Source organism: Flexithrix dorotheae DSM 6795 (assembly GCF_000379765.1).
GTDB lineage: Bacteria > Bacteroidota > Bacteroidia > Cytophagales > Flammeovirgaceae > Flexithrix > Flexithrix dorotheae.
Genome location: NZ_KB903465.1, coordinates 173,015 through 403,700 on the forward strand (window position 1 = coordinate 173,015; position 230,686 = coordinate 403,700).

Annotated in this window: 169 protein-coding genes (1 of these 169 only partly in view); 71 read left to right on the top strand and 98 right to left on the bottom strand. The window is 36.5% G+C overall.

What is annotated here, in order from left to right:
* Positions 1 to 188 carry the 3' end of a DUF2723 domain-containing protein gene (locus A3EM_RS0127620; RefSeq protein WP_020531493.1) on the top strand. It extends 2,902 nt beyond the left edge of the window, so the window shows 188 of its 3,090 coding nt (coding positions 2,903–3,090); its start codon lies off the left edge, out of view; the stop codon is at positions 186 to 188.
* A gap of 185 nt (positions 189 to 373) precedes the next feature.
* On the top strand, positions 374 to 1,426 hold the full coding sequence (locus A3EM_RS0127625) for an SMP-30/gluconolactonase/LRE family protein (RefSeq protein ID WP_211212021.1): 1,053 nt from the start codon (positions 374 to 376) through the stop codon (positions 1,424 to 1,426).
* Between the two features lie 71 nt (positions 1,427 to 1,497).
* Here A3EM_RS0127625 and A3EM_RS0127630 read toward each other — a convergent pair whose 3' ends face one another.
* On the bottom strand, positions 1,498 to 2,307 hold the full coding sequence (locus A3EM_RS0127630) for a hypothetical protein (protein WP_020531495.1): 810 nt from the start codon (positions 2,305 to 2,307) through the stop codon (positions 1,498 to 1,500).
* A 182-nt stretch (positions 2,308 to 2,489) separates the two neighbouring features.
* Between A3EM_RS0127630 and A3EM_RS0127635 the strand changes: the two genes are divergently transcribed.
* The 3 genes from A3EM_RS0127635 to A3EM_RS0127645 all read left to right on the top strand — a co-directional run bounded on the left by A3EM_RS0127635 (position 2,490) and on the right by A3EM_RS0127645 (position 4,333).
* A complete protein-coding gene (locus A3EM_RS0127635; RefSeq protein WP_020531496.1) occupies positions 2,490 to 2,834 on the top strand; it encodes a DUF2834 domain-containing protein in 345 nt (114 codons plus the stop codon).
* Positions 2,835 to 3,052: 218 nt separating this feature from the next.
* The gene (locus tag A3EM_RS0127640; protein ID WP_020531497.1) at positions 3,053 to 3,613 is read left to right on the top strand and encodes a DUF4199 domain-containing protein; all 561 of its coding nucleotides are present in this window, start codon (positions 3,053 to 3,055) and stop codon (positions 3,611 to 3,613) included.
* Positions 3,614 to 3,670: 57 nt separating this feature from the next.
* On the top strand, positions 3,671 to 4,333 hold the full coding sequence (locus A3EM_RS0127645; protein ID WP_020531498.1) for a phosphoribosylanthranilate isomerase: 663 nt from the start codon (positions 3,671 to 3,673) through the stop codon (positions 4,331 to 4,333).
* Here A3EM_RS0127645 and A3EM_RS0127650 read toward each other — a convergent pair.
* The 4 genes from A3EM_RS0127650 to A3EM_RS0127670 all read right to left on the bottom strand — a co-directional run bounded on the left by A3EM_RS0127650 (position 4,330) and on the right by A3EM_RS0127670 (position 8,844).
* Positions 4,330 to 5,316 carry an AAA family ATPase gene (locus tag A3EM_RS0127650; protein ID WP_020531499.1) on the bottom strand — a complete coding sequence of 329 codons (987 nt, stop codon included), beginning with the start codon at positions 5,314 to 5,316 and terminating at the stop codon, positions 4,330 to 4,332. The two genes, A3EM_RS0127645 and A3EM_RS0127650, sit on opposite strands and share 4 nt — an antisense overlap.
* The gene (gene pnuC, locus A3EM_RS0127655) at positions 5,309 to 5,941 is read right to left on the bottom strand and encodes a nicotinamide riboside transporter PnuC (protein ID WP_157638119.1); all 633 of its coding nucleotides are present in this window, start codon (positions 5,939 to 5,941) and stop codon (positions 5,309 to 5,311) included. The genes A3EM_RS0127650 and pnuC overlap by 8 nt, the downstream gene beginning before the upstream one ends.
* Positions 5,941 to 7,959, bottom strand: a complete 2,019-nt coding sequence (locus tag A3EM_RS0127660) for a TonB-dependent receptor (RefSeq protein WP_020531501.1) — start codon at positions 7,957 to 7,959, stop codon at positions 5,941 to 5,943. Before A3EM_RS0127660 ends, pnuC begins: the two co-directional genes overlap by 1 nt.
* A gap of 327 nt (positions 7,960 to 8,286) precedes the next feature.
* Positions 8,287 to 8,844 (bottom strand): peroxidase-related enzyme, encoded by a 558-nt coding sequence (locus tag A3EM_RS0127670; protein ID WP_020531503.1) that lies wholly within the window; start codon positions 8,842 to 8,844, stop codon positions 8,287 to 8,289.
* Positions 8,845 to 9,065: 221 nt separating this feature from the next.
* Between A3EM_RS0127670 and A3EM_RS0127680 the strand changes: the two genes are divergently transcribed.
* Positions 9,066 to 10,154, top strand: coding sequence for a DNA alkylation repair protein (locus tag A3EM_RS0127680; protein WP_020531505.1), 1,089 nt, complete (start codon positions 9,066 to 9,068; stop codon positions 10,152 to 10,154).
* 69 nt (positions 10,155 to 10,223) lie between these two features.
* On the opposite strand, the gene A3EM_RS0127685 is transcribed toward A3EM_RS0127680, so the two are convergent.
* Positions 10,224 to 10,907 (bottom strand): hypothetical protein, encoded by a 684-nt coding sequence (locus tag A3EM_RS0127685; protein WP_020531506.1) that lies wholly within the window; start codon positions 10,905 to 10,907, stop codon positions 10,224 to 10,226.
* Between the two features lie 271 nt (positions 10,908 to 11,178).
* Between A3EM_RS0127685 and atpD the strand changes: the two genes are divergently transcribed.
* The gene (atpD, locus tag A3EM_RS0127690) at positions 11,179 to 12,684 is read left to right on the top strand and encodes a F0F1 ATP synthase subunit beta (RefSeq protein WP_020531507.1); all 1,506 of its coding nucleotides are present in this window, start codon (positions 11,179 to 11,181) and stop codon (positions 12,682 to 12,684) included.
* Between the two features lie 56 nt (positions 12,685 to 12,740).
* Positions 12,741 to 12,992, top strand: coding sequence for an ATP synthase F1 subunit epsilon (gene atpC / locus A3EM_RS0127695; protein ID WP_020531508.1), 252 nt, complete (start codon positions 12,741 to 12,743; stop codon positions 12,990 to 12,992).
* Positions 12,993 to 13,061: 69 nt separating this feature from the next.
* Here atpC and A3EM_RS0127700 read toward each other — a convergent pair whose 3' ends face one another.
* Together A3EM_RS0127700 and A3EM_RS0127705 are read right to left on the bottom strand one after the other, a co-directional pair.
* On the bottom strand, positions 13,062 to 14,063 hold the full coding sequence (locus tag A3EM_RS0127700; RefSeq protein ID WP_020531509.1) for a serine hydrolase domain-containing protein: 1,002 nt from the start codon (positions 14,061 to 14,063) through the stop codon (positions 13,062 to 13,064).
* Between the two features lie 28 nt (positions 14,064 to 14,091).
* Positions 14,092 to 14,874 (bottom strand): glycosyltransferase family 2 protein, encoded by a 783-nt coding sequence (locus A3EM_RS0127705; protein ID WP_020531510.1) that lies wholly within the window; start codon positions 14,872 to 14,874, stop codon positions 14,092 to 14,094.
* A 268-nt stretch (positions 14,875 to 15,142) separates the two neighbouring features.
* On the opposite strand from A3EM_RS0127705, the gene A3EM_RS0127710 reads away from it, so the two are divergent.
* Positions 15,143 to 17,353 (top strand): cation:dicarboxylate symporter family transporter, encoded by a 2,211-nt coding sequence (locus A3EM_RS0127710; RefSeq protein WP_020531511.1) that lies wholly within the window; start codon positions 15,143 to 15,145, stop codon positions 17,351 to 17,353.
* Positions 17,354 to 17,391: 38 nt separating this feature from the next.
* Here A3EM_RS0127710 and A3EM_RS0127715 read toward each other — a convergent pair whose 3' ends face one another.
* From A3EM_RS0127715 to A3EM_RS0127735, 5 genes are all read right to left on the bottom strand, one after another.
* A complete protein-coding gene (locus A3EM_RS0127715; protein ID WP_020531512.1) occupies positions 17,392 to 18,027 on the bottom strand; it encodes an SET domain-containing protein in 636 nt (211 codons plus the stop codon).
* Positions 18,028 to 18,104: 77 nt separating this feature from the next.
* Complete coding sequence (locus A3EM_RS0127720) at positions 18,105 to 18,956, bottom strand: mechanosensitive ion channel family protein (RefSeq protein WP_020531513.1); 852 nt, start codon at positions 18,954 to 18,956, stop codon at positions 18,105 to 18,107.
* Positions 18,957 to 19,102: 146 nt separating this feature from the next.
* The gene (locus A3EM_RS0127725; RefSeq protein WP_020531514.1) at positions 19,103 to 19,519 is read right to left on the bottom strand and encodes a DUF1761 domain-containing protein; all 417 of its coding nucleotides are present in this window, start codon (positions 19,517 to 19,519) and stop codon (positions 19,103 to 19,105) included.
* Positions 19,520 to 19,664: 145 nt separating this feature from the next.
* Positions 19,665 to 20,033 (bottom strand): nuclear transport factor 2 family protein, encoded by a 369-nt coding sequence (locus tag A3EM_RS0127730; RefSeq protein WP_020531515.1) that lies wholly within the window; start codon positions 20,031 to 20,033, stop codon positions 19,665 to 19,667.
* Positions 20,034 to 20,220: 187 nt separating this feature from the next.
* Positions 20,221 to 21,003 (bottom strand): RNA polymerase sigma factor, encoded by a 783-nt coding sequence (locus A3EM_RS0127735; protein ID WP_020531516.1) that lies wholly within the window; start codon positions 21,001 to 21,003, stop codon positions 20,221 to 20,223.
* Positions 21,004 to 21,596: 593 nt separating this feature from the next.
* On the opposite strand from A3EM_RS0127735, the gene A3EM_RS0127745 reads away from it, so the two are divergent.
* The 5 genes from A3EM_RS0127745 to A3EM_RS0127765 all read left to right on the top strand — a co-directional run bounded on the left by A3EM_RS0127745 (position 21,597) and on the right by A3EM_RS0127765 (position 30,015).
* A complete protein-coding gene (locus A3EM_RS0127745) occupies positions 21,597 to 23,993 on the top strand; it encodes an ABC transporter permease (protein WP_020531518.1) in 2,397 nt (798 codons plus the stop codon).
* A 9-nt stretch (positions 23,994 to 24,002) separates the two neighbouring features.
* Positions 24,003 to 26,453 (top strand): ABC transporter permease, encoded by a 2,451-nt coding sequence (locus A3EM_RS0127750; RefSeq protein WP_020531519.1) that lies wholly within the window; start codon positions 24,003 to 24,005, stop codon positions 26,451 to 26,453.
* A gap of 93 nt (positions 26,454 to 26,546) precedes the next feature.
* Positions 26,547 to 28,913, top strand: coding sequence for an ABC transporter permease (locus tag A3EM_RS0127755; protein WP_020531520.1), 2,367 nt, complete (start codon positions 26,547 to 26,549; stop codon positions 28,911 to 28,913).
* Between the two features lie 318 nt (positions 28,914 to 29,231).
* Entirely contained in the window at positions 29,232 to 29,423 is a 192-nt protein-coding gene (locus A3EM_RS0127760) for a cold-shock protein (protein ID WP_020531521.1), read from the top strand.
* A gap of 79 nt (positions 29,424 to 29,502) precedes the next feature.
* A complete protein-coding gene (locus A3EM_RS0127765) occupies positions 29,503 to 30,015 on the top strand; it encodes a MepB family protein (protein ID WP_020531522.1) in 513 nt (170 codons plus the stop codon).
* A gap of 4 nt (positions 30,016 to 30,019) precedes the next feature.
* On the opposite strand, the gene A3EM_RS0127770 is transcribed toward A3EM_RS0127765, so the two are convergent.
* The 3 genes from A3EM_RS0127770 to A3EM_RS0127780 all read right to left on the bottom strand — a co-directional run bounded on the left by A3EM_RS0127770 (position 30,020) and on the right by A3EM_RS0127780 (position 33,456).
* Complete coding sequence (locus tag A3EM_RS0127770; protein WP_020531523.1) at positions 30,020 to 30,670, bottom strand: hypothetical protein; 651 nt, start codon at positions 30,668 to 30,670, stop codon at positions 30,020 to 30,022.
* A gap of 197 nt (positions 30,671 to 30,867) precedes the next feature.
* On the bottom strand, positions 30,868 to 31,998 hold the full coding sequence (locus A3EM_RS0127775) for a glycosyltransferase family 4 protein (RefSeq protein WP_020531524.1): 1,131 nt from the start codon (positions 31,996 to 31,998) through the stop codon (positions 30,868 to 30,870).
* A gap of 75 nt (positions 31,999 to 32,073) precedes the next feature.
* A complete protein-coding gene (locus A3EM_RS0127780; RefSeq protein ID WP_157638120.1) occupies positions 32,074 to 33,456 on the bottom strand; it encodes a hypothetical protein in 1,383 nt (460 codons plus the stop codon).
* A 295-nt stretch (positions 33,457 to 33,751) separates the two neighbouring features.
* Between A3EM_RS0127780 and A3EM_RS0127790 the strand changes: the two genes are divergently transcribed.
* From A3EM_RS0127790 to A3EM_RS0127805, 4 genes are all read left to right on the top strand, one after another.
* Entirely contained in the window at positions 33,752 to 34,339 is a 588-nt protein-coding gene (locus A3EM_RS0127790) for a hypothetical protein (protein ID WP_020531527.1), read from the top strand.
* Entirely contained in the window at positions 34,332 to 34,811 is a 480-nt protein-coding gene (locus A3EM_RS0127795) for an ASCH domain-containing protein (protein ID WP_020531528.1), read from the top strand. Before A3EM_RS0127790 ends, A3EM_RS0127795 begins: the two co-directional genes overlap by 8 nt.
* 289 nt (positions 34,812 to 35,100) lie before the next feature.
* Complete coding sequence (gene gcvP / locus A3EM_RS0127800; RefSeq protein WP_020531529.1) at positions 35,101 to 38,001, top strand: aminomethyl-transferring glycine dehydrogenase; 2,901 nt, start codon at positions 35,101 to 35,103, stop codon at positions 37,999 to 38,001.
* 204 nt (positions 38,002 to 38,205) lie between these two features.
* Complete coding sequence (locus A3EM_RS0127805) at positions 38,206 to 40,380, top strand: PP2C family protein-serine/threonine phosphatase (RefSeq protein WP_020531530.1); 2,175 nt, start codon at positions 38,206 to 38,208, stop codon at positions 40,378 to 40,380.
* A gap of 77 nt (positions 40,381 to 40,457) precedes the next feature.
* Here A3EM_RS0127805 and A3EM_RS0127810 read toward each other — a convergent pair whose 3' ends face one another.
* The gene (locus tag A3EM_RS0127810) at positions 40,458 to 41,324 is read right to left on the bottom strand and encodes a sigma-70 family RNA polymerase sigma factor (protein WP_020531531.1); all 867 of its coding nucleotides are present in this window, start codon (positions 41,322 to 41,324) and stop codon (positions 40,458 to 40,460) included.
* Between the two features lie 830 nt (positions 41,325 to 42,154).
* Between A3EM_RS0127810 and A3EM_RS0127825 the strand changes: the two genes are divergently transcribed.
* A complete protein-coding gene (locus tag A3EM_RS0127825) occupies positions 42,155 to 44,590 on the top strand; it encodes an ABC transporter permease (protein ID WP_020531534.1) in 2,436 nt (811 codons plus the stop codon).
* An 11-nt stretch (positions 44,591 to 44,601) separates the two neighbouring features.
* On the opposite strand, the gene A3EM_RS46345 is transcribed toward A3EM_RS0127825, so the two are convergent.
* Positions 44,602 to 45,306 (bottom strand): porin family protein, encoded by a 705-nt coding sequence (locus A3EM_RS46345; RefSeq protein ID WP_020531535.1) that lies wholly within the window; start codon positions 45,304 to 45,306, stop codon positions 44,602 to 44,604.
* Positions 45,307 to 45,515: 209 nt separating this feature from the next.
* Here A3EM_RS46345 and A3EM_RS0127835 point away from each other — a divergent pair, with 209 nt between their 5' ends.
* The 12 genes from A3EM_RS0127835 (at position 45,516) to ilvC (ending at position 59,986) form a co-directional block, all read left to right on the top strand.
* Positions 45,516 to 46,895, top strand: a complete 1,380-nt coding sequence (locus tag A3EM_RS0127835) for an AGE family epimerase/isomerase (protein WP_020531536.1) — start codon at positions 45,516 to 45,518, stop codon at positions 46,893 to 46,895.
* Positions 46,896 to 47,073: 178 nt separating this feature from the next.
* Entirely contained in the window at positions 47,074 to 48,555 is a 1,482-nt protein-coding gene (locus A3EM_RS0127840) for a M20 family peptidase (protein WP_020531537.1), read from the top strand.
* Positions 48,536 to 49,516, top strand: a complete 981-nt coding sequence (locus tag A3EM_RS0127845; RefSeq protein WP_020531538.1) for an NAD(P)H-quinone oxidoreductase — start codon at positions 48,536 to 48,538, stop codon at positions 49,514 to 49,516. Before A3EM_RS0127840 ends, A3EM_RS0127845 begins: the two co-directional genes overlap by 20 nt.
* 25 nt (positions 49,517 to 49,541) lie before the next feature.
* Positions 49,542 to 50,387: a sulfate/molybdate ABC transporter ATP-binding protein gene (locus tag A3EM_RS0127850; RefSeq protein WP_020531539.1), complete on the top strand. Its 846-nt coding sequence runs from the start codon at positions 49,542 to 49,544 to the stop codon at positions 50,385 to 50,387.
* Positions 50,388 to 50,490: 103 nt separating this feature from the next.
* Positions 50,491 to 51,015 (top strand): DUF4199 domain-containing protein, encoded by a 525-nt coding sequence (locus A3EM_RS0127855; RefSeq protein WP_020531540.1) that lies wholly within the window; start codon positions 50,491 to 50,493, stop codon positions 51,013 to 51,015.
* Positions 51,016 to 51,345: 330 nt separating this feature from the next.
* Positions 51,346 to 52,311 carry a glycosyltransferase family 2 protein gene (locus tag A3EM_RS0127865; protein ID WP_020531542.1) on the top strand — a complete coding sequence of 322 codons (966 nt, stop codon included), beginning with the start codon at positions 51,346 to 51,348 and terminating at the stop codon, positions 52,309 to 52,311.
* 32 nt (positions 52,312 to 52,343) lie between these two features.
* Positions 52,344 to 52,988: a flotillin-like FloA family protein gene (locus A3EM_RS0127870; protein ID WP_020531543.1), complete on the top strand. Its 645-nt coding sequence runs from the start codon at positions 52,344 to 52,346 to the stop codon at positions 52,986 to 52,988.
* Positions 52,989 to 53,594: 606 nt separating this feature from the next.
* Complete coding sequence (locus A3EM_RS0127875) at positions 53,595 to 54,485, top strand: branched-chain amino acid transaminase (RefSeq protein WP_020531544.1); 891 nt, start codon at positions 53,595 to 53,597, stop codon at positions 54,483 to 54,485.
* A gap of 85 nt (positions 54,486 to 54,570) precedes the next feature.
* On the top strand, positions 54,571 to 56,253 hold the full coding sequence (ilvD, locus tag A3EM_RS0127880) for a dihydroxy-acid dehydratase (RefSeq protein WP_020531545.1): 1,683 nt from the start codon (positions 54,571 to 54,573) through the stop codon (positions 56,251 to 56,253).
* Between the two features lie 77 nt (positions 56,254 to 56,330).
* Positions 56,331 to 58,121 (top strand): biosynthetic-type acetolactate synthase large subunit, encoded by a 1,791-nt coding sequence (ilvB, locus tag A3EM_RS0127885; protein WP_020531546.1) that lies wholly within the window; start codon positions 56,331 to 56,333, stop codon positions 58,119 to 58,121.
* Positions 58,122 to 58,174: 53 nt separating this feature from the next.
* On the top strand, positions 58,175 to 58,726 hold the full coding sequence (gene ilvN, locus A3EM_RS0127890; RefSeq protein WP_020531547.1) for an acetolactate synthase small subunit: 552 nt from the start codon (positions 58,175 to 58,177) through the stop codon (positions 58,724 to 58,726).
* 210 nt (positions 58,727 to 58,936) lie between these two features.
* Positions 58,937 to 59,986: a ketol-acid reductoisomerase gene (ilvC, locus tag A3EM_RS0127895; protein WP_020531548.1), complete on the top strand. Its 1,050-nt coding sequence runs from the start codon at positions 58,937 to 58,939 to the stop codon at positions 59,984 to 59,986.
* A 277-nt stretch (positions 59,987 to 60,263) separates the two neighbouring features.
* Here the strand turns inward: ilvC and A3EM_RS0127900 are convergent, their stop codons facing one another.
* Positions 60,264 to 60,920: an ankyrin repeat domain-containing protein gene (locus A3EM_RS0127900; protein ID WP_020531549.1), complete on the bottom strand. Its 657-nt coding sequence runs from the start codon at positions 60,918 to 60,920 to the stop codon at positions 60,264 to 60,266.
* Between the two features lie 27 nt (positions 60,921 to 60,947).
* Positions 60,948 to 61,187, bottom strand: coding sequence for a VF530 family protein (locus A3EM_RS0127905; protein ID WP_020531550.1), 240 nt, complete (start codon positions 61,185 to 61,187; stop codon positions 60,948 to 60,950).
* A gap of 128 nt (positions 61,188 to 61,315) precedes the next feature.
* Here A3EM_RS0127905 and ilvA point away from each other — a divergent pair, with 128 nt between their 5' ends.
* The 3 genes from ilvA (at position 61,316) to A3EM_RS0127920 (ending at position 65,435) form a co-directional block, all read left to right on the top strand.
* Entirely contained in the window at positions 61,316 to 62,581 is a 1,266-nt protein-coding gene (gene ilvA, locus A3EM_RS0127910) for a threonine ammonia-lyase (RefSeq protein WP_020531551.1), read from the top strand.
* 226 nt (positions 62,582 to 62,807) lie between these two features.
* Positions 62,808 to 64,709, top strand: coding sequence for a caspase family protein (locus A3EM_RS0127915; RefSeq protein ID WP_157638121.1), 1,902 nt, complete (start codon positions 62,808 to 62,810; stop codon positions 64,707 to 64,709).
* Between the two features lie 126 nt (positions 64,710 to 64,835).
* Entirely contained in the window at positions 64,836 to 65,435 is a 600-nt protein-coding gene (locus A3EM_RS0127920) for a CsgG/HfaB family protein (RefSeq protein WP_157638122.1), read from the top strand.
* A gap of 61 nt (positions 65,436 to 65,496) precedes the next feature.
* On the opposite strand, the gene folE is transcribed toward A3EM_RS0127920, so the two are convergent.
* Positions 65,497 to 66,231, bottom strand: a complete 735-nt coding sequence (folE, locus tag A3EM_RS0127925) for a GTP cyclohydrolase I FolE (RefSeq protein ID WP_044239980.1) — start codon at positions 66,229 to 66,231, stop codon at positions 65,497 to 65,499.
* Positions 66,191 to 66,601 (bottom strand): 6-pyruvoyl trahydropterin synthase family protein, encoded by a 411-nt coding sequence (locus A3EM_RS0127930; protein WP_020531555.1) that lies wholly within the window; start codon positions 66,599 to 66,601, stop codon positions 66,191 to 66,193. The genes folE and A3EM_RS0127930 overlap by 41 nt, the downstream gene beginning before the upstream one ends.
* A gap of 301 nt (positions 66,602 to 66,902) precedes the next feature.
* Between A3EM_RS0127930 and A3EM_RS0127935 the strand changes: the two genes are divergently transcribed.
* From A3EM_RS0127935 to A3EM_RS0127950, 3 genes are all read left to right on the top strand, one after another.
* Positions 66,903 to 68,363 (top strand): phytoene desaturase family protein, encoded by a 1,461-nt coding sequence (locus A3EM_RS0127935; RefSeq protein ID WP_020531556.1) that lies wholly within the window; start codon positions 66,903 to 66,905, stop codon positions 68,361 to 68,363.
* Positions 68,364 to 68,561: 198 nt separating this feature from the next.
* Complete coding sequence (locus tag A3EM_RS0127940) at positions 68,562 to 70,574, top strand: alpha-amylase family glycosyl hydrolase (protein ID WP_020531557.1); 2,013 nt, start codon at positions 68,562 to 68,564, stop codon at positions 70,572 to 70,574.
* A 228-nt stretch (positions 70,575 to 70,802) separates the two neighbouring features.
* Complete coding sequence (locus tag A3EM_RS0127950) at positions 70,803 to 71,558, top strand: hypothetical protein (protein ID WP_157638123.1); 756 nt, start codon at positions 70,803 to 70,805, stop codon at positions 71,556 to 71,558.
* A gap of 21 nt (positions 71,559 to 71,579) precedes the next feature.
* Here the strand turns inward: A3EM_RS0127950 and A3EM_RS0127955 are convergent, their stop codons facing one another.
* Positions 71,580 to 72,020, bottom strand: a complete 441-nt coding sequence (locus A3EM_RS0127955) for a GNAT family N-acetyltransferase (protein ID WP_020531560.1) — start codon at positions 72,018 to 72,020, stop codon at positions 71,580 to 71,582.
* Positions 72,021 to 72,517: 497 nt separating this feature from the next.
* Between A3EM_RS0127955 and A3EM_RS0127965 the strand changes: the two genes are divergently transcribed.
* Positions 72,518 to 74,497 (top strand): sodium:solute symporter family protein, encoded by a 1,980-nt coding sequence (locus tag A3EM_RS0127965; protein ID WP_020531562.1) that lies wholly within the window; start codon positions 72,518 to 72,520, stop codon positions 74,495 to 74,497.
* Between the two features lie 69 nt (positions 74,498 to 74,566).
* Here the strand turns inward: A3EM_RS0127965 and A3EM_RS0127970 are convergent, their stop codons facing one another.
* Positions 74,567 to 78,478, bottom strand: a complete 3,912-nt coding sequence (locus tag A3EM_RS0127970) for a carbohydrate-binding domain-containing protein (RefSeq protein ID WP_020531563.1) — start codon at positions 78,476 to 78,478, stop codon at positions 74,567 to 74,569.
* Between the two features lie 1,184 nt (positions 78,479 to 79,662).
* Between A3EM_RS0127970 and A3EM_RS0127975 the strand changes: the two genes are divergently transcribed.
* The gene (locus tag A3EM_RS0127975) at positions 79,663 to 80,037 is read left to right on the top strand and encodes a hypothetical protein (RefSeq protein ID WP_020531564.1); all 375 of its coding nucleotides are present in this window, start codon (positions 79,663 to 79,665) and stop codon (positions 80,035 to 80,037) included.
* A 51-nt stretch (positions 80,038 to 80,088) separates the two neighbouring features.
* On the opposite strand, the gene A3EM_RS43850 is transcribed toward A3EM_RS0127975, so the two are convergent.
* From A3EM_RS43850 to ychF, 6 genes are all read right to left on the bottom strand, one after another.
* Entirely contained in the window at positions 80,089 to 81,960 is a 1,872-nt protein-coding gene (locus tag A3EM_RS43850; protein ID WP_020531565.1) for a M23 family metallopeptidase, read from the bottom strand.
* A gap of 181 nt (positions 81,961 to 82,141) precedes the next feature.
* Entirely contained in the window at positions 82,142 to 82,960 is an 819-nt protein-coding gene (locus A3EM_RS0127985) for an energy transducer TonB (RefSeq protein ID WP_020531566.1), read from the bottom strand.
* A gap of 157 nt (positions 82,961 to 83,117) precedes the next feature.
* Positions 83,118 to 84,179, bottom strand: coding sequence for a M42 family metallopeptidase (locus A3EM_RS0127990; RefSeq protein ID WP_020531567.1), 1,062 nt, complete (start codon positions 84,177 to 84,179; stop codon positions 83,118 to 83,120).
* Between the two features lie 18 nt (positions 84,180 to 84,197).
* Positions 84,198 to 84,878 carry a metal-dependent transcriptional regulator gene (locus A3EM_RS0127995; RefSeq protein ID WP_026210637.1) on the bottom strand — a complete coding sequence of 227 codons (681 nt, stop codon included), beginning with the start codon at positions 84,876 to 84,878 and terminating at the stop codon, positions 84,198 to 84,200.
* Positions 84,879 to 85,151: 273 nt separating this feature from the next.
* Positions 85,152 to 86,276: a glycosyltransferase family protein gene (locus tag A3EM_RS0128000; protein WP_020531569.1), complete on the bottom strand. Its 1,125-nt coding sequence runs from the start codon at positions 86,274 to 86,276 to the stop codon at positions 85,152 to 85,154.
* 141 nt (positions 86,277 to 86,417) lie between these two features.
* On the bottom strand, positions 86,418 to 87,515 hold the full coding sequence (ychF, locus tag A3EM_RS0128005; protein WP_020531570.1) for a redox-regulated ATPase YchF: 1,098 nt from the start codon (positions 87,513 to 87,515) through the stop codon (positions 86,418 to 86,420).
* A gap of 236 nt (positions 87,516 to 87,751) precedes the next feature.
* On the opposite strand from ychF, the gene A3EM_RS0128015 reads away from it, so the two are divergent.
* The 3 genes from A3EM_RS0128015 (at position 87,752) to A3EM_RS0128030 (ending at position 90,580) form a co-directional block, all read left to right on the top strand.
* On the top strand, positions 87,752 to 88,534 hold the full coding sequence (locus A3EM_RS0128015) for an O-methyltransferase (RefSeq protein WP_020531572.1): 783 nt from the start codon (positions 87,752 to 87,754) through the stop codon (positions 88,532 to 88,534).
* 212 nt (positions 88,535 to 88,746) lie between these two features.
* Positions 88,747 to 89,124: a hypothetical protein gene (locus tag A3EM_RS0128020; RefSeq protein ID WP_020531573.1), complete on the top strand. Its 378-nt coding sequence runs from the start codon at positions 88,747 to 88,749 to the stop codon at positions 89,122 to 89,124.
* Positions 89,125 to 89,533: 409 nt separating this feature from the next.
* A complete protein-coding gene (locus A3EM_RS0128030) occupies positions 89,534 to 90,580 on the top strand; it encodes a saccharopine dehydrogenase family protein (protein ID WP_020531575.1) in 1,047 nt (348 codons plus the stop codon).
* A gap of 61 nt (positions 90,581 to 90,641) precedes the next feature.
* Here the strand turns inward: A3EM_RS0128030 and A3EM_RS0128035 are convergent, their stop codons facing one another.
* Positions 90,642 to 91,091 carry a hypothetical protein gene (locus A3EM_RS0128035; protein WP_020531576.1) on the bottom strand — a complete coding sequence of 150 codons (450 nt, stop codon included), beginning with the start codon at positions 91,089 to 91,091 and terminating at the stop codon, positions 90,642 to 90,644.
* A 205-nt stretch (positions 91,092 to 91,296) separates the two neighbouring features.
* On the opposite strand from A3EM_RS0128035, the gene A3EM_RS0128045 reads away from it, so the two are divergent.
* Positions 91,297 to 92,862 (top strand): arylsulfatase, encoded by a 1,566-nt coding sequence (locus A3EM_RS0128045; RefSeq protein WP_157638124.1) that lies wholly within the window; start codon positions 91,297 to 91,299, stop codon positions 92,860 to 92,862.
* A 384-nt stretch (positions 92,863 to 93,246) separates the two neighbouring features.
* Here the strand turns inward: A3EM_RS0128045 and A3EM_RS0128050 are convergent, their stop codons facing one another.
* The 25 genes from A3EM_RS0128050 to A3EM_RS0128175 all read right to left on the bottom strand — a co-directional run bounded on the left by A3EM_RS0128050 (position 93,247) and on the right by A3EM_RS0128175 (position 122,179).
* Positions 93,247 to 94,239, bottom strand: a complete 993-nt coding sequence (locus A3EM_RS0128050) for a UDP-GlcNAc--UDP-phosphate GlcNAc-1-phosphate transferase (protein ID WP_044239987.1) — start codon at positions 94,237 to 94,239, stop codon at positions 93,247 to 93,249.
* A 440-nt stretch (positions 94,240 to 94,679) separates the two neighbouring features.
* Positions 94,680 to 95,645 (bottom strand): Gfo/Idh/MocA family protein, encoded by a 966-nt coding sequence (locus tag A3EM_RS0128055; RefSeq protein WP_020531580.1) that lies wholly within the window; start codon positions 95,643 to 95,645, stop codon positions 94,680 to 94,682.
* Positions 95,646 to 95,671: 26 nt separating this feature from the next.
* Positions 95,672 to 96,250 carry an acyltransferase gene (locus A3EM_RS0128060; protein ID WP_020531581.1) on the bottom strand — a complete coding sequence of 193 codons (579 nt, stop codon included), beginning with the start codon at positions 96,248 to 96,250 and terminating at the stop codon, positions 95,672 to 95,674.
* A gap of 358 nt (positions 96,251 to 96,608) precedes the next feature.
* A complete protein-coding gene (locus tag A3EM_RS0128070; protein WP_020531583.1) occupies positions 96,609 to 97,733 on the bottom strand; it encodes a DegT/DnrJ/EryC1/StrS family aminotransferase in 1,125 nt (374 codons plus the stop codon).
* Between the two features lie 150 nt (positions 97,734 to 97,883).
* Positions 97,884 to 98,750, bottom strand: a complete 867-nt coding sequence (locus tag A3EM_RS0128075) for a hypothetical protein (protein WP_020531584.1) — start codon at positions 98,748 to 98,750, stop codon at positions 97,884 to 97,886.
* A 3-nt stretch (positions 98,751 to 98,753) separates the two neighbouring features.
* Complete coding sequence (locus A3EM_RS0128080; protein WP_020531585.1) at positions 98,754 to 100,190, bottom strand: MBOAT family O-acyltransferase; 1,437 nt, start codon at positions 100,188 to 100,190, stop codon at positions 98,754 to 98,756.
* A gap of 81 nt (positions 100,191 to 100,271) precedes the next feature.
* A complete protein-coding gene (locus A3EM_RS0128085; protein WP_020531586.1) occupies positions 100,272 to 101,177 on the bottom strand; it encodes an NAD-dependent epimerase/dehydratase family protein in 906 nt (301 codons plus the stop codon).
* Positions 101,174 to 102,388: a glycosyltransferase family 4 protein gene (locus tag A3EM_RS0128090; RefSeq protein ID WP_020531587.1), complete on the bottom strand. Its 1,215-nt coding sequence runs from the start codon at positions 102,386 to 102,388 to the stop codon at positions 101,174 to 101,176. The genes A3EM_RS0128085 and A3EM_RS0128090 overlap by 4 nt, the downstream gene beginning before the upstream one ends.
* Positions 102,375 to 103,229, bottom strand: coding sequence for a methyltransferase domain-containing protein (locus A3EM_RS0128095; protein ID WP_157638125.1), 855 nt, complete (start codon positions 103,227 to 103,229; stop codon positions 102,375 to 102,377). Before A3EM_RS0128095 ends, A3EM_RS0128090 begins: the two co-directional genes overlap by 14 nt.
* Positions 103,230 to 103,499: 270 nt before the next feature.
* Positions 103,500 to 104,588 (bottom strand): non-hydrolyzing UDP-N-acetylglucosamine 2-epimerase, encoded by a 1,089-nt coding sequence (wecB, locus tag A3EM_RS0128100; RefSeq protein WP_020531589.1) that lies wholly within the window; start codon positions 104,586 to 104,588, stop codon positions 103,500 to 103,502.
* A 1-nt stretch (position 104,589) separates the two neighbouring features.
* Entirely contained in the window at positions 104,590 to 105,915 is a 1,326-nt protein-coding gene (locus tag A3EM_RS0128105) for a phenylacetate--CoA ligase family protein (RefSeq protein WP_020531590.1), read from the bottom strand.
* Positions 105,916 to 105,917: 2 nt separating this feature from the next.
* The gene (locus A3EM_RS0128110; protein WP_020531591.1) at positions 105,918 to 106,958 is read right to left on the bottom strand and encodes a glycosyltransferase family 4 protein; all 1,041 of its coding nucleotides are present in this window, start codon (positions 106,956 to 106,958) and stop codon (positions 105,918 to 105,920) included.
* Between the two features lie 8 nt (positions 106,959 to 106,966).
* Entirely contained in the window at positions 106,967 to 108,328 is a 1,362-nt protein-coding gene (locus A3EM_RS0128115) for an O-antigen ligase family protein (protein WP_020531592.1), read from the bottom strand.
* Entirely contained in the window at positions 108,315 to 109,448 is a 1,134-nt protein-coding gene (locus A3EM_RS0128120; RefSeq protein WP_020531593.1) for a glycosyltransferase, read from the bottom strand. Before A3EM_RS0128120 ends, A3EM_RS0128115 begins: the two co-directional genes overlap by 14 nt.
* Positions 109,445 to 110,485 carry a glycosyltransferase family 4 protein gene (locus A3EM_RS0128125; protein ID WP_157638126.1) on the bottom strand — a complete coding sequence of 347 codons (1,041 nt, stop codon included), beginning with the start codon at positions 110,483 to 110,485 and terminating at the stop codon, positions 109,445 to 109,447. Before A3EM_RS0128125 ends, A3EM_RS0128120 begins: the two co-directional genes overlap by 4 nt.
* A gap of 83 nt (positions 110,486 to 110,568) precedes the next feature.
* Positions 110,569 to 111,711 carry a glycosyltransferase family 4 protein gene (locus tag A3EM_RS0128130; RefSeq protein WP_020531595.1) on the bottom strand — a complete coding sequence of 381 codons (1,143 nt, stop codon included), beginning with the start codon at positions 111,709 to 111,711 and terminating at the stop codon, positions 110,569 to 110,571.
* Positions 111,686 to 113,086, bottom strand: coding sequence for a hypothetical protein (locus A3EM_RS0128135; RefSeq protein WP_020531596.1), 1,401 nt, complete (start codon positions 113,084 to 113,086; stop codon positions 111,686 to 111,688). The genes A3EM_RS0128130 and A3EM_RS0128135 overlap by 26 nt, the downstream gene beginning before the upstream one ends.
* A 44-nt stretch (positions 113,087 to 113,130) precedes the next feature.
* Positions 113,131 to 114,417, bottom strand: coding sequence for a glycosyltransferase (locus A3EM_RS0128140; RefSeq protein ID WP_157638127.1), 1,287 nt, complete (start codon positions 114,415 to 114,417; stop codon positions 113,131 to 113,133).
* The gene (locus A3EM_RS46350) at positions 114,405 to 115,232 is read right to left on the bottom strand and encodes an FkbM family methyltransferase (RefSeq protein WP_020531598.1); all 828 of its coding nucleotides are present in this window, start codon (positions 115,230 to 115,232) and stop codon (positions 114,405 to 114,407) included. The genes A3EM_RS0128140 and A3EM_RS46350 overlap by 13 nt, the downstream gene beginning before the upstream one ends.
* Before the next feature lie 30 nt (positions 115,233 to 115,262).
* Positions 115,263 to 116,717, bottom strand: coding sequence for an oligosaccharide flippase family protein (locus tag A3EM_RS0128150; protein WP_020531599.1), 1,455 nt, complete (start codon positions 116,715 to 116,717; stop codon positions 115,263 to 115,265).
* Between the two features lie 3 nt (positions 116,718 to 116,720).
* Positions 116,721 to 118,445 carry an asparagine synthase (glutamine-hydrolyzing) gene (asnB, locus tag A3EM_RS0128155; protein WP_020531600.1) on the bottom strand — a complete coding sequence of 575 codons (1,725 nt, stop codon included), beginning with the start codon at positions 118,443 to 118,445 and terminating at the stop codon, positions 116,721 to 116,723.
* The gene (locus A3EM_RS0128160; protein WP_020531601.1) at positions 118,433 to 119,137 is read right to left on the bottom strand and encodes an acylneuraminate cytidylyltransferase family protein; all 705 of its coding nucleotides are present in this window, start codon (positions 119,135 to 119,137) and stop codon (positions 118,433 to 118,435) included. Before A3EM_RS0128160 ends, asnB begins: the two co-directional genes overlap by 13 nt.
* Positions 119,134 to 120,294, bottom strand: a complete 1,161-nt coding sequence (neuC, locus tag A3EM_RS0128165) for a UDP-N-acetylglucosamine 2-epimerase (RefSeq protein WP_020531602.1) — start codon at positions 120,292 to 120,294, stop codon at positions 119,134 to 119,136. The genes A3EM_RS0128160 and neuC overlap by 4 nt, the downstream gene beginning before the upstream one ends.
* A 229-nt stretch (positions 120,295 to 120,523) precedes the next feature.
* The gene (locus A3EM_RS0128170) at positions 120,524 to 120,904 is read right to left on the bottom strand and encodes an endonuclease domain-containing protein (protein WP_020531603.1); all 381 of its coding nucleotides are present in this window, start codon (positions 120,902 to 120,904) and stop codon (positions 120,524 to 120,526) included.
* A 261-nt stretch (positions 120,905 to 121,165) separates the two neighbouring features.
* Positions 121,166 to 122,179 carry an N-acetylneuraminate synthase family protein gene (locus tag A3EM_RS0128175; RefSeq protein ID WP_020531604.1) on the bottom strand — a complete coding sequence of 338 codons (1,014 nt, stop codon included), beginning with the start codon at positions 122,177 to 122,179 and terminating at the stop codon, positions 121,166 to 121,168.
* Positions 122,180 to 122,433: 254 nt separating this feature from the next.
* On the opposite strand from A3EM_RS0128175, the gene A3EM_RS0128180 reads away from it, so the two are divergent.
* Positions 122,434 to 123,129 carry an HU family DNA-binding protein gene (locus tag A3EM_RS0128180; protein ID WP_020531605.1) on the top strand — a complete coding sequence of 232 codons (696 nt, stop codon included), beginning with the start codon at positions 122,434 to 122,436 and terminating at the stop codon, positions 123,127 to 123,129.
* 271 nt (positions 123,130 to 123,400) lie between these two features.
* Here A3EM_RS0128180 and A3EM_RS0128185 read toward each other — a convergent pair whose 3' ends face one another.
* From A3EM_RS0128185 to A3EM_RS0128225, 6 genes are all read right to left on the bottom strand, one after another.
* Positions 123,401 to 123,580: a hypothetical protein gene (locus A3EM_RS0128185; RefSeq protein ID WP_020531606.1), complete on the bottom strand. Its 180-nt coding sequence runs from the start codon at positions 123,578 to 123,580 to the stop codon at positions 123,401 to 123,403.
* Positions 123,581 to 124,116: 536 nt separating this feature from the next.
* Complete coding sequence (locus A3EM_RS0128195; protein WP_020531608.1) at positions 124,117 to 125,178, bottom strand: NAD-dependent epimerase; 1,062 nt, start codon at positions 125,176 to 125,178, stop codon at positions 124,117 to 124,119.
* Positions 125,179 to 125,554: 376 nt separating this feature from the next.
* Positions 125,555 to 126,046 (bottom strand): UpxY family transcription antiterminator, encoded by a 492-nt coding sequence (locus A3EM_RS0128200; RefSeq protein WP_020531609.1) that lies wholly within the window; start codon positions 126,044 to 126,046, stop codon positions 125,555 to 125,557.
* A 644-nt stretch (positions 126,047 to 126,690) separates the two neighbouring features.
* Positions 126,691 to 129,567, bottom strand: a complete 2,877-nt coding sequence (locus A3EM_RS0128215; protein WP_020531612.1) for a CHAT domain-containing protein — start codon at positions 129,565 to 129,567, stop codon at positions 126,691 to 126,693.
* Between the two features lie 155 nt (positions 129,568 to 129,722).
* Positions 129,723 to 132,584, bottom strand: coding sequence for a CHAT domain-containing protein (locus A3EM_RS0128220; protein WP_020531613.1), 2,862 nt, complete (start codon positions 132,582 to 132,584; stop codon positions 129,723 to 129,725).
* Positions 132,585 to 132,747: 163 nt separating this feature from the next.
* On the bottom strand, positions 132,748 to 133,206 hold the full coding sequence (locus A3EM_RS0128225) for a hypothetical protein (protein ID WP_157638128.1): 459 nt from the start codon (positions 133,204 to 133,206) through the stop codon (positions 132,748 to 132,750).
* A 345-nt stretch (positions 133,207 to 133,551) separates the two neighbouring features.
* Between A3EM_RS0128225 and A3EM_RS0128230 the strand changes: the two genes are divergently transcribed.
* The 4 genes from A3EM_RS0128230 to A3EM_RS46355 all read left to right on the top strand — a co-directional run bounded on the left by A3EM_RS0128230 (position 133,552) and on the right by A3EM_RS46355 (position 137,855).
* On the top strand, positions 133,552 to 134,625 hold the full coding sequence (locus A3EM_RS0128230) for a methyltransferase (protein WP_020531615.1): 1,074 nt from the start codon (positions 133,552 to 133,554) through the stop codon (positions 134,623 to 134,625).
* A 261-nt stretch (positions 134,626 to 134,886) separates the two neighbouring features.
* Positions 134,887 to 136,020, top strand: a complete 1,134-nt coding sequence (gene hppD / locus A3EM_RS0128235; protein WP_020531616.1) for a 4-hydroxyphenylpyruvate dioxygenase — start codon at positions 134,887 to 134,889, stop codon at positions 136,018 to 136,020.
* A 171-nt stretch (positions 136,021 to 136,191) separates the two neighbouring features.
* The gene (locus tag A3EM_RS43860) at positions 136,192 to 137,223 is read left to right on the top strand and encodes a prenyltransferase (RefSeq protein ID WP_169513416.1); all 1,032 of its coding nucleotides are present in this window, start codon (positions 136,192 to 136,194) and stop codon (positions 137,221 to 137,223) included.
* 215 nt (positions 137,224 to 137,438) lie between these two features.
* Entirely contained in the window at positions 137,439 to 137,855 is a 417-nt protein-coding gene (locus tag A3EM_RS46355; protein ID WP_020531618.1) for an STAS/SEC14 domain-containing protein, read from the top strand.
* Between the two features lie 76 nt (positions 137,856 to 137,931).
* On the opposite strand, the gene htpG is transcribed toward A3EM_RS46355, so the two are convergent.
* On the bottom strand, positions 137,932 to 139,752 hold the full coding sequence (gene htpG / locus A3EM_RS0128250) for a molecular chaperone HtpG (RefSeq protein WP_020531619.1): 1,821 nt from the start codon (positions 139,750 to 139,752) through the stop codon (positions 137,932 to 137,934).
* Between the two features lie 296 nt (positions 139,753 to 140,048).
* Here htpG and A3EM_RS0128255 point away from each other — a divergent pair, with 296 nt between their 5' ends.
* Positions 140,049 to 140,450 (top strand): hypothetical protein, encoded by a 402-nt coding sequence (locus A3EM_RS0128255; RefSeq protein WP_044239992.1) that lies wholly within the window; start codon positions 140,049 to 140,051, stop codon positions 140,448 to 140,450.
* Positions 140,451 to 140,472: 22 nt separating this feature from the next.
* Here the strand turns inward: A3EM_RS0128255 and A3EM_RS0128260 are convergent, their stop codons facing one another.
* The 3 genes from A3EM_RS0128260 to A3EM_RS0128270 all read right to left on the bottom strand — a co-directional run bounded on the left by A3EM_RS0128260 (position 140,473) and on the right by A3EM_RS0128270 (position 156,110).
* Positions 140,473 to 141,489, bottom strand: coding sequence for a metal-dependent hydrolase (locus A3EM_RS0128260; RefSeq protein WP_020531621.1), 1,017 nt, complete (start codon positions 141,487 to 141,489; stop codon positions 140,473 to 140,475).
* 32 nt (positions 141,490 to 141,521) lie between these two features.
* Positions 141,522 to 142,739: a J domain-containing protein gene (locus tag A3EM_RS46360; protein ID WP_020531622.1), complete on the bottom strand. Its 1,218-nt coding sequence runs from the start codon at positions 142,737 to 142,739 to the stop codon at positions 141,522 to 141,524.
* A 498-nt stretch (positions 142,740 to 143,237) separates the two neighbouring features.
* Complete coding sequence (locus A3EM_RS0128270) at positions 143,238 to 156,110, bottom strand: T9SS type A sorting domain-containing protein (RefSeq protein WP_020531623.1); 12,873 nt, start codon at positions 156,108 to 156,110, stop codon at positions 143,238 to 143,240.
* A gap of 1,124 nt (positions 156,111 to 157,234) precedes the next feature.
* Here A3EM_RS0128270 and A3EM_RS0128280 point away from each other — a divergent pair.
* The gene (locus A3EM_RS0128280) at positions 157,235 to 158,101 is read left to right on the top strand and encodes a lysophospholipid acyltransferase family protein (RefSeq protein WP_020531625.1); all 867 of its coding nucleotides are present in this window, start codon (positions 157,235 to 157,237) and stop codon (positions 158,099 to 158,101) included.
* 3 nt (positions 158,102 to 158,104) lie between these two features.
* Here the strand turns inward: A3EM_RS0128280 and A3EM_RS48070 are convergent, their stop codons facing one another.
* Complete coding sequence (locus tag A3EM_RS48070) at positions 158,105 to 158,302, bottom strand: hypothetical protein (RefSeq protein ID WP_211212022.1); 198 nt, start codon at positions 158,300 to 158,302, stop codon at positions 158,105 to 158,107.
* A gap of 222 nt (positions 158,303 to 158,524) precedes the next feature.
* On the opposite strand from A3EM_RS48070, the gene A3EM_RS0128290 reads away from it, so the two are divergent.
* Positions 158,525 to 159,136, top strand: a complete 612-nt coding sequence (locus A3EM_RS0128290) for a fumarylacetoacetate hydrolase family protein (protein ID WP_020531627.1) — start codon at positions 158,525 to 158,527, stop codon at positions 159,134 to 159,136.
* A 16-nt stretch (positions 159,137 to 159,152) separates the two neighbouring features.
* On the opposite strand, the gene A3EM_RS0128295 is transcribed toward A3EM_RS0128290, so the two are convergent.
* Positions 159,153 to 160,109, bottom strand: coding sequence for a hypothetical protein (locus A3EM_RS0128295; RefSeq protein WP_020531628.1), 957 nt, complete (start codon positions 160,107 to 160,109; stop codon positions 159,153 to 159,155).
* A 130-nt stretch (positions 160,110 to 160,239) separates the two neighbouring features.
* Positions 160,240 to 162,042 (bottom strand): OmpA family protein, encoded by a 1,803-nt coding sequence (locus A3EM_RS0128300; RefSeq protein ID WP_157638129.1) that lies wholly within the window; start codon positions 162,040 to 162,042, stop codon positions 160,240 to 160,242.
* A 513-nt stretch (positions 162,043 to 162,555) separates the two neighbouring features.
* Here A3EM_RS0128300 and A3EM_RS0128305 point away from each other — a divergent pair.
* The 4 genes from A3EM_RS0128305 to A3EM_RS0128325 all read left to right on the top strand — a co-directional run bounded on the left by A3EM_RS0128305 (position 162,556) and on the right by A3EM_RS0128325 (position 166,878).
* On the top strand, positions 162,556 to 163,236 hold the full coding sequence (locus tag A3EM_RS0128305) for a succinate dehydrogenase cytochrome b subunit (protein ID WP_083925317.1): 681 nt from the start codon (positions 162,556 to 162,558) through the stop codon (positions 163,234 to 163,236).
* Positions 163,237 to 163,380: 144 nt separating this feature from the next.
* Positions 163,381 to 165,294 carry a fumarate reductase/succinate dehydrogenase flavoprotein subunit gene (locus tag A3EM_RS0128315; RefSeq protein WP_020531632.1) on the top strand — a complete coding sequence of 638 codons (1,914 nt, stop codon included), beginning with the start codon at positions 163,381 to 163,383 and terminating at the stop codon, positions 165,292 to 165,294.
* Positions 165,295 to 165,328: 34 nt separating this feature from the next.
* Positions 165,329 to 166,081: a succinate dehydrogenase/fumarate reductase iron-sulfur subunit gene (locus A3EM_RS0128320; RefSeq protein WP_020531633.1), complete on the top strand. Its 753-nt coding sequence runs from the start codon at positions 165,329 to 165,331 to the stop codon at positions 166,079 to 166,081.
* A 281-nt stretch (positions 166,082 to 166,362) separates the two neighbouring features.
* Complete coding sequence (locus A3EM_RS0128325) at positions 166,363 to 166,878, top strand: hypothetical protein (RefSeq protein ID WP_169513417.1); 516 nt, start codon at positions 166,363 to 166,365, stop codon at positions 166,876 to 166,878.
* 56 nt (positions 166,879 to 166,934) lie between these two features.
* Here the strand turns inward: A3EM_RS0128325 and A3EM_RS0128330 are convergent, their stop codons facing one another.
* Positions 166,935 to 167,282: an NfeD family protein gene (locus tag A3EM_RS0128330; protein WP_020531635.1), complete on the bottom strand. Its 348-nt coding sequence runs from the start codon at positions 167,280 to 167,282 to the stop codon at positions 166,935 to 166,937.
* 757 nt (positions 167,283 to 168,039) lie between these two features.
* Here A3EM_RS0128330 and bamA point away from each other — a divergent pair.
* Positions 168,040 to 170,535, top strand: coding sequence for an outer membrane protein assembly factor BamA (bamA, locus tag A3EM_RS0128335; protein ID WP_020531636.1), 2,496 nt, complete (start codon positions 168,040 to 168,042; stop codon positions 170,533 to 170,535).
* A gap of 516 nt (positions 170,536 to 171,051) precedes the next feature.
* Entirely contained in the window at positions 171,052 to 173,106 is a 2,055-nt protein-coding gene (locus tag A3EM_RS0128350) for a S9 family peptidase (RefSeq protein WP_020531639.1), read from the top strand.
* Between the two features lie 94 nt (positions 173,107 to 173,200).
* On the opposite strand, the gene glmM is transcribed toward A3EM_RS0128350, so the two are convergent.
* On the bottom strand, positions 173,201 to 174,598 hold the full coding sequence (glmM, locus tag A3EM_RS0128355; protein WP_020531640.1) for a phosphoglucosamine mutase: 1,398 nt from the start codon (positions 174,596 to 174,598) through the stop codon (positions 173,201 to 173,203).
* Positions 174,599 to 174,831: 233 nt separating this feature from the next.
* Positions 174,832 to 176,934: a ComEC/Rec2 family competence protein gene (locus A3EM_RS46365; RefSeq protein ID WP_020531642.1), complete on the bottom strand. Its 2,103-nt coding sequence runs from the start codon at positions 176,932 to 176,934 to the stop codon at positions 174,832 to 174,834.
* Between the two features lie 179 nt (positions 176,935 to 177,113).
* Between A3EM_RS46365 and A3EM_RS0128370 the strand changes: the two genes are divergently transcribed.
* A complete protein-coding gene (locus A3EM_RS0128370; RefSeq protein ID WP_020531643.1) occupies positions 177,114 to 177,794 on the top strand; it encodes a hypothetical protein in 681 nt (226 codons plus the stop codon).
* A 152-nt stretch (positions 177,795 to 177,946) separates the two neighbouring features.
* On the opposite strand, the gene A3EM_RS0128375 is transcribed toward A3EM_RS0128370, so the two are convergent.
* Both A3EM_RS0128375 and A3EM_RS43880 read right to left on the bottom strand, forming a co-directional pair.
* Positions 177,947 to 179,209, bottom strand: a complete 1,263-nt coding sequence (locus tag A3EM_RS0128375; RefSeq protein ID WP_020531644.1) for a DEAD/DEAH box helicase — start codon at positions 179,207 to 179,209, stop codon at positions 177,947 to 177,949.
* Positions 179,210 to 179,500: 291 nt separating this feature from the next.
* The gene (locus A3EM_RS43880) at positions 179,501 to 180,709 is read right to left on the bottom strand and encodes an SGNH/GDSL hydrolase family protein (protein ID WP_020531646.1); all 1,209 of its coding nucleotides are present in this window, start codon (positions 180,707 to 180,709) and stop codon (positions 179,501 to 179,503) included.
* A 245-nt stretch (positions 180,710 to 180,954) separates the two neighbouring features.
* Here A3EM_RS43880 and A3EM_RS0128395 point away from each other — a divergent pair, with 245 nt between their 5' ends.
* Complete coding sequence (locus A3EM_RS0128395) at positions 180,955 to 181,896, top strand: glycosyl transferase family 90 (RefSeq protein WP_020531648.1); 942 nt, start codon at positions 180,955 to 180,957, stop codon at positions 181,894 to 181,896.
* Positions 181,897 to 181,989: 93 nt separating this feature from the next.
* Here A3EM_RS0128395 and A3EM_RS0128400 read toward each other — a convergent pair whose 3' ends face one another.
* The 3 genes from A3EM_RS0128400 to A3EM_RS0128410 all read right to left on the bottom strand — a co-directional run bounded on the left by A3EM_RS0128400 (position 181,990) and on the right by A3EM_RS0128410 (position 184,194).
* Positions 181,990 to 182,691, bottom strand: a complete 702-nt coding sequence (locus A3EM_RS0128400; protein ID WP_020531649.1) for a hypothetical protein — start codon at positions 182,689 to 182,691, stop codon at positions 181,990 to 181,992.
* A 33-nt stretch (positions 182,692 to 182,724) separates the two neighbouring features.
* Positions 182,725 to 183,678, bottom strand: coding sequence for a polymorphic toxin type 23 domain-containing protein (locus tag A3EM_RS0128405; RefSeq protein WP_020531650.1), 954 nt, complete (start codon positions 183,676 to 183,678; stop codon positions 182,725 to 182,727).
* 108 nt (positions 183,679 to 183,786) lie between these two features.
* Complete coding sequence (locus A3EM_RS0128410; protein WP_020531651.1) at positions 183,787 to 184,194, bottom strand: hypothetical protein; 408 nt, start codon at positions 184,192 to 184,194, stop codon at positions 183,787 to 183,789.
* Between the two features lie 479 nt (positions 184,195 to 184,673).
* On the opposite strand from A3EM_RS0128410, the gene A3EM_RS0128420 reads away from it, so the two are divergent.
* The 4 genes from A3EM_RS0128420 to A3EM_RS0128435 all read left to right on the top strand — a co-directional run bounded on the left by A3EM_RS0128420 (position 184,674) and on the right by A3EM_RS0128435 (position 189,148).
* Positions 184,674 to 185,957 (top strand): sugar isomerase, encoded by a 1,284-nt coding sequence (locus A3EM_RS0128420; RefSeq protein WP_020531653.1) that lies wholly within the window; start codon positions 184,674 to 184,676, stop codon positions 185,955 to 185,957.
* Positions 185,958 to 186,033: 76 nt separating this feature from the next.
* Positions 186,034 to 187,446, top strand: a complete 1,413-nt coding sequence (locus A3EM_RS43885) for an FGGY-family carbohydrate kinase (protein WP_020531654.1) — start codon at positions 186,034 to 186,036, stop codon at positions 187,444 to 187,446.
* Between the two features lie 47 nt (positions 187,447 to 187,493).
* Positions 187,494 to 188,906, top strand: coding sequence for a purine-cytosine permease family protein (locus tag A3EM_RS0128430; RefSeq protein ID WP_020531655.1), 1,413 nt, complete (start codon positions 187,494 to 187,496; stop codon positions 188,904 to 188,906).
* A gap of 59 nt (positions 188,907 to 188,965) precedes the next feature.
* Positions 188,966 to 189,148, top strand: coding sequence for a hypothetical protein (locus tag A3EM_RS0128435; protein ID WP_020531656.1), 183 nt, complete (start codon positions 188,966 to 188,968; stop codon positions 189,146 to 189,148).
* Between the two features lie 91 nt (positions 189,149 to 189,239).
* Here A3EM_RS0128435 and manD read toward each other — a convergent pair whose 3' ends face one another.
* The gene (gene manD / locus A3EM_RS0128440) at positions 189,240 to 190,454 is read right to left on the bottom strand and encodes a D-mannonate dehydratase ManD (protein ID WP_020531657.1); all 1,215 of its coding nucleotides are present in this window, start codon (positions 190,452 to 190,454) and stop codon (positions 189,240 to 189,242) included.
* Between the two features lie 350 nt (positions 190,455 to 190,804).
* Here manD and A3EM_RS46370 point away from each other — a divergent pair, with 350 nt between their 5' ends.
* Entirely contained in the window at positions 190,805 to 193,570 is a 2,766-nt protein-coding gene (locus A3EM_RS46370) for a HAMP domain-containing hybrid sensor histidine kinase/response regulator (protein ID WP_020531658.1), read from the top strand.
* Between the two features lie 39 nt (positions 193,571 to 193,609).
* Here the strand turns inward: A3EM_RS46370 and A3EM_RS0128450 are convergent, their stop codons facing one another.
* Together A3EM_RS0128450 and A3EM_RS0128455 are read right to left on the bottom strand one after the other, a co-directional pair.
* The gene (locus tag A3EM_RS0128450; RefSeq protein WP_020531659.1) at positions 193,610 to 194,065 is read right to left on the bottom strand and encodes a hypothetical protein; all 456 of its coding nucleotides are present in this window, start codon (positions 194,063 to 194,065) and stop codon (positions 193,610 to 193,612) included.
* Positions 194,066 to 194,161: 96 nt separating this feature from the next.
* Entirely contained in the window at positions 194,162 to 194,857 is a 696-nt protein-coding gene (locus A3EM_RS0128455; protein ID WP_020531660.1) for a LytR/AlgR family response regulator transcription factor, read from the bottom strand.
* Between the two features lie 222 nt (positions 194,858 to 195,079).
* Between A3EM_RS0128455 and A3EM_RS43895 the strand changes: the two genes are divergently transcribed.
* On the top strand, positions 195,080 to 196,669 hold the full coding sequence (locus A3EM_RS43895) for a hypothetical protein (RefSeq protein WP_020531661.1): 1,590 nt from the start codon (positions 195,080 to 195,082) through the stop codon (positions 196,667 to 196,669).
* Between the two features lie 109 nt (positions 196,670 to 196,778).
* Here A3EM_RS43895 and A3EM_RS0128465 read toward each other — a convergent pair whose 3' ends face one another.
* A complete protein-coding gene (locus A3EM_RS0128465; protein WP_020531662.1) occupies positions 196,779 to 197,639 on the bottom strand; it encodes an oxidoreductase in 861 nt (286 codons plus the stop codon).
* A 133-nt stretch (positions 197,640 to 197,772) separates the two neighbouring features.
* A complete protein-coding gene (locus tag A3EM_RS0128470) occupies positions 197,773 to 198,561 on the bottom strand; it encodes a hypothetical protein (RefSeq protein ID WP_020531663.1) in 789 nt (262 codons plus the stop codon).
* 306 nt (positions 198,562 to 198,867) lie between these two features.
* Here A3EM_RS0128470 and A3EM_RS0128475 point away from each other — a divergent pair, with 306 nt between their 5' ends.
* On the top strand, positions 198,868 to 199,299 hold the full coding sequence (locus A3EM_RS0128475; protein ID WP_020531664.1) for a hypothetical protein: 432 nt from the start codon (positions 198,868 to 198,870) through the stop codon (positions 199,297 to 199,299).
* Positions 199,300 to 199,323: 24 nt separating this feature from the next.
* Here the strand turns inward: A3EM_RS0128475 and A3EM_RS0128480 are convergent, their stop codons facing one another.
* The 11 genes from A3EM_RS0128480 to hutI all read right to left on the bottom strand — a co-directional run bounded on the left by A3EM_RS0128480 (position 199,324) and on the right by hutI (position 215,600).
* A complete protein-coding gene (locus A3EM_RS0128480) occupies positions 199,324 to 201,318 on the bottom strand; it encodes a heparinase II/III domain-containing protein (protein ID WP_083925318.1) in 1,995 nt (664 codons plus the stop codon).
* A 336-nt stretch (positions 201,319 to 201,654) separates the two neighbouring features.
* Positions 201,655 to 202,308, bottom strand: coding sequence for a response regulator (locus A3EM_RS0128485; protein WP_020531666.1), 654 nt, complete (start codon positions 202,306 to 202,308; stop codon positions 201,655 to 201,657).
* A gap of 161 nt (positions 202,309 to 202,469) precedes the next feature.
* Complete coding sequence (locus A3EM_RS0128490) at positions 202,470 to 204,878, bottom strand: ABC transporter permease (protein WP_020531667.1); 2,409 nt, start codon at positions 204,876 to 204,878, stop codon at positions 202,470 to 202,472.
* 4 nt (positions 204,879 to 204,882) lie between these two features.
* Positions 204,883 to 205,575, bottom strand: coding sequence for an ABC transporter ATP-binding protein (locus A3EM_RS0128495; RefSeq protein WP_020531668.1), 693 nt, complete (start codon positions 205,573 to 205,575; stop codon positions 204,883 to 204,885).
* Between the two features lie 424 nt (positions 205,576 to 205,999).
* On the bottom strand, positions 206,000 to 207,223 hold the full coding sequence (locus tag A3EM_RS0128500; RefSeq protein WP_020531669.1) for an ABC transporter permease: 1,224 nt from the start codon (positions 207,221 to 207,223) through the stop codon (positions 206,000 to 206,002).
* A 116-nt stretch (positions 207,224 to 207,339) separates the two neighbouring features.
* On the bottom strand, positions 207,340 to 207,957 hold the full coding sequence (locus tag A3EM_RS0128505) for an NUDIX hydrolase (RefSeq protein WP_020531670.1): 618 nt from the start codon (positions 207,955 to 207,957) through the stop codon (positions 207,340 to 207,342).
* 185 nt (positions 207,958 to 208,142) lie between these two features.
* A complete protein-coding gene (locus A3EM_RS46375; protein WP_020531671.1) occupies positions 208,143 to 210,800 on the bottom strand; it encodes a PAS domain-containing sensor histidine kinase in 2,658 nt (885 codons plus the stop codon).
* 276 nt (positions 210,801 to 211,076) lie between these two features.
* Entirely contained in the window at positions 211,077 to 211,505 is a 429-nt protein-coding gene (locus A3EM_RS0128520) for a Holliday junction resolvase-like protein (RefSeq protein WP_020531672.1), read from the bottom strand.
* A 343-nt stretch (positions 211,506 to 211,848) separates the two neighbouring features.
* Positions 211,849 to 212,769, bottom strand: a complete 921-nt coding sequence (locus A3EM_RS0128525) for a sugar phosphate isomerase/epimerase family protein (RefSeq protein WP_020531673.1) — start codon at positions 212,767 to 212,769, stop codon at positions 211,849 to 211,851.
* Between the two features lie 95 nt (positions 212,770 to 212,864).
* On the bottom strand, positions 212,865 to 214,013 hold the full coding sequence (locus A3EM_RS0128530; RefSeq protein ID WP_020531674.1) for a Gfo/Idh/MocA family protein: 1,149 nt from the start codon (positions 214,011 to 214,013) through the stop codon (positions 212,865 to 212,867).
* A 336-nt stretch (positions 214,014 to 214,349) separates the two neighbouring features.
* Positions 214,350 to 215,600, bottom strand: coding sequence for an imidazolonepropionase (gene hutI / locus A3EM_RS0128535; RefSeq protein ID WP_020531675.1), 1,251 nt, complete (start codon positions 215,598 to 215,600; stop codon positions 214,350 to 214,352).
* Positions 215,601 to 216,327: 727 nt separating this feature from the next.
* Here hutI and A3EM_RS0128540 point away from each other — a divergent pair.
* Positions 216,328 to 216,927: a hypothetical protein gene (locus A3EM_RS0128540; RefSeq protein ID WP_020531676.1), complete on the top strand. Its 600-nt coding sequence runs from the start codon at positions 216,328 to 216,330 to the stop codon at positions 216,925 to 216,927.
* 105 nt (positions 216,928 to 217,032) lie between these two features.
* On the opposite strand, the gene A3EM_RS0128545 is transcribed toward A3EM_RS0128540, so the two are convergent.
* Both A3EM_RS0128545 and A3EM_RS0128550 read right to left on the bottom strand, forming a co-directional pair.
* On the bottom strand, positions 217,033 to 218,061 hold the full coding sequence (locus A3EM_RS0128545; RefSeq protein WP_020531677.1) for a TlpA disulfide reductase family protein: 1,029 nt from the start codon (positions 218,059 to 218,061) through the stop codon (positions 217,033 to 217,035).
* A gap of 244 nt (positions 218,062 to 218,305) precedes the next feature.
* Positions 218,306 to 220,681, bottom strand: a complete 2,376-nt coding sequence (locus A3EM_RS0128550; RefSeq protein WP_020531678.1) for an ABC transporter permease — start codon at positions 220,679 to 220,681, stop codon at positions 218,306 to 218,308.
* Positions 220,682 to 221,145: 464 nt separating this feature from the next.
* Here A3EM_RS0128550 and A3EM_RS0128555 point away from each other — a divergent pair, with 464 nt between their 5' ends.
* The 3 genes from A3EM_RS0128555 (at position 221,146) to A3EM_RS0128565 (ending at position 224,135) form a co-directional block, all read left to right on the top strand.
* Entirely contained in the window at positions 221,146 to 222,369 is a 1,224-nt protein-coding gene (locus A3EM_RS0128555; RefSeq protein ID WP_020531679.1) for a lipase family protein, read from the top strand.
* A 261-nt stretch (positions 222,370 to 222,630) separates the two neighbouring features.
* Entirely contained in the window at positions 222,631 to 223,413 is a 783-nt protein-coding gene (locus A3EM_RS0128560; RefSeq protein ID WP_020531680.1) for a tRNA pseudouridine synthase A, read from the top strand.
* A gap of 227 nt (positions 223,414 to 223,640) precedes the next feature.
* The gene (locus tag A3EM_RS0128565; RefSeq protein WP_020531681.1) at positions 223,641 to 224,135 is read left to right on the top strand and encodes a hypothetical protein; all 495 of its coding nucleotides are present in this window, start codon (positions 223,641 to 223,643) and stop codon (positions 224,133 to 224,135) included.
* A gap of 74 nt (positions 224,136 to 224,209) precedes the next feature.
* Here the strand turns inward: A3EM_RS0128565 and A3EM_RS0128570 are convergent, their stop codons facing one another.
* Positions 224,210 to 224,800: an O-methyltransferase gene (locus A3EM_RS0128570; protein WP_020531682.1), complete on the bottom strand. Its 591-nt coding sequence runs from the start codon at positions 224,798 to 224,800 to the stop codon at positions 224,210 to 224,212.
* Between the two features lie 197 nt (positions 224,801 to 224,997).
* Here A3EM_RS0128570 and A3EM_RS0128575 point away from each other — a divergent pair, with 197 nt between their 5' ends.
* Positions 224,998 to 226,548, top strand: coding sequence for a hypothetical protein (locus A3EM_RS0128575; RefSeq protein WP_020531683.1), 1,551 nt, complete (start codon positions 224,998 to 225,000; stop codon positions 226,546 to 226,548).
* Between the two features lie 78 nt (positions 226,549 to 226,626).
* Here the strand turns inward: A3EM_RS0128575 and A3EM_RS0128580 are convergent, their stop codons facing one another.
* Positions 226,627 to 228,990 carry an FG-GAP repeat domain-containing protein gene (locus A3EM_RS0128580; protein WP_020531684.1) on the bottom strand — a complete coding sequence of 788 codons (2,364 nt, stop codon included), beginning with the start codon at positions 228,988 to 228,990 and terminating at the stop codon, positions 226,627 to 226,629.
* A gap of 369 nt (positions 228,991 to 229,359) precedes the next feature.
* A complete protein-coding gene (locus tag A3EM_RS0128585) occupies positions 229,360 to 230,196 on the bottom strand; it encodes an alpha/beta fold hydrolase (protein ID WP_020531685.1) in 837 nt (278 codons plus the stop codon).
* Positions 230,197 to 230,686 lie beyond the last annotated feature (490 nt).

A 230,686-nucleotide genomic window follows, 5' to 3' on the forward strand; every position in this document is an offset into this window, starting at 1 on the left:
CTATCCAGGTAATGAATGAGGCTACAAACCTTCAGGGAAGTAGTGACAGTGATATTAATTTGGAAGGAGATATTTCTGCAAAACTTCAGGAAATAGAAGAAGAAAGAAAATTCTATATGGAGGAGTTTGAACGGTTTGATAAAATTTTAGAAGAAAATCAACAAAAACTCCGGTCAGGAAGAAGGTAAGAAATAGTCCTGGTGGACTAAAGTTGAAATAAAGACTGTTTTAAGTTAATCTCCCAAATTTTGAAATGATTTGGATTAGTGATAACTTGAAACAGTTTTTTTTATGGTTAGAGAATGAGCTTGCTTATTCTTTAACTTTTTCAAACTATTTCATTTAACTCACCCATTAAACTAAACTTATGAAAATGAGATTCACTTTTTTATCTTTCATAATTATTACCTCTATTATTTTAGGTTGTAAACCCAAAGAAGAACCTGTCACTGAGGTGGAAGAACCCGAAGAGAAGGAAGTTTCAAAATATGAAACAACTGGCAGCAAAGAGGTAGTAAGTCCTAAGCTACATGATCTTATACCAGAAGAAAACCAATTAGAAATTATAGCAGAAGGTTTTGACTGGTCGGAAGGGCCGCTTTGGATTCCCTCCCAAAACATGTTATTGTTTACGGATATTCCCCCCAACAAAATAATAAAGTGGACAGAAGAAAATGGTGCAGAACTATACCTTACCCCAGCCGGATATACTGGAGAAACGGAAAGAGGCGGAGAAGTTGGTGCCAATGGATTGCTTTTGGATAGTGATGAAAACCTGGTGCTTTGCCAGCACGGCAACAGGCAAATGGCAAGGATGGATGCACCTCTTGACCAGCCAGCACCAAATTTTATTACCATAGCCGATAATTATGAGGGAAAGAAATTTAATAGTCCGAATGATGCTACTTTTAAAAGCAATGGTGATCTATATTTCACCGATCCTCCTTATGGACTAGAGAAAAATATGAACGATCCCTTAAAGGAAATCCCTTTTCAGGGAGTTTATAAAGCTGACGCTGAGGGAAATGTGGTTTTGCTTACGGATGAATTAAGCAGACCTAACGGGATCGCATTCTCTCCGAATGAAAAAACTTTATATGTGGCGAATTCCGATCCTAATAGGGCTATCTGGATGGCTTATGATGTGAAAGAAGATGGAACGCTTGAAAATGGCAGAGTATTTTATGATGCTACAGACAATAGTAAAGCTGGTGAAAAAGGTTTACCTGACGGCTTAAAAGTAGATGATATGGGAAATATTTACGCTACGGGCCCAGGTGGTATATGGATTTTTACTGATGAAGGCGAACATCTTGGTACATTAAAAACCGGCCAGGCTACCTCCAATTGTGCTTTCAATGAAGATAAATCGATGCTTTATATCACTGCTGATATGTACCTGATGAGAATAAAAATGAAATCTTAAAAAATGAAAAGCACTGATTTTTGAATCAGTGCTTTTCTAATACAGGATTAATTTTTTGCCACTATATATTTCTAGTAATAGAGTGAACTATTGTAAAATGTAGGGCATGGCATACTTCCTCCACGCTTTCCATACTTTTTCTGATCACCTAATTTGAATAATAGTTTTAAGGTTAGCATTCCATATACGTCAGCTTTATTCGGGTTTCCATTTCCAAAGGAGGTCGCTCCATTAATTCCATTCGGGCGAATTGTTTCGAAATAATTAACTTCCTCAGGACTAAGGTTCGCCACATTTATTGTTCTGGCACTTACCCCATCCAATAAATCTGAATTGACTACTCTCATTCCCGCATCTACTACAAAAGCTACCTTTTTGCTCAGGTCATAGCGAAACCCAACCCCTAATGGAAATATCATACTAATATTTGGGATAGGTTCTGATTCGGTTTGAAGATCCGAGGCTTTTATTTCACCTGCTCCACCATCACTCGAGAGCAAATATTGTGGGTTATTCGTTGTGAAGCCAAGGCCTGCATAAGCAAAAGGCATCAATTTAGCCCCCGGGTTTCCTCCATACATCAAACTGGTATATAGCTCAATATTTGATGCTTTAAAGGCTCTATTTCGGGAGGGATGAACATCAGGTGCACCTATTTTATAATAGCTAGCGCCCGATTTTAAATAGAGATTTCTTGTATATTGATACCATAACTCCACATTTACGGCCGGCTCAGTGTTTTGGATCTTAAGCCCTGAAACATCACCTGAATAGCCTGTACCTCCCGCTCCAACAGCAAGACTTAACTGGGCAGTAGAGTTTTCAATAAATAATAGGGAGACCACCAATCCTAAAAGGATTCCTTTAAAAAATAACTTCATTTCTGGTTGAATTTATAGCTGATTACGAAATTGTTAGTTGAAGATTTTTACGCTGAAAGCCTAAAAAAAGTTCGAAAGTCAAAAATTCTCTTCAATTTCAGTAAATTCAAATAATATGCCACATGCTTTTTTAAGTCCTTATTCAAAATTGAATCACAATTAATCTGACCATGCACGTAAAAATGAATTTTTCCCGACCTGAACTTATATATTTATTCCTGACCATCCTTGGACTCCTGCTTCCCTGGTATTTTAATATCCAGTTCTTTTTGACTGAACCTGATACTTCCATAGGAAATTTTGTGGCACTTACCTTTCTGAGCTACCCATCGATTTCCATAAATATGGATCTCACCGTGTGTTTACTTACATATTTTGTGTGGTTTATACCCGAAGCTATCCGATTAAAAATAAAAAACTGGTGGATTTTTATTGTTTTGTGCTTTCTGATTGCTTTTGCGTTTTCTTTTCCATTGTTTATGCTTGTAAGAGAAAGGAAGCTTAGAAAAGCAGGGCTTAGAGATTAGATCTTTTGTTTGAAATTAACCTGGCAAGGATTTCCCGATTTTTTTTACCAATTGATATTTTCAATTATCATCTAATGGTTGAATGTCCTAACTTTGCCCGAATTTTCATAAAATGCCAGCTACATTTCAATCATCCAATAAAATTGAATAAATGGTTTATTTGTGGTGTGGCAAATCATGAATGATCATTCAGCAAAATTTCTATTAAAATTAAAAATATGAAAAACCCCATTTTTAAAAAGGGTATTGTCACCGGGCTTGCAGCAGGTTTAACCTGTTTTATTTATATATATGTGCTCTATTTGTTAGGTCTAAATCAATTTGGGCGATTCAAATATATGTTCATTGGAATTTATGCCATATTTTTTGTGGTAGGTTTATGGAGCTTTCGCCAACAGTTTGGTGGCCTGGAATGGTCCAGAGCCCTGGGACTTGGCTTGTTAATTAATTTTTTTGGTAGCCTTACCTATTTTATTGTGCTGTATGCATTCATGGCTGGAACTCCAAATAATGCCATCGAAAGATATGAATCCGAAATGTTGTTGTTGCAAAAAGGTAACCAGGAGTACCTGAAGCATGAAATGCAAAAATCTCTGGAACTTGATGATATTACTACCCATAATAAGCTAAAGGAGGAATTAGACAACCTTAATAAAGCGTATGAAACATTTAAAAATACAGAATGGACTCCTGGAATTATGGCAGTTGATCAAACATTTGGTTTTGCAGGAATTGGGCTTTTTCTAGCCTTTTTATTCAGTTTAATTTTCAAAAACTAGCATACAATTTTTAAATTCAAACCACCAGATTTTCCTGGCAGGCTCAATCATTCTATTATGGAACCCTCACCAAAACCTAGAGTCAAAATTTGTTGTATTAGCAGTAAGGAAGAAGCCAGCATTGCCATTTCCTTTGGTGCATCTGCATTAGGATTAGTGGGGGAAATGCCAAGCGGGCCCGGGGTAATTAATGATGAATTAATAAAGGAAATTGCAGAAACGGTGCCCCCTCCCATCAGTACATTCTTACTTACAAGTAGAATGGATGCCAAAGCAATCATCGAACATCAACAAAAGGTAAACACCAATACCATCCAAATTGTAGATGCCCTGGAATCTGGAACTTATCAGGAAATAAAAACAGCACTACCAGGAGTAAAGCTTGTTCAGGTAATTCATGTAATTGGAGAGGAATCTGTAGATGAGGCCATTAAATTATCGGAATCTGTAGATGCTATATTGCTGGACTCTGGAAACCCCAACCTCACCGTAAAAGAGCTTGGAGGAACAGGAAGAACACATAACTGGGAATTAAGCAGGAAAATAAGAGAGGCGATTAATGTCCCTATTTTCCTTGCCGGGGGACTAAAGCCTGAAAATGTGAAACAAGCAATAGAAACAGTTCAACCATTTGGACTGGACCTCTGCAGTGGAGTAAGAACCGATGGACACCTGGATTCAGTCAAACTGGAAGCCTTTTTCAAGGCAGTTAATAGTTAGTTTTTCGCAATAAATATTTCACATATTTCTTTCATTTGCTTGAAGCGTTCCTCCCAGGAACCATTTATTTCTGTCACCTGGATGCCCTGTCTCCGAATTTCTGACAGATGGAACTCATTTAATTGGTTTCTTGCCTTTTCATCCAGCCGTGTACCGTCCTGAATATAAGGAATGCCATTTGGCGTTAAAAAAAAATATAAATCAGCACGATTTAAAGTGTTGATTTCATAATTTAATTCAAGAGGTTTGTCAAACAAAAACCGACTATATGATTTTGTAATCGTGCAATCCGTATCCAGAAATAAGATTTTATTGGCAGTGGAAAGATGAATTTGGATTTGGTTTGCATGTACTCTTGCTATTTTTTGTAAATCTGAAAAAGAACAGGCTTTGGTTGAAGACAAAATTTCTCTTGCGGCTTCCGCTACATAATTGGTGTTAAAAGATGCCGCTAATGCCTGCGCTAGAGTTGACTTTCCCGTAGATTCTGTACCAAGCAGAGCTATTTTTTTTACAAAATAAGGCTTTACAGCTTTTGGCAAAAAGCTCCAGTTGACGAAAGGTTTTTTCCTAATATCGGTAGCGGAAATCCCGACTATTTCTCTTTTACAATCGAATGGCAAATGCTGAATATTCATGAATTTAGCCAGATAATCTCCATATTTTTCAGAAGTAAATACTATATTTAAATCAGGGATTAGCGTTTTAAAAACTTCACTCCAAACCCGAGATATATCCCTGGAAGACTCGGAAGTATTGGGTAATTCATCTTCTCTGTATGCAAAAGGAACAACCTTTATCCTTTGCTGTTTTTTATAGGTATTTTGAATCCAGTTTTGCCGGATTTCAACGGGAATACTCTCCTTATCAGAGGCGCAAACCAGTACATATAATAAATCGCAATGAGTTAAGGCAAAATCAATCAGGTGCTGGTGCCCCACATGAAAAGGATAAAATTTACCAAAAACAAGTCCTTTAACCACGGTTATATATTTTTATCCATTTGAATAACCCTAAAGTGGCTAATATCAGAAAAACCACATACTCCCATGCAATGAATAAAATTCCTTTTTTGAAATAAATAAAAATTGCAACCAAATCCACCAAAATCCAAAGTACCCAGGAAGCCACATTTTTCCTTGCCAGAAGAATTAATGCTAATACACTGGCCACTGTTGTAAAGGCATCGGAATATGGATAAGCAGCAGGAATACTAAAAATATCCGGCAGATAAAGGTGAATTTTAGTCATGAAAATCCCCAATAATACAGTCCCAGAAATAAGTAATAAACCATAAAAAATCCAGCCTGAAAATTTAAGTAAAAAGACATTTGTATTTCCATTGTCCTCTTCTTTCCAGAATATCCATCCATAAATGCTGATTCCAAGGAAATAAACCTGCAATAGCATATCGGAATAAAGTTGTACCTGGTAAAACAGCAGAAAAAATAAAACCTCATTAATTATGCCTGTCGGCCAGGTAAAAATATTTGCCTTGCTAGCCAGATAAACTGAAATCAACCCTGATATAGTACCCAACAGCTCAATCAGGCTTAATGGATAGTTTCCAATTTTTAAAATAATAAAATCAGTGCTAAATAAATCCATTACAACCGCCATTTCACCGATAGCATATAATTCCGTGGAGCCTGAATAAAATATTTAGATACACCATCATAATCTACATATCCATTATTGAAATATTTGATATTAAAAAGGTTATTTACCCTAACCATAAATGTAAATTTTTGTATCTGGTAAGCTAGTCTGCTATTCACTAAAAAATAACTATCGATTTTATTGTCATTGGCAAAATCGATGTAGGAATAATCCTGAAATCTTCCGTTCAATGCGGCTGAAAGGTTTTTCCAATGAAAAACTACTTCCTGAAACAGGATAAACTTCGGGGTGAGAATTGGGCTAAAGGTTATCTCAGATTCAGTAATTCTGCTATAATTAAAGGAAGCACTATTTTTATATCCTAAATGCTCATTAATTCGCCAATTAAAGTCCAGTTCAACTCCTGTTCTAAAACTCTTTTCTACATTATTGGTAAGCGCAATTCCATTCGGGCCAAATTGTCCATTGAGTACAATTTCATTTTTAAAATCCATATAGTATCCATTCAGATTCAAATAATACTTATGGTTTGAAATACGCATTCCAAATTCATGGTCAGTCACATATTCTGGTGAAGTATTGCCTAAATCCGGATTTCCCAGCGAATCCGCCTGAAGGTCATCCCATCCCTGAAAAATATCATTTCTGGTAGGTTCCCGTCCGGTATAGCCCACACTGTAATAAAATGTAGTTTTATCATTGAGCAAGTAGGACAGGCCCGCTTTAGGATTGAAAAAATTCCAGGTTAAAGCATCCATCTCCACATTTCCCTTATAAGAAAAGCTTGTATTTCTAACCTGAAGATCCACTAGCCCCAGCCATTTTTCACTTTCATAATTTAATTTCAAAAAGCCACTTATCTCATTTTTAAACCCCGTATTACTATAAAGCTGCCCTAAATTCAGCTCACTTCCTTTATGATTTCGATTGTATAAATTTCCATGAAATCCCGCTACCAGTCCTAAGTGCCTGCTATTAAATTGATAATTTGCAAACATCCCCAGAAAGTTTGACTGAAATGCATAATTGAACATTTCATCATTAGAAGGTAATCCAACAAAATTATTGGAATCAAAGTCATAATTTCCTTCAAGGTAATTGTAATACAGGCTGGAATGGAAGGCAGATTTTTCCGAGATTTTAATCTGATTTTGAAGTTGTATAAGGGTTTGGAAAAACTGATCGTTTTCGTTGGCATTACCATTTGTTCTTGGGTCATCCTCAATTTCAGCTTTTGGCACACCAATCCATGCCATTTCATTTTTCTGGTTTCCTGCAAAACCAGTTAGTTTCCAGGTAACACTTTCTCCAAAATAGCCGGCACTATAAAAAAGGGATTGCCCGATATTTCCAGACCTGTATTTATAACCATCCGAATGAAGTTGAGATGCCCTCAGGTAAATTCCCTTATTTTGCTTAACTCCGGAATTAAATTCACCATAAATCCTGTAAGTATTGTAAGAACCGTAGTCAATACCCACTTCAGCAGAAAGAGAGTCATTTAAAACCGGGCTATCAAATTGAATACTCCCTCCATAACTGGCACTGCCATTTTTAGAATTACCTATTCCCCTGATTAACTGCATGCCATCAAGGGAGTTCAAAAAATCAGGGAAGTTAGAAAAGTAAACACCCTGATCTTCAGGCTCATTTAAAGGTACTCCATCCAGTGTCATATTAATCCTGGTCTGATCAATTCCCCGCATTCGTATATAAGAATAACCATAATAACTTCCTGCATCAGAGTAAGCAGTAACCGAAGGTGTATTTTGAAGAATAAAGGAAGGTTCCTGCCCAAAATTTAAAGGTTGGAGTTCTTTTTTTTTGAGATTATGGATGGTAAATGGAGAATTGCTCTCCGCAAAATAAGCAGTGGCTATAGGCAATTCAGGCAGGATAATTAAAGAATTAATTTTGGTGGAATCACTAGTGGAAAAATCTTGACTAAATGTATTTTGAAGGATTAAAAAGGATATAAAAAAAAATAAAAAGGAAAATTGCTTCATCTGGGTAAATTAGTGTTGAACCTTTGGTTTAATTTACCCGCCAAATTCCAAATTTCTTCTTGCTTTGCCAAAACATCAATCCAATTTTTAGGAATTCTGATATCTCGAAAAAAATCCAACCTATTGATTTTGACTCCCATAACTCAGCATCCGCCACAGGAAAAACTTTCAATTCCTTTCTTCCTTTCTGCATTAAATTTTCACTAATTCCCTAATGTCAAAGCTCCAGGCAACACCTCAATAATCACCCAGAAGCCAAACGCTTTGAACCCTTCATTTTAAGCGTGATCCAAAAGATCTAAATCATCAGAAATAAATCAAGAAATTCTAATAAATATAGCCTCCTGGTTCTGCTTCCAGCTCTACCCCCAGGGTTAAAACCATCCTGTTTACAAAATTAAAATAGCTGATAACCAGGGTGGCATCTAAAATTGCCCGGTCCGACAAACCATGCAATGCCAATTGATCAATATAGTAATCATTTTGAGGTTCTCCGGGGTGTTTGGTGACATGCCAGGCCAGGTGGCCCAATAGTAAATCGGTTTGGGAAATATCCACTTTATGGTAATCTTCTCTTAACTGTTTAACCTTTTCTTCATTTTTCCAATAATGAAGTAAAGCTTCACTATGATGAATCTGGCAATACTCACAATTGTTAGCCTTAGATACAATGACCCCAATCATTTCCCGCCTAGGCCTTGAAAGAGGAGATTGTCCGAACATGATAGTGAGATATAAATCCATATGATTGACAATGGATTGAGGATTCAGACTCTGGATTTTATGAATATCAGCAACTTTGCCTCTTTTTTCCAATAATTCATCATACACTTCTTTGAGGAAACCCTCTGCATTTTCAGGTTGGATAACTTCAATTTTGGCCATAGTATTTCTTTTTGGTTAAGGTTGGAAGTACTATTAAATATAATAATTTATTTCCAAAAAATTAAGAGGGGAAGAATCTTCAATTTACTTTCTTTATTATCAAACTAAAAATAAGAGAATGTTGTTTTCTCCCCATTATTCCACTTCTATATTTAATTTTAATATCAGTAGGGCCAGAAAAACAATTGAATTATTTTCATACAAAAAACTGAAAAATTAAAATGGCCGAACTTCTGAAAAATCAAATCAATCCAGCGTTTATCCAAAATCTTTCTTCAAAAATCAAAACAAAAAACACGGAATTTAATGATAAGGAATTTCGTAATGCCCTTATTAATCCAGAATGGGAAGGTCTGGAACTCAAACAGCGGGTTAGAAAAATTTCAAATCAACTTCATCTTTTTCTAGGGAACAATTACCTGGAAAACCTTTCCCTAATCTTAGATTTAGCTCCTTCTTTTAAAGGGTTATCTCAAATGGTTTTTCCGGATTATGTGGAAGTCTACGGGCTTAGTCATTTTTCGGAATCTGTGCAAGCATTAAAGGAATTGACTCCATTTTTCTCATCTGAATTTGCCATTAGGCCATTTATCCTAAAAAACCAGTCAGAAATGATGAAAATAATGTTGGAATGGAGCCTGGATGAAAATGAGCATGTAAGGAGACTTTCAAGTGAAGGTTGTAGGCCGAGACTGCCATGGGCCATGGGCATTAAATCATTAAAACAGAATCCTTTTGAAATTCTTCCGATCCTGGAAAATCTAAAAAATGACCCATCCCTGTATGTGCGAAAAAGTGTGGCCAATAACCTGAACGACATTTCAAAAGATCATCCTGAATTAGCTTTAAAGCTATTTAAAGGCTGGTATGGAAAATCGGAAAATACAAACTGGATTATCAAACACGGATGCAGAACTTTGCTAAAACAAGGAAATAAAGAAGCGCTGAGTATTTTTGGTTTTAATAGTCAAGCCAAAATAAAGATTCAAAACTTCAAATTATCTAATCCAAAAATAAAGTTAGGAGACCGTCTGGATTTCTCGTTTGACTTAATTTTAGAAGGGGATCAAAAATCTAATATCCGATTAGAATATTTCATATATTACCTGAAGTCTAATGGAGCACATTCAAAAAAAATCTTTAAAATATCTGAAGGGATGATAGAAAACAGGAAGAAAATAAAGATCAATAAATCTCAGGTTTTCAAGAATTTCACCACCCGTAAACATTATTTTGGTGAGCACAAAATTTCCCTGGTTATCAATGGAGAGGAACAGCCTCAATTACTGCCTTTTTACCTGGAAACTTAAAATTGATTTAAAAACAAAAGAGCTATCAAAAAATTTTGATAGCTCTTTTGTTTTAGTCTGTCGGTTAGGTTAATAACTGGCCATTAATTGACCTTTTAACTTTTCAAATTCTTTCTTTTTTAAATATCGCAGCTCCTTACTTTTTTCCTCAATCCACTGTTCCATGCTATAATTACCCCTAGGATAGACAGTATTATAAAATGTATACTCTGCTCCGTGCGCTACATATTCTTCAAAAAACATATCTTCAATTATATCGAAGTTAGCATTTATGTTCCCTTTCATTTCTGTAATTTCAAGAGGCTCAGCCGTCATCATTTGTTCCAACTGTTGTAAATAAGTAACCTGCTCCACACGCAGCCTTTCTTCTTCCTCCTTCTGTTCTTGAACATACGACTGTTGTTGAGAATTTCCTCCCCAAAATTCATCGTCAAAATTTTCCTCAACAACTACCTGTTCTTCAGCCTCTTCAAGGCCCATATCAAAAATGGCCTCTTCCTGAGCAATTTGCTCAATGGCAATTTGATTCTGAAGTTTTATAATTTGTTCTTCTTCAAGACCAGATAAGTCATTCCATTTTTTATTATAATACTCTTCCCAAACTTTTTTATCATCATAACGCTCAACTACCTTTTTCCAAAGGTTGGGTTTATTTAAAGGATCTTCTAGTAATGTCTCTTGAGCCTTAGCCTGGAAAACATTTAAAGTGATCAGGAGAAGTAGGTAAAACCTGATATTGTAAAGCTCTCTCATATAGTCATTATTGAAATTGGTATAACATCATTAAAGTATTTAGTATTACCGCAAGCATTTTTCACACCAACTACCTTTTAAAAAGATCAACAATAGTTAATACGAAAAACCTGCATGCTTCTATATAATGTAGAGAAGAATGTTATAAATTACTTTGGATTAAACCATTATTAAATATACTTTTGTGCGAAAATTTAGCAGCCTTATGAGTAACTCTGAAGGCTGTGGAGTGGATTAAATAATAGTTCTTTAAAAACACCATATAGATTAAATGGCAAATATTGGTAAGATCACCCAAATAATTGGGCCGGTAGTTGATGTAAGTTTTGAAGATGATGCACACCTACCAAATATTTTGAATGCATTAGAGGTTCAGAAAGAAGATGGGGGAAAGCTTGTTCTTGAAGTACAAAATCACCTTGGAGAAGACAGAGTAAGGACTATTGCAATGGATAGTACCGAAGGATTGCAAAGAGGTCTTAAAGTTGTGGATACTGGAATGGCTATTTCTATGCCTACTGGTGATGCAATTAAAGGAAGGCTTTTTAATGTGGTAGGTGAGGCTATTGATGGAATGTCTCAACCAGAAACGAATACCAGTCTTCCAATTCACAGAAAAGCTCCTGCTTTTGATGAACTTTCAAGTTCTACTGAGGTTTTATACACTGGTATTAAGGTAATTGACTTAATTGAACCATATGTAAAAGGTGGTAAAATTGGTTTATTTGGTGGTGCCGGAGTAGGAAAAACAGTATTGATCATGGAAATGATTAATAATATTGCAAAGGCTTATTCAGGACTATCAGTATTTGCCGGAGTTGGAGAAAGAACAAGGGAAGGAAATGACCTTCTGAGAGAGATGATCGAATCTGGTGTAATTAAATATGGAGATGCTTTTGAAAAAGCAATGGAAGAAGGAGATTGGGATTTATCTAAAGTTGATAAAGATGAGTTAGCCAAATCTCAGGCGACATTAGTATTCGGACAAATGAATGAGCCTCCTGGAGCAAGAGCAAGGGTTGCCCTATCTGGTCTTACTGTAGCTGAAAACTTTAGAGATGGTGATGGTGAAGGACAAGGAAGAGATATTCTTTTCTTTATTGATAATATATTTAGATTTACCCAGGCTGGTTCTGAGGTATCAGCACTTTTAGGAAGGATGCCTTCTGCTGTAGGTTACCAACCTACTCTTGCCACTGAAATGGGTGCTATGCAGGAAAGAATTACCTCTACAAAAAGAGGATCAATTACTTCAGTTCAGGCTATTTACGTTCCTGCTGATGACTTGACTGACCCTGCTCCAGCAACTACTTTCTCTCACCTTGATGCAACTACAGTACTTTCCAGGAAAATTTCTGAGCTTGGAATTTATCCTGCTGTGGATCCTTTGGATTCTTCATCAAGAATTATGAGTGAAGAAATTTTGGGTGCTGAGCATTATAATACTGCTCAAAGGGTTATCCAAACGCTTCAGAGATATAAAGAACTTCAGGATATTATTGCGATTCTTGGTATGGACGAGCTTTCTGAAGAAGACAAATTAGTAGTTTCCAGAGCAAGAAGGGTACAAAGATTCTTATCTCAACCTTTCCACGTTGCTGAACAATTTACAGGTCTTCCAGGAGTATTCGTAGACATTAAAGATACCATTAAAGGATTTAATGAGATTATGGATGGTAAGCATGATCACTTGCCTGAAGCTGCATTTAACCTTGTTGGATCGATTGAAGAAGCAGTAGCGAAAGGTGAAAAACTATTAGCTCAAGCTGCAAAATAAATTAAAATTCATATTAGCCGGACTATTTACAGTCCGGCTTTTAATTGATAAAGTGTATGTATTTAGAAGTTATTACGCCAGATAAAAAAGCTTTTGAAGGAGAGGTAACCGGTGTTAAACTGCCTGGAACGAGTGGCTCTTTTGAGGTTTTAAATAACCACGCCCCAATTATTAGTACACTTGAAGAAGGAGATATCAGAATTAATTCTGCAAAAGGAACCACACATATAAAAATTGGAGGTGGCATTGTAGAAATGCTAAACAATAAAGTAGTTGTTCTAGCGGAGTCTATTTTGGAAAACGCCTAAAATCCTTTTCCAAATGCCAACAAAAAAGACCTTTTTCTCAAAAGGTCTTTTTTGTTTATTACCGCTTTATTAAGTTAATCCAAGCAAAATGTATTCTTCCAGGATTTCAAATGGCTCAAAAGCCTGATTAATATTGTAATAGCTTGCAGTGGTTGTAAACACCAAATCCAATTCGGGAAACAAAAAAATATGCTGACCTCCATACCCCCAGGCATATATATACCAAATTTCTTTATTCCCCAAAGTGCACTTTTTTCTCCACCAGAAAAAACCATATTCCTGCATTCCTGGCTTAATTTCAAACTGGTTACTTAATGTTTGGGCTACCCAATTGCCGGAAACCAATTGATTACCATTCCATTTGCCTTTTTGTAACATTAACCAGCCTATTTTAAGTAAGTCTTTTGGAACCAATTCGTAGTCACCTATTATTTCAGGGGAAAACACACTTCTGTGAATGGCTAGTTTATTTATATCTAAAGGCTGGAATAAATACTTTAAAGCAAAAGTTTCATTGGACAGACCTGATACTTTTTTTATAATACCTGCAAACAGAATGGGATTAGCACTACTGTAATTAAAAATAGTTCCAGGCTTAGCCTCCATTGGCTGAGAAAGGGCATAAGCTAACCAATCGGATGAAAGCACCAGCTGATTAGCCTGGTTTTCAAAACTTTGATAGGGCATTTCACTTTCATTCCATTGAATACCAGTTGTCATACAAAGTAAATGTCGGATAGTAATCTTATCCTTTCCACCACTCCAGTCTAAATACTGATACTCTTCAAAAAACTGGATAATAGGTTCATCCAGATTTTTTATTAAACCCTGATCCAGACAAATTCCTACCAAAATGGATTGAATACTTTTTGAAACTGATTGTATGGGATGAAGATGATCCGCCTTATACCCATTAAAATACCCTTCAAATACCAAGTAGCCATTCCTAAGTACCAATAAGCTATCTAATTTCCCGAAATTTCCTGAATTTATTTGTTTGATTAACCTGGGAAAAACATGGGGTTTAAATCCTGAATCCTGTGGGGTTGCCTGGGGAAAATCAAATAACATTTTCAATTACTTTAGGGAATTCAGAATTTTATTTTTCTAACGATAGTCGCTTTTGGTATTCCCTGATTTTCACATACTTAATGAAGCTGGCCTGTGCAGAAATGGCACAAACAATAAAACCATAAAACCCATCCAAAAAACCGAGTCTTATAAAATAGCTTTTTATAAACTTAAAAACCGGACTAAATAAAATCTTAAATAAGTTCGATCTTTTCCCGGCTTCGTAGTTCGTTTTTGCCATAATTTCGGTAAAATAATTAACCTGCTTAAGGTGATCAAATATAGAATAATAACTATAATGCAAAATATCCCCTTTGATGTGGCTTTTAGTGGAACCACTTTCGAGATAAAATTCATCATGAGGGTTCACTCCTCCCCATTTTCCTTTCCGGCTGTCCCACAATCTTAACTTCACATCCGGATACCAATCGGTATGCCTTATCCATTTCCCACAATAGTTGGTGAGGCGGTTCATGGAATAACCATCATAATTCCAATTCTTTTTGACCGACAAAATAGATTTTTTCAGGCTTTCATCTAAAGCTTCGTCTGCATCAAGTGATAAAATATGAGGAAAGTTTGCCACCGAAATGGCGTAATTCTTTTGTTCAATATGTCCTTCAAATTTCTTCAAAACAAACCTGACTCCTTTTTCTTCACAAATCTCCTTAGTTCTGTCAGTTGAAAAAGAATCCACCACTACAATTTCATCTGCTATTCCTATCAATGAATCGATACATCTCCCAATATTCCTTTCCTCATTGAGGGTAATGACTACCGCACTAATTTTCACCTCCTTAGCAGAATCCATTTAAAGTTTATTCTTTAGATTATTAATAAATGAGGGCAAATTTAAATTCTTCATTCCTGAAATTCGGGTTTAGAATGGTTTAATTTCATTTTGTCCTAAATTATGCCTTGAAAAACAAGCCCAATATGCCTATAACCTGAATTACAGGCAGCAAATGAGGTGAATTTTTAATGAATGACCTGTTAATTTCTTTTATTAATTTGGTTTTTCCCCTTTTCTTTTCAAATCTTTAAGCTGAATAAATCGCGCTAATAAAGAATATCAGAAAATGCCTACTGTAACTAAGGATAAATCACCAGAAATGGCTCAGCCTAAACCAAAAGAGCCTATGCCATTGTCTACAAAAATCCTGATTGGATTAATATTAGGAATTGCTACAGGATTATTCTTTGGAGAATATACTTCCCACCTTAAAATTATTGGCGATGCTTTTATCGGGTTATTACAAATGACTGTTTTACCCTACATCATTTTGTCGTTGATAGTAAACATTGGCAGGCTTTCCATGTCTGAAGGTAAAAGACTGATCATTAATTGCCTGATCACTATGTTGATTTTATTGGGAATAGGACTGATAGTAATAGCCATACTGCCTATTGCCTTTCCGGAATGGAAATCAGCGAATTTTTACAGCACCAGTTTTATAGAACCTCCACAAAATATTGATTTTCTCGAATTATTTGTGCCTTCCAATCCTTTCCACTCCATGTCTGCAAACAAGGTACCTGCAGTGGTCTTATTTTGTATACTAATTGGAGTAGGATTAATGCGGACTAAAATGACCGATAGCTTGTTAGGTAATCTTGAAGTCTTGAATAAAGCCATCAATGAAGTAAACAAATTAGTTATAAAAGTTACACCGTATGGTGTATTTGCCATTGCTGCTGATACAGCCGGAAATATGACCTGGGAGGATATTGGGAAACTACAGGCCTTTATATTGATATATACCATTGCGGTCTTAATTTTAGTATTTTGGTTTCTTCCTGTGTTAATAAGTTCCTGTACACCTTTTAGGTATAAGGATATTTTTGGTTTTACCAAAACCACCCTGATAACCATTTTTGCCACCGGGAAAATCATAATCGTTTTGCCACAGTTGGTAGAAAATATTATGGATCTTTATAAAAAGCATAATGAGGATAACCCAGACAGGGAAAGCTCAGTGGAAATCATATTTCCACTTGCCTACCCATTTCCTAATTTAGGAAGTTTAGTGATCATTATATTTGTGCCATTTGCGGCCTGGTACCTCGGTAGTTCCATGACTTTTGGAGAATATCCGGGATTCCTGGGAGCTGGTCTGTTTACCAGCTTTGTTGCTCCGGTGGTCAGTATACCTTTCTTGTTGGAAATGCAAAACCAACCCACTGACATGTTCCATTTATTTGCGGTTTCCACAGTTTACACAGACAGGATAAGGGTAATTTTAGGAGCTATGTACCTGATAACACTCACTATTTTTACAACCGGATTAACCTATGGCCCTTTCAAAATAAAATGGGCAAAACTCATTTCAGGATCAGCAGTAACTGTTTTATTATTTTTGGGCACCTTGTTTCCCTTAAAATATTATCTGGCTTATTCATTAAAAGATGCCTATAATAAGGATGAAATTATCATGAATATGCAACCGGTAACCGATACTGTCAGTACCATTGTGCTAAAAAATCCAGGCCCATGTCCCCAGCCACTTCGTTACAGACAAAGCCGACTTAGCAGAATAAAACAGCGGAAAATTATCCGGATAGGTTTTTATGAGGAACAGATTCCATTTACCTACTTCAATGCCAAAGGTGAATTGGTTGGCTTTGGGGTGGATATGGCAAGGGACCTGGCTAAGGAGCTCGATGTGACTATTGGTTTTGTGCCAATAAAACAAAAGAAACTTCTGGAACAAATGGAAAATGATCATTTCGATCTGGTAATGTCGGACATTTTCTTATCAACGAGATATTCCCAGGAAATGAGCCTCTCCAGGGCATACCTCGATGTTGTGTTAGCCTTTGTGGTAAAAAATGAAATTAATGATTATAAGGATTATGAAAAGCTCCTGGAGGTAGACACCCTAAATATTGCCTATTTCGAGAGGAGGGAAATTGCTGAAAAAATCCATTCATATTTACCAAACTCGGGTCTGGTAAGCATAGACTCAATTTCCCAGTTTTTCAATAATCAAGTAGACACCTTAAAACTGGATGCATTACTTACCAGTGCAGAAAGAGGAGCAGCCCTCACCTTACTTCACCCTGACTATCAGGTGGTTAACCCACTTCCGATAAATATTAAGGTTCCTTTGGTGTATCCTATTGCAGGAAATGATACAGAACTTCAGGAGTTTGTATCCAACTGGATTGAAGAAAAGAAAAAGGATGGCACTATAGATAAATTTTATGATCACTGGATTTTAGGAAAAGACGTAACAAAAGACACCAAACACTGGAGTGTAATTAAAGATGTGCTCCATTGGGTGGAATAAAAAAAGCTTCCCAATTAAATTTTTGGGAAGCTTTTTTTCTAATGGACTTCAAGCTCCTGATATCCGTTAGTTTGATTAAATCCGGGTAATTCTTTCAGCCTCAATGAATATACCGATTTGTATTTCGCAGGTTGCTGAAAAAACTGATTAAGTGTAGCTCTTGTTTCTATATCTATCAATGGCAAAAGCGGCTGATCTACCTTAAACAAATACTTTAAGGATTTTTTAATTTTCTTGTCCCAATCTTTATAATGTTTTTCAAAATCTGCGGGAAATATGGTTTTCCTGCAATTTTCACTTCCACATCCACATTCAAAAGGATGATCCAGGTTAAAAATACTATACTCATCTGTGAGCTGTTCTCCAGGCTGGATATCTCTTATGGCAATTTCAAATCCGTAACCTGTACTGATTGAATTACAATTGCAACTATGATTTACATACTTGGCAAAATCCCAGCTAATGATTCTAAAACCATATTCATCCTTGTAGGAATACTTTTCAATGGCTTTTTTCATTTCTACTTCGTAGAGTAGAAAATCAGTTGGGGAAACCACAATTTCAAGGCTGTCTTTTACATATGTAATTGCACCTTTAGGAATAAAACCTGTAGCAAAAACACCATACCCGATGTCTTCACTAATAAAGCGTAATTCAGTGTTCGGATGTATCATTGTTGAAATGATAAAATCAATTTAATTTTAATTGAGTTAATAATTATTTTAAATTCATCTGTTATAAAATATTCAATCTATTCTTTAAAACTTATATTGGTACTTTTTAAATGTAAATCTCTTTGTGGGAATGGAATAACCACTTTCTGATCCCTAAACTTTTTGAGTATTTTAAGTCTCATATCACTTTTAATCTGTTCAACTCTAAACATTTCCCTGGTCCAGAACATCAACTCAAAGTTTAAAGAAGAATCCCCAAAACTATTCAACCGGACAATAGGCTCCTTTTCCTGCATTACGGCCGTATGTCCTTTTGCTACCTCCTTTAATATCCGAATTACTAAATCCTCATCAGTGCCATAACTCACCCCAACAATAAATGAAAACCTGGCAATTTTTACATTATGACTCCAGTTGATCACCTTATCGGTTACAATTTTAGAGTTTGGAAGAATTATTATTATTTCCTCTCTGTTTTCCACAATGGAAGTTCTTAATCCAATTCTTTTTACCCTTACTACCTCATCATCTACCTCCAAAACATCCCCTACTTTTATTGAACCTTCTACCAATAATAAAATCCCAGAAAAAAAATCATTAAACGTTTGCTGAACACCCAACCCAATCCCCACTAATAAAGCGGCCGAGCCAGCCACTAAAATGGTCACTTTCACCCCTATCGACTCCAGGGCAAGTACAGTAATTATAACCCAAATAATATATTTTAGAATCTGATATAATGCATATTGAGAACCCTGATCAAGGTCCTTAAATTTCCAATATTTTTTCAGGCTTTGCTTCAAAATCCATAGAATCCCTTTGCCTACCAGGAAGTAGAAAAACAGCTTCAGCAAATCGTAAACTGAAAAACTATATTCTGCCACACGAATAAGATCCATTTCCAGAATCTCTCTTATTTGCTCAATCATATCATACTCACTATTGAAAAAATTTTAGAACTAACTGTAATTTAATACTAATCTTACTAAGACGAAAATATATGATTTAGTCACTCACGAAAACAAAAAACCCTGCCTTTTATAAGACAAGGTTCGAAAAATTTTGTTTGAAAAATTCAACTCCAGGCACCTATTATAATTCCCATAATACCAAGAAAAATAATTTGGTAACCCGCATCTATAAGCCAAAGAATAAAGGATTTGCGCTGATAAAGTAAGTTGATTCCCATAGAAGTACCTACAAAGAAAAAGCCTACTACAAGCCCATGAATTAATCCCCCCTGCCATCCGATTACAGGCTCTCCGTGTCCCTGCAATAACATTCCCATTCCAAAAGCCATCAGGATCATAAGCAAGAAGCTCGATCCAAAAATTTTTGCCATATTGCCTTCCTGAAGGTATTCATCGGTAAAGCCCAATTCATTTTGCCAGGCTTTTCCAAACAACACAGGACTATACCATAGTGCCCCTAAGGCAAAACTGGCAAGGGCTGCCACCCCTACCGCAAGGTAATTAATGTTCGATAATTCCATAATTTTTAAAGTTTGGTTTGTTAATAAATAAAGAAGAGGTAAAGCTTAGTTTTTAAGTTTTAATGTACTGATTTTTAATAAGATAATAAAAAAACAAATCAAAAACTAATCGACTTTACCTTTTCATTTGAAGAAAATTTAGTGATTACATTGGTGCCGGAGTAAAGAAAAACTGCTCTGTAACCACTTTTCCATTTTTCACTTCATAAACACAAACTTCTTCCATGGTCTGCCTGCCCATTCCCTTAAATGTTGCCTCCGTTTTCATGGCAATAGAGAAAAAATTTCCTGCTATCACAGGATCAGATATTACATTACTGTGAACTTCCTCCACCATACTGGACCATTGTTCGGCTTTAGCCTTTATGGCTGCTATGCCTTCGGCTCTTTCCGTTGGAGTACCTTTGGGTTCTATACTGACAATATCCTTCGAATAAAGCTCATCCTGAGCCTCGGTATACTGTCCTTTTCGACAAAAATTTACTAGTTTTTGGGCAACTTCATTAGTGTTCATAATTTTTATAAAAATTAAGTTTGAAAAAATATATATTAGTTAGACGATTGTGGACAAAAAAACGGACGAAAACCAGAATAAATCAATTATCAACTGATAATCAGACACTTATACCTTTACCTTTTTGATACAAAAAGTAAGTTTCCTTTACAGTGTCAATATTAAAGCCGGTTGTAATTTTATTTAATCAGGCAGAATGCGCTGGCAAGGTTTCCAGCATGTAGTTGTGTAAATCGAATCCTTTGGCATTTATAGGGTCAATCTTGCTTACCAATTCAAATCTCAAATCCAGGAGTTTTTCAATATCGGAATTTTCCCGCTCTTTCACCATTTTTATTTTCATGAGTTCTTCTGCTGCAGCCTGTTGCGGATTGAAGATACCATTAAGCTCTGTGCACTGATGACACACACCATTTTTATGTATAAGTGCACATCTTCCTTCAAAAATTTTTAAAAACCTTTTCCGGGCATTGGCCAGGGCATGTTTTACTTTACCTTCTGTGAGATTGACGATTTCCATAATTTCACTCACTTTAAAGGCATAAATCTCCTTCAGAATAATACAAACCTGTTCTTCCAACAGTAAAGTTTTTGACATACAAGTAAAGCAATAATCTATATGCTCCTTAAAATCGAATTTGCCATGGGGAGAATTTTGGGAAATATTGGCCATGGTTTGTTGTAATTCCTTAGAGGTGTATGTAGCAGTTCTGCAATTATCCTGATAATCTTCTTTCCACCTGGACTGACTTCTTAAATGGTCCTTAGCCCTATTGGCAGCGATAGAAAAAACCCAGGTTTTAAATGTAGAATTTCCCTTAAAAGCCTCTATATTTTTGAATGCCCTGATGTAGGTATCCTGCACAATATCTTCCATATCCTGATGATGAGCCACCAGTCGGTAAATAAAAGCTTTGAGGGCCGGCTGAAAAGAAACAAACTCATTCTGGTATTGTTGAAGTGCATTCATGGTTGAGTTAGTATTTAAATTAAACAACACTAGAGATAAAATGGATAATCCATCAGATTTTGATCTGACAAGAATTTTAGCAATCCTGAATTTAAAGATTATTAATGGTAGCTTGTGTGGAATTGAAACAAACTGATAGCCTGCAAAATCATCAGCTCGCTATATTTATTGTGGAATTCTTCAGTATTGAAGATAGATAAAGTTATTTATTTTTTTGCTGATTTTTCAGGTTTTCCCTAAAAATAATTATTCCTTTTTGGACACTTAAAGAACCTAACAGGTTTTTGTATTATGAATTGAAATATATTTAAACCTACCCCTAACCCCCTCACCGAGGGAGAAAGTCACTATGAGTCTATTTTTCACCTTGAAAAATGAGCTGAGTTTTAAAATTAAACATATTAAAACACTGAATATTAGTTAAAACCTCATATGCCAGTAAACCACAAACCTTAATCAAGCAAACTGAAGAATCTCAATAAGCGGGTCAAGCAGCATGCTTGCTGCAGAATTCTTTCACCTTACTGCAAAGTATTGGGAATTCAGGAAAAAATCCTGAATTTTTACTTTAATCCAAAAATAAAGATTCAAAGATGTGGAGCAATTACCTGAAGATAGCCATTAGAAACCTCATTAAAAACAGATTTTTTTCCCTACTCAATTTGGCCGGATTGGGGCTGGCAATGGCGGCTTCCCTCCTACTTTTTCAGTACATCAGTTTTGAAATGAGTTATGATAAATTTCATGACAGATCAGCCAACATTTACAGGACCAATATAGAATTTTACAAAAATGGAAATAAGGAAAGCGAAAGTTCATTAGTTTCCCCAATAGTAGGCTCATTATTGATAGAAAACTTCCCCGAAGTGGAAGCAATGACCAGAATGGTGGTTTTAGGGCCCGATGGCATTTTGAGTCATCAGGAAAATGCCACATCCATTCGAAATATTTATTTAGGAGATTCCTGCTTTTTCAACTTGTTTTCCTTCGAGTTAAAACAGGGAGATAGAGCCACCATGTTGTCAGATCCCTTTAAAATTCTTATCAGTGAGGCGGAAGCCAGGCAATTATTTGGAGAAACCGATCCAATTGGGAAAACAGTGGAAATAAACGCTAAAAACCTGGATGGAGGAGCAGAATTTACCGTAAGTGGAGTGTTCAAAGATTTACCAGAAAATACCCATTTAAAACCAGGCGTACTTATTTCCTATCCTACACTTTTTCAATTTGTCGGGCATCAATTCGACCGGGATTGGCTTTGGAACCAGACATATACCTACATCAGGCTAAATCCAAAATCCGATCATAAAAAATTAGAACAGGATTTTGACAAGGTGGTCAATAAAATGAAGGAAGCCGAATGGGGAGATAAAAGCTACTTCTGGCGATATAATCTCCAGCCGATCGAATCTATTCATTTAAATAAAGCATCAGGTCATGAAGCAGAAATTGGAGGAAGTGCCTACAACATTTATTTCCTTAGCCTTTTATGTGTTTTCATTTTGGTTATTGCCTACCTGAATTACATCAATTTATCAGTGGTAAAGTCATTCAATCGCTCAAAAGAAATTGGGATCAGGAAAGTTTCAGGAGCTTTTCGCTATCAAATAGTTACCCAATTTTTACTTGAAGCCATACTTTTAAACATAATTGCCATTGTTTTGGCAATAGGCATTATCTATTTAGTCAGAACTGTTTTTAGCGAAAATTTCAGTGTGGATATCCACCAATTTAACTTCCAAAACTCCGATAGGTGGTTGCTGTACCTGGGGTTTTTGATTTTGTTAATTTTAGGAAGTGCTTATTATCCGGCATTTATCATTTCCAAATTCAATCCGGTAAAAGTATTGAAGGGAATAGGAACCCCAAAAGGCAGGAGCATGGGATTGAAAAAAATGCTTACTGTTTTCCAGTTTGCCCTGTCCATCCTGTTTCTCATTGGTACTTTTGTGATCAGTTCACAACTTAACTATTTACAAAACAGATCATTAGGTTTTGAAATGGATCAGGTTTTAGTGATAAAACCGCCAAAAGTTTATAGCTACAAACACGAAAATGACATAGAAGCATTCAAACAAAAAGCCTTACAAATAGCAGGAATCCAGAGTGCCAGTGGAAGTAATGCCATACCCGGAGAAGAAATTTTCTGGTTCGACAACAACATTAGCCTAAAAGATTCAGATGCTTCGGGCGCATTCAAAATGCTGAGCGTAGACAAGGATTATTTCCAGCACTTCAACATCGAATTATTAAAAGGCAGGCAGTTTGAAAAACCCACCAGAGACAAATGGATAATCAATAAATCGGGAGCAAAATTACTTGGATTTGAAAACCCTGAAGATATTGTGGGCGAATTTCTGGCACAGGGAGAAATAATCGGACTGGTAGAAGATTTCCATCAGGAGAGTCCGAAAAGTGCCATCCAGCCAACCCTTTTTTCTTGTGGCTATGTCCTGAATTATTATTCTGTAAAAATTCAGGGAGGAAAAATAAACGAAACGCTTTCCCAATTGGAAGCTGGTTATAAAGAATTATTTCCCGGCAGTCCATTCGAATATTTTTTCCTTGATGAATTTTTCAATCGGCAATATCAATTGGAAAAGCAATTTGCCGGACTATTCACCATATTTTCTATGCTGGTTATTTTCATTTCCTGCCTGGGGCTAACGGGACTTACAGCTTACTCTGCCAGTCTGAAAACCAAGGAGATAGGGATAAGGAAGGTTTTAGGTGCAAAAGTTTCCAGTATCCTCCTCATGCTTTCAGAGGAATACTTTAAGCTGATTGTACTGGCTTTTATTATTGCCCTGCCAGTGGCCAATTATATCCTTACGGAGTGGCTAAAAAACTTTGCTTACAAAATCGATATTACTTGGTGGTTGTTTGCACTTCCGGGAATTATTGTACTTACAATTGCTCTTATTTCAGTTTTAGGCCAGAGCATGAAGGCAGCACTTACCAACCCTACAAAATCATTGAGAAACGAGTAAAAACAAAATATGTTTAAGAACTATATCAAACTTGCCTACAGAAGTCTTTTAAGGAAAAAAGCCTTTTCCTTCATCAACATTACCGGATTGGTAGTCGGATTAGTTTCAGGGTTTCTAATTCTGGAATATGTGGTTTTTGAATACAGTTTCGATTCATTTCACAAGAAAAAATCCGATATCTATAGGGTAATTAATGACAGATATGAAGGTGAACAACTCATCCAGCATGGCACAATCACCTATTCAGGAATAGGGCCCGGCCTAAAAGAGGATTTCCCGGAAGTGGTGAGCAATACCAGAGTGGCACCAATTTTTGGTTTTGCCATCACACATGAAGATAAAATTCTCACAAAAGACAACGGACTATTTGTAGACACTACTTTTCTGGAAATGTTCTCTTTTAAAATGAAAGCCGGTGATCCCAACACTGCACTTTCTGATAAAAATAATATCATTCTCACTACTAAATTAGCCCAAAAGATATTTGAAATAGAAGAGGAAGAAACACCTGAGGTTATTGGAAAAACCATAGGATTTGGAAGAGATAAAACACCATTTAAAATTACAGGGATTATAGAAAATCCACCCCAAAATTCCCACCTAAAATTCGACTGCCTGGTACCTTATGTTACCCTTATCAACTGGTGGCCGGAAGCAGACAGAAGTTATAATGCTTCAGATTTCTGGCATTATATCCAACTTAGGGAAGGTACTGACCCAACAACCCTTGAAGCCAAACTTCCGGCATTTAGCCAAAGGCATTTTAAGGGAGATGAACTCACCGGAACTTTTGAAAAGTTTTCCATTCAACCACTGGAAGAAGTACGGCTACAATCAGACTTTGAATATGAAATAGGTGAGGTGGGCAATGGCAAAACCGTCAAAATTCTTTTCTTAATTTCTATCCTGATTATGGTAATTGCCTGGATCAATTACATCAATTTATCCACCGCCAGGGCTATGGAAAGAGCCAAAGAAGTGGGTGTGCGAAAAGTAATTGGGGCCAGGAAAACCCAGTTAATATTTCAATTTTTGGGAGAAGCACTAATTGTAAATTTCATTGCACTGGCAATAGCCATTATAATAATCTATCTGATCCAGCCACTTTATAATAATTTATTAGGGTTTCCTCTCTCTATCAGTGTTTTATATGCCGGTAATTTTGCCGGATGGTTTATTCCCGTATCCCTGTTTTTGGTCTGGATAACTGGTACTTTACTTTCGGGTTTTTATCCCTCTCTTGTTTTATCCTCCTTCAAACCCGTGGCTATTTTGAAGGGCAAATTCAGGTTTTCTCCTAAGGGTAAAGTATTGAGAAAATTTTTGGTAATTGGTCAGTTCATGGTTTCCACCGGCCTTATTATGGCGACTTTGGCGGTCTTTCATCAGGTGGATTTTATGCAGAAACAAGATTTGGGTATCAACATTGAAGAAGTAGTGGTGGTAGACGGACCCTCTCTCACTTCATGGGATTCTACATTTATTGAAAGATCCAATACTTTTAAGAATGAGTTGGCAGGTTACCACAACATAAAAAATGCGGCCACTACCAATAATGTGGCAGGGGAAAGAACCGGAAGAGCATTCAATGTAAAACGCAAAGGAGCTTCCGATGATGAAACGAATATGGTCAGTTTCAAAAATGTAGATTTTAACTACTTCGACCTATTCGGTGTGGAGATTCTAGCAGGCAGAAATTTCCATGAAAATGACCCGGATCCGGACTATACCAAAGTGAATAAAGTGATCCTGAATGAGTCTGCGGTAAAGCTGTTTGGTTTTGAATCGAAAGAAGCGGCTATTGGAAAAGAATTGAATTTGTGGACCAGAGACTGGGAGATCATCGGAGTGATTGAAGACTACCACCAGCAATCCTTAAAATATGGTATTGAGCCTTTTGTTTTTGTCCCACTTTACAGTACAAGTCACTATTTTACTTTCAAAATTAATCGGGAACACAGGGCAGAAACCATGGCATTGATCGAAGATAAATTTAAAACCTATTTCCCCGGAAATGCCTTCGAATATTTCTTTTTGGAGAATCGGTTTAACCAGCTTTACAGTGAAGATGTTTTCTTTGGGAAAGTATTTATTCTGTTCAGCAGCCTGACTATTTTTATAGCCTGCCTGGGTTTAATTGGGCTCACTTCCTATATGGTGGTGCAACGAAATAAGGAAATCGGCATCAGGAAGGTTTTAGGCGCTTCGATTGCCAGCATTTTGGTTTTGCTTTCCAAAGAATTTCTAAAACTGATTCTGATCGGATTTGTAATTGCTATCCCGGTAGCCAATTATTTCATCACCGACTGGTTGGATAATTTCGCCTACAAAATTGACATAGAGTGGTGGCTATTCGCCATTCCAGGCATCATAGTATTATGCATTGCTATAGCTTCTGTCTTTGGTCAAAGTATAAAAGCTGCCATTGCCAATCCAACAGATTCTCTAAGGAGTGAATGAGGTAGTTTTAAATCTAAGTATCAGAGTTCCACTTCGGGAGGCAATTTATAAGTTAGTTATTTCTGTCCAATCACTTGTTTAAGATATAATTGCATGTTAAAAAATTTCTTCATAATCGCATACAGAAATCTTTACAGACAAAAGATTTTCAGCCTGATTAATATTTCCGGTTTGGCACTTGGTCTGGCTTGTAGTCTGGTCATCTCTCTTTGGCTAAACGATGAAATTAGCATGGATAAATTCCATAAAAACGGAGATAATATTTATAGAATAATGTTCAATATGCATTATCCGGGGGGCGGAATCAATACCTGGCAAACTGCACCCTATCCATTGCAGGAAATACTTAAAAAAGAATACCCGGAGGTGGATAAGGTATCTTTCGTTACGAATTCAGAGCCCGGATTATTCTCGGAAGGAGAAGAAAACTACAGAGAAAATGGAATTTATGCGGGTAAAGATTTTTTCAAAATATTTAGTTTCCCTCTTATTCATGGTAATAAAGAAAGTGCCCTTTCAGAAAAATATAATGTGGTCATTTCTGAAAAATTTGCCCAAAAACTATCAAAAGGCAATCCAGTAGAGGCGCTTATCGGAACAAATATCCAGTTCAATCAAAAAGATAACCTGAACATTTCAGCTATTATTAAAAATCCACCAAAAACGTCCTCCCTTCAGTTTGATTATATTTTAACAATGGACTATAATATTGAAACCAGACCATGGAACGAAGAATGGGGAAATTACAATAATCCCATGTTTATATTATTAAAGGAAGGCACTGAAAAAGAGGTGTTTAATAAAAAAATTGAAAGCATCATCAAAGAACATCGGGAAGATAATGAAATGGATAGTCATGCCTTTGTTTATCCTTTCGAAAACCTTTACCTGAAAGGAAATTTTGAGAATGGAAAAAATGTAGGCGGACGAATAGAATATATCCAAATTTTTTCTGTAGTAGCTTTAATGGTCCTTTTGTTGGCTTGTATTAATTTTATGAACCTGGCCACTGCCAGGGCAGCCCTACGAGCCAAAGAAGTAGGAATTAAAAAAGCCATTGGAGCAGGGAGAAAATCACTGGTTTTTCAATTTCTGGGAGAATCTCTTTTCCTCACCTTTCTGGCCATGCTTTTGGCAATCATACTTACCTATTTCCTTTTACCAGTTTTTAATGAACTTACCCAAAAACAACTCACACTAGAATTCCTGGACACTAAATACTGGATTGCAGGAATTGTAATTTGGGCAGTTACCGGAATTATTTCAGGTTCCTATCCTGCATTCTTCATTTCTGGTTATCAACCAGTTAAAGTATTAAAAGGTAATAGTTCCCAAAAATCAGGGGCTGGCTTTTTAAGAAAAGGCCTTGTGGTTATGCAATTCTTCTTATCCATTGTGATGATCATTGGTACTTTGGTGGTCTATCAGCAGGTGATCTTTATCATGGACAGGAACTTAGGACTCGAAAAAGAAAATCTGGTTCTTTTCCCCATTTATGGCAATGCCTACGAACATTATGAAACAATCAAAAACAATCTTATTAACCAAACGGGAGTATTGAGTGTAACCGCTGCCAATTCGAATCCTATTAGTGTTGGTAGTTCAGCCGGAGGTATAAAATGGGAAGGAAAACCCGATAACCTGGAGGTAGAGTTCAAACATATCTGGACCGACTTTGATTTTGTAGAAACCATGGGAATGGAAATGGTAGCAGGAAGAGCTTTCTCAAAAGCATTAAAAACGGATTCTTCAAATTACCTGATTAATGAGGCCTCTGTAAAAGCAATGGGACTGGAGAATCCTATAGGGAAAGAATTAGATATGTGGGGCAAGAAGGGACAGATTATTGGTGTCATTAAAGATTTTCACTCAGGATCTATTTACTCAGAAATCCAGCCGCTAATTGTTCGAATAGACCAGGCCCATTGGCAAATTATTGTTAGGCTTGCAGCTGGTCAATCACAGGAGGGTATTAGTGCATTGAAGGGAATTCAGGAAGCATATTTCCCCTCCTTCCCTTTTGAGTACAAATTCCTTGATGATGAATATAATAAACTATACCGAACAGAAACCATAATGAATAAACTGGTCAGCTACTTTGCCTTTCTGGCCGTTTTTATCTCCTGCCTTGGATTGTTGGGTTTAGCCACTTTCAATGCCCAGCAACGGGTGAAGGAAATAGGCATAAGGAAAGTACTGGGTGCAACCATTCCCAGCATTCTGGTGCTTTTATCCAAGGAATATTTAAAACTGATTCTGATTGCCTTTATCATAGCCATTCCGGTAGCCAATTACTTCCTGAGCGAATGGCTGAGTGAATTTGCTTTCAAGATTGATTTGGAATACTGGTACTTTGCCGTACCGGGAGTTTTGGTAGTTTTATTGGCAATACTGGCGGTAAGCGGACAAAGCCTAAAAGCCGCCACCACCAACCCGGCCAAGTCTTTAAAAAGTGAGTGAGGAAATATTAATTTATTTATTATTATTTCAAGTAAGGATTTTCTTCAGTGACCCAGTTTTTTCAATTTGATCCATTCTGGCTTAAATATTAGTTTCATTCGTAAATCTTTGCTCCGACTGCAGACCCAATATTGGCAAGAATATTAAAAACAAAAAAATTAAGATAATATTCTTAGATTTTGAGTCTGTTTTTAATCAAACTTTCTAAAAAATTGTAGTTTTATAAAATCTTATAGGATAAAAAGTGGAAATTTTTATTTTAGATTATTTAATGTGGTTTTTAAACCGTACCTTTAGCGCTCATTTTAATTTATAATCATGAGTAAAGGAACAGTAAAATTTTTCAACAATTCTAAAGGTTACGGATTTATCACTCCAGAAGAAGGTGGTAGAGACGTTTTTGTGCACATCAATGGTTTAACTGATGACATAGCTGAAGGCGATAAAGTAAGCTATGACGTGGAAGAGGGGAAAAAAGGATTGAACGCAGTAAATGTAAAAGTAATCTAGTAATTACAGTTATAAATTTACACCGGTAAGCCTGTCATATCCAATATGACAGGCTTTTTTATTCCCGCAATTTCTCCTCATGACCAAATCAAATATTGAAGACCTTCCAGAAACTTTTTCCCTGATCAAGGAAAGACTGTTTAAGCAATACCCACAGTCTGTACAAAATCTGATAATTGAACAGGAAAGCAGGGAATACGAAGCCCTAAATTTCGAATTAAAAGGATTTAAGATCCTTTACAGAAAAGCTAAAATTACTCCGACTAAAGCAGGACAGTTTGTAACTCTTTGGAAAAGGACAGAAAATGGCCCGATTGCCCCATATCACCTCAATGAGCATTTTGATTTTGTCATTATCGCCACCAGGAAAAATGATTCCCATGGACTTTTTCTATTCCCTAAATCTATTTTGGTAAAACAGGGTATAATATCCACACCAGCCAAAGAAGGGAAAAGAGGATTTCGGGTTTACCCACCCTGGGATATTACTACGAACAAACAAGCACAAAAAACTCAGGAATGGCAATTACAGCATTTTGTTGATTTTGGTAACCAGATTGAACAAGAAGGTTTGAAAATGCTACTTTCTTAAAATTTTACTCCCACTTCAATAATTCCCCAATCACTATAAACTTCACCAAATCAGGCATTTCCTCAATTAACAACACATTATAAACTTGCGGATGACTCGTATTTTGTACATCAAAAACCAAGTTTCCGGAACTGACTTCAATTTTTCCTTCCCCCTGCCGAATCCGGGCATTCCCAATCTCAGTTTCGTTCCTTTTCATTTTCACTTTATCACCTTCTCCCAATTTTATTTCATAAGGATTTTCATTTTCTTCATTGTCACTGATTTTTATTTTGGTTGAGGAAATCTTGATTTTCCAAAGCAAATTTCCACCCGGACCTCGAACTTTAAAACCGTCATCCCCTATTTTCACTTCTGCCAATTGCGCATTATCAGAATCATAATATTTTCTTTTTTCTCCCTTCAATTTGGAAGTATACAGATTTCCTTTCCACTCAAAACTGATTTCGTTTCCCAAAACCAATTCACAACTTTCATTTTCTTTTTTATTTTTAATGAGGATATTTTCTACCACCGGAGCTTCCGAAACTGGTACTGTAGCCGAATTTTCAGATGTCCTTTCCGTTTTGTTTTCCGACTGACAAGCCGAAAGAAGAATAAAAGCAACTATAGATATTACTGATAATTTTAAAGCCGAACAAATAAATTTTCTCATGGTTGATTATTAATAATATTCTGATTATACCGGATTGCGGTATTTGTTAATAAAAGTACTCTATTTTTCTTTCTTTGCAGGGTCTTCTCTTCAGGGAGACCCTGCAACTTGGCAGAGTGCTAAACTGAACGCAGGGTCGCCAAAATGCAGACCCTGCTGAGGCGTCCTTTAACTATTTTTAGGATCACAGCAATATGTTAAAATCGGAAAATTTCCAGATAGTTTGCAATTTCTTTTTCAAGGGTAAATTCCCTTCCTATTAAATTACTCAAAGATTTTCCACTTTCCAATAATTGTACTTTAGTTGACTGAAGGAAATTCACCAAAACCTTTGCACATCCCTGAATATCACCAGGATGAAAAAGCCAGTCAGAGAAATCTTTTTCCAAAACATCCTTCATGCCATCCACATTAGAAGCCAACACAGGAACTCCCAAGGCCCCGGCCTCCAGCAAAACATTCGGCATGCCATCGTAAAAAGAAGGGATGGCTATGGCATCACAGGCTGGATAATAGCTCAGCAATTCAAACCTGTCGAGAAAAGGCAAAATGGTGTGGCTGATTTCCTCCTCTACCAGTTTTTCCTGTATAGCCTCATCCAGTTCCCCCACTATCATCAGATGAAGGTGATCTTTTTTTCTGGAAAACTTTAAAGCCTCAATGAAAAAGGCTATCCCTTTTTTGGATTTCAAATGTCCAAATAAACCAATCACTTTTTTATCCTCTTCTACCTCCTGCAATTTCCATTGTTCTGCCTGGTAATAATCACTTTTTAAAGGTTGCCAGTCTTCCAGTGATATTCCATTTGGAGTATAAACCACATTCAGGTTTTCATAGGTTTTCCCAATTTTTTGGGCTTTATCTTTACTGACTACACAATTACAAACAGCCTTCTCCAATGCCTCTTTCAATAAAAGTTGCTTTCTTGGGGCAAATATGGCATGATCAAAATCATTCCCTCTGATCATAGTCACCAAAGGAATTCCGGACCATTTTGAAAAAACAGGACCACAGGCAATTGGCAAAAATCCTCCAAAGGCTACCAAATGGGTATAATCCTTTAAAAACCCCGGACGGGAAAAATAATTCCACAAACGATTAAAGGTATGCGAAGTGTCCTCTTCCATCGGACAGGCCAGATACAACCCGTTTTGTTGAACTTCAGGTTCGAATGGCTTTCTTCGGTTGGTAAAATGGATGATGTCTACTATAATCCCGGCATTTCTTAAACCACTGGTAATCCGATCACAGGATTGTGCCATTCCACCCCGACTTGGATAATAATTTTCGGTAATCCACAACAGACGAATTTGCTTTTTCTCTTCCAATTTTGTGTCATTAGTGTTGAAGTCTCAAAAATTCACAAAATTTTTGGAAAATACAGATTTCTACGAAAAATGCTATCAATTATCTGGATGGATATTGGAAGCAGCAATTTGATAAATGGGAATTCCCCTATCCACAAAAATTGTATCCCCGGCTTCGGCTGTACACATGATTACCTTGCCATATTTTAGTTTGTTTTTGATGGCAGCCTCATCAGGCAAGTGAGCTTCAAACCCGTTATGGTAATAGTAAAAATGATAGGGATTTTGTTCAGTTACCACTTTAAATGTATTATCCTTTAGATAAGAAAAAACAGTTCTGTCTTCCTGGAGTATAAAGAAACATCCTTCTGACACATATTTTTTCAGCACTTTTTCATCTTCCCTAAAAATTTCCGGATTTATTTTAAGCTTCATTCCCCTTTCCATTCCCAACAGATGGCTGGACATAATTAGTCCGGGAGAAGCAGGTCTGGATTTCGTCTTTAATTCAAGCACATACTGGCAAACCGTAAATTTAAAAACTTCCAGCTCTTTCCTTTCCTCTTCAGTTAATTGAATCTGATCAACAGGATATTCTGTTTCCGGATTGCCAAATCCGGTATTCAGGTAAGTATATTTTAAGGATTCACCAGACCAGGCCCGTAAATCCTTAACGGCTACTTCCTGGCTATCAGCTTTGAATGCCCTTATTAAAGCTTCATAATAAAGCGTTTTCATCAATACCAGTTTCCCGTATTTTTTAGCCATTTTCCCTCCCCCATTGTAAGCCGTAATGGCCTCACTTTTTGTGGCATTTGAATAACCTTTTTCCAAAATCAGAAAGTGGTAAATGAATTCTATCATGGCCCGCTGGTTATAAAAATGATGATTCCCTTTTTCATCGAAATAAATCAGCTTATTAAACAAAGATTTATTCGCAGAAAAACTGGTGATGAACTGAGCTGAAGGCCGATAAAGCTGGCACATCCCAATACTAAGCCCTCCATCCCCTGTAATATCTCTCATATAAGTTTCGTGGGCAAGCAAAGCCAGAATCATAGACTGAGGCGGGCAAAGTTTTGTTCCATAAGTTTCTTTCATCTGGTGGGCCACAATCATCAGTTCATAGAATAAATCGATGGATGGAATCCAGCAAATACTTTTAAAAGTATGACCAAACGGTGATGGATTAATTACGTTTACTTCATGATCTTTTTCGGTAAGCCTGAGCAACCCATGAGGCAGACGATCTTCCTTAGGCACCTTTCTAAAGTCTAATGATTCATTCTCCCAGAAATAAATTTCCTTGATAATTCGATGCTGCCTGGCCGGAAAAAATTCAGAGAAATTATTGATTTGGCAAGCTTTCAACTCGGCTTCTCCCAATGAAATTTCATTGGAAAACTCTGGGTTAAATGAGCTCATACCAGTTGAGAGCAGTATGATAAACAAGCTGGCTAATATGATGCGCTGTCGCATAATAGTAATAGTTTCAATTTATCTTAAACGAATCCCTAATGGGATTTTATAGTTATGGTAGTTGCTATTGGGGTATAATCAAATTAGTAATTGACCTGTATAAAACTGATATTGAAGGCGACTTTATGCTAGATAAGAAGGATATGAAATGTTGGTAGTCTGTTAAGATAGTAAATATCAGAAATAATTAAAAAATGATTGACTGAATTTTAAAGTGTTAACTAAATAAGGGTTAAATCTTTAAGGGTAGGGCTGATTTTATTTGACTTCTAATAAAAATCAGCAACCACACTTTATGAAGACAAATCTACTTTTATGCCTGTTTTTATTTGTTTTTGGAATTTTAACAACCTTTGGTCAGGATTTATCTCAACTGAAGCAAACCTTTGAAAAACCTTCCCTGGGCATCAGTATCAATCAATTCCAGCGGGATTTTGGAGTTGGTTTAATTTATACTTCAAAATATTTTGGCAACAAAAGTAAAAAAGCCATCAAAGCGAGCTACAATTTTCAATATCTGGAGCATGTAAATGATAATGCTCAAACGGTTTGGACAAACTATAGTAATGCAAAACTGGGGCTGGTCCTTGCCACAAATCCAATCCATAATTTTTTCAGGTATTACGGAGAACTTGGAGGTATTCTAATTTTACCTAATTCCCAATTTTCGGATGAATCGGTAATTCCGGGAGCCTATGGACTTTTTGGTTTTGAGTTTTTATTTTTAAATGAAGATAGACTTTCCAAATCTATTTTTATTGAATTAGGAGCAATGGGCACCGGTGCTACTGCTGAAAAAGTCTTAAATGAACCTATTTATTCCAATGGTTTTTCTATAAGTGTTGGATTTAGGTTATTTCCCAAAAACAGTAAAAATGAGTGATCAGGCTCCATCTTCGGTGGTTAAAATCTGGGAAGAATTTTTAAAAGATTTCCCCAATTTACAAAATAAGCATTTACCTGAATACTGGTACTTTTGCGATAATCAAAAGGATGCGGACGAATGTGCCTACCTTGTGGTAAAAGGCATTAAAAGAGCAACTTCTACTTCCTTGTGGTGGTTTCAAAAGAACAAAGCTCAATTACCTGTCCCGGGAGATTTAGCCATTATTACCGATTGGAATAAAAACGCAAAGGCCATTATTGAAACAATTTCCGTTCAGCAAATTCCTTATCATAAAATCACAGCCGAACATGCAGCAATCGAAGGAGAGGGAGACAAATCATTGGCCTATTGGAAGAAAGTGCATTGGGCTTATTATTCCAGAGAAATGGCTCCGTTTAGTGAGTCTCCTTCGGATGATATGATCATTATCTTTGAACAGTTTAAATGCATTTTCCCGGCAACAAATTAATTTCCTGAGATATTCCTCATCCCACTTTTCCTTCTAAATGTTAAACAGAAACCGGATCTGTTTTGGGAAAATACCGACCTTTTGTTTTGAAAGAATTAAATACTTCTATAAAAACTAAAAGGGGTTCACTTAAACAATTTTTTTGAGCTTATATTTGCGGCTTGAAAACGGGAAAATTCTATCCTCCTAAAAACCAAAAACAACCTAGGTAAACAAGTTGTTTTATAAAAGAAGACTTGTTTCAATATTACCTGTTAAAACACAAGCAATTAGCACAAAAAAGACACAAATGAAAGCACTCAATTTGAATTATTTTGATCAGTTTGAAAACCGGCATAACAGTCTGGAGGCAGATGAAATTCAGGAAATGCTGAATGCAGTGAAGGCGGAAAGTCTGGATGAATTAATTGAACAAACTATACCTTCTAAAATCAGGTTGAAAAAACAACTGGATTTGCCTAAGGCAAAAACAGAGCATCAGTTTTTAAATGAGTTTAGAAAAATTGCTTCAAAAAATAAAATCTTTAAAAGTTATATCGGGCTGGGTTACCACGATTGTATTACCCCTCCGGTAATTTTAAGAAATATCCTGGAAAACCCCGGGTGGTATACTGCTTATACCCCCTATCAGGCAGAAATAGCTCAGGGAAGGCTGGAAATGCTTTTAAATTTCCAAACTCTGATAACAGATCTCACTCACATGGATATTGCCAATGCCTCTCTTCTGGATGAAGGAACCGCTGCAGCTGAAGCCATGAGTATTTTTCAGGCCTTTAGCAGCAGAAAGAAAAAAGGAGCTAATAAATTCTTTGTTTCTGAAAGTTGCCATCCACAAACCATCGATGTGCTCAAAACAAGAGCCAGACATATCGGAATCACATTGGTGACTGGAAATCACCAGGAAGTAGATTTAACTAATCCTGAATTGTTTGGTGTATTGGTGCAATATCCGCTTTCAGAGGGAAATGTAGTAGACTATACCAATTTTATTGCCGCAGCTCATGAATCGAATGTATTGGTAGGCGTAGCTGCTGACTTATTGAGTCTTACTTTATTAAAAGCTCCCGGGGAAATGGGTGCCGATGTAGTAGTGGGTTCTGCTCAGCGTTTTGGCGTTCCATTGGGATATGGAGGTCCTCATGCCGGATTTATGGCGGCAAGAGAAGAGTTTAAAAGATTGTTACCTGGAAGAATCATTGGTGTTTCTAAAGATGTTGATGGAAATACAGCCTATAGAATGGCATTACAAACCAGAGAGCAACACATTAAAAGGGAAAAAGCCACCTCTAATATTTGTACTGCACAGGTACTTTTGGCAGTAATGGCTTCTGCCTATGCGGTATATCATGGAGCCAATGGGTTGAAATCAATTGGAGAAATGGTATATGGCTTAACCCGATTGCTGGCAATTTCCTTAGGCAAACTAGATGTTAAAGTCATCAATGAGCAATATTTTGACACGCTACAAATAGATTTAAATGATGGAGACAAAGTGGCTTCACTTCAATCATTGGCAGAAGAAAGGGGAATTAATCTCAGGTATTTACCAAATGGCACTGTGGGCATATCTTTAAATGAGGTAACCAGAATTGATGATGTAGCAGAACTTGTTCAGCTTTTTGCGGATACATTAGCTAAGAAAGTGGATTTCAACCTTCAGGAATTGGCCACTCAAATTACTTCCGGAATTGAAGAAAATTTACAGCGAAAAACCGAATACCTCACTCATCCGGTATTCAATACACATCATTCGGAGCATGAAATGTTGCGATACCTGAAGCAACTGGAAAATAAGGATTTATCTCTGGTTCATTCCATGATTTCTTTGGGATCATGCACTATGAAACTAAATGCCACCACTGAAATGATTCCGGTAACCTGGCCGGAAATTGGAAAAATCCATCCTTTTGTCCCCTTAAATCAGGCAGAAGGCTATCAGGAAATCATTGGTGATCTGGGCAAATGGCTGGAAGAAATCACAGGATTTGCCGGAATTTCCTTCCAACCCAATTCAGGTGCTCAGGGAGAATATGCAGGTTTATTAGTAATAAAAGCTTATCATGAAGCAAAAGGAGAAGCGCACAGAGATGTGGTGATTATTCCTTCTTCTGCCCATGGAACTAATCCGGCAAGTGCGGTAATGGCTGGAATGAAAGTGGTAATCACCAAGTGTGATGAGAATGGCAATATCGATCTGGATGACCTGATGGCAAAAGCCGAAGCCCACAAAGATGATCTTTCTGCTTTAATGGTCACTTATCCTTCTACCCACGGAGTATTCGAAGAGGAAATTATTGAAATCTGTAACATTATCCATAACCATGGAGGAAGAGTTTATATGGATGGTGCCAATATGAATGCACAGGTAGGATTGACAAACCCTGCTAATATTGGAGCAGATGTATGCCATTTAAACCTGCATAAAACATTCTGTATTCCACATGGAGGTGGTGGTCCGGGAATGGGCCCTATCGGTGTGGTAGAAGATTTGGTTCCTTTCCTTCCAGGACACGTAGAAGTTAAAACAGGCGGGGAACAAGCTATTCATGCGGTCTCTGCAGCTCCTTGGGGAAGTGCAAGTATTTTACCTATTTCCTACGCCTACATTGCCATGATGGGCACACAGGGATTGGAAAATGCCACTAAGCATGCCATTCTTAATGCCAACTATATGAAATCCAGATTGGAAAGTCATTATCCGGTTTTATTTACTGGAAAAAATGGTAGAGTAGCTCACGAGATGATCATTGATTGCCGGGCTTTTAAAGCTTTTGGAATTGAAGTAGAAGATATTGCCAAGCGGTTAATGGATTATGGTTTCCATGCACCTACAGTATCTTTCCCGGTAGCTGGAACCCTGATGATTGAACCCACAGAAAGCGAAACCAAATCAGAACTGGACCGATTCTGTGATGCTATGATTGCCATTAGAGAGGAGGTAAATGAAGTGGAAAATGGTACAGCCGATAAATTGGAGAATGTATTGAAAAATGCACCACATACGGCTAATATGGTAATGTCAGATAATTGGGAAAAACCTTATTCCAGGGAAAAAGCGGCTTTCCCACTGCCCTATCTTTCCCAAAATAAGTTTTGGCCGAGTGTAAGAAGAATTGACAATGCCTTTGGGGACAGAAATCTAATTTGCAGCTGTTTGCCGGTAGAAGATTTTATAGAAGAGCCTGCTTAATAGTTTCAAATTTTAATAAGCATTGTGCGGCCATAGGAAAAAATTATTTTCCTATGGCCTTTTTCTTTGCAAATTTCCACCGGATTTTCCTTCTATTTTATCCTTAATTTATCCCCCACCTGATGTAAGTATTTGGTAAAAACCCCGTTATACCAACATCTTCTCAAAAGGCTTTTTCCTTAAGAACCAAGTATTTACAAAAGGATGATTTTTTTTACCAAAACAATTGATGAGCAAATCAGAATATATTTCTACAGTTTCATCATTTTCCTATTTTTATTCTCCTGTACCAACCAATCACAGAAGGAGGTTCCAAAACTAAAAAAGGGAGTCATTAATCTCCAAGAGTGGGATTTATTGGAGAAGGGAAATGTAAAATTAAATGGTGAATGGGAATTTCATTGGAAAAAGCTGATTGGTCCTGAAAATAAAGATGAAGTTGCCTCCAATTCGGGATACATAAAAGTACCCGGAGAATGGGATAAAAAAGAAATAAATGGAGAAAAACTTTCGGGTGATGGATATGCAACTTACAGAGCAAAAGTAAAACTACATCCAAATAACCGATACATTGGGCTCTATATTGACATGCCAAGTACCGCATTCCAATTATATGTAAATGGGATTCATTACGGAAGTGCGGGAAAAATAGGAAAGGACAAAGCATCTACAACTCCTTTATTTAAAAAACATCTGGCTAAAATAATTTCAGAGGAGAATGAGTTGGATATTGTCCTTCAGGTTGCCAATTTTCATCATCTTTCGGGTGGGTTGCGCACAGAAGTATTGCTGGGGGAAATGGAAACGCTGGAAAACAGCATTGAGATGGAAAACACGTGGGTCATTATGATCCTTGGGAGTATTTTTATCATGGCTTTTTATCATTTGGGAATTTTCATTTTAAGGAAAAAATACCATACACCTTTATTTTTCAGCTTATTTTGCCTTTGTATTTCTATACGAATTGGGGTTATTACCGAACCTTTTCTTACTTACTTTTCTTCCTTAAACTGGCTGGTAGGTATAAAAATAGAATATACATTTTTCTATTTGTCCCTTCCGGCATTTGCATGGTTTGCCCTTGCCGTTTTTAAAAATGAAGTCAATAAAAAAATTGTCCTGATTTTAACTTATATAGGTGGAGCTGTAGCACTTACAACTGCCTTAACCAGCCCAAAGATTTTCAGACTGGTTTTAGTTCCTTACCAGATTTTGATTATTATTTCCTGCATATATTTTATCTTCTGCATTGTAAAAGCCATTAGAAATAAAAGAGAAGGATCAGTCACTTTTTTACTGGGTTGGGGGATTCTATTCTTTACAATTTTTAATGATATCCTTTATACAAACAATGTTATAGATACCGCAAACCTTGTGTCTTTTGGTTTATTTATACTCATTTTCTCTCAGGCTTTTGTCCTTTCTTCACGATTTACAAATGCCTTTGAGGAGAATGAAATACTTACAGAAGAACTGGGAAATACCAATAAAAACCTGGAGCTGAAGGTAGAAGAGCGAACCAAAACATTAAAAGAAACCAACCTTTCTTTAGGCAAAAAAAACAAACAAATTACAGAAAGTATTCAATACGCCAGTAAAATACAAAATGCCATTTTAACAGATACACAATTCAATAAGGATGATTCTGTCCCTGAGTTTTTTGTATTTTTTAAACCAAGGGATATTGTTAGCGGGGATTTTTACTGGATCAAGCAGGTTGGAGATTCTATTTTGTTTGTGGCTGCAGATTGTACCGGACACGGAGTACCCGGAGCATTTATGAGTATTTTGGGAATTGCCTATCTCAATGAAATTGTATCTGCAAGTCAGTACAAGAGGCCTGATATAATTTTAAACGAACTCAGGGATAAAATTAAAAAGTCTTTGAACCAGACTTCGGAACTTGGTTCCAATAAAGACGGGATGGACATAGCCATTTGTGAAATTGATCTTAAAAACAAAAAACTGAAATTTGCAGGAGCTTATAATCCGCTTTATCTAGTCAGAAATAAGGAATTGTTGAGATTAAGGGCAGATAAAATGCCTATTGGTGTACATAAGGTAGAAGATCCATTTACCCATAAAGAAATGGACCTTGAGCAAGATGATATGATTTATATATTCTCAGACGGATTTCAGGATCAGATTGGGGGAGCACAAGGACAGCGGCTCATGGCCAAAAAATTCAAAGAATTGCTCCTTGAAATCCATAAAGATTCAGTGGAAGAACAAAAAAACCACCTCGATCATTATTTCAATCACTGGAAGGGAGACTATAAGCAAATTGATGATGTGTTAATTCTTGGCTTAAGAATAAATGAACTCGCTACAGGGAATAAGCCGATTTCTGAAGCAATTACAAATATAGATGCAGAGTAAAAATTCACTTCTGTACTAAACCAAAAAAGCCCTTCTGTTATTGCAGAAGGGCTTTTAAATTCAAAAGTAGTAATTTTCTAGCCTAGGTATTCCGAGAGTAATCCGCTTCTTTCTCTTCCTCTTAATTTCTTGATTGCTTTCTCCTTAATTTGTCTTACACGCTCTCTAGTTAAACCAAGTTCTTCGCCAATTTGTTCCAAAGACTTAGGATGATCACCACCAATTCCAAAAGACATTCTTAAAACCTGCTGCTCTCTGCTGGTAAGCGTAGAAAGAGCTCTTTCAGTTTCAATTTGTAAAGAATTGGTATAAGCCAGATCCTTATCAGTGGTATCAATGTTTTTGTTTTCCAAAACATCAAGCAATGAATTACTTTCTCCATCCTGAAAAGGCGCATCCATTGAAAGTTGTTTTGAGCTTAAACTTAAAGTATTGGTAATATCATTTGGCTCCATTTCTAGAATATCAGCAAGTTCTTCTGCTGTTGGTTCCCTTTCATATTTTTGTTCAAGCTCTGCAAATGTCCTGTTGATTTTGCTTAATGCTCCTGTTCTGTTTAAGGGTAACCTTACAATTCTGGATTGTTCTGCCAATGCCTGCATAATGGATTGTCTGATCCACCATACTGCATAAGAAATGAACTTAAAACCTCTGGTTTCGTCAAATTTTTGAGCCGCTTTTACCAATCCCAGATTTCCTTCGTTGATGAGGTCATTTAATGACAAGTTTCTGTTTTGGTATTGCTTCGCTACTGAAACAACAAACCTTAGGTTAGCTTTTGTAAGTTTTTCAAGGGCTACTTCATCTCCTTTCTTGATCCTAACTGCTAGCTCTACTTCCTCTTCTGGAGTCAAAAGCTCCACTTTGCTAATTTCGTTAAAGTATCTTTCCAGAGATTGACTTTCCCTATTGGTAATAGTCTGTGTAATTTTAAGTTGCCGCATTATCTAAATATGAATTTTTAAGTTACAATTACCGATTGAATTAGTTAATAAAAAATTATAGGGAATCACACCACTCATTTTTGTGAGTGCAGGTATGATGCTAAATACATTGTTTTGTGAGAGAGTCTCAATCATCCAATTGATCATAGATCAAAATTTCAACAAACGGGGATAGTCGCCATAAATAATCACGAATTATTTATTGGCTTAAGAGAGTTTATCTTATGTGACGGAAAAAAGGTAGTAGTTATTATGTAATATTAGTGCTCCTTGTTGCTAGTTATTAAAGCTAAATAGTATATGGGTGATTGTTATTTCATTTTCATATTTCTCCTTCTCTTATCTGTCAACTTCCTGCCTTCTGGATATATTTATCTTTTCTCCCCAAATTCTACAATAAATACCAGGAGGCTCACAAAGGTACAAAGAAAATAGAACGCAAGTCAAGTTTAATTGTAAACTTTTTTAGAAAAAAATGATTTTTTTTAAGTTAAATTGAAAAATAATGTTATATGCAGACCAATCTTCTAATGATTCCATTACTTTCTTGAGCATTTTTCAATCGTCCTTCAGCGAACAAAATTGCCCGCTGGCGGACATTACTACCTCATCTTGCACCACATTCAAACCAACATAAATAACTGAAAAACAATCACTTAAATCAATGGTATTGATATTGTAATTGTTTATTGTCAATTATTTAGAAACGCAGTAAGGATTCCCCAAAAAATTCAATGGGTTGAAGCCTGGGATTTGAAACCCTCCAACCCTTTTTGCATCCCGAATTTTTATATTACTACTACCCTGTTTCATTTGCTTATGTAAGAATTATGCTAAAAAATTACCTAAAAGTCGCCTTAAGAAGTCTGAATAAAAATAAAATTTATGCAGTCATCAATATTCTGGGCTTATCTGTTGGTCTGGCCTGCTGCATATTAATATTGCTCCATGTGCAGGATGAATTATCCTACGATAAGTTTCACAATAATTCTGAAAACATTTACCGGGTTGCACTCGAAAGAAAATACCCTAGCCATTCCACCCACTATGCCGTTATTCCCCACTCTTTTTCAAAAGTGATAGAATCTGATTACCCGGAAGTGGAGGCGGCTGCCCGATTGTTTTATTTTCCCGGAAACACTGTTTTCAGGTATGAAGATGAAAAAGGTAATCTCAATATTTTTGAGGAGAAAAAATTTGTGCAGGCCGATTCCAATTTTTTCGACATCTTCTCCATTCCCATCATTAAAGGAAATAAGAATGAAGTACTGAAAAACCCAAATGCTGCAGTACTCACCCAGGAAACAGCTAAAAGGTATTTTGGGGATAAAGATCCCATAAACAAGGTCATCAAGACTCAAAATGCAGAATTTATTGTAACAGGGGTTTGCGAGAATGTTCCTCCAAACAGTCACCTTGATTTTGATATCCTTGCCGGTGTAGCCGGCAATCAATTCCTTCAGAATTTAAATTTCATTGGTTTTTCTGCCTACACCTATGTGGTTTTGAAAGATAAATCTTCTCCGGAAAAACTGGAAGCAAAATTTCCGGAAATGGTGCTAAAATATGCCGCCCCACAAATTGAGCAAAATACGGAAATTTCTTATCAGGCTTATCAGGAGGCTGGTAATGGTTACCGGTATTTTCTACAAAACATCCAGGACATTCACCTGAAATCCCAGCTTGAAGCAGAAATGAAGGTAAATGGTTCCATGTCTATGGTTTATATACTCATTTCCATAGCCCTTTTTATTTTAATGATCGCCTGTATCAATTTCATGAATCTGACTACTGCCCGATCCTCCGAAAGAGCCAAGGAGGTAGGGGTAAGGAAATCATTGGGTTCTTTTAAAAAGCAACTCATTTTTCAGTTCCTCACCGAATCCGTTTTAGTCAGCCTCATTAGCCTGCTCATTGCCTTTGTGATCATTAGCATGGTGCTCCCTGCATTCAACAGCCTGGTTCAAAAAGAACTGGTACTCGACCTCAATAACTGGGATTATATCCTCTTCTCCATTGTTTTTTCTTCTTTCATTGGTTTAATCGCAGGAAGTTATCCTGCTTTTGTCATTTCTTCCTTTAGCCCTGTAACCATTCTGAAAGGGAAAATTATCAATTCCGTAAAAGGCGCCTGGTTACGAAATGGATTAGTGATATTCCAATTTTCTATTTCCATTATTTTAATTGCAGGCACCTTAGTAATCAATGATCAACTGGAATATCTTTTTGATAAAGACTTAGGATTCCAGAAAGATAATATGATTGTAGTAGAAAGAGCTTTCGCACTTCAGGATAAACTCGAGACTTTCAAAGACCAGGTCAGAAACATTGCCGAAGTAGAAAACATTGGCTCCACTACATTAATGCCGGGGAACGATCAGTTTTTTGGAAGCCTGTTCACTCCGGAAGGGAAAACCGAAGCCTTTACCACCAAAACCATGGTAATTGATGAAGATTTTGAAGAAACCCTAGGATTTCAGATTGTGGAGGGCCGGGATTTTTCCAAAGCTTATAATGATTCTGCCACCATTCTCCTCAATGAAAAAGCCGTACAGGTTTTGGGAATTGAGAACCCTGTTGGGTCAAGGCTCTCTGTCAGGCAGGTCAATGTAGATGTAAACCCAACCTACACCATAGTTGGTATTGTAAAAGATTTTCACTTCCAGTCCCTGAAAGATAACATCAGTCCCCTTGCCATTTTAAGTACTGATAATCCCAATCATCCTCAAACTGGTTTTTTAGTCGTTAGAGCAGGAAATGCGGATTTGAGCAAAATTATCAATCATGTAGAAACCCTGTGGACAAAATTTCTTCCAGAAGAGCCATTTACCTATTCTATTTTCGAAGAAGATTTGATGCGGCAATACAAGCCGGAAAATACTACTTCAAAGGTTTTTGCCATTTTTTCTGCCTTGGCTATCCTAATTGGTTGTGTAGGTTTGTTCGGGTTAGCCGCTTATACCGCAAGCAAAAGAACCAAGGAAATCGGGGTACGCAAAGTTCTGGGAGCAAGCGTCTTTTCTGTGGTATTTATGCTTTCCAAAGAATTTACCAAACTCATTCTCTGGGCAATGGCCATAGCCACACCTGTGGCTTATTTCCTGATGGACTGGTGGTTACAAGAATTTCCCTACAAAATTAAACTGGGAATAGGCGTATTTGTCATTTCAGGAATCACAGCCCTGATTGTAGCCTGGTTAACCGTGAGTTACCAGTCTATAAAGGCTGCCATTAACAATCCTGTAAAATCATTGAAAGTGGAATGAAAAGAAGTGCTCTATTCTGGCACTTCCGCTTTTTCTTTTTTCAGATTGCCCAGCGGGAATAAATAGGCTACAGAAAAATTAATCACCTGATTCTGAGAGCCTAGTGGTGCTCCCTCCGATTCTCTGTCAATAATATTATTGAGCCCCATGGTGCCCCGGCCTTCAAACTGGAAAGTCCCTTTCAACATATCAATAGTTAATCCCAAGCCCACAGTTACTCCAAATTCTACCGGCTTGGCAGTACCTTCATCATAGGGATAAGTTGGTTCCAAAACTGTTGACTGGTCGGCTCTTGTATCATTCGTAGTATTAGAAGCTGAAAGCAGATAGCTCAAATGCGGTCCAAAATTCAAAAAGTATTTAACCCGTTTTTTCCCCACAAAAATATTGGTAAGGATGGGAAAATCAATGTAATTGTAGCGCATGGTAAATGAAAGATTGGGATTGATTTCACCATTAGTACTCCGAGTCAATTCTGTCCAGCCTTTTTGAGAATAATTAAGCTCCGTTTGCAATCCTACATTAGGATTTGCCGAAACTTTTAGTATTACCCCACCCAAATACCCGGTTAATGTAGTCGCTGTATTTAGATTGGGGTCAAGCACTACCTGCGAACTATTATACCCCCCTTTCAGCCCCATCCATACTTGTGCCTGCAAACTCAATGCACTGCATAAAAACATTGGAACCAATAATAGTAAACAGCTTTTTTTCATATATTTAATAATTCTAATTCTGTAAAAAAGTGAAGTATTTTCTGATCGGTTAAAACAAATTCAATTCAAAATTATCTCATCTAACTCTGCTGAAAACACATTTAATCTATAATAATTTGACTGACCTTTTATATTAATTATTTTGCAGGTAAATAAAATCCCAAATCAAAACACCTCATTTTTCACCTACTTTTTGAAATAAAATTAAGATGCACAAAAATAACTTTATTCATGGCAATCCCCTTATTTTTTTAATTTCAGTACTTTTTTTTAGTCTTATTTCACTTTTTGGTTATGCACAAAGTGAAAATTCCTTAAAAATTGCCAAAGAAATTGAAGCCTCCTTTCAATCAGAACTTCTCGAGAAATGGTACCCATTGTGTATTGATAAGCAAAAAGGGGGATATTTTTCGAATTTTACCTCCGACTGGAAAAAGGGAAATTCACAAAATAAAATGCTGGTTACCCAATCGAGACATATCTGGACTACAGCAAAAGTGGCAAGGATGTACCCCGATAAAAAGGAAACCTATACCACCTATGCCGCCCATGGAGTGAAATTTCTTAAAGAAAAAATGTGGGATGAAAAATTTGGAGGATTTTACATGATGGTAGATCGCAACGGAAAAACACTTCCTGATAATTATAAAGATGAAAAAAGAGCCTATGGAAATTCTTTTGCCATCTATGGGCTGGCCGCCTATTACGATCTGACCAAAGATGAAAGCGCGTTGGAATTGGCCAAAAAGACTTTCTTATGGATGGACAAAAACTGCCATGATGATGAATACGGAGGGTATTTTGAGCAGCTCAACCGGGACGGCTCTCCCATTGAAAAAGGGGAAAGCGAAATGTTTGATAAAGTAGCCTATCGCAAAAAAGATTACAATTCCTCCATTCATATTCTGGAGGCTTTTACAGAGCTTTACATGGTCTGGCCTGATGAACACCTAAAAAAAAGATTAGCTGAAATGCTGGAAGTCGTGAGGGATAAAATCGTAACCAACAAAGGTTACATGCTTATGCTTTTTCAACCAGACTGGGCTTATATTCCCTTTACGGAATATAAGGTATCAGAAGAAAGGAAATATGTATTTGATCACGTTACAGCCGGTCATGATGTAGAAACAGCTTTTTTAATTATTGAAGCCAGTCACGCCCTTGGTTTGAAACACGATGAGAAAACAATGAAAAAGGCTAAACTTATGGTGGAACATTCCATTCAGAATTTATGGGATAATGAGCTGGGAGGATTGTATGATGAAGGATATTATTTTGAAGGGAGTGATACCATTACCATCCTGAGTAAGGGGAAAAACTGGTGGGCACAGGCAGAAGCCATGAATGCTTTCCTTTTAATGGCCAAACTCTACCCGGAAGAAGAAGACAAATATTTCCAATTATTTGAAAAACAGTGGAATTACATCAAAAACTACCTGATCGACCATGACTATGGAGGGTGGTATGCCAGTGGAATTGACCAACATCCGGAATACCAAAAACGACCCAAAGCCTCCATTTGGAAAGGAACCTATCACAATGCCAGAGCCATGATGGGATGTATTAAAATGCTGAAGGAAGGAGATTAAAAATTAATTTCAAATTACAGCATAATAAAAGGTTCATTTCTTATTAAAATGTGATGGTAACCGTAACTTTGACCTTGAAGGAAAAAACGTCTCTTTGTTTTCAGGGAGGATGTTAGAAGATTGCGTTTGTAACGCGATTTTAAATTCACAGGCATTTCAAAACCCTTTCTCATCACCTATGGTAAAAAAATTAATACAATTATTACTTGGCATTTTGTTATTCCACATTGTAATTGTATTGTTCAATACCTTTACCTTCAAATCCAAACAAATTAAGGTGGAATCTTTGCCGCCATTTGAGGTCAATAATTCAGCCGTTCAAAACTTTGCCAGTACCTTAGCTTTTAAAACAATTTCACAGGATGAAGATGGACAATTTCATCCGGAAGCTTTCTCTGCTCTGAGAAACTTTCTAAAAAGCACCTACCCATTAATCGATCTTTATTTACAAAGGGAACTGATCAATGAATACAGTTTGCTTTACAAATGGAAAGGGAAAAATCCTGACCTCAATCCGGTCATATTTATTGCCCATCAGGATGTGGTTCCGGTAGAGTCCACAACATTGGAAAAATGGAAGGTGGCGCCATTTACCGGAGAAGTGAATCATCAATATATTTGGGGAAGAGGCTCACTCGATATGAAAGTAGTGTTGGTAAGTCTGATGGAAGCCATAGAGCAACTTTTGCAAGAAAACTACCAGCCGGAAAGAGATATCTACCTGGCTTTCGGACATGATGAGGAAATTGGCGGAGAGAATGGTGGAAAAAAAATAGCGGAAGCATTGGAAAAAAGGGGGATTATGGCAGAATTCATCATGGATGAAGGGGGAGCCATGTCCCAGGGTTTAATTCCCAATATTGATTTGCCGGTAGCTATGGTAGGCATTGCCGAAAAAGGGTATTTAACGTTGGAACTTCGGGTAGAAAATATAGAAGGCGGACATGCGGCTAAACCCACTAATGAAACTGCCATTGGTATTCTTTCCAATGCCATTGTGAAATTGGAAAATAACCAGATGCCTCTAAAAGTATCCCAACCGCTTCGGGAATTAGTAACCGCCATGGGACCGGAAATGCCCTTTCTGGAAAAAACTGTTTTTGCCAATCTCTGGCTTTTTGAGGGATTTATTCAGGACTTTTATGCAGATGATCCCGGTGGCAATGCCGTACTGAGAACTACAGTGGCACCTACAATTTTTCAAAGTGGTTTGCAGGATAATATTCTCCCTACAGAAGCCAGAGCAACCGTAAATTTTCGTATTTTGCCAGGAGAAACAGCCGAGGAAGTGCTGGAACATGCCAAAGCTGTAATTGCCGATAAAAGAGTAAAAATTATTCCCGGAAGTTTTGTAGCAGAACCATCCCCTGTTTCAAGTACCCAATCCAAAGGATTTAAAACCATTTCCAAAACCATTCGCCAGCATTTTCCTGAAACCGTAGTTGTGCCATTTTTGGTAATTGGAGGAACTGATTCCAAACATTTTTATAAAGTCACCAAAGACATTTACCGCTTTCTGCCCGTAAAATTTGGAGAAGGCGATTTACAAAGGATTCACGGAATCAATGAGCGGATAAGCATTGAAGCATACAAACAATGCATCAGGTTTTATTATCAATTAATTAAAAATATTGATGAAGATGAAAGCAATAACCCTTAAAAGTTTTGGTCCTCCTGAAAATATGGCGATAGGAGATTGGGAAAAACCAATGCCCGGTCAGGGAGAAATTTTAGTAAAAGTACATGCTACAGCTGTAAACCGGGCCGATACGCTGCAAAGACAGGGGAAATACCCACCACCCAAAGGCGCCTCGGAAATTATGGGTTTGGAATTGGCCGGTGAAGTAGAATCATTGGGTCCGGATTGCAAAAAGTGGAAAAAAGGAGATTTTGTTTGTGGGTTATTGCCCGGAGGAGGCTATGCCGAATATGCGATTATCCATGAAAATTTAGCCTTGCCCATTCCAAAAGGATTAACAATTGCGGAGGCAGCTGCCATTCCTGAAGTTTTTCTCACGGCCTTTCAGGCAATTGACTGGCTGGCCAAATTAAAACAGGGAGAAAAAATATTGATTCATGCCGGAGCAAGTGGAGTCGGTACAGCAGGTATCCAAATCGCCAGAGAGAAGGGAGCAGAAATTTTTATAACCGCTTCAGCCGGGAAACATGCAATTTGCCAGCAATTGGGCGCTAATCATACCATTGATTATAAATCAAAAGCATTTGAGGAAGAAGTACATAGGTTTACACAGGGTAGAGGGGTAAACGTAATTGTAGATTTTATTGCCGCCCCCTATTTCCAACAAAATCTGAATGCCCTTTCCTTTGATGGCAGAATGGTTATGTTGGCTCTCATGGGAAGTCCAAAGACCAATTCCATAAATCTTGGCCCAATATTGAGAAAAAGACTGAAAATTATGGGATCTACTTTGAGGGCAAGGACATTAGATTATAAAATCAGGCTCTCAGAAGATTTGAAAAATTTTGCCTGGCCATTATTTGAATCAGGAAAATTAAAACCTATTATTGATACGACCTTTAGCTGGGAGGATGCAGCTGAAGCCCATCATTATATGGAAGCTAATAAAAACACGGGAAAGATAGTATTGAGAATTACCTGATATTCAAGGAATGAACTTCACATAAATGAGTTTAAAAATTGATTTGGAAAAAGCTTTACATACTTCAGTAGGTGAGGCGGTTTTAAAAATAAATATTGAAGTTGCTGAGCATGAGAAAATTGCCCTGATGGGTAAATCCGGGGAAGGCAAAACGACTTTATTAAAAATGCTGGCAGGTTTAATTACCCCGGATAATGGCAAAATCATAGTTGGAGAGGAAACCTGGTTTGATAAGGCCAATAAAATCAACCTTCCTCCTCAAAAAAGAAGCATTGGCTTTTTATTTCAGGATTATGCACTTTTCCCCAACATGACAGTTCGGGAAAACCTTAATTTTGCCTTATCTAAATTTGAGGCTCCTACCATAATTGATGAATTATTGGAAATTGTTGACTTAAAAGGTTTGGAAAACCAGAAACCTGGAAAACTTTCCGGAGGACAACAGCAAAGAGTGGCCCTGGCCAGAGCCATGGTACGAAAACCAAAATTGATCTTACTGGATGAGCCACTTTCCGCCCTTGACAATGACATGCGGCTCAGACTTCAGGAAGACATTGTAAAACTTTTTTCAAAATATCCGGCAACTTTGGTTTTTGTAAGTCACGATCAGGCAGAAGTGATAAAACTGGCCAACAGGATGATGATTATGGAAGACAATCAAATTGTGAAGACAGGGAAACCAACCTCAGTACTTCCATCTACCCCACCAGAAAAAAATACAGGAAAGATCATCTCTATACACCAGGAAAAAAGGATTGCAAAAGTATTATTCAACGGGCAACTGCTTCAAATTCATTTAAATGAATTAGGGATAAAAAAGGAAGAATTGAAAGTTGGGAAAGAAGTAAAAATCACTTTTTATGGAGTCTGACCAAAGAAAAAATATTTTTTTTAAAATCAACTGAAATAAATTAAACACCAGGACTACTAATCAATAAGATCAAACAAAATTTAACTAAAAAACGAATTCACAAATGGAAGAAACTGTATCATCAAGATCAATAGCCATTAAATACGGGCTAATACTAGGGGTAACACTTATCATCTATTCCTTTTTTATGCAATTTGCCGGCCTGGTTGGCAACCAGCTGGCCGGGAACCTCTCCTTCCTTTTCCATATTATAGCGACCATTTTAACCTTCAGAGAGTACAAATCTGAAAATAATGGCTTTATGAGCTTTGGAAAAGGGTTTGGTATGGGAATGTTTATGCTTTTTGTAGCTGCGGTATTAAGTAATTTGTTCAGCTACGTTTATCTTAATTTTATCGATGATTCCATGATTCAAATGGTAAGGGAGATTACTCATGAACAAATGGTGACACAAAATCCGAACATGACAGATGAGCAGGTCGCTCAGGCTATGGGTTTTACCAATAAATTTATGCTTAATTCAACTATGTTACCTGTTATGGGTTTCATTATGACTATGATTTTTGGATTAATCATTAGTCTTATAGTTAGCCTCATTATGAAAAAAGATGACCCGGATGCTATATAATGTTCAATTTTCAGCAAAGGTTTTTAATTCCAATTGCTAAAAACCTTTGCTAATTTTCCTTTCTTATTTCCCTTTATCATAAAGTACTTCCACATTATTCTATCATTAATCCTTTTTTTAACATATTTGCATCAAATAAAACAGAGTTGTTTTTTGAAATAGAAAAATCATCCCCAATGAACCATAAAAATCCTTGCATCAATACTAAGGGTTACAAAATTGCAAACCCCGCAGGGAGGTTATTTTTAATTTAATTGGGATTTACTAAAAATTATAAAATTTAATCCGGAAACAACTGACATTCAAAGTTAAAAATGGGGTGTGCTTAAAATGAGCAAATTACAAATATCGGTGGTAGTACCACTATTCAATGAGGAAGAGTCTTTACCAGAGCTAAGTGCCTGGATTCATAAGGTAATGGAAGCCCACAACTTTACTTATGAGCTTTTATTTATTGATGATGGCAGTACAGACAATTCATGGAAGTGTATTGAAAACCTAAAAAAAGAGAATCCAAACATCAGAGGGATCCGCTTTTTAAGGAATTATGGTAAATCGGCTGGTTTACATACTGGTTTTTCAGCTTCCAAAGGCGAGGTAGTAATTACCATGGATGCCGATTTGCAGGACAGCCCGGATGAAATTCCCGATCTTTATAACATGATTGCTGAAGAGGGTTACGACCTGGTTTCAGGCTGGAAGAAAAAGCGGTATGATTCCGTTTTAGCCAAAAATATTCCTTCTAAATTCTTCAATTTTGTTACCCGAAAATTGTCTGGTATTCCCCTAAATGATTTCAATTGTGGACTAAAAGCCTATAAATCGCAGGTAGTTCACACGATTGAGGTTTATGGAGAAATGCACAGATATATTCCCGTAATTGCCAAATGGACCGGATTCCAAAAAATTGGAGAAAAAGTAGTTGAGCATAGAGCAAGGAAATATGGAGAAACCAAATTTGGTTTGGAAAGGTTTGTCAATGGTTTTTTGGATTTACTATCAATCACTTTTTATTCCAGATTCAGGAAAAGACCCATGCATTTTTTTGGAGCTCTAGGAACCGTATCGTTTTTATTGGGCTTTTTATTCTCCGGATATATCATTGCAGAGAAAATTTACATTTCGAATTTCCTTCATAAAGTGATGCAAAGAGATGTCACAGAACAACCGCTGTTCTTTCTGGCCTTAACCATGCTGATCATTGGGGTACAATTATTCCTGGCGGGATTCCTGGCAGAAATGATATCCAGAAGTTCCAGTGGCAGAAATGAGTACCATGTGAGTGAGGAGATTTAGGGTTATATTTTTTCGTTTATATAAAATCAAAAATGATCCCGCTAATATTAATTTTTATTTTAATCCTGATCATAGTTTTTGGTTTACCCCTCTTTATCATAAAATTGAAAGCATCTCGTAATGGAGCAAAAATCACTTTTAAGGATGCTTTTGCTTTTTATTCTAGAAGAACCGCACGAAAGACCATTTTTAAAGCAATAGCAATTAGTCAATCTGAAGGATTGAACATCCCTATAATCAAACTAGAAACTCATTTTTTAGCAGGAGGGAATCCTGAACTTATTTTGAAAGCTTTGACAAAATATCGCAACCATAAAGTGATTAATTTTCAAATGCTTGCCGCACAAGATTTAGCCAATAAGAATTTGGAGGAGATTATAGAAAAAGGCATTAATGAGCATAAAATAGTTATAGATGACTTTCCAATTCGGCATTTCCAAATTCATCTGACAGCCGTCTTTTTTTTCAGGCTGGGGGTTGGTTATAAGATTACTCAGATTGAACAGGTTGAAAATGAGATCAAACAAATACTGAAACAATTTGGATTAAACTGGGATTCTGAGGAATTGAATAAGACACAAAAGTTCATTGAATCGAATGTTTTAAATGAGGAATATTGGGAAAATACGCTTTGCTTAAATCTGGTAGAGCAAAAAATCAATCTAAAAAAAGCTTAAGACTCTGCTATTCGGAATTTAAAATTCCGAGTTAATATCGTAGGATTTACAATCCGAAACTAGCAAAGCGGAAATTTCTAACTTCCAGCGTCCAACCTCTGACTTCTAAATTCCCCTTGCAAAATTCTCAATTATTCAGCTCAAAATTAGTGAATATTCAAAATCTGAGATTTTTTCAAAAAGAATTCATAAAAAATCAGGGCTTTACTTGGGATTTAATTATTAGCCAATTTATATTTGTCTGAATTTTATAAAACAATTGTATTTCGAATAAATAAAATGCTCAAAAGAAACCTAACTATATCATTGACTTCTCTACTAGTCGTGGTTACTGTGGTCGTCCTAATTCGCAATTAGGAGAAAGGTTTCTTTGTATGTATTAATTAAAATATATTTTACGAGCCTTTCTCTTCACAGGGAAAGGCTTCTTTTTTTATGGCGAATCGCAATTGGTTTTGGAAAGAGATATATTTGTAATTACAATAAATTAAAATCGGTTTGCATGAAGATTAACCAGCAAACAATAAAGAATTAGATGTTTTTTGCCATCAGTGTTTGATAGAGCGATTTATTGACACAGGTGCTTAACTCCAAACTATTTACCCTATGTACTATGACAAAAAAACGATAGTGTTCCATAACGGGAAGTTCGTAAAAGCAATGGATGCAAAAGCAGATTTGTTTTCGCAAACACTGCATTACGGAAGTGGAGTTTTTGACGGAATTCGATCTTATCAAACTGAGTCAGGCATCTATGCTTTCAAGGCATTGGAACATTACCAGCGTGTAATTGATTCGGCAAAAAGGATTCACATTAAAGTGAAATACACAGCTGAGGAGTTGGTGAATATCACTTATCAGTTATTAGAGGAAAATAATTTGGGCAACGCCTATATCAGGCCGCTGGTTTATCTTGGTCCAAATATGCGATTGACCAAAACCGATGAAGTTAATATTTTTATTTCTGCATGGAAATGGAGCAGATACCAGATGAACGACCAGCTGGATGTAATGCTTTCTTCATTCCAGCGCCCCAACCCTAAAGCATCTTATGTAGATGCGAAAATCAGTGGGCATTATATCAATTCTATTCTGGCTACTCAGGAAGCTAAAAGGAAAGGTTTTGATGAGGCCTTGTTATTAGATTCAGGAGGATTTGTAGCCCAGGGCCCTGGTGATAATTTCTTTTTTGAAAAAGACGGACAACTTTTTACTCCTCCAAAAGGACATATTTTGCCCGGAATCACCCGGCAAACAGTTTTGGAAATAGCCAAGGAACTGGACATTAAGGTAGTGGAAACCCTTTCTACCAAAGAAGATTTGAATGAAGCCGATGGTGCGTTTTTCACCGGTACTGCCACTGAACTTGCCGGAATAAAATCACTGAATGGGAAAGCTTTTAAAAAGAAATGGGAAGATACAATTGGCTTTGAACTATTTAAAAAATATAAGCAGAAAGTCACCCATGGTGAGTATAATTCCTACTCCATTATTTAAGATAAGAAGCATTATTTATATCAATTTATTTGCACACTCAATTGTGCTTTATTGAAATTTTAAACTAAACTTTTTTACCGAAGCAATGAGCGAGAATTTGAACAAGTACAGCAAAAGAATAACCCAGGATCCTTCACAGCCTGCTTCTCAGGCAATGCTTTACGGAATCGGGTTAACTGAGGAAGACCTAAAAAAGCCACAAATAGGAATCGTCAGCACAGGATATGAAGGAAATACTTGTAATATGCACCTGAACGGACTTTCTGAAGTCGTCAAGAAAGGTGTCTATGATGCTGACCTTATTGGTTTAATTTTTCACACAATTGGGGTAAGTGATGGTATTTCCAATGGAACAAAAGGTATGAATTTTTCTCTGCCATCAAGAGATGTAATTGCCGATTCTATTGAAACAGTTACACAAGCTCAATACTACGATGGTGTTGCTGCAGTAGTAGGTTGTGATAAAAACATGCCTGGGGCGGTAATGGCTATGGGAAGACTGAACCGTCCATCTATTATGATTTATGGAGGAACCATTGCTTCAGGATGTTACAAAGACAAAAAATTAAATATAGTTTCTGCCTTTGAAGCCCTTGGGGAAAAAATGAAGGGAACTATCTCTGATGAAGATTACCTGGGAATTATCAAAAATTCTTGTCCTGGAGCCGGAGCATGTGGTGGAATGTACACTGCCAATACCATGGCTTCTGCGATTGAAGCGCTGGGCATGAGTTTACCCTACTCTTCTTCTAACCCTGCAGTTAGCCCTGAGAAAAACAAAGAATGTTTATCTGCCGGTGCAGCTTTCATGAGCCTGTTGAAACAGGATCTTAAACCGAAAGATATTGTGACCAGAGAATCATTTGAAAACGCATTGACTTTGATTACTGTGTTAGGCGGATCAACTAATGCAGTATTGCACTTAATGGCTATTGCCAAGGCATTTGATATTCCATTATCAATTGATGATTTCCAAAGAATAAGTGATAAAACGCCTTTACTTGGAGATTTAAAACCAAGTGGTAAATATTTAATGGAAGATATCCATGAGGTTGGAGGAACTCCGGCTATCATGAAAATGCTGTTGGAAGAAGGATTATTGATTGGAGATTGTATGACTGTTACCGGAAAAACCCTGAAGGAAAATCTTGACAGTCTTCCTGGATTAAAAGAAGGACAGGATGTGGTCATGCCATTGGATAAGCCAATCAAACCAACTGGTCATTTAAGAATTCTTTATGGCAATATTGCAGAAGAAGGCTCGGTGGCAAAAATCACAGGAAAAGAAGGTTTACAATTCACCGGTCCTGCAAAAGTGTTTGATGATGAATTTGAAACCATTAAAGGAATTGAAGCGGGAAAAGTAGTGGATGGAGATGTGGTTGTGATCAGGTATTCAGGCCCAAAAGGCGGACCTGGAATGCCGGAAATGCTGAAAATCACCTCTGCGATTATGGGCGCAGGATTGGGAAAATCTGTTGCACTGATCACTGACGGAAGATTTTCAGGCGGTTCTCACGGTTTCGTAATTGGTCATATTACCCCTGAAGCGCAAACCGGAGGAACAATTGCCGTACTGGAGGACGGAGATATCATTACCATTGATGCGGAGAAAAATACCATTAATGCTGACATCTCTGATGAGGAAATTGCCGCAAGAAAAGCTAAATGGGTAGAACCACCATTGAAATACACAAAAGGAGTACTTTATAAATATGCCAAATCAGTTTCTTCCGCATCAAATGGCTGCGTAACTGATGAATTTTAAGTAAGCAAGTCTCAGGACTTCATTAAGCAAATAAAATCCTTCTGGTTTCGACCGGAAGGAAATATATTTTTTCGATCATGGAAATAAAAGAAAACACAACATACGATCAGTCAGAAATGACCAATCTAATGAATGAGGAGAAAAATTTTTCAACCGCTTCTGGTGAAATTTTAGTTCAGAAAAAAGATATCACTGGTGGTGAAGCCGTAATCCTTGCGCTAATGGCGGAAGGTGTTGATACCATTTTTGGTTACCCGGGTGGGGCAATTATGCCAATTTATGACGAATTATATCACTATACCGATAAAGTCAATCACGTTCTAGTTAGACATGAGCAGGGAGCCGCTCACTCCGCTCAGGGTTATTCCAGGGTAAGTAATAAAGTTGGGGTTTGTTTTGCCACTTCAGGGCCGGGAGCTACCAACCTGATCACTGGTATTGCCGATGCCATGATTGATTCTACGCCAATGGTGTGTATCACCGGGCAGGTAGCCAAGCATTTACTCGGAACTGATGCCTTTCAGGAAACCGATGTTGTGGGTATTTCTATGCCGGTAACTAAATGGAATTTTCAGGTAACTTCTGCTGAGGAGATCCCGGAAGCCATTGCCAAGGCTTTTTATATTGCTAAAAGTGGCAGACCAGGACCAGTACTCATTGATATTACCAAAAATGCCCAGATCGAAAAATTTGATTTTGAGTACAGAAAATGCAAAAAAGTAAGCAGCTATCATCCGCTTAGGAAAATTGAGCAGAAACCCATAGAGGAAGCGGCTAAAATGATCAATGAGGCCAAAAAACCTTATTTATTAATTGGTCATGGGATTTTGATTTCTGAGGCACAGCAGGAATTATTGGAATTTATCAATAAATCGGGAATTCCCACTGCAAGTACCCTTTTAGGACTTTCTGCCTTACCGGCTGATCATCCATTGTATGTGGGTTATTTGGGTATGCATGGCAATTATGGACCAAATATCAAAACCAATGAGTGTGATCTTTTAATTGCCATCGGTATGCGTTTTGACGACCGGGTAACCGGAGATGTAAGCCGATATGCCAAACAGGCTAAAGTAATTCATGTGGAAATTGATCCTGCCGAAATTGACAAGATCATTAAGACGGATGTAGCACTGATTGGAGATGCAAAAGAGGCCTTAAACGGGCTTCTTCCTTTAATTAATAAAAAGGAATATCCTGAGTGGTTGGCAGAATTCAGAGCCTGTGATGAGGAAGAGAAAAACAAAGTCATTGTAAACGATTTGAGTGGCAAATCGGAAAAAATAAAAATGGCTGAAGTGATTAATCAACTTTCTGAAATTACAGAAGGTAAGGCCATCACGGTATCGGATGTAGGCCAACACCAAATGGTGGTTTCCAGGTATTACAAGTACATGACTTCTGATAGTAATGTGACTTCCGGAGGATTGGGAACAATGGGATTTGCCCTTCCAGCTGCTATAGGCGCTAAAGTTGCCAAGCCAGATCGGGAAGTTGTAGCCATTATCGGAGATGGAGGTTTTCAGATGACACTTCAGGAACTAGGCACCATTATGCAGGATAAAATTCCCGTGAAAATATTGATTCTGAATAATACTTTCCTTGGAATGGTAAGGCAATGGCAACAATTGTTTTTTGACAAAAGATACTCATTCGTAGATATTGAAAGTCCTGACTTTGTGAAATTGGCTAAAAGTTATTCAATTGAAGGACACAGAGTAGAGAAAAGGGAAGACCTTGAAGACGGTTTGAAAAAAATGCTAGATTCCAAAGAATCATTTTTATTGGAGGTAATTGTGGAAAAAGAAACCAACGTATTCCCCATGATTCCTTCTGGTTCGGCAGTGAATGAAGTAAGATTGGATTAATAACCTTTAGCCTTTTAATGCAACATTAGCATTGGATTAAATTTTTTTTATCGATGGAAGAAAAACAAAACAGATATACACTTTCCATATTTACGGAAAACAAAATAGGGCTGGTAAACCGCCTTACTATCATTTTCACCAGAAGGAAAATGAATATTTTGAGTTTAACCACCTCAGAATCTGAATTGAAAAACATCTACAGATTCACCATTGTGATTAAAACCACTGAGGATCAGGTAGTGAAAGTAGTGAAGCAGATTGAAAAACAGATTGGTGTTTTAAAAGCCTTCTACTACGAAGATGACCAGGTAATTTTCCAGGAAATAGCCCTCTATAAAATCCCAACTGAAGCCTTATTTGGCGGAGAGAAGATTGAACACATCATCAGAGAGCACTATGCCAGAATTCTTACGGTAGAGAAGGATTTTGTAGTGATCGAAAAAACCGGCCATGAAAGGGAAACTCAGGAATTATTTGAAGCGCTTCAGCCTTATGGTGTGCTTGGATTTGTGAGATCGGGAAGGGTGGCTATTGCTAAACCTATGAAAAAAGTAATGGCTTACTTGAAAGATTTGGAAGATTTAGCCTATTCTGTTGAAGATTAAGCAAAAATCACAAGAATTATCAATCAGATTATTAATTAATAATTGTAAACACTAAATTTGCGAAAATTTTAGCGAATTGGTGGGTATAAATTTTTGTTTTGGTTAAAAAAAGGCGTCTGTGAAGTCCCAAAATTGAAGACAGAAATCACCCCAAAGAGTGCTTATTTTTATTATTAAACATTAATTCAAAAACAAACTAATTATAATTTTATGGCAAAGATTAATTTTGGAGGTGTTGAGGAAGAAGTGGTAACCAGAGAAGAGTTTCCATTGGAAAAAGCCCAGGAAGTGCTTAAAGACGAAACAGTAGCAGTTATTGGTTATGGTGTACAGGGTCCTGGACAAGCCTTAAACCAAAAAGAAAATGGTGTTAATGTGATTGTCGGGCAAAGGAAAGGTTCAAAAACATGGGACAAAGCTGTAGCTGACGGATGGGTACCTGGTGAAACTTTATTCGAGATTGAAGAGGCTTTGGAAAAAGGTACTATTATTTGTTACCTACTTTCTGATGCTGCCCAAATTGAAGTTTGGCCAACTGTAAAAAAACACTTAACTGCCGGAAAAGCACTTTACTTTTCTCACGGTTTTGGTATTACTTATAAAGAAAGAACAGGAATTATTCCTCCAGAAGATGTTGATGTAATCCTTGTTGCGCCAAAAGGTTCAGGAACAAGTTTAAGGAGAATGTTCTTGGAAGGAAGAGGATTGAACTCTAGTTATGCTGTATTCCAGGATGCTACTGGAAAAGCAAAAGACAGAGCAGTTGCTTTAGGTATTGCTGTTGGTTCAGGATATTTATTCCCAACTACTTTCAAAAAAGAGGTATTCAGTGATTTAACTGGTGAAAGAGGTACTTTAATGGGTGCTATCCAGGGTATTTTCGCTGCTCAGTTTGAAGTATTAAGACAAAATGGTCACTCTCCATCTGAGGCTTTCAACGAAACTGTTGAGGAATTGACTCAAAGTTTGATGCCATTAGTAGCAGAAAATGGAATGGACTGGATGTATGCTAACTGTTCTACTACTGCTCAAAGAGGTGCTCTTGACTGGTGGAAGCCATTTAGAGATGCTGTTAAGCCAGTATTCGAAGACCTTTACAAAAGTGTTGCGACTGGTGAAGAAGCCCAAAAATCAATTGATGCCAACAGCAAGCCTGATTACAGAGTAAAATTAGAAGAAGAATTGAAAGAATTACACGATTCTGAAATGTGGCAGGCCGGTGCAGAAGTAAGGAAACTAAGGCCTGAAAATGACAATTAATTGTAAGCTTGATTTACAATTTTAATATAAAAAACTCCCTGACAGTTTATTTGTCAGGGAGTTTTTTTATCCTATAACCCATAGCTGTCAGGGTAATTTTCATTAGTTAGTGAAATTGTAAAATAGCACCTGGCTTAAGTATCAAGAGAAGCGTTTACATAAGCCTATTAATAAAGGGAAGTTTGTAACTTTCCTGCTTACCAGTGATACAATCTCCTTTTTCACACATCCTCGTTTCAAACGAGGATGATAAATGTTTTTTTAATCGATACCAAAACTATTCCCCTCCCTTCTCTCTTAGTAAATCTGTAATCGCCCCGAAGTTTTTATCAATAGCCATGGCGAGAGCTGTCTGCCCGGTTTCTAATTTTGCATTTACTTTAGCTCCATTTTCCAGTAACAATTTTACAATCTCCGCTTCTCCATTGTGGGCAGCAGAATGCAATGGTGTTACGCCCTGCATTTGTCTGGCATTTACATTTGCTCCATTTTCTATTAATAACTTTGCTATCTCATAGCTGGAAATGGCACAGGCCGAATGAATAGGAGCCACTTTAAATTGATTATTGGATGCCAGATTGGGATCAGCTCCTTTTGCCAAAAGCAACTTCACTAAATCAAAAAAACCGAAAAAAGCAGCCAGCCCCAGAGGAGTAAATCCATCTCCAGAATAGGAATTAATCAGGGATTTATCCGCATCAATCAGTTTACCGGCTATTTCAATTTCTCCAAGACTCACTGCCTCAAATACATTCAATTCTTTTTTAAATTCCCGAATTAACTGAATAGTAGAATTTCCTCTGCAATACGCAGCATACTGCAAAAGGGAAATTCCCTGATCGACTTTAGTATCCGCAAGTGCTGGATTTTTTTCTAAAATAACCCGCAATTTTTTGGTATCTCCATCCCTGACCATTTCTAATAAATCTTCCATAATATTTGATGTCCTTTTTATCAAAATTTATTTCCCAATCATTTTCAAATATAATCTTTCTACCTTTTCCCTTGCCCAGGGTGTTCTTCTCAAAAACTTCAGGCTTGATTTTATAGAAGGATCATAATTAAAACACCGGATATTAATCCTCCTGCCCAATTCCTCCCATCCATATTGAGCCACAAGTTTTTGCAGAATTTCAGCCAGTTTTACACCATGAAGTGGATTATTAAGCTGAGTATTGTCTGGAGTATTTTGATCTTTCATAAGTTCTTGTTTCGGTTATAAAGCTAATCATTTGTCTATCAAAATCACTGGGAATAAGATTTGACCCTAACTATTCTCTGGCTATTTTTGCCAAAACTAAAAATCATCCCCATAGCATTTGGCATTTTATGAAAAAAGATGGACATCAGCAACTCATTTCTATTGAAGCTATCGTAAAGGCTCAAATCAGGTTAAAGGATGCCGTTTCTCATACTCCTCTCCTACCCAACCTGAATTTGTCCGAAAAATATAAAGCCAATGTGTTGTTGAAAAGAGAAGATTTGCAATTGGTGAGATCCTATAAAATCAGAGGTGCACTCAACAAAATATCCTCCTTAAGCGCTCAAGAACTTCAAAATGGTGTAATCTGTGCCAGTGCCGGCAACCATGCTCAGGGTGTAGCTTTTGCCTGCCAGAAGCTTAAAATTCATGGCACAATTTATATGCCCAGCCCAACCCCAAGCCAAAAGGTAAAGCAGGTAAAAATGTTTGGCAAAGAGTTCGTGAAAATCATTCTTACAGGGGATACTTTTGATGATGCCTACCTTGAAGCCGTTAAGTATGGTGAGGAAAACAAACTGGCTTTTATTCATCCCTTTGATGATGAAAAAGTAATTGAAGGACAGGGAACGGTTGGCCTGGAAATACTGGAAGAGGCCAAGGTAGATATCGATTACCTGTTTGTGCCAATTGGCGGGGGAGGCCTTATTTCCGGAGTGGGGAGTTACTTCAAGCAAATCAGTCCAGAAACCAAAATTATTGGTGTTGAACCATCTGGAGCTCCGGCTATGAAGGAATCACTGGCAAAAGGAAAAGTGGTGAACCTGGAAAAGATCGATAAATTTATAGATGGAGCCGCAGTAAAAAAGGTAGGGGAAAAACCTTTCCAAATATGCCGGGAGGTAGTTGATGATATTGTCCTGATCCCTGAGGGAAAAGTTTGTTCTACCATTCTCAGTCTTTATAATGAGGATGCCATTGTGGTAGAGCCAGCAGGCGCCTTGTCCATCACTGCTCTGGATGATTTTAAAGAGGAAATTAAAGGAAAAAATGTAGTTTGCATAGTAAGCGGAAGTAATAATGACATTACCCGAATGGAGGAAATTAAGGAAAGGTCCTTACTATTTGAAGGACTGAAACATTATTTTATCATCAGCTTTCCCCAAAGAGCCGGGGCATTAAAAGAGTTTGTAGTGGATATTTTAGGCCCAACTGACGATATTTCTCATTTTGAATATACCAAAAAAGTGAACAGGGAAAAAGGTCCGGCCCTGGTAGGAATAGAGGTGAAAAACCAGGAAGATTATAAAAGCCTGATCCAAAGGATGAAAATGAAGGGAATCAATTATGAATTAATCAATGAAAAGGCTAATCTTTTCAATTTTCTGGTTTAAAATTCCCCATTTGATATTTAAATGTAATTTTTCTCATCTTTTTCCCAATTTACCCGTATAGAACAACAATTGATTTTTTTTGAGCTTTTAGCCATTCCATTAAACCAAATAAAATTCGTTGCTGTTAACTAAGCAAATCAGCAACTTTTTTTACAAAAACCGGCCACTATCGGCCTTTAAATTATCAACTAACTACCACCAATTGAAAATAAAAGAGTCCCAAATTATGACTTTTTCATTAGGAAAAACTGAAACCCGATCGATTACATTCATACTATTTTTGCTGTTATTATCAGGTTATCCTGAGCTGAGCCATGCCCAGGATAATTTCGAAGATTATGCCACCATCTATATTTATAAGCCAAAATCTGCCATTACCGGTGTAATGCGGCATACCGTAAACATCAATGGAAAAGAACTGTGCTGGCTCAGGAATGGAGCCCGAATGAAGTATAAGATTTATACAGAAGGCCCTGTGCCCATCCAACTGAAAAATTATATGTTTTTATTTGGCAGTCCTCAAAGGGAAGCCAGTATGGATGTGGAAACACTCATTCATGTGAAAAGTGGAGAGTCGTATTATATGCGGGTTTTAATGAATATTGATGGCTCCGGAGAAGGATTTACTTTCGTAGATGAATCCATTGGAGAAATGGAGTACTACAATCAGTCGATGTATAAGAAAAATAACCCTGAAATAATCCTGGAAGAAGATTTGGAAGCTTTTTATGCAAAGCAGGCGAACAGATCAATTCAACAATCCAACCAGGTTTTTACTCAGCCCAAACCCAATTCCAATACCCAGCTGGTCAAAAATTATGTAGAAGAAAAGATGGAAGAATGGAGGACCAGAGGCAGATACGAAAAATCTGAGGACTATAATAGCCGTGTTACAAAAAGTAATCAGGAACAAAAAATAAAAGAATTTACTGATGAGGGAATTCAAAAAGTTGGCTTACAAAAATTCAATCATGAAAACGTAACCTCCGAGTATGACCCTGACAATGAAACATTCCGATTAAAATTCCATGATTTTGAACCTATTTACCTAAATGTACCAATAGCAGAAGCCAGAGATTTTGATAATAATTTTAGGGGAATGGTTTACCAAAGTCCTACATTTTTTCTGAATAATCAGGATCAGTTTGGATTTTCCTATCTTGAAATTAAAGACGAACAAAATCAAAAAATCTATTACTATAATAATCAGGAAGAATTTGCCTTTAACCGGCCCGATTTAAACCTGGAACCAGTAGAAATTCAAATTGAGGGAACTAAAACAATACCCAACAGAAAAAAACCTACTATGTATATTGGTTCCTCTGATATTGATCTGCACATTCCCAGGTCCAATTTAATAAATGAGCATGCCATTGCAGTGGTCATTGGGAACAGAGATTATAAAAACCCTGATGTACCTCCAGTAGATTTTGCCATTCGGGATGCTAAATCAATTAAGAATTACCTGGTGCATACTTTCGGTTTTAAAGAAGGGAACATCATTTTTGTGGAAAATGCAGACCAGGCCAATTTCTATAGTTTGTTTGGCACTAAGGAGAACTACAAGGCAAGGCTTTATAATCTGGTGAAGCCTGGAAAATCTGATGTATTTGTATATTACAGTGGCCATGGTGCCCCTGATCCGGAAAGCCGGGAAGGCTTTTTTGTGCCTTCCAATTGTGATCCATCTTTAGTGGCTTTTAATGGTTATCCTATCAATACTTTTTATTCAAATCTATCCCAAATTCCTTACAAATCACTCACTGTAGTACTGGATGCCTGTTTTAGTGGAACTTCAGAAAGTGGAATGCTTTTGAAAGACATCTCCCCTATTCTGATACAACCTAAAATTAAAATTCTCAGTGATGAAAAGTCCAAAATCTTCACCTCTGCCTCGGGTGATCAGGTTTCTTCCTGGTATCGGGAAAAAGGCCATTCTTTGTTTACCTATTACTTCCTGAAGGGAATCCAGGGGGAAGCCAATACCGATTCCAACAGGGAACTGACTATGGAAGAATTGAGAATATACCTGGAAAACAATGTGCCTTATATGGCAAGAAGAATTAATAACCGGGAACAAACACCTGAAATTTTTGGGGAGGAAGGTAATATTGTAGTAAAATATTAGAGGAACAAAATAACCCACTTCCATTTTTGCTATCATAATAATCAATTTTTCACTAAATTGAAGCTTGTAACTCTTGCACAAAAAGCAATTCTGATTACTTATTTTACCTATTTATTTGAAATCGAAATGAAAAAAACTCAATCAATCATTAGTTTATTGGCACTGGTTTTAATTTCTCTTTCCTCCTGTATGCCATCAAAGGTTGCGCCCTCGGTAACCGTGAAAAAGGACTATTTTAAGGATAAACCACTAAAAATTGCAATAGTCGATTTCAATTATGAATTTGAAGGAGAAGGAACCAAAGGAGCTACCAAATATGTCAGTGCCGGGAAAGATGGCGGTCATATCATTTCAAATATTTTAGCTTCTGAACTCAACAATATGGATGGGTTTCAAATTTTGGAAAGATCCGAAATTGAAAAGCTATTGGACGAGCAAAAGCTTCAGGTATCAGGGGTAATAGATGAAAGCTCTGCAGTAGAAATAGGTAAAATGATAGGGGCAGATGCGGTAATCCTTGGCGATGTCACCGATTATTTGGAATGGACTAATACGGGCGTAGTTGGTTCTACGGTAACCTTTTCAGCAAGGCTTGTGGATATTGAAAGTAGTCAAATGATGTTAAGCACGTCTATTTCAAGAATCCGGTTTGGGGTTCAGGCTTTTCATAATGTTCAACTAAGTGTACAGGAAGTATCCAAAAAGATCAATAAAGAATTAAATTAAAAATCAAAAAGCCATGAATTCGAAAATTCATGGCTTTTAACTTTAAGGTTGTAAAAGTAAGTTATGAGATATATTTCAAAAACTCACTCTTTACCTGACTTTCCTTAAACTTTCCACTGTAATGTGAAGTTACCGTAGCACTGGTAATATCCTCCACTCCTCTCATAGAAACACACAAATGCTTCGCATCCATTACCACAGCCACATCTTCCGTTTGTAATATGTTTTTCAAATCCTCAGCAATTTGCACAGTTAACCTTTCCTGAACCTGTGGTCTTTTGGCATAATACTGCACAATTCTGTTAATTTTGGATAAACCTATTACCTTTCCATTGGAGATGTAGGCTACATGAGCTTTCCCGATAATCGGCACAAAATGATGCTCACAATTAGAATAGAAATGAATATTCTTTTCTACCAGCATTTCATTGTACTGATACTTGTTGTCGAAAAGTTTGATATCCGGTCTGTTGGCAGGATCAAGCCCACTGAATATCTCTTTTACATACATTTTAGCAACTCGTTGCGGGGTACCACTCAGACTGTCATCAGTAAGATCCAGGCCAAGTGTGTCCATAATTTCTCTAAAGTGATGGGAGATTTTTTTAATTTTCTCCGAATCACTCAAATCAAAAGCATCTTTTCGCAAGGGTGTATCATGGGAAGTTCCAATGTGCTCATCACCTATCTGATCAATTACTTCTTCAAGGTCGTAGCCATTAGTCTCCGTTACGTTTTTCGAAAAACCTTTGCCATTATGATGCTGGGTATTCCACAAAATTTCGTTCGGTCTCATAAAGGGTTACTTTTAAATCAAATTTAGGTTCTAACTTTTTCCTTAACTTCTCCCAAATCACTACAGCAATATTTTCCGCAGTTGGATTTAACGATTTGAACTCAGGGGTGTCCAGATTTAGGTTTTTATGATCAAATTTATCCAATATTTCATCCTTAATAATGGATTTTAAAATTTTCAGATCAATCACATAACCTGTTTCCGGATCAACTTCTCCTGTTACTTTTACGATCAAATCATAATTATGACCGTGGTAATTCGGGTTGTTGCAAAGTCCAAAAACTTCTGCATTTTTCTGTTCAGACCATTCCGGATTGTGCAACCTATGCGCAGCATTGAAATGTTCTTTTCTGAATACGGATAATTTCATGAGAAGTAAGTGTACTTTTTAAAATAGAGCACTTGCATGTTCGTAATCTTTCCCCTGTATGTTTTTGTGAATTATCAAATTCCTACAGCAGCAGATTCACCTCAACAAATACTCATCTCCTTTTTTAGTGAAACAAATATTAATTATTCGAAGTTGTGGTCCCGGTTAAAGAACAAACTCAAAACTAAGGATTAATTACCGGAGTTCCATTTCCCATCGAATATTCCTAAGCAAAACATTAGGCTTGCCAATTTTGTTTAATTTTTAGATAAAATAATTAAACAAAAAAATCAAGACCAGATTGAAAGAATTTGATGTTTGTGTAATTGGTAGCGGAATGGCAGGAATCACAAGTGCCTGTCTTTTAGCTCAAAAAGGAATGAGAGTCGGGCTCCTGGAACAAAACTGGATTCCGGGAGGATGTACCAGTGCCTATCCCAGAAAAGGATATATTTTCGAAACGGGTGCCACCACTCTGGTAGGATTGGACCCACACATGCCTTTAAAATATCTCATAGATCAGACAGGTGTAAAAATTAAAAGCAGGAAATTGGAAATTCCAATGTCAGTTTATCTGAAAGATGGCAGAAAAATAATCAGGCACCAAAATTTAGAAGCCTGGATAAAAGAAGCAGAGCAAATATTTGGAAATAAAAACCAGCGAAAATTTTGGGAAGACTGTTTTAAAGTAAGTCAGTTTGTCTGGGAGACCTCTCTCAAACAAAAGATGTTTCCACCTTCACGGTTTTCCGATCTCCTTCATGCCGCAAAAAATGTAAATCTACAGCAGTTTCAATTTGCCAAATATGCCTTTATTTCCATGAAGGACTTTCTTTCCAAATATGAACTTCTGGAAAACCAAACATTTGTAGATTTTATCAATGAACAACTACTCATTACAGCACAAAACCACATGGAAGAAGTAAATGTATTGTTCGGTGCAACAGCACTCTGCTATACCAATTACTCCAACTATTATGTAGATGGCGGGCTGATTAATCTTGTAAATCCCTTTATTGATTATCTGCAGGAAAAAAACGGGGAATTACAATTAAGGACGGAAGTCACCTCTATTGAAAAGAATGAGAATGGCTATCAAATTTACACTAAGAAAGAAGGGGAATACCGGTGCAAATACCTTATTTCCGCTATCCCTATCAATAATACCCTACCTTTATTTAAAAATGGAACCTTGAAAAAAGTGAAAGAAAAGATTTTGGGCAGCAAATCTCTGAATAGTGCTTTTCAAATGGGAATTGCCTTTAAAAATTCCAACCCTGCCCCTATCATTCATCACCAGATTCATTTGGAAACCCCATTAAACCAGGTTGGGGCCAAAAGTATTTTCCTCAGTCTAAACCACCCTGAAGATACGAGTAGAAGCCAGGAATCGGGCATTTCTGTAGCTTCGGTAAGTTGCCATATAGCCGACCCGGAAAATAATTATATTCATCATAAAGAAAAGGTGGAGAAGGAAATTATCCATAAACTGGAAAGCCTGGATTTTTTACAAAAAGAAAATATTGTTTATCAGCATTCCTCCACTGCAAAATCATGGCAAAAATGGACTAAAAGAGCTTTCGGATTTGTTGGTGGATATCCTCAATATATGCATATAAAGCCCTGGCAAATGAATGATGCACGGCTGGATCAGGACAAGGCTTATATTTGTGGGGATACCACCTACCCAGGACAGGGAATTCCCGGAGCCACTTTAAGTGGAATTATTGCTGTGGAAAAATTAACCAGGGATCATTTATAACCTTATGGTCTACAATTAATGATAATTAAACCATAAATAAATTGGAAAAATAAAAGGAATCATTAAACTAGCAGATAGTTTTAAAGGAATCTTTTAGGAAGTAATTTTGACTTATTTCTTAAGGCTACAATTGGCCACAACGGGTTTGCCGGTTCAAAAACCTTATCTCCCAGAAAAAAATAGCAGAAATATTTATTTATGACAAAAGCCAAAAAAATTCTAAAGATAATCAAGGATGATCCCTGGTTAGAGCCATACGAATCCGATATTGAAGAAAGACTGGAAGTCTACAAAAATCTGGTTAAAAGTCTTAAAAAATACTACGGTAGTGTTTCCAAGTTTGCCGATGGCCATCATTATCTTGGTATAAACTACGATAAGAAAAAAAAGGGGTGGTATTATAGAGAGTGGGCCCCAATGGCACATTCCCTATATTTAATTGGTGATTTCAACCTTTGGAACAGGACTTCCCATCCCATGACCCGATTGGATGGTGGGGTTTGGGAGATTTTTTTACCCGAGGAGGAATATAAATCTACCTTTACCCATGGAAGTCTGATTAAGGTATTGGTCATTTCCAAAGAAGGAAGCAAAGATCGTATCCCAGCCTATATAAAAAGAGTGGTTCAAAACCCTGATACCAATGATTTTGCAGGACAGGTCTGGATGCCGGAAAAGAAATTTAAGTGGACAGATCAGAAATTTGATGTGTTAAAAATTGGAGACCTGTTCATTTATGAATGTCACGTGGGCATGGCCCAGGAAAAAGAGGGTGTTGGGTCTTACCTGGAATTTGCCAAAAATGTATTACCCCGAATAAAGAAACTTGGGTACAATGCCATTCAGCTCATGGCAGTTCAGGAACACCCTTATTATGGTTCATTTGGTTATCATGTTTCCAATTTTTATGCTCCATCCTCCAGGTTTGGAACTCCTGAGGAACTGAAAGCCTTAATTGATAAGGCGCATAAATTGGGAATTGCAGTTATTATGGATTTGGTACATTCCCATGCAGTAAAGAATGAGAATGAAGGCCTGAATTTGTTCGATGGTACTGAATATCAATATTTCCATGCTGGGGGAAAAGGACACCATTCTGCCTGGGATTCCAAATTGTTTAATTATGGGAAATGGGAAGTCCTTCAGTTCTTGCTTTCCAATATCAAATACTGGATTGAAGAATTCCATTTCGATGGATTCAGGTTTGATGGGGTTACTTCTATGCTTTATACCCACCATGGTCATACTGCTTTCGATCATTATGATAAATATTTCAAAAATGATGTGGAGAAAGAAGCAGTAACCTATTTACAACTTGCCAATGATCTGGCGAATGAAATAAAACCAGATGTAATTACCATTGCAGAGGATGTGAGTGGCATGCCGGGGCTGGGTCTTAAGGTAAAAGATGGCGGATTAGGATTCGACTACAGGCTGGCTATGGGCGTACCGGATTATTGGATTAAAATCTTAAAACACAAATCGGATGAAGACTGGAATATCCATGAAATGTATGGGGTAATGGTGAACAGAAGATATGGAGAAAAAACCATTGGATATGCAGAATCTCACGACCAGGCACTTGTAGGAGATAAAACCCTTGCCTTCTGGCTGATGGATAAGGAAATGTACTGGCATATGCAGGTTTCCGATCAGAATTTAATTATTGACAGAGGGATTGCCCTGCACAAAATGATCAGATTTTTCACCATGGTACTGGCTGGTGAAGGATATCTAAACTTTATTGGAAACGAATTTGGTCATCCGGAATGGGTCGATTTCCCCAGAGAAGGAAATAACTGGAGTTATAAATATGCCAGAAGACAGTGGTCGCTGGTGGATAATGATTTATTGAAATATAAATTCCTTGCCGCCTTCGATCAGGCCATGATTAAACTGACTAAGGCTAATAAAATCCTGTCACAGCACGATACCCAACAATTGAATATGGATGAAACCAATAAAACCATCATATTTAAAAAGGGGAATTTAATATTTGTGTTTAATTTTCATTCTGCTAACTCAATCGCTGATTATCAGTTTTGGGTTCCGCAAAAGGGAAAATACAAAATTGTGCTGAATTCAGACAACCCTGAATTTGGAGGGCATGACAGAATTGACGAATCTGTTATATTTACTACAAATCAGGAACAGAAAATCAGTATTTACAATACCAACAGGACCGTTCTTGTACTGAAAAAGACCAGATGATTTTCAGAATAAAAGCCTCCTTGTTATAGTTGAAAATTTAAGCCCTCAATCTTTTAAATGTTGGGGGCTATTTTTTTATCTGCCCAATTTATTAATATCCCCTTAAATAAGGGTTTTCATTTTTTTCTTCAAAACTTTTCAATTTCCTAATAATAATAATATTAACTTTGCAGCAAAGAAAGATAAATTTTTAACTGAACAACACTGATGATTAAAACATACAGCATTATGAAAATGAATGTTTTATTCTTCTGCCTTATTTTTTCAATTACCTCCCAACTTCAGGCACAATCTGTTATGGTTTCCCCAAAAGAAGTGCTTAAAGGAAAGTATGAGGCCTACCTGAAAAACAACCTGGAATATCTGCACAATCTAAAGTTATTCAAGGAAGCTCAAAAGGATTTTGTAGCCACACAGCAGAAAATTGATAGCTTGAAAGATGTGGTTAAAAATTCTGATTTCACTCCCTATTTAAAAAAGGAAAGTATTGAAATTCTCGAACTTGCAGCTAATAATCATGCCGGAGATGTTTACTTAAAATTAAGGATAAATGGCCCTGATTTTACCCTTGCGCTCAACGATTTAATATGCATACGAGAAATTTACCAATATGAAAGGGAACTTGTTCAGGCTCAGAAAGATATAAAGCTGGTTAGCAAATGGAGCCAGAAGATGGCTGATATAATCGAAGAAAATTATGAATCTATGCTGGAAGCAGGCTTGTCCTGTACCGTAAGGGAATATGAAAACCTTAAAAAAGTAGAATACTCTATTGACGAAGCCTTAAAAAAATTCATTAGAAACGATTATAAAATTTCTGGTAATGAGGCCAATTACCAGAACCTGTACTATTCATGGGGACTTTTTCAGGATCAGTTAAAAAGTAATTCTGAGCGTGACAGATTCTTCAATGCCTTACAAAAGGAGTTTGGCCACCTGGTAGATCTATCTAAAATTGACAAGGCAGATATTTCCCAATTGTAATCCTCCTGTTCATTCAGCCAATTATTCCTCAAGTGTCATTAAATAATGCATTATACCACACTCATCAAATGGTTGGCCAGTGGAAATAAACCCGAACTTTTTATAAAAATCCTCTACCCTGACCTGTCCATGTAAATACCTTACCTTTCCCACCGCTTCAGGGCTTTTACGGACATCTTCCAATACTGCATTTAATAAAGCTGCCCCCACACCCTTTCCCTGTGCTTCCTCAAGCACGGCAAACCTCTCGAGTTTTATACCCTTTTCAGTAAACCTCCATCTGGCGGTCCCCACTGCTTCTTTATCTAAATATGCCAGGAAATGTGTGGCCTCTTTTTCAAATTCATCCAGCTCCTCTTCTGCGGGAACCCTCTGCCCTTCTACAAAAACTTTAAAGCGAATTTTAAATGCCTTTTCCAATTTGGATTTATCACCTGAAATTTTCTGAACTAGCAAACTCATTTTCTTCTATAAAAATTACAATCCAAAATAAAAAACCTTATACCTTAAAGGTACAAGGTTTTCAATGGTTTTCTTAACTATGAAAATAAAAAAAATGCACTCTTAAATAAGATGGAATTATTAAAAAAGCAGATTTTCTGGCTACTATTCTTCCATTTATTCTCTAAACAATTTAATTTCAAACCATTCCAATCCACATTCCTCTATAAAAAATCCTATTTTATCTATAAATGAATTGTAAATTTTTATTTCTTGAAATAATCTGAAAAATCCCAAATTAAATAGGAATTAAGAAAAGAATAAAAACGCTGTGTGCGCACACATTTTTTGTGATTTTATTTTGAAAACCAATTTCAATTGCCTACATTTGGAAAATTCAATTTATCATATTATAGAAATAATGCAATTTTATAAAGGTAATGAAAGAAATTTCCAAATAAAAAATCTATAATTAGGATCAAGCAAACTTTTAATTTTATCAACAAGCCTTAATCATTATGCTATTAGGTACTATCGACTGGGTAATCATATCCATTTTCTTTTTAATAGTCCTCTCAATTGGATGGGTAGCATCCAAAACCGCAGGGAAAAACACAGACGAATTTTTCCTGGGCGGGCGATCCATGCCCTGGTGGCTTTTAGGTATTTCTATGGTAGCCTGTACATTTTCTGCTGATACCCCCAACCTGGTTACAGGTATGGTTCGTGAAAATGGAGTAACCAGAAACTGGGCCTGGTGGGCTTTCTTAATTACCGGAATGGTAACTGTATTTATTTATGCCCGACTTTGGAGAAGATCTCAGGTGATGACAGATTTGGAATTTTATGAATTGAGGTATAGTGGAAAATTAGCCTCCTTTTTAAGAGGTTTCCGATCATTATATCTGGGCATATTTTTCAACTGCCTCATTATGGGTACAGTAACATTAGCCGCCATTAAAATAGGTGGGGTAATGTTTGGTTTGGAGCCCTGGGTGATTGTAGTGGGATCATCAATTGTTGTAGTACTTTACGCAGCTTTAGGAGGAATTAAAGGGGTAATTTGGGCGGATTTTTTCCAATATGGTATTGCCATGTTTGGAGCTGTTTATGCAGCTTATGTAGCCGTTAACCAACCTGAAATTGGTAGTTTACAGGCTTTGTTTGATGATCCGGTTATTCGGGCTAAAATGGACGTCTTGCCAGAATTTTCTGATCCAACAGTTTATATTCCCTTATTAATTATTCCTGTAGCGGTACAATGGTGGGCCGTTTGGTATCCGGGTGCAGAGCCAGGTGGTGGAGGGTACATTGCCCAAAGAATGCTTTCGGCTAAAGACGAAAAAAATGCGATTGGAGCAACTCTGCTTTTCAACTTTGCACACTATGCATTAAGACCATGGCCATGGATAATTGTAGCTTTAGCCTCATTAGTTATTTTCCCGGATTTAGACTCTATAAAAGCAGAATTTCCAAATATAGGTGAGCAGTATCTTGGTCATGATGTGGCTTATCCGGCCATGTTAACAAGATTAGGCCCTGGATGGTTAGGACTGGTGGTAGCTTCGATTATTGCTGCTTATATGTCCACTATTGGCACTCACTTAAACTGGGGATCATCTTATGTAGTCAATGACTTTTACCAAAGATTTGTAAAACCAGATGCCTCTCAAAAAGAATTAGTTGGTGTAGGACGAATCACTACAGTGATGCTCATGGTGATTACCGCCATATTTTCCCTTACATTCCTGGAAAATGCAACACAGGCATTTGACATTCTATTACTCTCAGGAGCAGGAACAGGAGCAATTTATATTCTCAGATGGTTCTGGTGGAGAATTAATGCACTTACAGAAATTGTAGCCATGATTGTCGCTACCATTATGGCTGTGCTCTTGGTTTTAGTGATCGACCAGACCACTGTAAGTTCGTTAGTATTGGACACCAAAGGCGTGACTGACGAACTTTTATTCTCAGGAACAAGCTGGGAGGATGCGAATTTTAATGATGCCGGGTTTGTAAGTGCAGGATTAACCGCAAGTGAAACCAGCCTTATGGGTCAATTTACCTCTGCCACAGAATTTAATACACTGAAAACTCAGGTTAGCAATTTAACTTTTACCCTGCGTCTTTTAATCGCTTTATTTTTTGTAACCGTTTCATGGCTTTTAGCCACTTATTTAGGTCAACCAGAAAAGAAAGAAACCCTAAGAAGCTTTTACAAGCTGACTCATCCGGGAGGACCAGGCTGGAAAAAAGTGATTGATGAAGCTAAGGCTGAAGGCATCAATATTAATGAAAAAGAGGAAGGAAAGGCCTGGGAAATGCCACTTCAGATTCTGCTGGTATTTATTGGCTGTATAACCATTTACGCTTCCTTATTCGCCATTGGAGGATTTGTCTATGGAGAAATATTAAGAGGATTTATTTTAACTGGCGTAGCTGGTCTTTCAGCATTTTTCTTATTCAAATTGTTTATGAAGTTGAGAACCACTTAAAATGAAATTTATTTCTGAATGAAAAACAGCCTGCTAATTCAATGAGTTAGTAGGCTGTTTCATATTCTTCTAAAGTTTAATGTATTTCTGAATTTCTGAAATACCATCCCTGGAGATTTCCATAGTATAAAGCCCTGGCTTATTCGATAATAGATCGATAGACTTTTTACTAAAGCTCTGAACGGGAAGGAGATTTTCCTGATAGATAGTTCTTCCGGATAAATCTCTTACTATAATCTGTCCCTTTTCTTTAATCTCTCCAATTGACAAATTCACCTTTCCATTTCCCGGGTTTGGGTAAATCATAAATGGTTCAGCTTCCCGGAGAATGCCCAGCAATGAAGCTGGATGTCTGGCATTTGATGGACTGACATTAAAATCAAAAATCATTGCAGCATTCCAGGGGATTACAGATTGACCGGGAATTATTCCTATTCCATCATGCACTCCCGGGTCAATTTTCACATTTCCAGCATTATAATAATAGGTATCTCCTTTGAAATTCAAATGGTCCACATATAGATTTCTGTCTTGTCCGTTGGCGAGCAAATCATTATCAAACTGAATCCAGATACTGTCTATCGTAGAAGGAAAACCAACGTAGGGAATGCGGTAATATAAATAAGGTTCATGAGCAAAAAATGAATCCCCTAAAACACCATTTACATAAGTTTTGAAATGCGCATAAACATCATTTGCTTTAGACCCTCTGATGTAGGCAAATGCATAATCACTGGCAGTAGGTTCATTTGTAATCAACTGGAAATCATCAAGAGCTAATCCGATACTTCCAGATACAGAAGAGGCATCATTAGCTTCAAACCTAAACCTGAAGGCGGCATTTGGCTGACCCTGAAGCTCAGAAATATTGACGAAATAAGTTTTGAACTCTCCTTCGGTTGAGCCACTAAAAAATGGCATGTTCGGAAATTGCGTGTAAACGGCTTCAGGTAATGTCGTACTCAAATCCGCATAGGAATTGTACCAGCCATCTCCCAGAAAGTTTCCAAGCAGATTCCATGAATTTCCCTTGTCTATGGAATATTCTACCACAAAACCAACAACATCGGCAAAAGTACTGTACTTAGCCTTAAACTCAAGCACATAGGAGTTACCTGCAGAAAGATCAAAATTTGGCGTATACAAAACTGTTTTGGCAAGTTCAATACTGTGCAAGTTTAATCCGGTTACCCAGGCATGGTTGCCACTACTTGTCCCATTTTTTCCTAAAATTCCTGAATTTCCTCTTTCAAATAAACCAAGGTAGTCCAAAACCAAGGAATCATCGAAAGCATCATAAGGCAAAGGCCCAAAATCATATGGATTCACCTCAAAATCTCCCCCATCTGCAAGTCCATATGGAGCTGGTTTATTGGGTAAAACCTGGATATAGGCCGATTTGCAAGCGACATCTGCTCCATTATTTACCGAAAGGGAAACAGAGTAAATACCAGGCTGTGAATAGGAAACCACAGGATGTTGTGCTGTAGCAGATTGTCCATCTCCAAAAGTCCATTCCCAGGTATTTACATTTCCTGTTGAATAATCGGTAAATGTTACCGGAACACCTGTATAAACCACTCTATCAATTGAACGAAATTCAGCCTTTACCACAGGTTGACCCTGAAAGTCAAATACCATTTTTCCTCCCCAATACATAGCCCCTTTATAAGCAATATTTTGTCCATCAGAACGGATGTAGTTTACATTATCAGCCGAAAAATGAACTTCATTTCCACAAATACCAAGATGTTCAATAAAAAGGTTCCTGTCTTCTGGATTACTATAAGCATCATTATCAAATATAATTTCTACATTTTCAATTTCAGTGCAACCTAAATCAATAGGAAATTGATAATCAAAAAATTCACTCATTGTACTGGCTTCACCCATATATTCCCCATTGACCAAAACCTGAAAATGGGCATAAACATTCTCAATTGCAGTACCTTTTGCCCGAACGGTTAAATACTGTTGAGGGAATGTATTGAAAATCAAAAAAGCATTCCATGGTAAAACCACCTGACCGGGGATTATTCCAACTCCATCTTTAGCGCCTTTGTCCAGCATAGTTTTTTCAGTAGTAAGATACACTTTCCTCCCCACTTTAATAGACGTTACAAATAAATTCCTGTCCTCAGGAGGGCTGTAGGCATCATTAAAAAATTCCACCCAAACTTCATTGATTTCATTTTCAGGGATATCTATACAAAACTTATATTCCTCATATTCACTTGTGGTAGTATCGCTTCCCACTTCTACCCCATCCACATAAAGTCGGAATCTGGCAAAAACACCATTTACTGCACTACCTTTTGCCACCACAGTAATTTGTGTAGTATTTAGCTTTCCATTCAGTTCCTGGCTTTTATTTTGGAAGCTTTCGAAATCTATGATTTGCGGATATATGCAAGTATCTGATACCTTTTCATACCATAACCAGAAGTTTTGAGGAGGTTCACAAGAAATTTTATAAGTATTAAAATCAAATTTATTTGAGCTTAAGCCAACCGTATCCAATGCAGATATACAGGCTTGTGTAATAGAATCTCTTTCACAACAACTTCCCACTTCAACTCCATTTTTACCTTGCCCCAAACCACTTTTTATTTTAATAATATTATGGTGTACATAATTATTAATTCCTTTTTCCGGAAATCTACATTCTCTTCGAATAAGTATTCCTCCAGGATTCTCATATGGAGAAAAGGTAGAATCGATATTAACCTCATTATAATATACTTTTACATCCTCTGAGCCAACAACATAAATCTGGGCACCATGGCTAAAAGCATTATTTGAAACTATATTATTTCGGATGGTAGCCTCACCACTTATTTCATGAAAAATGCCACTTGCAAAATTATCCTCTACCACATTTAATTCATAAACAGTTCCATAGTTGTCGATATCGGTCCAAAGACCAGGGCCATTATTTCCATACACATGGTTCCCCTTTACAAGGAGATTTTGAGTCCTCACAAACTTGGTCCCTCCACCCTCAAATCCCCAGTCATAACCCACATTTGGGCTTCTGTTCGCCCAAATATCATTTTCTATAACTTCACTATCTACTACAATTTTAGGCTCCCCTTCATTGGCTTCACCTATTGGATAACGGTCACTGGCTTTTATCCCAATTTGTCCATTGTGATGTACATTGTTTCCTTCCACCAGATTATGACTGGCAAAATGGATTCCTGCACCATGATTGTACCTCACCTCATTGTTTTTAATCGTCCAATGATCTCCGGGGATTCTATTTCCAATTGCCCCATAAGCAATCAAACTGGCATATTTTTCAATCACCAGATTTTCTACCGTTACATGGGATGCGGCTTTCTCATTGGAAAACCCAAAACTTCCTGGCGTTTGAGAGTGTACACCAAAGGCAAACCTGGTCAGGCTTATTTCAACTGAATCAGCAGTATTGGTGGGATCATCGAACATATATACCGTACCTGTTGTCCCATTTTTTGCTTCTGAAGAGCCATAAGGAATTCCATAATCCAAATACCATTCACCACTTTCATCCAATGCATCCAAGGTATTCGTTTGTTTAAGAAAATTATTATTTAGGAATAAATCTTCAGGGCGATTACAGGGAATTCCATTCTCACACCCATCCTCTCCTTTAAAAGGCTCAGGATTAGGGGATAAAGGCACATTTTCATACTTCCAAAGGGTTCGGCCCATATAAGAGGTATCCTCCCAGTTTCCACTTTCTAAATACATTGCTCCTCTCATGATAGCACCAACTTCACCAATAAATTTTTGTCCTTCTTTGGGAACAACAGATTGCATTCTATGGACACCAGCTTTTATTAAAAAAGTAGTGTTAGTGGGCTGATTGTCTACAAAAGATTGAAAATCATCTCCCACCTTGAGTTCTACAACATTTAAATTTTGTTCTGTATTTTGAATAGCGCTTGATAATGTTATGAGGATAAAAAATCCACATAATTTGAAGAAAAATTTCATGACGTTAGATAGGTAAAAATTAAAAATTTGCTAGTCGTATTTTGTTATGAAGTATTGAGTCCCAACCAATAATCTCCCAATGATAATTGGCCGTATCCAGGTAAAAATGACATAGGGGTACTGTTGGAAATACCCGGCTTCCATTGGGCTTTCCAAAGATTGATAGTAAAAAAGGCAATACAGCGCCACTATTGGCTAATGGCAAATTTTACAGATGATCAAAAAAGAGTTTAGAGAAGAAAATCAGGAGCCTATTTAAGAGATAAATATGCTTCAAATGACTCAAATTTTCCGAAGGTGATTATCAAATAATAATTAGCATTACAATTCATGTTATGGAAACAGTCGGCAAATATGCTCTCGAATTTAAACTGTACTGGATAAATATTGATGCAAAAACTCTCTATTATTAGCGAAGTAAAAATTGAATTTATCCGTAATTAATGTCGTCCTTCAATAGGTAAAGATGTGGCAGAGGAGACCTGCCAATTCATCCAAAAAAAATAGTATTGCCTGGGAAGCCAATTGTTCATTGGAAGTTTAGTGAAGTGAATTTACCAAATAATTTAACAACCCTCAAAATATTCATGTTAACAAAAGCAAAGCATTACAATAAAATAATCAGCTTTGTCAGGCTTTACCATATTTCTTTAAAGCAGATTCAACGTCTACCTACCTTGTACTAATCAACACAGCTTAATAAGCTCCGGGTTATTCGTGGTGAATGATGAGGTGATATTTTTGATCAGGCAATGGCTATAAACAATTAAACTAAAAAAAAGAAAGCATTATCTTTACCTGGTTTCCGGTAAAAATTCTACTTCTTTTCCAATTCATAAAAATTACAATATGGTTTGGTTACAGATAGTTAAACTTTAAAGGTCAAAAAACCGTTGGATAATACACTCAGGGGAACCACAATTTTAGTGTGGGAAATCCCCTCCTTAATTACCTTCCTAAATACTTTCTGACATTGCCAGATGGTAATTTTAGGGCCTAAAACCTGAATTTAAGCTGAAATTAAATTAATTTTATAATTAGAATAAACTTTGATTCTTAGCAAAATGGGAAGTTTATTTAAATATATCCTAACTACAAAACTAAATTCCTCCACATTTTAAGTGGACTAAAATAATAACTAAGGGTTAATCTTTGCCCAAATGCTTTAGCAAACCTTTTTAGCCATGAATAACCTAAAAAACACCTATTCCGATTCCATAGATTTTAAGTATATAATTGACACCGTAGATGGAAATGAGGTTTTTCTGATCAAACTCCTAAAAACGATTGGTAAAAGCCTGAAAAAATATCCACAACTTTTAAATCAGCATTTTCAGGAAAAAGAATGGAAAAACCTGAAGGCTACTGCCCATAAATTTAAATCTTCTGTGGTTTACCTGGAAATGGCAACCTTTGATAATATTCTTAATGAAATAGAAAAATTTGATGAAAAAGGTATTGCTGAAAACCAACTATTGGGGCTAATAGAAAAAGTTCAACAATTGGCTATTGAGGTAGGTGCCCAGGTTGACAGCAAAGTTGAAGAATTAACCCTTTGAAATTTAATTCTATTATCAGATTTCCAGTGGCTTTATACGCTTTTTTCTCCTTTATAACCTGCTTTTATAAGTTCTCATATTCCCTGCCTTGTCCCAGACTTTGAGTTCCAATGGTCCTTTTAAGGGTTTCTTTTTATCCAGTAACTCAGACCAAATTACATTTTTCCGATGATCATAATTCATCAACACCCATTCTCCATTCACCCGCAACTCATACTTATCAATCCCTGATAAACTGTCGTGTATTGTAAAGCGGAGGTAGTACGGACTTCTGTTTATTACCCGAATAGAAGGAATGACATTGTCTTCAAGGAGTCGAAACCTTCCCAATGCCATGGTTTTAAACTCAATTTCCCCATTAACCCAATTTCCACCTCTGTAATTTTTGCTGTTGCGCTCATCAATATAATATACCTTTAAGTTTTTATAATTCTTTCCAAGAGCAAGGGTATCCGGCTTATACCTGAAGGTAATTGGATGAAATAGTGGTGTATAAATATTATTGACTCTAAACTCCCCATTCTCATTCCAGGTGCTAAGGTATAAGGTATCATTAATAGCCCCATAGGGAACTGTGATATCTGCCAGTGAATCGAAAAATGTGGTAGTAGTATTGGGGTAAAAAGTGTACTTAAAATGATGATCCAGTTTTAATCCATTTTCCATAATCGAATCTGGCATCCCCAGTCGCATATCCCATAGATAAACATACTGATTTCCCTTTTTATAATCCGGCCTAAGCTGGTAATTAAAATCACCTAAATGGAATGTAAGCCAATTTTGCATGGACTCCAGATAAAGCACATTTTCATAGATTTCCCCATGCGTAGCTTCCGCATTTAAAGCCGAATACTGAGAAGTTTTGGTGAGGGGTATTAAAATAGTGGTTTTATTATTTTTACCGTCAAAAATACTCAGCTTTAATTCATGTTTATCCTGATCATGAAGTGAAATGAACCCATTTCCGGGACTATCTTCATAGAATGGAAGCATATTCCCATCTATAAAATAACACTTCTGAAACCGCTGCCTTTTAGTGGTCCACCTTTCATGATCCGTAAAAATATTGATCATTCGGCTATATTCGAATGGTACGGAATCAATTTCATGGCGGTAAATTTCCCTGCCATCCAATTCCAGAACAGCTTTATTTATGCCATAATGGTTACTCGTCTGATTGGCCCGGTCTGTACCCTGAAATTCCACACCAATTGTGCCTTCCATCACTATGGTGCTATTAGCTTTATACAGATTTCTTCCAATGCGGGAAAGGCTCACTTCCTCCCTTCCAAACTTTCCATTAATTCTGGAATTTTTTCCAAAGGTCTTCACCGCTATTCGAAAAGGAGTGGGAGCGATATTATCCTTTATTTCCAAATAATTAAATTCCAATGGATTTAAAACTGCATCATTGGCTTCTCTGATTTCAAAATGCAGGTGGGGTCCTCCGGAAGAACCAGTATTTCCTGAAAGTGCAATGATATCCCCCTTTTTAAAAGCAAACATTCCAGGCTTTGGAAATAGCTCAATTTCAAAAGTTTCCTGTGCATATTGATTCTCCAGCACATATTGGGAAATGGCTTCATCAAATTTTTGAAGGTGGGCATAAACAGTTCTCCTCCCATCCGAATGCTGCATATACAACACTCTTCCATATCCATAACTTGAAACTTTTATCCTATAAATATATCCATCTCTTGCCGCATAAATAGGAAGGCCTTCTCTTCCATCTGTTTTAATATCCAGGCCTCCATGAAAATGGTTGCTTCTCAATTCTCCCATCGATCCGGAAAGGTAATTTCTTTGCCCCGGTTTTACGGGAAACAGATAAGACTGATCATAAACTCCATTTCCATTGGACTGCCCAAAACAGTATGAAAGGTTAAAAAAAATAAAAGTCAGGTAAAAAAATGCTTTATACATACAGATATCAACAGGATAACCAATTGAAATTTATATACCCAAAAATGACATTGGATATAATATTATAGTACTTAAAATGTACCAGTATTAAAGAAATGCAAAAATAAAAAAGCCCAACATAAGTCGGGCTTTCTTTCAAAATTTTTAATCAGGCTTTATACAAACCTAAGGTTTGGACTGATTATCCTAGTTTAAAGTTGATAGGTAAAACGATTCTTTGTTTTACTGATCTACCCCTTTGCTTACCAGGTTTCCATTTTGGAGCAAGGTTCATTACTCTTGCAGCTTCTTCGTCACATCCTGCGCCAATTCCTCTAATTACGTTCACATTAGTAATTGTACCATCTTTGTCAATTACAAACTGAACATAAACTTTTCCTTCCACACCCATTCTCTTGGCCTGGTTTGGATACTTCATATTTTTCTTTACAAACTTGTAGAATGCAGCATAACCACCAACTGGTTCAGCACTTTCCTCCACAATCTCGAAAATCTCATCAACCTGCTCTTCAACTTCCGGCTCTTCATCCACTACGATTTCTTCAACCACAGTTTCCTCATCTGCTTCCATATCAAGGTCAACCTCAATTTCTTCTTCAATTTCCTCTTCATCCGGCACCTCTACAATTTCAGGCTGTTGGATTTTTGGAGGAGGAGGAGGTAATTGCTCGGTTGGAGGAATTTCCATCATTTCTTCCATTTCTGAATCAAGCACACCAAGATCTACCAAAGATTGCTCTTCGAAATCAGGATACTCAAAAGCGGCTAAAACGATGGCCAAACTTATAGCAAGTCCAATATTTCCTAAAAGACCGCTATACTTATTTACATCTACAGAATAAAATTTCTTTTCTAACAGGTCTGATTCTCTTCCTTCTGCAATTAATTCATCACTTTTCTTTTTGATTAGGTACCTGAATAATTGCACAAGTCCGATCATCAGGGCTACAAAAAACACGAGCAACCCAAATAAACCCATTGCATCTAATAATCTTAACATAGCTTTTTATTTATTTCAATAGTTGTGAATATAATTCAAAAATTCTTTCAAAAATACTTACAGAAATTTTCAGCAATTTATAACTATATATTATTAAAATCAAAAGAATGGTGTAAATAATTCCATTTTCTTAAAAAAATCAAATTTATAGCCCTATTTACTGATTAGAATGGTCCCAGTCAAACTTATTGATCACTTCCGAAGCTGCTAAAATGAGCTCAATACTTGCTGAAATATCAGCAGGATGAGCCATTTCTATCACTTGATGAACGTATCTTAACGGGATGGAAATCGCCCCGGCAATTGCCCCGTTTTTTCCCATTCTCTGAATTCCGGCAGTGTCAGTTCCACCAGCTGTTAAAATCTCTGCCTGCCATTTTATTCCGTTTTTATTGGCGGTTTGCTTAAGGAATTTTACCATCCGGTAGTCGCAAATAGTAGCAGAGTCCATTACTTTAATAGCTGTTCCTTTTCCCAGTTCTGTTACTTTTTCAAAATCGGGGATACCAGGGGTATCATTGGCAATGGTTACATCAATCGCCAACCCGAAATCAGGGTTAATGGTATGTGAGGAGACATTTGCACCTCTTATCCCCACCTCTTCCTGCACGGTAAATACGGCATAAACATCATAGGGATTTTGTTGCAATCTTTTCAAGACTTCAATAAGGATAAAAACAGAAATCCTGTTGTCCATGGACTTGCCATTCACCAGTTCACCAATTTCCAAAAACTCCTGTCTTCTGGTAATAGGAGTTCCTATCTCTACATATTTTTCAACTTCTTCCTTCGGTAAGCCAAGGTCAATATAAAAATCCTTAATTTTTGGGGCTGCATTCCGTTCATCCGGAGTCATGATATGGATGGGTTTGCTCCCCATTACCCCTACCAGATCCTTGGAGCCATGAACGGTTACCCGCATGGAAGTAAGTGTTTTGGGATCAAAACCACCAAGCGTATGGAATTTCAGGAATCCATTGTCATCGATATGCGTGACGATAAAACTTATTTCATCCATATGAGCAGCCAGCATGAACTTCTTATTATCGGGATTATCGCTGCCTTTTTTGATGGCAATTATATTTCCGATATTATCAATTTTAAGCTCATCTACATGGTTTTCAATTTCCTGAATGATCCTTCCTCTGATTTTACTCTCGTATCCGGGAGCTCCAGGAGTATTGCAAATTTCTTTAAGTAAGTCGGTATTAATTTTCATTTTTATCTGCGCTCTTTTTTAGTCTACTACTAAAATATTGTCTGCTACAATTTTTGAAACAAGTCTGGTATCTTTATCATCAATAATCAATTCTATTGAATCATCAAAGGTGATTTTTTCCACAATTTTCAATTTACTTCCAATAGCCACTCCAACCTTATCCAAATACCTCAACAGCTCCGGATTTCCATCACTTACCGAAACAACCTTCAGAATTTTAGCTATTGGAGCCTCTGATAGCGGCTTTGCAGGAATAAAATGAATTTTTCCTTCTTTATCGGGGATGGGATCACCATGGGGATCAAATTTAGGAAAGCCTAAAAAATCCTCCAATTGGTCTATCATTCTTTTTGATTTGATGTGTTCCAACTGCTCAGCTACTTCATGTACTTCATCCCAGTTGAACTTTAGTTTTTCTACCAAAAACACCTCCCAAAGCCTGTGCTTTCTTACTATCCATAAGGCAATTTTCTCCCCTTCTTCCGTAAGATTTACCCCTTTGTATTTCACATAGTTGATCACCTTTTTCTGAGCAAGTTTGCGGATCATATCACTTACAGAAGCAGGTTTTGTTTTTAGTTCTTCTGCAATGGCTGTTGTAGAAACATCTTCACCCTTCTCAGACAGATGGTAAATGGTTTTTACATAGTTTTCCTCAGCATGACTGAAGTTGGAATAATTTAACTCAAAATTGTCCAATTGGTGAATCTTTTCTAATTTATTAAAACAAAACAAGCTTATGACCTATTCCGATAAGCTTATTTTCAAATGCTGTTCATTAGGGCTTGCTCGCTAATCTCTTTTCCGCTTTAACTACCTGATAATTAACCATTTATAAAAAACCTAAAGCAACTATTTAGAGCATACAGCCCCTGCTGATTCCACTATTGCAACTAGCAAAGCGTTTGTCCTAATGAAATAACTGTGGTTCATCAGAGGGTTAACAAGCTGACTATCAATCCCAAACTCCTGCTACTTATTTAATGCATGTAGCACTAGTTCCAAAAGTAATTTTTCCTCCCTGTTATCCCAAATGCAATTTTCCGAAATCCCTTCCACATTAGTATAAAATGGTTTTTCCCTGATTGTATTTATCACGCCCTGAGCAGAAAAATTTTCAAAATCAATAAATAAAGCAGCCTCATATGGCTTACAAATATTTTCCCACAAAGCATTATTTTGAATAACCATTGGAATTTGATTTGCCAGGCATTCGTATAATTTGGTAGGAATACAATTTGAAGTACTATTATTTGGCTTATAACTCAAAAGGGCAAAATCAGCTTCCAAATAAGCCTCCATCAACTGGTAATGAGGGATAAGCGGATTGCCCAAAGTTGCGCAAATGTAATTATTTTTTTGTGATAAACCGGCTATCCTTTTTTTAACATTTTCGCTGGCTACATTTCCAATGAGATGAAGCCTGGCATCCATTCCGGCCAGTCTCAATTGCTCCACAAAATTAATCGCCTCTAAAGTGCCATAAACTTCAGAAAGTGTTCCGCCATGGATAAATACAGGGCTTTGTGTGTTCAAATTTTTCCTGGTTTTCAGGTGAGGGATTTTTCTATATTTATTTTCAAGAATGGTATTTTTCCCTCGGGCAAACCAGAACTCTTTATCATAATTTCTTTCGGCAAGTATATAATGTGTCACAAACACCCGGGAAAGGATTTCCAAAAACCGGATACCAAATGCAAGCACATATTTAAATAACCCCTTATAATTAGGTTGGTAAATTATATTCCTAAAATAATTTTCCCGAACATCATAAATCAATTTAACCTTTCGGTGGAGAGTTTTATACCACATCGCTGCGGGTAATAATTCCACCGCATGCACAATTAATACATCCGGTTTAATTTTTTGAATTTCATCCAGAAACAACTGGCTTGACCTGAGTCGTTTTTGTTTTTTTGAGGAAAAATCAAAAAGGGGATAAAAGAAGAGATTGGGAAAACCCGCTGGAACATTCGCTTTATAACCTATGATATGTACTTCAAAATCACCAGCAAGGGATTGCCCAAATTTTTCAAACATTCGGGTATCATCTATAGGTTTGAGCACTGAGGCAAGTACAATCTTTTTCCTGGTCATAAATTTTAAGTCTTGCAACGCTCAAAAATTATCATTTTAGTGGAGAAACAAAAAAAGTACTGCTAATTCAATAACAGTACTTTTTTTGAGGTTATGTGTCAGTTTCCCAATCCCTAACACCTAATCCCTAACCCCTAGTTCCTAAACATTAAATCTAAAATGCATCACATCGCCATCTTCCACCACATACTCCTTTCCTTCCACCGCCAGTTTTCCAGCCTCCCTACATCCAGCTTCAGTTTTATACTGCTGATAATCAGCTATTTTAATCACTTCTGCCCGAATAAATCCTCTTTCAAAATCGGAGTGAATGACACCCGCTGCCTGAGGAGCCTTCCAGCCTTTTTCTATGGTCCAGGCCCTTACTTCCTTTTCTCCAGCGGTGAAGTAGGTAATTAAATTCAATAAAGCATATGAAGCCCTGATCAGTTTATTCAAACCCGATTCTTCCAAACCATATTCATCTAAAAACATGGCTTTTTCTTCTTCGTCTTCCAAAACAGCAATTTGCGATTCAATTCCAGCACAAATTGTAATTACCTGAGCATCTTCTTCCCTGGCACTTTCTTTAAGGGCTTCCACATATTCATTCCCTTCCTGAATCGACCCTTCATCCACATTGGCCAGGTAAATTACCGGCTTGGCGGTAAGCAAAAACAGTTCATCAATAAATTCTTTTTCCTCCTCATTGGCATCCATAATCCGCACATTTTTTCCACTCTCCAGATGAGACTTTATTTTTTCCAGCATTTCAAGGGATTTCTTAGCATCCTTATCCCCTGTTTTAGCCACCTTGGCATTTTTCTGAATTCGCTTTTCAATGGTATCCAGGTCCTTCAATTGCAATTCTGTATCGATAATTTCCTTATCCCCTACCGGATCCACACGACCAGCCACATGCACTATATTATCATCCTGGAAGCACCTGTTTACATGAATAATTGCATCTACTTCTCTGATATTGGCCAAAAACTGATTTCCCAATCCTTCCCCTTTACTTGCACCTTCCACCAATCCGGCAATATCCACAAACTCAATAGTAGTTGGCAAAACCTTCTGTGGATTTACTAAACTCTCCAAAATTTTCAACCTCGGATCAGGAACAGTTACGATCCCTACATTGGGCTCAATCGTACAGAATGGATAATTCGCAGCTTCTGCTTTATTGCTCGATAAAGCATTGAACAAAGTGGATTTCCCAACGTTTGGCAGACCTACTATCCCACATCTTAGTGCCATATATTTCTAATAATTATTTTAAAGAATCAAATTTTTTAACTTCTCCAAAATCATCCAAACTGACAGGATAAATTTTTGAAAGTGCAAAGATAGCAAGATATCCTGAATCGGTATTCAAAAGGCCTAAGAATTAATATTTACCCGATTAAAATTGAGTGGGTATTTCATTATTATTTGAATATGAATTTTCTTTGGGAAAATCATTCTGAGGAGAAACTAAAATACAATAAGTCCAATTGGGAAAATTACATACCATCCAATCCTTTATAAAATACCTATTAAAAGCACAAAATGCCCATGGTCTTCATTCCCCTTTTGTATTCGATCTGTACACCCAGGTGATTGCTCCAGACAAAAAATATTATGCTTTTGATGTCATTGAAGATTTAAGAAATAAACTCCGAAAGGATCAAAAAACCATTAAGGTGATGGATTATGGTGCTGGTTCTAAAAATCAGCCAGCCCCAGAACGAAAAATTGCAAACATTGCCCGCTATTCCATAAGCCAGCCCAAACTTGGCCAGTTGATGTTTAAACTGGTGGATTATTTTAAGCCTGAAACCATACTGGAATTAGGAACCTGCCTGGGCATCAATACCCTCTACCTGGCCAAAGCCTACCATAAATCTACCATTTTTACCTTTGAAGGGTGCCCCGAACTGGCCAGGATTGCAGCCAAAAACTTTAAGGAATTAAAAGTAAAACCCAGAATTTGTATTGGAAACCTGGATGAAACCTTAAAGCCAGCTATAAAAAAACTAAATGAAATTGATATGGTTTTTTTTGATGCCAATCACCAATACCAACCCACCCTAAGTTATTTTGAAACCTGTCTGGAAAAAGTGCATGAAAACTCAGTCTTCATTTTTGATGATATTTATTGGTCGGAAGGAATGACCAAAGCCTGGGAAGAAATCAAAGCGCATCCTCAGGTGGCCCTGAGTGTAGATTTGTTCCAGATTGGTATAGTCTTTTTCCGAAAAAAGCAACCCAAACAGCATTTTACCCTACGCTTCTAAATCTTTTCTTCTCTCTCTATTATTCACGTAGGCTCCTTCCCGGAATTTAGTTTACTTTAACTTCATTAGAGGTGGTTTCTCTCCTTCTTACTTCCCCTTCGCTCCTTTCATTTTCTTGTTGGCTACTTTGGAATTTCAAAGCCCCTACAGCCTCTTCATATTTGTAATGTAATCAAAATCAAACATTATTTAAATCATAAAATCAGCATAAAATGAAAACTTTAAAAAAAATAGGAATTGTTGCTTTAGCTACCATGGTTTCATTTAGTGTAATGGCAGATCCGGGAACAGGAAATGATTCCAAGAACAAAAAGAATGAAACAACAGTCATGACCTATCAACAATCAAGTAGCCCTTTGGCGAATAATTATAAATTCAATAAATCATTCAGCAATGAAAAAGAATTAGCAACCCCTGTGGTTTCTGCACCAACCAGCAACAACTTTAAGGAAAACAACCATAAGTTGAATAAAAACAAAAGTAATAGTACGGAGGAGGGGAAAGCGATTGTGACACAACATGAAGAGCAGCGTAGCTTCACAGTTTATAAGGGACAAAAACATTCCAAAAGTAAAGGAAGAGTAAATTAAGATAATAAAGTAGAGTTCATGAGTAAGTTTGATTTTAGTTTTGTATTAGGTTAGTTAGGTTAAAAATCCCGGAATTTATCCGGGATTTTTTTAGTATAAGATTGACTTGCTTTTAGAATTGAAAATACCCTCAAAATTAGAGTGAGAAATCATAAGGGATTTTGGCATTTCCTTTTTGAGTTGCTTGGGGAAAATGTGCCGATACTTATCCCCCTTTCTCCTGATAACCTTTTTGAAGGCAAAGATTTTTTTACTATTTTTCCTCTACTTGAAAAATAAAGAAGTCATGGTAATCCTTCATTTTTGAAAATAGCAGATTGACGATTCCAATGGGAATTGGTACCATTAATTATCCTATTTTTTTGTAACAAGGAAACCGGGCGTCACATTGATAAAACCATTCTGACACATGAATTTCCTCATTTATGGAGCCTATGGCTATACAGGCGAACTAATCTCAAGACTGGCAAAAGAAAAAGGATATAAACCAACTTTAGCAGGAAGAAATCCAGAAAAAACTAAAAAACTGGCTGAAGCACTCAATCTTCCTTTTGAAGTATTTTCGCTAAATGAAACTCAATTGCTTGAGAAGGTACTTTCCAGGCACGATTTAGTTTTGCATATTGCCGGCCCCTATTCCCACACTGCAGAAATAATGGTAAATGCCTGCCTGAAAACCAAAACCCATTATTTGGATGTAACCGGAGAACTGGAAGTATTTGAATGGATAGCCACTCAGGATAAAAAAGCCAAAGAGGCCGGCATAGTTTTATTGCCAGGAACCGGTTTCGATGTAGTACCCTCCGATTGCCTTGCCAGGTATCTGTACGAAAAATTACCGGATGCCAACAGCCTGGAACTGGCATGGCAGGGCGTTGGTAAGTTCTCAAGAGGGACAGCATTAACCATGGCTGAAAACCTGCACAAAGGCGGATCAATCAGAGAAAATGGGGCAATTAAATTAGTTCCTCCTGCCTACCAGGTAAAGGAAATTTTCATAAATGGAAAAAACAGACTTGGTGCTACTATCCCCTGGGGTGATGTTTCTACTGCCTTTTACAGCACCGGAATACCCAATATCAAAGTTTTTATGATTGCCCCAAAGAACCTGATTAAAAACATGAAAAGAATGCGATATCTCCGCTGGTTTTTTGGGATTGGTTTTGTGAAGAAACAAATGCAGGCTAAAATAAGGAATAAAGTAACAGGGCCAGATGAACAAATGAGAAAAACCAGCAGGAGTTATTTTTGGGGACAGGTAGAAAATGCTCATGGTCAAAAAGTTGCGGCCAGATTGGAGACTCCGGAAGGTTATACCCTCACCGCCATCACTGCTCTAAAATCAGCAGAAAAACTTATGGAATCGAAGCTGGCTCCGGGATTCTATACGCCATCCAAAGCCTTTGGGAAAGATTTTATTTTGAAAGTGGATTCGGTCGTCAGGGAGGATGTCTAAAGATCACATCTCAGGAAACCTTAGGTCAGAATTCTATCCATCAGTTTCTGACTCCCACCCTTTATTCCATCCATGAACTCATTCCAAATTTAGCCAGAAAATAGGCCAGGCTTGACCAAAACAATACCATCACCGAAAGGTAAATCAAAATTTTCGGAGCGGGTGTTTTAAATCTTTGTGAAATGATTGCCCCCAGGGGAATACTGATCAAAATCGGGGAAAGTACCATCACTCCATAAAAGCCATATTTATTCCAGAAAACCAGAATTTTCCGCCACCTGGCATTATAGGGTTTTGGTTTCATTTTAAACAACCTCCTGATGAAAGCCACAATATTTGGGGCAAAATAAAGGGAGACCAAAGCACTTATTAAAGCTGCACTATAATTAAAAATCACCATTTCAAAATAGGAAAACCCAAAACCAAAACTCAAAGCAGGTCCCACATAAGTTTTCCACAAACTCAGCAAAAATACCGTTAAGGCTTTTATCAGATATTCAGAAACGTCCATATTCAATTCACACCTTGATTTAATTAGGTTTTAAGTTAGTAGAGATTTTTTTGATTTAGCTCATGCGCCATCCTGATTTTTAATCCCGGACCCATTCCACCATTCTTTTTGCTTTAAACACCATATCCTTAGCAATTGTCCTTTCAAAATTGTTTGACAGCCATTCCCTTTATAAATTACGGCAAATTCTACTAAATTACTGACAATGAAAACAACCACCTTATTGCTCATTTGTTTGGCCTTTTTAGGCTGTGCTAAAACCTCCCAAAAACCAGAAGAAACCACCCAGGAAAACCGACCTAATATTGTCCTTATTATGGGCGATGATATTGGGTTTTCTGATATATCCTGCTATGGAGGAGAAATCCCTACACCCAATCTGGATCAGTTGGCCAGTCAGGGAATCAGGTTCTCCCAGTTCTACAATATGGCCAAATGCGAAACAACCAGGACTGTGATGCATACAGGTCTTTATCAGGGAAATGACCAGGCCATAAATTTCGCCCAACTCCTGCGGGATGCCGGCTATTACACTGCCCAATCGGGCAAAGAACATTTCAAAAACTGGGTCCCGGAGCATTGTTATGCTAAAAATGTAATGGACCAGTCATTTACTTTCTGGGCTACCAATGAATTTTTCATTCCTCCGGGGGGTGAATTTGAAAGGCCTTTTATCCTAAATGGAGACACACTCAAAGCTTCAGAAATTCCTTTTAAGGGAAAGGAGTTTTATAAAACAGATGTCATTACCGACTATGCCATCAAATACCTGGAAGAAGCCAAGCAAAAGGAAAAGCCATTTTTACTCTATCTGCCCTACCATGCAGCTCATTATCCCTTGCAGGCACCCGAAGAAGAGATTGCCAAATTTAGAGGAAAGTATAAAAAAGGCTGGGATAAGATAAGGAAGGAGCGTTTTGAACGCATTAAAACATTAGGTTTGATTCCTGAACAGGCCAGACTCAGCCCGCCAGAAGGAAATATCAATAAATTCAGGGGACATAAAAAAGACAATTTAGAAATCAGGGGAAAAATTCCCCTTTACAGACCGTGGGAAACATTATCGGAAGAGGAACAGGATGAACTGGATCTGGAAATGTCTGTATTTGCAGCCATGGTGCATCGCATGGACAAAAACATTGGAAGAGTAATACAATGGCTGGAGGAAAATGACAAAAGGGAAAATACCTTAATCCTTTACTTGTCAGACAATGGTTCCTGCCCTTATGACAGCAATAAAGATTTTGATCATCCGCCAGGAACACCCGATTCCTACCGTACACTAAGCGCAGCCTGGGCCAATGCTGGCAATACCCCCTTCCGGTATTTTAAGCAATATGGCCATGAAGGCGGCAGCCATACCCACCTGATTGCCAATTGGCCATCTGTCATTAAAGAAAAAGGAGTAATCAGCGACCAGCCCGGTCATTTGGTAGATTTTTATCCTACCTTTCTGGAAGCAGCAGGAGTCCAGTATCCGGAAAATTATAAAGGGAAATCAACCCTGCCCCTGCATGGCACCTCACTTATGCCCATATTCAAAGGCGAAACCAGAACACCCCCAAAACAAATTATTTCCGGATTCACAGAAAGATTCAGAATGTACAGAAAAGGAGACTGGAAAATTGTAAACCTCAACGGAGAAGGCTGGGAACTTTACCACCTGGCCAAAGACCCCACGGAACTCAATAATTTAGCGCCAACCAATCCGGAGAAACTAAAGGAATTATTAGAAAGCTATGAAGCATGGAAGTTAGAGGTTGAGAGTTAGTTGTTAGGGACTGGGGTTAGTGATTAGGGGTTAGATATTTGTGGTTAGGGGTTAGATATTAGGGATTAGGAATTTGTGATTAGGTGGTGGACCTGTAGTTTTAAATTGGAAATCATTTCCATAAAGGAAAGTTTACTTCCCCCTCGGTGAGGGGGTTAGGGGGAGGAAATTGGATTTTCTCACTAATTACATTTTTAAAAACCCTACAAGATTAGCCCCGAGGGGGCCAGGGGGAGAAAATCGAAAGGAATCAAAAGCAACTAACGCAAGCAACCACTTGTACACTGGTTTATTTTTCAAGCAATTTATCATCCTCGTTTGCATCGAGGATAGCCGAGCCAAGCGTTTAAAACGCTTATTTCAATCAGTTTAAAAGCATCATTTTCACCCCAACACCTTCCTCATTATCCTGATTTTAAAAAAGATGTAAAGCACAGAAAGGTATAATACCATACCAATCCCCATAATATACTGAAGGAAAATTGGGGCATGTGCAGAATAATAAATCACCAATAAGTTAATGATGAATTGCACAGTCATGTACATTCCCGCCACTTGAAGATGAGGAATACCCATTTCATTGGCCAGATACTGATAAAAATGAGAACGATGGGCTTTAAAAATATTCTCCCTGCGCAACAACCTTTGGGCAATGGTGATGATGCTGTCAATTCCATAAACAGCAAAAAATAATATATAGGTAAAGTTTTCGGTAGTGACCATTAAACTGAATAGGGCAAAAATCAGGAGAAAGGCTAATGAAACACTTCCTACGTCCCCTGCAAAACATTTTGCCTTCTTTCTGAAATTAAAATAGTTGAAAACCACCAAACCTAAAAAGACATAAATCAGAAAATCCAGCTGAATAAAGTCAACTGGCTCAGCCCAGCCAAAAATATTTAATTGAATAATGAGTAGAGAAATAATGGTAACTAAGCCGTACCCTCCCGAAATGCCATTAATGCCATCCATAAAATTGAAGGCATTGACAATACCTGTGGTAAATATTAACACCAATACTAACCCCCAGATGGGTAACAAATTCATTAAATCCAACTGGAACATCAATAACAAAATCCCTGACAGATGAAACAAAATTCTAATGCGATTGGGAACAGGTCTCATGTCATCCACCATGCTGATCAGAGCAACCAGCGTCAAACCCAAAATAAACCAGGGATAACTGCCTTTAGAAAGCATAAAGAAAATCAAACCTGCAAAATAAAATATCACCCCACCCCCACGAATGATGATCCCTTTATGCGAACTCCTTTCATTCGGCTTATCAATAATACTAAACCGATCTGCCAGTCGAAAGTAAACCACTTCCAACAACACAAGCGCAACAAATACTATGAAATAAATGAGATAAGCCAATTGTTTATTTGAATGGGAAAATAATTATGTTGGTTATAGAATAGTATTTAATAACCCTCCCCTATATCCCCTCTTGAGGGGAAAACAATGTATGTATTTAAAGTTTTAATATGTTTAATTATAAAAAGTTTCCTCATTTTTCAAGGTAAAAACTAGATTCAAGCTAACCAAATTTATCATCCTCATTTTCAAAGAGGATAGTTGAGAAAGGCGATTGTATCGCCAGTCTTGTGAAAAGTTACAAACTTTCCTTTATTTAAAGGCTTAAGTAATCGCTTCGCTTTATACTTAAGCAAGGAACTATTTGAATTTTCACTAGCGAGGGAATTAACCTGACGGTTATGCCCCTACCCCTCGGAATGCCAAACCACATCAAAGGGGAAAAAGTGATATCCCCCTCACCGAGGGGGTTAGGGGGAGGTTTTGAGAAGATATTAAGATTAAACCTTAAATGGATGCTCGGCTAATGGCAATTTAGCTAATGGATGATATTCCCCTTTTAGCCCAATAGGTTGCTCATTTCTGATTTGATGGACAATTTTTATTGAATCAAGGGCCTCCTCTACCCCAAAACCATTTCCATTTAATACCTCCTGATAACTAACCGAATGCAATTCTGTAAATCCTCCACTAAATTCAATTTCTTCCCCATCAATGGTGATTGATCGGTAAGTTCTTGCCCCGGACTCTTTAATGTGGTCAGGAATTGTATCATAATTAATACTCAGGAACCATTTCACCCTGGCCTGTTCAAACTCCAGATAACCGGAAGCCCTGTCATGGGTATGTACATGAATTTTATTATCCTGCACCTTGCCAAATAAATGCCCCAGCATATCAAAAAAATGCACACCTATATTAGTGGCAATACCACCAGATTTCACTACATCCCCCTTCCAGGAAGTATAATACCAGTGTCCTCTGGAAGTGAGATAAGTTAAATCTATTTCATATTTTTTATCCTTTGGCCCTTCTTCAATTTTTTTCTTTAAGGCAATGATGCTGGGATGTACCCTTAGCTGCAAAATATTGTAAATCCGCTTGCCGGATTCCTTTTCATACTCTTGTAAACCTTCTGCATTCCAGGGATTGAGCACCAGTGGTTTTTCGCATATCACATCTGCCCCCTGTCTCAGCCCAAACCGGATGTGAGAGTCGTGCAGGTAATTTGGCGTACAGACACTCAGGTAATCAATCTGCTCCCCTTTCCTTTTCAATTTATCCAAATGCCTGTCAAATCGTTCAAATTCTATAAAGAAATCTGCTGAAGGGAAGTAGCTATCGATTACCCCAACACTATCGAAAGTATCTAAAGCAGCTACCAATTGATTATTCGTATCCTTTATAGCCTTCATGTGCCTTGGAGCGATATATCCTGCCGCTCCGGTTAATGCAAATCTCTTCATTTAACTTTTATATCTTTTTTATGTTTTTATAATTTGATTACTTTACCTCCTTCCAGCTGATACCAGTCCCCACTTTCCTCACATTTAGCCTTATGCGTATCATCAAAAATTAACCTTTGCCCGAACTCACTCATCCAGCCAATTTGCTTTGCTGGGTTACCTACCACCAGGCCATATGCCGGAACATCTTTGATAACCACCGTCCCTGCTCCAATAAAGGCATATTCGCCTAAGGTGATTCCACAAACAATAGTGGAATTGGCACCAATAGATACCCCTTTCTTTACGATGGTTTTGGCATATTGTCCTCTTCGGTTGACCCCACTCCTGGGATTAATGACATTCGTAAAAACCATGGAAGGTCCTAAAAACACATCATCCTCACAAGTGACTCCGGTATAAATAGATACATTATTCTGTACCTTTACATTATTACCCAGCACTACCTCAGGAGAAACCACCACATTCTGACCAATATTACATTTCCGGCCAATTCTACAGTTCGGCATGATATGGGAAAAATGCCAAATCTTAGTTCCTTCTCCAATACTACAGCCCTCATCAATGACAGCCGTTTCATGTGCAAAAAAATCTTGTTTATTCATTTTTAAAATAGCTAACCTTTCTATTTTTTTTTATTGAAGATAGTTATAGAGATAAAAAGCCTTCAAAATTAGTGTGGGAAAATTTTGCAGATCCCCCCTTACTTATTCTAGTCCATAGTGGAAAACTCTTGCAAGTACCTGAAAATTTTCCTCGGAAAACCTTTTTGAAGGTGAGATTTTTTTGTTCCCGTCAAGGATTGATTTTTCATCGACTGGAAAAATCCATTCCATGTCGGGATCAAAAGCAAAATTTACCTTCACTTCTAATCATTTACCATTGAAGCCATTAGTAAAAGAATTGAATAAAACATATTTTAAGTAAGCCAATGGTAAGTTAATAATAGTCACTCATTAATTTCTACTTGAAAAACTCCTTAACCTTCCTCACAATATACTCCCTCTGCTCCTCCTTCATTTCCGTATGCATAGGTAGGGAAAGCACTTCTTTACAAAGTTGCTCAGCTACGGGAAAACTTCCAACTGGAAACTCCCTTTGGGCATAAGCTTTTTGTAAATGCAATGGGAAAGGATAATAGACCATAGCCGGGATACCTGCTTCAGCCAAATAAGTTTTTAATTCATCCCTTCTCTCCTCCACTTTCAAGGTATACTGATGAAATACATGAGTCGTATCACTAAACCTTTTTGGGGTAATTAATCCATCCAGGCCTGCCAATTCTGCATCATAAAAATCGGCAAGGCTTCTTCTGGCAGCCTCATACTCCTTTAAATATTTGAGTTTCACCCTGAGCACCGCAGCCTGTAAAGTATCTAACCTGGAATTACAACCAATCACCTCATGCTGGTATTTCACTTTTTGACCGTGATTGGCCATTAACCAGGCCATTTCTCCCAAAGCCTCATGATTGGTAAATATGGCACCACCATCTCCAAAGCAACCCAGATTTTTCGATGGGAAAAAGGAGGTAGTTCCCAAATCCCCTATCGTTCCTGAGTATTGGGTGTGGCCATTCGAAAAAGTATATTGAGCCCCCAAAGACTGAGCGGCATCTTCCACTATTTTCAGGTTATTTTTTTCTGCAATAGCTAACAAAGCTTCCATCTCGGCACATTGTCCAAATAAATGTACCGGGACAATAGCCCTGGTTTTGGAAGTAACCCGGGCCTTTACCTGTTCCAGATCAAGTGTGAAGCGATCGGGACAAACATCTACAAAAACAGGTGTTAATTTTAAAAGGGCAATGACTTCTGCTGTAGCCACATAGGTAAAAACTGGAAGAATAATTTCATCACCGGGCTGGCAATCCAAAGCCATTAATGCCAATTGCAAGGCATCCGTACCATTCCCACAAGTGATTACATGATTGACCTGATTGAATTCCCCCAGCTCTTTTCGAAAAGCTTTTACCGCAGGACCATTAATAAAGGAAGTGTTGGTAATCACCTCCTGCATCTCCTCATCTACTTCTCCTTTTATTCGTTGATACTGGCCAAACAAATCAGCCATTTGGATTTTGTGCATAAGTTTAAAAAATCAGTATTACTGTAACTTATTTTCTAATGTTTAAACTTGCTATTTAGTCTTTGAATTGCAGAAGAAATTTTGGCAAAATATAGTTTCCCCCTCGGTGAGGCTTATCTAGTTGAGTTTTTAAAATTATACAAAGTGCGATTAGTGAGAAAATACTGTCTGACAAAAAACTTTAGTAAAGTATTCTGCTCCTTGCTTGTTTAGATGATAAACATCAGAAAATAAATATTTCTTTGAAACAGAATCAGAAAAATCAAAATAGTTTGGAAGGTACTTATTTAGGATATTAAAATCTGTTCTATCATCATAGATTGGAGCAGTAAAAAAGTACAAATCAATATTATTTGATTTGCATAGTTCAATCATTGATTTAAAAATAGGATTTTCACTGTCACTTAATTCTTTTAAATTAGATGTTCCATTTTTTAATACACCAAAATTGGGAGAAAAGCCCAATTCTTCAATAAAAGTAGCTTTCTTTCCAGCTAATGCCAAACTCATATTTCTAATGCCAATTTTTGGTTCAAATAATTGATATCTATAAAAAGGTATGCCTTTATAAAAATAATATTCATTATCATAAGTAATAAGCTCATGGAAAATATCCTCCTCATTGATATATGGCATCCAAACTACTCTTGCCAAATCATCTGGCTTCAAATCATTATAGGCTAGATCTACCTGGATATATACTTCATCTACTTGAAATTTATTTAATACCTTTTTGAGCATAAGTTTAATTTCCACAGGACCTGATGCCGCATAGCCTAGATTTAAACCTTTTTTTCCACATATATTTTCAATTAATTTTGGTTGTAGATGATTAATACATCTTGAAGAACCTAAAAGGACATAATCAAAACGACCATCCTTTATTGAGTTTACCCAACTAATCTTGTCTCTAGGGGCTCCTTCATAATACACTTTTGTAAAAAACAAATCAAATCCATATAGCTCAAGAACCGTAATTAGAATTAGAATTAAAACATATTTAATAAACTTCCTCATTCTTTAGAATTGAAAATAAATAAAACTTTGAATATCTGAATAGTTACCAAAAACTATTATCATAGCTAAAACTAAAGATTCTGCTATTAATGGTTTCTTAACTGATGATAATGGAAATTCAATATTCCTAGAATTCCACTCAATAATCAATAATATAAAAATAAGTGGTAATATCTCAACTGAGTATCTTTCTAATCCAATTCTTTGAATTTCAAATTGAAAATGGAAAATACCTATAATATAATTATACGCTTTATTAAGACTTTCTGATCTAAAAAAGATCCATGCAAAAACGGTAAGGAAATATGTAAATGTAATAGATAGAAAATCAGGAAATGATGGTAAATAACTATTCTGTGCAACTGTATCTGTAGTATAGCGTCTATTCCTTTTTGTCAACAATAGAGGTAAAAAATAAATTGCATTTAATGCCCCCCAAATTATAAATGTCCAATTAGCTCCATGCCAAAACCCGCTTACAATAAAAATTATGAAAACATTTTTTACTTTCATTAAAATGTCCCCTCTACTACCCCCTAGAGGTATATACAAATAATCTCTAAACCATGTAGAAAGTGAAATATGCCATCGTCTCCAAAACTCTGCTATATCTCTTGAAAAATATGGGTAAGCAAAGTTTTTCATTAGTTTAAAACCAAATAGACGCGCAGTACCAATTGCAATATCAGAATATCCGGAAAAGTCACCATAAATTTGAAAAGAGAAATATACTGCCCCTAACAATAGAGTTAAACTAGAGTAATCCTGATAATTATTAAAGATTTCATTGGCATATTGAGCACAATTATCTGCAATTACTATTTTTTTAAAAAGCCCCCAAATAATCTGCCTGAGTCCTAATAAGGAATTTGCATAGCTGAAACTTTGCCTTTTAAAGAATTGAGAAAGCAGATTGGTAGCTCTTTCAATAGGACCAGCCACTAACTGAGGGAAGAAACTTACAAAGGCAGCAAAAGCAATAAAATCCTTAGTTGGTTCAAGTTTACCTTTGTAAACATCAATGGTGTAACTAAGTGTCTGAAAAGTATAAAAGCTAATTCCTACTGGCAAAATAATATTTAAAGAAGATATTTTTAATTCAACACCAAAAAATGAAAATGCATTGGTAAAGTTTTCAAGAAAAAAATTAAAGTATTTGAAAAAACCAAGAAATCCTATATTAACTAAAACACTTACCCACAGAAGAATTTTTCTTTTTTTTTTGCTTTCTTTTTTTAAAAGCGACCATCCAATAAAATAATCAACACAAGTACTAAAAATTATAAGTGAAAGGAACCTCCAATCCCACCAGCCATAAAATACATAGCTTGCAATAACTATTAAACTATTCTGATATTTTATACTCTTTTGTAGAACAAACCAATATAGGATAAAAACTATTGGTAGGAATATAGCAAAATCTAATGAATTAAAAAGCACGAATTCTTATGTAAATGCTTATTTTATTTAAAGCTTAAATGATAAATCAATAATTAAAAAAAGGCTTAGGTCACTGATAAATTAAACCAACTCATCCAAATGAGCTAATACAGAACGAGGTTGCCACCCTAGTACTTCCTTGGCTTTTTCATCCGAAAAAGTTAAAGAGGATGTCATTTTGGAATACGCTCTTTTATTGAATGGAAACGATTTTTGAGTCATGACCTGAATCCCTGAACCTATACCTGCTAGGGTGAGGGCTATAGAGTTAGAAAGGTTTCGCACTGGTTTATGGAGCATTTTTCCTATATGTTGGGAAATTTCCGAATAGCTGGGATGACAACCATCAGTCAGGTTAAAAGTTCCCCCTGTTTGAACTAGCTTGGGAATGATTTCAGCAACATCCTCAGCCAATACCATACTCCTTCTTGCTTGCCCCTGCCCTATATTAAAATAATACCCTTTTTGAATGGCTTTTATCATAGCCCCAAGGTTACCTGGTGGATTATTCCCCACGATCAAAGGCAATCTTAATATTCCTGTTTTCACTCCATGTACTCTCCCCCATTCCCTGATCATTTCCTCAGCTTCAATCTTACTCCTTCCATAAGGATCCTGAGCCATTAAGGAGGTGTTTTCAGCAATATTTTCACCCACTTCCCTTCCATAAACGGCAACTGTGCTGATAAATATAAAGGAACCGGGTAATCCGGGAGATTGCTCCAAACTTTTCAATAGATGCTTTGTACCTGCCACATTCACCTTAAAAAAATCCTCCCTTTCTGCCTGGGTCTTAGGCACTACATGTGCCTTACCCGCATTATGAACCACCAGATCAAACTGTTGATTCAGGACAGGGATTTCTGTGGAAAGATCGCAAAAAATAGCATTGGATGAACTTCTACCGATGGTAGTACAATTGGGTTGTAGTTTTTGAAGAAGGTACTGACCCAGGAAGCCTGATGAGCCGGAGAGAAGGGTATTCATTTTTTCTTTACAACCTCCTCAATAGCTTTTATCATTTTATTTGCCAACTTATCCCGGTCAAATTTTTCCAAAGCTACTCTTTTAGCATTAAGTGCAAGGTTATTCCTTAACTCTGAGTTCTCAGCCACCAGCTGAATAGCATCAGCCATGTTTGAAGGATCATTGGGTAAAACATTTAACCCACATTCTTCCTCTTCAACTAATTCTTTTATCCAACCCTGGGTAGTTTGAATGATAGGGACTCCTGCTGCAAATGCGTCAAATAATTTATTTGGTGAGGAAGTATTTAGCACCGGGATATTTTTAAATACTAAAAATGCTGCTGTGGCTTTTTTTAACCAACTCACGACCTCCATTTTTGGAAGGAGACCTAAAAAGAATATATTAGTCAGACCTTTATTCCTAACTTTGGACTCTAGTTCCTTTTTCTCTGCTCCTTCTCCTAGAATGACAATTATATTTTTTTTATCCTTTCTATTGTTCAATTCTTCTGCAGCCTCTACAAGTTGCTCACAGTTATCCATTAACCCAATAGAACCTGTATAAATAAATATATTTTTATCTTGTGTCCATTCTGGAAGTAAAAAATGATTATCCCTTCCTCCAAATAACTGATTGTCAGAGGCATTGGGAATAGTTGTAATAATTGAAGATGGAAATCTTACCTTAATGGATTGAGCCATCCCGTTTGAACAAGGCACAATTAAATCAGAGGACTTATAACATAATCCTTCAAACCAGTAAGCCAGTTTTTGAACCCTTTTATTATTTAATAATTGAAGTTCAATAGCACCCTGAGGCCAAAGATCTCTAACTTCAAATACAAGTTTTTTTCTCCTAATGTATTTACCAACCAAACCTGGAATACCTATTGTGATTGGCCCAGAACTACTTATTACACAGTTATAATTTAAAGTTAAGGCAAAATAAATAGAAACAATTGAAAAAAGGGAAAAGGTGAAAATTCTATAAAAAAAGGAATGTTTATTGGATTGGGGAAAATTAAGTACAATTACTTTTATTCCTTCAAAAGTTAAATGTTCAATTAGTTTTTTAGCTTTTATATCCGATTTATCATAAGGAGAGGTAACAACAGTTATTTTATGTCCCTCTATAACCCATCTCTTTGTCAACTCGTAAACTCTTGTACTCCATCCCCCTTTTGGGGTACCAAAATACTGGTAGAAGTAAAGGATATTAATTTTTTTCAAGTATAAAAATTAAAGAACCTGCAGTCAATTCCTCAATTGAAAAAGATTCAAATTCATCATCTATTTTTTTGGGGAAGTTTTTTGGAATTTCACTAGGGTTATCATGAAACTTATATATGACTTTATAACCTGTTTTTTCAAATATATCTATGTATTGAGGTAATCTTAATCTATTATGATAATCAAACCTTGTTTGGATTCTATCCCATTGTCCTTGGCCATACTGTAAAAAATCCCATAACGAGAGAGTTTTATCCGAATAGGCTCTATGATCGCTCGGAGATACGAGATGAATTAATTTACCATTTGGTTTTAAAAAATCTATAGCAATCTTATGAATTGAAAAGAGATTATTTGGACTAATATGCTCAAGTACATTTCTACTATACACGAAATCCACAGAGCCTGATTTTGGAGGGTTTTTAATTATATCCGTATTAGGAAAATATCTTATTGAATCAGGTAATCCATTTATATTTTTGAACTCCTTTGGAAATTTATTTATAAATATATTATTTAATTCTTTTATCCTATTCTGTGAATAATGCTCATTAATATCATAAGTAAGTACTCTAAGTGCTTTCAAAAAATGAATAAAAATATAAGGGGTAACAGGTGCCCATCCAGACCCAATTTCTACAACTGTACTGTTTTCAAACGATATATTTAGTTTTTCAGCTACTTTTGTTACCTTTTCAAGGTCTTTTTGCTGTCTTTCTACAAATTTATTTAAATCTAAACTTCCGATTGCTTTCTGAAGAGAATGATAAAAAAAATCACCCAAGTTGATCGGTAATTTTGCTAAAATTTTAAATAAAGTTTGTCTATATATATATTTCACACTTACACTTTTTATCAGTTTGTAAATTTAAATATCTTTTCCTAAAAACATTTTTTTGTAACTAAACAGTTTGTAATAATTTATTCACCCTAGTTTATTTATTTTCTTCACGAAATACTAAAAAATAATTTTCTATTTTGCCCAAATTATTATTACTGTGGCTATTCTATTATTTGTTATTAGTAAAACATTTAGTCATACTGTAAACCAAATAGTCAAATCTAAATTTCCTTTTAATTTCCCTAAATTATAAAAGTAAAGTTTTCTGACTTACCCTAACTCAATTAAGTGTTCAATAATTCTTTTAGCAGCTTTTCCATCCCACTTTTCCGGAATACTACCTTTCTTCCAATTACCGGCAAAAAGTTTTTCGAATGCTGGTTTTAAATTTTCAGGGAGTGTACCTATTAATTCATTTGTTCCCTGTGTTATAGTTTCAGGTCGTTCTGTATTATCTCTAAGCGTCATACAGGGCACTCCCAATACAGTGGTTTCTTCAGTAATTCCTCCAGAATCAGTAATCACAACTTTAGCATTTTTAACAAGAAAATTAAAGGCTAAATAACCAAGAGGAGGAATAGAATTGAAGTTTGGAGCTTTAATACCAAGTCTGTCCAATACCTGTTGTGTTCTGGGGTGAACTGGAAAAATAATCGGCATTCCTTGACTTTGAAGCACAATAGTTTCAATCATTATTTTTAACTTCTCTTCTTCATCCACATTCCCAGGCCTATGTAAAGTCATCACAATATATTTGGCTTCCTTCAATCCAACTTCTTCCCAGACATCAGGCTTTTGAAAGTCATCCTTCTTTTTAAGTAAAGTATCAATCATGGTGTTCCCTACAAAAAATATCCGGTTTTCAGGAATACCCAACTGCAACAAATTGCGATTAGCGACTTTGGAAGTGGTAAAAAAATAATCGGTTATACTATCCGTCACCATTCTGTTAATTTCTTCAGGCATAGTAAGATCCCCTGAACGAATTCCTGCTTCCACATGAGCAACTTTAACATTAAGTTTTTTGGCGACAATAGCACATGCCATTGTAGAAGTTACATCCCCAACTACCAAGCATAAATCTGTCCCTTTTTCAAATAATAGCTTTTCATAACCTATCATAATCTTAGCAGTTTGTTCGGCTTGAGTACCACCGCCTGCTCCCAAATTCACATCTGGCTGAGGGATTCCCAACTCATCAAAAAAGTCACCACTCATTTTTTTATCATAATGCTGCCCTGTGTGTACTAACCTGAAAGAGATGGACCTCCCTTTATTTTGCTGTGCTTTAATAGCATCAATGATAGGTGCTATTTTCATGAAATTTGGGCGAGCACCTGCAATTAAATCAATTTGCATTTTAGTCTAAGGAGATTAAGTTTTGAAAATGTTTCAGTTTTCCTGCTTTTGTCCTTTTTATTACTTTTTTCTGTTCGAATGTGGCTTTAAGTCCCGGTTCTAAATATTTATCCATAGCTTTTTTTATTTGCTCCTTTTCGAAAGTGTTTAATGAACGCTCTGCCACATATTCATAATGAAAGTGATCAAGCGCCAATTGTTTAATGATAAACTCTTTCACAATACTCCCCTGTTCTAATAAAGATTTAGAGATATAATAAAATGTTAAACCTGGAGATTTTTTACCACTCGGGAGTAATGCAATATCATTTGTCCTGCCTGTCACTTTCTCCAAAACCTGATAATTACCTTTTCTATTTCTGGAAAGAATGGCTGTATCCCCAAGTTCATACCGAATAAAGGGCATAGCTTTGTTATATAAAGCAGTAACAATTACCCGCCCTTCTTCCCCAGGAGGCACAGCATGATTCTTTTCGTCCAATATCTCAACAAATAGCGATTCATAGTTTAATAGCCAGTCGCCATCTTTGTCTTCAAATGCAATAAGATCAAGTTCTGCCGCTCCATATTCATTCACCACCCTTACTCCGAAGCCTTCTTCCAATATCTTTCTGTCTAACTGACTACAAACTTCTGATGTAGTGAAAACCACTTGCAAGTTAGGGCATACAGCTTTAGCGGTTACTCCTTTATCAATTAGAAAACGTGCAAAAAGTACCAGGCTACTGGTATAGCCATTCACATAGTAGTAAGGATTATTTTTAAAAGAATGAAAAATTTGTTCTAACTTCTCATCGGATAAATCAAACACAGGAAAGCGTTTCCTTTTTGCGATTTTATCTTTTATCAGTTCCTTATAATATTTTATACCTCCCAAAGGGATCCCATAAAACCGTGCCTGCAAGCTATTACCAAACTCAACACCAAATTGCCCAAATCGATGGATATTAATGGCCCAACTCATTGCATGGCAATATTTATCTTTTGCAAAATAAAATGGGGTACCTGAGGAACCAGAAGTATTGTGCAAATGAACATTTTTGGCTGTAAACCCTTCACTCAATCTACAGGAAAGAGGCTGCTGTAAATCTTTTTTGGTTAAAACAGGAATACTTTGCCAGTCATCTTTTCTAAAGAAACCGTTTTTAACAAACTGCCTGTACACAGAATTATACTGGAAATGATGCCTGAAGATTGCCCAAGAAGCTTGTTCATTTCTTTTAATTATTTCATGAGTATTTAGCTGGTGAATTTGAAGTAGTTTCTGTTGAGCTTGTTCAATGGGAAACCCCTGAAAAGTAAGTGATTTTTGAAAAAGGTTAATCATGCTTAAGATTCTAGGATGTTATTCCATTTTAATTTAACATTCTCCCAGGCAAATTCTTCAGCCTTTTTTCTGGCATTGGAAGATAACATAATATATTTTTCAATATCCTTAGCGAGGTTTGTTATTTCATCTACCATCATATCAGAATCACCACAATTAATCATCACACCTTCTTTACCATTTTCAAATAAAAAAGGAATCCCTCCAGGGTTAGTAGTAATGACAGGGAATCCTAATGCCATCGCCTCTATAACACTAACCGGAGTATTATCTACATTTGTAGTATTAATAAAAATATTATATTTCTTTGATAAGGCAATCCAATCTCCTTTAGATAATCTTCCTGTAAATGTGACAAAATTATCGACTCCTAACATTTTTGCGTACTCCTGTGCTTTAACCATACTGCCATCTTTATCAGGTCCAACCATGCAGAGTTGAGTATTTGTAAAACCTTTAGCGGTTAACTTTTTTAATACATCAATGGCCATACAGGGATTATATATTTTATGAAATGACCTTACCCATAAAAGTTTAATTCCCTCTTCTTTGTTTATTGCCTTTTCCACTAATGGGTAGTTCTTAATATTTATATAATTAGGAATAACTTGAAAGTCCCTCTCAATAACCTTTTCCATAGCCTCTTTTAAATAATTAGAGGGACATACTACTTTAAAAGCCTTGCTCAAATACCTTTTCATTATATTTGGAGACTGTTTGGCTCTTCTTGGCAAACTTCCTCCATGAAGAATTGGAATATATTTTAAATTAAACCAGCCTGCTATTCTTGCAGATGTCCAGGCAAAAAAGAATGCAGAAGTACTATAAGTATCAATGAGCAAATAGTTGGCATTTCTATTTTTAAGAACCAACAGCCACATATGAAAGAGTCGAAAAATTGGATGTGGAATAGATGATCCTCGAATTACTTTATACACCTCCTTTAATTTAACACCCAAAGTGTCAACAGATGTCGGTGTAAAACCATGTTTGGACAATTGATTTCCAATAAAAAGTATCTTAAGTTTATACTGACTTTTCATGAAAAAATCTATAACTCCCGTCTAATATTTATTTGAGACAAACCAACTAATAATGGTGTAACAAAAGTTCGCATAGCAGCATGAAATGATGTAAAAATACCAATTAAGAATAAAGAAATTAATATAGATTTACAAAGCGGACTTATTTTTATTTTAAGTATATTGTAACTTAAACCCAAAAATATTAGAATAAAGATCAAACCCAAACTTCCATGTTCTGCTAATAATCGACTGAATTCAACATGGGCAAGATTACCATTATGAGTAGGTCTCAGATATTTAGATGCCCCTGCACCTACTCCAGTAATTGGAAACTCCAAAAGTAATTCAATATCACCTAGTAAAATATCAAAACGATTAGTTGTGTACAAATTTAATGTCTTATCTCGAGTTCCTTTTAAGGTACTTTGAGTCTCCCCTTGATACCTCAATAAAAGTTTCCCATCGGTAATTTGATTTCCCAAAGTAATTGTAATTATAATTATGAAGGTAGCTGGCAAAACATATTTTTTGAAGTTAGGCAGTCGATATTTTATTCTGTCTTTTAAAGAAAGATTTGAGACATACCAGCCAACAATAATAATTCCTAATGCACCTCCTAACATACCCCCTCTCGAAAAGGTAAGTAAACCCTGAAATAAAAATCCAAAAAGTAGAAATGCATCTAATTTTCTTAATCCACTCCATTTCCATCGGTTTAACCAAAACAAAAAGGTTAGAAAGGCACCAAGTCCTAAAGCCGTTGAAACCTGATTTGAACCAAATCCCCCTGTGGTAGAAAAATTAGCACCTAAATTAAACTCTATTTCATTGTACGCTGGAGTTTTAATGAAAGTAAATACCAAAACACAGAATAAAGGGTATAACATTAGCCCTAGTGTATTTTTAAGATGAGGAAAAACTAAACCAATATTACTAAAATATAAAATGGCTAAAGTCAAATTGACAGGTCCTAGTAAATTAAATACAATATCAGAAAATATTACCTGACTACTCAAATCAAAAAATAAAGCGGGCAATAGCAAAATAAACAACCAAAAACCTACTTTTCTTTTCACATTATTTCTTATTATCCCATATCCAAGTAATATGAACATCAAGTATTTACTTAATTCGTAAGGAACATAGGGCGAAGTTTGAGCCATCCTTGCCAATAGCTCAAAAGGAACTAAATAGGCTATTAAATAAGAAATCGCTAAATTCCTGCTAAAGTTGTGACCTGATAACACAGCAGACAATGATTTGAAAAAAACATAATAAAACCAGAATATCAATGGCCATGGACTTACTGTAGAAGAGATTCCTAATAAAGCATGAAAAACCAGCCAGTACTTTTTTTTGTGTATATTTAAAAGTTTACCTAAAAACACTTTGGGGTTTATTTAGTCCTGATTCTTCATTTAATCCAATTACTTTTAATAATTCTTTGTACCCTTTGGCAAAGGCCTCTCCACTATAATATTTTTTAACACTTTGATGCAAAAAATCGGCTTTCTTAATTGCAATATCTGGTTTGCTAATTGCCTCTAAAATAGCTTCAGCAAATTGTTCAGGGTTTGATTTAGGAATCAACCATCCTCCTTTTCCGAGATTAACCACCTTAGCGCATTGGCCTACATCTGTTACTACCACAGGTTTTCTGGCTAAACCATATTCAAGTAATGTCACAGGTAATCCTTCGGATGTAGACGAAAGCACTGCTATATCTGATTGCTGAACTAAAGACATTACATCTATTCGAGATCCCATTAATTCAATTTCATTTTCTAATACCAATTCATCAATCAGGTTGCTCAACTTAAGATGATACTCTTCATCAGGGAAAGCTCCAACCAAAAATAATTTAAGCTGTTTTGCTCCTTTTAATTTATGTTTTGCCAATGATAATGCTCTTACCAGTGTAAAATGGTCTTTTGGATACCTCAGGTTGGAAACACAAATGATATTAATAAAACTCTCTTGTTTTTTCTCCTCTAAAAACTGACAAACTGCTTCTTCAGGAAAGTTATGGAGCAACACGATTTTCTCTTGGGGAAGTTTCATATTTTTTCTGGACCAATCAAGCAAGTCTTCATTAACCGTTATAATTCCATCAATTTTAAAAGAAATTGCTTTATACAACAAGTTTTGAAAAGAAGGCTTAGCTGCTCTAGCACCATTATGGTCATGCCAAATTAACCTAACCTTTGGAAATAAAACCTTAATGCCTACACCCCAAATAACAGACGAGGAATGAGCATGTACCACCTGGATATTATACTGCTTAATTAAGTGAGTTAACTCATTAAATGATTTTAAATCAAGGATGTGCTTCTTATATAATTTGAAATAAGGGAGATCTTTATTGATAAGTTTTTCCAGTGCCCCTCCACTTCTGGTAGCGCAAAGAATTACGTTATAATTTTTTCCTTTCAATAAATGGCTTATACTCAAAGCCATTCTTTCAGCTCCTCCTGAATGAAGTGAATCGACTAACTGAAGTATATTCAAATTAATGATTTTATGTCTTTTTCAAATCTTTCCAGTGTATATTGTCTAGACCATTCCATTGCCTTTTTTGATACTTTTAGGTAGTCTCTTTTTTTACAAATATAATTTATTATACACTTGGATATAGATTCAGGATTTGGTGTAAGTAACTCTCCTCTTTTCCCAAAACCAACCATCTCTGGTACACAGGAGACTGGCGAGGTTATAGGAATACAACCCCACCACATGGCTTCTGCAACAGCTTTAGGCCAGCCCTCAGACTTAGAAATAAAAATTAAAAAATGGGATTCAATTAAAACCGCCTTAACCTTTTCTGCCGATACATTGCCTAAAAAATGTACTTGATCCTGGATTTGCAAATTTAGTACTTTTTCTCTTAATCTTTCCCTTTCCAAGCCATCGCCACAAAAAGTCATAGTTACATTTACACCTTGCTTTTGTAATAAGTAAACCACTTCAAGTCCAATCTCCGGTCTTTTATTTTTTACTAACCCACCCACAAAGACCAACTTTACCTGATTGGCTGAATGTATTGATTTTTGAATATCAAGCCTGTCCATTTCTGAATAGGATGCAGTATAAAATGGTTTAATATTTTTAGTATTATTTGACCAATTCCCATATACTAATGCCATCATATTTTTTGTAAGAAAAGCACTTTTCAATATAAACCTCTGTAAACGATAGCTCCAAGGTTGTTTACTTACAGGATCCCAATTCCCGGCATATTTAGCTGTTTTGGTTTTATGAGGAAATAATATTTGTAAGAAACAACCAATTAAACCTACATTACCTGGACATCTCAAATGAATATGATTAGCATTTTTCATTGCGATGAAGCAGTAAATAATAATTTTAATTATTTTTATTGGTGCTATAAATCTTTCTTTATTTGTGAGAATATTGAAAGCTGGAATAGGGATAAAAGATATATTTGGATGTTCATAAGGCAAATCTATAGCCCTTGGAATTGAAGCATTAGGATTTAAAACGCCTATAACCTTCACATTTTCTACATGATTTAGCCAGATATTCATTTCCCTTATATAAGGCCCATAAGCATAATATTTCCCATTGTGAAATGTGTGGTTAACATGGGTGATAATAAGAAAGGGATTTCTCAAGCTAATAATGAATTATAAAATTTAATATTTTCTTTATACAAATGCTCAATACTAAATCTTTCATAAACATCCTTACGAGCATTACTTCCTAGTTCTTGAGCTTTTAAAGGATTTTTAAATAGATAAACTACTTTTTCTGCAATATCCTCAGGATCAAATGGATCACATAAAAGGCCTGTTTTATCATCTTTCACTACTTCTGAACCTGGACCTAACTTACTTCCCACCAAGGCTTTTCCCATGCTTAACACTTCAATCCAAGCTAAAGGCATCGCCTCCATGTGTGAAGGATAAACACATACTTCAGACTCCTCAATAAACTTAGGCATCTTATTATTTTCTATTGGTCCTAAAAACTGAATACAATTCTTTACTGAAGAATCAATAAAATCATTTAAAAACTCTATATATGACTTCCCCGTTTTTGGAAATTTCCAATCACGACCAGCAATTAATAAATGCGCGTTAGAAACCTCTTTTTTTATTAATGGAAAGGCTTGAATCAATTGTCTAATACCTTTTTTTTCACATACTGTTCCTGCAAAAAAAATTCTACCTGAAACTTTCTTTAAAATGTCTGAAGGGTAAAATGAATCTAAATTTGCAGGGTTATAGATTACCTTACCTTTTTTGTCTGAAAAATCAATATACTTTGAGGTATGCTCCATTACATAGTTACTAACCCCAATAATTTTATCAGCATTTTTGAAAGAACGCTTTTCCTGAAAACCTTTCCAAAAGTTAATTTTTCTTTTTTCAGATTCAGCAAAAAAATGATGACCTCCATGTAACCGAATTACATATTTAATATCTCTGTTTTTTTTTATAAAGGCAAAACCGAACTCTGATGCCTCAATGATGTTTATTTTATCTTTTTTATGTATTTGATCTAGTTTTCGGTTAATTTTTTTTGCATGAATCAGCCAGTTAAGTCCTTTAAGTTTATTATTTCCCAATCGATAAATAGCAACTCCTTCGTCAATTTCATATTCGTCTGCAGAATTCATATTCATTCCTACAATCGATACGTTATGCCCATTTTTTATTAAGGCATGTCCTAGCGTTTTTATAAAGGTACCTACACCACCATGAGGGTAACCTTCCCTTGGGTATTCATGAGTTAGAAAGCAAATGTGCATTACTTTTTAAAATTATTTTTGAAATAAAATCTGAGGATAAGTCTAAACTAAAGCCTGTAACACGCTCTAACCAGATTAACCTTTCAGAACCAACAGTATTTGGAAATTTTATAGATTGTTGCACACAATTTAAAATATCACTTTTTTTATTTATCCAACCCACAGCATCAATTCCTTTTAATGTCTCAAAATGCTGAAAATTATAAATTGTTTTAACACTCCAGTTTTTTGCAAAAGGAAAATCATAATTAATATATAGGGCTGGACGATTAAAAACTGCAAAATCCAAAGCCATTGTAGATCCGATATTTATAACAGTATTACAATGATAAGCCAGGTTTACAAGTAATTTCACATCTTCAAATTTTGGAAAATTCATTGTCCAAAAGCTTCCATTGTTCCATCTAGGAGGAATATGTTTTATATATAAAAATTTATTTAAAACTTTCTTATACCGTTCAACAGTTTCAACTGGGACTTGCCTAAATAATAGTTCAATAGATGAATCCATACTAAGTGCTTCTGCTACATCATTTAAATAATGTGAATCATAAGGTGAAGTTGTTTTATCATCTCCTGAAAATAGTACCCAGCTTTTATCTTTATTTAGTTTATACTTTTTAGCAAATTCTTCTCTGGAAACAATCAATTCACTTTTTTTATAAAAATCAAATTGAGGAGTCCCAGTTACAAAAATTTGTTCATCCTTTACTTCCGGATAATAATATCTTAATTCTTTTCTCATATAATCAGACCAAACAAAATACATGTCAGTTCTAAAGGGGAGCCTTGCTTTTGGCAAATTATCCCAAGAAAAAATAGCTGTACTACTTTGAATCCCTAAATCTTGAGCAGCCAACATTATGGGCATACCTTCTGGAATTCGTTGATGTGTACAAAAAATAAAATCAGGTTTTATTTCCAGTAATTGTTCTCTAACAAAATTATAAGCAGTTGACGATTTAGAAAAACTAAAAAGCCTTTTCTCCTCTTTTAAAATTCTTTCCTCCGAAACCCAAAAGCTACCTAATAATTTTGCTATACTGTACAAAATCTTTCTTTTTAGATTATTATTTTTCTTATTCCAATTACTTAATATCGTTTTATTTTTAGTTTTTGCTACATTTAATATTAATCTTGCATAAGAAATCGCTTCCCTCCATAATCGTATTTTTGTTGGTTCAGTAAATTTCACAAAATCAATACTAGTTAATGGTTTTATGTTATGCAATTGCTCAATTTCCCGCAATATTGTTTTATCTAAACTATGCCAAATCACAACTTCTGCATTGTTATTTATTAAATTTGGAATTAAATCTGAATACAAATAATTTCTAACACCAACACCATCAGGTATTATTAAGCAAACCTTCATTATTAATTAAATAATTATGTATAGCTAATTGATTTCTATAAATATTAATTTTTGTTAATCTTAAACTTCGCTATAGCTTCCTTAATTAATATAGAATTTATATTTTCTTTGGAGACATAGTTAATTAAATCTAACCTATCAAAAGTAATTTTTTCTCCTGCCTGATATAATTTCCATACCTTTTTAAATATTAATATCAACCCCTCCTCATCATCCGTTTCGGTCATATATTCATATCCTTCACCTAACAGTCTCCTTACCTCAGAATGCATTGGGGTAAGGGCAATAAAAGGAGTTTTTGAATAGACATAATCTGAAAATTTCCCAGGTAAAAAGGGGCTCTGTTTGGCAATAGCTTCTATTATTAATAAAACTGTTGCACTTTGCATGAGTTCAATACTTTTTCTGTAACTAATCCTTTTTTCAATAATGACTATTCCCTCCTTATTTTCAAACTTTTTAATAGTTTCTTTCAATTCAGGCGCTACACTACCAACAAAATATAATTTAAAATAATCTTTAGCATCAGGATAACTCAGTATGAAGGAATTAAACGCATTAAAAAGATGAGTAGGGTTTCTAGGGCCTAATAAAGTACCTAAATGCAAAATATTTATTTTCTCTTCGTCAAAAACCAGACGAGAATCCTCATCTCCTTTAGTTCTTGGCAATTCTTCAGGGTTTAATAAAATTCCAGGATGAGGAATAACGATACATTTACCCTCAATTCCTTGATAAAAACCACACATCCATTCCATTAATAATTGAGAAGGAAAAGAAACCATGTTAGCTTTATCCAATACTCTCTTAAAGTTATTGGCAAGTAAATGGTTAACCAAATTCTTATCTTTTTCAGATGAATAAGGTAAAGGATAAAACTTTTTAGGAAAGGGATCATGGATATTTGCTATCCATGGTATATTCGTTTTAACTTTTGCCATTGCAAAATGGGCTGCAAAGCTCATCCCTGTGCCAAGTACTAATATCAAATCATATTGGTTTTCCTTAAGATGGTTATTTATAGACTTATACCAGTCTTTAATTTTTTTTGAAAAAGAAATCCCAAAGCCATCTAAATAAGTAAAAGCACCTCTTATTTTTGGGATTTTTAACAAGAACCTTTCAAATGAGTTTAATTTGCTATTTCTAATTTTATCCAGAGATATTCCTTCTAACCAACTATAGCTTAAATCACTTTCATCATCATGCAAACAAGAAATATCATGTTTCCCGTGTTTCAAGCACATAATAAGTTTGGATCTCCCTATTCCGGAAGATGTCTTATTTATAGATAAGTTTTCTACTAATATTAATATTTTTAATCTTTGCAAAACCATAAATTATTTTCTGGCAGATTCGAAATATTTTCATAATCCAACTCTTCCATATTCATATTTTTCAACTTATACCCTAATGACATTAAATGTTGTACAATACTATCTAATTCATTATTAACCTTTGGTCTATATTCAAGAATAATATTCTCGATTTTTAAGGATTTGTTATCCCAATCAATTCCATTAATTACTTCTTGTTCATGTCCTTCTACATCTATTTTTATTAATTTAATGTTATTCAGATTGGAAAATTCTAAAATATCTTTCAAGGCCATTGTACTTACAGTATGACCTTCTCCCACATTAATATTAGTCTTACTTAAAAAACTGGAGCTTACATTTCCAGAAGAATGATTATTTAATACTAATATTCTCTTTGCATCAGAAACAGGAATATTGAAAAGAGTCAAATTATTAAAACCATTAATTGTTTTATTAGTACTAAGACTGCTAAAAGCCTTATAATGTGCTTCAAATGAAAAAACATTTACTTTTTTATTTGCTGCTCCAGTTAATGAATGAAGTCCCATATTAGCTCCTACATCAAAAAAAAAACCTCCTTCTCTTAAAATTTTTTTTATTAATGCTAATGTTTTCGGCTCATAACTTCCTTTAGTTAATAACAGTTTATCGCCAAAGTTTGATAAATTAAGTTTTACAATAAACTCTGTGTTAGTTAAATAAACTCCTCGAAATATAATTAGTCTTCTAATAATTTTATAGAAGAGTCTAAATACTCTTTTCCTAAACAGGTTGTAAAAAAATATTAAAACTTTATCAGTGGGTGAATATCCTATAAATTTATTCAAATGTTCCTTTTGTTAAATTTTAATTATTCATTATTTCTTTAAAAAGTCTAAAATAAAGCCAACTGTCTTTAAATTAAGTAAATTAAAAACTATATAGCTGATCACTATATAGGCTATTGTTAGGCCTAAGCTCTCTAAAAGCGATTTATCAAACAAACTGAAGGTTAAAGTAAAAACAATCCCACTAATAACCTGAACTACAAAAAACTGTTTGGATAAAGATGGAAAGTCATTAATTTTTACACCTAATTTTTTAACCCCTACAATTGCTTTTATTAAATCAAAAAATAAAACAACCATACAATAAACTGTAATGTATATCTCCAGGCTTGGCAAAAGTAGCCATGTAATCACATATAAAATACTTATTAATATTATGGATTTAGAAATGACAAGTCGTGTATTGATTTTTATTTCTCCAAGTGCAGTCAAAATGGGGAAGTAAGGGAACAATATTATTTTAAAGATATTAAATAAAAGAAAAATCTTCACTGAAGTAATTGCAGGAATCCACTTTGTTCCAAAAATCATTGGGATAATATAATCGGAGTAGACAATGCCCAAAACAAAAAATGGGATTAATGAACTGGCAAATAAAAATAAATTATCAAATACATGTATTAATTTTTTAGTATCCTGTTTATAATTTGATAAATAGGACATGACCAAACTTTGCTGAGGGCCTAGCAAATAATTAACAGGCATTGCAGCAGTACTACTAGAGAAATTATAGAAACCAACTGAACTTAATGAATAATTGTTTTTCAAAAAAAACTTGTCCCCTTGTTGTGATAAATAAACAGAGATACCACTTATCCATGAATGTTTTGCAAACCACAAAGTCTTTTTGATTACATTTTTTTTAATTTTGTTAAATTTTGGTGTGAAACCACTTGTCCTAACTAAAACTCCTGTATAAACTACTTGTTTTAGTATAGCTCCATAAGCAAAGCAAAATACCCCAAAACCAGATATTGCAAGACCTACCTTTAATATAATTCCCAAAAGTTCACCTATTACGCTTGCTTTTGTTATTTTTAAAAAATCTAATCGTTTTTTTAATCTCATTTCATTTATCTTACCAAAAATTGAAATGAGATAAATTAAGGATAATAACTGTATTATTTCTATTACAGTTTCATCAAAAAAATCACCTAATAAAAAACCTGAGAAATATTGTGTTGTACATAATAAAGTATTAAACAAAACTCTTAAAAAAAAAACTGAATTTTCAATTGCATCTATTTCGTCAGAAGGAGTTTTGTTATCACCTATAAAATTAACCTCAATGATATAGTATGTTTCAAGTCCAACATCAATTACCAAAGTAAAAAAACTAGTAACTAAGGTCACCAATACCCAATAACCATAATCTTCTGGAGTTAAAATACGAGCCAGTATAACTGAAGCAATAATCGAGATTCCCCGGATAAATATATTTCCAAATAAAATTGCTTTGGAAGCCTTTTTTCCACTTTTAATCATTTTTTAGAGTTTGGAAACCAAAGTAAAATTTATCCATTGCCAAACAAAAAAACTATTTTCACTTTGTCCATCTTTATAAGCTTCCCAAAGCTCAATTAACTTTTCAGGTATTACAACATTATGTTTTGAAAATCGATTAATTTTTTCTTCAACAAAATGAAGCAATTCATTACCTAACCATTCCCTTTGTGGTGTTTGTAGAGGTCTTTTGGGAGCTAAAATAATCTCACTTTTAAGGTACTTATTAGCTAATTCTCTAAGTGCCCATTTTACTTTTCCTTCATGGATTTTCATTGATAAAGGTAAAGCAAAGGCATATTCTATCAATCGATAATCTAAAAACGGCTCACGAAGCTCCGTAGAGTGCATCATGGAAACCCGGTCATTAAAGCGCAATGCCCTCGGAATTTTAGTATAAAATAAATCTCGGTATTGTTTATTCAGCAAATCCTCTTCAAAAGGTTTAGGGTAGGCTTCAATTAAAGCATTTGATTTAAATTGTTCCGTAAGTACTTCAGGCTTAAATGGACTACTATTTACTCCCTGAACTATTGCATCAGAATTTTGATGATAATAATCGTACCCGGCCCAGGCCTCATCCATTCCTTGTCCATCTAACAATACCTTTATTCCTTTTTGTTTTGCCCTTTCAAATATTTTGGAATAGGCTATTGTTGGAATACCTCCATAGGGTTCATCCTGAAAATAGCCAACTTTTTCGGAAAGTTCAGGGACTTCTTCAGCCGTTAATAAAACTTTATTTAAATCCTTGTTTGTAGCGGCAATTAATTTCTCTACCCAGGGCAGTTCATCATAACGCTCATCATCACAATAAAAAGTAAACGCTTCGATCTCCTCATTTGGAAATAAATGATCAACTGCCCCTAATAAAGTGGAGGAATCCAATCCACCACTAATATTAAACCCTACTGTTACATCAGCCTTAAATCGTAATTGAATACTATCTTCCAATAAATACTGATACTGCTCCAGATGTTCCTCCTTCGATCTTGATAGATAGGCTTTATCGGCTTTGAGCTTATTTATACGATCAATAAAATGATACCATCTTTCAGTTTTGAATTTCCTATCACCATTTAAGCCAATATAAAAATAGTGGCCAGATTCTAACTGAAAAATATTCTTCCAAAAAGTCTTATTCTTATATTGATAGTACCCTCTTGTTAGAAATGAAGCCCAAACCCCTTCATTTCTTTTTTTAGGAATACCTGCTACATGCAAGGTTTTTATTTCACTTGCGAAATAGAAATTGCCATGAATATCATAGGCATAATAAAAAGGTTTAACTCCAAATCGATCTCTGGCCGCAAAAAGTTTTTGATTTCTTTTATCCCATAATGCAAATGCAAACATCCCATTCAATCGGTTGAGCATGTCTTCCTTCCAGCAAATATATGCTGCTATTAAAACCTCTGTATCTGATTGTGTTTTGAAAGAATATCTATTTTTGAGTTCTTTTCGTAATTCTTCATAATTATATATTTCTCCATTAAAAACAAGAATATATTGCCCACAATTGCTAATCATTGGCTGATTAGCCTCTTCATGAAGGTCAATAATACTCAACCGATTATGCCCTAAAATAAAATTTTCATCTTTCCAAACACCTCTTGCATCTGGTCCTCTATGATGCTGAACGTCTAACATAATTTGCATCTTCTCTTCCCTACTCCCTACTTCTCCTAATATTCCAGCTATTCCACACATGCTAAATCAGTTAACTTATTCTCTGCCTTTTCCCAATCTTTCATAGTATCAATATTCACATAATGGTTTTTATCCGCAAGAATATATCCTAATTTCTGCCCATACAATGAGTTTTCGTTTAAGATTACTTCAGCTTTAGTAAGATAAATTGACCCATCTCTGAAATAAGCCTTAGGGAGTTCTTGTCGTCTTGGGACCAATGTATTTTCTCCTGTCGCTATTTTTAACTTCCCCTCAGGGTCTGGCTCAAATACCCAATGTGGATTATACTCATGAGGTACCTCCAATACAGAAATCAGCGCATCCATTTCTTTCTGTTTGAACTTTGTTATAGCCTCATCTATAAATCCTTTTGGTCGAAAGGGATTAGTAGGTTGTAATAAACAAACTGCATCATACTGAATACCATTATCAAGAAACCAATTTAAAGTATACTGAATAACAGGAAGTGTTGGAGTAGCATCTTCAGCTAATCTTTTAGGCCTAAGGAAAGGCACTTCTACACCTAACTCTTTCCCTACTTCAGCAATTTTGGGATCATCTGTATTTAACATCAATTGATCAATCCCTTTAGCTTCCAAAGCCCGCTCTATGGTATAATATATAAGAGGGTGCTTTCCTAACAACTTAATATTCTTCCCAGGTACACCCTTTGAACCTCCTCTGGCTGGTATAATCCCTAATATTTTCAATACACAAGTTTTTTATCAAATGTTAATGGCAGAGTTGCCAGTAAATGGGCTGTTTTTAAACCAGCCTCCCCATCCCCATAAATTTTATCTGGAGGATAATTTCCATTTTGCCACTGCTCTTCTATACTTTTGATTAGGTTATCAACATCATAATTAATATCTTTTACATTTCTTCCTCTCTCCCGTCCTGCTTGCCTGGTTCCAATATTAATCACAGGAACACCCAAATAGGCACATTCCCGTATGCCCACACTAGAGTTCCCTATCAGGCATTTGCTGTTTTTTAATAATCGTAGAAAGTCATTGGGTTCCATATTTTTAAAGAAATGTACATGAGGCATCTCATAAATTTCTCTGTAATGCCTTATTCCTCTTGAAGTGCCATCTGCCCCTGCATCTACATTTGGCCAGAACCATAATGTGGGGTATTGCAATTGATTAATGGCTTCCAGGGTAATCTCTATATGTTTTCTGGATTCTTTATATTCAGTAGTTACCGGATGCTGCATGACGACCAGATAACCGTTCTTCAATTCCTTCAGGGCTCCTACCCCCCCATATTTTTCAAAGGGATCGAAATCCATTTCTGGTTGCATCAAAACTTCATGCGCTAAATCTATAGATGGACAGCCGGTTAAGAATACCTTTTCAGGGTCTTCCCCCATCTTTATTACTCTTTCCTTAGCCTTGGGGGAAGCTACAAAATGCAAATCAGCCAGTTTGGTGATGGCATGTCTTACTTTTTCATCTATATTCCCGGTTACCTCTCCCCCCTGTATATGCACCAGTGGAATATTCATATAAGAGGCTGCAATCGCAGTGGCCATGGTTTCAAAGCGATCTGCAATGGTTACCACTGCATCAGGTTGCAGGTTATCGAATACACTGGACAATTCTAATATGCCCAAGCCAGTAGTCTTGGCCATAGCGGCCTGGTTCTCTCCTTCAAGGACATTAAATACCTTGGCTGTAATTTCAAAGCCATCTTTCTGCATCACATTCACTGCTGTACCGTATCGATCCAATAAAGCAGAAGCCGCTACTACCAGCTGCAATTCCAAATCAGGATGGTCTTTTATGGCTTGTAAGGCAGTTTTCACCCTGCTATAACTGGGCCTGGCAGTCACTACTACACATATTTTTCTTTTATATGGCATTACTTTAATGCTTTAGTTGGATATTGGGTTTGGTAGAGGCTCTTTTTATTATCTGTTTTAACATGCTCCTGCTTATTTTAACCCCCCCCCTAACCTCGGAATGCCGAACCACACTCAAGAGGGGAGACCTTTAGTTTCCCTCCTCTTGAGAGAGGAGATTTTTATTTCCCCTCTTGAGAGGGGATAAAGGGGTGTGTTTTCCTTATTTCCATTTATGATACTGCTCAATCTACTTCCCCTCAAAATCCAGTATATAGTTTTCAATTGTGCTTAAGACATTATCTATATCATTCATCACTTCATCATCTTCAAACCTCAAAATATGAACTCCTAATGAATTTAATTTTTCTTCTTTTTGCCTGTCTTTTATGGCTGTTACTTCTTCCTGATGAGTGATGCCATCCAGTTCTATCCCCAGCATAAGTTCATGGCAAAAGAAATCGAGTATATAATTGTTAATTGGTTTTTGCCTGTGGAAATCATAGCCCATCATCTGCTTTCCTTTCAAATATCCCCACAGTTTGATTTCCGATTTTGTACTGTTATTTCTTAGTGATCTGGCTAAAGCTTTAAGCTTCGGATTATAGGGAATGATTTTCCTTTTAGCCAATTTGCATTAATTTGTTTTTTTGATAGTTAATTTTTTAGCTTGGGTCTTCTTTGTACATTTTTACACACCCCTAACCTCGGAATGCCGAACCACACTCAAGAGGGGAATTTTTAAAATTCCTATCCTTTATATGTATAGGTTTAAGAAAAATATACTCCTAGCTTTGGTATATCAAACCTCACTCACGAGAGGAAAACAGAAACCTCCCCTCTTGAGAGGGGCAGGGGGTGTGTTTTCCAAATTACCCAATAAATAAAACATTTAAGCATCCGAATCAATATCCTCCCAATTCAGGAACTCCCACTTTTTCATATCTCTTGTAATTCTTTTACCCACTACTGCCCTAAATTCTGAGGCCAGGATACCATGTCCTTTTGGTTTTTTGGTTTCCAGATCATTTACTGTAATCTTATGACCCTGGTTTAATGGTTTATTAACTGCCAGTGATTTTTCGAAAATTCCTTTTAGACTTGCAAAATCACTATTGTCAGTTTTGTCAATTGGATGGTTTAAGGTCGTTTCAATAAACCTAACCCCTTTCACTAAATCTTTTACCTGCTCAATCGTTAGGGATGATTTTGCATCCGGGCCAAACATATTTTTATCAAATACAGCATGAAACTCTAAAATTTCTGCTCCAAGTGAAGTTGCTGCTATAGCCGGATAAATTTCCCCGGAATGATCCGATAAGCCTACAGGTATACCGTATCTCTCCTTTAATTCATTAAGCACATTTAAGCCGATTTGTTCGGGAGCCGTTGGATAACTGGTGGTGCATTGTAACACCGACAATTCATTTCCATAGGGTTTCAGGAAGTTTATGGTAGCATCCAGCTCTTCAAATGAACTCATCCCGGAAGAGAGAATAATTGGCTTTCTGGTTTTAGCGATTTTTTCCAACATTAGAAAATTATTTACTTCCCCTGACCCAATTTTATATCTTTTAACCCCTACCTCTTCTAATAATTCCACAGCAGCATTTGAAAAGGGAGAAGACATAAATTCCAATCCCACCTCATCACAATGTTTTTTTATACCCAGCCATTGTTCCCTGGTGAATCCCATTCTTTGCCAGTATTCGTAGCGGGTATCGTCCTGAAACGAGAACTTCACTCTGAAGGGTTCATGAATACTACTTTCTGCCTCAGCAATATGGGTTTGAAACTTAATGGCATCAATCCCGGTTTTGGCAAGCGCATCAATATAAGAATGCAAAATGCCTAAACTTCCATCATGGGCCTGCCCAATTTCCGCTATAACCTCTACTTTTTTCAACTAATACAGTCTACAAAAACACAAAAAACCATACATTTCTTTAATTGGATTATTCTTAGCCAAATATTTAATTTTATTTACATTTAATTCATTTCGGCTAAGACAGCCTGTCCACACAGTGTTATTTCTTACGCTTCTCACTAAAACTTTCACAAAACAAAACACAAGCTTTTCCCCAAATCACAGTATAGTATTCAAATAAATTTTTAACCTATGGTTGACTTACTAAAGTTAATCACTAAAACACTAAACAAATGATCAAATTTCATTTGTCTCCCAACGCTTTGGGAAATGGAGATGGGGCCTTCAAGGCTACTGTCAAACCTATGGGCTCTCTTACGCCCGAACAATTGGTGGAGCGCATCCTGGCTAAAAGTACTACTGTCAGTAAAGCCGATGTACTTGCGGTACTTTCTCTTTATGAAGAAGTGAAGCAGGCGGCTTTGAAAGAAGGCTATAGCCTGGTTACGCCAACAGGTAACTTCCGACTTTCTATCGGGGGTACCTTTAATTCTCAAACGGATCGATTTGATCCCAGTCGTCATGAGATCCGGGTCAATATCAGTGCCCCTACGCCAATGGTCAATTTTATTCGTCAGGCTTCTGTGGAAAAGGTTGAGGGTTCTATACCAAGCCCTTCCATTCTGGAGCTTCAGGATGTCACTTCCAATACCACTAACCAGACACTTACTCCAGGTGGTTTGGTGAATATAGCGGGTAAACGTTTGAAGTTTGATCCTGCAAATCCTGATGAAGGCATTTTCTTTATTGACTCGGCTAACACCGCTACCAGAGTCGATGCTGTGGCCGACAATAAACCAGCCCGGTTGATTTTTATGGCACCAGGCGGTTTGGCCAAAGGCGATTATAAAGTGGAAGTAAGAGTTGCTTATACTCAAAATAATGTCATTAGGATTGGTCAGTTAGGTCAGGTTTTAAAAGTAGCCTGATTTCATCTTTTTATTTCAAATAATTAATTTAATAAAGGCCGTGCTTTCCGCATGGCTTTTTTTATGCCTTTATTTAATATTTTATTCCTTCCCAACTGGATCATTTTATATCCCTTACCTGTTAATACACACCACTCAATAAGCAAACGCTTCAGTTGTAGTAAGCAAAGCCTCCGTTTGCCGTAAGGAAACGGTCTGCTTCTGGTAAGCAAACGACCACGTTCCTTATAAGGAAACACCTACAACCCTTATAAGCAAATGGTCACATTGCTTATAAGGAAACGACCTCTTTGCTTATTGGGATTGTAGGACGATCCCAATAAGGGAGTGTTAAATTTCCTTCTTTTGATCCTGAAATCAGTCTTTTTTGTGCTTGTTTTTTCCTCCCACTGGCCCCCTCAGTGAGGGGGAAATCATGTTTGTCTTTGCCAGATTCTGGTTTCTGACTCAATCTTTCATTATAAATCTATAGCCGTCAGATTAACAAAATTTATTATCCTCTTTGGCAACCAGGATTACTCAGATAGGCGATTGTATCGCCAGTCTTGCGGAAAGTTACAAACTTTCTATTTATTTAATAGGCTTAAGTAAACGCTTTGCTTGATACTTAAGCCAGGTAGTGCTATTTGAATTTTCACCATAAATCTAAAGCTCTCTTCACCTTATACTTAGCCCAAATCTCCAACCGCTTATTCCTAACAACTAAATACTAACTTCTAATCACCAAATATCTTCTACCCTTGTTTTTCCTCCCCCTGACCCCCTCGGTGAGGGGGAAAAATCTCTCCCCTTCTGGAAATGCTTCGGCACCCCGAGGACTAAGGGGAAGGTTTTTAACCGCCAAATTCCCTTGAAACTTAATCCAGAAAAAAACCAAAATCACTAACCACTTATTCCTAACAACTAAAAACTAATCCCTAACCACTCATAACTAACAACTAATCACAAACATCTAATATCTCACCCCTAATCACTAGTCCCTAACCCCTACTTACCATCAACTTTAAAATACTCCACATACCACTTCACAAATTCATCTATGCCTTCCTGTAGCGGTGTATTCGGCTTATAGCCAATTTTGTCTTCCAGTTTTTGGGTGGCGGCAAAGGTTTTGGTTACATCTCCCGGTTGCATAGGTAGCATTTCCTTTTTAGCCTTTTTACCCGTAGCCTTTTCTATGGCTTCTATAAAATCCATCAGGTTCACCGGCTGGCTATTGCCTATATTATATATGGCATAAGGTGCACTGCTACTATCAGGATTGGGCAGATGATGGTTGAAATGTTTATTTCTTTGGGGAATTGCCTTAATTGTCCCACAAACTCCCTCCACTATATCTTTTACATAAGTAAAATCCCTTTGCATTTTCCCATGATTATAAACCTGGATGGACCTTTCCTCCAAAATGGCTTTGGTAAATTTAAAAGGGGCCATATCAGGTCTTCCCCAGGGGCCATATACCGTAAAAAACCTTAAACCTGTCATAGGGATATCAAACAACTGGCTATAGGTATGCGCCATGGATTCGTTCGATTTTTTAGTAGCCGCATAAACAGAAGCCGGATGATCGGCATGATCCGATTCTTTAAAGGGTATAGATTGATTCAAACCATATACCGAAGAACTGGAAGCATAAACCAAATGTTTTATTTTATTATGCCGACAGGCTTCCAATATATTGAAAAAACCTGTGATATTACTATCTATATATACCCTGGGATTGTCAATGGAATACCTCACCCCTGCCTGAGCAGCCAGATGAATGACATAATCAAATTTTTCCTGGAAGAATAAGCGCTCTAGGTTGGCCGGATCGGTGATGTCTATTTGAACAAATTTAAACTTAGCATTCCCTTCCAGCACCCTGTTATACATCACATTTTCTCTGGTGAAGGGTCCGAGCTGAGCCAACCGGTCAAACTTTAATTGTTTATCGTAGTACTCATTGATGTTATCAATACCAACCACTGCATACCCCAAATCCAATAATTTAAGGCAGGTATGCATTCCAATAAATCCTGCAGCTCCGGTGAGTAATACTTTTTCCAATTTATAATTTTTTGATGGTTTGCCGGGGTAATCTAACCTTTATTCTAAGTGAAAAACTTTAGTTTATCCTTAGGTTTAACAATTCCATTGTGAGTATTAAACTTAAATCAGTGAGGGAACTCCTTTCATTGCACTTCTTTGTCTCTCTGAAACAGCCCCCTAAATACAGCTTCGCCTCGTAAGTCACACCACAAACAATGTAACTGATTGATAACCAATACTGTATATTTTTAGTAATTCTTTAAATCAGGTTGTGATTTTAGGTAAAATATAAGTTAAAAAAAACAACCCGATACCCACATTCAAAAAATAACCTTACTAATAGAGGAGTAAGGCATTTAAAAAATTTTGCCTAAGATAGAAGGAAATAATGAACTTAAAAAGCTGCCAAAGCAATTTGATTCACAGGAATACTGGCAATCAACTGATAACCAAGATTTTCCAGTGCTAAACTTACTGATCCATTTTTGTGTTTAACTACAATTCCCGTATTTCCCTTCAATGTTCCCGCCTTTATCTCAAGCCGGCTCCCAATAGCCAGGGATTCTGCCTTTATTTCTGTATAATTATTCAATAAAAACCGGATGGCTTCTATTTCATGCTCCCTTACAATAGCAGGTTTGCCCAGGTAATTCACAAAGCGCACTACCCCATTGGTTTCCAAAACATCATACTTATGCTTGATGTCAATCCGCACAAAGAGATAGGAAGAAAACACCGGGATTTCCACTTTCTTTTTTCTGTCACTCCACTGCCTGAGGGTTTTCTGTAAGGGAAGAAATGTTTGAATATTTTTATCAACAAGACGTTGATTTACCTTTTTTTCATTTTTGGGTTTTGTGTAGATTACGTACCACTGCTTATCCATGCAATCTTTTTTATAGACTAAAGTTAAAAAAATAATTTGTTTTCAGGAGACAATTATCCTCTCCGATTTCACCTGAAATACAATTATAGTGCTAGTGTAAAAGGTATCAACAAGTAATACCAGCATTAATCTGACAGTCAATTGGTTAAGTCAATAAAACACCTCACTTCAATAATTCCCAATATCCGCTATAAACCACCTTTTCTTTGCCAGGTCTTCAGTAGAGACCTTGCTTGCACCTTGCTTTGGATGCTTAAGGGTCGCAAAAGGCAGCCCCATACCGGGACCTTTTTTTAACCACATTGGAAATTACTGACCTCTCTTGATCTATACTAATTGTACTAGTATAAAACACTTCATCTTATATCATTTAAGATCGTAAATATTCAAATTAATGGGCAAATGCGCAAGCCTAAATATTTAAAATTGCGTTTTTTTGCTCATCTAATTGGATTTCTAAATTTTACCTTTATATATATATTTCCAGCACTTATATATTGATCATTCCAGCTTTTAAAATTTGTCCCCATAATATACAAAACAGGTTACCACCATGGCTTCTTATTTCCGGATCTCTGTCCCTTATTGCAAGGCAGGTTATTGCCAGGGAAAATTCTCTCAATAAAAAAAGCTTTATTTACCTATTAGGATTTGGCTTTCCGAGGTCTTTTTCTTTTAAAAAACATAAAGGTTATTCCCATTGCTAAACCAGTACTAATTATCCAGTATTTTGGTCTATTTATTCCCTTTTCTAATATAGGATCGGTATTTCCAATAAGGATGAAATTAGCCCAATGGACAGGGGTCTTATCAATTTTATAAAATTCATCACTTTGCAAATAATCCAGCTTAGCCTGCCTCAAAGCCTCGTCCTTAGGTAATCCATCCATTAAATAGGCATACATCTTTTGCGCAATAAATGAGGTGGATTTGTCTTCAGCCCGCCATAAGGTCATCATAATATTGGGGCAACCTGCATAAGCAATGGCCCTTGCCAGACTCATAATGCCTTCTCCCCTTTGAAACTGCCCACTTCCCGTTTCACATCCACTCAACACCACCAGTTTGGTACTATCGAATTTGAGGTTATACAATTCATGTACAAATAATTTATAGGCTGAGGCAGTTTCATTCCCTGTAGGGAAAAAAGTAATATAGGAAAAAGATGGGTCCTCCTCATTTACACTGGCATGGGTTGCAAAATGTAAAACCGAATATTGTTGGTAAGTATTCAGAAACTCCTGTTTGGTTGCCTGCTCGTTCAGGTAAAAACTATTGGTGATCCCACTCACCTCCTGTCTGGAAGCTGGCAGGGGACTCAGAAAATTTTCCCTTGAGGCCAAAAGCCTTGGCTCATGGCCTTGGTCCCCGGCAAAAGGCGCCATAGCCAATATTTCATTTTTCGGATTTACGGAAGTTTGCTTTGCATCCAGCCAAAGTTTGGCAGAACTGGATTGGCTTATACTAAAGTTTTCTATTAAATACCTTTTCACCTTTAAATCGACCATAAATGCATCAAATGGCAAGTAATTCAATTTCCCATCTGGCACAATAACCAGTCTTCTACTGTCATTCAGGTTATTTTCAAAAGGATGAAAAAGCTGTTTGTAAATCTGATGACTTAAGTGGTCCACCACAAAAGGCTCTCCCGATTTATAATTTTGGCAGGTTTCCAGATATTGATCAATATTGCTCTTTAATTCTGGATTGAGGGGGAATCTTTTAATGGTCAATGCTTCAGGTGTGACTAAAAACCCAATAATTTCCTTTTCCCCCCAGAAATATTCCAGTAATGATTTTTCATCTTTAGCCAATTGGTGCTGTAAGGCTTTCAGGTTAATTTCATCCCTGGCATATTTTAATGCATAGTATTGGGGATAAGCCTCAAATGATTGAATTACTTTTGACAATTCTATTTCCAGACTGGCCAATTTAGATTTTAATTTATCTATTTTTCCCTGGCTTTTTGCATTTCCCAGTTGGTTTTTCAATCTGGAAATTTGTATTTTCAAATCCTTTTCCTGGGCTAAAAGATGATTGGGGATACCGGCAAAGCTTTTTATTTCCTGGTCATTGATGGACTCTTTTAACACTGCTGCTTTGTTTTGCTCTGAAAAATTAAAGGCCAGTTCTTTATAGCTTTCATCCTGTGTTTGGGCATACAATTGCAATGACACCCTTATTGATTCCTCAAAAACCGGGGAAACTTCATTCAGGAAAAAAAGTTTGGCTTCATCATTATGATAGCCCTTTCTAATTTTATCTCCCAATTCCATGGCCAGTCGGTAGCAATCCAGCACCTGGGGCAATTGAAAATAATCTTTTTGTAGCTTTATACTTTCCTCCATCAGTCTGGCCTTTACTAACAGAATTTGAAAGGTATACCTATCTGACAAGGTGGGAGTGGCGGGTTCTGGGTTAGTGGTGGGATCAAGGGAAGAAAAACCTGGCACCACAGAAACTAATGCCTGCTGGATTTCTTCCATAGCTTTTTGGGTTTGGCCCATTTCCATTAAAACCTCTGCACGCTTTTTATACGCCCCCGCCAACAACACATTATTAAAATCAAAATACTTTTGGTTAATTTCAATAGCCTTTTTAAAATAAACCAATGCACTTTCCAGCTTACCCAGGCCTTTGTAGGCCATCCCCATATTTTCATATAACCTAAATGCAATTGTAGCATCTATTTCAATCTGAGCATCATACTTGCTCAATGCAATTTCAAGGTATTTTATTCCTTTATCAAAATTTCCCAGCTTGTTGTGCATAACCCCCAGATTCTGGTATAAGACCAATTGGGTGATTTCTTTTACGCCTTTATTTGCCTTGGTTTCATCCAATAATTGTTGGGAAAGAGCGAGACTTTTTTTGAATTCTCCCTGCCGCTTGTAAATGGAGGCCAGATTGTTTTTGGCCCGAAATATCGCATCTGTTTTTTCGGGGAAATGGTGCTGGTATATTTCCAGAAAACGGGATGTATAATTTAAACTTTGCTTATAGTCCCCCAGGTGGTAATAATAAACTCCGATGTATCCCATCAAATCGGCTGTGGATTTACTGTTGGGAAAATTCTTTGAAACTTCTTCAGCTACACCATAATAATATTTTGCTGAATCAGATTTATTCAGTAAGGCATAAGTCTGTCCCAAAACCTTATTCAACTTTAGCGTTTTTGAAGAATTGGAACTGAATGATTTTTCAATTTCCAAGGCACTTAAATAGTGAGGAAGGGCCTTTTTATATTCACTGTACCAATAATAAACTGCTCCGCACCTGGAATGGATCTGGGAAATTTGTGGGGAATGCACATCTATGTTTTGCTGAATGGATAAAGCTTTGTAAAACTCTTGTAAAGCGAGTGTATCCAGGCTTTTTTTCTTTTGATTAAAATGTGTTTCTCCTTTTTCCAGATGCCTGGCTACAAGAATGCTGTCTGAAGTAGAGATGAAATCAAGTCCGTAGGTGTAAATGTTAAGTGAGGAAATTAGAAGTAATAGTATAGCTAGTCTGAGTTTCATATATAAGGGTAGTTGTGCAAAACCCAAATCTATTATAAAAAATGTATTATTAAAGCTATTTCTCTAAAGAGGCTTCGAATTACAGATTTATTTTACATTCATTATGGTTTGAGCAAATACTTTGTAGCCCACCGTCCCTTCAAATCAATATTTTTTTAAGCAAAGGTTTTACTCCCTTTCCTCTTCAAAAACATTAAAACAGCACCCACAATTAGCGCCAGACTAACCCAAAAATAAATCTGTTTGTAAATCGGAAGGCTGGCGATGGGGTCAGCATTTCCAATTACGATAAAATTAGCCCAATGTACTGGGGTTTTATCGATTTTAAAAAATTCATCGGAATGCAGGTAATCGAGTTTGGCCTGCCTTAAAGCTTCATCTTTAGGCTTTCCGTCTTCCAGGTATTGATACATTTTTTGGGCAATAAAAGAGGTGGATTTGTCCTCTGCCCGCCATAAGGTCATAATGATATTGGGGCATCCAGCATAGGCTATAGCCCTTGCAAGGCTCATAATCCCCTCCCCTCTTTGGAATTGTCCGCTTCCTGTTTCACATCCACTCAACACCACCAGTTTGGTACTGTCAAAATTCAGGTTGTACATTTCATGGACATATAACCGATATTCTGCATCCTCACCTTTGGGGAAAAAGGTAATATAAGAAGACGAAGGTTCCTCTTCATTTACTTCAGCATGAGTGGCAAAATGGAGGATATTATAATTCTGGTATTCATCCAAAAAACGATTTTTAGTAGCTTCTTCATTGATATAAAAATGATTACTGATCCCTTTCACCTCCTGCCGGGTGGCGGGTAATGGACTAAAATATTTATCCCTAAATGCCACATATCCCAGGGCTACATCCTTGGCAAAAGGAGCAATAGCCAGAATTTCATTATTCCCTGAATTATTAATTTTCTGTGCATCCAGCCATAACTTTCCAGAATAGGATTGGCTAATGATATATTTTTCAATTAAATAGAAATCTTTGTGGGGCTCAGTTTTCAAGGCATCAAAGGGTAGGTAATTAAGTTTGCCATCGGGGATGATTACCAGTTTTTTATATTTTGAAAGCTCCTTTTCAAATGGTTCGAAAATTTTATTATAAATTTCATAGCCGGACTGATGTCCTCCAAAAGGCTCCCCGGGGCTATAAGTTTTATAAGCAGTATAATATTGATCTATATTATTAATTAATCCACTATCCAAGGGAAATCGCCTGATCAGAAAATTTTTTCCACTTACCAGAAACCCAATAATTTCTTTTTCTCCCCAAAAATATTCTAAAAGAGCCTTATCTTCATGCTGAAGTCTTTTTTGAAATTCCTCCAGATTTACTTCATTGTTGGCATACTTTAATGCATAATAATTTGGATAAGCTTCAAATGATTTAATCACTTTCCCTAATTCTATTTCCAAATCTGCCAACTGCAAGGTGTATTTATCAATTTTTTCCTGGTCATTGGCATTAGCCAGTCTGCTTTTTACCTTGGAGAGCTGGATTTTCAAATCCCTTTCCTGTACCAATAATTCTTTGGGGATTCCTGTGTATCCCTTTATCTCATGGTTCTTAATGGATTCTTCAAGAACAGCAGCCTTACTTTGTTCTGAAAACTGGAAAGCCAAATGTTTGTACTTTTCATCCTGCGTATGTTCAAATAATTGAAGAGCTACACGAATAGACTCCTCAAATACCGGATATACATTGTTTTGAAAAAATATTTTTGCTTCATCTGAATCATAACTTTTTCTTATTTTCTCAGCGAGTTGTAAGGCTAATTGGTAAGTATCTAATACTAATTTGGAAGTTTCAGAATCGTTGTTTTCATTAAATTTTTCAATTATTTCAGCCTTGCTAACTAAGATTCTGAAAGTTTCAAGATCAGATAAAGTTTGAAAAGGATATTTTGGGTTGACTTTAAAATTTGGGTTATTAAAATTAATTATAACAGTTTTTATGGCTTCCTGAATTTCATCCTTAGCCTCCTTACCTAAATTCATTTCATTAAGGAGAAGAGCTTTTTTCATTAGAATATTAGCAAATAAAACATTTTTATAGGGAAAATATTTATTATACTCAATAATGGCTTTATCGAAATATTTCATCGCAGAATCAACTTTACCTAACCCTTGATATGAAGTCCCTAAGTTTTCGTAAAGCCTTACAGATAAACGAGAATTTGAACTCTCGTCAAAATTATGATTATCAATTCCACGTTTAATAAACTTAATTGCTTCTTCAAATTTATCCACTTCATTATATACAGTACCTAGATTCTGATAAAGGATAACAAAAGTTTCAGCAATTCTTACATCATTTTTACTTCTATCAGTTTGATCTATGATTTCTTTATATATTTCTAAACTTCTATCATATTTTTCCAGCCTTTTATAAATTGTAGCAATATTATTTTTTGCTCGGTAAATTGCCTTTTTATAACTAGGGAAATAATTTTCATATATTTCTAAATACCTTAAGGAATAATTCAATCCTTGAATGAAATTTCCCGTTTCAAAATATAAAAGCCCAATAAAACCATAAAGATCAGCTGTAGTTTTACTATGTGGATAATTATCAGACAATACTTCTGCCTCTGAATAATAAAAAAATGCAGAATCAATTTCTCCAAGATTCCAAAACACCTGACCGATTTTTTTATTGATTGACAACAAACTTTCCGTGTTGTTTGGCAGGTTTTCTTGGATTGATAAAGCTCTTTTATAGTAATCTAATGCACTATTAAAATCTTTATACCAATAAAAAACACTTGCACATCGTAAATTTACCTTTACATTTAAATCAGAAAGCTGGCTTTGATGATTCAAAATGTCTATTGCACTCAAATATTCTTTTAAAGCCAAGGAATCTAATTTTTTCTTTTTCGATTCAAAAAACTTATCTCCAGCTTTAATATAATAATTAACTTTTGTTGAATCAGAAATAGTAAACTCAGCATGAGAGTTCAATGGAGCAATGAATAAAATAAAAATTATAAATACCACTACTCTAATTAACATAATAGATAACATTTTGCTTGCCTAAATATATTAAAAATGAAAATTATATTTAGCATCTGCGGAAAATTATAAACCTCAATTTTAGTTTATTGATTAAAATCCATAAAAAAAACCGACTGAAAAAGCCGGTCATATTTTATATATAATGTTTCCTTAAAAATTATTAATTAGATCCGTCAATAATAACTGGTGGATCTTCATCTCCTTCGCCATTCTTTCTCAATTTAAATCCAGTCAAATCCAAAAGGTAATCTGGAATATCATTAGTACTTTTAAATGTATGGATATTAATAGTTTTGGTTTGGATTAATGTTCCTGCATTTACCAATTTAATTTCGAAATTAAACTTTTCCCCTTTTGCTAAATTTAGATTGTCTAAAGTGGCTTCTAAATTGATAACTCCTGTCTTTGCATCAAGCACGACTCCTTCATTTGAAGTTTCAAATTGTCCGGTTAACTGACCAGTAATAGAAGGGCTTAACAACTTATTGTCGCCTGATTCGAAAGCGGTGGTCTTATACGAAAAATCAGCAGAAGGGATTATTTCTTCCTCTGTACACGATGAAAGAAAAATCAGAAAAGAGAAGATAACTCCGTAAAAACGTAGTATTTTTTTGTTCATGATCGTAAGAGTTTGTTTAGTTTAGTTTGTTTGTCAGGTCTACGATCACAAACAATGCAAAATTATATTCCAAGCTACATTAGCCCGCCCCACACAAAGCCTATATATCCTTTCTATTTACTACTATTTTATACTTTTTTTTCATTTTTTATTAAAAAAAGTACTTAAGCATGGTTATATTTTTTTTGTTGGCTCCCACTAAATAATTGAACTCATTAATTCTTCATTGGCAGACATCAAACAAACAATTTTTATTCTTTCAAAACCAGCTATGGGTGTCTGCATTTAGAATTAATCTGAAGTTCCAATCACGTTAATCATTTTATAACTTTAATTTCTACATCTATGTCTGATAACAGAACAGGTTCCATTGAAAAAGCAATAGAATCCCCACAGCCAGCCCTTGATCCTTCTGGCATTATGCAGGTTGGAATGGGTTTTTGGGCTTCAAAAACCTTACTTACTGCTGTAAAAGCTGGTGTTTTTACTATCATTTCTGAAAGCAAAAGTCTTTCAGGAAAAGAAATCCAGGCCAAACTTGGATGGCATGACAGAGGGGTTTATGACCTTTTAGATACCCTTGTTGCTCTAAAATTTTTAACCAAAGAAGGTTTAAAAGAAACAGCAGTTTACAGCAACACACCAGAAACAGATTTTTTCCTTGATAAAAATAAGCAGGCCTACATTGGTGGTATCCTGGAAATGGCCAACGACAGGTTATACAAATTCTGGGCTGATCTGGACGAAGCTATGGTTACAGGAAAGGCACAAAACGAAATTAAACACACGGGTAAATCCATGTTCGAAAGTGTTTATGCCGAACCAGAAAGATTGAAGTTGTTTGTGAATGGCATGACTGGTATCTCAAGAGGGAATTTCACTTCCTTTGCACAAAAATTTGACTTCTCTAAATATAAGACAATGTGTGATATGGGCGGTGCTGTTGGTCTTTTATCATGCCTTGTGGCTGAGCATAACCCTCATATGCAATGTACTTCTTTCGATCTACCAAAAGTAGAACCAATCGCGCAAGAGTTTATTAAGGAAAACAACATGGAAGGAAAAGTTGAAACCATGGCCGGAGATTTCTTTAATAATGAATTCCCAAAAGCAGATGTCATTACCATGGGTATGATTCTTCATGACTGGAATTTGGAAGACAAGAAAAAACTTATCAAAAAAGCATATAATGCCTTACCCGAAGGCGGTGCATTTGTAGCCATAGAAAATATCATTGATGACGAAAGACAAGAAAATGCTTTTGGTTTGATGATGTCTTTGAATATGCTTATCGAATTTGGCGATGCATTTGATTTCACTGGAGCTGATTTTGATTCGTGGATAAAAGAGGCCGGGTTTAAATCCAGCGAGAAAATTCATTTAGCAGGCCCTTGCTCTGCAGTTATTGCTTATAAATAAAGATATTGATTGCAAAATCTATATAAAAAAACTAACGATTACTATCAGAACGTGATGTAGAAACTGGAAGGGTATAACAAGTCGATTGGCTTGTTTTCCCTCACCAGGGCTTTTCACGACTATAAATTGTACTTTTCGAAATATTTATTTTCAAATATTCAGCACCTTATTTTTAAAGTTGCCACTATTTAATCTAACAATTACACTTTCCAGAAAACTATTTCAAAAAAGTATTTTTAATCTGAAACAGCCAATTAAGTTATGACCACTAAAGCACCCTCAATAGAAAAAATCTTACCAGCCATCGAAGATTTTCTCCCGCTTTTAGGAGTAGATTATATCGAAATGTACGTAAGTAATGCCAAACAGGCAGCTCATTATTATCAATCAGCTTTTGGATTTCAACCATTGGCTTATTGCGGCCTAGAAACAGGTATTAAAGACAGACAATCCTATGTGGTTTGTCAGGGAAATATTAAACTAGTGCTTACCAGCCCGCTAGGCAATAATCAGGAAATCGGAAAACACATAGAAGAGAAGGGAGATGCAGTAAAGGTTGTTGGGCTAACTGTAGAAAATGCCAACAAATCTTATAATGAAACCGTATTAAGAGGGGCAAAACCCTATTTAAATCTGGTAACAGAAAATGACCAGAATGGTGAAGTAAAAAGAGCAGGAATCCATACTTATGGTCAAACAGTACATATGTTTGTAGAAAGAAAGAATTACAATGGAATATTTCTTCCTGGCTTCGAAAAATGGGAATCAAATTACCAACCTGCTGAAATTGGGTTCAAAGATGTGGACCATATTGTTGGAAATGTGGGATGGGGCGAAATGAATAAATGGGTAGATTTTTATGCCAATGTTTTGGGATTCTATCAATTGATTTCCTTCGATGACAATGAAATTTCTACAGATTACACTGCTTTAATGAGCAAGGTAATGGTGAACGGGAATAAAAAAATCAAATTCCCTATCAATGAGCCTGCCGAAGGAAAGAAAAAATCACAAGTAGAAGAATACCTTAATTTCAATGGAGGCGCTGGTGTGCAGCATATTGCCATCACTACCGACAATATCATTGAAACTGTGACAAGCCTTAGAAAAAGAGGTGTTGAGTTTTTGACAGTCCCCAAAACTTATTATGATACTGTCTATGAAAGAGTTGGGGAAATTGATGAAGAACTGGCTGCTATAAGAGACCTGGGAATTTTGGTGGATAGAGATGAAGATGGTTACCTGTTACAAATCTTCACCAAACCGCTAGGCCCAAGACCAACCCTATTTTTTGAAATTATTCAAAGAAAAGGAGCACAGTCATTTGGTAAGGGAAATTTTAAAGCGCTATTTGAATCAATTGAAAGAGAGCAGGAATTAAGAGGAACATTATAATTCCTGTTCAAAAGCAATTCTAAAAATATATTCTGAAACTATAATATAAACATTGGACTATCCTGATTCTTCCTGATAGCTAATGTAAATATTTTACGTCCATCAACAGTTATGACTTTTTTCAATAATTTATTAAGACTGGGAAGACTGAAGTTTTTGATCTACAGCTCTATGTCTTATACTTTCGGAATGACAATTTGTCTTTCCCTTGGCTACACTGAGTTGAGCCTTTATAATTATATCTTAGGTTTAGTTGCGGTTTGGTGCATTCACTTAATGACTCATTACTGCAATGAATACTATGATTTAGAAGCCGATAAAGCAAATTTATCATTCACCAAATGGACAGGAGGAAGCAGAGTATTGGTGGAAGGGAAAATAAAACCAGAAACAAGTATTGGATTAGGGTACATGCTATTATTCTTAGGGATTGTACTAGCCATGTTCATGCCTAATAAATCAGCTAGCTGGATTGTAATTGGCGGACTATTTTTTGGATGGTTTTACACTGCCCCTCCTTTCAAATTTAATTACGTAGGTCTTGGTGAATTTGCTGTGGCCATTACCCTTGTACTGTTGGTTCCTTCTATTGGTTTTGCTATTCAGGCTGGAGAAGTCCTTACTCCCATATTAATTATTTTACTGCCTGCTTTTATTATCCAGTACAACAGAATGATGATCATGAATCTTTCTGACCATGACGGAGATGTAATAGTTGGGAAAAAGACAGTTGTGGTTGCACTAGGTCCTGAAAAAGCCATAAAAATTTATGGGATTGGACATGTAATCGCCTATTCTCTTCTTCTTCCCATGTGGTTATTATGGGATATTCCCGGTGAAATAGTTGGTGCAATTGCCCTGACCATTCCCATTTCTATTTGGCAATACAGACGGATAAAAAGAGGAGGATATAGGGAGAAGGACACTGCAAACAGTATTGTTTTTTGGGCTTCCACTCACAGTATTTTGATTATTATTACTGCCTATGTTGGGCTTATTCTTCATATGGAATTAAGTGAGCAGTTTTCACTTTTGGCATTTGATCAGGTAAACATTTTATTTAAATTATGTGCTATTCCTCCAGTGCTTTATTTTATCATCCTTTTTAAGCAAATCAGGATGAATGAATTTGGAAAAGGTAATCAAGGAAAAAGCCAGCTTGAAGAAAGAGAAGAAATGGAAAAATCACCTGTGGCTGCCTAGTTCATTGCACCATAAGGTAAGGTATAATCAACAAGTTAAAAACTTGTTAGTTAGTTGGTTAGTTAAAAAGCAAAATCAACAAATGATTTACTTCTTTTAGAAGCAAATCATTTTTTTTTATCCCTTAAAAAATATAAAACCAAATTATACAATGAGGTTTAAGAATTCTCGTTTCGTATTTGATTTTTAAAAATAATCCAATTTAAATATTAATTATGAGCACATTTAAAACACCTTTCGCAAAATTTGAAATTGACGCTTCGACTAAAACCTTAAACATGGAGTGGCAGCCTAATACTAAAAATATGGGAGATGAAGGTTTTAAAGAAACTTTAACTGCAGTAATTGAGGCAGTAGAGAAAGAAGGGCTTAACAAAATCTTTGTTGATGCTAGACAATACTTTCATACCTTAATTCCTGAATTACAATCATGGCATGACAATACCATTGTACCAAGATATATAAAAGCTGATGTAAGAAGAATTGCTTTTGTAATGCCGGAAGATTTCTTTAACCAGGTTGCAATTGAGCAGACTTTTGAGGAAGATACTGCTGTTTCTTCTCTTCAAACCCAATATTTTGGATCAGAAAGTGAGGCCAAAGGATGGCTAAATGTTGCTGTAGCTGCATAAAACACCTAATGCCTAAATTAAAAAAAGGACTTTGAGCAATCAAAGTCCTTTTTTGTATTCAATAAAAACAAAAGGCTTATTTGCCTGAAATCATTTCAAAGCTTTTACTGATGAATGCAGTTAAATTGGCTCCAGTTAATAATCCCTGAGACAATAAGCCAAGATCATAAGCCTGCTTCGCCAAAGCTTTTTGATCCTCTTCTCCTTCCGTTTTCAGGATTTTATCAATCAAAGGATGATTCCCATTAATGGTTACGGTTTGTGAGTTTGGCATTGCTCCGAACATATTCATTCCCTGCATTTCAGACATCTCCTGCATTCTTCTCATAAACTCAGGAACCGTAATAGTTACAGGAGCTTCATCTACTCCCATGCCGAGTACCTCTGGTTCCAGTTTCTCATCTCCAATCGCTTTTTTGAAGATTTCTTTCACCTTTCCTTCGTCATCTTTACTCAATACTGACTCGAGTTTATCATCCTTCTCTACTAATTTATTCACGACCTCTGAGTCAACTCTTTTCAGAGTTACATTTTCCAGCTTTTGCTCTAATACACCAATAAAATGAGTATCAATAATTTCATCAAACTTAAGGATATCATAATCCTTTTTCTTTGCAGCCTGGATATAAGAATCCTGCTTTCCAGGTTCAGTGGTGTAAATAATTACTCTTTTCTTATCCTTATCAGTCTGATTTGCTTCTATTTTAGCCAGGTATTCTTCGAAAGTAAAAAACTCATTACCAAGGTTTTTAAGTAACCCGAATCCTTTTGCTCTATCATAAAATTTCTCATCACTGATCATTCCGTACTTCACAAACAATCCGATGCTTTCCCATTTTTGCTGATAAGACTCTCTGTCATTTTTGAATAAATCGCCCAGTTTATCCGCTACTTTTCTGGTAATGTAGCTATTAATTTTCTTTACATTACTGTCAGCCTGAAGGTAGCTTCTGGATACATTCAAAGGAATATCTGGGGAATCTATCACCCCATGCATCAGGGTTAAAAATTCAGGAACAATTTCCTTTACTTCATCAGTAATGAATACCTGCCGGGAATAAAGCTGGATTTTATCTTTATGTTGGGTAATATCCTGTCTTACTTTTGGAAAGTAAAGAATTCCTGTCAGATTAAATGGATAATCCACATTCAGGTGAATCCAGAACAATGGGTCTTCTGACATTGGATAAAGTGTCTTGTAAAATTCAAGATAATCTTCATCCTTCAGGTCATTTGGAGATTTTGTCCAAATAGGTTCAGTTTTATTGATTACCTTTTCATCAAATTCTACTTCAATTGGAAGGAATTTACCATATTTTTCGAGAATTTGCTGAATTTTAAATTTCTCTAAATATTCCTTTGACTCTTCATTAATATACAGGATAATATCAGTACCTCTCTCCTTCTTTTCAGTTTCTGTAATTGAGAAACTTGTGGTTCCATCACATTCCCATTTAGCTGCTGCCGCTCCTTCCTGATAGGATTTAGTTACGATTTCAATTTTTTCCGCAACCATAAAACCTGAATAAAAACCCAATCCAAATTTTCCAATAATCTGGTTGGCATCATCTATTCCTTTGAACTTTTCTACAAACTCTGTAGCTCCGGAAAAAGCAACCTGGTTGATGTATTTCTTTATTTCCTCTCCCGTCATTCCAATACCTTTATCGCTTATGGTAATGGTTTTGGCTTTTTCATCTACTGATACTTTTATTTTTACATCGCCTACTTCCTCCTTATACTCCCCGATAGAGGCTAATTTTTGGATTTTTTGGGTTGCATCAACAGCATTTGAAACCAGTTCCCTTAAAAAGATGTCATGATCGGAATACAAAAACTTTTTAATAATGGGAAAAATATTCTCGGTATTTACCGAAATCGTTCCTTTTTCTTCCATTTCCTTTTTATAAATTTTTATGTTGTAAATTTAAAAGTGTCTTATACAGAAATTGAGTTGACCAATTACTATTCCAGCACAAATTTCCTGTTATTTTGTCAGTAAATTGTCTGCCTTCGAATAAAAAGCTACCAAAGGCAGGAAATAATGACCTGAAACTTTATTCACCTTTTTTAAGTAATAAAACCACTAGGATTGAGACTAACTACATATCTTTAGAAGACTAAAGATTGACTAATATCTAACTAAACCGGACTGTGATGATAAATCAGCAACTAAAATTCAAATTTTTGGATATGAAGTATTGTATCCAATATAAGTACACCTCAGATAGTGCAATGGATTTTCATTTTATCATTTCCTTTGGCGGTGATGTTGTTTTTACAAGAAAGGAAAGATTGACTATTTGGGGGAAACTAAAAGGTAATGAGCCTAAAACCTCCGTAATAAAAAGAGAGAATTTTAGCCTGAATTATGGGTTAAAGCAAGTGAAATGGTATGACCTTGAGACACAGAAAAGGGTAAGTATTGAGGAAGAAATAAAACTGAATCAGATTAAAAATGAACAAATAGACAAACGCTTATTATCAAAGGCGGAATTATTGAGGGTAAACGGTACCAGCCTGGTTGGCAAAGGTGAAACATTCCCACTCCAGCATTTGGAGATTTGTCTGGATGATTATTCTTTGGAAATTTAATTTTGCGGAATAAACCTCAAGCCTATTTCTTCCCTCCAATCCTGTTAAAATATGCCATCAAATATTCATTATCAGGCTTAAACATATATTCCTTTTGTTCAATAATTAATTCGTCTTCCTTTTCAACCATATCATAAACAAAAACAAACTCAGCCTTTTCATCACCCTGCCAACCATTAAACTGACCAAACCTTAAATCATTAATCATCAACCTATCACCAGATTTTTCAACCGTATAATAATTCTTGGTGATTTCTATTAATCGCTTCAATTTTGGATTTTCCTTGTAGGGATTTAGCAGGTGATGGTTATTCTCTAAAAAGGTAAATTCAATCTCCTTTTGATTGTCAAGTAGAGAATAGAACCCAGAATAATACCCCTCTTTGGTTTTGGCTGTTACCGACCATAAAATGGAATTAAATGGAGTTGGTTTAGAGATATATGATTCGTATTTAATCCCCTGGCTGGCAAAATTTTCCTCAAATACTTTATTAGCAATATTCTTATTAAGAACAGTGACCATCAGGTAAAATGAACTCAACCCTATTCCAATATAATTTAATTTTGTCCGGACTTTGCTTTCCTTCTTTTTGAAGGCAGCCCAAATGAGCAATACTGCAAATGGTACGGTATATAAAGGATCAATTACAAATACGCTGTAGAAGGCTACTCCATAATTACTAAATGGGAAAAATAACTGGGTCCCCCAAGTAGTAAAAGAATCAAGTGCAATATGCGTGACAAACCCCAAAAAAAACAACAATGTCCAGTCTTTAAAATTGGCTTTTCCATTGGGATAAATTTTAAGTAAAAGCCAGGCAAATAAAGGACTAAATAAAAATGCAAAAAGAAAGGAATGGGTAAATCCTCTATGGTTGCTGAGGTATTGTACAGAATCCTGAAAGGGTGCAAGCATAACATCCAAATCGGGAATGGTTCCTGCAATGGCACCCCAAACCATTGCCTTATTTCCAATTTTTCTTCCACAAACTGCTTCTCCTACGGCAGCTCCAAGCACAATTTGAGTAACAGAATCCATTCAGATAGTATAATTTTTACGGAAGTTGGAAATTAATGGCAATATCTGGCCATTTTACTTTTTACTAAATCCGGTTCAAAATTATAAACTTCTTCCCAATTGCTGCAAGCATTTTGAATGTTTCCCAGTTTTTGTTCACAATCAGCTTTTAATAACCATACATCCGCATTTTTGGGTTTAAGGAATGCCGCCCAACTGCAATCTTTTATAGCATCCTCCAAATTTCCCAATTGTTTATTCAGACTTGCTCTCCCATAAAAAATATCGAAATGAATTTTATTCAAGTTAGTAGGTTCAATTATCATTGGATAGGCTTTACCGTACCTCCTTTCATAAAAAGAAATGACAAGATTCTTGGAATGATCGAAAAATGGCATAGCTTCTTCATATTTCTGCTGTTTGTAAAAGAAAATCTTTCCAATTTCACACCATGCTCTAAAATCTTCCGGCTCTTTATTAATAATGATTTTAAGCTTATCAATTGCTTTTTCAAATTGATTTTGTTGCTTATAGCAAAGTGCTACCTTGTATTCAAATTCGGTTTCAAAAACAGTTTCAAAATCCTCTAGAATTAAATAATATTTCAAAGCATTTTGATAATCTTCGGTCTGAAAACTTGATTCAGCCCGTTTATTTAATTCTGAAATTACCTTTTCTCTTATTCCCCGGAATTCGTCATCGGAAGGTTGGCCTGCAATCAGTGTATCTATTTCTTTAAGTGTCGCTCTAAAATCCTCCTTTTTATAATAATCCTCTACAATTTCCAGCTGGAGCTTCCGCTGAGCAGCCAATTCCTCCATCAATTTTTCCTTAAGATAAATATTTACTGCCATATAAATACCTACAATGGCTAATAAGGTAATTATTAAAATTGAACCAATAGCAATCCCTTCCTTTTCAGCCTTTTCCCTGTCATATCCTTTATAATTTTTGGCATATCCCTTTGAATGAGTTCTTTGGTAGTAGGCATTTTTATAACTTTTTGAATACGTGGAGTTATTAAAGTCAGTATATGTTGTGGTTGCCTGAAACTGGTAATAATTTCTAAGTAAATCGTATTGCGCTCTTTGTTGTGGGTCTGAAAGAATTTGATAAGCATTGTTAACCTGCTTAAACTTTTCTTCTGCAGCCTTGTTTCCACCAGTTTTATCAGGATGATACATAACTGCCAGCTTTTTGTAAGCTGATTTTATTTCCTGCTGAGTAGAATTCTCACTTAAACCTAATATTTTATAATAATTGTCTATCATTAATTATTAACCTAAATTCTTTGCTGAGAAGAATACATGAACCGGTTGATTCCCAAAGTTCTATTATGAAATTATAATTTCTTTGTGTGACTGCCAATTTTGATGTAAGATTAGCTCAAAAATTAATCCTTTATTGGTCTCTTATTAAAACAGTTATGACTAATTAAGTGTTTTTTTTAGGATTCTGGCATTTTAATAACCATTTCCACTATTTTTTGCATGTAAGTTTTTTAAATGATCCTTGCATTTTAATTCTCTAATTAAAAGATTAATTTCTCAGAATTAGACAATTGATAAATGCCTTCAACCATACAGGAAAACAGAAAAGTCAAAGCAAATGACTTTAACATAAAAGCCTGACTATACTTGACAGTCAGGCTTTTTAAATACTATTGCTATTATTTAATTAGAAACAACCCGTCTTTACTTCACTATTTTTCACACCAACATACACCTAAAATTAATTTGGATTGAATTCTAAATAATTGGTTAATGTTATCAGTTTATGATTGACATTTTTATGCTCATCACCTTTTTACCATGAATTAATCTTGCAGTGTAAATACCTGTTTGTAAATTAGAAATATTCATTGGGTATTGATAAGTACCTCCTTCCAAAATTTCATCCACCACCGTAGCTACTTTTCTTCCGTTCATATCGAAAACTTCTAAAACCGTTCTTTGCTCAGTATCAATTGAGAAACTTAAAGTTGTTTTATTTCTGGCAGGATTTGGATGGTTTTGGTAAAGTACCACCTCAGATCCAACGTTTACAGCTTTTATTTCAGAATTAGTAGTATTCCCATCCTTATCTACCTGCACCAATTGATAATAATGAACCTCTCCGGGAGAAATTCCTATTTCATCTAAATAGTAATAATTATTTATTCTGCCAGAGTTGCCCTTGCCAACCAATTCAGGATTTTCATCATAATGGGCAATAACTTCAAAATTATTACTATTTCCAATTGATCTTTTCAGGATGAATCCAGCATTCCCAGTTTCATTTGCTGTTTTCCATGTCAGGTCAACACCTTCATCCTTAATATACCTGGCATTAAATTCAACCAGGGTTACTGGCAGAGGATTAATTGGATGGTAATCCGCAAAAGTGAATGGACTAAATTCGGAAATTTGGTCTGAAGTCACCGCATTTCCTGAAATATTTGAAGCTCCTTTATCCTGCCATATAGCATCTCCACTGTCCCATCTTGATACTAGTAAACTTGCAGGATTTACAACCTCTGACTTAGGATTTTGGTAATATAGGGTAACTTTAGCAGAGGCTGTAGTCACTTCCCTATCCAACATCCAATATTCTTTTCTACTCACATGGTGAATAGTCGTATCCTTATTTAACCAAGTATAAGACCCCTCAGGACTAATTGGGAAATATTGGCCCACAAAGGCGGTAGTAGCATCCCCACCAGTAATATCACTCACACCAACAGGGTTATAATAAGTTCCGGAACCATCGCCAACCGGCATAGTAAAATCAGAGGTTCCTATTTTCCTCACTGGTCCTACTACATGGCTATTGATTCCTGCCCCTGAATGAGTTGCACCATCTTCAAAAATCACCTCTTCTTCAGTTACTGCATCCGTAGCGACTGTAATCATATTTACATACCCATCGGTAAAAGTAAACTCTCCGTTGGTCGATCCTTCAATGGTTAAATCATCCTGTAAAGTAACCCCATTCGAATTATTCAATTCCACATCATGAAATTTGGAGGTACCAGAAGTTATATCCTGATTGGCATTTCCATCGAATTCCACTTTCCCTAACCTGGGAGTAAATGTTGAATTATTCGTCCAGTTACCTGCCAGGTTAATATTAAAATTACTACCTGAGCCTGCATCTAATATATTGTTATTTTCGATTGTTAAATTACCATTTATATCCATATTTCCAGTCAATGTCTTGGTTGGAGACCCAACGGCACTGGTTATTATAACATCACCATAAGAAGATGGAGTACCAGAGACATCCTGATCAATTCCGGAATTAAAGTAAACAATACTATTTACATCAATTGATATATTTCCTGAAGTATAATTGGTTGGGAATAATGTGGCTACGGTATTTGTTCCCAGTCTTAATTCAGAATCTTCCTCCATAGTTAAAGATCCAGTGGCATTCCCCACTATTTGAATACCATTATCATCCAATTCATTTCTTCCCCCGATTTGGATATCACCATAAACATTTACGTCAGTTCCGGAATTATAAGATTGAAGATACTTTCTTATTGTAGAACCTGTCTCATTCAAATCTTCCTCATTTATCGCTAAAACAAGCTTGCCATAAGGGAAATCTGCATTTATTAGTTGACTTGTCCCGGCTCCGTACCAGATAGCACTCTGAGTTGGATGAATTTCCTGAGTATTTGTTCCAGAATTGAGGACGGTCCATCCTCTGGGCAATTCTGTTGCATCATTGGTATCTCCACCAAAGGCTCCAGTTCCTAAAATAATTCTTGCTTCTCCACCTATGGCATAAACACCTCCCTGTTGACCCATTTCTATATATTTCCCCGCATTGGATGGACCATTGATCTGAGTACCCAAATCTCTAAATGTAGTCCAGTTATAAACGATCAAATTACCCTGAATTTTCACCTCATCCGTATTAGTAGCATTCAAATCTTTATAAACCACACTTGTTGTAGAATTAGATATTTCTAAATTACCATAGCCCTGCCCATAAGGATCAATTCCTGTTCCATCTCCGGGAGCAATAGAAATTAATTGATCAGCATCAGCCGAATAATTTACAGTACTATTTTCATTCAAGGCAATATTAGTTGATACAAAATTAGATGGGAATTGAGTAGCATCAGAGCCATCTCCAATATTAAGTTGTCCTCCACTAGCCATTGCCATAATTCCAGTTGCATTTCCAGTAATTTGGAACCCTTTATCGAAGACATTATTTAATGTATTAATATTCAAGTCTCCATCAATAGATATAACAGCCTCAAGCTCCTTATTTACTATTCCTCCAGCTGTTGGGTTAGTAAAAGTTAAATCACCGTATGAAAATCCACCTGCAACTATCTGTGGAATAGAGGTATTATCATCACCAGCATTATAAATAACCTCACTGGCATCATCCAGCTGAATAAATGAATTAGTTTTTGTAAATAAAAGCGGGAATTCAGTGGCATCAACCACTCCTGAGGTTCCTATTGTCAATTGAGAATTGGCGGCCATAGAAAATATTCCGGTAGCATTTCCGGTAATTTGGTTGGCATCATCATTCAAATGATTCAGAACATTAACTACCAGATCACCATCAACTGTTATAGGGTTATCTAATATTTTCTCTACCAAACCACCTGCATTCGGATTGGTAAGGGTTAAGTGCCCATAATCAAATCCACCACTTATTACTTGTGGTAATGTACCTGCAGCTCCATCTCCAGCATTGTAAATCACTTCACTTTCATCATCTAAAAGAATATTGGTATTATTCCTTGGAAATAACGTAGGAAATAATGTCGAAGTCGTACCATTTCCAATTTCCAAATTAGCATATGGGTTCATCGTAAAAGTGCCAGTCACGTTTCCAATAATTTGAAAACCGTTATCCTTAAAGGTTAAATCCTGATCACTATCTACCGCTTCAATATCCAGATTACCATTTACAGTAATACTTCCCTGCATTACTTTGTTTGTTGAAACTGATGTACTCCAACTATCAATGATTAAATGACCATAACCTAATGCGGCAACTTCCTGGTCTGCATCTTCCCTGTTGGACGTATATACAACCGTACTTGTTGGTGTAGACAATTCATTCAGGTTAACAGTAGCAAATGAGGTTGGGAAGGTTGTATTGCCACTGGAAGTTGATGTACCACCAAGAGTAAGTCTTGCATCTCCGGCAACAGTTAGTATGTTTCCTCCCTCAATTTGATAGCCATCGTCTACTAAGTTATTATTTATATTTATCGTTAAATCTCCTCTAACACTGGTCAAACCATCAAGAGTTTTATCTATTAAGGAAGGCGAACCGGCAGAATTAGTTAAAGTTAAATGACCGTATTCCATTTCTGGGTTTAATCCACCTGCATCATTTAAACTTTTTATTGTTTGAGCTACTCCTGCATTATAAATTACCTCACTATTTGCATCTAAATTAAAATCATCAAAATTTGCAGGAAAAACTGTAGCAGTAGTGCCATTACCAATCGTAATTTTAGAACTATCTGCCAATTGAATTAATCCTCCAGCGGCATTTCCATTAATCTGAAAACCATCATCAATCAGGTTATTATACTCACCTATGTAAAGATCACCTCTTACTTTCAGGTTATCACCACCATTTCTCGGTAAGGGAGAAGCCACCAAAGTTTTTGAGACTATTCCATTAGTATGGGCCAGTGAATCAAAATTCAGAATCATTAAATTTCCATAGCTTTCATTGGAAGCATCACCATTATCCAATCGCCTAATATCTTGAGAAGCAGCCCCGGATCCATAAATTACAGTAGAGGCCTCATCAACAAATACTCTATTCCTGTGAAATGTTGGGAAGGTGGTAGCGGTGCTGGCAGATCCAATGGTAAGAATTGTATTTGCTTCCATTTCCAGTTGATGCTGCCCATCATTACTTCCTTCTGCTGAAATTTGATTTCCGCCATCCCAAATGTTGTTATAAGCATTAATGTCTAAATCCCTTCTGATAAAAGTTGCAGCATCAAAGGTTTTTAAGACCATACTCGGTGAAGCAGCAGGGTTAGTAAATTGCAAATAACCATAACTTCCATTTCCTGCACCTCCATCATCAATTCCCTTTACTGTCTGATCAACTCCAGCATTATAAATCACCCTGGAATCAATATTGAAATCATATTCAGGGAATTCAGGCATAATAGTACCTGTAGCTTCTACTCCTATTCTAAACCGTCCGTCTCCTTCAATTATAAATTTAGTCCCGGTATTTGCATTTCCAGAAACCTGAAAGCCCTCGTCAAAAAACCTGGTATTATCCTGAATAGTTAATGAACCATTAATAGTAATAGCATCTTCAAGTAATTTCGCCCTATTATCATTATCACTTCCATTCGACATCACTACATTACCATAAGAAAACGGACCATAAACGTTTTGTTCGCCAGCATCTTTGAAATGAACAACACTTGAATTTGAAATAGAATAGGAGGCAAAAGTATTAGGAAATTCAGTAGCCACATCATTTCGGGTATCATCACCAATAACTAATGTTCCTTTATTTCCGATAGTCAGTGTACCAGCACCATTTCCATCTATCTGCCAGGGGCCATTGGTACTTTCGTCACTATCCCAAAGTCTTCCTGTTGATATAATTAAATCATTTTCAACCACAATAGGATAATTGACACACCTTAAATCATCCAAAGAGTCCCCTTTTTGCACATATAGGTTATAAAAGCTCTCATTATTTGAAACAATATTTTTATCGCTAACCCATCCATCAAAAATTACTGTATTGTTATTATGAATATAATATCCTTCGTCCTCCACGATCCAATTTCCTTCAATTGTAATAGTCTGACCATTGGCGTCAAGGTACCCAATTTCCAGGTTCAAATCAGCATCATATACATCAGTAGTATCACCATCATTCATATCAATTGGATCATTTATTAACCAGTTATATGGATTTGAGGATGAAGGATAACTTGAAGTAAAATAAACATTACCATTAAAATGGATTGTATCATTATCCGTATTGGTAATATCGTATTTGGTACTCTCCACAGTGATAAATTCAATATTACCAAGGAAATTATTATCCAGATTATTGTTAATCGTAAAATCCTCAAAAATCTGAAGCCTGTTAAGGGCATCACCCTCAAAGCTTGGAGAATTTGCTCCGGTATTTGTTGTATGACTAAAGGTAAAATCACCGCAAGCCGCATTTGCAGCATCTATTACTACAGACTGACCTGCACCATCAAATGAATTGTTATCAAATACTACAGCATCAATCGGGTTTGGGATACAGCCAGCAGGAGCTCCTCCTGAAGTATTAGACCAGTTATTTGCATTACTCCAATTGGAATTGGCCGCACCTCCACCCGGAGGAACAGTTCCTCCATTTCCGATCCAATAAAAGGTCATAGGAGTTCTTTCTGCATCCAAATAAATAGTAACATCTTCATCATAACTTCCATGACCGCTTTCGATTACATTTGGGTCAGTTGTAATTAATGAAGGATCATCTCCATTTAAATTATCAAGATTCACACCTTCTCTAATGGTTAATGGAAAATTTCCAGCACTAGTTGGCCCTAAAACCGTAAGATCCTGAGCCACAATACCTCTCCACTCTGGAGCAGTATTCCCTCCATTATCTACAAATTGGATAATAGCTGTGGTTCCTGGTAAACTTGACCTGACGATTTGCCATTCATCACAATCCACACTTGCTACAAATGACTCATTAATTACAGTATTTCCATCTGTAGATAATTCTATGGTATTAAATGAAGTCGTTGTGAAGTTCTCGATAGCATTATCATCATTATCAAAAGTAATAAAGCTTCCTGTTGCCAGTAAAATATCTTCAAATACTCCATCTCTTCCACTGGCTCCATTATAAAAAGATGTTGAACTACGTTCTCCAAGACTCAACAATAAATTAGGAGTCGCATCTTCGAAATAAACATCCCTATAGAAAGAATTATCACTGTCTGCTCCTAGTGTAACATCATCATGAAATACAACACTACCATTATTAGTTAGATTAAAATTAGTGGTTGAAGCAGTTCCTGTAATTAATGTACTTTCAAACTCGGCATATCTATCGAAACTAACAGTGGAACTTGCACCCGTAGTGACTGCACTTCTGAAAAATGTAGAATCTGAATAGTTGTTAAATTGAACGCTGGCACCACTTCCAATATCTACCAATCCGTCAAAAATGGCTCTTCTATTTACAATAAATTGATTTGCATTAGCCCCTATAGTTACATCTCCTTTAAACCATGAAAGTTCGTGAGAGCCATCAATCCCTATATTTGCCACAGGAGCACTACCAGTAGTAAAGTTCCCTGCAAAGGTTATGGTTTCTTTACTCCTCAAATCAAGGTTATCCCCAAAGGTAACATTTCCGGCAAAATAAGTAGATGATGTTCCCCTTCCTGCTTCCGAGAACTCAATCACAGCATCATCACCCACCATAAACTCTCCCATAAATAAGGTAGAATCCCCATTGAATATGGAGGTTTCACTATCATCATTATCTCTGAATGAAACAACTGATCCATCCCCCAAGGTGACATCATCCTCAAATATATATTGGTAGTGGAACTGGACAGCATCAGTTGCGCTTGAAGTTCCATTGATTGTCACTGGTCCTTTAAAAGTCATTTCAGTATGGAAATCACCTGTACTTCCTGTCCCTGCCGTAAATGAATCTGCAAATTCCAGGGTTGAGGCTCGGAAATTAAAATTACAATCATTACCAAATACTACAGTGCCATTGATATAATTGCCAGACCTCGAGCTTTCAAAGTAAAAATTAGTATTATCTGCTATGGAAATATTCTCTATAGTTTTTGTTGCCCTTCTATATGAAGTACCTGTTTCGTCAATAAATAGTCTCCCCCCTGTAGCTGTCTTCGTAATGTTTCGGAATGTTATTGTTCCAGAATTGGCCACATCAGGATTTTCACCTGACCTCACCCTAATTGTATTGGCATAAGTTCCTGTAGGAGATTCAAAAAGCAAGTTTGGAATGGTAATATCAAATGTATCCACTTCTAAGGTGTAATCACTTGACGACCTGCTGAACGTAAATTGGGAATTAGGATCTGATGTCAAGGAAAAATTATTCCCGGCACTTCTTAAATCTAATACAGTAGAACTTCCAGTCATCTCTATCTCAGAATCTCCTAATACCAAAGACCTGGTTAAATCTGTACTACCATTATTATAAGCATCAAACCTCAAGCAATTTAGTATTTCCCCATTGGTATTTAATTCGCCTTGGTACAAATCCACTTCATTATCTACTGTTAATTCATCCTGTAAAATCCATTGCCCACCAGCACCATTAAAAATAAGATCATCATTTTCAAAACTCACTCCATTTGAAGTAATCGTTTCTCCAGTAGTCGTTGCAGTAAAGAATATATCATCATCTCCAGAGATGGTCATTGACTGGTCAGAAAGTAAAACAGAACCTGAGATAGTCAAATCATAATCTACATTTAGGGTAGGATTATTGGTCACTCCAGTTCCAGCTCCACTAGTCCATGTCATGTCATGACAAGACGCATTATCATAATTAACATGGACCGTTAAGTTAGTACCATCACTAAAGGAATTATGATCAAATATCACATTATCTTCAGGACCTGGAATACAACTTCCAAAAGAACCTCCTGAGGTGGTTGACCAGTTAGCTGGATTATTCCAATTATCTGAAATTCCTGAAGCATTGAGATAAGAAGGTTTTGAGTTTCCTGAGGTTCCTCCAATCCAGTAAAGGGTTGCTACAGTTCCAGTATTATTAAATGAAGTTCCTGAGTTATTTCCCATATCAGCCCCGTCATTTATGGTAACAGTGTTACCCGTAAAATTCATCCCTCTTAAAATTACACCTGACCATACCTGTGCATTGGAAAAATTCACAATGGCATTACTATTATAGGTGCTCAGGTTTTTAATGTAAAAGAAATCAGCACAATCTGCGGCATTTATAGTAACCGTACCTGTAATATTAGAGGTTGCATCATTCCTAAATTGAACAGTATTTCCCCCGCTTAAGGTAAAGTCCCGAAGGGTATTAGTTCCAGCATTATTGTCAAAAATAATATCAGTATTATTCCCACCGGTCAATAAAGGCGGATTTCCAGGGTCTGGAAGATTGAATGTTAATTGCTGTTCAAATTCGATATCATTATCATCTCCAAAGGTTACATCATCATCAAAAACTGTTGTTCCACCGGATTCAGCAAATTTCATTCGGACCCCATCTTCTGTGGATAGGGTACCTTCAAAATCTGAACTATACACAAATCTAATATGGGAATTTGCCCTAACAACCACTGGAGCATCACTTGAAAAATTATTTGTTGATCCTTCAAAGTCTATTGACCAATCTGTAGAGGCCGAACTAAGGAAAACCGTGTCCCCGGAAAAAGTATTAGTACCATGAAATTGGACCGCATTATCATTATTTGCTGTTCCTAATATTATTAACCCTCCCTGAAAATCCGTAGAATTTCTAAAATCAATTTCATTACCATTATCTCCAATTATAAAGCTCCCTTTAAAAGTAGATGTTGTTCCCCTAAAATCTATATCAATGGCATTATCCCCAAAAACAATATTTCCTTCAGAGGTCACACTGCCTGCATTTTCATTCACCATAAAATCAACACCATCCCCAAAGGTAAGATCTCCATTAAAAGTAATATCCCGATTCGATTCGAAATAAACATCGTCTCCACAGACTACATCATCATTGAAAGTCGTACTTGTACCTGAATTATTCCTATCTGTAAATCTTATTCTGGTATTATCCTCTGCCGTAAAAGTCCCATTAAAAACATCTGTTTCTCGGAAGGAAACTCTTGAATTGGCTCTTATAATTACAGGAGCAGTCGCATCAAAAGTATCATTACAACCATCTTCAAATGTGATCCCAAAGTCAGAAGTTCCGGTGGTAAAATCTACAGTTCCTCCAGAGAAAGTGTTGGTACCATAAAACTGAACAGCATCATTATTATCTGCCGTCCCCTGAATTAATAATCCCGCCTGAAAATCAGTTGTATTCCTAAAATCTATTTCAGTTCCTCCATCCCCAATAGTAAAAGTTCCTTTAAAAACTGAAGTGGTTCCCTGAAAGTCTATGTCAATGGCATTGTCCCCAAAAAGGACATCTCCTTCCACAACAACTCCTCCTCCCCCATCATTGACCATAAAATCCGCTCCTTCCCCAAAAGTAAGATTTCCATTAAAGGTGATATCTCGATTGGATTCAAAATGAACATCATTTCCACAAATTACATTATCATTGAAAGTTGTGCTAGATCCACCATTATTTCTTTCAGTAAACCTAACCCTGGCATTATCTTCAGCGGTAAATGTTCCATTAAAAACATCTGTTTCTCTAAATGAAACTCGAGCTCCTGATCTTAAAATTACCGGAGATGTCGCATCAAAAATATTTGATGAATTATTTTCAAATACAACTCCAAAATCAGTAGTACCTGTGGTAAAATCAATAGTTCCTCCCGAAAAAGTATTGTTACCATACAATTGGATTGCTCCATAGTTATTTGCTGTCCCCTGAATTAATAACCCCGCCTGAAAATCTGTATCATCATGAAAATCAATTCCAGTTCCTCCATCTGCAATGGTCACTAATTGTTCGAATACAGCATCTCTGTCAAAAACAAATCTTGTAGCATTTTCTCCGATATTCACCAATCCCTGAAAAAGAGCACTTCCACTTCCGTTATTATTGATGATCACGTCAGCTCCTGTGCCGGTTGTAAAATCCGCTTCAAATGTGGTGTTTCCATCACTCTCATTTGCCCTAAAAAGTGCATTATCACCAAAAGTAACATCACCTCCAAAAATTATTTCCCTATAGGCATATACACTGGTATTATCCGCAAAATTGATTGGTGAAGCACCATTAAAAGTAGTAACAAGACCAGAAGAATTACTTTGGGTAAATGTGACAAATGATCCAAAATTGGCTCCGGCATTAAATACATCATTACCATAAAACCTTGAAGAAGCATCGCTTACTAAATCTACTAACCCATTAAAAGTACAGTCATCATAAAACCTTCCCCTCGGATCTGTGCCAACAAAATTCACTATTCCATTAAAAGTACTATTATAAAATCGAACTCTATCTGTGTCCTGTGTTGGCCCTGTAACCGTAACATTTCCATTAAAAATATTACTATTGTAAAAATGGGCATTTACACTAGATGAAGTTATTGAACCAATATTTACATTTGAATGAAATACATTATTTGCTCCATTAAAAAATATTTCAGAATCAGTCCCTGTATTAACTTCTCCATTTATCACCACATTATTGACAAAACGCAGGCTTTTCCCATCTAACAGGGTTATATTATTAAAGGTGTAAACTGCTGAATTATCCCCATTTCTAAATTCAAGCCTATTTCCTCCAAGTGTTCCTGCATTACCAATTATATTGTAAAATGTCCTGTCATTGGTACCTAATTCTACATAAGAACTTCCTGTATTTGTAAACTCGATGGTAGATGTACCTGCATCAAAAGTTAATAAATTTCCCGTACTTCTTATATCCAGTACTTCATTTCCTGAATTGGTTAGGGTAACATAGGAAGAGCCCAGGATTAAGGCTCTAGTTTCATCTGATGCATAGTTAGCATCCAATTCCAGAGCGGTAAAATTTTGATCATTGGTATTTAAAGTTCCCCCTCGTAGATAAACATGTGAGCTTGATGAAAACTCATCTAATAATTTCCAAGATCCTGCAGTATTATAAAACAATAAATATTGTAAAAAGCCCTGTCCTGCCGAAGTAATTGTAAAATCACCAGAACCTAGAAAAAATACCTGATCATTATAGTTCCAAGTCATTCCAGCCTCTAATGTCAATGAACCATAAATACTCAAATAATTTCCTCCGGTTCTCTGAAATGTTGGGCTGTTTGTCACTCCTGTCCAGGTCATGGATTTACATACAGGATTGTTAGCATCAATAGTTACAGTGTTATTCGATCCATCAAAAGAATTGAGGTCAAAAACTACATCCTGTGTGGCTGTAGGTTGCCCAGCACCACCTGCTCCTCCTGAAGTATTAGACCAGCAATCACCATCATTCCAGGTGCCATCACATCCTCCACCTGTTCCTACCCAATACAAAATATTTCCGGTACAACTACTTGATGCAGTAATATTGGTTACATTAGAGATATCTCCTCTGTCAATTGTAATCGTACCAGCCCCATTTTCATTAATATCCTGAACAGTCACCCCATCCCAGGTTGGACTTCCTGCAAGGGTAAGATAAGCCTGAGATCCCCCATTTACTGAATTGACAGTAACAGGGGTAGAACAGGTTGATGAAATGCTAAAAGTGCCACTAATAGAAGTTGCATTTCCAACCCCATCAGGAAAGCTTAAACTTGACCCACTCCCTGAAACGCTATTTACTATTAAATTGGAAATCGAGTTTGAAACGGCATTATCAAAAGAAACCACACTGCTGTGGTTTACTGTAATGTCTTGAAAAGTGTGAGAAGATGCCCCCCCAAAACTAATGGTGCTATTTGCCCCTAAATCCAAATCCGCTCCTGCACCAAAAGTAACCTGGCCATCAAAATCATACGTTCCAGAATTACCATTCGAATTTAAATTAACTTCATCATTGAAATTTACTGGGCCAAGGAAAGTATTTGTATTCCCTCCTGACACACCGATATTTACACTACCATTAAAGGTGGAAGTACTTGAACCTGAAAATTCAAAATCACTTACATCAGTTGCTGTTAATTGGTTAAAAGTATGTGTGTCAGAATTTAAATTATTAATGGTAATGGCTGCTCCAGCACCACTAAAAGTTAAATTATTTAAGACTCTGGAGACCGGCCCCAATTCCACCGCTATGTTTCCAGTATTAGTCAAGTCGATTGTGGAAGTCCCTGCATCAAAGGTGAAATTACTCCCACTTAAATCTAAATCAGTTCCCGCTCCACTTCCAGTGATGGTAATGTTGGAAGCTCCAAGTACCATTGCCCTGGTTTGAGTATTGTCCTCATCTGCATTTATTTTAAATGCCTGAACAGTTTGGTCATTGGTATCAAAAGTACCAGACAAAACATTAATCCATCTAGAATTTAAATTATCAGTTAAAGTAAATACTGCTGTACTAGCAAAGGTTTCATCACCAATTCTAACATTATGCAAATATGTGCCCTCGGTAGAAATAGTTGGAGTTCCTGATGTGGCAGAAAAAATAAACTCAACTGCAGCATCAGCTGGTGAAGGACTTACTGTAATGCCATCCAGAATTGCCAGTGAGCCATGAATTGATAAATCCAAGCCTGTGCTTATGGCAAACACCGGATCATCCGCGTCATCCGTCCAGCTCATATTTAAACATGCTCCAATAGCATTTAGAGTCACCGTTTTATCTGCATTGCTTGGAAATGAATGTTCATTAAACACAACACTCCTGGTAGCATCGGGGATTAAAGCTGAAGGATTATTAAAAGAACCATCACTGTTTAAACTCCAATGAGTATCATCAGTCCAATTTCCACTTCCTCCAACCCAATAAAGGGTTTGACCAAATAAAGATTGTGAAAACAATAATAGTACAAAACCAATAAGTTTAATTCTTGTAGAATTACTCATATTTTACTTAAAAATTAATTTTTTAATATCAAATAAGATGGTAGATCTGAGCCTGATCTTAAAAAGGTGAAATTCAATAGTAATTTTATCCTATTAAATACGATTTAGATTTTCAGGAATTGTCTTATTAATATCCGGATAGGAAAGCATAAGCGATTATGCGTTCTATTTACCTTCTATCTTAAGTAAGGTTATGGACAGAATTAAAAAAAGTATCTTAAAATAATAAAATTAAACATAATAATAGTCCAATTTACAAACATTCTCCACTTTGTTATTTAAGAATCGGAGATATTCTTATGATTTACCTTAAGTAACTTTATGGACAAATTTTCCATTCTAACAATCCTTAATAATTGACAATAAGGATTGATGACTTTCCTTTTGATTAAATTCCATAAAATTTCTAAAAGACTGATAATTTTTCTTAAAAATCTCTATATTTATTTATACTTAGTCTAAATAGTTTTTATATATTTGCCTCGAATTTGTTAATCTATTCATAATGATATTCAAAATTTTGCCTAAAAAATGACGAATCAAAACCATACCCCTTCTGCCGTCAGCCTACAATTATTAGAGTCCTTAAATATGGACAACAGCGATTTTTCAGATTACGAATGCAAGAAAAAAAACTGCTGTAAGAAGTTTAAGAGGGGGAAGAGATGTAAAAAATGTCCCCAGCGTTAATATCCAGCCAAAATTAAAATTTCCTAAAAATTACGATAGGTCATTGCTTGTATCAACAATACAGTATATTGATTAAATTCCTTTTGGTAAGTTTCTATTATTGAGGTTAACGCCTCCTTCTTGCTCCCTGGTAGGCCAATCCTATTTATCTCATTAGGCCATTTCCCATAACCAATGGTAACTTATTATTCATTTTCTTCTGAAATTTTTTACTAATTACCTCATTGGTAAATTTTTGCCATTCCTCCTCTTTAATTTGGTTTCTACTCTTACCAAAACAGAATTTTCTGTAGAAGCATAACATCTGGATTTAGTAGTAAAAACGATAAAATATCATGTGGGAATTTCGAAAAATGAAATAAAAAAAGAGTTCTTTTTTTTCAGGAGTCACCAATATTAATTTCTTTAGCCAAAAATATCTCAGTGTCTTAAATATGCGAATAATTGGATATTATCTTTCTTTACCCTTTATCTACCTCACCTCAATTCTACCTTTTCGGATTCTGTATTTACTATCGGATATACTCAACTTTTTCATTTTCAATCTAATCGGATACAGGAAAAAGGTAATTCTGGAAAATTTGACTAAATCCTTTCCAGAAAAATCCCCGAAAGAAATTCACATGATTTATAAAGACTTTTGTCGTTTTTTCTGTGACCTGACATTAGAGTCAGTTAAATTATTAACCATTTCAGAAAAAAAACTCCGGGAAATTGTCTTTTTTGAAGACCCTTCACTTTTTGAAAAATATTTTAAAGAACACCAAAGTGTCATCCTTGTTTTAGGACATTTTGGAAATTGGGAACTTGCCGGGGCAAGACTCAGTCTGGAGGCTATTCACCAGCTAGTGGTGATCTATCACCCTCTGGGTAATAAACATTTCGATAAACTGGTACATAAACTAAGATCCAGAACGGGAACAGAATTACTTTCTATGAATGAGACATTGAGAGGCATGATAAAAAACAAAAACAGGGTAACCGCTACAGGATTTGTTGGAGATCAAAGACCATCCCCTACTGCTGATATTCATATGACCTTTTTAAATCAGGAAACAACAGTTTTTAATGGGACCGAAAAAATCGCAAAAAAATTTAAATATCCGGTGATTTATTTATCCGTAAAGCCCAGGAAAAGAGGACTATATGAAATAAAAACCGATCTGCTTTGTGAAAATCCTGAACTAACAAAAGAAGAGGAAATTTCCAAAATGCACATGAAACGACTTGAGGAGGATATAAAGGAAAATCCAGCCTATTGGCTTTGGTCACATGATCGATGGAAATACAACAGACAATAATTTTCATTCCATACAACAATCCGGAACAACAGTTACAAATAAGGAATCATCCTCTGGAAAAATAAAACCTTTCCGAATCAAAAATTCATTGATCAGTAAGCTATCCAATTCCCCTTCATCAAACTTTACTGTCAAATTTCCAATTTCATGCTCATAATTCACATAATAAATCCCCTTAACCATAAGTAAAGAATCTTCCATAAGACTCCCACAGTTTTCACATTTAATTTCCAGCTGGATATCTTTTTTTTCCAATCTCTTGCAAGAAATAATCCCCACCAACAGAAGCATTAAAATATATAAAAATCTCATTGTTATAAATAAAAATTTTTGTCCCTCATGATGAAAAAACTATGATCCGATTACCATGAAAGCAAAATTTGTCCTAATTTTCCCAAAAAGTACCACAAGATAAAAAGAGAAATGAAGATTTTAGCTATTGGAAGAAATTATACTGAACACATTGCCGAATTAAATAATGAAAGACCCGATGAACCGGTAATTTTCACCAAGCCTGACAATGCATTATTAATCAAGAACAAACCATTTTACTATCCCGATTATACCAAAGACATTCATCACGAAGTAGAAATTGTTATTAAAATTTGCGAAGCCGGGAAATGTATAGATAAAAGATTTGCCCATAAATATTATAATGAAGTAGGTCTGGGTATTGATTTTACAGCCAGAGATCTTCAGGCTAAAGCCAAATCAAAAGGCCTTCCATGGGCACTAGCCAAAGGATTCGACCACTCCGCACCAGTTTCAGATTTCGTCCCTAAAACAAATTATGAGGATTTACAAAACCTGAACTTTAGTCTTAAAGTTAACGGGGAAGAAAGGCAAAAAGGGAATACCAGCCATATGCTCTATCCTATCGATGAAATTGTTTCTTACATCTCCCAATTCATCACCTTAAAAAAAGGTGATATTATTTTCACAGGAACACCCAAAGGAGTAGGCCCAATCCAGATTGGGGACCGGCTTGAAGGATTTATTGAAGATAAAAAGTTTATGGATTTTGAGGTGAAATAGTCAATTTTCCAGGATGCTAAGAAGCCATCTTAACATCCTGGGTAATTTGCTCCAATTCCATTTGAAGTTCCTTGGTTATTGAAACACTATCATGCAAAGAAATTTCCTGAACCAGTCTTTCTATTTCACCAATCAATTCGGTATTCAAATTCAATCCAACTCTTTTAGTCTCAATATCAACATAAGTAGCTTCATTCTTCTCTTCTATATCTTCAAATTCCTTTGTTTTTTCAAGTACATACTCTGCCAGATGATGGTTGAATAAAACAATCATCAATTTTGATGCAGCTAAATCATAAAAGTTATGAGCCGCCAGCTGATAATCCATTTGGCTGGCAATTTTTTCTGTTAACTGTAATAAATGAGATTTAACGTGCTCATTAATTTTGACATCTGATTCCAATTTTGTCAACAGTTTATCCTTTTCTTTTTTTAGCTTTTTTGACTTATTCAGTTTTTCTTCTGAAAATAAAAGATTGTCTGTCAGTAATTCGTGAATTTTTCCCTTTTCACTTGTCTTCCTTATGTTTCCTGTTCCATTACAACAGAAACATTTTTCTTCATTGAATTCTGTTTCAAGTAAATCGTGATACCCATCCATAATACCATCTCCACCACAAACTACACAGTGTGATATTTGAGTAGACCGATAAAATAAATAGGCAAATACCAACAAAGGGAGGCTATAAATTGTAATAATATACCAATCATAAATATCAATTCCCTTTCCTTCCGGACTGTTGTACAAGCCAAATATTAAACTACTTAAAAGGATAAAAACATATTCAAGAATAAGGAAACAATTTGACACTATAAAGCCAAGCGGAATAGCTGCAAATTTGAATTTGAACAGATGAGTATAAAGCGCTGGTTCTTTAATTAAATCCTTGGCTTTTAAACTTTCTACACTTCCCCACAGCATTACCATATACATAAATACCAGCCCATTTAATATTACTAAAGTGAGAATCATATATTTTTTATTTATCTAGAAATCAGGTAGAAGAACAAAAGGAATTCATTCTGAAAAAGAAATTTCTTTAAATTCTAACACTTGAAATAGAACTCTATTTCATGCTGAAGGTATTTGTATACAAAAGGAATTAATTATTACAGTTCTCACAATAAATCATGTCCAGAAAATTTCTATCTGAGAGTTGGAAACTCATTCCTCCTTTCGGTATTGCTAAAAACAGATTACATACACGTTCAGAGTCCAATTCTAGAGCTTTCATCCAAACATTTTGTATATGCTTCCTATTAAGCTGGTTGATATTAAGATTCAGATAATAAAATATAAGCTCAGAATCAACATCACTTTCAAATATACGGTTTTCCAAAACAGAATTTGCTAATTCATAATTACTATAAGAAGCAAAATATTTTGCAATAATGAATATCTGAGTATCATTTAATTCCAGCTTTTTGTAGCTGCGAAACACCTCATTTATTACCCTATCCTTTTTTGTAAACTCCTGCCGTTTAAAAAGGTAATATGAAAGAAGGTTATAATAATTTATCTGTAACCTAGTGATAAGACTTTGTTCAAAACCTAGTTTTTTCAATTCTCTAATTGAGTGTTGCAGGTCAGCTTCATTTGTTTCACTTTCACCATATTTCCATAACTTAAGCTTCAATGCAGTTAGGTTATACTTGATTTTTGCATTTCCAGGAAATTGATCAGAAAGGGCTTTAAAAACAGAAATTTGTTCCTTCAATTCTTCCTTTGATTCATCAGCGGAGAAACCAAATATGGCGAAATTATTATAAAGAGAGCCAAAAATTGATATTTTCGGTACTTCAAGAGAATCTATAAATTGCTCTGGCAGTTGATTCTTTTCAATTTTATCCAGAATGATTTGCTGAAGAAAAAGAACCTCTTCCAGGTTTCTGTCCTTTACCTTTTGATTAAAGAGTATTTTTAAACTCTCCTGATTTTCCTCCTCATACTCAAAGCGTTTTTGTAAACTCAGCTCAATTTCAGCTCTTCTGTGTTTTTTAAAATATGATTCTAAATCTTTGCTAATATACTTTTTCCCAACTTCAATTTTAACCTGATCTTTTGAAAGTTTCATCAGGTACTCATATTTAGTCCCTTTTATATCCCTTCTAAATGCATTCCAGGCTTCGCTAATACTAATTTCAGATTGAATCTCCGGTGTTTGATATTCTTGTAAAGCCTCGATAATACTACTTGCTCTTCCATTTTGCAGTTCCTTATTTCTCTGTTCGTCACCCTCAATTGAGGAATAGGCTCTGATTCTGATTTTTTGAATATTAAAATCCGTAAGCTTTAGTGAATCATAAATAGGTTTTATATCTTCCTGGTTAAACTCAATCTTATTTTTCTCAAAAGGGATCGTAAACCTAATCTTTTTTACGACCTCCTCATATTTCTTAAGAATGGTGGACCTTTCGATGGTATCTTTAAAAAGTCCCATTGGAAGCAATTCCCAAAGGTTATCTTCTAGGTTTATAAAATGATGATAATTACACCAATATTTATTTTGAATAGTAAGGAGATTAAACTCCGTATCAAGTGATTTAAAATTTTTAGGCAACTCTCCATACCTGATAGAAACAAACCCATTTTCACGATCAATTTTGTTTTCTAACATTTGTTTTCTAAATACAGGAGGCATTAAAAAACCTTTTAGATCAGCATCATGATTCTTCTCATCGCATCCAAATTGATCGGAAGTCACAATTTCTATCACTACTCCATCCCATTTTTTATCAAAAATCAAATCCAAATATTCCTTGTGGGTAAAATCTATAAAAATAGTTTCATCCACTACAGAAATCCCAATTTTATACTCTTTGGGAATGGTAGTGTAAACCCTTAGGTATTTTTTACATTTTTTAGTTTTATTCTCACTAGGATTCTTTAGTCCATATTTTTCCAATTTTTGCTGCCCATACAAAATGAAAGGAAAAAACAAGCATATGAATAAGATATTTCTCATTGGTGGAAAAAAGCAATTAAATTAAAAGTATTCATACATTTAGTTGATTTCAAATCCTCAGGAGAAAAGAAAGTATCTGGATATTTTATATTTTGGTAATTAAATTACGCCATTCAAACAATATTAATAGATTTCCTTTAATAATGAAGGATACTATGCAAAATCATCCAGAACAATCCTACTAAAAAAACAGGTATTTTTACTTAATTTACCTAAGTTTAATTACTTAATTCATTATCATTAACTGAATACTTTTCAACTAAAACGGTGGGCTGCAAGACCAAAAAAAATCATCGGAAACGTTTGAATAAGCGATACTCACAGCTTTCCCCAAACCCTTCTATTTAGAATATATCAAAATAACATTCGCTTATTTCAATAGTTTGTTTTGTAAGCAGTTGAGGACTAAATTTGGTTCGAAAATATTAACAATCAATCCTAAAAATAAAATCGATGAGTTGGTTTACAAAGACCTTAACGAGTTCAATTGGTCGAAAGCTGATGATGGCCCTGACAGGCCTGTTCCTTATCACTTTTCTAATTATTCACGCTTCAGGAAATTTACAATTATTGGCTAATGATGGAGGAAAGGCCTTTAATCTGTACACAAAATTTATGACGACAAGTCCAATCATTAAAACAGTTTCTTATATTCTTTACACCTCCATAATTGTCCATGTGATTTGGGCAATTTTACTTACGCGACTTAATGTTTCGGCAAGACCACAGAAATATGAGTATGACAAACTAGGGCAAAGTAGCACCTGGGCATCCAGGAGTATGATGCTATTAGGTACAATCATCCTTATTTTCCTTGTAATTCATATGAAAACCTTCTGGTTTGTTTACAAGTTTGGCGAGATAGGAATGGTTACTTATGATGGAGTTGAATACAAAGACTTATATACTGTGGTAGTTAATGCCTTCAAAAATCCATTGTATACTGGTTTTTATGTGGTTTCGATGGTATTTTTAGCTTTCCACCTGGCACATGGGTTTTGGAGTGGTTTCCAGACTTTGGGTTTAAATCATAAAAAATATACCCCATTGATAAAAACTGTTGGGTTAATTATCGCCATTGTGATTCCAGTGGTATTCGCCATTCAGCCGGTCTATGTTTTGCTATTTGCTTAACCAAACAATTGACCCTGAAAATCAATTATAATGTTAAGAAACAATTTTATACTTATTTGCCTAAAGTGTTTCCTTTCAAAGCCTGATATTTCAGCCATGAATCTCACTTTTGATGGCAATGCATAACAATAGAAAATTGAAAATATGAACTTAGATTCTAAAATACCTGAAGGCCCATTAGCAGAAAAGTGGACCAAACATAAATTTAACGTAAAGCTTGTCAACCCTGCCAATAAAAGAAAATACGAAATTATTGTGGTAGGAACCGGACTGGCAGGTGCATCTGCTGCAGCTTCTCTTGCAGAATTAGGCTACAATGTAAAAGCATTTTGTTTCCAGGATAGTCCAAGAAGAGCACATAGTATTGCTGCTCAGGGTGGAATAAATGCTGCAAAAAACTATCAGAATGATGGCGACAGCGTTTTCCGATTATTCTACGATACAATTAAAGGTGGTGATTACCGATCAAGAGAGGGAAATGTTCACCGTCTTGCAGAAGTTAGTGTTAACATCATCGACCAGTGTGTGGCCCAGGGTGTGCCATTTGCCAGAGATTATGGAGGGTTACTGGCCAACCGGTCTTTCGGTGGCGCACAAGTATCCAGAACCTTCTATGCCCGAGGCCAAACGGGACAACAGTTACTCTTAGGAGCTTATAGCGCACTTTCAAGGCAGGTTGCAGCTGGCAAAGTAAAACTATACAATAGAACAGAACTACTGGATGTAGTGGTGATTGACGGGAAAGCCCAGGGAATTGTAACCAGAAATCTGATTACAGGTAAAATTGAATCGCATTCCGCGCATGCGGTTTTATTGTGTAGTGGAGGTTACGGAAACGTATTCTTCTTATCTACCAATGCAATGGGTAGTAATGCCACAGCCGCCTGGAGAGCACATAAAAAAGGAGCTTTATTTGCTAACCCTTGCTACACTCAGATTCACCCAACTTGTATTCCGGTGCATGGGACTTACCAGTCAAAGCTGACTTTAATGTCTGAGTCCTTGAGAAATGATGGTAGAGTTTGGGTACCCAAAGAGAAAGGAGATAAAAGAAAGCCAAGTGAAATTCCTGAAAACGAAAGGGATTATTATTTAGAAAGAAAATACCCTTCTTTTGGTAACCTTGTACCAAGAGATGTGGCTTCAAGAAATGCCAAGTATGTTTGTGATGAGGGAAGAGGTGTTGGCTCAACCGGACTGGCAGTTTACCTTGATTTTGCTGATGCCATCAAAAGAGACGGCAGGGACGTGATTGAAGCCAAATACGGTAACCTTTTTGAAATGTACGAAAGGATTACCGATAGTGATCCATACAAGGAACCAATGATGATTTACCCCGCAGTTCACTACACCATGGGAGGACTTTGGGTTGACTATAATTTGATGACTTCCGTTCCTGGACTTTATGCACTTGGAGAATGTAATTTCTCAGATCATGGAGCCAACAGGCTGGGTGCAAGCGCCCTGATGCAAGGATTAGCAGACGGTTACTTCGTAATCCCGTATACCCTTGGAGATTACGTGTCACAAATGCCTTACGAAAAAGTATCCACAGATCATCCTGAATTCAAAAAATCGGAAGCCGAGGTAAAAGCACAAATTGATAAATTACTTTCCATAAATGGCTCTAAAACAGTGGATCAGTTCCATAAAGAATTGGGACAGATTATGTGGGATTATTGCGGAATGAGCCGAACTGCTGAAGGTTTAACAAAAGCCAAAAAAATGGTGCAGGAACTTAGAGCTGAATATTGGAAAAACCTCAAAACCATTGGATCAAATGAAGAGTTGAACATCACCCTTGAAAAAGCTTACAGAGTGGCCGATTTTATGGAACTAGGGGAATTGATGATTGATGATGCACTAATGAGAAACGAATCTTGTGGGGGCCACTTCAGAGAGGAATATCAGACTCCTGAAGGTGAAGCAAAGAGGGATGATGAAAACTTCTCGTTTGTTGGTGCATGGGAATATAAAGGAGAAAATGAGCAGGCTGTTTTACATAAAGAAGAATTGAAATTCGAAAATGTAAAACTTACTCAAAGAAGTTATAAGTAAAAAGATATTTAGTGAATTAAAAAAATATTAAACTATGAATTTAACACTTAAAGTGTGGAGGCAAAAAGATGCCAATTCAAAGGGGAAAATAGAAACTTATCCGGTAACTGATATCAGTTCGGATATGTCATTCCTGGAAATGCTTGATGTACTTAATGAGCAGTTACTTGAAAAAGGGGAAGATCCTGTAGCTTTTGACCATGACTGCCGGGAAGGAATTTGTGGAATGTGTAGTTTATTCATTAATGGAAGGCCGCATGGTCCGCAGAATGCTACCACTACCTGCCAGCTACATATGAGGAAATTTAAAGATGGAGATACCATTTTTATTGAGCCCTGGAGAGCAAAAGCATTTCCTGTAGTGAAAGATTTGGTAGTTGACAGGACTGCCTTTGATAATATCATTCAGGCTGGAGGGTATATATCTGTAAGTACTGGTAATGCCAGAGATGCCAACGAAACTCCAATCCCTAAGGAAATAGCAGATCAGGCTATGGATGCTGCTTCCTGTATCGGTTGTGGCGCATGTGTAGCGGCTTGTAAGAATGCATCGGCCATGTTATTTGTAAGTGCAAAAGTATCGCAATTGGCTTTGCTTCCACAAGGAAAACCCGAAAAGCAAAAAAGAGTGGAAGCTATGGTAGCTCAAATGGACAAGGAAGGTTTTGGAGCATGTACCAATACAGGTGCTTGTGAGGCGGAATGCCCAAAAGAAATTTCCATTACCAATATTGCCAGAATGAACAGGGAATATTTCTCTGCCAAACTAAGCTCAAATAATACCTGAGATTAAAATAGAGTATCAATATATAACAAAGCCTTCCCATTTTGGAAGGCTTTTTTGTTTTTATTTATTTACCCAATTTTTTATGGCATTCCTTATTTTTCTCTAAATAATTATGTCTTTGCTTGACTTTTTCCTATATCATTTAGTAATATAGTAGAGAATAAAAATCTAACCCTTACATCTTGGAAAATTTAACCAAAAACTCACCAAAACTATTAAAAGACTTTAAATATCAATTTCAACACCGGCATTTCAAATCTTTAATTGAAATGTACCAAAATATGGAAAGCCCGGAAGAAGAAAACTCCGAGATTCTTAATATTTTAGCAAATGCCTATTTTGAAGTTGGAGATATTCCCAATGCTGTAACTGAAATTGATCATGCCCTGGCGCTTTCTCCCGACAAAGGAAGCCTACAACAAAACAAAAAAAACTTCATGCAATTCCAGGCCGTACTCAACACGGCAATTGAAGAAGTGAGAGCAGGCAAACATTCTACAGATAATATCAATTATTTCAAATCAAATATCTCCCAGTTAATTTCCCAGGAATGTTTTGAAACCGCCATCAATCAATTGAAATTAATGGCAGAAGCCAGACAGGCCAAAACAACCAATATCCTCTGGATTGGATCATCCCTCAAGGATATTTATTTTAATGATAAAGCAATCATGTTCAAAGACAAATATGACAGAACTCTTCTTGAAGAAATGATATTTTATTATCTGAAATCCTGTAAACTATTTGATCCCGGCTACCAGCAGGTCCAGGGTGCATTAAAAAAATTAAAGGAATAATACCCAAAAGACCGGATGGAAATGTGAAAGCTGATTAAACCTTTAAAAAATCTAAATTACTCTCCTTCAAATAAAGGACGGACCTTTAATACGGTGGTCATGGTTTTCCCAATCACTTTCACCTTTTCTCCTTTTCCAATAAAATCTCCATTAGTAGTGGCTTCATAGTGTTCATCATCAATCACGATTTTTCCTGCAGGCTTTAAAACAGTATAAACTATGCCTATTTTTCCTATTAAATGATCAGGTTCCTCCAACATACTTGTCTGATTGTCACCAGTTAGCAGGGTTTGAATACCCTTTTTCCCCTGCAAAAATGGATTATCACCGAACAACAGTTTTCTGATTCCAAAAAAAGTGATCATGATAATCACCAGAAAAAAAATTATAATTCCTTCAAACATCTATTAAAGTGTAATTGTAAACGAGATAATAATTGAATTTAAAAAAATAATTGGGAAAGTAAGCAAAAGGAATTGGCTTTTAAAATTTAAATGTTTGGAAATTCGATTCATTAAGCACAAGTGCTCCACACCGGGTACTATTATTTCAGGGAAAAAGTAATCTCTCTATCAGTCTTTTATGCAAAATAATACACGGTTAATTTTGAATTACTACTTTAAAAAGAAGTTGTCAAAGGCAAGGGATTGCCAGACGAGAATGAATAGATATTGGTTTAGGTAATACAATTTGACTCGGATTAGTCGCACCAACTAATTATGAAGATTATTGAAGGAAAAATGGCCGGGAAGTCGCTACTGGAAGCATGGAGCAAAACCGACCATTCATAGCCGAAAGGTTTAACTTTAGACAACTTCAAAAAGGATAAAATCAGACCCTCTTTTTAAAAACAAGAATGCCCTAAATTATAATCTCAAATCGCGAAAGCAACCATTTTTATTCATTCTTCATTTTAAAAGCAAAAGACACTCATATCAGCTTTAATACGTCAAAAACCATTAGGACAAATAATACTTCTCAAGGACAAAAGAAAAGAATATAGTATAAATCATAACAGTGTATAACAGGCCGTTAGAATAAAACTTTACCTAAATCATCTAAATGAGACTTTCCCGGTTTTCTTAGCCGGGATAGTCTTCTATTGCCCTTAGGCAAATGAAATTTTAAAGTACATCATATATTTTCTGAAACCCTGATAATATGTTCAAAATTTATCTAATGGGTATTGCCTTCCTGGCATTACCATGGGCGATTTTTGCCCAAACGGAAAAACCTGATTTCACAAGCATAGACTATGGCAACCCGAAAGAATATGCCATTGGAGGAATTAAGGTGATTGGCGCAAAATATCTTGACAAAAATGCGATTATTTCCATTGCAGGTTTAGCTCCTGGAAGTACAATTAAAATACCCGGTGATCAGATTTCCCTGGCCGTTAAAAAGTTATGGAAACAGGGCATATTAGGAGATGTGAAGATTTCGATCACAGAAATTTCCGGCCACAAAGCATTCCTGCAAATTGAGATAAAAGAAAGAGCCAGGTTATCAAAAGTGAGCATTGAAGGGGTAAGTAAAAGTCAGCAGGAAACCCTGATGGACAACATGAAACTGATTCGGGGAAAAATGGTGACCGATGCCATTGTAAAAAATGCCAGTAATATTGCCAGAAAATATTTTCAGGAAAAAGGTTTCGCAAATACCACAGTACAAACCGAATTGGAAGTAGATAAAAGCTTTAAAAACGGGCTTATCCTGAAGATGAAAATCGATAAAAATCCGAAAACCCGCATTGAAAAAATCGAATTTGAAGGGATTACGGCCTTTGAAGAAAAGAAAATCCGAAAACAATTAAAAAAAACAAAGGAAAAGAGTTTGCTCAATATCCTTACCCCATCCAAATTTATAGAAAGCCAATGGGAAGCAGACAAGGCAAACCTTATGACATTTTACAAACAAAATGGTTATCAGGACATTAAAATTACTGATGAGGAAAAAACGGTACTGCCAAATGGAAATATTGCTTTAAAAGTGAAGGTAGAAGAAGGCCAGCCATACTATGTGAGAAATATATCCTGGGTGGGAAATTACAAATACGCTGATAAAGCCCTCAATCAATTGCTTGGGATCAAAAAAGGAAGTATTTACAATCCTCAGGAGTTGTCTCAAAGGTTAAATTTTGATCCAAATGGAACAGATATTTACTCCCTTTATATGGATGACGGTTACTTGTTTTTTCAGGTAGATCCTATAGAAATTGCAGTAGACGGAGATTCTATTGATCTGGAAATGAGAATGTTTGAAGGAGAACAAGCCGTAATTAATAAGGTAATTGTAAACGGCAATACCTTAACTAATGACCATGTGATTTACCGGGAACTTCGCACAATCCCTGGCCAAAAATTTAGTAGGAATAACCTCATCAGAACTCAAAGGGAATTAGCTACTTTAGGTTATTTTAATCCGGAAACCATTACCCCAAAACCAATTCCAAATTACAATGATGGTACCGTGGATATCATTTTCGATGTGGAAGAAAGCCCCGGAAATAATTTCGAACTTTCAGGAGGCTGGGGTGGAGATTTTGGGTTTATTGGTTCTGCAGGAATTAAAATAGATAATTTTTCTGCAAGAAAGTTTTTTTCCTTCAAAAACTGGAAGGGTATTCCTCAGGGAGATGGACAAAAACTTCAATTAAAAGTTCAGGCTAACGGATATCAATATCAAAATTATGGTTTGAGTTTTACGGAACCCTGGCTTGGAGGGAAGAAACCCAACTCCCTCACTTTCAGCTTCAACCATTCTGTAAACCGCTTGACTCAAGAACTCAATGGGTATGATGGAAGCCTTCAAATGGACGGAGTTACAGTTTCCCTTGGAAGAAGGTTAACAATCCCTGATGATTATTTCAGTCTTTCCAACTCCATCAATTTCTACCGGTACGATTTGAACAACTATCCTATCAATGGATTTGAAAATTACAGCAGTGGTCATTCCTATAATATCACTTTTAACACTACCATCGCCAGAAATAATATAGACAACTACCTTTTCCCTAGAAGAGGTTCCTCAATTTCCCTTTCGTTGAGTCTCACTCCCCCCTACTCAGCTATGGGAAATCAATCATTTTCAGAAGTAAATACCCAGAATTCCTTCAAATGGATTGAGTATCACAAATGGTCATTCGAAAATTCATGGTATTTTCCATTGTCCCAAAAACTAGTGATGGCCACTCAGTTAAAAATGGGAGTTATCGGTCAGTACAACCAACAAAAAGCTCTTGGACCATTCGAAAGGTACATTATGGGAGGAGATGGCCTGGGCACTCAAAATGTATTGTTAGGAACTGATGTCATTGGTTTGAGAGGTTATGAAAATCGCGCTATAATTCCTCCAGATTCTGATGGCATGGGTGGGACATCATTTAGTAAGGTAAGTTTCGAATTGAGATATCTTCTCACCCAGCCATCGTCCACCATGATTTATCTGTTAGGTTTTGTTGAAGGCGGAAACAATTGGAATAATATTCAGGAATTCAATCCTTTTAAAGTTTACAGATCAGCCGGATTTGGAGTCCGTATTAACCTTCCTGGAATGGGGCTTCTGGGAGTAGATTGGGGTTATGGTTTTGATGAAGTACCTGGAAATCCTGGAGCTAATAAAGGCCAGTTTCATTTTGTGTTGGGACAAAGGTTTTAAACAGCTGTGCCTTATAGTAAGCTCAGGCTCTAAGTTAAGTTTTAAAATCAGTAGATTTAAGTTTTTAGATTTAAAAACAGATGAGCACTATTTTAGGTAGGTTAAACAAAATCAAAAAAACATTCCCTATAACCTTCAATTTTTCCACTTAGATTGATATTTTTGCGTTCGAATATCGAACTAAAAAGAAATACATTTTTCACAAAATATAAATAAAATTATGGGTACTATAGCTGTTATTTTCTTTGTTGCACTTTTAGCAGGAGCTGCTGTAATCGGAATGGCTTTGGCAAAACATGAAAATGGAAGGAAATACGAAGGGAAATAATCAGAAGCCCAAAAGCTTCCTAAAAGGCAATTGTTAGAAATTAATTCTGGCGGTTGCCTTTTTTTGTATTTTTTTAATTCTCCGCTGAATCCAATTCCTTCCTTTTCTTTCCTGCATTACTTGGCTTTAGTATATGATTTCCCCCACACATCAAGTAAATTGCGGTTTGAATATTAATTACTGATCGCATGACTATTCAACCACCTAAAGCAAAAAAAATAAACAGGGAGTTAACCATTCATGGCCATACCAGAATTGATCCTTATTTCTGGCTTAACCAGCGGGAAGATCCCGAAGTCTTGGCCTATATTGATGCAGAAAATGATTATACCAACCAGGTTACGGCTCATTTCAAAGAATTCCAGGACAGTCTTTTTGAAGAAATAAAAGGAAGAATAAAAGAAAAAACAGAATCTCTACCTTACAAATTAGGTAATTATTTCTATTACCACAGATTTGATGAAGGACTGGAATACCCTATTCATTGCCGGAAAAAAGAAAATCTTGAAGCAGAAGAAGAAATTTTGCTGGATGTCAATAAACTGGCTGAAGGAGAGCCTTATTTTAGTGCAACAGGACTAAGAATAAGTGAGAATGATAACATTCTGGCCTTCTCTACCGATAACGTTGGCCGAAGGATTTATACCTTAAGATTCAAAGATTTAACTACTGGGGAATTTTTACCAGATGTTATTGAAAATGTAACTGGTAATGCGACATGGGCAGATGATAATAAAACCATTTTTTATACGGTACAGGATCAGGAAACACTGAGATCATACAGAGTATACAAGCACATCCTGGGAACAGACTCCAAACAAGATCAATTGATTTATGAGGAAGAGGATGAAACTTTTAATCTTTCGGTTGGAAAGACCAAATCCAAGAAAATTATTACCATAAATTCCCATGCCTCTCTCACCAGTGAGATCCGTTTTTTACCTGCAGATAATCCAAATGGTGAATTCAAAATTGTGCATCCAAGAGAAAGGGAAATTGAATACCATGTAGATCATTTTGAAGATAAATTTTATATCCTTACCAACTATGAAGCACAGAATTTCCGGCTGATGTCCTGTGAAATGAACAAATCGACAAAGGAAAACTGGCAGGAGGTCATTCCACATAGAAAGGATGTGCTATTGGAGGATATTGATATTTTTAAAGAATTTCTGGCCCTTGAGGAAAGGTTTGAAGGTCTTACCAGAATCAGGATAATCAATTGGAAAACTCAGGAAGATCATTACCTGGACTTTGGTGAACCTACCTATACAGCAGGAATAGATTACAATCCCGATTTTGATACCAAAACTTTAAGATACGGCTATAATTCCCTCACTACTCCCTCATCAGTCTTTGACTATGACATGGAGAAAAGGACCAAAGAATTAAAAAAGCAACAGGAAGTAATTGGTGATTTTAATCCTGATAATTACCAGTCAGAAAGAATCACGGCAACTGCAGCTGATGGCGTCAAAGTACCAATTTCTTTGGTATACAGAAAAGGTGTCACCAGAAATGGAAATAATCCATTCTACATGACTGCTTATGGCTCATATGGTCACTCCTATGACCCATATTTCAGTTCGGTCAGGCTAAGCCTGCTCGACAGAGGTTTTGTGTTTGCCATTGCCCACATTCGAGGTGGGCAGGAAATGGGCCGCTGGTGGTATGATGATGGAAAAATGTTGAAAAAGAAAAATACTTTTACGGACTTCATTGCCTGTGCCGAACATATTATCAAAGAGAATTTCACAACCTCTGAGAAATTAGTGGTAAGCGGAGGTAGCGCAGGTGGACTATTAATGGGTGCAGTGGTGAATATGCGTCCGGATTTATTTAAAATAGTTGTTGCAGATGTGCCTTTTGTAGATGTAGTGAGTACCATGCTGGATGATACCATTCCCCTCACTACCGGAGAATATGATGAATGGGGAAATCCCAATGAAAAAAAATATTACGATTACATGCTTTCCTACTCCCCTTACGACCAGGTAGAAGCAAAGCAATATCCTAATATGCTGATTACCTCAGGTTTGCACGATTCTCAGGTTCAATATTGGGAGCCCACCAAATGGACAGCCAAACTCAGAGATTTAAAAACCGATCAAAATCTTTTGCTCCTCAAAACCAATACCGATGCCGGACATGGAGGAGCTTCAGGCCGATTCGAAAGATTGAAAGAGGTAGCATTTGAATATGCATTCATTATTGATTTGTTAGGCATAAAAAAAGCGCTTTAGGAATAGTCCTAAAGCGCTTTTTTAGTCCACAAAGGCAATTCGACTTTTGCAAAGTCGAATTGGATATCGCAGGAATTAAAATCCATCTTTAACCTTAATCCTTCGCCTTAAAAGCAATAATCTCTTTAATATCGGAAATGATTTTATTGGCAAAATTATCTGCTTTAGACGGAGAATCTGCTTCAGCATAAATTCTGATAATAGGTTCCGTATTTGATTTCCTCAAATGCACCCATTCGTTATCAAAATTAATTTTCACCCCATCCAAAGTACTTATAGGCTGCTTTTTATACTTGTCCTGAATTTTTACCAAAATATCATCTACATTAATATCCCGGGTTAATTCAATTTTATTTTTAGAAATAGTATAACTTGGATACTTCATCTTCAGCATTTTGGCAGTGCCTTTAAACTTTGCTAAATGCGATAAAAATAAAGCAATTCCCACCAGAGCATCTCTACCATAATGTAAATCCGGGTAAATAATACCACCATTTCCTTCTCCCCCAATCACAGCATTTTGCTCCTTCATCACCTTCACCACATTTACCTCACCCACTGCAGATTCAAAGTACGCTCCACCTGCCTTTATGGTAATATCTTTTAGTGCCTTGGTGGAAGACATGTTGGAAACGGTGTTACCAACCTTATTCTCCAGCACATAATCAGAAACAGCTACAAGGGTATATTCCTCCCCAAAAGGAGAACCATCTTCACAAACAAAAACCAATCGATCCACATCAGGATCTACAACTATGCCCAAATCAAAACTGCCAGTTTCAATTTTGTTACAGATTTCGGTAATATTTTCGGTAAGTGGTTCAGGATTATGAGGGAACTTCCCATTAGGTTCGCAGTATAATTCTAAAACTTCGGCAACACCTAAAGCTTTTAGCAATCTGGGCACTGCAATACCTCCAGTAGAGTTTACACAATCAATGGCGATTTTAAAGTTTTTTGCTTTAATAGCCTCTACATCAACCAGCGGTAAATCAAGAATCATTTTGATATGCTTATCAATGTAAGAATGATCCTCAGAAATTTTTCCCAAATGATTTACAGTTTCGAATTCGAATTCCTGATCCTCAGCATATTTCAGAATTAATTCAGAATCTGCCGCAGAAACAAACTCCCCAGCTTCATTAAGCAATTTTAAAGCATTCCAATGGCCGGGATTATGGCTTGCAGTAAAAATGATTCCACCACTGGCCGATTCTTCAGTAACTGCTACCTCCACAGTGGGAGTAGTAGAAAGCCCTAAATCAAGTACATCAACACCCATACCCACTAGCGTATAAGAAACAATATTGGATACCATTTCTCCAGATACCCTGGCATCTCTTCCAATCACCACTTTCGGTTGATCGTACTTTGTTTTAATCCATTTGCCATACGCAGCAGCAAATTTCACAATGTCTATCGGAGTAAGGCCATCGCCTTCTTTTCCTCCAATTGTTCCTCTAATTCCAGAAATCGATTTTATCAGTGTCAAAGCCGGTAATATTTTTTGGGTGGCAAAACTATAAAAAAAACAATCTTAAAAAATACCTTTTGTAATTTCCTTAAATAAAAAACTCTACATTTTAATTCATGTTCACATATTACAAAAAACCATGAAATTGCAGGCCATTACTGATGACTGTGTGAATGTAAAAGTAAATATAAAATCAACATCTGTACAGGTAATTGAGAAAAATTATTCAGCAAATTGGAGAATTGATACTTTCAAGGAATTTTTTTGGTAAAAGCACCATTATCGGATATTATGAAATAAGGCATTTTTTTCTCCTTCATTTCACCAATCAATCGCTTCATTTTATAAACTTTATTAGAAGAATCAATAATTATTTTCCGACAATTAATCTGTTGGATTTCGCGAAAATCAGTAACACTTTGTTTACTGATGATTAAAAAATCCACCTCTGTTTGGAGAGGTTGGGCAGGCTTTTTTCTTAGGTTTAAAAAGGTGAAACCATTCCAGACAAACAACAAATTGCCATCAACTTTCTTCACCGGGAAGTATTGGTCAGATTCATCCAGATTTTGAAAAGCAATTTCTTCTCTACCCGACACACCTTTATTCCAAAAATGATGATCAATATGAAACCTAACCTTTTCCCTGTCATTCAATAGACTGCTATCAGCCAAAAGAAAGGCTTTTTCTCCTTCAAAAAAGGCAAATGCTGATTGGCCATTTACTTTATAGATGGTAAAAAACTGCTGATTATTTTGTGCGATATTTTCCAAAACCTGAAAACCGGAAAAACTCATAAAAATTAAAAAAGCAAAAATGAGGTAATTGAATTTCCGCATACTGAACAGCAAAATTAGGCTGACGATTACCCCATAAATCATCCAGGTTTCTGTAATGGAAATATCAATTCCCTGTAAAAGGGAATAAGGCAAGTCTTCAATATAAAAAACAAATTCGTTCAATATCCAGATAATCCATTTGAGACAAATCCCTACTAGTCCGGCAAGAAAAGAAGAAAAAGACAGGACCAAAAGTAAAAGTCCACCATAAACGATAATGAGTGCTGCCGGAATAACAACCAGATTTGAAATGAGGAAGTAGTTGGGGAACTGATGAAAATAAAGCAATCCAACCGGAAAAGTGGCAATTTGGGCAGCAATAGAAACACAGGTAATTCCCCACACTTTATCCAGTAAATCATGATGAATCTCGAATAAACGATAAAGCTTGGGTTGTAAATAAACAATACCAAACACGGCCAGATAGGAAAGCTGAAACCCCACTTCCAACAACAAATAAGGATTCCAGCACAACAATACAAAAGCCGACAAAGCCAGGGTATTATAAATATTGGACTGCCTGTTGATCACCCTGGCCAGGACTACAAATGAAAACATAGTGACAGCCCTAAGCACCGATGGAGAAAGACCGGTAATAAACGCATAGGCCCATAGAAACCAAAGAGCTAAAATTCCGAATAACCATCTGCCATTTTTCCGTTTCAGTAAACGTCCAAAAAACATAACCAAAACCTGATAAATAATCCCCACATGCAAGCCGGAAACAGCTAAAACATGCATGGCTCCGGCACTGGAATAAGCATTTTTGATTTCATTGTCTAAACCATCCTTTACACCAAGCACCAAAGCCGAAGCAATATGGTATTCTTTTTCCCCTTCAATATATTGCTTGAAAATGCCAGCACAAGCTTTCCTTGCCTTATAGGAATATTCCAATAAAAAGTTGGGAGAAGAATCACCAGTTTTCACAAATCTCCCGGCTTTTAAAAAATGTTGGTGGTAAATGTGGTGAAAACTTAAATACCTTTTGTAGTTAAATTCATTGGGATTGGCTGGTGGTGAAACTTCCTGAGGATTGCCCGAAACCAAAATTTCTTCCCCATAATTCAGGTTTGTACTATCCGATTTGGAAACATAAACCAGTACCTTACCCAAAGCCTCCTGCCAGCCATTTGCCGTTTTCACTGCTTTCACCTGGAGTGCAAACTTTTGGGAATTGGGCTTTTCCTGAATATCTGAGGTAATAATTCCCTGATAATGTGTAATCTTTTCCTTCAAATTTGCAAGATGATTTGGTGTGTAAACCGGGCTATTGTGAAGGGTAATCAGGTAACCAAACAGAAATAGAATAACCGAACCATTAAGTCCAAAGAGTAAATTCAACTTTCCTTTCAGCTTATTTCTGAAAAAATAGGACAATATGTAAATCAATACAAATCCCGAAAAAATCAGATATGGCCGGGGAATTTCAACATCTGTATGGATAAAAAACAGAATGCCGGTAATCAGGAAAAAAGTAAACCTGATGAAAACAAAAGGAATCCAGCGAAACATATAGTATCAAAAAAATGGTGATTTATTAGCAGCATTACTCAAAAACTGCTATTTTATTTCGCATTCAACGGAATGATTGCATAATCATTATCAAATTCCTGAAATTTAGGGATACAATAGTAGAAAAACACAACTAGTTTTAGGCAAAATTATATTATTTGAATTACACTACTCTATTTATGAAATACCTCCTGACTATAACTATTATTTACTTAATCACACTCAACCTAAAGGCTCAATCAATTTTTGGGACATATCAATACTACCCTTCTGAGATACAATTATCAGACGATTCCACTTACAGCTATACACTTTGGGAGAGAGATGAAAGTCAATTTTACGATAATGGAAAATTTACCGTAAAAGAACAAACCATCATATTTGAAAGTGAGCATTTTAAAGATGAAAGTCGGTATGTAAGCTTTGGACATTTAATGGTTTCCACCCAAAACCCGGAAGATAAAGGAGTTTGTTTAAAAATCAGGAATCACACCAAAAAAACACTTCATAAAGTGATAGTGAAAATTGGGGAGACCATTACCTTCTTTTATGAAGATGAAATCCCCATAAAAGAATCCATTATTTTAAATTTCCCAATTTCTGATCAACAAAAATTCACTGATATCACCATTGTATTAGATGATTTTCAAACAATACAGAAATACAAAGCCAATTTAGAAGCATTTAAAAATAAAACAACAGATGGATTAATCACTGTAATCACAGTTTCTAATACAAACAAAAGCGGACTAAATATTCCTTCCAACCTAAATGGTATGGAAATGCTGATAGATGGAAAAAAACTCAAAACCCAGGATACTTATATTAATCCACCATTTTTTACTAAGGTTTCTGAATAGTAGTACTTTTGGTTAAAAAAATTCACAGCTAATGAATTGACTGGTTCAAGCATCCTTCCCTGTTTTCGGTACTCCCAAAATTCATCAATACACTGAAATCACTTTAAAACACAACCGAATACCTGCCTTATATTTTAGGGAGAAACAACTTTTTAATTCCTCCCTTTATTAGCATTTGATTTAAACCTGTTTGGCCTTTTCTTAAACTTTCTATTTCCTGATTTTGGCTGATGTGATCGCTGTTGAGGCCGCCCGTTATTTTCCCTGGGTGGTGGTGGAGTTGCACTCATTTCAAATCCTTCCACCATATCAGTGGGTAATTTTAATCCCAATAAGCGTTCAATTCCCCGCACATAATCCTGTTCGTCATGGCAAACCAGAGAGATGGCCTCACCGCTGGCTCCAGCCCTACCCGTTCGGCCTATTCTATGGACATAATCTTCCGGCACGTTGGGCAATTCATAATTCACCACATGAGGAAGCAGGGGAATATCCAGTCCTCTGGCCGCTATATCCGTGGCAACCAAAACCCGTACTTTTCCCCGTTTAAATCCATCGAGCGCTTTGGTTCTGGCATTTTGCGTTTTGTTTCCATGAATAGCGGCTGAAGTAATCCCTTTTTTGCTTAATTTTTCGCTCAGTCGATTAGCCCCATGCTTAGTTCTGGTAAAAATCAACACCTGTTGCCAGTCCCCTTCCGAAATTAATTTAATAATCAGAGGCGTTTTCCGGTTTTTATCCACCTTATAAATTTTCTGGATCACCATCTCGGCAGTGGAATTTTCGGGTGTAGCCTCTACAGTTGCAGGATGATTCAAAATACCATTTGCCAGCTTTTTGATCTCTTTGGAAAAAGTGGCCGAAAAAAGCAGATTTTGCCTTTTTTCAGGCATCAGACTCAGGATTTTTTTAATATCCCGAAGAAATCCCATATCCAGCATTCTATCGGCTTCATCTAATACCAGCATCTCTATATTTGCCAGTGAAAATATCTTTTGGCTGTGTAAATCTAGTAATCTTCCCGGAGTGGCAATTAAAATATCCACTCCTTTTCTCAGTGCCGTAATTTGAGGATTAGGATTAACTCCTCCAAAAATTACCGTAGATCGAATATCCAGGAACAAACTATAATCTCTTACATTTTCCTGAACCTGGGCGGCTAATTCCCGTGTGGGGGTTAGCACAAGTGCCCTGATAGGTCTTTTCCGAAGACGGGGTCCCTGATCTAAAATCTGGAGCATGGGCAAGGTAAAACCTGCAGTTTTCCCAGTTCCTGTTTGGGCTGAAGCTAAAACATCTTTTCCTTCTAAAATCAGTGGAATCGCTTTTTCCTGAATTGGAGACGGGGTTTTATATCCTTTTTTGCTTACTGCTTTCAGTAAGGATTCTGATAATCCAAGTGTGTTAAATGACATATAAGTTATTTATAGGCCAGTGTCTATTATTTCCGTTATGTTTTACTCGGACACCGGCACTTAAAAGAAATTCAAAGTCTATCATTTCCTGATAGTTCCCTTAAATGGCGTTAGTAGATGTCTTTCCTGGTTTTAAAGCAGGAAAACCATCCAATTATGTTTTTTTTGTAGTAATAAAAGTTTTGAAAGTTCCACTACTCAACCATCCTTTGCCATTTTGGAATGAAAGGCAAAGATACATTGAATTTTTGCTATTCCCGCCATCCATTTAAAGAATCGCTCCAAGCTGCTTTATTCGCCATTCACTGCAAAGTGGACAATCCGGCAAGCATATCCCTTACTTTTTGGATTTTTAATCCGGGCTGTTTTGATCACCAGTTTGTGCTTTTTCTTTTCATCCAGATCGCCATCCAATAAATATAACCAGGGCAAATGCAAAGATTCACTCCATTGGGTAAACTGATCCAGCGGGCCATATTTTTTACCATCAATTTTATAATCTATCATGCCCACATCCATTCCGGCAATTACAAAAATCCCAACTGCCTTGCCTCTAAATTTAAATTTCAACTTCGCTCCCTTTTTTTTGGCTACCAGCATGGGCACTTCTACAAACCCGGGTCTGGTTTGTTCCCCTTCAGGCGCCTTCCAGCTTTTCACTTTCCTAAACTTAAATCCGGTACGGGCTTTTTTTATGGGAACAAGCCTTCCATTTACATAGGAGTTGGGATCAAGAAGTTCTTCAGGAACAGTTTTAGGGTGAATTTGATAGGCACTCCTGTCATTTTTAAACTCATGTTCGAATAATACTTTTATGGAATTGGTATAAATCTGATGGCCAAAAGGCGCAGGATGTGTGCCTCCAAATTTTTCCCAGTTAAACTCCTTATTATCTATCCTTTCCGTAACTTCCCTTGCCAGGTTAATGGAAGTCACCTGATAATGCTCTGCCACTTTTTCATGATTGATAATTTCCTCAGGCGTCTTCCCGCTTCTGATGTCCTCCATCAAAGGTTCAAAAACAAAATAGAGCATTACAATATCCATAGCGGGGTTCGCCAGTCTTGCCTGTCGGATAATGCCCTCCATTCCCCTAATTTCCTCCTGGGAAGTTCTTCCATTTGTCCGGTCATTTACCGTGGCCTCCTCAAAAAGTAAATCTACTGTTCCATGGGCAAGCACATCTCTGGAAAACCGGAAAGCTCCCGGGGTTGATCCGGTGGAAGGGATACCGGCATCAATAAAATCGAACTCGGTTTCCGGAAATCTTTCCTGAAGATATTTACAGACCATTTCCCGCCATCCATTCATATGGGTAATGGAACCACCAAGAAAAACTACCCTGCCTTTTTTTTCTTTTTCAAATTTGGTAAAGCAATTCTGTAGGCTTCCTCTTAAGTTTATATAAGTATTTTCAGGAAAATCCGGAAGTGTTTGTAATTGGGAAAAGGAAAGTTGGGAGGTTAAAATAAACAGACTAATCAATAGGTATTTTGTCATTAAAGAATATTTAATTTTTCAGAAAATGTAAAAGATATTTTTATAATTTATCCTGCTTTCCTCAATTAAAATTGGTTTGAATGCTGCCACATATCGATTGGCCTTATACTTCAAAACCAAACAAGTGGTAAAAGAGGAGGCACAAACAGGAAAACCACAAATGTACTTCACCATCCCTGGGATTTTAGGTTTAGGTCGTTTTCTAATAGCTTTGCAGCACACTGTTTTAAAGAAAAAAATAAAACATGAATTTCCTGTATTATACAAAAAGTTTTGGTTTTAATGCGCTTCCGGTCTTTTTTTTTAAGTGGAATTATCATCGGCTTATAAATTATGGGAGGGAATGCGATCAACAAGAACTTCAATACAGATTGAATTACTATTTTAAGCAAAACAAAAATTTTGAAATCCCGGAAGCTGCTCAGGCTATAAAAAATTTCAAAAAGACAAATAGTACCACCTATTTCCTCGACTTAAAAGAATTTTTGCATTACTTTACCGCTGATACTAGGTTTGCCTACCAGTTTGGAGATGAAACACATATTAATCCATATCCTACACTTTTTAAAGCCAGGCCCATTACTGGCGACAATGCAAATTCGGTTTTGTTTAAACTGAACAAAAGAAGGCATTTCAAATGGGTAAATGATCCTTATTCCTATGGTGAAAAGAAAGATATTTTGGTATGGCGTGGAGGCGCTTACCACGAATTGCGTAGATCTTTTGTTGAAAAATTCTGGAACCACCCACTCTGCAACGTAGGACAAACCAATAAACCAAAAGAAAATGTCCCCTGGCAAAAAGACTTTTTATCAATTAAGGCACAACTCCAATACAAGTTTATTTTTTGCCCGGAAGGTAACGATGTAGCAACAAACCTGAAGTGGGTCATGTCATCCAATTCCCTATGTTTAATGCCTAAACCAAAATTTGAAACCTGGTTTATGGAAGGTACTTTAAAACCTAATGAACATTATGTAGAGATAAAAAATGACTATTCAGATTTGGAGGATAAAATTATTTATTATTCCCGTCATCATGAAGAAGCCAATAGGATTATTAAAAATGCCAATAATTACACAAATCGCTTTAAAAATAAAAATATGGAAGATTTACTTTGCCTCAAAGTTTTAGAAAAATATGCCTTTCAAAGTGGGCAAATAAATGCCTTGAAATTTTCAAACTAAAAGCCAAAAAGATGATCAGGGTTCATTCCCATAATTACGGCACAAAAAACTTAATCAAATGACATGTGATATTTGAAAAAATAAGGAAATGATTTACCCCCCAATATCTATCCAAGTAGCTTTCGATTTGCCACAAAGTTCATGATTACTATTGTAAATCGCAGTGCCACAAAAATGTTTTTTACCCTCACTTTCTAATTTCCAGCTAATCACCACACAAGTTTCGCCTATTGGTACCTCTCTCTCTATTTCAGCAGTCATTCTTCCCAACACCAGTGTTTTAGGCTGCTTACCCATAATAGCAAAAGCTCCGGGACAATCCATGGCTGCCCATAAAAATTCATTTTTAACCGTGCCTTCATCATTTGAAAGAGATTTATCCGGAATCCAGGGGGAAGCATATACACTTCTACCTTCCACCTTTCCGGCAAATACATTTAAACCATCTCCGGAGGCTCTTTGTGGTCCACATACAAAACAGGATGGAAAAGGGTGTTTTTCCTGAAACCCAATATAGTTTTTACTGGAAGCCTTTGCTTCTTCCCATTCAACTGAGTCGGGAATATCTACATCTACCACTCCGGGTTTTGCCACCGCTACAAGGATTTCTTCATTCATTAAATTGGATTCACCAGGCTTTCCATAAAGCTGCAGCGCAACTTCCAATGGAGGAGGTTTCCTTAAAGTTACCTCCGAAACAAAATCGGTGTGATTATCAATAAGACCACAGACATAGCCTCCATTACCAGAATTGGGGGGACCGCAAAAACGTTTTGAGATTTCTAGGATTTCCATTGCATAGAATTGACTGCATTTCTAAAATTCAGCTCAATAAAATAAAGTGGGATTCAGGGATAAATCAAATAAAAACCGATCTGATTTCACTCCCTGATTTTCCTTATAAAGATACGGTTTCCCTTCAGTATCTACCATGGGGATATGATAATTTTTTGCAGGATTCCATTTTTCCGGCCAAAAATACAAATCATGCATCACCTTGTTTTGCAAAAAATTCCTGACATGCTCCGAATCAATACCAATATTCATCCTGCCTTGTTGTGCATAAGGAAAAACATGCTCTACCTGGAGACTAAGCAAACCATTGGAATATTCCCCATATTCAGCATGTGTTAAATCAGTATACCCAAATCGGGCAAAAGTATTGTCCTCCACTTTTATCGCCTTGCCAGAATCCGAATTACCCGTCCAAAAAGTAGCATTAATTCCAATTCTGGTATGGTCATTCCTATAGGCAATCAAAATTCCGGAAGTTCGGTACCGGTCTGAACCCGGAGTACCCAAAATATCATTTTCATGGTAAACCTCTACCTGATCGAGCTGGATACCCACTGTTCCAGTCCTTTGATTGGTGCTTAATTGATCGAGATAAACATTAAAACTGTAGCCTATGCTGTATTTTTTACCAGTCTGATTACTTACTGAATTGAGAAAAGGATTCTGAATTTGATCGTAATTTCCAAATGCATATACTGCACCTATATTAAATTGACCTTCATGCCCTTTTCCCGATGGCCCTAACTGTCTGAAAGTAAAAAACCAACGGGTTTGGGCATTCACCTGGAAAAAATCGTGATAATAATATCCGGTAAGGAACAGGCCTGCTCTTTGGAAATGCGTACCCAAATTGAAGGAAATTCCGGCTGCTCCACCAAATCCCTCCTTACTATAACCCAAACTTTCCTGGCCAAAAACGGGGTAACAGGCCCCAAACCATAGTGAGACCAAAATTCCAAGTATGGAAATTTGAGAAAATTTAAACATAAAAAACCGGAATCCTTTTCAAAAAGACTTTTGATACCAAATCTATGGAAATTCAATTAAGTCTGCAGGAAAAAAATTCCGGTTTAAGCTGTGGAGAAAAAGTTGACTTTATAAGTACGAACATGGAGGATTTACCGCCTTCATATGGATTTGAGTATCCAGCTTCCAGTCCTCCTCCATTTTTAAAACCAACTCTTCTTTATTCGCTTTTTTCACAAATAAAAACTTCACTTTATCAACTCCACTATAGTTTAATATAATTTTTTGTTCTCCTTCATTATACATCCAGGTTCCTTTGTAAACCTTTCCTTCTTCTACCCGCTCAAAGGTCATGTTAAACCTTAAGACCAACTGGTCATTTTCCTCCACCGCGGTAGCAGGAACTACCTGACCTAAAACCTTGGAGCTTTCATACTTCCAGTTCTTACTAAGCATGCAAACACTTACCTGAGCAAACAATGTTTGGGAGGAAAGAAATAGGAATAAAGCGGGTAATAAAAATTTTCGAGTTTTCATGGAGTAACTGTTTCTCTAAATATCAAAATGCTAGTCGTATAGTAACAGTTATTGTAACCGATTATTATGGAATATTGCCTTAGTTGGAGTGCCTGATTCTGGGTGGCAAAGCTAATACAAATTCCTCTTAATTAATTATATTGGTTTCGGTTTTTTGCTGGTGAAAACCTGGTTAAAAGCCTGTGTAAATTTGTTGCTTTTTAAAATCTTCTATGGTAAGGATGTATGAAGTTAATCAATAGTTGCATCAACTGATAAAAAAAATTAAATTTTAACACTGAATTAACTTATTCAGGATGGTACAGGATGCAATTCTGATAAATTTCCAACTTTTTTGAAGGTAAGATTGAAAATCTAAAAGCTCCATTTCCAGACGAATGAAGAATAAGGAAAGGGGTAAATTTCAGAAAAAAATTCATTCAAAATCGGGGCAGATTTTAAGTGCCAGATAGTCGCTCCCTTATCAAAAACATAAAAAAATGAGAGTAGAAAAATCAGTTATTCAGGAATATAATAACCCACTTCAAAATCAACAGCAAAAAAAGTTTGATTTCCTTGCAGAGGAGTTGGAAAGTGCTGGTAAAAATGTTAACCAGATTGTACAAAAACTGGCTGACTTTCAGGTGGCTATTCCAAGCTGGGCTTTGGGTACAGGAGGCACAAGATTTGGCCGATTCCCTGGAGGTGGAGAGCCCGGTAGTCTTGAAGAGAAAATAGCTGATGTGGGATTATTGCATGCGCTTAACAGGTCGAGTGGAGCGATTTCCCTACATATTCCATGGGATATTCCCGAAGATGCCAATGCCATAAAAGCACTTGCCGATTCATATGACCTTAAATTTGATGCGGTTAATTCAAATACTTTTCAGGACCAAAAGGATCAAAAAAACTCTTATAAATTTGGTTCCCTTTGCCATGTAGATAAGGCCGTAAGGCAGGAAGCTATTGACCATAATATTGAGGTAATAAAATATGGAAAGGCATTGGGCTCTGAAGCTTTAACCGTTTGGCTTGCAGATGGTTCCAGTTTCCCCGGACAAAATAATTTTAAACAGGTTTTCCAAAACACCCTTCATTCCCTACAAGAAGTTTATCAGGAATTACCTGATGAATGGAAAATGTTTGTGGAATACAAGCCTTTCGAGCCTAATTTTTATTCCATGGTGATTCCCGATTGGGGAACATCCCATTTGCTGGCCAGCAAATTAGGGGAAAAAGCCCTGTGTCTGGTAGATTTAGGCCATCATTTACCGAATACAAACATAGAACAAATTGTAGCCATTCTGATGATGGAAGGCAAACTTGGAGGTTTCCACTTCAACGATTCCAAATTTGCTGATGATGATTTAACTGTGGGTTGTATTAAACCATACCAGCTTTTCCTCATATTCAAAGAATTAGTAGAAGGTATGGAAGATCCAAATTCCATTAACCCTCCTCTGGCCTGGATGATTGACGCAAGTCATAATTTAAAAGATCCTTTGGAAGATTTACTACAATCAGTAGAAGCCATTAAAATTGCTTATGCGCAGGCTCTTTTGGTGGATAAACAAGAACTGGCTGTTGCCCAACAGGAGAATGATGTGGTAAAAGCCCAGGAAATTTTACAAAATGCCTACAGGACGGATGTAAGGCCGCTATTGGCGGCTTCAAGAATTCAGGCTGGAGCAGCCATTGATCCTGTAGGAGTTTACAGAAAATTAAAAGTAAGAGAAGAATTGGTAAAAGAAAGAGGCAGTTTTTCTATGGCTACTGGTCTGTAAGTACCTGTATTCCATACCGGGTACTATTTTAAATTACAGCATTTTATCCATAGGTAAATTACATTGAAATTTGAAAATGAAAGAAAAGGTAACAGCCATTTTTGATATTGGGAAAACCAATAAAAAATTAATGATTTTCAACCAGGAATTGGAAGTGCTCCACAGTGAGGAGGTCCAGTTTGAGGAAATTACCGATGAAGACGGTGATGATTGTGAAGATGTAGAAAAATTGGAAAAATGGTTGCTTTCCTCCTTTCAGCAGGCCCTGGAAAATGGGAAATGGGATATTACTGCGGTAAATGTGGCTACTTATGGGGCTAGTTTTGTAAATGTGGATGAAAATGGCAAAGCAGTAACCCCACTTTACAATTACCTAAAACCTTTTCCAGAAGAGCTCAAGGCAGAATTTTATAAAAAATACGGACCTCAGCAAAGCTTTTGCACGACCACAGCTTCTCCGGATTTGGGGATGTTAAATTCAGGTCTGCAGCTTTATTGGTTGAAGCATAGAAAGCCCAAGCTTTTCGAAAAAATTAAATATTCGCTTCACCTACCTCAGTATTGTGCATTTTTACTTTCGGGTAAAAAAATAGCAGAAATGACTTCCATCGGCTGTCATACTTATTTGTGGGATTTTGAAAAAGGTGATTACCATAAATGGGTAAGCGAAGAAGGAATTGCGGCTAAATTCCCTGACATTCAACCTTCAGATTCATTTATTGAAATTGAGGGGAAAGACCATCCTATAAAATGCGGAATTGGTGTGCATGATAGTTCGGCCGCCTTAATTCCCTATTTAATGAACTGCCCCGATCCTTTTGTACTTTTATCCACAGGCACCTGGAGTATTGCTTTCAATCCATTTAGCGAAGAAAACCTGACTGAGGACCATTTGGCAAAAGACTGCCTGAACTATATCAATTATAAGGGAGGGACGGTAAAGGCAGCCAGGTTATTTTTAGGAAATGAACATGAATTCCAAACAGATCGATTGGCCAGACATTTCCAAAAACCCGATGATTATTTTAAAACCGTGGAATACGACCGGGATATTTTCAACAAACTGGCAGAAGAAAATAATCATTACAAAAAATTCTTTCCGGAAACCATGAAAGGCACAGGCCCTTTTCCGCAGGAAATCAGGGGGACTGTCAATCTTGATCTTTTCGATAATTATGAAGAAGCTTACCATCAGTTGATGCTGGATTTGGCTTATCTTCAGAGTATTTCAATTGATTTGGCTATTGGAAAAACCGATATTAAAAAAATGTTTTTTAGCGGTGGTTTTCATAGTAATAAGTTATTCGTGAAACTGCTATGTGCCAAGTACCCTGATATAGAATTTTATAGTGCTTCAGTAAGTAAGGCCACCGCCTTGGGGGCAGCACTTTTAATTAATAAAAATCACAAAGAAAATTTAAGCTTCAAGTTCGATTTACACTTAACTGACAAAAGTTTGAATATTGGAGCCTATCGTCTTTTTGAGTAATCAGCATAGATTACCCGAAAAGTTAAAACAACAAACAAAGTCTAAATATGGAATTGAAGAAACAATCAATTGCTGAGAAACTTGAGGCAATAAATGAATATGAAAGGGAGCCAATCCCACAGGGCAAATTAAAAGGCCTGAAAGGCTTTATCGGGATGTATGCCGGTGAACATACCGCAGGAACCGAATTTGTGATTGGTCCATTATTCGTAGCCCACGGAGTGACCGCTCCTGACCTTATTTGGGGGCTTTTAATCGGAAATTTGCTGGCAGTTTTAAGCTGGGCATTTTTATGCGCCCCAATTGCCGTAAAAACCAGGGTAACCATGTATTACCAACTGGAAAAAATTTGCGGCAGGTCGCTGGTAATTATTTACAATGCCGTGAATGGCTTAATGTTTTGCTTCCTTGCGGGTTCCATGATAGCCGTTTCAGCCACAGCTGTAGGAATTCCATTTGACATTACCATGCCCTCACTCACCGATATGTTTCCTACCGGAATTGGTTGGGTATTGAGTGTGATGGCTGTGGGAGCGGTGATCACGGTGATTGCTATTTTAGGGTACGAACAGGTTTCAAAATTTGCGAACAGAGCCGCACCCTGGATGATTCTGGTTTTTATTGCTGCCGCCTTTGCAGTGTTGCCCGAGATAGGTGTGACTTCATTGGGCGATTTCTGGACGGTAGCCAATGAAAAAATATGGACTGGAGAACCAATGGTAGATCAAAGCCGGTTTACTTTTTGGCATGTGATGTTTTTTGCCTGGTTTGCCAATATGGCCATGCACATTGGAATGGCGGATATGTCCATTTTCAGGTATGCTAAAAAATGGGAATATGGATTTTCTTCGGCTACCGGCATGTACGTAGGTCACTTTTTAGCCTGGATTGCTTCTGGTATATTATATTCTTATTTCTTATTAAAATTTGATAATTCAGCTGAATTTGCACCGGGAAAAATTGCGTTTGAAGCAGCAGGAATTGCAGGAGCCATTTGTGTAATTATTGCCGGATGGACTACCGCAAACCCCACTATTTATCGAGCGGGATTAGCGTTTCAGGCGATTTTCCGAAAATCCAGCAGATGGAAAGTAACACTGGCCACAGGTGCTTTTACCACCCTGGCCGCCTGCTTCCCGGCACTTGTAATGAGACTTTTAGACTTTGTAGCCCTATACGGTTTAGTACTTATGCCAATGGGAGCCATAATTTTTATAGATTTTTATCTATTGAAAAAAATGGGATTAAAACCCAACTATGCAGAAGTGGCTGGCATAAAATTCAGTTTGCAGGCCGCTATCACCTGGATAGCCACGCTTGTTTTATGTCTGGCGCTTAATTTTGCTGCTGGAATTGAAGTATTCTTCTTGGGATTACCTGGTTGGTTTATTGCTGCCTTCTTGTATATCCTATGCAGTAAAATGATGCAAAAGAAAACAGTTTCTCCACAAGTTGCTTAAATATTTCAAAGTCTTTCACAGGGATGGATAAAATAGACTACCCCTAAACATAATTGAAAATGAAAACAATTCTAAAGCTAATTTCCCTTATTGGATTAATATTAACCATAGTTCCAGCCCTAATGGTATTTAATGGAGCCATGGAAAAGGAAATGCACAAAACGCTTATGTTTGTGGGCACAGTGCTCTGGTTTGGCACCGTTCCCTTCTGGATGGGAAAAAGCGACCCTCAGGAATCCTAAAAACCCGGGATTTTATCCGTGGAAAAATTAAAGGCTGTTTAACTTTTGTCAAAGTCGAACAGCCTGATTTATTTTTAAAAATTGCATCAAACTACCAACTGAACATGGTTCCGTCTGTCAATCTGTTTACAGGTAAAAAAGCTTTTTTATAAGGGTACTTTTCCACTAAATCCATATTAATATCCACTCCTAGACCAGGAGTCTCATCAAGATACAGGTACCCCTTTTCCCACTTAAAGGCATGGGGGAACGCTTCAAGCGTCAGTTCATCATATCCCATATATTCATGCACACCCAGATTATTGATAGCAGTGACCAAATGAAGTGCTGCCGCAATACCCACAGGAGAAATATCAGAAGGCCCGTGAGGACTGATTTTAACATGATGCAACTCTGCCAATGCGGCAATTTTCTTCATTGGAGTAATCCCTCCCCCATGAGTAACCGCCATTCTCAGGTGATCAATTAACTCTTCTTCAATCAAAGTTTTACAATCGAAAACTGTATTAAAAACCTCTCCCAAGGCTAGTGGAGTGGTAGTATGCTGTCGGATTAACCGAAAACTTTCCTGTAGCTCGCCAGGCACCAAATCCTCCAGCCAATAAAGATGGAACGGTTCTAATTCCTTCCCCAATCTCGCAGCCTCAACAGGAGTAAGCCGGTGGTGACCATCATGTAAAAGGTGAACCTCATCCCCTACTGCCTCCCTAACTTTTTCAAATAACCGTGGAACATGCGTTAAATATTTATGAGTATCCCATTCTTCTTCAAAAGGAGTTTCAGCAGCAATGGCAGGTTCATACTTCCCTCCTTTTTTAGTATTCATGCCATAGATTTTATCCAATCCGGGAATACCAGACTGCACACGGATGGCCTCATATCCTGCTTCTTTTTTCTCCAGTACTTTTTCGATAGTGTCTTCAAATGTAGTTCCGTGTCCATGGCAATAAGTCAGAATTTTATGTCGGCATCTCCCTCCCAAAAGTTGATACAGCGGCACATTCAATAATTTCGCTTTCAGGTCCCACAAGGCAATATCTATGGCGCCAATGGCAGTCATATTCACGGCACCTCTCCTCCAGTAAACACCCTTATAAAAAAATTGCCAGATGTCTTCCGTATCGAAAGGAGATCTTCCAATGAGTGAAGGAGTCAGGTATTCTTCAATATATTTGGAAACAGCCAGTTCCCGCCCGTTTAATGTGGCGTCTCCCAAACCATACACACCCTGGTCGGAATGAATTTTTACGGTAACAAAATTCCTGGCGGGGCAATGAACAATTACTTCAACCTTGGTTATTTTCATTTTGATATTTAGTTATAATTTACATGGACTTTACCATTTGTAAAGTAAATATAGCAATTGATTTTTTAGGGTATTCAGGTAATTGCTCTAGTTCCGAATTTAGGTAGCTTTTTTAGGATAATGTCAGGTGGATACTCAATACGTTTGCTCTTCGGAATTTGAAATTCCGAAGGCCTATCTCAGGATTTTTAATCCAATTCACGTTTGGATTAAAAATCCTACGATAATGGTTCGACTTCATAAAAGTCGAACAGCCCAACCTTATGCTATGGCAGCTATTTATGGCAAATTCTTTCCCATTTTGCCTTTGTTGTGGTAATTTTCGGTTTGAAATTCTTCTTTTTTGATTCATGCAAAAAATCACCTCTAGTATTTCTGCTAAAGTAACATTGGTTTTTTCCGTGTTGGTAATGGTTTCTACCAGCCTGGTGGGCTATTTGGTTTATTCCGGAAATAGAAATCTGTTAATTCAATCTTCTCAGGAAAGGCTTTCATTTACTTCAGAAATTATTGGCACTTCTCTCTCAGCCAAATTTAAAAGTATAAATGAGGATATTCATTTCATGTCCGATAATGTGGCTGTTAAGGGTTTTGCCAATGCAATCGCTAAAAAAGAAAATGGTAATTTCCAAAACGGGGATATTAACTATTGGTCCGGGCTGGTAAGGCAAAACTTCAGGTCATTTTTAAAAAGCCGACCTGATTATTTCCAGATCAGGTTTATTAGTATAGAAAATAATGGACAGGAAATCATTAAACTGGAGCAATTAAATAATCAGGTAAAAAATATCCCTGACAGCCTTTTACAGCAAAAAGGGGATCGGGATTATTTTATGGAAGCCAGTGTACTTTCTGAAAATGCCATCTACATTTCCGCCATAGATTTAAATAAGGAATTTAACCGAATCACCGAGCCGCTTATCCCAACGGTAAGGGCTGCTGTACCCATTTTTTCCAATGAAAATCAGAAAATTGGCATTGTGGTCATAAATGTGGATTTAAGGCCTACTTTCAAAGAAATTCGAAAATTGGCCGGAGAAGATAATTCTCTTTACCTCACCAATACCCGTGGGGATTTTCTGATTCATCCGGACAGCACCAAAACATTTGGGTTTGATTTGGGAAATGATTACAGCATTCAGGCTGAATTTGAAGTGGCCAACAACATTTTTTATTCTGATTCTACCCACTACCAATTCAATGAAATCCCTGTGGGTCAGGATGATGCCCTCGTGTTGGACTTCCAATGGCTGGAAATAAGTGAAGGCAAACGTGTCTTGCTGGCCCTTTCTTCTCCCCATTCCATATTGCTATCCGGGATAAAAAAGGTGCACAACAAAAGCCTTTTACTGACCATGATAATTTGTTTTTTAGCCATTCTGGCTACCTTTCTGTTTTCTCTTTTTCTCATCCAGCCTCTCCATAAAATTACCCGGGATGTTTCCCGATTTACGCCAGGAATGAAAAAAACTGCTCTTCCAGTGAATCGTAAAGATGAAATTGGAATTCTGGCCAGAACTTTTCAGAAACTCTGGAAGGAAATAGAGGAAAAAATCAATGCGCTTACCAAAGCGAAAAAAGAAGCAGAAGCTGCCAATAAAGCAAAAGACGAGTTCCTGTCTACGATCAGCCATGAAATCAGGACACCTCTAAATGCGGTAATTGGAATGACTGCATTATTGGAAAAAGAACAGGCTCCCAGTAAAAAGGAGGAAATACTTTCAGCCTTAAACTTTTCGGCCCAAAGTCTGCTCATCCTGATTAATGAAATGCTGGATTTTTCAAAAATTGAGTCCGGTAAAATTACCCTGGAAAAGAAAAATTTTGAATTAGTGGGCTTGTTAAAAAACATCCTGATGGGATATCTTCCACAAGCTGAAAAGAAAGGCATCAACTTAAATTTTCGTGATCTTCCAGAAGAAAAATTAATGGTTATTAGTGATCCCCTGAAAATTTCCCAGGTGGTTCAGAATATTTTAAGCAACGCACTCAAATTCACAGAGAAAGGCAGTATTCAGGTAAACTTTCACCACAAATTGAGTGGTGGCCAGGTGGATATTCAACTTTCTGTAAAAGATACAGGAATTGGCATCCCGAAGGATTTGCAAAAACAGGTATTTGAACCTTTTATTCAGGCCAATCCGGGAACGGCCAGAAAGTATGGAGGAACGGGTTTGGGTTTATCCATTACCAGACAAATTGTAGAGCTCATGGGAGGAACCATTCAACTGGATTCGGATCCGAAATGGGGTACAGAATTTAAGCTTTCGTTATGCTTTCCAATTGGAGAAACTAGGTCGGAACCAAAGGAAAAAACGACTTTATCCATTCCCTCAGAATTGAAAAAGTACCATATTCTTTATGTAGAGGATGTGGCTTATAACCAATTCCTGATGGAAAATTACTTTGAAGACTGGGGCATTCCCCTGAAAATTGCCTCTTCGGGAAAGGAAGCTGTTCAATTAGCCAAAGAGCAAAATTTCGACCTGATTTTTATGGACATTCAAATGCCGGAAATGGATGGTTTTGAAACCACCAAAGCGATAAAATCATTGGGGGGAAAATATGAAAAAGTCCCCATTATCGCCCTTACCGCACTGGCCACAAATGCAGCCATTGAAAAGTTTTTTGCCAGTGGTATGGAAGATTATTTAATTAAACCGGTAAAACAGGAGGAAATACTCAAAAAACTAAGTATTTACCTATCGGCTTCGGAGATAGCTCCTGCTGAAAAAATGGCTGATCCTACACAGGAAAAAAACCCATTTTCCCCAGATTTCTCCCAATTGGAAAGTAATTATAATTTCAACCAGAAACGAATTCTAAAGGCCTTGAATTTACTGCATTCGGAATTCAAAAAATACCATGAGGCTTTTTCAACAGCCCTGGAAACTTACGATCAGGAATTATTTCGGGCAACTTTGCATAAAATCAGGCCGCATCTGCTTACCCTTTCGCTCGAAGTGGTATTAGAAAAACTGGAAGCAGGAAAAGCGGGATTGGATATGGGCCAGGATGGACTGCAAACACTAAATTTCATTAATGACTATTTCCCAAAGCTTGCTCAACAAATAAAGCAAAAGCAGGCTGCTACCACTGAGGAGGAAGCTGGGTAGTTTGTTTAGCCTGCACCAGCCTTGAATATTTCATGAATATTAATAGAAAAGAAATGCCAATGCAACTCCACAAAAAAGTCCAATGAGATTGACTGATAACTGATGCTTTATATCATAAATTTTATAGCCCTTTATTAATGGAGGAATGTTCAGGATAATCAAAAGTATATCGGCAAAAATCAAATGAGATAACTGGTAGTTCATATGGATTTGATTAAATCCAAAAAGAAATATAATACCTACTCCAACCACCAAATAGGCATACAAACTAAGCAAAATCCAACTGAAATGGGAGTAACCCAAAAATCCTAAGGCTCCAAAAAGCATTACCATGATTTCTATTAATCCATAATTTACATGCTTTTGGAAATTCTCAGTAAATCCAGACAGGTTTAAAGATTCCCAAAAATATCCATCAAGGTATCCATAAACAAGAGAAGTACACCTTAGCAGGTAAAATAGGAATAAAATACCTAATAAAACCTTTCTGGTCATATAATATTAGTGTTTAAATCCAGCATTTCCCCGTTGGCGCACGCGTGTGCCAATTCCCTCGTGCACCAGCATTATTGTACCATTCCATATACCAACCTAATTCAACAAATTAAGCTTATTAATCAACCCATCTCTATAAGAGGCACTTATGGGGATACTTCTTTCCCCTATGAGCACTGCAGTGGTTTCAATTTTATCTATCCAGTGGGTGTTGATCATGAATGACCGGTGAATTCTTACAAAACTATCGGGCATGGCATCTTCCAGCTTTTTCATGCTGAGTAGTGACATGATTTTCCGTCCACTTTCCAGATGGAACTTCACGTAGTTAGACTCCGATTCTATAAACTTGATTTCTCCTGTGTTAATCTTTACAATATCGTGCCCGTCCTTAATAAAAATTTCCTCTTGCTGAGACTTTTCCTGATTGCCCTCTCTGACACTTTTCTCATCTACTACTTTTTTTACCGCCTGATAAAACCTGGCAAATTTCACAGGCTTCAATAAATAGTCTTTCACATGGTAATTATAAGAATCCAAAGCAAAATCCTTTCTGGAGGTAATCATGATTACAGGAAGGTCTTTAGGCAATTGCTCCAAAACTTCCTGGCCGGTCATTTTGGGTAATTCAAGATCGAGAAAAACCAAATCAAAAGGTTTTTCATTTACCATTTTTATGGCCTGAATCCCATCATTTACTATTACAGCACTGGATATATAGCTTGTTTCCTCAGCAAAATGTTCCAGTAAGTCGCAAATCAATGGATCGTCATCTACAATTAAGCAGTGCATTTTTAAATATTTAGCATGGAAATCTCTGTTACCCGATTTTAAAGTTCGTCAATAAAAACCACATCAACCGGATCATTTCCTTCATTTTCACTTTTTATTCAGAAAGCAAATTAAAGTATTTACAAGATAAATCCTGCAATTCGAATAATTTGAAATTTAGATTTCAGAAGATTACCTAAATTCAGAAAGTTTTAAAGCGTGTTGAATACCTAATTTATGAAAATGAAGAAACTTTTTACCAAAATTTTATTATTTATTGGTGTTTCAGGTTGGGTGGTTGTATGCTACCTGCAGGTTTCCCCATTGGTTGGAAAAGAAGGAGAACCTGAAACAAATGATGGTACCGCTGAGGTTCAAAAAGCAGGTTTTATACCTGAAAGCCCCTCTGATCAGCCTGCAAATTCTGAAAAAAAATCCAGCCTTGACGAATATCAGTGGGATGGAGTCGCTCGGTTTCAATATTACAAATATGATATTGAGGATGATTTAAAACCTTATCCTCCAGGCAAGGCCGGGGATAGAACACCTTTTGATATTTGGAGGTATCAGGGCAGGGGAAAAAGCTCTTTTGGCTCTCCTGTTTTGCCCATGTCATGGGAAGAGTGGGTAAAAAAACATCAGGAACAAAAGCCAGAACTAATGGCTGATATCAAAGCCTATATGGCTGAGCGATACAATTTTACAGGAGAAGACATTCCAGGAGTGATGATGTCTGGCAAGCGGAAAGGGATAAAGAGAGGTCCCGTAGCCAGATTACCGAAAAACTTTAATTCTTTCGAAAAAATACAAAAACTGAGCCCAGAAGAAATCAGGAGTAAAGATTTATTCCCCTACAAACCACTGGCACACCCATTGGCCACAACAGCCCACATGGTATTTCCAAAAAGCTGGACTGATGCACATCCTGAGCACGAACGAATAGATATTGACATGGATTTTCCAGAAGAATATTTACCAGAATTTCCACCTCCAATGTTTTTAACTACACATAAGGAACTTGGGGATGTCACTCAGGGCAAAGAAGTCACTTTCGAAAATTACTACGAAATTTTCAACGGTTTACTTTCTCCGGAACAGATGGAAGGACTTAAAGAGTTGCTTCGCCCAACTCCCTCTACCTGGTTCAATCATACCACCAACCGGGTAACCTTATTACCTTCTGAAGGGGTTTCCTGTTTTTCCTGCCATGTAAATGGCCATACCAATGGCGCAATTGAACTGGCTCCGGATTCCAGACCAAATCAGGGACGGCTCAGAACAGATACCCCAACCATGAGGGGGAATTACAACCTGATGCAACTTTCCTCCAAAAGGTCAATTAGAAGCATGGACCACTTCTCAGAGGTGGAAGAATATTTTGATGGAGATCCCGGAATGATGCAGGCTATTGGGCCAAGAGGGGTAAACAGAACCGTTACCAACAGAATGGGGGATTTCAATTCAATTCTGGACTTTCCGCCCGCTCCAAAATTAAATCCATTAGGTAAATTAATAAAAAGTAAAGCCACTGAGCAGGAATTGAGAGGAGAAGCACTTTTTAATGGCAAAGCACAATGTTCTTCCTGCCATTATGGCCCGGCTTTTACCGATGATTATATGCATGATTTGCAGGTAGAAAGGTTTTATGTGGGAAGACCGGAAGGACCAATTAAAACTTTCCCACTAAGGGGAATAAAGGATTCTCCGCCTTATTTGCATGATGGCAGATGTCCAACTCTTCACGATGCCGTTGAGTTTTTCAACCTGGTGTTGGAACTGGATTTATCCAAACAGGAGAAAGAAGATTTAACAGCTTATTTGCTATGCCTTTAAAGCTGAAAGTCAAAAAAGAAATACATAAATGTAGGAGTTTATTGTAGCAAAAAGTCCCGGTACAGGTATTGTATCGGGACTTTTAATTTGTAGTTAAATACAGGAAATATTATTTCCCATCCAACTTCGCCAGCTCTTCTTCTGTGAAATCGGTTGGTTTCCCTATATATTCAAACTTTTCAATTTCTTCTTTAAGAGCATTTATTTTAGTGTGAAACCGCTGATATGCCACTGCTCCTAAAGGCAAATGAATTGGAGGATTTTCCAGTTCAACTACCTCATACATCGCCTTCACCGCCTTCACCGGATCACCTACCTGCTTGCCACTTACGTTGGCAATATTATTCATATTTTGTGCAGCAGATTCCTTATAATCCTCTATTTTGGAGGGAGTAAAATTTGCTGACCTTCCTGCCCAGTCTGTTCTGAAAGGACCTGGTTCAATATTAATCACTTTTATTCCCAAATGCTTCACATCAGCTGCAAGTGCTTCTCCGATTCCCTCAAGTGCGAACTTCGAACCATTATAAATGCCCACACCAGGAAAACCCTGAATTCCGGCAATAGAAGTGATGTTCAGTATATGTCCTGATCGCTGCTTTCTCATTGAAGGTAAAACAGCTTTTACCATTTTCACTGCCCCAAATACATTCACATCAAACTGCCTCACCATTTCATCATCATCAGTTTCTTCTACGGAGCCTAAAGAACCATACCCGGCATTATTCACCAACACATCAATTTTCCCAAATTTTTCTAAAGCGAAATCAACTCCTTTTTTAATTTGATCATTGTTTGTCACATCGAGCAATACCCCGAAAGTTTTTCCAGGCTCGAGTTTATTAAATTCCTCAATTTGCTCACTTTTTCTTAAGGTACCTACAACAGTATCTCCCTTTTGGGCAGCATATTTGGCTAGTTCCTTCCCAAAACCAGTTGAACAACCGGTAACAAACCAGATTTTTCCCATTTCTTTTGTTTTTAGTTTACGATATAAATTATTATTCCCAATAAAGTGACCAAAGCTTTAATCAATTAAAGGAGACCTTAGCTTTGGCCCCTTCAATAACAAATCTGCAAATAATAAGTTTACTTTCCCAATTTCAATGAGATAGCAATACTTCCAATTCATCCATCGCCTTTTCTATATGATCAAGCTTTTTCAGCGAATTTCTTTCAATATTATAGAGTGCGAATTTTAATCTTTTGTATTCTTCCCTTTCATCCGATCTTTCTTTGTAGGAAATAAAAACTTCTGAGTTTCTGTTTTGGAAGTAAAAATTTTCAATCTCTATATTATTTGTGATCTTTTTCAGGTTTTCACCATCAAAATCAGAAATAAATAAATCGTGGTCATCATAACTATCCAATAATCCATCTTTGTTGGAATCTTCAAAAGCGATAAGATATAAAATATTTTGGATAGTGGAATCTATTTCATTTTGTGGACCAGGTAGGGAAGGTTTAGCAAACTGAATTCGGTAAATTGAAGCTTTTTTGCTCAAAAGCCTTCTTACAAAATGATATTCCTTATCAAAAAACATCAGGTTAAGCGTGAGGTGATCTGAATGATATTCCCAAGCAGATGAACCCTCAGCCATTTTTCTGTTATACCTGGATTTTTGGTATGTCTTCACAAAAACCTCCATATAATTCCCCGAAGAATCTGGAAGCATTTTCGGGTCACCATATTCTATTCCCTGAAGGATCAGATTATTATTTTTAGCACTATCCAATTCTTCTCCTACTATTATTCCGGTTGGTTCAGGATTTTGATTAAATGAACCAATCCATTCATTTACCATAATTCCCAGAAAGATTAACACAAAAACCGGAATAATCAGTCCGTTGATGATAAAAAGTACTCTGATAAATTTGTTTTGACTTAGCATTTTTGATTTGATTTAAAATCAGTATTTTTTGGTTTGTGATTTCATCGGTTCAAAGTTTCCATTCCAGGGTTTTATCTTATCCTTCAATTTTATCATTGAATTATACAAGTTGGGAATTTATTATCTACTCTTTGGAAGAATCAAACCCTTATGCATTTGATTTTACTATCCTAAACTTATAATTTCATCTACAAACAACAACAATAACAAGTATTTTAACAAACTAAACTAAATAATTCAAAATAGTATACTTTAGCTTATATACAACCAGAGGTAAGCTTATTTCCAAACATTACTATTATAGATATGCAAAAAGTTTACGAAAGCAATTTTCAATATTCCTACTTTGATAAAGAAAAGTCATTACTTATCCATAGATGGAAACCCGCTTCAAAAAAGCTTTCTGAAGAAGAATGTAAAACAGAACTTCTACAACAAATTGTGTTGGTTGAAACTTTTCAACCAAGAATAACCCTTGCCGATGCCACCAATTTTTTCTTTACCATTTCCATTGAATTACAGGAATGGGTAGATGATGAACTAATTCCCCGTGCCATAAACGCAGGGTTGCAAAAAATGGCTTTTGTTATGAGCAAAGAATTTGTAGCTCAATTATCCGTAGAGCAAACACTGAATGAGAAAAATGCAAAAGAATTTATGTCGGCCTTCTTTGCCACCGAAGAGGAGGCCCTGGAATGGCTTTGTGATTTCCCCTCCCCTTCTGATGCTAAATCCTAATCTTCTTAAGTAACCTAATTGACTTTAATAAGAACTCATTAATATTTTCCAGGTCCCGGAGGATACAGATTTTTTGGATATCAATTGCACTCTTTTTAAACTTTCACCCCAAACAGATTTGATCCGTCCGTCTTCTGGCTGATCCAGTACAATTTCCTGAACTTCAGGCTGGAAACTTGCCGGATCGTAATTGATATACAAGGTGAAAGACTCTTTGGCATTTTCCCCCTTATATCTCAGCCTGATTTCTCCAGACTCTGCTAAAATCACTTCACATGGGGTTAAAAAATTCATGGAAATATCCTTTGTTGCCTGAGTGAGTTTAAACTTATCCACCAGTGCGATGTTCTTTCCTCTGGTTAACCGAATCGTCCTTTTCCAGGAAGTAATTCCGGCTTCTTCAGGATAGGCATCCTCAATATTTAGTGAAAACTGCGCATAGGAATTGGTTCCTTTATATTTCACATTTTCGGCTTTAAATTCCCGACCGGCCTGCTGCATTACACCATTTACAGTAGGCAGATTATGATACCCGGACTGATTATTCCACAATTCGTATCTTTGGCTACTGAAAGTCTTTCTGGTGTAAGTACCTGACCCAGCATCAATTATAGCGGGATTTCCCTTCACATAAACAATAAAATTCCCAATATCATTATGGTTATGGCTTTCTGCATTGTGTCCCCCTTTTGCTGCCAGATAAAGACTTTTTGAAGAACCACTTACCGATCTGGCAGTCATTACCTGAAGGTCTTCAAAATAACTATCACGAACATTTGGTAGGGAGGCTTCAGCAGCCTCAATTTCTTCGGCATTAAAGAGTGCAAACAATTTTCTATCTATTCCCCTTTCGCTTTTTTCCTTTTGTTGATTTTTGGCCATGTAAGCCCCAAAGGCTTTCAGGTTGTCATCATTTATGCGTTTTCCATATCGGTACACCAAATCGGAAGAAATAGTAACTTTCGCTGCGGCATCGGCAAAATTCACAAAGTAGTCCTTATCAATATAAACTTTGTACAGGTAAGTCCCTATGTTCTTTACGAGCTGATTTTCATAAACATCAAACTTTCCATCGGTGGCGCTGTAAAGTAACTCCAGGCAATCGAAAAGAGACCCTCCGGCATGCCCCCAGTAGCTTGGTCCTTCATCACAACCACCATCAGCTGGATATGGATTCAAAAATTTATCCAGTGATAAAATAATTTTATTTACAGCCTTTTTTCGTCTCTCTTCATCCCTTTCCAATAATAATGCAGCCGAAAGCCAATTGGAATTGATCCATGGATTCCAGTTGTTTACTATTCTATCGGAAAAACCCATCCACCAGAAATCATCACGTTCCAGATTGGGGGTTAAAATTCTTTCATCTGTTTCTTTGAAAATTCTGGGCCTGATTAAGGGGGAAACTTCATCCAGTTTTTCATTAAGTAAATAATCGGTCCAGGCCAGCAGATTGGCAGTCTGGGCAGCAAATAAATCCACTGTTGGTTCTTCTACATTGGGCAATCCGGGTCCGTCTTTTTGTAAATACAAATGAGCGGGTACTCCCCAGTATGATTCCTCACAAATCAGCCAAATTCCATTCACCAGCTGATCCGTAAACCTTCCCTTATTTTCCACAAGCTCAGCCAGTAATAAATCAGCCACCATGTTCCTTCTTTCTGACCTTACATTTTGGAAATTACTTCTGTTTCCAATTCTGGCAAATTCCAAAAACATTGTAGCTTTCAGAGAGGGCCATTCATACTGCAATGCTTTTTCCCCATTCTCAAGAATCTCAGATTTTTGTGCCTCACTCAATCCTTCCCATGATTCTCTTTCCTGAATAGTTGGAAAGGGTTTCCAATCATCTTTACTCAATAAAATCTCATTCAATTTATCTTTGGGATAATTGGTCGTGAGCAAATCTTTTTGGCCATTTTGTTGGGAAAATGCCTGAGATGAGATCAGCCACATTAACAGAAGAAATTGGAGAAACAGACAATTAACAGTGAAATTGCCATATAGACGGTTTTTCATTTTCAGCTCATTAAGTTTAGTTCAATTATAGCAACCTAACAGACAAAAACAAGGATTTTATATCAGGAAATAGTTTATCATCAGTAGCTGCCTTATCAGGTTAAAATTAATCAACTTTTTTGTTAAAAATAATACTATGAGGACTGGAAAGGCAGATAAAATAATTAAAACAGGAAAAACAACTTGTGCATGTTCGCATTCCTAATTTCAATGGTCAACAAGTTTTCACTTTGTTGAAAGTAGCATCCCTGAGAAGTCCGGCAAGTAGCCTGAAAAATGTCTCAGGATACGAGTAGAGACTCACATCAATTTTCTACAGGAAGAAAAAATGGAAGTTTAAATTAATTTGTTTTTTAAAGCTTTTTCAATGGCTTCAGCCTTACTGTTTACCTGCAATTTAAAGTAGATATTCTTGATGTGGGATTTCACCGTTTCTTTGTGAATGAATAATTCATCGGCAATTACTGTATAGCNTTTTCCCTTAGCCAAAAGTTCCAATACTTCGGTTTCTCTGGGGGTAAGTGGGGAGTTGGTATTTTTCTGGAAAGATTCTACCACCATTCGGGCGATATTGCTACTCATGGGCGCTCCACCCGACCGCACTTCATTGATGGCATCCAGCAGGCGGGAATAATCTGAATTTTTGGTAATATAGCCTCCTGCGCCAGCACAAAGCGCGTCAAACACCAATTCGCTGTTTTCATGCACGGTAATGACAATCACATCAATTTCGGGAATAAGTTTTTTGATTCTTCGGGTTCCCTCAATGCCATTCATTCCCGGAAGTTCAATATCCATTAAAATAATCTTTGGCGGATCGGTCATAATGGCTTTTATGGCATCTTCACAATTGGTAAAAGTACCATTCACTTCATAGCCTTCCATGCTATTGATGAGCAGTGCAAAGCCATCTTTTACCACTTCGTTATCCTCAATAATGGTGACCTTGGTTACCTCTTCTGTTAAAATGTGCATTTTTTCTCGAAACATTGGTGATGTGCTTTGTAATATTAAACAGAATAACTCAGAAAATTATCCCGTAAAATACGGTGTTTTTTTATTCAATATAAACATAAAGTGTACTAAAGGCAAGGATATAGTTTAAAAGGTGTGTTTAACATTCTTTTTCCCACTCTAAAAAGCTCAATGCATTATTGTAAGGCTTCCTGCGGCTCTCTGAGAGCTGCTTTGATGGTATGGTAACTGACCGTAATCAGGGTGATTGTGAAAATAATTAATGCGGCATCAAGGTACACCCCAAGGCTCATGTTGATTCTAAATGGGAAGCTTTTTAACCAGTTTTCCATCACAAAATAAGAAATGGGCCATGAAATTAAAATAGCTACACCCACCAACATGAAAAACTCTTTCAACAATAATAAAACAATGGAAACATCTGTGGTTCCAATCGCTTTCCTGATCGCAATTTCCTTCCTGCGCATATCCACCACAAAAGATGAAAGACCAAACAACCCTAAGCAGGCAATAATAATCGCCACTATGGAAAAGTATCCGGTTACCAAACCCAGTTTCCTTTCTTTGAAATACATTTTATTTAATTTTTTGGAAAGGAAATAATACTCAAATGTCCTGTTGGGCAAGAATTTATACCAGATCTTTTTGGCTGCCAACAATGCCTGATACTCGTGGTTTTTCTTTACCTTAATGGCAATGTATTTGGAATAAAAAAACTTCGATCTGGCACTGGGCATATCAATGACAAATGGGGTGATTTCGCTATGTAAAGATTGGAAATTAAAATCCTTAACTACTCCGATAATTCTCTCTTCCCCACCTCTTGATTTCAGCTTTTGGCCCAAAATACCTTTATTGGATTTATACCCCAGGTATTTTACCATTTTTTCATTTACAATGATTCCTTTGTATTCATCGTTTTCCTCCCTTTTAAACGTTCTACCCGCCACCAGTGGAATATCAAAAGTTTCGGTAAAATCATAATCTACCATCAAAGAAGGCAGGTAAATATATTCGTTGAGCTTCTCTTTAGCCTTGGGCAGATAATCATGAATTCTATAGTTTGTACCCAACACTTCTTCCATGGCCGTAACCGAAAGGATCACCTCTGATTTTAATAATTCCTGCTTTAAACTATCGAAATTAAACCTCAGGTTGGTGTTGGCGATGGGGATGATTAGAATTTGATCTTTGTTAAAACCCAAATCAGCATTTTTCAGGTAGGCGAACTGCCCGATACTCACAAAAGTGGTGATAAGCAGAAAACCGGTTATCACAAACTGAAGGATGACCAAAATACCTCTGAATCGCCTGCTTCTGACTCCCAGCACAATAGAACCACTCAAAACCTCAGCTGGTCGGAATTTGGCCAAATAGTAAGCCGGGAATAAACTGGATAACATTCCAATTACCAATCCAGATGAAATTACACTGGTCACTAAAAGTGACTTATCCAGGTGGGTAAAATCCAGATCGGTATCCGCCACTTTCGATAAAAAAGGAAGTAATAATTCTACCAGTACAAAGGCGATTAAAATGGCAATGATACAAATGAAGATAAACTCAATAAAAAATTGTTTGCCCAACTCCAGGCGATCGGCTCCTATAGCTTTTCTAATACCGATTTCCTTTGCCCTGAGGGAGGATTTTGCAGAGGAAAGGTTGGTGAAATTTATGGCTGCAATAATTAAAATTAAAAGCGCAATAGCCGCAAATAAATATACATATCGAATATCTCCATTAGGCGAAAGTTCAAAATCCAGATCGGAATACAAATGAATTTCCCGTATGGGTTGCAGAAAAATATTCACTTCTTCCCTAAAGGATTCCGGGAAAACCTTTAGTACCAGTTTATCCAGTAAATATTCTAAATCTTCTGGTGATCTTCCTTCCTGCAAAAGTACATAAGTCCAGCATGGATCCCATTTCCAGTTGGATTTGATGATTTCCTTATCAAGATCCATTTGGTACAAAGAGGAAAACGCCACTATAAAATCAAATTCAAAATGGGACGCATAGGTTTTTGGGGCAAAAACTCCCGAAATAGTCAGTATGGTTTTGTCCTCATAAATTAATTTTTTTCCAATAGGATTTTCATCTTTAAAGTATTTGGCAGCAGCCCGGTCGCTTATCACCACCGAAAAAGGACGGTTGAGGGCAATTTTAGGATCTCCCAAGGCAAGGGGGAAATCGAAAATTTCAAAAAAAGATTCATCTGCAAAATACAGATACGGTTCATTATCTCTTGTAGCTTTATATTCTATGGAATGAGAGGGCACCTGGAAATTAAAAAGCCGTACCGTATTTTCCACATATTCAGGATAAAATTCTTTCATGGTAGGCCCCATTGGGAAAGGAACACTGGCAGCCTTTTCCCCTACCCCGTTCTTTTCAATCAATTTGGTAACCCGAAATATTCTCTTATTATTCTTGTGGATAGAATCGAAGCTGAGTTCGTGCCTGATCAGGATGAGTAACAGGGTAAAAAAAGAAATACCAACAGATAACCCGATGATATTTATGAAGGAGTAAATCTTATATTTATAAAGATTTCGGATCGCTATGGTCAGGTAATTCAGCAGCACAATATCAGGGATTAGAAATCTTGGTAAGGTTTTCGGTTACCAGCTGCCCATCGAACAGATGAATGACTCGCTGACTGTACTCTGCCGCTGCCGATGAATGGGTAACCATAATAACTGTTGTACCCATTTCGCTTAGCTGTACTAATAATTCCATTACTTCCTGGCCTCTTGCGGAATCAAGGTTTCCGGTTGGTTCATCGGCAAGAATTAGTCTTGGTTTTCCCACAACGGCTCTTGCCACTGCCACCCTTTGTTGCTGGCCTCCAGAAAGTTGCTGGGGGAAATATTTTCTTTTGTGGGCCACCTGAAGACGCTCCATAATCTCATCTACCCTTTTTTTCCTTTCTGCAGATGGAATTTTCAGGTACATCAGCGGGAGCTGAATATTTTCATAAACTGTAAGTTCATCGATGAGGTTAAAGCTTTGGAAAACAAAACCAATATTGTTTCTTCTGAGGTAAGCCCTTTTTTTACTTGAAGCTTTGGCCACTTCTTCATTTTTAAAATACAATTGTCCACTGGTGGGAACATCGAGTAGTCCAATAATATTGAGCAAGGAGGTTTTTCCACAGCCTGATGGCCCCATAATACTAATAAACTCCCCTTCCTTTATATTAAGGTTAATATTGCTTAGTGCAACTGTGTCAATTCCAAAATTTGAATATACCTTATCTACATTTTTTAGTTGAATAAGCATCACCTGTTTCTTTTCCTCTTAGTTGAATTGCATTCTTAAAAGAAGCCACCCTAATACCAACCTTAATCACTAAAACGGGATATTTTGATTTATCCCTTCAGCAATATTACTATCTTATTTTTTATCTACAATTTGGTTTTCTCATAAAGCTATTAATTTGACGTTTTTAGTTTTTTCAGAAACATTTTAAGCTCCATTGTGCCTCAATGTTCTTTTTTGCAAAAAATGATAGTTGGCCTTAGTTGTAGAATTTCTTTCAAAGAATTCAATATATTGATAACTTTTTCCTCAATTTAGATGCCATGGAATACAATGATTTAACGCTCAATAGTTTATTCTCAATTTCGGATGGCATCAAGTTGTACAAATCTGTCCACTTTTTTAGGAAATTGTCCAATACCGTACAATAGTTTAAACTTTAAAGTTAGTCGAATTTAATTGATTTTATAGGATCAATCCTTGAAATTATGATGGTGGGTATCATTAATATGGTCAGGATCATTAATGTCATCAAAATATTCAGGGCTATTACAATTCCCCAGTTAAATTCGATCGGGACTGCATTCATATAATAGTTGGCCGGATCGAGGGGAATCAGCTGAAATTTTTGCTGAAGAAGGCCAAAACCTATCCCAATAATATTCCCGATTATCAGTCCTTTCACTATCATTCTACCTCCATTGTACATAAAAATTTTCCTGATATTTTTATCTGTAGTACCCAGGGCCTTAAGTGTTCCGATCATGTTGGTTCTCTCTGTGATCATGATCAGGGTGATAGAGACAATATTGAAGCAGGCTACAAATAAAATCACTATTAACACCACAAATACGTTTCTGTTGAGCATGATAAACCAATCGAAAAATTGCACGTATTTATTGGTGACCAATTCTATTTGGAGTCCTACATCCATTTCCTCCCACACCTTGTCGGAAACCTCCTCCAGTTTATCAAATTCATCAATGAACAATTCAAATCCTCCCACCTGAGTACTGTCCCAATTGTTTAGCCGCTGAATCAGACGATTATCACCTAAAATCATTATCTGATCAAAATCTTCAATTCCCGTTTCATAAATCCCTCTAATATTCAACTTTCGAATCCGGGGAGGATCCTGCACAAAATAGACGATTAATTCATCTCCCAAATGCAACTCAAGGCGATTAGCAGTGATACTACTCACAATAATATCCTTGGAATAATTCGGGTCACTAAAGTCTATAAATTCTCCTTCAATAATATTTTTCTGAAATAATTCCAGATCGAAATCTTTTCCAACCCCTTTCATAACTGCCCCTGAAGATTCCTCATCAGTTTTTAAAATACAGGCTTTCTGGCTATATACCTGGATATGTTTTATGCCTTCAATTTCCAGGGCATTTTGATAGAGATACAAATTGGTACTTACCGGAACTTCCTCATAGGAGTTATTTTCAACCCACTTGTTGGCTTTTATATGACCTGCAAAACTGAAAATTTTCTCCTGAATCGTATTCTTAAAACCATCAAAAATGGCGAAGGAAAGAATCATGACAGCAATACCAATGGCTATACTACCTATGGCAATTCGGGCTATCAGAGAAGAAAAACTGTTTTGCGTTCCGCTTCTTATCCTTTTTGAAATAAAATATGGAAAATTGAACTTCAAATGACCTGGTGTTGGAAAATGCTAAATATACCAAACTATTTCATGAAGTGGTTTAAACTAATTTCTTTTTGTTGAAAATGCTCATTTGCATTTCTAAACAAAAAGCTTAAATCACTTCAATCAAAATAAGTGGGTTTATCCGGGTTATACAAATATTCAAACATTAGTTTTATCAGAGGCTCTGTCACCCTCTCTATGGAAAGTTTAGGAAGATCATCCAAAGGGAAAAAACCGACATCCAGGGTTTCCATTCCGGTTTTTAACTCTCCGCCAGTTTCTTCACAATGAAAGAATAGTTTATAGGCATGGTAGGGATCCGGGGGATGAGGGTGTTTATGTTTGTCGGTTACAGCCAGCAATTTTACAGGTTTTACCAGAATTCCCGCTTCTTCCTGTACTTCTTTAGCCACAATTTCTTTCGGGGAATAATTTATATCTGCCCATCCTCCGGGTAACGACCAGTTCCCATCCTGTTCCTCACGAATCATCAGGATTTTGTTATCTCTGAAAACTACTCCGCGTATATCTACCTTAGGGGTCTGATAGCCAGTTTCGAAGGCAAATAAATCTTTTACCTTTTCAAATTTGGTATCGCTGAATTCAGCCATCATTTTTATGCTGATGTCTCTCAATTCTTCATACCTTTCAATGTCGTACATGCCTTCAGAATAGGTCAAACCATTTTGGGCAATGGCCTGTATTCTTTTAGCTGTTTCTATCCACTTTAAACTCATAAGATCACATTCAAAAAAATATGCCTGAAGTTAAAAACTGGATTTTACTTTTTAGGCCAAAGTGCCATTTTTTTTGTGTAGTAAGTACCGGTAAGGTTTTTTATGTAGGAATTTCCAACTCAATTTCAAACTATTGTAGCACATTAAAAATAGCCAATCCTAACAGATTGCTTTTGTCTTGCTTCTTACTTCTTCAGATTAGGAATACTCAAGGTAAATTTAGTACACTTTCCTAAACTCGATTCAACCTGAATAGAGCCTTTTAATTTTTCTACTGCTTCTTTGACTATATATAAACCCAATCCCGAACCAGGTTTGTTTTCCGAAGCCCTGTAAAACATGTTAAATACTTTTTCCAAATGATCTTCTCCTATTCCCTGGCCATTATCTTCTACAATAATTTCGGCCTTTTCCTTCTGGCAATTAACGGTTATTTTCACGTAGGGATTTTCCTCAAACTTATTGAAAAACCGGAAAGCATTGGAAACCAGATTATTGAGAATCACACTGATACGGTTAAGATCAGAATACAATTCAGCGTTCAAATTAAATTGGCTAATGGCCTTAATTCCTTTATACTCATCAATATAAGCGTAAGGAGAAAAGGTATCTTCCACAAGTTCCTGAATATTTATTTTTTCGGATTTTACCTCAAGTCGGGTGTTACGGGAATAATCCAGAATATCTTTGATAAAATTATCCATTTTGTGCAGCCCTTTTTCCTGCAAAGCCAAAAATTCCCTGATTTGCTCAATATCATCTTCTGCTTTAGTTATTTCAATAAGACCCAATGCCGAAGTAATTGGTGCCCGAAGGTCATGGGAAACACTATAAACAAAATTATCCAGCTCTTTATTGGTTTTGGTAAGTTCCAGATTGTGGTTATTTATTTCTTCCTGAGCCTTTTTAATCTCGGTAATATCCCTGCAAATACCAATCAGACCAAGAGTCTCCCCATCCGGACCGAAATATGGCGTTTTTAAAACATCCAATAATACTTTTCTACCATCGGGATAGGTGATAAACTGCTCCATTCTTTGAGGAATTCTTTTCTTCAGAATTTCCTCATCATTTTTATGAAATTGATCGGCCTCTGTATGGTCAAAAAACTCCAGGTCAGTTTTATCTATAATTTCACTTTCCTTTTTACCAAGGTATTTTTCATAGGCAATATTGCAGCCCAGGTATTGGCTTTCCTGATTTTTGTAAAAAATCAGATCTGGAACAGAATCAATTAAGGAGCGTAACAAGGCCCTTTTCCGATTGAGATCTTCTGCTATTTTTTTATAGTTTTCTTCACTTTTCTTTAATAAATCTCCTGCTACTTTTTGGTGTGTGATACTGGAGAATATCAAAATTCCACCAATGATTTTATTTTCCAGATCCCGGATAGGCGATGAATTTACAATCAGCCATTCCCTTTTTCCATTTTTGGTTTCAATGATCAATTCCTGATTTTTTACAACTTCTCCATTGTTAATTGTCTTTGAAAAAGGCAGCTCATCTTCATTTATTTTGGATCCATCCGGATTCAGACATTTCCACTTTTCGCCATATTTTTCAATTTTCAGGGATTTAAAGGTTTCTGGCGATTCATCAAAAAAATTAAGTGCCGCTTTGTTAATTTTATGAATTTCTCCATCATGAACATCGGCAATAATTAAACCTACAGGAGAATATTCAAAAGCGGTATCCAACACCATCTGAAGCATTTTTTTCTGTCTGGCAGACTCTCTTAATTCTGTTACATCATGAGAAATCACCAGAATAGAATCTCCCTGATTTTCACTATTAATTATAGGAACAGAGGTGGTCTGGTACCAATATGGGTTATGTACGGAAAGTTGAAAATATTCTTCCCTTGTATCAATGGTCCCTTTATCCAGCACCTCATTTATTTTTCTGATGTAAAAATCAGCTTTTTTTTCAGGGAACAAATCCCTCAGATTCTTCCCAATAAAATCTTCTGGCTTCCCACCCATACGGATTCCGGCCTGCCTGTTAAAAAAAAGAATGTTTCCTGCTCTATCATACTGGGAAATAGGCAAATCGATATTTTCCACTAAAAACTTATAATTTTCCTCACGCTGAGATAATGTTTCTTTAGCCAGAATTCTTTCCGTAACATCCTCATGGATTCCCACCAACCGAACCGCTTTATCAGTATCCGGATTCCGAATAATGATGGCTTTGGAAAGGATATGGCGGTATTCCCCATTCTTATGCCTCATCCTAAATTTCACTTCATACTTATCCCTTTTCTTTTCTATAAATTCATTTACCCTTTCATATGTAAGGGCCTTGTCTTCAGGATGTACCAGTTGGTTGAAACCATCTATATGATGTACCACTTCATCCTCTTCAAAACCCAAAATCGATTTCCATCTTTTGGAATAATAAACCTCATCAGTTTCCAGGTTCCAATCCCAAATACCATCATTGGAAGATTCAAAGGCAAGCCTTAATCTTTCTTCATTTTCCTTTAGCTGTAGATCTACATTTGGCTTATTTTGCCCTTTATCAATTAAAGTTAACCGGCCATTAATTACTTTGTTATCTTGATGGATTATGGGCATAAGGGCAAGTATCACCGAAAATTGCTTTGAGAAAACCAGATCGATTTGAAGTTCTAAAGGTTTAAGATCCTTTACAAATTCAAGAAACTGGTCCTTAAAAAAGGCTCTTTGATGGGCTGAAATAAAAGGAAAAATGGTTTGATCAAGACAGGATTCCGGAATAAAAGTATTTTGATGCTCAATAAAAGTGAACCTTCCCTCAGTATTTAATTGGAAAAAGGTTTGTTTAAAACTATTGATAATATCGGTTAACGCAGCCTTACTCAACTCAACAATAAATTTGATTTATATGAATTATACCGGAATAGCAGAAAAAACTACCAACTATTAATTTTTGAGAAAAAAAATCAAGTGGTTTGCAGATGTAGTTTAAAAAAGTATTGATGAATAAACATGAAATAGCCAAAATTTATATTAAGTTAAATATAATGAATAATAATAAAAAATTTGGCAAAAAACTTTATTTGGAATCAACCAATATTGGTTTTTTACGACATTCGATGATAAGTATTTAGAGAATAGCTAAAATTATCTGAAAGCCTTCTATTTCTTGTGATGAATAAGGTGCCACCTGACTTTCCGGGAATTTATGCATTCTTTCACTTGTTTTTCCCTTGCGGGAAGCTGAAAGTTTTTTCCGGTTTTTACTTCTACGAATACCACCTGTCTCAATTCTCCTTCACTTAGTCCGTCAAAAACCACCAGGTCAATTGGAGATCCCAAAAAGCGAACATCTTTGGGATTAAAGGGAAAATCGGTAAAATAGGGTAACAATTGCTCAATGGATTTGCCCATGGTTACAGCCTGGCTACTTTTTATGGCTTCTTCCCTGATAATGGGAACTTCTTCCTCTACCCATTCTTTAAATAACTTGTCGGCTTCTAATTCTACCCGATCAGCAATATCTCCTCTTTTCCTTAAAAGCAGAATAAAAATAATTAAAGTAAGTATACCGATGATTACCCATTCCATTGGTTTTGTGTTAAAGCAGTTGTAAAATAATTAAGCATGTTACATTTTTAAGCACAAAAATGCAAAACCGCTAATATTTTACCCAATAAATTCAGGTTTTAGTTTTGAGTCGGAAAAATTGAAGGTAGGGAGTTAGATGCTGGAAAGTTAAAAACCTTAGTTGGCTGATGCGTGTCGTTTGTGACTAAATCCAGGCTGTTTTTGCTTTAAAAATCTGATAGCCAACCACCAATAGTTGAGCCTTCTATATTTTTTGTAACTTTTAAAGTTGGACTGGTGGTGTAAAATCGGCACACACAAAACGCGTGTGCCAACCCAACGATTTCTAACTTCCAGCAAAAAACTACAAATTCAAAAACTGACTTAAATAATTTCTGCTGGTGAGGATAGCACTTTTTATATTTTCAGCTGAGCCTTCGTAAGCCTTGTCTTCCACTTCAATACAAACAGGTCCTTTATAGCCCACAGTAGTAATAGCTGAGAAAAAATCTCTCCATTTTACATCACCCAAACCCGGAATCTTTGGAGAATGATATTCCAGCGGGTTCGCCATTATTCCCACTTTGTTGAGTTTATCTCTGTAAACTTTCACGTCTTTTAAGTGGATATGGTGGAGTTTGTCTTTGTAATCGTAAATAGGTTGAATTTCATCCATTTGCATCCAGACCAAATGAGAAGGATCGTAATTCAAGCCAAAATTATCACTGGGAATGGCTTCAAACATTTTGTCCCAAATAGCAGGGGAAATTGCCAGGTTTTTTCCACCAGGCCACTCGTCATTGGTAAAAAACATTGGGCAGTTTTCAATGCCTATTTTAATGTTATTATCATCAGCTACTTTTACAATTTCCGGCCACACTTCTTTAAACTTTGCCAGGTTATCATCAATAGATTTAGATGGGTCTCGCCCTATGAAAGTATTGACTACAGGCACACCTATTTTGGCAGCATTGGCAATAATCTTTTTAATATGTTCAATGTATACTGCTGCTTTTTCCTCATCAGGATCAAGCGGGTTGGGGTAATAACCCAAGCCGGAAATATATACCTCTTTTTCTTTGAGGTAAGATTTAATATGGTTGATTTTGTCATCACTGATGTCTTCCACATCGATATGCGTCACTCCTGCATACCTTCTTTCTGCCTTGCCTTTTGGCCAGCACATCATTTCCACACAGGAAAACTTGTTGGCTGAGGCAAAATCTACTACTTCTTCAAATGAATTATCTGCTAATATGGCGCTTACAAATCCGAGATCTAACATTTTTTAATTATTGGTTATTTAGTAAAGAAAAAAAAGGGATGAATATAAGCTTCCGCAATACCCATCCCTATTCCTATAATAATTTTAGGGGAAATTTAAATAGTTACCCAGGCTTCTTTTTTATGGCTTTCCACAATTTTGTCACAAAGCAATAGCTCCCTCAAACCATCTTTGAAAACAGGATAAGTTGGGTTAGCACTTGGCTTTCCAGCTCTTACATCAGCATAAATTTCCTTGAAAATCTGCTTGGATGTATCCGGGAAACCTTCATTGTGTCCACCAGGGAAAGAAACTACACTTCGAGCTTCAGCCTCAAATAAAGAAGGGTCTCTCATCAGCATCTGGTTAGGTGTATCTCTTTTGCCTATCCAAAGGTCATTTGGCGATTCAGAACACCAGGAATAAGTTTCATTTGATCCGGCAATTTCCAGACTCAATCTGTTTTTCCTACCTGCTGCAACCTGGCTCACGGTTACCACACCTTTGTTTCCATTATCAAACCTCAATAGTACTGAGGCATAATCCTCCGTATTGATTGGCACATCGGCATAATCCTCTGGTTTTAACATTTTTCCGGAATAAGTTTCTACCGGCTTAAGAGGCTTTTTCCTTGTTTTATGAATGGTAGAGAAATCCGCCATCACCTGGGTGATCTTCAAACCTGAAATGTATTCAATTACATCCATTAGGTGAGATCCGATATCGGCAATTGCCTTGGAGTCACCTGATTTATCCGGCTCCAATCTCCAGTTGTAGTCCGTTTCCAGAAATAACCAATCCTGAAGATAAGATCCCATAATTGAATAAATCTCCCCAAGTTGACCTTTTTCCCTCAGGGTTTTCATTTGTCTTACGATAGGATAATATCGAATATTAAAATGAACCGCATTTACCAAACCTTTGCTTTCTGCCAAAGCCACTAATTCTTCTGCTTCTGCCACTGTAGTCGCCAAGGGTTTTTCGCATACTACATGAATTCCTTTTTCCAATGCCAGTTTTGACATTTCAAAGTGCAGATTATTGGGTGTACAAACATGAACACAATCCAATTCTTCTTTATCCAACATGGCTGCATAATCTGCATATGCATTGGGGATTCCCAAATCTATTGCCTTTTCTTTTGCTTCATCTTCAAAAGGGTGGAACATGGCCACAACCTCTATATTTGGAATCCTTCTTAGGGCCTCAATGTGCGCAGGACCTATAAATCCAACACCTGCAACAGCTACTTTAATCTTTTCCATTTCCAGCTATTTGTTTGTTTTAATTAAAAAATCGACTCTATTTGTACCATAAAACACTTTTTTTCAGCAAGGTCTTCGACCGAGACGTTTCGTCCATCAAGCTTCAGCAGTTCTAATAACGCAGGGTTGCAAAAATGTAAACCCTGCCAGGACAGCCTGTCCGGTAAAACCTGTCTGGAAAAATTACGGTTAATGAAAACCTTAAACCCGCAACAATTTTAATTCAGGAACTATAATTTTTCGGGTTCTCAAAGCTACTTTTCAATTTTTTAAAAAGAAACCGGGAACGTTTTTTTTCTTCATTTTTTTTAAATCGACTTCTGCTTACCCTTGTTTTCAGCGGGTTTTAGAATTGGGGATAAGATTTCCATTTTTCCAAACCATTTCTGGTTTCATTTTTCCCTGATGATATAATATTTCACGATAATCATTGGTGGGAAAAGCCACAAAATCAGCCAGGTAATCTTGTTTTAAAATCCCGCGATCTTCCAGCTGCAAAGCCTTTGCAGCCCTGCCTGTGATGGCAGCAAAAGTTTCCGCTGTGGTTAATTTTTGATGGGCTCCGTAAACTGCCGCCTGCATGAGCAAATCTCCCATGGGGGCAGACCCCGGATTCCAATCGGTGGCAATCACCAGACAACCACCCATGTCCAGGAACTTTCTCCCTTTCATAAAAGGCTCTCCCAATCCCAATGAGGCACCGGGCAAAGCAGTTCCTATTACATCTGCTTTAATAAGTTTTTTAAATTCTTTTTCACCACTGGCTTCCAGGTGATCGGCACTTATAGCTCCAAATTTTGCGGCTATTTCACTTCCTCCGGTGCTGAATTGATCGGCATGGACGGTAATGGAAAAGCCATATTGCTGAGCCATATGAAGATAGCTGGCTGCCTCTTTTGTAGAAAAAGCACTTTCTTCAATAAAAATATCAATGCGGTTACTAAGTTGGTTATCTTTCAAAAAAGAAAAAAGGTTATTGGCTGTGAATAATAAATATTCCGCAGGGCTGCCTTCAAAATCTTTGGGTTTAATGTGCGCAGCCAGACAAGTGGGAATCAAATCAATTTTCAGGCGAGCATCTACTATTTTGATGGCTTCCAGCATTTTGATTTCGGACCCCAGATCAAGTCCATAACCGGATTTAACTTCACAAGTGGTCACTCCTTCGCTCAAGTGTCTTTTAGCCCTTTTTGCCAATTGATTTGCCAACTGGTCTAAATCAGCCTCTCTGGTTTTGGTAACCGTATCCCAGATTCCCCCACCCTTTCTGGCGATTTCCAGGTAACTTACCCCGGCATTTCTTAAGGCATAATCCCCAGCCCTGGTTCCTCCGTAGCAAATATGAGTATGAGCATCAACAAAACCGGGGAGTAGCACAAAATCATCTTCAATAAGGTCGACTTTTTGGGAAAAAGATGGCTTCAAATCTTTGAATTTCCCAATGGCCTTTATTTTCCCGTTTTCTACCACAATTCCTCCCTCTTCAATAATTTGTAACTGATCATCGGAAAGTGGTCCGGAAAATACCAATCCATCCAAGGTAACCAGTTGTCTGAAGGGCCCAATTAAAGTTGTTTTTGTAGACAAGGAATTAAGGTTATTGGTGAAATGTGAAGGTAGGAAAAGTATTTAATTTTTGAAATGGAATATTTTAAAAGCCTGGTTTTCATTATAAACCTTATAAACTTTAATCTAGCTAAATTCTTGAAAATTTACTTTTCCGGTTTACAAAATCTGGCATTTTCTCTTGCTCTAATCTAATTAGAGTGAAGTAACAAACTTCACCCAGCACAAAGCTGTCCGACAGAAATAACAATGCGCTCGAAACAAATTTGGCATTTACCATGTAACATTAAACTGGTCCTTCATTTTCACAAGTCCACAGCATCAATAACGATCTCATTACCAGAAATTTAACATATTTATTAAAAGCAATATATAAAGTACCAAAGCTCTCCAGCTGCAAGACTTTTCTATAGAAACAAAACAATTGACCCTAAGCCATACGAATAGAATATTACGGATTTTTTATTAAAAAATATATTATTTATTTCATTTACAACATTTATTATATAATATTGTTTCGATAATTATGCATAACCGCTAAAATTTTTATTAAATTTAAGCATTATACTTACTATCCACTAAAACAATAGCGCACACATTCCGTTATTTCAAATAAATTTTTAGTACTTTTTTTAATTATACAAAATACAAAAATTATAAGCCCCAATAACCTGGGCTATTCCCTTATCATAGTTAAAGTAAATTAAAATATTCAACTGTAAATAAATCTCTACATTAAAATCATTCTATGAAAAAATACTTTGCTTATTTTCAGATCATTCTCATATTAAGCTCATGCGCATCAGGTTATACCACAATTAACCCTGCTAATATTTATTATCAATCTTCCTCGGATCATGGAAGCGTTTCATTTGCTTATAAATATGAAGTTTTAAACGAGAGAGGGAATAAGAAATATGCCAAAAAAGAAGTAAAAAAAGGCATAAAGCTAGTAGCAATTAAAGTTGAAAATCATTCCAATGAAGATTTAGTTTTTGGAAAAGACTATGTGGTTTACTCTGGAGATAGACCAGTCAACTTACTTGAATCAAGTTTTATTCATTCCCAACTCAAACAAGGGGTTCCTATTTATTTACTCTACTTGTTACTTACCCCAATGCAATTCACTTCAAATGAAGAGAGCACTCACATTGGATTGGTAATTGGCCCGGGAATCACCTTAGGGAATATGATCGGGGCAGGAACTGCAAATGCAAATTTTAAAAAAGAATTGGAAAATAATCTCCTAAACAACCGAGAAATTAAATCTGGTGAGACTGTCTACGGATTAATTGGAATAGTTGATAATGGTTATAATCAGTTAACCTTGAAAAATATTAACCAATAAATTTGACGGTGTTTTTCATTTAGAAATCTGGGTGAAGTTACCAAACTTCACCCAGCACCATGCTGCCAGACAGAAATAACAATGCACTCGAAACAAATTCGGTATTTATTCTTCAACTAATTTATTCAGTTGAGCTTCCAGTTGAGCTGGCTTAATATTCACAGCTAAAATTTTCCCTTCCTTATCCAAAAGAAAATTTGAGGGAACATATTGGATTCCCAAAGGTTTTAATTCCGGACTTTCCCAGCCCTTGGTGGCTATAGAGTGAATCCATGGCAGGGCATCTTTTTTTATGGCTTTTTCCCACTGATCAGAATTATCATCTAAAGAAATCCCTACAATTTCCAACCCTTTACTTTTGTACTGATCATAAATCTTTACCAATTCTGGATTTGTGATTCTGCAAGGTTTACACCAGGAAGCCCAAAACTCTATTAATAAGAAATCCTTTTTAAAATCTGTTGTATGGTGTATTTTCCCATGCTGATCTGTGAATTTAAAATGTTTAAAACTTTGCCCGACCTGAAAGTTTTTCAGTTTCCCAATGGAAACTTCAATATCCTCCAAATACTCAGCGTTTTGAGTCGTAGAATCAAGTTTTGCAAACAAACTCTGGATTTGCGAGAAAGAAAGGATAGGATCCATCGCCACTTCCGATAATATTAAGCCACCCAATTGACTCTGTGGATTGAGACTAATTACACTATCCATTTTTAAGAACAACTTAGTTCCAAAGTCAGTAGCCGATTCATTTTCCTCTATAAAAATCATAAAATCGTTGATCAAATTAGCACTTTTATTTCCCTCAATTGATCTTATGGAAACTATTTTATCTTGAAGTTCCACCTCAATTTTCATTTCTCCGGGTTCTATAAAAAGCAAATCCCTGAAATATCCATTTTTCACAAAAATCCTTCCTTCGGTAGGATAAGCTACATTTCCTTTAAAATTAAAGCTATTATTTACCACCAAACTACTATCCAGCTCCTCTCCATATTCCAGGTAGATGTAATCATTAAAATCTACAGATATTTTCCCCTGAAGGATAAAGGGTTTAAATTTAGGATTAGAATTTCCATTAAATGAAATAAGGAATTGAAAAAACAAAACTGATAAAACAAGTTTTCTGGTCATTTTTTTAATTAGTTAGGTAAATATTATTTGTTGAAAAATAAATTTGGAATTATAAAAGCGGAAAACTTCTAATTATTGAGAAAGTAAACATGGTACTTTCGTAAATTTGGCCTGGGCGCAATTTAATTGCAATCGAAACGAATTCTGTATTTGCCAATCGATTTAAAAGAGCATTGCAAATGCACGGTTATTTTACTGGAGCAATTCAATTGCTCCCGAGCAAAAAAAATCAAACAAAAATAGATCACTCATCCCGCAAAGCCTTTACCGGATTAGCTGTAGCGGCTTTTAGTACTTTTCCTCCTATGGTAATGGCAGAAACAAAAATTAGCAGGAAAATGGAAACTGCAAAAGCTGTAACATTCATGGGGATATAATAATCATAAATACTGCTGAGTAAAGCATCAACAGCAAAGTAAGCCCCCACACAACCTAAACAAACAGCTATACTCAGCATGATTAGAAATTCTTTATTGATGGTAAATGCGATATTAAAAATAGTGGCCCCTAATACCTTTCGTACGCCAAGTTCTTTAATCCTTTTCAAAGTATTGAGGGAAACCATTGTAAACAATCCGCTTGCTGATAAAATCACAGCGATCATTGAGAGATAGATAAACATGAGTTTTATGTTGTTATTTATCAACTTGGCTTCATATAAAGTTTCCTCCTGACGGAAGCCCTGATAAGGTTTGTCTGGAATAGTTCGTTTCCATTCTTCCCGAAAATAATCACTCATACTCACCAAGTCTTCCTGCTTTACCTTGGCCACCAGGTATTGATATTGGTCTTCATCAATCAGCCTCATGTAAAGTGGCTCTATTGGGCGCCATACACCAAACATATAAATATCTTTTACCACACCTACCACAGTTAAATGAGTGGTGTCATTAATGGTAATTTTCTGCCCTAAAGGTTCATCCCAACCAAATTCCTTCACCAGCATCTCACTGACTATAGTGGATTCCTTTCTGTCCGTTTCCGAATCTTTAATAAACTGCCTTCCCGAAACCAGCTGCATGCCTATGGTTTCAAAATAATCATCCCCTATTCTCAAACCATCAGCTTCATACTCCTTTGCCCCACTAACCAGTGTATTTCTAAAAATATCCCAACCCACATGTTCATCTGTTCCGGCAAGGGAAATCACCTTTGGGTTTTGCTGTACCGCATTTTTGTAAGCATTAAAATCTGCCTGATTACTAAAGGGAATTACCACCAGCGGGTCTTCCTCATATCCAAAATCAAAATTATCCTGGTAATCTGCATTTTGGGTAAAAATTACTCCGGCAATAATCGCAATTAAGGAAATGGCATATTGCAAGGTCAGTAATGTTCTTGTAAAGTTATTCGTACCCGAAATCTTTAAAGTACCTTTTAAAATTTTTGCCGGTTGCAATCCACTGATATAAATAGCCGGATAGCCTCCCGCTATTAATCCAGTTCCAAATAAAATTGCGATAAGAAAAAATAAAAAACCGGCATTTTCCATGTAATTCATCTGGATATCCAGAAAGTCCCAAAGGGAATTATAGGCAGGGATAAAAAACCGGGAAAGGAAAAGTGCCAAAAGCAATGCGATAAAACACAATACAATATTTTCCCCAAGAAATTGGAATATTAACTGGCTCCTGTGCCCACCCATTACTTTTCTGATGCCAATTTCTTTCAACCTTTTACTGGCGGTGGCGATGGAGGTATTGGTAAAATTAAAACAGGCAATTAATAGCAACAGCCCGGCCATTACCACCGGTGAAATCACTGCAGGAACAGGCAGCGCCTCATATAAATATGCGGCCCTTACTTCTTCCATATTATGGGCCATGGTAGTAAGTGGTTCCAGGTAAAATTCAGAAATTTTCCAGTCTTCACGCGCCTGGTTTTGTGGGGCAATGTATTTGGAAAGTTGCTGTTGAACTTCCTTTTGGGAGGCCGGATTTTCGAGGTAGATAAAAGTAGCCTGTGTAAGCTGTTCCCAACTGTTCACATCGATATCCCGCAGCTCAGCATAGTTTTCATACAAAGTAAGTGCATCAAACCTCAGACTGGAATTTAGGGGAATTGTTTCATACACTGCTCCTACCAGATATTCTTCTTCCTTGCCATTGGTATGTTTGATAGAAATTTGCTCTTCAATAGGATCTTTTCCTTTAAAATGCTTTTCCGCCAGTTTTTCACTGATCAGGATTTTGCTTTTATCCTGAAATGCTTCTTCAGACCCATTGATAATTCTAAAGGTAAAATCTTCGAGAAAGGCAGGATCGGCATAAGCCACTTCCGTTTTAAATAATTCATCTTCAAAAATCAGGTTGGCACCATCCAGGGAGGAATATCTTACCGCATTTTTTACTCCCGGAATTTCAGCGGCTATGGTTGGTCCCATCACCTGAGGCACTATTCCAAATGGAATTTTTTCTTCATTTATTTCCCTAAAAGCATTTACTTTAAATATATGGGCCGCATTTTCATGAAAGGCATTAAAATTTCTATCGAAATCATAATTAAGATAAGCCAGAATACAACAGGCTAAAGAAGTTGCCAGTCCGAAAATATTGATTAAAACAAAAAGTTTATTTTTCCACAAACTTCTGAAAGTAATGAGCAGATAGTTTTTAATCATAATTCAATTAGTTGGGTATAGTTTCAGTTTTTGAAATGAATTGGCAAGAAAATAAAAGCTGCCTCTTTTTCCGCTAATAATTTGTAATTTAGCAACAGTATTAGGTATTACAAAGTACTGTTTTATAATCAAAAAATAATTGAAATAAACGGCTTTAATCAGGGATAAAAAACAAACAATCCTTTCAAAAAATCACTTCCATTTACGGGAATACAGCCTTGAGGTTTTAGATGCAGTTTTATTTTTCTCTTAATTTGGGGAATAATATGCAAATTGATTAGGGAAGTTTAAAACAGTGATGTATTAATTTAGGACAAATAGATTTTTAGGAAATAAAATCAATTTTTCCTTCAACTTGCCGAGTTTTACAAAAAAGGGAACTTAAATTAAACCTTCAGCAAAAGAAATAAGTTGAAAATCAGCTATTCCCACAGCAATTTAGATTCAAAATTAATGATGTAGTAATGAAAAAAATTTTATCATCTCTTTCCGGTATACCTTTTCTAAAAATCAATTGGTCCATTTTCTTGCTGGCAGCCCTTTTTTGGAGTTGTTCGGAAGATCCCGAACCGGAAGTTCCGGTTGAAAATAAATTTCTGGTAGAGTCCTCCCTTAAATCGGAGTACAATGAAAGCTTTCTTAAAACCCTTGCTGGTTTAGGAGGTTATGGCAGTTTTACTGATATCATTAGAAATGATATCGAGATTTACAGATTAAAATATAAAACCACAGTCGGAGGCCAGGAAGTAATAGCCTCCGGAGTGATTTCCATTCCTACAAATGTAAGTGGTGCTATTCCTTTTTTAAGTGCCCACAGAGGAACCATATTTGGTGATGATGAAGCCCCTTCCGAGGCCAATCCATTTTATGCTTTCGAACTATTTGCGGCAGCCGGATATGCTACCGTATTACCCGATATGATTGGATTTGGGGAAACAAAAGACATGGTGCAGCATTATTACAACAAAGAAGCCAACAGCCAGGTCGCAATAGATATGATGCATGCGGGAAGGGAATTTTTGAGGGGAAAAGACATTGAATTGAACGATCAGCTTTTTCTTCTTGGCTATTCTCAGGGAGGTTTTATCACGATAGCCACCCAACAGGCCATTGAAAGTGATCCTGCTTTAAACTGGGACATTACAGCTGTAGCCGCTGGTGCAGGATCTTATAATATAGAATTTGTGATGGATGACGTGATCAACAGGGGAATTTTTACCGCTCCCGGATTTTTAAGCCTAATTGTTTATTCCTTTAATGAAGTCAATGGTTTTGGAAAATCGATGGATTATTATTTTCAGGAGCCATATGCCAGCCAAATTCCCGATTTACTGGATGGTTCAAGTGGATTCGCTGAAGTAAATGCTGCGCTTTCCGATACTCTATCTGTTTATTTCCAGTCCACTTTTGTTGACGGCTTAAAAAACAGAACGGAAACCGAAATGATCAATGCCTTCAGGGCCAATAGTGTCCAGGACTGGAAACCCAATGCACCTGTACGGTTATACCATTCTTCTGGTGACCAGTATATCCCTATAGAAGATTCTCAGCAAACCGCAGAGGTAATGAGTAAAAATGGTGCGGATGTGACTTTTATTCAGGTTGGTGATAAATCTCATAGTGCTGCTTCTGTTGATATGGTGATTGAAGCTGTTCCATGGTTTGAAAGTCTGAGGACTGATCTTTAGCAATCTCCTTATGAATAGTTATTTCCCAATATACAAATTACCAGGATCTGTATTTTGGTAACTCTTTGGCTCTAAAACTTCAAAAAGCTGATTTACACAAAGTCTTTACCTAAGACCTTGCTGTAAAGGGATTTAAAAGGTCCTGTTGGGTAAAAACCATTCTATTTTGTTATAAAAGACTATTTTTTCAGGCGGATTCGGTCGAAGAAGTTGCGGCAAATCAAAATATAATTAATTTTGCCCACCTTCTTTTTTTATGACATGAAAAAATATTATTACCTCATTCAGCTCCAGTATCTGGGGTTTAGGTATCACGGCTGGCAAAAACAGCCAGATGTAAAGACCGTCCAAAAAATGGTTGAGAAAACGGTCAGGTTTGTACTGGAACATGAGGATTTTAAAGTACTTGGCTCTGCCAGAACGGATGCCAAAGTTTCGGCCAATAATGCAGCTTTTGAATTATTTCTGAAGGCACCAATTGATACCGAATTATTTTTTAAGGCATTTAATGAAAATCTTCCACAGGATATCAGGGCCACAGGCATAAAGGAAGTTGACCGCTCTTTTAATATCATCAACAGCCCCAAATACAAGGAATATATTTACCTGTTTTCTTTTGGTGAAAAAAATCATCCTTTTAGTGCTCCGTTTATGACCTATATTTCCGAAAAGCTGGATATTGGGCTAATGGAAGAAGGGGCCCGGCTTTTTGAGGGATTGCACAATTTCCAAAACTACTGCTACAAACCCAAAGAAAACACCATGTTCAACAGGGAGATCAAATACAGTAGAATTCTGGAAAATGATGTTTACACGGCTAATTTTTTTCCGGAAAAAAGCTTCCTTTATAAGGTAATAGGAAAGGGTTTTATGCGTCATCAGGTCCGGCTGATGGTGGGTGCGCTCATCAACCTGGGTAAAGGGAAATTTGATATGGATTACATCAGGTATTCCCTCACAGAGAAAATAGAAGATCCACTAAACAATATTGCGCCATCTTCAGGGCTTATACTCAATAAGATTGAGTTTGATGATGATCTTTAAACTCAGTGCTCATTCTTTCACAGATTAGATAAAAGCCTGTATAAATTCATAAACCCACTAAAAAGATTGCTGCTGCAATTTCTCTCAGTTATCCTGATGGAGGATTATTCCTTGCCACGATATTTTGTATTCAAAAGGCTTTGAAAGAATAACAATTTAAAACCAATTCTTTTAAAAACTTTTGTAATTTAGGCCGATTCAAAGGCCTTTTTTTGTTTGTAATCCAAATGAGTGACGAAAGTTTAAAACATATAAGAAAATTACTTAATGGACTGGGTTTCAGTCTTATCCTTTTTTTGGTAGCCCTTTTTTTAATTCCCGGAGGAGTTATGATTTATTCCCATGTAGACTTCTCTTCTCCGGAAATGGCTGATCCTGTCTCCCCCCAACTTGCAGAAAATACTCCAAAAGTCTTGGAGGCTGCCCAGGATGCCATTGTTGATGGAAAGGATGCAGCAACTGGCCTGATTGCCGATGAAAATTACCAGCTGGTAAAAACCAATTGTACTGCCTGCCACTCAGCCAAACTGATTACCCAAAACAGAGCAACCAGAGCTGGTTGGGAAAGTATGATTCGCTGGATGCAGAATACCCAGAAACTTTGGGATTTAGGTCCAAATGAGCCGTTAATTCTGGATTACCTGGCCAAAAATTATGCACCCCAAAAACAAGGTAGAAGAAAGAATTTGGAAAATATTGAGTGGTATGAGTTGAAGGATTGATTTTGAATATCCACATTATTTCTTCAATTGCAAAAGCAATTCAGGTCAACATCCTTACCATTTACTTTAAGCTGTTATACTTTGGTTTTTGTAGCCACTACCACTCCGGTGGACCAGTCCATTTGAGTAATGACAAAATTGGGTAATGACTCCAGTTTTTGCATCAAATTAGCTGCTTTTTCGGCATGTCCTTCCGGCCAGTTTGGGTGAGGTTTCATGTCATCAATTATATAAAATCCACCTGTTTTCACCATTGCCAAAACCTCATCCAATTCCGAATACTTTCCAGGCCAGGCATCGGAAAATATTAAATCAAATTTTTCTGATTGATGCTTTTGTATCCACTCAGCTCCGTCTCCACAAATAATATTGATGCGACTGTCCTCCCCAAAAAATTCATTGACAATATTGATTAACTTCGGATCATTATCCACAGAAGTCAGTTGGGAATTCTGATCCAAACCATCTGCCATCCATGATAAAGACAAGCCAATTCCCGTTCCCAGTTCCAAGATATTCCCACTTGGTTTGGAAGCCACTAAAGTGCGGAGCAAAGCACCCACTTCACTATCTGAAGGCATGGTAAAACCGATTTCCTCACATTTTTTTTCAAGTGCAGAAAATGTTTGAGGAGGTTTAGGGAGGTTAAATTGGTTCATATTCATTTTATCTTTCAATTCCTTAGCTAAAGTTGCAATTATTGGATTAAGCTAAAAATAAAAAAGGACTCTCCAAATTTAATTGGGGAATCCTCAGAAAAACTTCGCATACACATATCGTTTTTATTTTGTTAACATACTTAAATAGATAAAATATTTTATGCTATGAGAAATAACTTTACCTCAAAAAAATTCACATATCCATGAAAAACATTCTATTAATTTTATTTTTATTCATTCAACCCGCATTTTTATTTTCCCAGGATAAGATAGTTCCTATTAAACTTGAAAAAGGCGAAGAACTAGATAATAGTATTGATTTTGGAGAAAATGGTTTCATACTTCAAACAAATACGGCTGGTCTTTATAAAAAAGCACAACATATTCTCAGACGGTATGATAAAGATTTAAACCTTAAATGGGAATTAAAAATTGAAGGGAAAGGACAAAAGTCATTTCAAGGGCCACAAGGATATAATGCTCCACCAGATTTATTATCTAACGAAAAAGGTGATTTTTTTTACTTGGTAGAAGATCTTCCAGAGCAACTAAAGAACCGGATTGCTATCACCAAAATCAGTAATGATGGAAAAATAGAAGAAGAATATGTAATTGAAAAATATAAGAAAATATTTGAAGTAATACAGCATATTTTCCTTTACAATGACAAGTTATATATAATTGGGAGCTCTGACCATTATTATAATTTTGGTTTGATCAATGAGAAAAAAGGACAAACCTTGTTGGCGTATATTGATGTCAAGAATAAAAAAATGCAGGTGAATACTCTAAAATTACCTGAATTAGAAAATCCTAAAATTTCTTCCTATTGGTATTTCAAGGAAATTTATAATGATCAGTTAATAATGGTAAGTCAAGAATTACCAAAGTCTCAGAAAAAAGGGAGTGCGTTGTATCATATTCTAAGCCTTGACTTTAAAGGAAATACCACAAAACAAACCAAAATTGATCTACCATTTGGGGAAACTTTCATACTTCCATCATCAAATAGAATTTTAAACCTAAATGATTCAAAAACTTCTTCAATCCAACAAGATATCCAATCTTTTGCTTATACTTCTGGATCGGGTGATACTTCGGTAAAGCAATTGGCAAATGTTGGGGCTTATAGTGAACTTTATGTTGATAAGACTACCGGGGAAATACTTATTTTCGGATTACTTGGAGAAAAGGAAGCAGTAGGGCAAGGCAGCAAAATGTTTTTTAATGAAATATTCATTAATTGTTATTCATATGATGGAAAACTAAAATGGGATAAAAGAATTCCAAAACCGGTATCCCTTTTAGATCCTAAATTCCCCCATTTTTTAGCCCATAACTTAATCCTTAATAAAGAAAAAGATAAAATAAATCTTCAATTAGGTTTAGTAACTACAAAAAGTAAATTTAATCTTTCAAAGGCTATTTTTTCGGCAGATATATTAACCATGTCAATATCGAAAACTGGCGAAATTCTTAATCAGAAGGAAGACAAATTTACAGAATTTGCTAAAGGATTAAGCAATGGAAAAAGTTTCGGACTAGTTAATGTGTATTTATTCATCAATTCCAGTCTTTTCAAAAGCTGCTTATATGGGAACCCAAATGGGAACTTTATAAAATATGCGATCACAGAAGATAAACCAATGTATGATATTGAAAAGATAATAAACCCTTCTGAATCTGGAGAAACCTTATTTATTTACGGGAAAAAGAGTTATGAACTACATTATTATAAAAGAAAAATGAATTAATAAAAAAAGCGAGGGAATTAAATTCTCTCGCTTTTTTATTGATTATCAATAAATTACAAAAATACTATAGAACTGAAATCACTCCTTCCCCTCATTAATCCACAAATCAATTCTTGGAGTTTTCCAGCTGTAGGGCTTGCCTAATACATCATAATCTCCATCTCCATCCAGATCGGCAATTTTGCCTTCGTGCACTCCAAATCCTGTGGCAACCATTGTTTCTTCAAAATTTCCTTTTCCATCTCCTATCAAAATTCTTACTCTTGAACCCGGGTTTCCTTCTCCAAATCGCATTTCGGCACAGAAAATATCCAAATGGCCATCATTATTAAAATCAAAAGTTTCTAAAGTATGCCCATTGTCTAATTCGGTAATCAAAGTTTTGCCATACCAGGTGCCATCTTTCCACTCGTATAATCTTAAGGCAGCTTTTCCATCTCCGGCCACTAACAATACTTCCGGCCGACCACCTTCTATAAACTGTCCTGCTCCAGATCTTGTAAAACTATAGCTTGGGTCCACCAGGTTTTCTACATATTCGGTGCCATTCCAGGTGAAATATCGTCCTCCACCAACAATATCAATAATTCCATCCTCATTGATATCGGCCTTTGCCAATCCTTCATGCTCATTTATTCCCTTCCAATTCGGATAGCCTTCCTGACCCAATTGTTCCATCTGGCTGTCATCACTGTAAGTATAAATAGGCTTGTATTCCCAGGACTTTGCCTTTCTAGGATTTTCGGGGATTTCGGCAACCATCAGCGCCCCTGCAGTCTGGTTCCAGAATGCCAGTTCAGCTTTTCCATCTCCGTCAAAATCACCAAACATTTGGTCGTGATGCTTATTCTTACCTGTATCTTTTATAATATGTCTTTCCCACGGTTGGTCAGGATTGAGATTTGGATAAGGGTTCTCCCACCACCAAACATTATTACTTCTGCTTTCTCCTGCAAAAACAGCATCCAGATCACCATCGCCATCTATATCGTAAGTGGCGGAACCAGCTTCAATAAACAGTGGTTTATCCTCAATGATATACTTTTTCCACTCCCCTTTTTCATATCTTAAAAGGGCCACTGAAGGCGCCATGGTTCTGTCAGTAATCATAAAATCCTGTGCACCATTATTATCCACATCAATAATCAGGGAAGCCGTTTGTTGTCTTCCTGGCAATGGCAGGGGCAAATCCTGATTGATGGTAGAAAGATGTTTCCATTTTACGATTGGCTTTTCAATCGCTTTATTTCTCCACACATGCATAAATTTGTAGTTGTCCCATCCGGCACTGACAATATCTAAATCTCCATCTCCATCCAGATCATCCATCATCGTTCCCAAATGGCCCTCTTTTCCGGTGTCAAGAATATGTTTGGTAAAATTACCTTTCCCATCATTTTCCCATGCCTGTAATTCCAGCCTTGGGCCTTTGTGTTCATTGGTAATGAGGTCAAAATCCCCATCATTATCCAGGTCTTTTACCGCCAGATTATTCATGGAATACTGAGTCACCACCCAATTCCTTATCCATTCTTTTGAAGAATCTTCAGGCTGCCGGTACCAGAAAAGATTTCCGTCTGGTTCATTTCCCGGCCATCTTTCTTCCGCAATAATCACATCGGCTTTATTATCTCCGTCAATATCGGCCACTTCTACCCTGTCAATCGGGTGATTTCCTTTTCCCAGTTCAGTAGCTTTCCATTTTTCAGTACCATCTCCGGGGTTTTCCCACCATACCACAATCATGGGTTCATCTCCACCTTCCGGCCTTCTTCCTCCAGCAATATCAATATCTCCATCTCCATCAATATCCCCTGCACCAATACCTTCATCTGAAGAATTTTCTCCTATTAGCGTAGTTTTCCATTTTCCTTTTTCAGGGTTTTTACCTACTTCAATACAATAGACATTCCCATTTCCGGCAATCAAGACTTCCTCTTTTCCTCCAGCCACAATTTGTGCAGTTCTGAAACCCTGGCTATTGGTATGGGATGTGGCAGGAACCTGAGCAATTTTTATAACATTCCATTGAGTACCTGCTTTGTCTTTAGCTTCCAGCCAGAAAACATCGGGAAGGGCCTGGGCAATCACATCGGCATATTCGTCACCATCTACATCCATAATTACAAACCCATCTACATTTACTCCAAAATCTGCCTTTCCCCACTCCCCTTCCATATTTCCTCCTGGGTTTTGATAATAGTACCTGCCGGATACCACATCTTTCTGTCCATCACCATTCACATCGCCAATACTCAACCCGAAATACCTCAGCCATTCTGGTTTGGTAAAATCACCCCATTTCCCTTTATTGTCATCAATTTGGATGTATTTCCATTGATCGAAAGGAAGTAGATTTTGGGCAAAAGAAGTAAATGTAAAAAAGCATAAGAGGGGAATTGTAAAGACAATTCTGAAGTGTGGTAATTTTTCTTTTTTCATTTTCAATTTAAAAATAGTCGTGTAAATTAAATTTGAATTTCGCCCAAATGGGAGTCAAAATTCAACTAAAAAGCAACATTTTTTCGGATCATTCAGGCATTACAAATTAATACACATCTACTGATTTTTACTTGAACTGAATTGCCGTTTTATAGCACCATATTTTCAATAAATTAAGTTGAAAATATAAAATACGCTTTTATATGCCTTTGTTTTTACCCAGAACAATATGTTTTTGAGGTGCACAGCAGTTTTACGCAACGCATAAAAAGCGGACGGCTGGCTGATAGAAGCATTTGGTAAAAATAACCAGTAGACAATGAAAAATTATTTTTTCAAAAAAGTGTAGAGTTTAATAATTTTCAGTTGTTAAGCAAGGAATTGCTGAAGAGCCTGGTATGTCCTTTCGTCCCAAAGGATTTTATAATGGCCTGCCTTTTCTAATTCAATGATAGACGCTTTATCCCAATTTGCGGCAACTTTCCTTGCCTGGTCTATTCCAATTATTCTGTCTTGCTTACCTTGAATTATTTGTACTTTTCCTACATTATTGATCGAAGGACATACCTTGCTCAAAACCAGGTCATCCGATTCAAATCCAGTAGTTTTTTTGACAAGATTAAGAATTCCATCCTTTGTTTTGCCTGATAGTCCAACCATTTGCACCACATGATCCACCCGCTCTTCAAAACTGTCGGGGGTGGTAATCATAAAAAGTTTCTCAATTTCCAGTTTCGGATTTTGATTTAGGGAATAAACCAAGGCCACACTTCCAAAAGAATGGGTAATGACCAGATCATAATGATTGTTTTGCATGAACTCCAACACCAGCTGGCAATAGTCAAACATGGTAATAGAGACTTTGGGACTCAGACCGTGTCCAGGTCCATCAAAGCCCTCAATAGTAAAATCATCTTTTAATAACACCTCGATAATACCACCAAAATTGGCCGCTTTTCCTTCCCAGCCATGGATGACCAATGCCTTCTTTTTCCCTGTCCCCCACTTGTAGGTTTTAATGTCGGTACCATTGAAATTAAAAACCCCTTTTGTAGCTTTTTCTACAATTTGAGATTCATTGGGTTTGAACCCCAATTTTCTTGGATTGGACATTAAACTGTAAACACGCTTTGCCGACCAATCAGGTGAGCATGTTTCTAAAATTTTTAAATAGGACTTAATTAAACTGGCTTGAATTGCATTCATGATTGAATCAAATATTATTCAGAGGTTTCAGGAAAAGAACACGTGAAAAGGAGGATAAGTTAGGGCAAAAAATAAATTATTTTCAAAAAAAAACAAAAAAATTACCTGACTGCCTTTATTCAGATCAATGCTAATTTTGTATTAATAAAAAATCAAAATATTAGGCCAATCAGACCCCGATTCCTTAATTCTTTCCTAAAAAACAGGCCAAATTTTTAAGAAAACAAGGATTATATTTTAATCCTGATAAGCCTCTCAATCTAACTTAGAACTTTATTCTGAAAAAAATGTATTTAACAAATATTATTTCATTTTATACAGACATACCAAACTAATACAACATTAAAATTATTTTAAATTTCATTTTAACATTACTAATAATTTATTGTATTATTCCTATGCAGGTGTTTCCTCCTTATAAATTTTAATGTTCAATGTTGTGGTGTTTTCTTTAAAATCTTCCTGATGCCTGCCTATCCTTACATCCCCT

What these genes read in the sequence shown, in the direction of transcription:
- A3EM_RS46360 (WP_020531622.1), bottom strand. Translation starts at nt 142,739, where the DNA reads ATGATAGACAATTATTATAAAATATTAGGTTTAAGTGAGAATTCTACT.
- A3EM_RS0128215 (WP_020531612.1), bottom strand. Translation starts at nt 129,567, where the DNA reads ATGAAACTCAGACTAGCTATACTATTACTTCTAATTTCCTCACTTAAC.
- A3EM_RS0128225 (WP_157638128.1), bottom strand. Translation starts at nt 133,206, where the DNA reads ATGAACAAAAAAATACTACGTTTTTACGGAGTTATCTTCTCTTTTCTG.
- A3EM_RS0128470 (WP_020531663.1), bottom strand. Translation starts at nt 198,561, where the DNA reads ATGCTAAGTCAAAACAAATTTATCAGAGTACTTTTTATCATCAACGGA.
- A3EM_RS0128530 (WP_020531674.1), bottom strand. Translation starts at nt 214,013, where the DNA reads ATGGAAAAGATTAAAGTAGCTGTTGCAGGTGTTGGATTTATAGGTCCT.
- bamA (WP_020531636.1), top strand. Translation starts at nt 168,040, where the DNA reads ATGTTCAAAATTTATCTAATGGGTATTGCCTTCCTGGCATTACCATGG.
- A3EM_RS0128325 (WP_169513417.1), top strand. Translation starts at nt 166,363, where the DNA reads ATGGAAAGCCCGGAAGAAGAAAACTCCGAGATTCTTAATATTTTAGCA.
- A3EM_RS0128315 (WP_020531632.1), top strand. Translation starts at nt 163,381, where the DNA reads ATGAACTTAGATTCTAAAATACCTGAAGGCCCATTAGCAGAAAAGTGG.
- A3EM_RS0128405 (WP_020531650.1), bottom strand. Translation starts at nt 183,678, where the DNA reads ATGTTTAAATTTTCTCAAATTTCCATACTTGGAATTTTGGTCTCACTA.
- A3EM_RS0127760 (WP_020531521.1), top strand. Translation starts at nt 29,232, where the DNA reads ATGAGTAAAGGAACAGTAAAATTTTTCAACAATTCTAAAGGTTACGGA.
- A3EM_RS0128455 (WP_020531660.1), bottom strand. Translation starts at nt 194,857, where the DNA reads ATGCACTGCTTAATTGTAGATGACGATCCATTGATTTGCGACTTACTG.
- A3EM_RS0128370 (WP_020531643.1), top strand. Translation starts at nt 177,114, where the DNA reads ATGAAATACCTCCTGACTATAACTATTATTTACTTAATCACACTCAAC.
- hppD (WP_020531616.1), top strand. Translation starts at nt 134,887, where the DNA reads ATGACCACTAAAGCACCCTCAATAGAAAAAATCTTACCAGCCATCGAA.
- A3EM_RS0128350 (WP_020531639.1), top strand. Translation starts at nt 171,052, where the DNA reads ATGACTATTCAACCACCTAAAGCAAAAAAAATAAACAGGGAGTTAACC.
- A3EM_RS43860 (WP_169513416.1), top strand. Translation starts at nt 136,192, where the DNA reads ATGTCTTATACTTTCGGAATGACAATTTGTCTTTCCCTTGGCTACACT.
- A3EM_RS0127715 (WP_020531512.1), bottom strand. Translation starts at nt 18,027, where the DNA reads ATGATACATCCGAACACTGAATTACGCTTTATTAGTGAAGACATCGGG.
- A3EM_RS0128075 (WP_020531584.1), bottom strand. Translation starts at nt 98,750, where the DNA reads ATGAGGAAGTTTATTAAATATGTTTTAATTCTAATTCTAATTACGGTT.
- A3EM_RS0128110 (WP_020531591.1), bottom strand. Translation starts at nt 106,958, where the DNA reads ATGAAAAGTCAGTATAAACTTAAGATACTTTTTATTGGAAATCAATTG.
- A3EM_RS0127705 (WP_020531510.1), bottom strand. Translation starts at nt 14,874, where the DNA reads ATGGATTCTGCTAAGGAGGTGAAAATTAGTGCGGTAGTCATTACCCTC.
- A3EM_RS43850 (WP_020531565.1), bottom strand. Translation starts at nt 81,960, where the DNA reads ATGTATAAAGCATTTTTTTACCTGACTTTTATTTTTTTTAACCTTTCA.
- A3EM_RS0128255 (WP_044239992.1), top strand. Translation starts at nt 140,049, where the DNA reads ATGAAGTATTGTATCCAATATAAGTACACCTCAGATAGTGCAATGGAT.
- A3EM_RS0128580 (WP_020531684.1), bottom strand. Translation starts at nt 228,990, where the DNA reads ATGAAAAAAGAAAAATTACCACACTTCAGAATTGTCTTTACAATTCCC.
- A3EM_RS0128480 (WP_083925318.1), bottom strand. Translation starts at nt 201,318, where the DNA reads ATGAAAAACCGTCTATATGGCAATTTCACTGTTAATTGTCTGTTTCTC.
- A3EM_RS0128230 (WP_020531615.1), top strand. Translation starts at nt 133,552, where the DNA reads ATGTCTGATAACAGAACAGGTTCCATTGAAAAAGCAATAGAATCCCCA.
- A3EM_RS0128135 (WP_020531596.1), bottom strand. Translation starts at nt 113,086, where the DNA reads ATGAAGGTTTGCTTAATAATACCTGATGGTGTTGGTGTTAGAAATTAT.
- A3EM_RS0127990 (WP_020531567.1), bottom strand. Translation starts at nt 84,179, where the DNA reads ATGAAAATTAATACCGACTTACTTAAAGAAATTTGCAATACTCCTGGA.
- A3EM_RS0128125 (WP_157638126.1), bottom strand. Translation starts at nt 110,485, where the DNA reads ATGAATATCTGGCTAAATCATGTAGAAAATGTGAAGGTTATAGGCGTT.
- A3EM_RS0128525 (WP_020531673.1), bottom strand. Translation starts at nt 212,769, where the DNA reads ATGTTAGATCTCGGATTTGTAAGCGCCATATTAGCAGATAATTCATTT.
- A3EM_RS0128435 (WP_020531656.1), top strand. Translation starts at nt 188,966, where the DNA reads ATGAAAACAATTCTAAAGCTAATTTCCCTTATTGGATTAATATTAACC.
- A3EM_RS0128420 (WP_020531653.1), top strand. Translation starts at nt 184,674, where the DNA reads ATGAGAGTAGAAAAATCAGTTATTCAGGAATATAATAACCCACTTCAA.
- A3EM_RS0127725 (WP_020531514.1), bottom strand. Translation starts at nt 19,519, where the DNA reads ATGGAATTATCGAACATTAATTACCTTGCGGTAGGGGTGGCAGCCCTT.
- A3EM_RS0128430 (WP_020531655.1), top strand. Translation starts at nt 187,494, where the DNA reads ATGGAATTGAAGAAACAATCAATTGCTGAGAAACTTGAGGCAATAAAT.
- A3EM_RS0128320 (WP_020531633.1), top strand. Translation starts at nt 165,329, where the DNA reads ATGAATTTAACACTTAAAGTGTGGAGGCAAAAAGATGCCAATTCAAAG.
- A3EM_RS0127845 (WP_020531538.1), top strand. Translation starts at nt 48,536, where the DNA reads ATGAAAGCAATAACCCTTAAAAGTTTTGGTCCTCCTGAAAATATGGCG.
- A3EM_RS0127900 (WP_020531549.1), bottom strand. Translation starts at nt 60,920, where the DNA reads ATGGAAGATTTATTAGAAATGGTCAGGGATGGAGATACCAAAAAATTG.
- A3EM_RS0128560 (WP_020531680.1), top strand. Translation starts at nt 222,631, where the DNA reads ATGAAAAAATATTATTACCTCATTCAGCTCCAGTATCTGGGGTTTAGG.
- A3EM_RS0128045 (WP_157638124.1), top strand. Translation starts at nt 91,297, where the DNA reads ATGAAAACAACCACCTTATTGCTCATTTGTTTGGCCTTTTTAGGCTGT.
- A3EM_RS0128130 (WP_020531595.1), bottom strand. Translation starts at nt 111,711, where the DNA reads ATGCACATTTGCTTTCTAACTCATGAATACCCAAGGGAAGGTTACCCT.
- A3EM_RS0127965 (WP_020531562.1), top strand. Translation starts at nt 72,518, where the DNA reads ATGCTATTAGGTACTATCGACTGGGTAATCATATCCATTTTCTTTTTA.
- A3EM_RS48070 (WP_211212022.1), bottom strand. Translation starts at nt 158,302, where the DNA reads ATGGAAGATTCTTTACTTATGGTTAAGGGGATTTATTATGTGAATTAT.
- A3EM_RS0127750 (WP_020531519.1), top strand. Translation starts at nt 24,003, where the DNA reads ATGTTTAAGAACTATATCAAACTTGCCTACAGAAGTCTTTTAAGGAAA.
- A3EM_RS0127670 (WP_020531503.1), bottom strand. Translation starts at nt 8,844, where the DNA reads ATGGCCAAAATTGAAGTTATCCAACCTGAAAATGCAGAGGGTTTCCTC.
- A3EM_RS0127770 (WP_020531523.1), bottom strand. Translation starts at nt 30,670, where the DNA reads ATGAGAAAATTTATTTGTTCGGCTTTAAAATTATCAGTAATATCTATA.
- A3EM_RS0127685 (WP_020531506.1), bottom strand. Translation starts at nt 10,907, where the DNA reads ATGAGAGAGCTTTACAATATCAGGTTTTACCTACTTCTCCTGATCACT.
- A3EM_RS43880 (WP_020531646.1), bottom strand. Translation starts at nt 180,709, where the DNA reads ATGACAAAATACCTATTGATTAGTCTGTTTATTTTAACCTCCCAACTT.
- A3EM_RS0128375 (WP_020531644.1), bottom strand. Translation starts at nt 179,209, where the DNA reads ATGTCATTTAACACACTTGGATTATCAGAATCCTTACTGAAAGCAGTA.
- A3EM_RS0127930 (WP_020531555.1), bottom strand. Translation starts at nt 66,601, where the DNA reads ATGAAATTATCCGTATTCAGAAAAGAACATTTCAATGCTGCGCATAGG.
- A3EM_RS0127840 (WP_020531537.1), top strand. Translation starts at nt 47,074, where the DNA reads ATGGTAAAAAAATTAATACAATTATTACTTGGCATTTTGTTATTCCAC.
- A3EM_RS0128575 (WP_020531683.1), top strand. Translation starts at nt 224,998, where the DNA reads ATGAAAAACATTCTATTAATTTTATTTTTATTCATTCAACCCGCATTT.
- A3EM_RS0128395 (WP_020531648.1), top strand. Translation starts at nt 180,955, where the DNA reads ATGAATTTCCTGTATTATACAAAAAGTTTTGGTTTTAATGCGCTTCCG.
- A3EM_RS0127810 (WP_020531531.1), bottom strand. Translation starts at nt 41,324, where the DNA reads ATGCGGCAACTTAAAATTACACAGACTATTACCAATAGGGAAAGTCAA.
- A3EM_RS0127825 (WP_020531534.1), top strand. Translation starts at nt 42,155, where the DNA reads ATGCTAAAAAATTACCTAAAAGTCGCCTTAAGAAGTCTGAATAAAAAT.
- A3EM_RS0127975 (WP_020531564.1), top strand. Translation starts at nt 79,663, where the DNA reads ATGAATAACCTAAAAAACACCTATTCCGATTCCATAGATTTTAAGTAT.
- ychF (WP_020531570.1), bottom strand. Translation starts at nt 87,515, where the DNA reads ATGGCACTAAGATGTGGGATAGTAGGTCTGCCAAACGTTGGGAAATCC.
- asnB (WP_020531600.1), bottom strand. Translation starts at nt 118,445, where the DNA reads ATGTGTGGAATAGCTGGAATATTAGGAGAAGTAGGGAGTAGGGAAGAG.
- A3EM_RS0127755 (WP_020531520.1), top strand. Translation starts at nt 26,547, where the DNA reads ATGTTAAAAAATTTCTTCATAATCGCATACAGAAATCTTTACAGACAA.
- A3EM_RS0128550 (WP_020531678.1), bottom strand. Translation starts at nt 220,681, where the DNA reads ATGATTAAAAACTATCTGCTCATTACTTTCAGAAGTTTGTGGAAAAAT.
- A3EM_RS0127790 (WP_020531527.1), top strand. Translation starts at nt 33,752, where the DNA reads ATGAAGACAAATCTACTTTTATGCCTGTTTTTATTTGTTTTTGGAATT.
- A3EM_RS43895 (WP_020531661.1), top strand. Translation starts at nt 195,080, where the DNA reads ATGAAGAAACTTTTTACCAAAATTTTATTATTTATTGGTGTTTCAGGT.
- pnuC (WP_157638119.1), bottom strand. Translation starts at nt 5,941, where the DNA reads ATGGATTTATTTAGCACTGATTTTATTATTTTAAAAATTGGAAACTAT.
- A3EM_RS0128030 (WP_020531575.1), top strand. Translation starts at nt 89,534, where the DNA reads ATGAATTTCCTCATTTATGGAGCCTATGGCTATACAGGCGAACTAATC.
- A3EM_RS46355 (WP_020531618.1), top strand. Translation starts at nt 137,439, where the DNA reads ATGAGCACATTTAAAACACCTTTCGCAAAATTTGAAATTGACGCTTCG.
- A3EM_RS0127915 (WP_157638121.1), top strand. Translation starts at nt 62,808, where the DNA reads ATGACTTTTTCATTAGGAAAAACTGAAACCCGATCGATTACATTCATA.
- A3EM_RS0127835 (WP_020531536.1), top strand. Translation starts at nt 45,516, where the DNA reads ATGCACAAAAATAACTTTATTCATGGCAATCCCCTTATTTTTTTAATT.
- A3EM_RS0127660 (WP_020531501.1), bottom strand. Translation starts at nt 7,959, where the DNA reads ATGAAGCAATTTTCCTTTTTATTTTTTTTTATATCCTTTTTAATCCTT.
- atpD (WP_020531507.1), top strand. Translation starts at nt 11,179, where the DNA reads ATGGCAAATATTGGTAAGATCACCCAAATAATTGGGCCGGTAGTTGAT.
- A3EM_RS0128505 (WP_020531670.1), bottom strand. Translation starts at nt 207,957, where the DNA reads ATGAGTTTAAAGTGGATAGAAACAGCTAAAAGAATACAGGCCATTGCC.
- A3EM_RS0128410 (WP_020531651.1), bottom strand. Translation starts at nt 184,194, where the DNA reads ATGAAAACTCGAAAATTTTTATTACCCGCTTTATTCCTATTTCTTTCC.
- A3EM_RS0128295 (WP_020531628.1), bottom strand. Translation starts at nt 160,109, where the DNA reads ATGATTCTCACTTTAGTAATATTAAATGGGCTGGTATTTATGTATATG.
- A3EM_RS0128540 (WP_020531676.1), top strand. Translation starts at nt 216,328, where the DNA reads ATGAAAAAATACTTTGCTTATTTTCAGATCATTCTCATATTAAGCTCA.
- A3EM_RS46345 (WP_020531535.1), bottom strand. Translation starts at nt 45,306, where the DNA reads ATGAAAAAAAGCTGTTTACTATTATTGGTTCCAATGTTTTTATGCAGT.
- A3EM_RS0127795 (WP_020531528.1), top strand. Translation starts at nt 34,332, where the DNA reads ATGAGTGATCAGGCTCCATCTTCGGTGGTTAAAATCTGGGAAGAATTT.
- A3EM_RS0127730 (WP_020531515.1), bottom strand. Translation starts at nt 20,033, where the DNA reads ATGAACACTAATGAAGTTGCCCAAAAACTAGTAAATTTTTGTCGAAAA.
- wecB (WP_020531589.1), bottom strand. Translation starts at nt 104,588, where the DNA reads ATGCAAATTGATTTAATTGCAGGTGCTCGCCCAAATTTCATGAAAATA.
- A3EM_RS0128570 (WP_020531682.1), bottom strand. Translation starts at nt 224,800, where the DNA reads ATGAATATGAACCAATTTAACCTCCCTAAACCTCCTCAAACATTTTCT.
- A3EM_RS0127780 (WP_157638120.1), bottom strand. Translation starts at nt 33,456, where the DNA reads ATGCGACAGCGCATCATATTAGCCAGCTTGTTTATCATACTGCTCTCA.
- A3EM_RS0128465 (WP_020531662.1), bottom strand. Translation starts at nt 197,639, where the DNA reads ATGGGAAAAATCTGGTTTGTTACCGGTTGTTCAACTGGTTTTGGGAAG.
- A3EM_RS0128270 (WP_020531623.1), bottom strand. Translation starts at nt 156,110, where the DNA reads ATGAGTAATTCTACAAGAATTAAACTTATTGGTTTTGTACTATTATTG.
- gcvP (WP_020531529.1), top strand. Translation starts at nt 35,101, where the DNA reads ATGAAAGCACTCAATTTGAATTATTTTGATCAGTTTGAAAACCGGCAT.
- ilvN (WP_020531547.1), top strand. Translation starts at nt 58,175, where the DNA reads ATGGAAGAAAAACAAAACAGATATACACTTTCCATATTTACGGAAAAC.
- A3EM_RS0128150 (WP_020531599.1), bottom strand. Translation starts at nt 116,717, where the DNA reads ATGATTAAAAGTGGAAAAAAGGCTTCCAAAGCAATTTTATTTGGAAAT.
- A3EM_RS0128105 (WP_020531590.1), bottom strand. Translation starts at nt 105,915, where the DNA reads ATGATTAACCTTTTTCAAAAATCACTTACTTTTCAGGGGTTTCCCATT.
- A3EM_RS0128280 (WP_020531625.1), top strand. Translation starts at nt 157,235, where the DNA reads ATGCGAATAATTGGATATTATCTTTCTTTACCCTTTATCTACCTCACC.
- A3EM_RS0128000 (WP_020531569.1), bottom strand. Translation starts at nt 86,276, where the DNA reads ATGACCAGGAAAAAGATTGTACTTGCCTCAGTGCTCAAACCTATAGAT.
- A3EM_RS0127765 (WP_020531522.1), top strand. Translation starts at nt 29,503, where the DNA reads ATGACCAAATCAAATATTGAAGACCTTCCAGAAACTTTTTCCCTGATC.
- A3EM_RS0127850 (WP_020531539.1), top strand. Translation starts at nt 49,542, where the DNA reads ATGAGTTTAAAAATTGATTTGGAAAAAGCTTTACATACTTCAGTAGGT.
- A3EM_RS0127645 (WP_020531498.1), top strand. Translation starts at nt 3,671, where the DNA reads ATGGAACCCTCACCAAAACCTAGAGTCAAAATTTGTTGTATTAGCAGT.
- A3EM_RS0128180 (WP_020531605.1), top strand. Translation starts at nt 122,434, where the DNA reads ATGATCAAATTTCATTTGTCTCCCAACGCTTTGGGAAATGGAGATGGG.
- A3EM_RS0128565 (WP_020531681.1), top strand. Translation starts at nt 223,641, where the DNA reads ATGAGTGACGAAAGTTTAAAACATATAAGAAAATTACTTAATGGACTG.
- A3EM_RS0127950 (WP_157638123.1), top strand. Translation starts at nt 70,803, where the DNA reads ATGAAAATGAATGTTTTATTCTTCTGCCTTATTTTTTCAATTACCTCC.
- atpC (WP_020531508.1), top strand. Translation starts at nt 12,741, where the DNA reads ATGTATTTAGAAGTTATTACGCCAGATAAAAAAGCTTTTGAAGGAGAG.
- A3EM_RS0128020 (WP_020531573.1), top strand. Translation starts at nt 88,747, where the DNA reads ATGAAAACTTTAAAAAAAATAGGAATTGTTGCTTTAGCTACCATGGTT.
- A3EM_RS46370 (WP_020531658.1), top strand. Translation starts at nt 190,805, where the DNA reads ATGCAAAAAATCACCTCTAGTATTTCTGCTAAAGTAACATTGGTTTTT.
- A3EM_RS0127640 (WP_020531497.1), top strand. Translation starts at nt 3,053, where the DNA reads ATGAAAAACCCCATTTTTAAAAAGGGTATTGTCACCGGGCTTGCAGCA.
- A3EM_RS0128305 (WP_083925317.1), top strand. Translation starts at nt 162,556, where the DNA reads ATGAGTTGGTTTACAAAGACCTTAACGAGTTCAATTGGTCGAAAGCTG.
- A3EM_RS0127870 (WP_020531543.1), top strand. Translation starts at nt 52,344, where the DNA reads ATGATCCCGCTAATATTAATTTTTATTTTAATCCTGATCATAGTTTTT.
- A3EM_RS0127905 (WP_020531550.1), bottom strand. Translation starts at nt 61,187, where the DNA reads ATGAAAGATCAAAATACTCCAGACAATACTCAGCTTAATAATCCACTT.
- A3EM_RS0127805 (WP_020531530.1), top strand. Translation starts at nt 38,206, where the DNA reads ATGATTTTTTTTACCAAAACAATTGATGAGCAAATCAGAATATATTTC.
- A3EM_RS0128055 (WP_020531580.1), bottom strand. Translation starts at nt 95,645, where the DNA reads ATGAAGAGATTTGCATTAACCGGAGCGGCAGGATATATCGCTCCAAGG.
- A3EM_RS0128495 (WP_020531668.1), bottom strand. Translation starts at nt 205,575, where the DNA reads ATGCTTATTCAACTAAAAAATGTAGATAAGGTATATTCAAATTTTGGA.
- A3EM_RS0127865 (WP_020531542.1), top strand. Translation starts at nt 51,346, where the DNA reads ATGAGCAAATTACAAATATCGGTGGTAGTACCACTATTCAATGAGGAA.
- A3EM_RS0128585 (WP_020531685.1), bottom strand. Translation starts at nt 230,196, where the DNA reads ATGAATGCAATTCAAGCCAGTTTAATTAAGTCCTATTTAAAAATTTTA.
- folE (WP_044239980.1), bottom strand. Translation starts at nt 66,231, where the DNA reads ATGAGACCGAACGAAATTTTGTGGAATACCCAGCATCATAATGGCAAA.
- A3EM_RS0127630 (WP_020531495.1), bottom strand. Translation starts at nt 2,307, where the DNA reads ATGAAGTTATTTTTTAAAGGAATCCTTTTAGGATTGGTGGTCTCCCTA.
- A3EM_RS0128475 (WP_020531664.1), top strand. Translation starts at nt 198,868, where the DNA reads ATGCAAAAAGTTTACGAAAGCAATTTTCAATATTCCTACTTTGATAAA.
- A3EM_RS0128330 (WP_020531635.1), bottom strand. Translation starts at nt 167,282, where the DNA reads ATGTTTGAAGGAATTATAATTTTTTTTCTGGTGATTATCATGATCACT.
- A3EM_RS0127700 (WP_020531509.1), bottom strand. Translation starts at nt 14,063, where the DNA reads ATGTTATTTGATTTTCCCCAGGCAACCCCACAGGATTCAGGATTTAAA.
- A3EM_RS43885 (WP_020531654.1), top strand. Translation starts at nt 186,034, where the DNA reads ATGAAAGAAAAGGTAACAGCCATTTTTGATATTGGGAAAACCAATAAA.
- A3EM_RS0128085 (WP_020531586.1), bottom strand. Translation starts at nt 101,177, where the DNA reads ATGAATACCCTTCTCTCCGGCTCATCAGGCTTCCTGGGTCAGTACCTT.
- A3EM_RS0128060 (WP_020531581.1), bottom strand. Translation starts at nt 96,250, where the DNA reads ATGAATAAACAAGATTTTTTTGCACATGAAACGGCTGTCATTGATGAG.
- A3EM_RS0128450 (WP_020531659.1), bottom strand. Translation starts at nt 194,065, where the DNA reads ATGACCAGAAAGGTTTTATTAGGTATTTTATTCCTATTTTACCTGCTA.
- A3EM_RS0128070 (WP_020531583.1), bottom strand. Translation starts at nt 97,733, where the DNA reads ATGCACAAAATCCAAATGGCTGATTTGTTTGGCCAGTATCAACGAATA.
- A3EM_RS0128520 (WP_020531672.1), bottom strand. Translation starts at nt 211,505, where the DNA reads ATGGAATGGGTAATCATCGGTATACTTACTTTAATTATTTTTATTCTG.
- A3EM_RS0127625 (WP_211212021.1), top strand. Translation starts at nt 374, where the DNA reads ATGAGATTCACTTTTTTATCTTTCATAATTATTACCTCTATTATTTTA.
- A3EM_RS0127920 (WP_157638122.1), top strand. Translation starts at nt 64,836, where the DNA reads ATGAAAAAAACTCAATCAATCATTAGTTTATTGGCACTGGTTTTAATT.
- ilvD (WP_020531545.1), top strand. Translation starts at nt 54,571, where the DNA reads ATGAGCGAGAATTTGAACAAGTACAGCAAAAGAATAACCCAGGATCCT.
- A3EM_RS0128035 (WP_020531576.1), bottom strand. Translation starts at nt 91,091, where the DNA reads ATGGACGTTTCTGAATATCTGATAAAAGCCTTAACGGTATTTTTGCTG.
- A3EM_RS0127735 (WP_020531516.1), bottom strand. Translation starts at nt 21,003, where the DNA reads ATGAATGCACTTCAACAATACCAGAATGAGTTTGTTTCTTTTCAGCCG.
- A3EM_RS0128400 (WP_020531649.1), bottom strand. Translation starts at nt 182,691, where the DNA reads ATGGAAATCCTAGAAATCTCAAAACGTTTTTGCGGTCCCCCCAATTCT.
- A3EM_RS0127955 (WP_020531560.1), bottom strand. Translation starts at nt 72,020, where the DNA reads ATGAGTTTGCTAGTTCAGAAAATTTCAGGTGATAAATCCAAATTGGAA.
- A3EM_RS0128260 (WP_020531621.1), bottom strand. Translation starts at nt 141,489, where the DNA reads ATGGATTCTGTTACTCAAATTGTGCTTGGAGCTGCCGTAGGAGAAGCA.
- A3EM_RS0128290 (WP_020531627.1), top strand. Translation starts at nt 158,525, where the DNA reads ATGAAGATTTTAGCTATTGGAAGAAATTATACTGAACACATTGCCGAA.
- ilvB (WP_020531546.1), top strand. Translation starts at nt 56,331, where the DNA reads ATGGAAATAAAAGAAAACACAACATACGATCAGTCAGAAATGACCAAT.
- A3EM_RS0127855 (WP_020531540.1), top strand. Translation starts at nt 50,491, where the DNA reads ATGGAAGAAACTGTATCATCAAGATCAATAGCCATTAAATACGGGCTA.
- A3EM_RS0127940 (WP_020531557.1), top strand. Translation starts at nt 68,562, where the DNA reads ATGACAAAAGCCAAAAAAATTCTAAAGATAATCAAGGATGATCCCTGG.
- A3EM_RS0127745 (WP_020531518.1), top strand. Translation starts at nt 21,597, where the DNA reads ATGTGGAGCAATTACCTGAAGATAGCCATTAGAAACCTCATTAAAAAC.
- ilvA (WP_020531551.1), top strand. Translation starts at nt 61,316, where the DNA reads ATGAAAAAAGATGGACATCAGCAACTCATTTCTATTGAAGCTATCGTA.
- A3EM_RS0127635 (WP_020531496.1), top strand. Translation starts at nt 2,490, where the DNA reads ATGAATTTTTCCCGACCTGAACTTATATATTTATTCCTGACCATCCTT.
- A3EM_RS0128200 (WP_020531609.1), bottom strand. Translation starts at nt 126,046, where the DNA reads ATGGATAAGCAGTGGTACGTAATCTACACAAAACCCAAAAATGAAAAA.
- A3EM_RS0128220 (WP_020531613.1), bottom strand. Translation starts at nt 132,584, where the DNA reads ATGTTAATTAGAGTAGTGGTATTTATAATTTTTATTTTATTCATTGCT.
- neuC (WP_020531602.1), bottom strand. Translation starts at nt 120,294, where the DNA reads ATGCCATATAAAAGAAAAATATGTGTAGTAGTGACTGCCAGGCCCAGT.
- A3EM_RS0127985 (WP_020531566.1), bottom strand. Translation starts at nt 82,960, where the DNA reads ATGTTAAGATTATTAGATGCAATGGGTTTATTTGGGTTGCTCGTGTTT.
- A3EM_RS46365 (WP_020531642.1), bottom strand. Translation starts at nt 176,934, where the DNA reads ATGTTTCGCTGGATTCCTTTTGTTTTCATCAGGTTTACTTTTTTCCTG.
- manD (WP_020531657.1), bottom strand. Translation starts at nt 190,454, where the DNA reads ATGAAAATAACCAAGGTTGAAGTAATTGTTCATTGCCCCGCCAGGAAT.
- A3EM_RS0128555 (WP_020531679.1), top strand. Translation starts at nt 221,146, where the DNA reads ATGAAAAAAATTTTATCATCTCTTTCCGGTATACCTTTTCTAAAAATC.
- A3EM_RS0127875 (WP_020531544.1), top strand. Translation starts at nt 53,595, where the DNA reads ATGTACTATGACAAAAAAACGATAGTGTTCCATAACGGGAAGTTCGTA.
- A3EM_RS0127710 (WP_020531511.1), top strand. Translation starts at nt 15,143, where the DNA reads ATGCCTACTGTAACTAAGGATAAATCACCAGAAATGGCTCAGCCTAAA.
- ilvC (WP_020531548.1), top strand. Translation starts at nt 58,937, where the DNA reads ATGGCAAAGATTAATTTTGGAGGTGTTGAGGAAGAAGTGGTAACCAGA.
- A3EM_RS0127680 (WP_020531505.1), top strand. Translation starts at nt 9,066, where the DNA reads ATGGCCGAACTTCTGAAAAATCAAATCAATCCAGCGTTTATCCAAAAT.
- A3EM_RS0128545 (WP_020531677.1), bottom strand. Translation starts at nt 218,061, where the DNA reads ATGACCAGAAAACTTGTTTTATCAGTTTTGTTTTTTCAATTCCTTATT.
- htpG (WP_020531619.1), bottom strand. Translation starts at nt 139,752, where the DNA reads ATGGAAGAAAAAGGAACGATTTCGGTAAATACCGAGAATATTTTTCCC.
- A3EM_RS0127970 (WP_020531563.1), bottom strand. Translation starts at nt 78,478, where the DNA reads ATGAAATTTTTCTTCAAATTATGTGGATTTTTTATCCTCATAACATTA.
- A3EM_RS0127720 (WP_020531513.1), bottom strand. Translation starts at nt 18,956, where the DNA reads ATGATTGAGCAAATAAGAGAGATTCTGGAAATGGATCTTATTCGTGTG.